The 185,675-nt window shown below is 62.7% G+C and carries 185 protein-coding genes, 2 pseudogenes and 2 riboswitches (1 of these 189 running past the window's edge); of the genes and pseudogenes, 87 read left to right on the top strand and 100 right to left on the bottom strand.

The genetic code is table 11. The features are described 5' to 3' along the window. On the top strand, positions 1–1,751 hold the 3' portion of the coding sequence (locus ABIA96_RS25935; RefSeq protein WP_354139878.1) for a pyrroloquinoline quinone-dependent dehydrogenase. 343 nt of this gene lie to the left of the window's left edge; only the last 1,751 of its 2,094 coding nucleotides appear in the window; its start codon lies off the left edge, out of view; the stop codon is at positions 1,749–1,751. Between the two features lie 47 nt (positions 1,752–1,798). Here ABIA96_RS25935 and ABIA96_RS25940 read toward each other — a convergent pair whose 3' ends face one another. Continuing rightward, entirely contained in the window at positions 1,799–2,041 is a 243-nt protein-coding gene (locus ABIA96_RS25940; protein WP_354139879.1) for a PilZ domain-containing protein, read from the bottom strand. Between the two features lie 185 nt (positions 2,042–2,226). Between ABIA96_RS25940 and ABIA96_RS25945 the strand changes: the two genes are divergently transcribed. Further along, positions 2,227–2,520: an HdeA/HdeB family chaperone gene (locus ABIA96_RS25945; protein ID WP_354139880.1), complete on the top strand. Its 294-nt coding sequence runs from the start codon at positions 2,227–2,229 to the stop codon at positions 2,518–2,520. Positions 2,521–2,645: 125 nt separating this feature from the next. On the opposite strand, the gene ABIA96_RS25950 is transcribed toward ABIA96_RS25945, so the two are convergent. Next, positions 2,646–3,110 carry a PaaI family thioesterase gene (locus ABIA96_RS25950; RefSeq protein ID WP_354139881.1) on the bottom strand — a complete coding sequence of 155 codons (465 nt, stop codon included), beginning with the start codon at positions 3,108–3,110 and terminating at the stop codon, positions 2,646–2,648. A 349-nt stretch (positions 3,111–3,459) separates the two neighbouring features. Between ABIA96_RS25950 and ABIA96_RS25955 the strand changes: the two genes are divergently transcribed. Both ABIA96_RS25955 and ABIA96_RS25960 read left to right on the top strand, forming a co-directional pair. Then, positions 3,460–3,756 carry a hypothetical protein gene (locus ABIA96_RS25955; RefSeq protein ID WP_354139882.1) on the top strand — a complete coding sequence of 99 codons (297 nt, stop codon included), beginning with the start codon at positions 3,460–3,462 and terminating at the stop codon, positions 3,754–3,756. 98 nt (positions 3,757–3,854) lie between these two features. Next, positions 3,855–4,109 (top strand): hypothetical protein, encoded by a 255-nt coding sequence (locus tag ABIA96_RS25960; protein ID WP_354139883.1) that lies wholly within the window; start codon positions 3,855–3,857, stop codon positions 4,107–4,109. Positions 4,110–4,139: 30 nt separating this feature from the next. Here ABIA96_RS25960 and ABIA96_RS25965 read toward each other — a convergent pair whose 3' ends face one another. Both ABIA96_RS25965 and ABIA96_RS25970 read right to left on the bottom strand, forming a co-directional pair. Continuing rightward, positions 4,140–4,328 carry a hypothetical protein gene (locus tag ABIA96_RS25965; protein ID WP_354139884.1) on the bottom strand — a complete coding sequence of 63 codons (189 nt, stop codon included), beginning with the start codon at positions 4,326–4,328 and terminating at the stop codon, positions 4,140–4,142. Positions 4,329–5,199: 871 nt separating this feature from the next. Continuing rightward, positions 5,200–5,367 (bottom strand): hypothetical protein, encoded by a 168-nt coding sequence (locus tag ABIA96_RS25970; protein WP_354139885.1) that lies wholly within the window; start codon positions 5,365–5,367, stop codon positions 5,200–5,202. A 78-nt stretch (positions 5,368–5,445) separates the two neighbouring features. Here ABIA96_RS25970 and ABIA96_RS25975 point away from each other — a divergent pair, with 78 nt between their 5' ends. The 4 genes from ABIA96_RS25975 to ABIA96_RS25990 all read left to right on the top strand — a co-directional run bounded on the left by ABIA96_RS25975 (position 5,446) and on the right by ABIA96_RS25990 (position 8,620). Further along, on the top strand, positions 5,446–5,757 hold the full coding sequence (locus ABIA96_RS25975; RefSeq protein ID WP_354139886.1) for a hypothetical protein: 312 nt from the start codon (positions 5,446–5,448) through the stop codon (positions 5,755–5,757). Positions 5,758–6,110: 353 nt separating this feature from the next. After that, positions 6,111–7,199, top strand: a complete 1,089-nt coding sequence (gene recA / locus ABIA96_RS25980) for a recombinase RecA (RefSeq protein ID WP_354139887.1) — start codon at positions 6,111–6,113, stop codon at positions 7,197–7,199. A gap of 108 nt (positions 7,200–7,307) precedes the next feature. Continuing rightward, complete coding sequence (locus tag ABIA96_RS25985) at positions 7,308–7,628, top strand: hypothetical protein (RefSeq protein WP_354139888.1); 321 nt, start codon at positions 7,308–7,310, stop codon at positions 7,626–7,628. Continuing rightward, positions 7,625–8,620: a hypothetical protein gene (locus ABIA96_RS25990; RefSeq protein WP_354139889.1), complete on the top strand. Its 996-nt coding sequence runs from the start codon at positions 7,625–7,627 to the stop codon at positions 8,618–8,620. Before ABIA96_RS25985 ends, ABIA96_RS25990 begins: the two co-directional genes overlap by 4 nt. Positions 8,621–8,742: 122 nt before the next feature. Here the strand turns inward: ABIA96_RS25990 and gcvP are convergent, their stop codons facing one another. Genes gcvP through gcvT form a run of 3 tightly spaced genes read right to left on the bottom strand, consistent with a single transcriptional unit; the run spans position 8,743 to position 13,155 of the window. Then, positions 8,743–11,610 (bottom strand): aminomethyl-transferring glycine dehydrogenase, encoded by a 2,868-nt coding sequence (gcvP, locus tag ABIA96_RS25995; protein WP_354139890.1) that lies wholly within the window; start codon positions 11,608–11,610, stop codon positions 8,743–8,745. A 17-nt stretch (positions 11,611–11,627) separates the two neighbouring features. Further along, positions 11,628–11,996: a glycine cleavage system protein GcvH gene (gcvH, locus tag ABIA96_RS26000; RefSeq protein ID WP_354139891.1), complete on the bottom strand. Its 369-nt coding sequence runs from the start codon at positions 11,994–11,996 to the stop codon at positions 11,628–11,630. A gap of 10 nt (positions 11,997–12,006) precedes the next feature. Continuing rightward, entirely contained in the window at positions 12,007–13,155 is a 1,149-nt protein-coding gene (gene gcvT / locus ABIA96_RS26005; RefSeq protein WP_354139892.1) for a glycine cleavage system aminomethyltransferase GcvT, read from the bottom strand. 163 nt (positions 13,156–13,318) lie between these two features. Further along, a riboswitch (glycine riboswitch) is annotated at positions 13,319–13,409 on the bottom strand. Between the two features lie 232 nt (positions 13,410–13,641). On the opposite strand from gcvT, the gene alaS reads away from it, so the two are divergent. Continuing rightward, the gene (gene alaS, locus ABIA96_RS26010; protein WP_354139893.1) at positions 13,642–16,323 is read left to right on the top strand and encodes an alanine--tRNA ligase; all 2,682 of its coding nucleotides are present in this window, start codon (positions 13,642–13,644) and stop codon (positions 16,321–16,323) included. A 27-nt stretch (positions 16,324–16,350) separates the two neighbouring features. On the opposite strand, the gene ABIA96_RS26015 is transcribed toward alaS, so the two are convergent. After that, complete coding sequence (locus ABIA96_RS26015) at positions 16,351–16,854, bottom strand: DUF3455 domain-containing protein (protein WP_354139894.1); 504 nt, start codon at positions 16,852–16,854, stop codon at positions 16,351–16,353. A 98-nt stretch (positions 16,855–16,952) separates the two neighbouring features. Continuing rightward, entirely contained in the window at positions 16,953–18,167 is a 1,215-nt protein-coding gene (locus ABIA96_RS26020; RefSeq protein WP_354139895.1) for an NADP-dependent isocitrate dehydrogenase, read from the bottom strand. A 359-nt stretch (positions 18,168–18,526) separates the two neighbouring features. On the opposite strand from ABIA96_RS26020, the gene ABIA96_RS26025 reads away from it, so the two are divergent. Further along, positions 18,527–19,726: a TrmJ/YjtD family RNA methyltransferase gene (locus tag ABIA96_RS26025; protein WP_354139896.1), complete on the top strand. Its 1,200-nt coding sequence runs from the start codon at positions 18,527–18,529 to the stop codon at positions 19,724–19,726. Between the two features lie 48 nt (positions 19,727–19,774). On the opposite strand, the gene ABIA96_RS26030 is transcribed toward ABIA96_RS26025, so the two are convergent. The 3 genes from ABIA96_RS26030 to mddA are packed head-to-tail and all read right to left on the bottom strand — an operon-like array spanning position 19,775 to position 22,292. Then, positions 19,775–20,527, bottom strand: coding sequence for a PaaI family thioesterase (locus ABIA96_RS26030; RefSeq protein WP_354139897.1), 753 nt, complete (start codon positions 20,525–20,527; stop codon positions 19,775–19,777). A gap of 35 nt (positions 20,528–20,562) precedes the next feature. Next, positions 20,563–21,540, bottom strand: a complete 978-nt coding sequence (locus ABIA96_RS26035; protein WP_354139898.1) for an NADPH:quinone oxidoreductase family protein — start codon at positions 21,538–21,540, stop codon at positions 20,563–20,565. Then, positions 21,537–22,292, bottom strand: a complete 756-nt coding sequence (gene mddA, locus ABIA96_RS26040; protein ID WP_354139899.1) for a methanethiol S-methyltransferase — start codon at positions 22,290–22,292, stop codon at positions 21,537–21,539. The genes ABIA96_RS26035 and mddA overlap by 4 nt, the downstream gene beginning before the upstream one ends. Positions 22,293–22,428: 136 nt before the next feature. On the opposite strand from mddA, the gene ABIA96_RS26045 reads away from it, so the two are divergent. Further along, on the top strand, positions 22,429–23,973 hold the full coding sequence (locus tag ABIA96_RS26045; protein WP_354139900.1) for a bifunctional AfsR/SARP family transcriptional regulator/alpha/beta hydrolase: 1,545 nt from the start codon (positions 22,429–22,431) through the stop codon (positions 23,971–23,973). A gap of 76 nt (positions 23,974–24,049) precedes the next feature. Further along, a complete protein-coding gene (cynS, locus tag ABIA96_RS26050; RefSeq protein ID WP_354139901.1) occupies positions 24,050–24,541 on the top strand; it encodes a cyanase in 492 nt (163 codons plus the stop codon). Positions 24,542–24,599: 58 nt separating this feature from the next. On the opposite strand, the gene purB is transcribed toward cynS, so the two are convergent. Together purB and ABIA96_RS26060 are read right to left on the bottom strand one after the other, a co-directional pair. Next, complete coding sequence (purB, locus tag ABIA96_RS26055; protein WP_354139902.1) at positions 24,600–26,030, bottom strand: adenylosuccinate lyase; 1,431 nt, start codon at positions 26,028–26,030, stop codon at positions 24,600–24,602. Between the two features lie 94 nt (positions 26,031–26,124). Then, on the bottom strand, positions 26,125–26,448 hold the full coding sequence (locus ABIA96_RS26060; RefSeq protein WP_354139903.1) for a DUF1476 domain-containing protein: 324 nt from the start codon (positions 26,446–26,448) through the stop codon (positions 26,125–26,127). 322 nt (positions 26,449–26,770) lie between these two features. Between ABIA96_RS26060 and purC the strand changes: the two genes are divergently transcribed. The 3 genes from purC to purQ are packed head-to-tail and all read left to right on the top strand — an operon-like array spanning position 26,771 to position 28,492. Beyond that, complete coding sequence (gene purC, locus ABIA96_RS26065) at positions 26,771–27,538, top strand: phosphoribosylaminoimidazolesuccinocarboxamide synthase (RefSeq protein WP_208866972.1); 768 nt, start codon at positions 26,771–26,773, stop codon at positions 27,536–27,538. 13 nt (positions 27,539–27,551) lie between these two features. After that, entirely contained in the window at positions 27,552–27,791 is a 240-nt protein-coding gene (gene purS, locus ABIA96_RS26070; RefSeq protein WP_015685059.1) for a phosphoribosylformylglycinamidine synthase subunit PurS, read from the top strand. After that, positions 27,791–28,492: a phosphoribosylformylglycinamidine synthase subunit PurQ gene (gene purQ / locus ABIA96_RS26075; protein ID WP_354139904.1), complete on the top strand. Its 702-nt coding sequence runs from the start codon at positions 27,791–27,793 to the stop codon at positions 28,490–28,492. Before purS ends, purQ begins: the two co-directional genes overlap by 1 nt. A gap of 74 nt (positions 28,493–28,566) precedes the next feature. Here the strand turns inward: purQ and ABIA96_RS26080 are convergent, their stop codons facing one another. Both ABIA96_RS26080 and ABIA96_RS26085 read right to left on the bottom strand, forming a co-directional pair. Beyond that, the gene (locus ABIA96_RS26080) at positions 28,567–29,526 is read right to left on the bottom strand and encodes a DMT family transporter (RefSeq protein WP_354139905.1); all 960 of its coding nucleotides are present in this window, start codon (positions 29,524–29,526) and stop codon (positions 28,567–28,569) included. 74 nt (positions 29,527–29,600) lie between these two features. After that, entirely contained in the window at positions 29,601–30,080 is a 480-nt protein-coding gene (locus tag ABIA96_RS26085) for a PaaI family thioesterase (RefSeq protein ID WP_354139906.1), read from the bottom strand. 184 nt (positions 30,081–30,264) lie between these two features. Here ABIA96_RS26085 and purL point away from each other — a divergent pair, with 184 nt between their 5' ends. Beyond that, the gene (gene purL / locus ABIA96_RS26090) at positions 30,265–32,475 is read left to right on the top strand and encodes a phosphoribosylformylglycinamidine synthase subunit PurL (protein ID WP_354139907.1); all 2,211 of its coding nucleotides are present in this window, start codon (positions 30,265–30,267) and stop codon (positions 32,473–32,475) included. 15 nt (positions 32,476–32,490) lie between these two features. Here the strand turns inward: purL and ABIA96_RS26095 are convergent, their stop codons facing one another. Continuing rightward, positions 32,491–33,681, bottom strand: a complete 1,191-nt coding sequence (locus tag ABIA96_RS26095; RefSeq protein WP_354139908.1) for an acyltransferase family protein — start codon at positions 33,679–33,681, stop codon at positions 32,491–32,493. A gap of 184 nt (positions 33,682–33,865) precedes the next feature. Here ABIA96_RS26095 and ABIA96_RS26100 point away from each other — a divergent pair, with 184 nt between their 5' ends. Then, positions 33,866–34,039 carry a DUF1328 domain-containing protein gene (locus ABIA96_RS26100; protein WP_148742381.1) on the top strand — a complete coding sequence of 58 codons (174 nt, stop codon included), beginning with the start codon at positions 33,866–33,868 and terminating at the stop codon, positions 34,037–34,039. Between the two features lie 19 nt (positions 34,040–34,058). Here ABIA96_RS26100 and ABIA96_RS26105 read toward each other — a convergent pair whose 3' ends face one another. Both ABIA96_RS26105 and ABIA96_RS26110 read right to left on the bottom strand, forming a co-directional pair. Continuing rightward, entirely contained in the window at positions 34,059–34,622 is a 564-nt protein-coding gene (locus ABIA96_RS26105; protein ID WP_354139909.1) for an alpha/beta hydrolase family protein, read from the bottom strand. A gap of 66 nt (positions 34,623–34,688) precedes the next feature. After that, positions 34,689–35,048, bottom strand: coding sequence for a DUF427 domain-containing protein (locus ABIA96_RS26110; RefSeq protein WP_354139910.1), 360 nt, complete (start codon positions 35,046–35,048; stop codon positions 34,689–34,691). 212 nt (positions 35,049–35,260) lie between these two features. Between ABIA96_RS26110 and ABIA96_RS26115 the strand changes: the two genes are divergently transcribed. Together ABIA96_RS26115 and ABIA96_RS26120 are read left to right on the top strand one after the other, a co-directional pair. After that, positions 35,261–35,497, top strand: a complete 237-nt coding sequence (locus ABIA96_RS26115; RefSeq protein ID WP_148751469.1) for a BolA/IbaG family iron-sulfur metabolism protein — start codon at positions 35,261–35,263, stop codon at positions 35,495–35,497. A 39-nt stretch (positions 35,498–35,536) separates the two neighbouring features. Further along, positions 35,537–36,730: a low temperature requirement protein A gene (locus tag ABIA96_RS26120; RefSeq protein ID WP_354140051.1), complete on the top strand. Its 1,194-nt coding sequence runs from the start codon at positions 35,537–35,539 to the stop codon at positions 36,728–36,730. 13 nt (positions 36,731–36,743) lie between these two features. Here the strand turns inward: ABIA96_RS26120 and egtD are convergent, their stop codons facing one another. Both egtD and egtB read right to left on the bottom strand, forming a co-directional pair. Next, positions 36,744–37,715: an L-histidine N(alpha)-methyltransferase gene (egtD, locus tag ABIA96_RS26125; protein ID WP_354139911.1), complete on the bottom strand. Its 972-nt coding sequence runs from the start codon at positions 37,713–37,715 to the stop codon at positions 36,744–36,746. 60 nt (positions 37,716–37,775) lie between these two features. After that, positions 37,776–39,074: an ergothioneine biosynthesis protein EgtB gene (gene egtB, locus ABIA96_RS26130; protein ID WP_354140052.1), complete on the bottom strand. Its 1,299-nt coding sequence runs from the start codon at positions 39,072–39,074 to the stop codon at positions 37,776–37,778. Between the two features lie 239 nt (positions 39,075–39,313). On the opposite strand from egtB, the gene grxD reads away from it, so the two are divergent. The 4 genes and pseudogenes from grxD (at position 39,314) to ABIA96_RS26150 (ending at position 42,436) form a co-directional block, all read left to right on the top strand. Next, the gene (gene grxD, locus ABIA96_RS26135) at positions 39,314–39,640 is read left to right on the top strand and encodes a Grx4 family monothiol glutaredoxin (protein ID WP_354139912.1); all 327 of its coding nucleotides are present in this window, start codon (positions 39,314–39,316) and stop codon (positions 39,638–39,640) included. A gap of 3 nt (positions 39,641–39,643) precedes the next feature. Beyond that, a pseudogene (locus ABIA96_RS26140) lies at positions 39,644–39,790 on the top strand (O-acetyl-ADP-ribose deacetylase); the annotation flags it as partial. A 95-nt stretch (positions 39,791–39,885) separates the two neighbouring features. Further along, positions 39,886–41,172 carry a serine hydrolase domain-containing protein gene (locus ABIA96_RS26145; protein ID WP_354139913.1) on the top strand — a complete coding sequence of 429 codons (1,287 nt, stop codon included), beginning with the start codon at positions 39,886–39,888 and terminating at the stop codon, positions 41,170–41,172. 1 nt (position 41,173) lies between these two features. Then, positions 41,174–42,436, top strand: coding sequence for a serine hydrolase domain-containing protein (locus ABIA96_RS26150; RefSeq protein WP_354139914.1), 1,263 nt, complete (start codon positions 41,174–41,176; stop codon positions 42,434–42,436). A 106-nt stretch (positions 42,437–42,542) separates the two neighbouring features. Here the strand turns inward: ABIA96_RS26150 and ABIA96_RS26155 are convergent, their stop codons facing one another. The 6 genes from ABIA96_RS26155 to murI all read right to left on the bottom strand — a co-directional run bounded on the left by ABIA96_RS26155 (position 42,543) and on the right by murI (position 47,482). After that, positions 42,543–43,610 (bottom strand): threonine aldolase family protein, encoded by a 1,068-nt coding sequence (locus ABIA96_RS26155; protein WP_354139915.1) that lies wholly within the window; start codon positions 43,608–43,610, stop codon positions 42,543–42,545. Positions 43,611–43,699: 89 nt separating this feature from the next. Beyond that, the gene (rpsD, locus tag ABIA96_RS26160; RefSeq protein ID WP_354139916.1) at positions 43,700–44,317 is read right to left on the bottom strand and encodes a 30S ribosomal protein S4; all 618 of its coding nucleotides are present in this window, start codon (positions 44,315–44,317) and stop codon (positions 43,700–43,702) included. 198 nt (positions 44,318–44,515) lie between these two features. Continuing rightward, complete coding sequence (locus ABIA96_RS26165) at positions 44,516–45,283, bottom strand: acyltransferase (protein ID WP_354139917.1); 768 nt, start codon at positions 45,281–45,283, stop codon at positions 44,516–44,518. A 110-nt stretch (positions 45,284–45,393) separates the two neighbouring features. After that, positions 45,394–45,777 carry a cupin domain-containing protein gene (locus tag ABIA96_RS26170; RefSeq protein ID WP_354139918.1) on the bottom strand — a complete coding sequence of 128 codons (384 nt, stop codon included), beginning with the start codon at positions 45,775–45,777 and terminating at the stop codon, positions 45,394–45,396. A 71-nt stretch (positions 45,778–45,848) separates the two neighbouring features. Continuing rightward, positions 45,849–46,622 (bottom strand): HpcH/HpaI aldolase family protein, encoded by a 774-nt coding sequence (locus ABIA96_RS26175; protein WP_354139919.1) that lies wholly within the window; start codon positions 46,620–46,622, stop codon positions 45,849–45,851. 62 nt (positions 46,623–46,684) lie between these two features. After that, on the bottom strand, positions 46,685–47,482 hold the full coding sequence (gene murI / locus ABIA96_RS26180; RefSeq protein WP_354139920.1) for a glutamate racemase: 798 nt from the start codon (positions 47,480–47,482) through the stop codon (positions 46,685–46,687). Between the two features lie 170 nt (positions 47,483–47,652). On the opposite strand from murI, the gene ABIA96_RS26185 reads away from it, so the two are divergent. From ABIA96_RS26185 to ABIA96_RS26200, 4 genes are all read left to right on the top strand, one after another. Then, positions 47,653–48,204, top strand: a complete 552-nt coding sequence (locus ABIA96_RS26185; RefSeq protein WP_354139921.1) for a cytochrome b — start codon at positions 47,653–47,655, stop codon at positions 48,202–48,204. A gap of 232 nt (positions 48,205–48,436) precedes the next feature. Next, complete coding sequence (locus ABIA96_RS26190; RefSeq protein WP_354139922.1) at positions 48,437–49,630, top strand: sensor histidine kinase; 1,194 nt, start codon at positions 48,437–48,439, stop codon at positions 49,628–49,630. A 35-nt stretch (positions 49,631–49,665) separates the two neighbouring features. Continuing rightward, a complete protein-coding gene (locus ABIA96_RS26195; protein ID WP_502918849.1) occupies positions 49,666–50,010 on the top strand; it encodes a response regulator in 345 nt (114 codons plus the stop codon). A 99-nt stretch (positions 50,011–50,109) separates the two neighbouring features. Beyond that, on the top strand, positions 50,110–50,751 hold the full coding sequence (locus ABIA96_RS26200) for a glutathione S-transferase family protein (RefSeq protein WP_354139923.1): 642 nt from the start codon (positions 50,110–50,112) through the stop codon (positions 50,749–50,751). Positions 50,752–50,852: 101 nt separating this feature from the next. On the opposite strand, the gene rpsU is transcribed toward ABIA96_RS26200, so the two are convergent. Continuing rightward, entirely contained in the window at positions 50,853–51,128 is a 276-nt protein-coding gene (gene rpsU, locus ABIA96_RS26205) for a 30S ribosomal protein S21 (protein WP_354139924.1), read from the bottom strand. A gap of 429 nt (positions 51,129–51,557) precedes the next feature. Here rpsU and ABIA96_RS26210 point away from each other — a divergent pair, with 429 nt between their 5' ends. From ABIA96_RS26210 to ABIA96_RS26220, 3 genes are all read left to right on the top strand, one after another. Further along, positions 51,558–51,767: a cold-shock protein gene (locus ABIA96_RS26210; RefSeq protein WP_200294245.1), complete on the top strand. Its 210-nt coding sequence runs from the start codon at positions 51,558–51,560 to the stop codon at positions 51,765–51,767. Between the two features lie 96 nt (positions 51,768–51,863). Continuing rightward, positions 51,864–52,100: a transcriptional regulator gene (locus tag ABIA96_RS26215; RefSeq protein WP_354139925.1), complete on the top strand. Its 237-nt coding sequence runs from the start codon at positions 51,864–51,866 to the stop codon at positions 52,098–52,100. 57 nt (positions 52,101–52,157) lie between these two features. Beyond that, positions 52,158–52,379, top strand: coding sequence for a hypothetical protein (locus tag ABIA96_RS26220; protein WP_354139926.1), 222 nt, complete (start codon positions 52,158–52,160; stop codon positions 52,377–52,379). A 123-nt stretch (positions 52,380–52,502) separates the two neighbouring features. Here the strand turns inward: ABIA96_RS26220 and ABIA96_RS26225 are convergent, their stop codons facing one another. The 3 genes from ABIA96_RS26225 to ABIA96_RS26235 all read right to left on the bottom strand — a co-directional run bounded on the left by ABIA96_RS26225 (position 52,503) and on the right by ABIA96_RS26235 (position 55,443). After that, a complete protein-coding gene (locus ABIA96_RS26225) occupies positions 52,503–52,688 on the bottom strand; it encodes a hypothetical protein (RefSeq protein ID WP_354139927.1) in 186 nt (61 codons plus the stop codon). Positions 52,689–53,280: 592 nt separating this feature from the next. After that, positions 53,281–54,087, bottom strand: a complete 807-nt coding sequence (locus ABIA96_RS26230; protein ID WP_354139928.1) for a Crp/Fnr family transcriptional regulator — start codon at positions 54,085–54,087, stop codon at positions 53,281–53,283. Positions 54,088–54,348: 261 nt separating this feature from the next. Further along, complete coding sequence (locus ABIA96_RS26235) at positions 54,349–55,443, bottom strand: SecDF P1 head subdomain-containing protein (RefSeq protein ID WP_354139929.1); 1,095 nt, start codon at positions 55,441–55,443, stop codon at positions 54,349–54,351. A gap of 245 nt (positions 55,444–55,688) precedes the next feature. On the opposite strand from ABIA96_RS26235, the gene ABIA96_RS26240 reads away from it, so the two are divergent. Then, complete coding sequence (locus ABIA96_RS26240) at positions 55,689–57,596, top strand: acyl-CoA synthetase (RefSeq protein ID WP_354139930.1); 1,908 nt, start codon at positions 55,689–55,691, stop codon at positions 57,594–57,596. A gap of 46 nt (positions 57,597–57,642) precedes the next feature. On the opposite strand, the gene ABIA96_RS26245 is transcribed toward ABIA96_RS26240, so the two are convergent. Then, positions 57,643–58,815: a M20 aminoacylase family protein gene (locus ABIA96_RS26245; protein WP_354139931.1), complete on the bottom strand. Its 1,173-nt coding sequence runs from the start codon at positions 58,813–58,815 to the stop codon at positions 57,643–57,645. A gap of 630 nt (positions 58,816–59,445) precedes the next feature. On the opposite strand from ABIA96_RS26245, the gene ABIA96_RS26250 reads away from it, so the two are divergent. Beyond that, entirely contained in the window at positions 59,446–60,033 is a 588-nt protein-coding gene (locus ABIA96_RS26250) for a TetR/AcrR family transcriptional regulator (RefSeq protein WP_354139932.1), read from the top strand. A 431-nt stretch (positions 60,034–60,464) separates the two neighbouring features. On the opposite strand, the gene ABIA96_RS26255 is transcribed toward ABIA96_RS26250, so the two are convergent. After that, positions 60,465–61,115 (bottom strand): response regulator, encoded by a 651-nt coding sequence (locus ABIA96_RS26255; RefSeq protein ID WP_354139933.1) that lies wholly within the window; start codon positions 61,113–61,115, stop codon positions 60,465–60,467. A 7-nt stretch (positions 61,116–61,122) separates the two neighbouring features. Next, complete coding sequence (locus tag ABIA96_RS26260; protein ID WP_354139934.1) at positions 61,123–62,493, bottom strand: sensor histidine kinase; 1,371 nt, start codon at positions 62,491–62,493, stop codon at positions 61,123–61,125. Positions 62,494–62,673: 180 nt separating this feature from the next. Between ABIA96_RS26260 and ABIA96_RS26265 the strand changes: the two genes are divergently transcribed. The 5 genes from ABIA96_RS26265 (at position 62,674) to ABIA96_RS26285 (ending at position 67,044) form a co-directional block, all read left to right on the top strand. After that, a complete protein-coding gene (locus ABIA96_RS26265; protein ID WP_354139935.1) occupies positions 62,674–63,444 on the top strand; it encodes a MotA/TolQ/ExbB proton channel family protein in 771 nt (256 codons plus the stop codon). Beyond that, entirely contained in the window at positions 63,441–64,127 is a 687-nt protein-coding gene (locus tag ABIA96_RS26270) for a DUF2135 domain-containing protein (protein WP_354139936.1), read from the top strand. Before ABIA96_RS26265 ends, ABIA96_RS26270 begins: the two co-directional genes overlap by 4 nt. Next, positions 64,120–64,725, top strand: coding sequence for a hypothetical protein (locus ABIA96_RS26275; protein WP_354139937.1), 606 nt, complete (start codon positions 64,120–64,122; stop codon positions 64,723–64,725). Before ABIA96_RS26270 ends, ABIA96_RS26275 begins: the two co-directional genes overlap by 8 nt. 118 nt (positions 64,726–64,843) lie before the next feature. Beyond that, positions 64,844–65,584: a metallophosphoesterase family protein gene (locus tag ABIA96_RS26280; protein ID WP_354139938.1), complete on the top strand. Its 741-nt coding sequence runs from the start codon at positions 64,844–64,846 to the stop codon at positions 65,582–65,584. Between the two features lie 5 nt (positions 65,585–65,589). Next, positions 65,590–67,044: a serine/threonine protein kinase gene (locus tag ABIA96_RS26285; RefSeq protein ID WP_354139939.1), complete on the top strand. Its 1,455-nt coding sequence runs from the start codon at positions 65,590–65,592 to the stop codon at positions 67,042–67,044. 27 nt (positions 67,045–67,071) lie between these two features. Here the strand turns inward: ABIA96_RS26285 and ABIA96_RS26290 are convergent, their stop codons facing one another. Then, on the bottom strand, positions 67,072–67,263 hold the full coding sequence (locus tag ABIA96_RS26290; RefSeq protein ID WP_354139940.1) for a hypothetical protein: 192 nt from the start codon (positions 67,261–67,263) through the stop codon (positions 67,072–67,074). Between the two features lie 500 nt (positions 67,264–67,763). Beyond that, the gene (gene rpe, locus ABIA96_RS26295; protein WP_027534505.1) at positions 67,764–68,465 is read right to left on the bottom strand and encodes a ribulose-phosphate 3-epimerase; all 702 of its coding nucleotides are present in this window, start codon (positions 68,463–68,465) and stop codon (positions 67,764–67,766) included. A 255-nt stretch (positions 68,466–68,720) separates the two neighbouring features. Here rpe and ABIA96_RS26300 point away from each other — a divergent pair, with 255 nt between their 5' ends. After that, on the top strand, positions 68,721–69,542 hold the full coding sequence (locus ABIA96_RS26300) for an EF-hand domain-containing protein (RefSeq protein WP_354139941.1): 822 nt from the start codon (positions 68,721–68,723) through the stop codon (positions 69,540–69,542). Between the two features lie 16 nt (positions 69,543–69,558). Here the strand turns inward: ABIA96_RS26300 and ABIA96_RS26305 are convergent, their stop codons facing one another. Continuing rightward, positions 69,559–70,554 carry a P1 family peptidase gene (locus ABIA96_RS26305; RefSeq protein WP_354139942.1) on the bottom strand — a complete coding sequence of 332 codons (996 nt, stop codon included), beginning with the start codon at positions 70,552–70,554 and terminating at the stop codon, positions 69,559–69,561. 55 nt (positions 70,555–70,609) lie between these two features. Then, a complete protein-coding gene (locus ABIA96_RS26310) occupies positions 70,610–73,414 on the bottom strand; it encodes a PAS domain S-box protein (protein ID WP_354139943.1) in 2,805 nt (934 codons plus the stop codon). 252 nt (positions 73,415–73,666) lie between these two features. On the opposite strand from ABIA96_RS26310, the gene ABIA96_RS26315 reads away from it, so the two are divergent. Then, positions 73,667–74,053, top strand: coding sequence for a response regulator (locus tag ABIA96_RS26315; RefSeq protein WP_354139944.1), 387 nt, complete (start codon positions 73,667–73,669; stop codon positions 74,051–74,053). A 72-nt stretch (positions 74,054–74,125) separates the two neighbouring features. On the opposite strand, the gene ABIA96_RS26320 is transcribed toward ABIA96_RS26315, so the two are convergent. The 5 genes from ABIA96_RS26320 to ABIA96_RS26340 form a co-directional block, all read right to left on the bottom strand. Then, complete coding sequence (locus tag ABIA96_RS26320) at positions 74,126–75,244, bottom strand: branched-chain amino acid ABC transporter substrate-binding protein (RefSeq protein WP_354139945.1); 1,119 nt, start codon at positions 75,242–75,244, stop codon at positions 74,126–74,128. 171 nt (positions 75,245–75,415) lie between these two features. Beyond that, positions 75,416–76,159, bottom strand: coding sequence for an ABC transporter ATP-binding protein (locus ABIA96_RS26325; RefSeq protein ID WP_354139946.1), 744 nt, complete (start codon positions 76,157–76,159; stop codon positions 75,416–75,418). After that, positions 76,156–76,986 carry an ABC transporter ATP-binding protein gene (locus tag ABIA96_RS26330; RefSeq protein ID WP_354139947.1) on the bottom strand — a complete coding sequence of 277 codons (831 nt, stop codon included), beginning with the start codon at positions 76,984–76,986 and terminating at the stop codon, positions 76,156–76,158. Before ABIA96_RS26330 ends, ABIA96_RS26325 begins: the two co-directional genes overlap by 4 nt. Next, the gene (livM, locus tag ABIA96_RS26335) at positions 76,983–78,308 is read right to left on the bottom strand and encodes a high-affinity branched-chain amino acid ABC transporter permease LivM (RefSeq protein ID WP_354139948.1); all 1,326 of its coding nucleotides are present in this window, start codon (positions 78,306–78,308) and stop codon (positions 76,983–76,985) included. The genes ABIA96_RS26330 and livM overlap by 4 nt, the downstream gene beginning before the upstream one ends. Positions 78,309–78,321: 13 nt before the next feature. Next, entirely contained in the window at positions 78,322–79,239 is a 918-nt protein-coding gene (locus ABIA96_RS26340) for an ABC transporter permease subunit (RefSeq protein ID WP_354139949.1), read from the bottom strand. A 291-nt stretch (positions 79,240–79,530) separates the two neighbouring features. Here ABIA96_RS26340 and ABIA96_RS26345 point away from each other — a divergent pair, with 291 nt between their 5' ends. Together ABIA96_RS26345 and ABIA96_RS26350 are read left to right on the top strand one after the other, a co-directional pair. Beyond that, positions 79,531–79,692: a hypothetical protein gene (locus ABIA96_RS26345; RefSeq protein WP_354139950.1), complete on the top strand. Its 162-nt coding sequence runs from the start codon at positions 79,531–79,533 to the stop codon at positions 79,690–79,692. A 204-nt stretch (positions 79,693–79,896) separates the two neighbouring features. Next, positions 79,897–80,427, top strand: coding sequence for a hypothetical protein (locus tag ABIA96_RS26350; RefSeq protein ID WP_354139951.1), 531 nt, complete (start codon positions 79,897–79,899; stop codon positions 80,425–80,427). Here the strand turns inward: ABIA96_RS26350 and ABIA96_RS26355 are convergent. The 3 genes from ABIA96_RS26355 to ABIA96_RS26365 form a co-directional block, all read right to left on the bottom strand. Beyond that, positions 80,389–80,781, bottom strand: a complete 393-nt coding sequence (locus tag ABIA96_RS26355; protein ID WP_354139952.1) for a carboxymuconolactone decarboxylase family protein — start codon at positions 80,779–80,781, stop codon at positions 80,389–80,391. The two genes, ABIA96_RS26350 and ABIA96_RS26355, sit on opposite strands and share 39 nt — an antisense overlap. 115 nt (positions 80,782–80,896) lie before the next feature. Further along, the gene (gene pcaD / locus ABIA96_RS26360) at positions 80,897–81,679 is read right to left on the bottom strand and encodes a 3-oxoadipate enol-lactonase (RefSeq protein ID WP_354139953.1); all 783 of its coding nucleotides are present in this window, start codon (positions 81,677–81,679) and stop codon (positions 80,897–80,899) included. Positions 81,680–81,734: 55 nt separating this feature from the next. Further along, positions 81,735–83,090, bottom strand: coding sequence for a 3-carboxy-cis,cis-muconate cycloisomerase (locus ABIA96_RS26365; RefSeq protein WP_354139954.1), 1,356 nt, complete (start codon positions 83,088–83,090; stop codon positions 81,735–81,737). 188 nt (positions 83,091–83,278) lie between these two features. On the opposite strand from ABIA96_RS26365, the gene ABIA96_RS26370 reads away from it, so the two are divergent. From ABIA96_RS26370 to ABIA96_RS26410, 9 genes are all read left to right on the top strand, one after another. Continuing rightward, positions 83,279–83,725 carry an SRPBCC family protein gene (locus ABIA96_RS26370; protein WP_354139955.1) on the top strand — a complete coding sequence of 149 codons (447 nt, stop codon included), beginning with the start codon at positions 83,279–83,281 and terminating at the stop codon, positions 83,723–83,725. 138 nt (positions 83,726–83,863) lie between these two features. Further along, the gene (locus ABIA96_RS26375; protein ID WP_354139956.1) at positions 83,864–84,349 is read left to right on the top strand and encodes a (2Fe-2S)-binding protein; all 486 of its coding nucleotides are present in this window, start codon (positions 83,864–83,866) and stop codon (positions 84,347–84,349) included. 32 nt (positions 84,350–84,381) lie between these two features. Further along, positions 84,382–85,188 carry an FAD binding domain-containing protein gene (locus tag ABIA96_RS26380; protein WP_354139957.1) on the top strand — a complete coding sequence of 269 codons (807 nt, stop codon included), beginning with the start codon at positions 84,382–84,384 and terminating at the stop codon, positions 85,186–85,188. 61 nt (positions 85,189–85,249) lie between these two features. Continuing rightward, entirely contained in the window at positions 85,250–86,170 is a 921-nt protein-coding gene (locus ABIA96_RS26385; protein ID WP_354139958.1) for an AAA family ATPase, read from the top strand. Between the two features lie 122 nt (positions 86,171–86,292). Continuing rightward, positions 86,293–87,495 carry a vWA domain-containing protein gene (locus ABIA96_RS26390; protein ID WP_354139959.1) on the top strand — a complete coding sequence of 401 codons (1,203 nt, stop codon included), beginning with the start codon at positions 86,293–86,295 and terminating at the stop codon, positions 87,493–87,495. A gap of 11 nt (positions 87,496–87,506) precedes the next feature. Beyond that, complete coding sequence (locus tag ABIA96_RS26395) at positions 87,507–87,830, top strand: XdhC family protein (protein ID WP_008564652.1); 324 nt, start codon at positions 87,507–87,509, stop codon at positions 87,828–87,830. Positions 87,831–87,832: 2 nt separating this feature from the next. After that, the gene (locus ABIA96_RS26400; RefSeq protein WP_354139960.1) at positions 87,833–88,534 is read left to right on the top strand and encodes an XdhC family protein; all 702 of its coding nucleotides are present in this window, start codon (positions 87,833–87,835) and stop codon (positions 88,532–88,534) included. Further along, positions 88,531–90,135, top strand: a complete 1,605-nt coding sequence (locus ABIA96_RS26405) for an NTP transferase domain-containing protein (RefSeq protein ID WP_354139961.1) — start codon at positions 88,531–88,533, stop codon at positions 90,133–90,135. The genes ABIA96_RS26400 and ABIA96_RS26405 overlap by 4 nt, the downstream gene beginning before the upstream one ends. A 225-nt stretch (positions 90,136–90,360) precedes the next feature. Further along, complete coding sequence (locus ABIA96_RS26410; protein WP_354139962.1) at positions 90,361–90,750, top strand: DUF4189 domain-containing protein; 390 nt, start codon at positions 90,361–90,363, stop codon at positions 90,748–90,750. 15 nt (positions 90,751–90,765) lie between these two features. On the opposite strand, the gene ABIA96_RS26415 is transcribed toward ABIA96_RS26410, so the two are convergent. Beyond that, entirely contained in the window at positions 90,766–92,589 is a 1,824-nt protein-coding gene (locus tag ABIA96_RS26415; protein ID WP_354139963.1) for a CYTH and CHAD domain-containing protein, read from the bottom strand. A gap of 200 nt (positions 92,590–92,789) precedes the next feature. Here ABIA96_RS26415 and ABIA96_RS26420 point away from each other — a divergent pair, with 200 nt between their 5' ends. Further along, positions 92,790–93,200: a DUF2000 family protein gene (locus ABIA96_RS26420; RefSeq protein ID WP_354139964.1), complete on the top strand. Its 411-nt coding sequence runs from the start codon at positions 92,790–92,792 to the stop codon at positions 93,198–93,200. 108 nt (positions 93,201–93,308) lie between these two features. Here the strand turns inward: ABIA96_RS26420 and ABIA96_RS26425 are convergent, their stop codons facing one another. The 3 genes from ABIA96_RS26425 to ABIA96_RS26435 are packed head-to-tail and all read right to left on the bottom strand — an operon-like array spanning position 93,309 to position 94,543. Continuing rightward, positions 93,309–93,722, bottom strand: a complete 414-nt coding sequence (locus tag ABIA96_RS26425; RefSeq protein WP_354139965.1) for a GFA family protein — start codon at positions 93,720–93,722, stop codon at positions 93,309–93,311. Positions 93,723–93,734: 12 nt separating this feature from the next. Beyond that, a complete protein-coding gene (locus ABIA96_RS26430; RefSeq protein ID WP_354139966.1) occupies positions 93,735–94,211 on the bottom strand; it encodes an SRPBCC family protein in 477 nt (158 codons plus the stop codon). Next, positions 94,208–94,543, bottom strand: coding sequence for an ArsR/SmtB family transcription factor (locus ABIA96_RS26435; RefSeq protein WP_354139967.1), 336 nt, complete (start codon positions 94,541–94,543; stop codon positions 94,208–94,210). Before ABIA96_RS26435 ends, ABIA96_RS26430 begins: the two co-directional genes overlap by 4 nt. Positions 94,544–94,650: 107 nt before the next feature. Between ABIA96_RS26435 and ABIA96_RS26440 the strand changes: the two genes are divergently transcribed. The 6 genes from ABIA96_RS26440 (at position 94,651) to ABIA96_RS26465 (ending at position 101,035) form a co-directional block, all read left to right on the top strand. Further along, positions 94,651–95,334, top strand: a complete 684-nt coding sequence (locus tag ABIA96_RS26440; protein ID WP_502918850.1) for a TetR/AcrR family transcriptional regulator — start codon at positions 94,651–94,653, stop codon at positions 95,332–95,334. Next, a complete protein-coding gene (locus tag ABIA96_RS26445; RefSeq protein ID WP_354139969.1) occupies positions 95,331–96,119 on the top strand; it encodes an HlyD family secretion protein in 789 nt (262 codons plus the stop codon). Before ABIA96_RS26440 ends, ABIA96_RS26445 begins: the two co-directional genes overlap by 4 nt. Further along, a complete protein-coding gene (locus ABIA96_RS26450; protein ID WP_354139970.1) occupies positions 96,116–97,048 on the top strand; it encodes an ABC transporter ATP-binding protein in 933 nt (310 codons plus the stop codon). The genes ABIA96_RS26445 and ABIA96_RS26450 overlap by 4 nt, the downstream gene beginning before the upstream one ends. Beyond that, positions 97,045–98,208 carry an ABC transporter permease gene (locus tag ABIA96_RS26455; RefSeq protein ID WP_354139971.1) on the top strand — a complete coding sequence of 388 codons (1,164 nt, stop codon included), beginning with the start codon at positions 97,045–97,047 and terminating at the stop codon, positions 98,206–98,208. The genes ABIA96_RS26450 and ABIA96_RS26455 overlap by 4 nt, the downstream gene beginning before the upstream one ends. A 30-nt stretch (positions 98,209–98,238) precedes the next feature. Then, a complete protein-coding gene (locus ABIA96_RS26460) occupies positions 98,239–99,546 on the top strand; it encodes an adenylate/guanylate cyclase domain-containing protein (RefSeq protein WP_354139972.1) in 1,308 nt (435 codons plus the stop codon). 574 nt (positions 99,547–100,120) lie between these two features. Next, positions 100,121–101,035 carry a PhzF family phenazine biosynthesis protein gene (locus ABIA96_RS26465; RefSeq protein ID WP_354139973.1) on the top strand — a complete coding sequence of 305 codons (915 nt, stop codon included), beginning with the start codon at positions 100,121–100,123 and terminating at the stop codon, positions 101,033–101,035. 198 nt (positions 101,036–101,233) lie between these two features. Here the strand turns inward: ABIA96_RS26465 and ABIA96_RS26470 are convergent, their stop codons facing one another. Together ABIA96_RS26470 and ABIA96_RS26475 are read right to left on the bottom strand one after the other, a co-directional pair. Then, positions 101,234–101,695, bottom strand: coding sequence for a DUF488 domain-containing protein (locus ABIA96_RS26470; RefSeq protein WP_354139974.1), 462 nt, complete (start codon positions 101,693–101,695; stop codon positions 101,234–101,236). A gap of 9 nt (positions 101,696–101,704) precedes the next feature. Further along, positions 101,705–102,541, bottom strand: a complete 837-nt coding sequence (locus ABIA96_RS26475) for a DUF72 domain-containing protein (protein ID WP_354139975.1) — start codon at positions 102,539–102,541, stop codon at positions 101,705–101,707. A gap of 104 nt (positions 102,542–102,645) precedes the next feature. On the opposite strand from ABIA96_RS26475, the gene ABIA96_RS26480 reads away from it, so the two are divergent. From ABIA96_RS26480 to ABIA96_RS26495, 4 genes are all read left to right on the top strand, one after another. Continuing rightward, complete coding sequence (locus tag ABIA96_RS26480) at positions 102,646–103,026, top strand: hypothetical protein (RefSeq protein ID WP_354139976.1); 381 nt, start codon at positions 102,646–102,648, stop codon at positions 103,024–103,026. 157 nt (positions 103,027–103,183) lie between these two features. Next, positions 103,184–103,390 carry a hypothetical protein gene (locus ABIA96_RS26485; protein ID WP_354139977.1) on the top strand — a complete coding sequence of 69 codons (207 nt, stop codon included), beginning with the start codon at positions 103,184–103,186 and terminating at the stop codon, positions 103,388–103,390. Positions 103,391–103,648: 258 nt separating this feature from the next. Continuing rightward, positions 103,649–104,782: a glycosyltransferase gene (locus tag ABIA96_RS26490; protein WP_354139978.1), complete on the top strand. Its 1,134-nt coding sequence runs from the start codon at positions 103,649–103,651 to the stop codon at positions 104,780–104,782. Positions 104,783–104,812: 30 nt separating this feature from the next. After that, entirely contained in the window at positions 104,813–106,318 is a 1,506-nt protein-coding gene (locus tag ABIA96_RS26495) for a glycosyltransferase family 39 protein (RefSeq protein WP_354139979.1), read from the top strand. 30 nt (positions 106,319–106,348) lie between these two features. Here the strand turns inward: ABIA96_RS26495 and ABIA96_RS26500 are convergent, their stop codons facing one another. Next, positions 106,349–107,212: a glycosyltransferase family 25 protein gene (locus tag ABIA96_RS26500; RefSeq protein WP_354139980.1), complete on the bottom strand. Its 864-nt coding sequence runs from the start codon at positions 107,210–107,212 to the stop codon at positions 106,349–106,351. 705 nt (positions 107,213–107,917) lie between these two features. On the opposite strand from ABIA96_RS26500, the gene ABIA96_RS26505 reads away from it, so the two are divergent. After that, positions 107,918–109,303 carry a glycosyltransferase gene (locus tag ABIA96_RS26505; RefSeq protein WP_354139981.1) on the top strand — a complete coding sequence of 462 codons (1,386 nt, stop codon included), beginning with the start codon at positions 107,918–107,920 and terminating at the stop codon, positions 109,301–109,303. Between the two features lie 18 nt (positions 109,304–109,321). Here ABIA96_RS26505 and ABIA96_RS26510 read toward each other — a convergent pair whose 3' ends face one another. After that, positions 109,322–111,208: a CHASE2 domain-containing protein gene (locus ABIA96_RS26510; protein ID WP_354139982.1), complete on the bottom strand. Its 1,887-nt coding sequence runs from the start codon at positions 111,206–111,208 to the stop codon at positions 109,322–109,324. Positions 111,209–111,310: 102 nt separating this feature from the next. Further along, positions 111,311–111,835 carry a FecR domain-containing protein gene (locus tag ABIA96_RS26515; protein WP_354139983.1) on the bottom strand — a complete coding sequence of 175 codons (525 nt, stop codon included), beginning with the start codon at positions 111,833–111,835 and terminating at the stop codon, positions 111,311–111,313. Between the two features lie 644 nt (positions 111,836–112,479). On the opposite strand from ABIA96_RS26515, the gene ABIA96_RS26520 reads away from it, so the two are divergent. After that, positions 112,480–113,568 (top strand): tlde1 domain-containing protein, encoded by a 1,089-nt coding sequence (locus tag ABIA96_RS26520; RefSeq protein ID WP_354139984.1) that lies wholly within the window; start codon positions 112,480–112,482, stop codon positions 113,566–113,568. Between the two features lie 7 nt (positions 113,569–113,575). Here ABIA96_RS26520 and ABIA96_RS26525 read toward each other — a convergent pair whose 3' ends face one another. Together ABIA96_RS26525 and ABIA96_RS26530 are read right to left on the bottom strand one after the other, a co-directional pair. Beyond that, positions 113,576–114,205 (bottom strand): glutathione binding-like protein, encoded by a 630-nt coding sequence (locus ABIA96_RS26525; protein WP_354139985.1) that lies wholly within the window; start codon positions 114,203–114,205, stop codon positions 113,576–113,578. Between the two features lie 12 nt (positions 114,206–114,217). Further along, positions 114,218–114,811, bottom strand: coding sequence for a cysteine hydrolase family protein (locus ABIA96_RS26530; RefSeq protein WP_354139986.1), 594 nt, complete (start codon positions 114,809–114,811; stop codon positions 114,218–114,220). Between the two features lie 127 nt (positions 114,812–114,938). On the opposite strand from ABIA96_RS26530, the gene ABIA96_RS26535 reads away from it, so the two are divergent. Then, on the top strand, positions 114,939–115,772 hold the full coding sequence (locus ABIA96_RS26535) for a LysR family transcriptional regulator (protein WP_354139987.1): 834 nt from the start codon (positions 114,939–114,941) through the stop codon (positions 115,770–115,772). Between the two features lie 277 nt (positions 115,773–116,049). Here the strand turns inward: ABIA96_RS26535 and ABIA96_RS26540 are convergent, their stop codons facing one another. The 3 genes from ABIA96_RS26540 to ABIA96_RS26550 form a co-directional block, all read right to left on the bottom strand. Beyond that, the gene (locus ABIA96_RS26540; RefSeq protein ID WP_354139988.1) at positions 116,050–116,337 is read right to left on the bottom strand and encodes a GIY-YIG nuclease family protein; all 288 of its coding nucleotides are present in this window, start codon (positions 116,335–116,337) and stop codon (positions 116,050–116,052) included. A gap of 368 nt (positions 116,338–116,705) precedes the next feature. Beyond that, on the bottom strand, positions 116,706–118,346 hold the full coding sequence (groL, locus tag ABIA96_RS26545) for a chaperonin GroEL (RefSeq protein ID WP_354139989.1): 1,641 nt from the start codon (positions 118,344–118,346) through the stop codon (positions 116,706–116,708). 45 nt (positions 118,347–118,391) lie between these two features. After that, positions 118,392–118,706, bottom strand: a complete 315-nt coding sequence (locus ABIA96_RS26550; RefSeq protein ID WP_008139213.1) for a co-chaperone GroES — start codon at positions 118,704–118,706, stop codon at positions 118,392–118,394. 376 nt (positions 118,707–119,082) lie between these two features. Between ABIA96_RS26550 and ABIA96_RS26555 the strand changes: the two genes are divergently transcribed. Beyond that, complete coding sequence (locus tag ABIA96_RS26555) at positions 119,083–119,370, top strand: usg protein (protein ID WP_354139990.1); 288 nt, start codon at positions 119,083–119,085, stop codon at positions 119,368–119,370. A 164-nt stretch (positions 119,371–119,534) separates the two neighbouring features. Then, positions 119,535–120,074: a cupin domain-containing protein gene (locus ABIA96_RS26560; RefSeq protein WP_354139991.1), complete on the top strand. Its 540-nt coding sequence runs from the start codon at positions 119,535–119,537 to the stop codon at positions 120,072–120,074. Between the two features lie 201 nt (positions 120,075–120,275). Here ABIA96_RS26560 and ABIA96_RS26565 read toward each other — a convergent pair whose 3' ends face one another. Next, positions 120,276–121,526: a NupC/NupG family nucleoside CNT transporter gene (locus ABIA96_RS26565; RefSeq protein WP_354139992.1), complete on the bottom strand. Its 1,251-nt coding sequence runs from the start codon at positions 121,524–121,526 to the stop codon at positions 120,276–120,278. Positions 121,527–121,684: 158 nt separating this feature from the next. Here ABIA96_RS26565 and ABIA96_RS26570 point away from each other — a divergent pair, with 158 nt between their 5' ends. Further along, on the top strand, positions 121,685–122,923 hold the full coding sequence (locus ABIA96_RS26570; RefSeq protein WP_354139993.1) for an MFS transporter: 1,239 nt from the start codon (positions 121,685–121,687) through the stop codon (positions 122,921–122,923). 201 nt (positions 122,924–123,124) lie between these two features. Here the strand turns inward: ABIA96_RS26570 and ABIA96_RS26575 are convergent, their stop codons facing one another. From ABIA96_RS26575 to ABIA96_RS26595, 5 genes are all read right to left on the bottom strand, one after another. Continuing rightward, a complete protein-coding gene (locus ABIA96_RS26575) occupies positions 123,125–123,883 on the bottom strand; it encodes an SDR family oxidoreductase (RefSeq protein WP_148773161.1) in 759 nt (252 codons plus the stop codon). Between the two features lie 24 nt (positions 123,884–123,907). Continuing rightward, positions 123,908–124,666, bottom strand: coding sequence for a proteasome-type protease (locus ABIA96_RS26580; RefSeq protein ID WP_354139994.1), 759 nt, complete (start codon positions 124,664–124,666; stop codon positions 123,908–123,910). An 87-nt stretch (positions 124,667–124,753) separates the two neighbouring features. Next, on the bottom strand, positions 124,754–125,602 hold the full coding sequence (locus ABIA96_RS26585; RefSeq protein ID WP_354139995.1) for a transglutaminase family protein: 849 nt from the start codon (positions 125,600–125,602) through the stop codon (positions 124,754–124,756). A gap of 60 nt (positions 125,603–125,662) precedes the next feature. Next, positions 125,663–126,607, bottom strand: coding sequence for an alpha-E domain-containing protein (locus ABIA96_RS26590; RefSeq protein ID WP_354139996.1), 945 nt, complete (start codon positions 126,605–126,607; stop codon positions 125,663–125,665). Positions 126,608–126,611: 4 nt separating this feature from the next. Next, positions 126,612–128,030, bottom strand: coding sequence for a circularly permuted type 2 ATP-grasp protein (locus ABIA96_RS26595; RefSeq protein WP_354139997.1), 1,419 nt, complete (start codon positions 128,028–128,030; stop codon positions 126,612–126,614). Between the two features lie 221 nt (positions 128,031–128,251). Here ABIA96_RS26595 and ABIA96_RS26600 point away from each other — a divergent pair, with 221 nt between their 5' ends. The 3 genes from ABIA96_RS26600 to ABIA96_RS26610 are packed head-to-tail and all read left to right on the top strand — an operon-like array spanning position 128,252 to position 130,218. Then, positions 128,252–128,989, top strand: a complete 738-nt coding sequence (locus ABIA96_RS26600; protein ID WP_354139998.1) for a competence/damage-inducible protein A — start codon at positions 128,252–128,254, stop codon at positions 128,987–128,989. Between the two features lie 38 nt (positions 128,990–129,027). Then, a complete protein-coding gene (gpt, locus tag ABIA96_RS26605; protein ID WP_354139999.1) occupies positions 129,028–129,555 on the top strand; it encodes a xanthine phosphoribosyltransferase in 528 nt (175 codons plus the stop codon). A 45-nt stretch (positions 129,556–129,600) separates the two neighbouring features. Beyond that, the gene (locus ABIA96_RS26610) at positions 129,601–130,218 is read left to right on the top strand and encodes a hypothetical protein (protein ID WP_354140000.1); all 618 of its coding nucleotides are present in this window, start codon (positions 129,601–129,603) and stop codon (positions 130,216–130,218) included. Here the strand turns inward: ABIA96_RS26610 and ABIA96_RS26615 are convergent. Together ABIA96_RS26615 and ABIA96_RS26620 are read right to left on the bottom strand one after the other, a co-directional pair. After that, positions 130,215–130,448 carry a hypothetical protein gene (locus tag ABIA96_RS26615; RefSeq protein ID WP_354140001.1) on the bottom strand — a complete coding sequence of 78 codons (234 nt, stop codon included), beginning with the start codon at positions 130,446–130,448 and terminating at the stop codon, positions 130,215–130,217. The two genes, ABIA96_RS26610 and ABIA96_RS26615, sit on opposite strands and share 4 nt — an antisense overlap. Further along, the gene (locus ABIA96_RS26620) at positions 130,448–131,470 is read right to left on the bottom strand and encodes a methionine synthase (RefSeq protein WP_354140002.1); all 1,023 of its coding nucleotides are present in this window, start codon (positions 131,468–131,470) and stop codon (positions 130,448–130,450) included. Before ABIA96_RS26620 ends, ABIA96_RS26615 begins: the two co-directional genes overlap by 1 nt. Positions 131,471–131,614: 144 nt before the next feature. Here ABIA96_RS26620 and ABIA96_RS26625 point away from each other — a divergent pair, with 144 nt between their 5' ends. From ABIA96_RS26625 to ABIA96_RS26635, 3 genes are all read left to right on the top strand, one after another. Next, a complete protein-coding gene (locus tag ABIA96_RS26625; RefSeq protein ID WP_354140003.1) occupies positions 131,615–132,316 on the top strand; it encodes a glutathione S-transferase N-terminal domain-containing protein in 702 nt (233 codons plus the stop codon). Positions 132,317–132,451: 135 nt separating this feature from the next. After that, positions 132,452–133,060, top strand: coding sequence for a 2-hydroxychromene-2-carboxylate isomerase (locus ABIA96_RS26630; RefSeq protein WP_354140004.1), 609 nt, complete (start codon positions 132,452–132,454; stop codon positions 133,058–133,060). Beyond that, complete coding sequence (locus tag ABIA96_RS26635; RefSeq protein ID WP_354140005.1) at positions 133,060–134,037, top strand: NADPH:quinone oxidoreductase family protein; 978 nt, start codon at positions 133,060–133,062, stop codon at positions 134,035–134,037. The genes ABIA96_RS26630 and ABIA96_RS26635 overlap by 1 nt, the downstream gene beginning before the upstream one ends. A gap of 99 nt (positions 134,038–134,136) precedes the next feature. Here the strand turns inward: ABIA96_RS26635 and ABIA96_RS26640 are convergent, their stop codons facing one another. The 8 genes from ABIA96_RS26640 to ABIA96_RS26680 form a co-directional block, all read right to left on the bottom strand. Continuing rightward, positions 134,137–135,027, bottom strand: coding sequence for a crotonase/enoyl-CoA hydratase family protein (locus ABIA96_RS26640; RefSeq protein WP_354140006.1), 891 nt, complete (start codon positions 135,025–135,027; stop codon positions 134,137–134,139). Positions 135,028–135,184: 157 nt separating this feature from the next. Continuing rightward, complete coding sequence (locus ABIA96_RS26645; RefSeq protein WP_354140007.1) at positions 135,185–136,606, bottom strand: amidase; 1,422 nt, start codon at positions 136,604–136,606, stop codon at positions 135,185–135,187. 2 nt (positions 136,607–136,608) lie between these two features. Further along, the gene (locus tag ABIA96_RS26650; protein WP_354140008.1) at positions 136,609–137,772 is read right to left on the bottom strand and encodes a M20 aminoacylase family protein; all 1,164 of its coding nucleotides are present in this window, start codon (positions 137,770–137,772) and stop codon (positions 136,609–136,611) included. A 13-nt stretch (positions 137,773–137,785) separates the two neighbouring features. Beyond that, positions 137,786–139,291 carry a M81 family metallopeptidase gene (locus ABIA96_RS26655; protein ID WP_354140009.1) on the bottom strand — a complete coding sequence of 502 codons (1,506 nt, stop codon included), beginning with the start codon at positions 139,289–139,291 and terminating at the stop codon, positions 137,786–137,788. A 147-nt stretch (positions 139,292–139,438) separates the two neighbouring features. Beyond that, entirely contained in the window at positions 139,439–141,088 is a 1,650-nt protein-coding gene (locus tag ABIA96_RS26660) for an ABC transporter ATP-binding protein (protein WP_354140010.1), read from the bottom strand. A 125-nt stretch (positions 141,089–141,213) separates the two neighbouring features. Then, complete coding sequence (locus tag ABIA96_RS26665; RefSeq protein WP_354140011.1) at positions 141,214–142,101, bottom strand: ABC transporter permease; 888 nt, start codon at positions 142,099–142,101, stop codon at positions 141,214–141,216. 16 nt (positions 142,102–142,117) lie between these two features. Further along, entirely contained in the window at positions 142,118–143,059 is a 942-nt protein-coding gene (locus tag ABIA96_RS26670; protein WP_354140012.1) for an ABC transporter permease, read from the bottom strand. Positions 143,060–143,544: 485 nt separating this feature from the next. Next, a riboswitch (glycine riboswitch) is annotated at positions 143,545–143,649 on the bottom strand. Positions 143,650–143,744: 95 nt separating this feature from the next. Further along, a complete protein-coding gene (locus ABIA96_RS26680; RefSeq protein WP_354140013.1) occupies positions 143,745–144,875 on the bottom strand; it encodes a M20/M25/M40 family metallo-hydrolase in 1,131 nt (376 codons plus the stop codon). 268 nt (positions 144,876–145,143) lie between these two features. On the opposite strand from ABIA96_RS26680, the gene ABIA96_RS26685 reads away from it, so the two are divergent. Continuing rightward, positions 145,144–146,754, top strand: coding sequence for an ABC transporter substrate-binding protein (locus ABIA96_RS26685; RefSeq protein WP_354140014.1), 1,611 nt, complete (start codon positions 145,144–145,146; stop codon positions 146,752–146,754). A gap of 429 nt (positions 146,755–147,183) precedes the next feature. Here the strand turns inward: ABIA96_RS26685 and ABIA96_RS26690 are convergent, their stop codons facing one another. Further along, on the bottom strand, positions 147,184–148,434 hold the full coding sequence (locus ABIA96_RS26690) for a multidrug effflux MFS transporter (RefSeq protein ID WP_354140015.1): 1,251 nt from the start codon (positions 148,432–148,434) through the stop codon (positions 147,184–147,186). 258 nt (positions 148,435–148,692) lie between these two features. Here ABIA96_RS26690 and ABIA96_RS26695 point away from each other — a divergent pair, with 258 nt between their 5' ends. After that, positions 148,693–150,030, top strand: coding sequence for a hypothetical protein (locus ABIA96_RS26695; RefSeq protein WP_354140016.1), 1,338 nt, complete (start codon positions 148,693–148,695; stop codon positions 150,028–150,030). 608 nt (positions 150,031–150,638) lie between these two features. Here ABIA96_RS26695 and ABIA96_RS26700 read toward each other — a convergent pair. Together ABIA96_RS26700 and ABIA96_RS26705 are read right to left on the bottom strand one after the other, a co-directional pair. Beyond that, positions 150,639–150,812: a hypothetical protein gene (locus ABIA96_RS26700; RefSeq protein WP_354140017.1), complete on the bottom strand. Its 174-nt coding sequence runs from the start codon at positions 150,810–150,812 to the stop codon at positions 150,639–150,641. Between the two features lie 66 nt (positions 150,813–150,878). Then, the gene (locus tag ABIA96_RS26705) at positions 150,879–151,145 is read right to left on the bottom strand and encodes a hypothetical protein (RefSeq protein WP_354140018.1); all 267 of its coding nucleotides are present in this window, start codon (positions 151,143–151,145) and stop codon (positions 150,879–150,881) included. A gap of 747 nt (positions 151,146–151,892) precedes the next feature. Here ABIA96_RS26705 and ABIA96_RS26710 point away from each other — a divergent pair. Further along, positions 151,893–153,512: a recombinase family protein gene (locus ABIA96_RS26710; protein ID WP_354140019.1), complete on the top strand. Its 1,620-nt coding sequence runs from the start codon at positions 151,893–151,895 to the stop codon at positions 153,510–153,512. Between the two features lie 100 nt (positions 153,513–153,612). Then, positions 153,613–154,581, top strand: coding sequence for a S8 family peptidase (locus ABIA96_RS26715; protein ID WP_354140020.1), 969 nt, complete (start codon positions 153,613–153,615; stop codon positions 154,579–154,581). 30 nt (positions 154,582–154,611) lie between these two features. Here the strand turns inward: ABIA96_RS26715 and ABIA96_RS26720 are convergent, their stop codons facing one another. The 4 genes from ABIA96_RS26720 to ABIA96_RS26735 all read right to left on the bottom strand — a co-directional run bounded on the left by ABIA96_RS26720 (position 154,612) and on the right by ABIA96_RS26735 (position 159,987). Beyond that, positions 154,612–156,291: a hypothetical protein gene (locus ABIA96_RS26720; protein ID WP_354140021.1), complete on the bottom strand. Its 1,680-nt coding sequence runs from the start codon at positions 156,289–156,291 to the stop codon at positions 154,612–154,614. Further along, positions 156,275–158,821, bottom strand: coding sequence for a hypothetical protein (locus ABIA96_RS26725; RefSeq protein WP_354140022.1), 2,547 nt, complete (start codon positions 158,819–158,821; stop codon positions 156,275–156,277). The genes ABIA96_RS26720 and ABIA96_RS26725 overlap by 17 nt, the downstream gene beginning before the upstream one ends. A 360-nt stretch (positions 158,822–159,181) precedes the next feature. Further along, a complete protein-coding gene (locus tag ABIA96_RS26730) occupies positions 159,182–159,436 on the bottom strand; it encodes a helix-turn-helix domain-containing protein (protein WP_354140023.1) in 255 nt (84 codons plus the stop codon). Continuing rightward, the gene (locus tag ABIA96_RS26735) at positions 159,433–159,987 is read right to left on the bottom strand and encodes a recombinase family protein (protein WP_354140024.1); all 555 of its coding nucleotides are present in this window, start codon (positions 159,985–159,987) and stop codon (positions 159,433–159,435) included. Before ABIA96_RS26735 ends, ABIA96_RS26730 begins: the two co-directional genes overlap by 4 nt. Before the next feature lie 218 nt (positions 159,988–160,205). Between ABIA96_RS26735 and ABIA96_RS26740 the strand changes: the two genes are divergently transcribed. The 4 genes from ABIA96_RS26740 (at position 160,206) to ABIA96_RS26755 (ending at position 164,175) form a co-directional block, all read left to right on the top strand. Next, positions 160,206–161,708, top strand: coding sequence for a hypothetical protein (locus ABIA96_RS26740; protein ID WP_354140025.1), 1,503 nt, complete (start codon positions 160,206–160,208; stop codon positions 161,706–161,708). 18 nt (positions 161,709–161,726) lie between these two features. Then, positions 161,727–161,927 (top strand): hypothetical protein, encoded by a 201-nt coding sequence (locus ABIA96_RS26745; RefSeq protein WP_354140026.1) that lies wholly within the window; start codon positions 161,727–161,729, stop codon positions 161,925–161,927. Between the two features lie 7 nt (positions 161,928–161,934). Beyond that, positions 161,935–162,450 (top strand): hypothetical protein, encoded by a 516-nt coding sequence (locus ABIA96_RS26750; RefSeq protein ID WP_354140027.1) that lies wholly within the window; start codon positions 161,935–161,937, stop codon positions 162,448–162,450. A gap of 204 nt (positions 162,451–162,654) precedes the next feature. Beyond that, positions 162,655–164,175 carry a type IV secretory system conjugative DNA transfer family protein gene (locus tag ABIA96_RS26755; RefSeq protein ID WP_354140028.1) on the top strand — a complete coding sequence of 507 codons (1,521 nt, stop codon included), beginning with the start codon at positions 162,655–162,657 and terminating at the stop codon, positions 164,173–164,175. Between the two features lie 453 nt (positions 164,176–164,628). Here the strand turns inward: ABIA96_RS26755 and mobQ are convergent. The 8 genes and pseudogenes from mobQ to ABIA96_RS26795 form a co-directional block, all read right to left on the bottom strand. Next, positions 164,629–165,252: pseudogene (mobQ, locus tag ABIA96_RS26760) on the bottom strand (MobQ family relaxase); the annotation flags it as partial. Positions 165,253–165,396: 144 nt separating this feature from the next. Beyond that, positions 165,397–165,921 (bottom strand): ion channel, encoded by a 525-nt coding sequence (locus ABIA96_RS26765; RefSeq protein WP_354140029.1) that lies wholly within the window; start codon positions 165,919–165,921, stop codon positions 165,397–165,399. A gap of 47 nt (positions 165,922–165,968) precedes the next feature. Further along, entirely contained in the window at positions 165,969–166,205 is a 237-nt protein-coding gene (locus tag ABIA96_RS26770) for a hypothetical protein (protein ID WP_354140030.1), read from the bottom strand. Positions 166,206–166,216: 11 nt separating this feature from the next. Continuing rightward, complete coding sequence (locus tag ABIA96_RS26775; protein ID WP_354140031.1) at positions 166,217–167,083, bottom strand: hypothetical protein; 867 nt, start codon at positions 167,081–167,083, stop codon at positions 166,217–166,219. Between the two features lie 180 nt (positions 167,084–167,263). Next, complete coding sequence (locus tag ABIA96_RS26780; protein WP_354140032.1) at positions 167,264–168,211, bottom strand: MobA/MobL family protein; 948 nt, start codon at positions 168,209–168,211, stop codon at positions 167,264–167,266. A 309-nt stretch (positions 168,212–168,520) separates the two neighbouring features. After that, complete coding sequence (locus ABIA96_RS26785; RefSeq protein ID WP_354140033.1) at positions 168,521–170,395, bottom strand: SH3 domain-containing protein; 1,875 nt, start codon at positions 170,393–170,395, stop codon at positions 168,521–168,523. A gap of 40 nt (positions 170,396–170,435) precedes the next feature. Continuing rightward, positions 170,436–171,263, bottom strand: a complete 828-nt coding sequence (locus ABIA96_RS26790) for a hypothetical protein (protein ID WP_354140034.1) — start codon at positions 171,261–171,263, stop codon at positions 170,436–170,438. Positions 171,264–171,624: 361 nt separating this feature from the next. Further along, complete coding sequence (locus ABIA96_RS26795) at positions 171,625–171,924, bottom strand: hypothetical protein (RefSeq protein WP_354140035.1); 300 nt, start codon at positions 171,922–171,924, stop codon at positions 171,625–171,627. 206 nt (positions 171,925–172,130) lie between these two features. On the opposite strand from ABIA96_RS26795, the gene ABIA96_RS26800 reads away from it, so the two are divergent. Continuing rightward, positions 172,131–173,696, top strand: coding sequence for a type IV secretory system conjugative DNA transfer family protein (locus ABIA96_RS26800; protein WP_354140036.1), 1,566 nt, complete (start codon positions 172,131–172,133; stop codon positions 173,694–173,696). Positions 173,697–173,698: 2 nt separating this feature from the next. Then, positions 173,699–174,706, top strand: coding sequence for a M48 family metalloprotease (locus ABIA96_RS26805; protein ID WP_354140037.1), 1,008 nt, complete (start codon positions 173,699–173,701; stop codon positions 174,704–174,706). Positions 174,707–174,785: 79 nt separating this feature from the next. Here ABIA96_RS26805 and ABIA96_RS26810 read toward each other — a convergent pair whose 3' ends face one another. Genes ABIA96_RS26810 through ABIA96_RS26820 form a run of 3 tightly spaced genes read right to left on the bottom strand, consistent with a single transcriptional unit; the run spans position 174,786 to position 175,845 of the window. After that, entirely contained in the window at positions 174,786–175,433 is a 648-nt protein-coding gene (locus tag ABIA96_RS26810; RefSeq protein WP_354140038.1) for a DNA methyltransferase, read from the bottom strand. Beyond that, positions 175,433–175,642 (bottom strand): hypothetical protein, encoded by a 210-nt coding sequence (locus ABIA96_RS26815; protein ID WP_354140039.1) that lies wholly within the window; start codon positions 175,640–175,642, stop codon positions 175,433–175,435. The genes ABIA96_RS26810 and ABIA96_RS26815 overlap by 1 nt, the downstream gene beginning before the upstream one ends. Beyond that, entirely contained in the window at positions 175,639–175,845 is a 207-nt protein-coding gene (locus ABIA96_RS26820) for a hypothetical protein (protein WP_354140040.1), read from the bottom strand. The genes ABIA96_RS26815 and ABIA96_RS26820 overlap by 4 nt, the downstream gene beginning before the upstream one ends. Before the next feature lie 330 nt (positions 175,846–176,175). Here ABIA96_RS26820 and ABIA96_RS26825 point away from each other — a divergent pair, with 330 nt between their 5' ends. Both ABIA96_RS26825 and ABIA96_RS26830 read left to right on the top strand, forming a co-directional pair. Further along, on the top strand, positions 176,176–177,759 hold the full coding sequence (locus tag ABIA96_RS26825; protein ID WP_354140041.1) for a T6SS phospholipase effector Tle1-like catalytic domain-containing protein: 1,584 nt from the start codon (positions 176,176–176,178) through the stop codon (positions 177,757–177,759). 39 nt (positions 177,760–177,798) lie between these two features. After that, positions 177,799–179,133 carry a patatin-like phospholipase family protein gene (locus tag ABIA96_RS26830; protein ID WP_354140042.1) on the top strand — a complete coding sequence of 445 codons (1,335 nt, stop codon included), beginning with the start codon at positions 177,799–177,801 and terminating at the stop codon, positions 179,131–179,133. A gap of 137 nt (positions 179,134–179,270) precedes the next feature. Here the strand turns inward: ABIA96_RS26830 and ABIA96_RS26835 are convergent, their stop codons facing one another. Next, a complete protein-coding gene (locus ABIA96_RS26835; protein WP_354140043.1) occupies positions 179,271–181,172 on the bottom strand; it encodes a ParB/RepB/Spo0J family partition protein in 1,902 nt (633 codons plus the stop codon). Positions 181,173–181,524: 352 nt separating this feature from the next. Between ABIA96_RS26835 and ABIA96_RS26840 the strand changes: the two genes are divergently transcribed. Together ABIA96_RS26840 and ABIA96_RS26845 are read left to right on the top strand one after the other, a co-directional pair. Then, complete coding sequence (locus tag ABIA96_RS26840; protein ID WP_354140044.1) at positions 181,525–181,890, top strand: hypothetical protein; 366 nt, start codon at positions 181,525–181,527, stop codon at positions 181,888–181,890. Positions 181,891–181,915: 25 nt separating this feature from the next. Continuing rightward, entirely contained in the window at positions 181,916–182,245 is a 330-nt protein-coding gene (locus tag ABIA96_RS26845) for a hypothetical protein (RefSeq protein ID WP_354140045.1), read from the top strand. Positions 182,246–182,257: 12 nt separating this feature from the next. On the opposite strand, the gene ABIA96_RS26850 is transcribed toward ABIA96_RS26845, so the two are convergent. The 5 genes from ABIA96_RS26850 to ABIA96_RS26870 form a co-directional block, all read right to left on the bottom strand. Next, positions 182,258–183,061 (bottom strand): HNH endonuclease, encoded by an 804-nt coding sequence (locus ABIA96_RS26850; protein WP_354140046.1) that lies wholly within the window; start codon positions 183,059–183,061, stop codon positions 182,258–182,260. Next, positions 183,061–183,579, bottom strand: a complete 519-nt coding sequence (locus tag ABIA96_RS26855; protein WP_354140047.1) for a hypothetical protein — start codon at positions 183,577–183,579, stop codon at positions 183,061–183,063. Before ABIA96_RS26855 ends, ABIA96_RS26850 begins: the two co-directional genes overlap by 1 nt. Positions 183,580–183,953: 374 nt before the next feature. After that, complete coding sequence (locus ABIA96_RS26860; protein ID WP_354140048.1) at positions 183,954–184,142, bottom strand: hypothetical protein; 189 nt, start codon at positions 184,140–184,142, stop codon at positions 183,954–183,956. 370 nt (positions 184,143–184,512) lie between these two features. Further along, on the bottom strand, positions 184,513–185,064 hold the full coding sequence (locus tag ABIA96_RS26865; protein ID WP_354140049.1) for a TIR domain-containing protein: 552 nt from the start codon (positions 185,062–185,064) through the stop codon (positions 184,513–184,515). Continuing rightward, complete coding sequence (locus tag ABIA96_RS26870; RefSeq protein WP_354140050.1) at positions 185,064–185,618, bottom strand: macro domain-containing protein; 555 nt, start codon at positions 185,616–185,618, stop codon at positions 185,064–185,066. Before ABIA96_RS26870 ends, ABIA96_RS26865 begins: the two co-directional genes overlap by 1 nt. Between the last annotated feature and the right edge of the window lie 57 nt (positions 185,619–185,675).

Here is a 185,675-nt window from a genome sequence, read left to right on the forward strand (position 1 = left end):
TGATCGCACTCGATCCGGGCACCGGAGCGCAAAAGTGGCGCTACGATCCGAAGATCGCCATCAACCAGCGTCCGGCCAATCGCTATGTCTGTCGTGGCGTCGCCTATTGGGTTGACGACACTGCGCCTCGAGGCGCCGCCTGCCGATCGCGCATCTTTATGGGAACGAACGATGTTCGCCTGATCGCACTCGATGCGAAGACAGGTCTTCCCTGTGCAGACTTTGGCAAGGGCGGTGAGATCACGCTCGATATCGGCATGCCGCTGGAGTGGCCTGGCGAATTCCAGATCACGTCGCCACCGGCGGTCGGCCGTGGTGTCGTCGTGGTCGGCTCCTCGATCGGCGATAACCGCCGCGTCGATGCGCCGAGCGGCGTGGTGCGCGCGTTCGACGCGCGCAGCGGTGAGCCGCGCTGGACCTTCGAGCCGCTCAAGGGCGACGGCATAGAGGCGGGGCACGCCAATGTCTGGGCGGCAATGTCAGTCGATGCGGCGCGTGGGCTCGTATTCCTGCCAACGTCTTCGCCGTCGCCGGATTTTTGGGGCGGCAAGCGGCCCGGCAATAACGAGCACGCCAATTCGGTTGTCGCGCTGCGCATCGAGACCGGCGAACTCGTATGGGCATTTCAGACCGTGCATCACGACGTCTGGGATTACGATTTGCCGGCGCAGCCGACGCTCGCGCGCATCGATACGAGTGAGGGCCCGCGCGATGTCGTGATCCAGCCGACGAAGCAGGGTTTCGTGTTCGTGCTCGACCGCGACACCGGCAAGCCGGTGTGGCCGGTCGAGGAGCGGGCGGTGCCGCAAGGTGGTGCCGAGGGTGAACGACTTTCGCCGACGCAGCCGTTCCCGACACATGTGCCGGCGCTGACATCGCAGACGATCTCGACCGACGATGCGCTCTCGCTGTTGCCCGGGCTGCGCCGCTCGTCCTGTGAACGGCAGTTCGCGGAAGCGCGCAATGAAGGTCTGTTCACACCGCCTTCGACGCAAGGCACGCTGGTGTTTCCCTTCACCGGCGGCGGGGTGAACTGGGGCAGTGCGGCGTTCGATCCCGTCAACCAGATCCTCTATGCCAACACCAGCCGCGCCGTTCATCTCATCAAGCTGATCCCGCGCGCTGACGCCGCCGGATTCAATCCGCCGCCCGGTCATGATTTCGGTCAGCAAAAAGGCGCGCCCTATGCAATGTCGCGTTCGGTGGTGATGTCGCCGCTCGGGCTACTCTGCAACAAGCCGCCCTGGGGCGAGATGGTCGCGGTTGATCTCAAGGCTGGCAAGATCCTCTGGCGTTCGACCGTCGGCACCACCGAGGATCTGGCACCGCTCGGCGTGCCGCTGCCCTTTGGCGCGCCGCTGGTGAATGGGCTCGCGGTGACCGCAGGCGGTGTCGTCTTCACCGGCGCGATGGATGCTTACTTGCGCGCCTTCGATGCGCGAAGCGGGCAAGAGCTGTGGCAGGGCCGGTTGCCGGTGCCCGGCGTTGCCAATCCCATGACTTATGTTTGGAAGGGCGAGCAGTACGTCGCGATCGGCGCCGGCGGCCATTCCGAAGCCGGCACCTCGATCGGCGACAGCCTCGTCGCGTTTCGCCTGGCGCGCCCAGGCGAAGCGCCATCACTGTGGTCGCGCACGATCGATCGCCCCGGCGGGCGATTTTTTGCTGCGTCTTCGGCGATCGCGCTCGCGATCGTCGCGCTGGTGATCGCGGGACTGCGCTGGCGTCGGCGACGTCGTATCACGCAATAATAATCGTGTTGTGGATGCGATGCGAATGGTCATTCACATTGTGCGCGTTACTGCACGAAGGCGAGGCCGATGCGCCTGTCGCTGCGCCAAACGGTGCGGCAATTCCGCACGAAATTGTCACGCACGATCGCGAGTGTGAATGATTGCGGTAATGTGACGGGCGTGTCGAGGTCGATCGCTGCGCCGCCTTCCGATATGTTTCGCACGGTGCACGCGACGCCGCTATTTTCAAAGGTGATCGTGCCGCCCTTGAAAACCCGGTGACGTTGCGCTGCACGTTTCTCGATCATCCGCGTTAATCCATAACGACAATTGTGAAATAGCGCATAGAAATTTCGTTGATCTAAACTCAATACTGGCGCTACTTGCACAGCGCTTCAGACTTCGTTTACGACGTTGAAGCGGCGAGTCACTTCCCGCCAAATTTATCCCGCAAGCCTTTCCTTTATGGCGTTACGCGCCGATGGAGATTCCGATGAAGACCACGTTTTCGCTTTTGTTCGCCGCAGCGCTCTCGCTGTCATCCATGCCAGCCCACGCCACCAAGCTCGATCTCTCGACCATGAGCTGCAAGCAATTCCTCGAGAGCGGCGACGACACCATCAAGCTGGTGCTGACCTGGATGGACGGCTGGTACAAGGGCGACGAGGACAACGCGATCATCGACACCGACGTGTTCGTCGAGAACGCCAAGAAGTTCGGCACCTATTGCGGCACCAATCCGACCGTCAGCATCGTCACCGCCGCCGACGAAGTGCTCGGCAAATAAATTTCGGAAGCGTGTCGGCCGAGGCGTGATTGCGATCGCGTCTCGGTCTTGCGCTTCGACACGATCGTCATCGAGAGCCGCGGTGCGTTTTGCGCTGACGCGGCTCTCTTCGTTTTGGATGATGCTCAGCCCGGCAGCATCGCGAACGCGCTCGACACCATCGCGACCTGCTTGTTGTCGGTGGCGGAGAGCAGGGTGACGCGGCCGAAGCTCATGGTGCGTCCGAGCCGCACCACGCGCGCATCCGCCAGCACGTCGGACGAGGAGACCGCGCGCATGAAATGCGTGGTCTGGTCCACCGTCGTCATCGGACGATAGCCGCGATTGGCGGCGAGGTTCGCGATCACCATCGCGGTGTCGGCAAGCGCCATCAGGGCCTGGCCGCAGATCACGCCGCCGTTGCGGCACAGCCGCTCCGAGAACGGCATGCGCAGCAGCGCGCCCGGCTGCCAGTCCGGCGCGTCGGCTGGCGGGGTGTACTCGATGTGCTCGACGGAGAGGTTGAGATCCTGGATCCAGGGCGCAAAGACCTCGCCGAGGATGCGTCTGGCCTCAGCGATGCCGAACTCGGCGTCTGGTTGCGGTGGCATGGCTGTCGTTCCCTCCTGTGTTGCCGGATGTTTCGCCCATTCTGCCCGCCTGGGCGGGGCAAAGTCATCGGGGACCGTCGGCTTGAAAATGCCCGACTTCGCCGGATATGATGCCATGCTTGGGTGCGGGTGGACGATGTTGCGTCGATGTGTCCTTGTCATTTGCCTGGCCGCGCTTGGTCTGGCGTTGAACGGTTGCACCAGGTGCGGCCCGATCTGGGACGACTGGCTCCATGGGCCGAAATCGTGCAAATCGGATCGGCTCTAGCGGATTGAAGCGGCGCCCGGAGCCGTGAAGAGGTTCAGGGTGCGGCATCCGCCCCCTCTATCGATGATCAAGGAGTGAATGATGAAGCTTTTCCGTATGGCGGCGGTGCTGGTGCTGGTGGCTGGACCGGCCTTCGCGCAGGATTCGCCCCATATCAATCTGATGGCGGATAGCCCCTCCAAGACCGACGACGAGAAGGCGGCGGATGCCGCGCGCGACAGGGCCTACAAGGAGACGTTGAAGAAGATCCCGGACGCCAAGGCGTCCAACGATCCCTGGGGCGGCATGCGTGCCGACCCGCCGAAGCAGCCCGCGCCGAAGGCCTCGGCCGCCACCAGCGCGCCCAAGAAGACCAGGGCCGGCACGGCCGCCAATTGACCATCGCTCCGGAGGCGGGTGACGCCTCCTTTCGGGACTCCCCATCGCCCGGCCCTGATCCTACATTCCGTCGCAGTGTTGCGTTGAGGAGGCAGGATATGGCGGATCGCCCGCGGGACCTCGCCGAGCGGATGGCGCGCCGGCGCAAGCAGCCCGCCGGTTCGGGCGACAAGGCCGGTGACGGCTATCTGCGCGAGAGCTTCATCCTGCCGCGCGCCGCGGCACGGGCAAGGGCGCAGGCCTTCTTCGCGCGCTATCCCAAGGCCGGTTACATGAGCGAAGTCGAGAACTGGCGCGAACTGCCCGGCGGCGACATTGAATTCACCATGCGGCGGCTGCCCAGCGCCGACTAGTCCTGGTCTGGCCTCTCAATCCGGCCGGGTTCACGCCGTCTTGTGCCCGATGGCCTTCAGCTCCCGATCGATGCGCAGCTGCACGCGACGGATCGCCAGCAGGTCGATCTTCGTCTCGGTCTTGCCCGTCTTGGTCTCGTCGCCGATCCGGAACTGCCACTGCCAGACGCCCGGGGTAGCCGTCTTTGCAACCGTGAACTCAACGCCCCTGTGATTCATGGTCACCTCCACGATTCACCTTGCCATGTCGGGTAACATGCTGGGCGCCGTCATATACCATCGACAAGCAAAATTTGCCGTCAAGTCGCGGACAGCTCGTCGGAATTCAGCAAGCGCGCGCAGTTCGAAACAAGCGAAATCGGATTCCGAAAGAAGAAACCAATGGATGCGTTTGCGTCAGAGGTCGTTGACACTCCTTAGGGTCAGGAACTCTGTTCGTGCTGGGAGAACTACGGAGAAATACTCATGCTGGCGCGCAAGAAAAAACCCCGCCAGGGGAGAGCCGGGCGGGGTAGAAGGTTATTGGAGGCTGAGGTGCTGGGCTGCAACACCATAGCCGCATGACCGTAGCCCGCTCAGCTTACGACAGCCTGACAGATCGGATCGCGAGTCGAATCTCAAGTCGAATCCCGTAAGTCGGCATCACCACGCGACCGCCGAAAACAGAAAACCCCGCTCGGGGGCGGAGCGGGGTTTAACTGGGTATGGAGGCCCGGTGTTGGTCCACCGGGTAAGGCGACGCTAGAGCATCCGGCTTACGGGTGCCTTACGCAAGCTTGCGCGAAGCTTGCGGCCAGCCTGCGCGTCCCAATTCAGACATGCGGGCGCACAACTTCAGACACATCCGTTGGCGACACTTCGCGGGCACGGTGAAGCCATGGGGGATACATGGCGCGCCGATAGCGGGGTGGCATCATGGACAAGGTAGAGCGGTCATTTGCCGCCGCGACGGCGGCTGGCTTCGTGGTATTGGTGATCGGCATCGTGCTGCTGGCGCTGATGTAACGGCAACTTTGACGGCACGCGCCGCCAAACGCGCGAAAACAACCCCCATGCACAGTAGGCAACAGCCTGTTTCGCCTGGCGTTTCCTAGTGCACCTTGATCTCGTCCAGCGGCAGGCGGAGATCGGCCGCGCGCTCCGCCCGGTCCTTCTTGCGGAACTCGATTTCCTTGCGCTCGAACTTCGCCATCTCCTCGAGCGCCGCCTCGCGCAGGGTATTGCGCCTGAGCGCATCGGCTTGCGCATTTTCCGTCATGATCCAATCCCCCATTGTGGCGGCCCGGTTTCAAGTCGGCAGCCGCGGAAAAGTTCTGTGCCGAACGATTGCGAAAATATGACGGCAGAATGGCTCTGCGTCTTTGATGCGCATTATTTTCAGAGCAAGAAGCGCGGCCTCACATTTTGCGGAGCACAGCAGCAGTGGCCGCTTGTCGTGCTATCGTCCGATGCCGCACCGGAGATGGCCATGGGCTTTTGGCTGTTCGTCATCATCTCGATCGCATCGATCCCGCTCGCAGGCGCAATAGCGTGCGAGCGCAACAGGCCGTCTAGAAAGTGGCTTTGGATCGCTGCCACGGTCGGTCCCCTGGCGCCTCTGGCGCTGCTGATTCTGGGAGATGCGAAGCGCCCGGCCTCCGGCAATTGAAGCGGCCTTCAGGGCGCGGCGAAATGAAGAACCACGGCGGCCACGACACACAGGCCAATGGAAATGGCCGCTCCATAGCGAGGGGAGGGCCAGGCCCCGCCCGTGACGAACAAAAGCCCGGTGGCCGTTGCTAGCTTGAGAGCGTTCGTGATCATGCGCCCAGTATGGGACCGCCCGGTGCCCCAGGAACACTCACAAATTCGAAATGAAGGCCCAGTGGCGACAAAAACCGCTCCGTTCCGCAAAGAACATATTGCGAACATAGAACATATAGTGTACATTGCTTTTATCGACGACCCGCCGCGCCAACCGTTTGTCCCACACGCGAATCCTCGCCATAAGGAGCTCGACCAATGTCCACCACTGCCCTGCGTATCGTCGAAGGATCCTCCATGGACAAGAGTAAAGCTCTCGCCGCCGCGCTCTCCCAGATCGAGCGCCAGTTCGGCAAGGGCTCGGTGATGAAGCTCGGCAAGAACGACCGTTCGATGGATGTCGAGGCGGTCTCCTCGGGCTCGCTGGGGCTTGATATTGCGCTCGGGATCGGCGGCCTGCCGAAGGGGCGCGTCGTGGAAATCTACGGACCGGAATCCTCGGGCAAGACCACGCTGGCGCTGCACACGGTGGCGGAAGGGCAGAAGAAGGGGGGTATCTGTGCCTTCATCGACGCCGAGCACGCGCTCGACCCGGTCTATGCCCGTAAGCTCGGGGTCAATATCGACGAACTCCTGATCTCCCAGCCCGACACCGGCGAGCAGGCGCTGGAAATCTGCGACACGCTGGTGCGCTCCGGCGCGGTCGACGTGCTGGTGATCGATTCGGTCGCGGCACTGGTGCCGAAGGCCGAGCTCGAAGGCGAGATGGGCGATGCGCTGCCGGGCCTCCAGGCTCGCCTGATGAGCCAGGCGCTGCGCAAGCTCACGGCCTCGATCAACAAATCCAACACCATGGTGATCTTCATCAACCAGATCCGCATGAAGATCGGGGTGATGTACGGCTCGCCGGAAACCACCACCGGCGGCAATGCGCTGAAATTCTATGCCTCGGTCCGCCTCGACATTCGCCGCATCGGCGCGATCAAGGAGCGTGACGAAGTCGTCGGCAACACCACGCGCGTCAAGGTGGTGAAGAACAAGCTGGCGCCGCCCTTCAAGCAGGTCGAATTCGATATCATGTACGGCGAGGGCGTTTCCAAGATGGGCGAGATCCTCGATCTCGGCGTCAAGGCCGGCATCGTCGAGAAATCCGGCGCCTGGTTCTCCTATGACAGCCAGCGTCTCGGCCAGGGTCGCGAGAATTCGAAGGCGTTCCTGAAGGCCAACCCCGACATCACCGCCAAGATCGAGACCTCGATCCGCCAGAACTCCGGCCTGATCGCCGAGCAGATTCTCGCCGGCAGCCCCGAGCGCGACGCCGACGGCGACGAGCCGGCGGACGAGTAAGTCCTAACGCGAAGATCTTTCGCGAGGAGCGGGCGCTGAGGACGTTGAGTTGCCGACGTCGTCAGTGCCCGTTTCTTTTTTGGTGTGGGGTCGTGATCGGGGGACGCGATGAGGCGTATGACCTTGGCGAGTTCGTCCGGCTTTGGTCTCTCCAAATCGAAGCTGGCCGAAATCGTCGTAACGTTCTCTTTTCGCTTCCAGTGGGGATCAATGCCTCCACCTGAAATGCTTGCAGCTTATTTTGCTGCGCGTTCGGAGAACCTTCTACCGGGTGATCACTGGTCGGATTGGGGCATCCGATGGCCTCAGACCATCAGGGACAGCAAAGATTTATCCTTTGTCGATTCTTGCGAAATGTACAACGTGATCGAACTCTGGTTCGACCCGAATCCCGGAGATTCTGACGAAGCCTTGATGCTACCGGCATGATGCGGCTCATCGTGACGACGGATTCGTCCACCGCAGGCGCCATTCAACGCGCCGGCCTTGCCGATCTCGTAATTGCGATCGAGCGCCGGCTGGTCTGGGGACCTTGGCCGTCCGATGCTGAGCTTGAGGCGTTCTTTGCGCCACGCTCAACGCAGCCACCTGGCCTTCATTGGCTGGACGACACGCCGCTCAGGCAACTCGAGGGATCGGGTGTGAAAGATCGCGGTTTGGTCGAATTGTTTGCGGAATGCGCCTCGGTCGAATTGTGGATCGGGCCTGAGCCGAATGCGCAATTGATTCTGCTCTGGTTGCTCGATCAGTGCGGGAGCGAGAAGTCGGCGGTTTCCAAGCTCGTCATGCGTCAGCTGGATATTTCTATTGGCGGCGTCGAACCAGAGGAGCTTGCGAAGCATAGCCCGCCGCGTGTCAGTCCCACACAAGGCCACGTTGAACTGGCTGAGCGGGCCTGGCGTGTCCATCGTGCGCCGACGCCGCAGGCTTGGTACGACCTCCTCAAAGCAGATCTAAATCTGCTGCCGCAACTCGGTCAGTGCGTGCTGGACCTGCTCGAAGAGCTTCCGAATGTCACCACCGGTCTTGGAGCGACGGAAACGCGGATACTGGAGTTGATCGCACCAGGCGGCGTGCAGCCCTTTGATGTCTTTCCGGGCGATCAGAAGCGTAATAAGCGACGCGTTTTTGGCTACTGGGAAGTCGGAGCGCTGCTTGATGGGCTCGCGCGATCTCCAGTGCCGGCCGTATCCGGGCTGGAGGATGGGCCGTTCACACTCGACATGAACAACGATTCTGTTCGTCACGCCCAGTACAAGCAATCCCGCCTGTTGCTCACTGAATTCGGGAAGGCGGTACTGGCAGGAAACGCGGATGCTCTCCGCCACAACCCGATCCATCGCTGGTGGGGTGGTACTGAACTGACCAATGAACGGCTGTGGCGGTGGGATCACGAAGGCAGCTCATTGGTCGCGCCCTAGCGGCGCGTTCGGTGCTGTAGGGTGGGCAAAGGCGTAACGCGCCGTGCCCACCACCTTTCACCTCATACAAAGGCCGTGGGCACGCTCCGCTTTTGCCCACCCTACGAAACCTCCGTCGCGTCCTACTCCGCCGCTTCCGCGTAATCGCTCACCGGCGGGCACGAGCACACCAGATTGCGGTCGCCGTAGACGTTGTCGACGCGGCCGACCGGGCACCAATATTTGTCGGTGCGCGAGGTGCCCGCGGGGAAGCAGCCCTCAGAGCGGGCATAGGCGCGCTTCCAATCGTCATCGGCGATGTCGTGCACGGTGTGCGGGGCGTGACGCAGCGGCGAGGCCGCGATCTCAAAGCGGCCGGCCTCGACCTCGGCGATCTCCTTCCGGATTGCGATCATGGCATCGCAAAAACGATCGAGCTCTGCCTTCGATTCCGATTCGGTTGGCTCGATCATCAGCGTGCCCGGCACCGGAAAACTCATGGTGGGGGCATGGAAGCCGTAATCGATCAGGCGTTTTGCGATGTCGTCCACCGTAACACCAGACGTCGTCTTGAGCGGACGGGGATCGACGATGCACTCATGCGCGACGCGGCCCTTGGCGTTCTTGTAGAGCACGGGGAAGTGCGCATCGAGCCTTGCAGCGATGTAGTTGGCGTTGAGGATCGCAATCTCGGTCGCGCGCTTCAGGCCTTCGCCACCCATCATCAGGATGTAGATGTAGGAGATGGTCAGGATCGACGCCGAGCCGAATGGCGCGGCTGACACCGGGCCGACCGGCACCTCCGCGCTCGTCGCGGGATGACCTGGCAGGAACGGCGCGAGATGCGCCTTGACGCCGATCGGGCCCATGCCGGGGCCGCCGCCGCCATGCGGGATGCAGAAGGTCTTGTGCAGATTGAGATGGCTAACATCGGCGCCGTAATCGCCGGGCCTGCTAAGGCCGACCTGCGCGTTGAGGTTGGCGCCGTCCAGATAGACCTGGCCGCCATGGCCATGGACGATGTCGCAGATCTCGCGAATGTGCTCTTCGAACACGCCGTGCGTCGAGGGATAGGTGATCATGACCGCGGCAAGGTCGTTCGAATGCTTCTCCGCTTTGGCGCGGAGATCGCTGACGTCGACGTCGCCGTTGGCTTCGCAGGCCACCACCACCACGTCCATGCCGACCATCGCGGCCGAAGCGGGATTGGTGCCGTGGGCGGATGAGGGGATCAGGCAGATTTTTCGGTGCGTCTCTCCGCGCGCCGCATGGTAGCCGCGGATCGCCAGCAGCCCGGCATACTCGCCCTGCGCGCCCGAGTTCGGTTGCAGCGAGATCGCGTCATAGCCGGTGATGTCGCACAGCCATTTTTCCAGCCGCGCGAACAGCGCGTGATAGCCCTTGGCCTGCTCACGCGGGGCGAAGGGGTGCAGGCTGCCGAATTCTGGCCAGGTCAGCGGCATCATCTCGGTGGTCGCGTTCAGCTTCATCGTGCAGGACCCGAGCGGGATCATGGCGCGGTCGAGCGCGAGGTCGCGATCGCTGAGCTTGCGCATGTAGCGCAGCATCTCGGTTTCCGAGCGATGTGCGTGGAACACGGGATGGGTGAGGAAGGCGGTCGCGCGCTTCAGCGCCTCCGGCAGCGCCTCGCGGGTGGTGGCGTCGATCTCGGCGTAGGCGAGCTGGCCGCCGAAGGCGCGCCACACCGCTTCCACGGTCGCGGGCGTTGTGGTCTCGTCGAGCGCGATGCGCAACGCGCTTTCACCAACACCGAGATTGATTGTCTCGGCGGCCGCGCGCGCGATGATCTCGGCGCGCCCGGCGCCGGCATCGACGCTGAGCGTGTCGAAGAACGCTTCGGATTGTGGGAAGAACCCGAGCTTGCGCAGGCCGCTAGCGAGCACGGCGGCGCGGCGATGCACATTGCGCGCGATCTGCGAGAGCCCCTCGGGGCCGTGATAGACCGCGTACATCGCCGCGATCACGGCGAGCAGTACCTGCGCGGTGCAGATGTTGGAGGTCGCCTTCTCGCGGCGGATGTGCTGCTCGCGGGTCTGCAGCGCGAGACGATAGGCAGGCATCCCACGGGAATCGACGGAGAGGCCGACGATGCGGCCGGGCAGCGAACGCTTCAGCGCATCGCGCACCGCCATGTAGGCGGCGTGCGGTCCGCCATAACCCATCGGCACGCCAAAGCGCTGCGCCGAGCCGATCGCGATGTCGGCGCCGAGTTCGCCGGGCGAGGCGAGCAGCGTCAGCGCCAGCAGATCGGCGGCAACGATCGCGAGCGCGCCCTTGGACTTCAGCGCCGCGATCGCGGGCCTGAGGTCGCGCACCGCGCCCGATGTTCCCGGATATTGCAGCAGCGCACCGAGCACGTCGGCCTTGTCGAGATCGGTGAGGGGATCGCCGACGACCAGCGACCAGCCGAGCGGCTCGGCGCGGGTGCGCATCACAGCTAACGTCTGCGGATGCACGTCCTTGTCGACGAAGAAGGCCTTGGCTTCCACCTTCGAGTGCCGCTCCGCAAGCGCCATGGCTTCGGCCGCCGCGGTCGCCTCATCGAGCAGCGAGGCGTTGGCGACATCGAGCCCGGTGAGATCGCAGATCATGGTCTGGAAATTGAACAGCGCTTCCAGCCGGCCCTGGCTGATCTCGGGCTGGTAGGGCGTATACGCCGTGTACCAGGCGGGGTTTTCGAGGATGTTGCGCTGGATCACCGCAGGCAAAATCGTGCCGGAATAGCCCTGGCCGATCAGCGAGGTGAAGACCTGGTTCTGGCGTGCGAGCTCGGCCATATGCGCGATCGCCTCGGTCTCGCTCAAGGGCTTGCCGAGATCGAGCGGGGTTGTTTGTCGGATCGAGGCGGGGAGCGTTTCCGCCATCAACGCGTCGACGCTCTTGGCGCCGACGGTTTCGAGCATTGCGGTGACATCGCGCGCCGATGGGCCGATGTGGCGGCGAGCGAAATTGGCGGCGGTGTCGCCGCTGGATTTACGGTGCGCGGTCATCGCTTGCTCCATCGTCCTTAAGCCGTATGTGCCTTGTAGGCGGCTTCATCCATGAGGCCGCCGAGCTCGCTCTTGTCGGCAATCCTGATCTTGAAGAACCAGGCCGCGGCTTGCGCATCCGAGTTCACCAGCGCGGGCTCGGCGGCGAGCGCATCGTTGGTCTCGAGCACTTCGCCGGTCACAGGCGCATAGACGTCGGAGGCGGCCTTCACCGATTCCACGACGGCGGCGGCCTCGGCCTTCTTCAGGCTGCGGCCGACCTTGGGCAATTCGACGAACACGACGTCGCCGAGCTGCGACTGCGCGTAATCCGTGATGCCGACGGTGGCGACATCGCCGTCGATCGCGAGCCATTCATGGTCGGTGGTGTACAGCGTCGTGGTCATTTTGTTGTCCTCAGCGTTTGTAGGTGTTTTTCACGAAGGGCATGGCGGCGACGGTGAGGGCTAAGCGTTGCCCGCGCACCTCGGCAAAGAGTTTTGTGTCGAGCGCGCTCAGGGCGGTGGGCACATAGCCCATCGCGACCGGCGCATTCAGGCTCGGGCCGAAACCGCCCGAGGTGACCCTTCCGACCGGCTGGCTCGATGTCGCGTCTGCAAACAGCAGCGCACCCTCGCGCACCGGCGCACGGCCCTCAGTGCGCAGGCCGACGCGGCGGCGGGATGCGCCGTGATCGAAATGAGCCAGGATTTTCTCGGCCCCGGGAAAACCACCAGTGCGGGCACCGCCGCTGCGGCGGCTCTTCTGCACCGACCATTCCAGCGCGGCCTCGACCGGCGTCGTCTCCGTGTCGATGTCGTGGCCGTAGAGGCAGAGCCCGGCTTCGAGCCGCAGGCTATCGCGGGCCCCTAAGCCGATCGGCATCACGTCGGGATTGTCCAGCAGCATCTTGGCGAGCCGCTCGGCGTCCGCAGCAGGTACCGAAATCTCAAAACCGTCCTCGCCGGTGTAGCCCGAGCGCGAGACGAAGCAGGCGAGACCGGCGACCTCATGCGGGCCGGCGTCCATGAACTTCATGGCGGGGGCCTCTGCACACAATTTCGCCAGTGCGGTTTCGGCCTTGGGGCCCTGCAACGCGATCAGCGCGCGGTCGGCGAGCGAATCGATGACGCAGGTGTCGGAGAGATTGGCGCGCAGATGCGCTTCGTCCTCGGCCTTGCAGGCGGCGTTGACCACCAGAAACAGATGATCGCCGAAATTGGCGACCATCAAATCGTCCAGGAGGCCGCCATCGGCATTGGTGAACTGGGCGTAGCGCTGCCGTCCCGGTGCAATCGCCACGATGTCCTGCGGCACCAAGCGCTCCAGCGCGCGGGCAGCGTCTTCGACTTTGCCGGATTTCGGCCGAAGCGCGATCTGGCCCATATGGGAGACGTCGAACAGGCCGGCCTGGCTGCGGGTCTGGAGGTGCTCTTTCAGGACGCCCGCAGGATATTGCACGGGCATCTCATAGCCCGCGAACGGCACCATCTTGCCGCCCAGCGAGACATGAAGGTCGTAAAGGGGGGTACGTTTCAGGGAGTCTTGGCCGTCACGCACTGGCATCGCAGGGGTCCTCGGCGGTTCCCCGGAGACGATTCCCCGGTGGACACCAGTCGAAGCCCCATCTGTCGCTGTGCCTGAGAGTATTATCCCGTCGGCGGACGCAGTCCGGGCCAACCCACCTTAAAAGGGAATTGCCCGTCGGCGCCTCTTTCCAGATGTCGTCAAAGCCACGCGGTCCTTTTGCCTGAGAGTTTCCGGGGCGGTTGCTCCTTCGGCGCCGGCTGCCTAAAGCCGATCTCTCCCGACGTGGCCGTACGATACAGATGGGTACAGACCACAGGCCGCCCAAGCCTGTCAACGCGGGCCTTGCGGCTTTCAACGGGATTGCAACGGGATTGCGCGACTGCGGCAACCCTCTGATCTCTCTGCACAGTTTCTGGACAGCGAAGCTGGCCTTGTCTAAAAGCGCTTCTGTCAGCAGATATCAGCCCAAACTCGCGGTTTGGGTGGCGTAAAGCGGGCCCAAGCACACCCGATTGGATGAACATGAGCGGCGTCAACGAGATCAGGTCGACCTTTCTGAACTTCTTTGCCGAGAACGGCCACGAGATCGTGTCGTCCTCGCCATTGGTGCCGCGCAACGACCCGACATTGATGTTCACCAATGCCGGCATGGTGCAGTTCAAGAACGTCTTCACCGGTGTCGAGAAGCGGCCCTATCAGCGCGCCACCACGTCGCAGAAATGCGTGCGCGCCGGCGGCAAGCACAATGACCTCGACAATGTCGGCTACACCGCGCGCCATCTCACCTTCTTCGAGATGCTCGGCAACTTCTCGTTCGGCGACTATTTCAAGGAGCGCGCGATCGAGCTGGCCTGGAAGCTGATCACCAGGGAATACGGGCTGAAGAAGGACAAGCTGCTCGTCACCGTCTACCACACCGACGACGAGGCGCACGGTCTCTGGAAGAAGATCGCCGGCTTCTCCGACGACCGCATCATCCGCATTCCGACCTCGGACAACTTTTGGGCGATGGGCGATACGGGGCCGTGCGGTCCGTGCTCGGAGATCTTCATCGATCGCGGCGAGCACATCTGGGGCGGACCTCCGGGCTCACCGGAAGAGGACGGCGACCGCTTCCTCGAATTCTGGAATCTCGTGTTCATGCAGTACGAGCAGGTGACGAAAGAGGAGCGCGTGGATCTGCCGCGTCCCTCGATCGACACCGGCATGGGCCTCGAGCGCATGGCCAGCATCATGCAGGGCGTCGAGAGCGTGTTCGAGACCGATCTGTTCCGTCATCTGATCGACGCGACGTCGTCCGCGCTCGGCAGCGGGCCGAACGAGCAGACCGTCGCCTCGTTCCGCGTCATCGCCGACCATTTGCGTTCGTCGGCGTTTCTGGTTGCGGATGGCGTGCTGCCCTCCAACGAAGGCCGCGGCTATGTGCTGCGCCGGATCATGCGCCGCGCGATGCGCCATGCGCAGCTGCTCGGCGCGAAAGAGCCGCTGATGCATCGCCTGGTCTGGGCACTGGTCCGCGAGATGGGCCAGGCCTATCCCGATTTGATGCGCGCGGAAAACCTGATCGAGGAAACGCTGCGGCTGGAAGAGACACGTTTTCGCAAGACGCTGGTGCGCGGCCTTGCCATTCTCGACGAGAAGAGCGCGTCCTTGAAGAAGGGCGACATGTTCGACGGCGACGTCGCCTTTACGCTGTACGACACCTACGGCTTTCCGCTCGACCTGACGCAGGATGCGCTGAAGTCGCGCGGGATCGGCGTCGACCAGGCTTCGTTCACCGACGCGATGGAGCGTCAGAAGGCCAAGGCCCGCGAATCCTGGAAGGGGTCTGGCGAGGCGGCGTCCGAGGCGATCTGGTTCCCGCTGCGCGAAAAGCTGGGTGCGACCGAATTTCTGGGCTACGAGACCGAGAGCGCTGAAGGCGTGGTCTCCGCGCTGGTGAAGGACGGCAAGGAAGTAGCCCACCTCAAGGCCGGCGACACCGGTGCGCTGCTGCTGAACCAGACGCCATTCTATGCGGAGTCCGGCGGCCAGGTCGGCGACACCGGCGTGCTGACGGGCGAGGGCGGCATCAAGTTCCGCGTCACCGAGACGCAGAAGAAGCTGGGGGATTTCTTCGTGCATGTCGGCACGGTTGAGAGTGGCGAGCTGAAAATCGGCACCGCGCTGCAGCTCGAGGTCGATCACGGCAGGCGCTCGTCGATCCGCGCGCATCATTCGGCGACGCATCTCATTCACGAGGCGCTGCGCCAGGTGCTCGGCGATCACATCGCCCAGCGCGGCTCGATGGTCGCGCCCGATCGTTTGCGCTTCGACTTCGTGCATCCGAAGCCGATCACGGCGGAAGAACTCGCCCGCGTCGAGGACATCGCCAACGATGTGGTGCTGGAGAACGACGAGGTCACCACCCGCGTCATGGGCGTCGACGAAGCCCGCGAGGCCGGCGCGCGCGCGCTGTTCGGCGAGAAATATGGCGACGAGGTTCGCGTCGTTTCGATGGGCCGGACCGCGCGCGAGCGCGGCGCCAATGCGCTCGGCTGGTCGGTCGAGCTGTGCGGCGGCACGCATGTGCGGCGCACCGGCGACATCGGCCTGATCACGCTGACCGGCGAGAGCGCGGTGGCCTCGGGCGTGCGCCGCATCGAGGCTTTAACCGGCAACTACGCGCGAAAACACGCCAACGAGACCATGGCGCTGGCGAAGACCGCCGCCAACGAACTGCGTACCTCCATTGACGACGTGCCGGCGCGCATCACCGCACTGATGGAGGAGCGCAGGAAGCTCGAGCGCGAATTGTCCGACGCCCGCAAGAAGCTGGCGATGGGCGGCGGTGCCTCCGCCGGCAGCAATGGTGCAGCCAGCGGTGTGCGCGAGGTCGGCGACGTCAAGCTGATGGCGCGCGCGGTCGAAGGCATCGAGATGAAGGACCTCAAGAGCCTTGCGGACGACGGCAAAAAGCAGATCGGCTCCGGCGTCGTCGCCATCGTCGGCGTCACCGAGGACGGCAAGGCCGGTGTCGTGGTCGGCGTGACCGCCGATCTCATCTCGCGCTTCAATGCGGTCAATCTGGTGAAAATCGCCTCCGAAGCGCTCGGCGGCAAGGGCGGCGGCGGCCGGCCCGACATGGCGCAGGCCGGCGGCCCCGACGGTGCCAAGGCAGCTGATGCCTTGACCGCGATCGAAAAAGCGATGGCAGGCGCGTAAAGCTCGCGCGCCTCGTTCCGCGAGGTCTCAGCCCTTGCGCAGGAAAACGTACTCGGCCGAGTACGGCGCGCTCTTGAGCTCGCCGGCCTTGCCGCAAGAACCCTCGAGCTTGCCGCCATGGGTGTTGATGCGCTGGACGGTGGTGACCGGCGTCAGCACGCCGCTACCGCGGTGGGCGGTGACCTCCAGCTTCAGCCAGGCGATATCGGCGGCCGTTGCGCCCGGCGCGTTGCCGGCGGCCTTGGCGGCGACCGCGCTGCCGTCAGCGTGCTCCCAGTTCGGGCCGGCATAGTGGCGGCCGATGGTCTTGCCCTCGGAGAGCAGCGTTGCGATCGGCTCGCGGAAGGCCCAGGCGAGCTTGCCGTCGGTGCCGGCCTTGCACTCATAGACCTGCGCGCCCTCGGCGTGGACGCTGAGCACGACGGTCTCGCCGGGCGCCGCGATGGCGTCGGGAAGCGTCTCGGCTGCGGAGGCCGGTCCAATCAGGGCCGCGAGTGACAGCAGGCAGGGGGCAGCAAGCTTGATGAACATGGTCGGTCTCCGCAAACGGCTCTCAAAAAACGAACGGGCCGCGCTATGGCGCGGCCCGCGATGATGTCCGATTCCAGTCGGGCGAAATTGCGGACGGCTTACGCCGCCAACGCCTTCGTGAGATTCTCCGCGACCTTGTCGAGGAATCCGGTGGTCGAGAGCCAGCGCTGGTCGGCGCCGACCAGCAGCGCCAGGTCCTTGGTCATGTAGCCTTCCTCGACCGTGTCGACGCAGACCTTCTCCAGCGTCGCCGCGAACTTCGCGAGCTGCGGATTGTTGTCGAGCTTGGCGCGGTGCGACAGGCCACGGGTCCAGGCGAAGATCGACGCGATCGAGTTGGTCGAGGTCTCCTTGCCCTTCTGGTGTTCGCGGAAGTGACGGGTCACCGTGCCGTGAGCGGCTTCGGCTTCGACCGTCTTGCCGTCCGGGGTGAGCAGCACCGAGGTCATCAGGCCGAGCGAGCCGTAGCCCTGCGCGACCGTGTCGGACTGCACGTCGCCATCGTAGTTCTTACAGGCCCAGACATAGCCGCCGGACCATTTCAGCGCCGAGGCGACCATGTCGTCGATCAGGCGGTGCTCGTAGGTCAGGCCCTTGGCGTCGAATTCCTTCTTGAACTCGCGCTCATAGACGTCCTGGAAGATGTCCTTGAAGCGGCCGTCATAGACCTTCAGAATCGTGTTCTTGGTCGAGAGGTAGACCGGATAGCCGCGCAGCAGGCCGTAGTTCAGCGATGCGCGGGCGAAATCGATGATGGAATCGTCGAGGTTGTACATTCCCATCGCGACGCCGGCATCGGGGGCCTTGAACACTTCCTTCTCGATGACGGTGCCGTCTTCGCCGACGAACTTCATCGACAGCGTGCCCTTGCCCGGGAACTTGAAGTCGGTGGCGCGGTACTGGTCGCCATAGGCGTGACGGCCGATGATGATCGGCTTGGTCCAGCCGGGAACCAGGCGCGGCACGTTCTTGCAGATGATCGGCTCGCGGAAGATGCAGCCGCCGAGGATGTTGCGGATGGTGCCGTTCGGCGACTTCCACATCTGCTTGAGGTTGAACTCCTTCACCCGGGCCTCGTCCGGGGTGATGGTGGCGCACTTGACGCCAACGCCGACCTTCTTGATCGCTTCGGCGGCGTCGATGGTCACCTGATCGTTGGTGTGGTCGCGGTACTCCATGCCCAGGTCGAAATACTGCAGCTCGACATCGAGGTACGGGTTGATCAGCTTGTCCTTGATGTACTGCCAGATGATCCGGGTCATCTCGTCGCCATCGAGTTCGACGACGGGATTGGATACCTTGATTTTTGCCATGATCGGGGAAGCCCTCTTGGGAATGGCGCCGCAGGCGCCAATTTGAATATCCGGCGCCTCTTAGCACCGGACCGCGGCGGGCGAAAGCCAAGTGATTATGCACTTTTAGCTCATCCAGCTTCCACAGATGGGGGGCCGAGCCGGCCGCCGCGGCCTCGGCCGGGCTGAAGTTTCAGGCGAGATTCAAAAGTCGAATCCAACCCGTTATTTCCCTTGAGAATTTTGTCAGGACAGGCAAACGACAGGCGAGCGGGCCATCGGCCCAAGACTGGGGTAAGACCGGGGCAAGGCCGGCTGTGAATCAATTCCTGAAGAGCGCCTCTGCAAGGTCTTGAGAGATAGTGTGAAAGTGGAATGAGATGTCCGGCACCGACAAGACCAAGGCAGGGCTCGCCCTCGACGGTCCCATCGTCATCCTGGTCGAGCCGCAGCTCGGGGAAAACATCGGCATGGCCGCGCGCGCCATGGGCAATTTTGCCCTGAGCGGCTTGCGCATCGTCAACCCGCGCGACGGCTGGCCCAACATCGCCGCCCAGCGGGCGGCCGCCGGCGCCGACCACATTCTGGAAAAGGTCGAATTGTTCGACACCGTCGGTGAGGCCGTCGCCGATCTCGACCTGCTGTTCGCCACCACCGCGCGCCCCCATGACCAGGCCAAGCCGGTGGTCGGGCCGGAAGCCGCAGCAAGCGAGATCGCGGGGCACGTCGCCACCGGCGGCAAGGCCGGCATCCTGTTCGGGCGCGAGCGCTGGGGGCTGACCAATGAGGAGGTCGGGCTCTCCAACCGCATCATCACCTTCCCGGTCAATCCGGGCTTCGCTTCGCTCAACCTCGCCCAGGCCGTGCTGCTGGTCGGCTACGAATGGTTCAAGCGGGCCACATCCGGCGAGCTGCCGCACGCCATGCCGAAGCGCTCCGAACGCGCGTCGCAGCATCAGATGCAGGCCTTTTTCGACAACCTCATCCGCGAGCTCGACCGGGTCGAGTTCCTGCGCCCGGCCGAGAAGCGCGACACCATGCTGGTCAATCTGCGCAACATCTTTAGCCGGATGGAGCCGACCAAGCAGGACATGCACACGCTCCACGGCGTGGTGATGGCGATCGCGGAAGCGCGCAAGGGCCCGGCCAAGGGTGGCGTGCTCGACGGTGAGCAGGCCACGCGGCTGCGCGCGCTGCTGGCCGAGCACGGTCAGGGCGGCGGCGTGCCGGACAGCGGTTCGACCGTGCGCGGCCTTGCCCGGCTGCTCCGCCGCAACCCGACCGATGCCGAGCGGCTGCTCTGGCAAGCGCTCACGCGTGATCGCCGCTTCGCAGGAGCCTTCAAACGCCAGACTCCGGTCGGCCGCCACATCCCGGACTTCGTCTCGTTCCCGCACCGGATCGCGATCGAGCTGGTCAACCCGGGCGAAGGCGAGGCCATCGCCGCTGACCGCGCCTCGCGGCGGAGCTGGCTCGAGGCGCGGGATTATCGGGTGATGGAGATCCGGGCCGCGGATGTCGAGCGGGACATCGAGGCGGAGCTGGCGCGGCTGCAGGGCATGATCGAGCAAGCGACATAGGTCTCAATGGCGGGCACGGTATGCGCCTTTGCCCACCATACGAGATCGTCACCCGCGCCCGAGCTGCACGTCGCGGTCGACTGCAATCCACGTCGTCTTGGCGACCGCCAGCAGTCTTCCGGCTTCATCATGGAGCGCGGCCTCGGCCAGGCGCTTGCGGCCGTCGCGGCTGGTTGGCCATGCCGTGATGATGCAACGCGTGCCAGGGCGTGGCCGGGATTCGATCCGTGCGGACATCCGGCCCAGCAGCAGCGGCGTCTTGTCGACGGTGTTGCTCTGCGGATCGCAATTGCAGGCGAAGCCGGTGGGGCAGTCGAGCGCGGACCAGAGGAATTCGGGCGCGATGAGGCCGTCCTCGGCGGCGAGATTTGGATCCGGTGTCCAACTCGATGCGAGAACAGGGCGTTGCGCAATCCGCCCCAGCGGTCCGGCGAAAATGCGCAGGCCGTCTCCTTTCGCCCTGGCGGGGCCGCAGACGAAACAGGTTGGCAGCGGATGCTCGTGCGGCTTGACCGGCGTCAGCAATTCGGCGGCGCAGGCCTCCTCGAAGCTGGCGGTCTCTGGCCGCGCAAGCTCGACGCTCATCGCGCGTCCGGTCGCGACGATTTTGCCGCCGTCGCGAAGCTCCCATGTGCCATCGTCGGTCGCGATCGTAGCGAGCGGCGTGTCCAGCGGAGGCGGCGCGCGCAGTGTCACCTCCGCGCCGCCGGGAATGTGCTGGGCCAGCCGGCCGCAGACATAGCCGCCGTTGCCGGAGTTCGGCGGACCGCAATAGCGCCTGTCGATGATGATCTCGGTCAAAGCTTGCCTTCCTGTCGCGCTGGTCCACGCGCACTCTATCGGATCTTGAGAATAATTCTTCCCTGAACCGTTCGGTTGGCCACGGCGTGCATGGCTTCGATGACATCCTCCAAAGGGAGGACACGATCGATGTGCGGGCGGATTTTTCCGTCGGCCAGCAATTGCATCAGCGTGTCGTTCATGCGCGCAGCCTCGGCGGAATATTTCTCCGCCCAGGCGCCGGCGAAGACGCCAATGATGGCGTAGTTCTTGAGAAGCGGCAGGTTCATCGGGATCGATGGAATCGTGCCGCTGGTGAAGCCGATCGGCATCAGCCGGCCGCCCCAGTTCATCAGCCGGGCCATCTGCTCGAAGATCGCGCCGCCGATAGTGTCGAAGCCAATGTCGATGCCTTGCCCCGATGTGATCGACTTGAGCTTGTCGCGCAGATCCTCGCTGCGATAATTGACGACATCGCTGGCGCCATAGCTGCGCACCAGCGCAGCCTTGTCGTCGGAGCCGACACCGGCGACGACGCGCAGGCCGAGATGACGGCCGAGGTCGACGGCGGCGAGCCCGACACCGCCGGCGGCGCCCGTAATGAACGCGGTTTCGCCGCGTTGCGCCCGTGCCCGCTCGACCAGCGCGTAATAGGCGGTGCCGTAATTGTGAAGCACCGTCGCGGCCGCCTCGAACGCGACGCCATCAGGCAGGCGCGCGCTCTTCGATTCCTTGGCGATCATCCGTTCGGCGTAGCCGCCGGTCCAGCTGCTGCACGCCACGCGATCGCCGGGGACGAATTGTATGACCTTGTTGCCAACAGCGACGACGACACCGGAAGCTTCGGTACCAGGCACGAAGGGCAGCGGCGGCCGCATCTGGTAAAGACCCGAGACCAGCAACTGGTCCATGAAGCTCACCGAGGCCGCGTGGACGTCGATGAGAATTTCGTCATCGGCCGGCATCGGCTCGTTGATCTCGCTCACGCGCAGGTCAGCCGGTCCGGTGAAAGACTTGCAAACAACCGCTTTCATCGGGATGCTCCTTCCGTCTGGCGCCGTGCAAACAGACGTGGCACCAGCATGGGAACGCGTCGGCGATAGTCCTGGTAGGTCGCGCCAAACTCGGCGATCAGATCCCGTTCCTCGAACTGGAGCGCAAACAGGACGTAGGCGGTGTTCGCGAGCGCGAACAGCAAATGGCCGGCGGTCATCTCGGGCGTCGCCCAGAACGCGAGCAGCAAGCCGAGCATGAGCGGATGCCGTACGATCTTGTAGAGCAGCGGCGTTCGGAACGATTGACCTGATATCTCGGCTCCGCGCCACGCGACGAAAGCCTGGCGCAGGCCGAACAGGTCGAAATGATCGATCATGTGGGTCGACGCGAACGCGATCAGCCAGCCGAGCCAATGCACTGAGATCAGCAACCACGCCATCAGGCCGCTCGTCTGCCAGATCGGCATCAGGATCGGGCGCCACTGCCAGAACAGTAAGAGGAGGACCAGGCTGGAGAGCAGCACATAGGTGCTGCGCTGGCAGGCCGCCGGAAGGAATTTGGCCGACCATCGCTTGAACCCTGTGCGCGCCATCACGCTGTGCTGGATGGCAAACAGGCTCATCAGCAGCAGGTTGACGATGACGGCTTCGCCTGGATTCCCCGAAGGGCCGACGTCGATCGACCTCGGCACGACACAATTGCCGACGAAACCGATCGAGTAGAGAAATGAGATCGTGAACAGGGCGTAGCTCACGAGGGCGTAAAGCAGGATCAGGAGGCGCGAGACCATGGTTTCTCCTATTGTGCCTGTGACAGGGGTGCCGCATGCAGGAGCCTGAATCGCGTGCAGGCGAAGGGGCTCGGTCAGGCCCGATGGCTACCGCTCGACCGTCCCCTGTGCGTCCCCCGAGAGGAGGAGGGATTCCATGACGGCTTTCTCGCTCGGGACGTTCGGGTTCCCGGAAGTCCATGCCGACGGCCGCCCGATCAAGCTGGCCTTGCGCAAGGGGCTTGCTCTGCTGGTCTATCTCGCGGAGGCCAAGGGCGCCGTCGCGCGGGACGTGATGGCCACGCGGTTGTGGCCCGAGGCCGACCGCGAGACCGGGCTGGCGCGCTTGCGGCGCCTGCTTCATCGCATCGAGCTTGCGCTTGGCGAGCAGGTTTTCGAGACCGATCGCAGCAGTGTGCGATGGTCGCCGGACGTCGAACTGAAGGTCGACTCGCATCTGTTCGAGAACGCCTGCGACCGCGGTGCGTTCGAAGAGGCCTGCCGGATTTATCGAAGCGACTTCCTCGCGGGTTTCTCGCCGGAGGACGCTCCTGAATTCGACGATTGGGCCTTCTTTCGCCGCGAGGCGCTGCGGGGGCGGCTCGTGCATGCGCTGGAGCGGCTCGTGCAGGACAAGAATGCCGCCGGCGATCATTTTGCCGCAACCGCGCATGCGGGGCGTCTGGTCGAGCTCGATCCGCTCAGCGAAGTCTATGGCCGGCATCTGATCCGCAGCCTGCTGCTATCAGGCGATCGCAGCGCCGCGGAACGGCACCACGCGGCCCTGACGCAGCGGCTGCGCGACGAGCTTGGCGTGGCGCCGGAAGCCGAGACCGAAGCGCTGATGAGCCCCGCCGCTGCACCGCATGGGCTTCCGGCGACGCGCTACGTCAAGGGCGCGGGCGTGCATCTGGCGTATCAAGCCTACGGCAGCGGCCCGCTCGACATCCTGGTGATGCCCGGCTTCGTGTCGCATGTTGAGCGCGCCTGGGAGCATCCCGCGAGCCGGACGTTTCTGGCGGCATTGATGAAGCTCGGGCGCCTCGTTGTTTTCGATCGCCGCGGCATTGGGCTGTCCGACCGGGTCGGCTCAGCCCCCGGTATCGACGTCACCGCGGAGGACATCGGCACCGTGCTGCGGGCGGCGGAGTCGCGTCGCGTCGTGCTGTTCGGCGCATCTGAATGCGGTCCGGCTTGCATTAAATTTGCGGCCGATGATGACAGCCGTGTCGTCGGGCTCATTCTGTTCGGCGCGTTGGCCAAGGGTTGCTGGGCGGAAGACTATCCGTATGCGCTGCGCGCCAGCCAGTATGATGCCTGGAGCAAGCACCTCATCACACAATGGGGTGGCCCGGTCGGGATCGAAGCTTTTGCGCCCAGTCTCGCAGGCGATCCCCAGGCGCGCGCCTGGTGGGCCGGACTGCTGCGCGCGGCCTCCAGCCCCGGCGGGATCTCGGCCGTGCTCGAAGCGTTTCGCGATGCCGACGTGCGAGACCTGCTGCCGCAAATCACCGTGCCGACGCTGGTGCTGCACCGGCGCGACGACAAGGCTGTGCGCATCGCGGCGGGCCGAGACGTGGCGAGCCGGATCAATGGCGCGCAATTCGTCGAGCTCGACGGCAACGATCACTGGTTCTTTGCCGGCGATCAGCAGCCGGTGCTGGAAGCGATCAGGCGATTTACGGAAACTCTGAAGCGGTAAGCCTCATTTATTGGCACGTTTCGTGCCTCCCAAAGCGGCAGGCCCGTCACAATGCCTGACCAAGGGAGACCCTGATATGAAACGCGAAGACCTCACGGAAAAGCTGCTCGACATCAAGCGCGAGAAGGGCTGGAGCTGGAAATACATCTGCGAGCAGATCGGCGGCTATGCGGAGGTGCTGATTGTCGGTGCAATTCTCGGTCAGATGAAATTGACAAAACCGCAGGCGGCGAATGCCGGCGAGCTGTTCGGCCTGTCCAAGTCCGAGACCGCCATGCTGAACGAGGTGCCGATGCGCGGCACCGGCACGGCGATGCCGCCGACCGATCCCTTGATCTACCGCTTCTACGAGATGGTGATGGTGAATGGTCCGGCCTGGAAAGCGCTGATCGAGGAAGAATTCGGCGACGGCATTATGTCGGCGATCGACTTCGACATGGGTATTGAACGCATCGCCAACCCCAAGGGTGATCGCGTCAAGATCACCATGAGCGGCAAATTCCTGCCGTACAAATATTACGGCGCCAGCGGCAATGTGCCGGAGTACGGCTTTAAGGAGGGCGAATAGCGAATTGCGAGTAGCGAATGGAATCAGCTCCGTTCGCTACTCGCCACTCACCATTGGCTTACAGGATCGCGCCCGGCGTGTACCTGGCCGCCTCAGGCTTCGCCTTCGCCAGCGCGTCAACCTGCTCGGCGAAGTAATCGACCTGGGCGCCGGCATCGCCGGAATTGGCGCGGCCGTGATCGAGCACGCGCTGCAGTTCGGCTTCGCTCAAGCCGAGGCGCTGATCGGCAGCGAGACGCTGCAGCAAATCGTTCTGCACGATCTTGCCGGTGCGTAGGTCGCGAATGGCCGCGACCGCGTGCTCCTTGATCGCCTCATGGGCGCCTTCGCGGCCAGCTCCTTTCTTGACCGCTTCCATCATCACCGTGGTGGTCAGCAGGAAGGGCAGGTAACGATTGAGCTCGTTCGCGACGACGGCGTCGAACACTTCCATCTGGTCGAGCACGGACAGCAGGGTCTCGAGCAGGCCGTCCATGGCGAGGAACGCATCGGGCAGCATGACGCGGCGGACGACCGAGCAGGAGACGTCGCCTTCGTTCCACTGATCGCCGGCGAGGCCGGCGGCCATGGCGAGGTAGCCCTTCAGCACGACATGCAGGCCGTTGATGCGCTCGCAGGAGCGGCTGTTCATCTTGTGCGGCATCGCGGACGAGCCGACCTGGCCCTTGGCAAAACCTTCGCTGGCGAGCTCATGGCCCGCCATCAGGCGGATGGTTTTGGCAAAGTTGCCGGGACCGCTGGCAAGCTCGGTGAGGACGCTGACCGCGCGGAAGTCGAGGCTGCGCGGATAGACCTGGCCAACCGCATCAAAGCTCTTGGGCAGGCCGAGGTGGACGAGAATGCGCTGTTCGAGCGCGCGGGCCTTGCCGGCATCGCCGTTGAACAAGGTGATCTGGTCGAGTCGGGTACCGACAGCGCCCTTCAGGCCGCGCGCGGGATAGGTGTCCAGCACGTTGACCAGGCTCTGATGCGAAACCAGCATCTCCTCGCCGAACATGGCGATGCGCTTGCCGAGCGTCGTGACCTGCGCGGCGACGTTGTGCGTGCGCGCGGTGAACGGCATGTCACGCAATTGCTTGGCGTGCTTCGCAAAGCGAATGAGCGCGGCGATGCTCTTGGTCTCGATCAGCTGCAGCCCGCGGTAGACCTGCAGCTGCTCCACGTTCTCGGTGAGGTCGCGGCTGGTCATGCCCTTGTGCAGGTGCTCATGACCGGCCAGATCGCAGAACTCCTCGATCCGCGCCTTCACGTCATGGCGGGTGATACGCTCGCGCCGCATGATGGAGGCCAGGTCGACCTGGTCTTTGACGCGCTCGTAAGCCTCGACCACGCCATCGGGCACGGGAATGCCGAGATCGCGCTGGCCTTTCAGCACGGCGATCCAGTAGTCGCGTTCGAGGCGGACCTTGCCTTCGCCGCTCCAGATGGCGCGCATGGCGGGCGAGGCATAGCGCTGGGCGAGGACGTTCGAAATGTGATCTTGGGACATGCCGCCCATTTGGCATTGCCGGGGGCTGGCCGCAAGCCCGAGAGGGCGAGCGGCAGGGAGGCCTTCCGTGGCCATCCACCGCTCGCTGTTAAGCTTATTTTCCGGCCTTCAACTCGGCGGCGGCGACCGCGACCAGCTCGTTCATCTTGCCACGAATCGCCTGTTCGGTGAGGGCGACGTTCTTGGCCGCGAAATCGGCCATGACCTTGCGCAGGACGTCGCCGTCGCCGGCCTCCTCGAAATCCGCGGCGACCACCTCCTTGGCATAGGCGGTGGCGGCTTCGCCGGTGATTCCGAGCTTTTCGGCCGCCCACAACCCCAGCAGCCGGTTGCGGCGGGCCTCCGCCCTGAATTTCTGCTCCTCGTCGAGGGCAAACTTCTTCTCAAAGCCTTCCTCGCGCTTGTTGAATTCGCTCATGCGTCTTCCAATTCCTTTGCGGCTGCCGGACGCGGCGGCCCTCGTTGCGAGGGCCCCTGCGCATGCCTAGATAGGGGGCACGAATCGGCGAAACAACGAGCCGTAAAGCCGCAGGCAAGGTGGTATAAGTCAGCGTCGGATGGGCCGGATCGATTGTGCTCGGACAGCCAATCGGATAGGTTGCCTAAAGGCTTGGTTCCCGTTCTGTTTCCAAGGATTCGGATGGGGTTCCAGGTCGTTCACGGCAGCTCCGCTGTGGGTCGTAACCTGGTAACCGGAGCAAACCAAACACATGGATTTCAACAAAACACGGTACATCCCAATGAGCCGTCGGCGTCGCATTTATGAAGGCAAGGCAAAGGTTCTTTATGAAGGTCCGGAGCCCGGTACCCTGATCCAGCACTTCAAGGATGATGCCACCGCGTTCAATGCGAAGAAGCATCAGGTGATCGAGGGCAAGGGTGTCCTCAACAACCGGATCTCGGAGTACCTGTTTCAGCACCTCAACGACATCGGGGTGCCAACCCACTTCATCCGCCGCCTCAACATGCGCGAGCAGTTGATTCGCGAGGTCGAGATCGTGCCGCTCGAGGTGGTGGTGCGGAACGTTGCCGCCGGCTCGCTGTCGCAGCGCCTCGGCATCGAGGAGGGCACCCAGCTGCCCCGTTCGATCATCGAATTCTATTACAAGAACGATCAGCTCAACGACCCCATGGTGTCGGAAGAGCACATCACCGCCTTCGGCTGGGCCACGCCGCAAGAGATCGACGACATCATGGCGCTCGCCATCCGCGTCAACGACTTCCTCACCGGCCTCTTCCTCGGCATCGGCATCCGCCTCGTCGACTTCAAGATGGAGTGCGGCCGGCTGTTCGAGAACGAGATGATGCGCATCATCGTCGCCGACGAGATCTCGCCGGATAGCTGCCGTCTGTGGGACATCAAGTCGAACGAGAAGCTCGACAAGGATCGTTTCCGCAGGGATCTCGGTGGCCTGCTCGAGGCCTATACCGAAGTTGCCAAGCGGCTCGGCATCCTCATGGAGAACGAGCGGCCGGTGGGTTCCGGTCCGGTGCTGGTGAAGAGCTGAAGAGGATTATGACGTGAAGGCACGTGTTACCGTTACCTTGAAGACGGGCATCCTCGATCCGCAGGGCAAGGCCATCGAAGGCGCGCTGAAGTCGCTCGGCGTCGACGGCGTCGCCAGCGTCCGTCAGGGCAAGGTGTTCGACATCGAGCTCGCCGGCGCCGACAAGGCCAAGGCGGAAGCCGCGCTGAAGGACGCCGCCGACAAGCTGCTCGCCAACACCGTGATCGAGAACTATCGGGTCGAGCTGCTCTGATGAAGGCCGCCATCCTCGTCTTCCCCGGAATCAATCGCGAACGCGACATGGCTCGCGCGCTGAAGCTCATCTCGGGCCATGAGCCTGCGATGGTGTGGCACGCCGAGCCGTCGCTGCCGGCAGGCACGGACCTCGTGGTCGTTCCCGGCGGCTTCTCCTACGGCGACTATCTTCGCTGTGGCGCGATTGCAGCGCGGGCGCCGGTGATGGACGCGGTGCGCGATTATGCGGCCAAGGGCGGGCTCGTCCTTGGCGTCTGCAACGGCTTTCAGATCCTCTGCGAATCCGGACTTCTGCCGGGCGTGCTGATGCGCAATGCGCAGCTGAAATTCATCTGCAAGGACGTGCATCTGCGCGTCGAGCGCTCCGATACCCCGTTCACCCGCGGCTACAATGCCGGCCAGGTGATCCGCGTGCCGGTTGCGCACGGTGAGGGCAATTACGAGGCAGACGAAGAGACCATCAAGCGCATCGAGGGCGAGGGACGCGTGCTCTATCGCTATTGCTCGGCCGACGGTGCGGTCGACGAGAGCCACAACATCAATGGCGCGGCGCATTCCATCGCCGGCCTCGTCAACGACAAGGGCAACGTGCTCGGAATGATGCCGCACCCCGAGAACCACGTCGAAGACATCATGGGCTGCACCGACGGTCGCGGCCTGTTCGCAGGCCTCACCGCGCATCTGGAAAAGGCCGCGTGATTTCGTTCGTTGTGCCGGCATTGCCGATCGCGATGGTGATGCTGGCGGACGACGCCAAACCGTAGCGGTTCGCACTAGCGCAGCTTCAGCCGCTCCGCCGGCACCGTCATCGCGGCAACCCCGGCCATCACCAGCAGCAGTCCCATCGCCAGGTTCGACGGCACGCTCTCGCCGAGCAGCAGCACCGACAGCGCGACGCCGATCGGGATGCGCAGATACCCCTGCGCGTTCGTGGTTAGCGTGCCGAGGCGGCCGAGGCACATGTAGAACAGCATCAGACCTAGCGCGCTGGAGACGATGCCCATGACGATGGTGGCGACAATCGCGGTTGGGGTCGGGTGCAGCGCCCAGGGCTGGTCGATGATCAGCGAAGGCGGCAGCAGCAGGAGGCCGCCGAACAGCAGCGAGCCGGCCGCCACCACCATCGGGTCGTAATCGGAGAGCCGGAGGCCGAAGATCGTCGCACAAGCAAATGAGATGGTGGCGAGCAGGATCGCGATCTCCGCCACGATCTCGCTGCCGAAACCGCGCAGCGCATCGAGCCCGATGATGGCGATGGTGCCGGCGAGACCGAGGATCGCGCCCAGGAGCTTCAGCAGTGTCGCCGGTTCGTGCCGCGTGACCAGCGAGGTGATCAGGAAGGCGAAGATCGGCGTCGTCGAGGCCAGCACCACCGTGTTCGACGCCGGCACATATTGCTGCGACCAGGTGATGACCAGAAACGGAAAGGTCGAGTTGATCAGTTGCTGGGTCGCAAACAGCTTCCAGGCCTTGGCGTCGGTCGGGACCTTGACGCCGCGCATCCACAGGATCGCGAACAGGAAGGCGGCCGCGATCAGCGAGCGCACCGAGATGAAGGTCACCGGCGGGATGGTGGGAAGCGCGAGCTTTGCCAGCGGGTAGGTCGAGCTCCAGCAGCAGGCGAGCGCGAACAGCAGCGCGTAGTCGCGCCAGTTGCGCGCACCCGTGACGGTCATGGATGGCGATGACGATACGGCGGCCGTGGTGCGGCCTGACGATGTGCTCTGCGGCACCTTGTTTCTGCTCCCCGCGCTCCAGCGCTGTCCGCAACTGCGGGCGAGGGGGTGCGAAAAGGGAAGGTGCGGAGCTATGCGTTTGCCTGCAGTGCCGGCTTCCGCTTCACCCGCTTGATCGTCCCGGAGAACGTGAACAGCGGCCGGCCTGCTGAGGTCAGCTTGCCGCGCAGGAAGATCAGTGAGCCGCCGGCGCGAGAGACTTCGCCTGTGCATTCGACCAGCTCGCCCTCGCGGGCCGCATCGAGGAAATCGCAGGCGAAATTGGTGGTCACGGCCGGGCCATCCAGCTCGTGGGTGGCGATCGCAAACAGGCAATAGTCGGCGAAGGCCATGAAGCAGCCGCCATGGACGTTCCCAGAGCCGTTGAGGTGCTTCTTCTCGACGCGGAAGGCCGAGCGAACGCTGCCGTTGTCCTCGATCTTGTGCCAGAACGGGCCGATATGGCTCTCAAAACTGTCGCGGATCCAGGTTCGCCAACCCCTGAACTCGCCCTCGGTGGCGACGTGCAGGTCAGGGCGGCGGGTGGAGGGGACTTTGGTCAATTCGTGCAAGGAAATGGGCCTTCAATTACGGGTCTTTAGCCCTTAAATCCGATCCGTCACCGCCTTGCAATTCCTGTTCCCGCCGACCCTCCCTGCAAAACGTGGGACAGCGGGAAAATGCGTCATAAAGGGCTTTTCGTGAGCCCCCGATGTTCCTAAGAACGGCCAAACGCCCGCCGAAAGCCCCGAATCCATGAAGAACGAACCCAAGATCACCCCCGAGCTGATTGCCGCCCACGGGCTCAAGCCCGACGAGTACGAGCGCATCCTGAAGTTGATCGGGCGGGAGCCGACCTTCACCGAGCTCGGCATCTTCTCGGCCATGTGGAACGAGCACTGCTCGTACAAATCCTCGCGCCTCCATCTGAAGGGCCTGCCGACCAAGGCGCCCTGGGTGATCCAGGGCCCCGGCGAGAACGCGGGCGTGATCGACATCGGCGATGGCCAGGCGGTGGTCTTCAAGATGGAGAGCCACAACCACCCGAGCTACATCGAGCCCTACCAGGGCGCGACCACCGGCGTCGGCGGCATTTTGCGCGACGTCTTCACCATGGGCGCGCGCCCGATCGCCTGCCTCAACGCGTTGAGCTTCGGCGCTCCCGAACATGCCAGGACCCGACATCTCGTGTCCGGCGTGGTCGCAGGCGTCGGCGGCTACGGCAATTCCTTCGGCGTGCCGACGGTCGGCGGCCAGGTGCGCTTCCACACCCGCTATGACGGCAACATCCTCGTCAACGCGATGGCGGTCGGCCTCGCCGATACCGACAAGATCTTCTATGCGGCCGCCTCCGGCGTGAACATGCCGATCGTCTATCTCGGCTCCAAGACGGGCCGCGACGGCATCCACGGCGCCTCGATGGCCTCGGCCGAATTCGACGACAAGTCCGAGGAGAAGCGTCCGACTGTGCAGGTCGGCGATCCCTTCGCCGAAAAACTTCTGCTCGAAGCCTGCCTCGAGATCATGGAGCAAGGCTGCGTCATCGCGATCCAGGACATGGGCGCGGCGGGCCTGACTTGCTCGGCGGTCGAGATGGGTGCCAAGGGCGATCTCGGCGTCGATCTCGATCTCGACGCGGTGCCGACCCGCGAGACCGGCATGAGCGCCTACGAGATGATGCTCTCGGAGAGTCAGGAGCGCATGCTCATGGTGCTCAAGCCCGAGAAGGAAAAGCAGGCCGAGGCGATCTTCAAGAAATGGGGCCTCGACTTCGCCGTGGTCGGCTACACCACGCCGAGCAAGCGCTTCGTGGTCAAGCACGGCGGCGACGTCATGGCCGATCTGCCGATCAAGGAGCTCGGCGACGAGGCGCCGCTCTATGACCGTCCGCATGTTCCCTCCACCGCGGTGCCGATCGTGCATGCGCGCGAGGTGCCCGCGCCGATGGCGCTCGGTGCAGCGCTGGAGAAGCTGATCGGCACGCCCGACATGTGCAGCAAGCGCTGGGTCTGGGAGCAGTACGACCACGTCATCCTCGGCAACACCATGCAGCGCCCCGGCGGCGACGCCGCCGTCGTGCGCGTGCAGGACGGGCCGAAGGGCCTGGCGCTGACCGTCGACGTCACGCCGCGCTATTGCGAGGCCGATCCCTATCAGGGCGGCATGCAGGCGGTGGCGGAAGCCTGGCGCAACATCACCGCGGTCGGCGGCAAGCCGCTCGCGATCACCGACAATCTCAATTTCGGCAATCCTGAGCGCCCCGAGATCATGGGCCAGTTCGTCGGCTGTCTGAAGGGCATCTCGGAAGCCTGTCGCACGCTCGACTTCCCGGTCGTTTCCGGCAACGTCTCGCTCTACAACGAGACCAACGGCCGCGCGATCCTGCCGACGCCCTCGATCGGCGGCGTCGGCCTGCTCGACGATTTCACCAAGTCTGCGTCACTCGCCTTCAAGGCCGAGGGCGAGGCGATCCTCCTGATCGGCGACACCCACGGTTGGCTCGGCCAGTCCGTCTACTTGCGCGACGTCTGCGGTCGCGAGGAGGGCGCGCCGCCGCCGGTCGATCTTGCCGCCGAGAAGCGCAACGGCGACTGCGTGCGCGGCATGATCCATGCGGGCACTGCGACTGCCGTGCATGACCTCTCCGACGGTGGCCTGCTGATCGCGCTCGCCGAAATGGCGATGGCAAGCGGCATCGGCGCAAAGCTGCTGGCAGCACCGACTTCGCTCGTGCCACAGGCCTATTGGTTCGGCGAGGACCAGGCGCGCTATCTCGTCACCGTGCCGGAAACGGAAGCCGGCCGCGTGCTCGCCAAGATGCGCGGCTGCGAGGTGCCCTGCGCGCGGATCGGCACCACCGGCGGCGATGCGATCGCGATCGCGGGCGAGGCGCCTGTGTCGATCGAGAGCTTGCGGACGTCGCACGAGCGCTGGTTGCCGGATTATATGGGCGGGAAGGCGGCGTGAGCCGCCTTCACAAACTCACAGCACCCTCGTTGCCCCGGGGATCTGGCGCAAGGCGCGCGTCAGCACCCAACTGAACGCGACCGTCAGCACGAATACAATCGTCGCCTTGACGATCGCTGGCAGGTTATAGTCGAACAGCCAGTATTGCAGCCAAAGCGCGATCGGGTAGTGCACCAGAAATATGCCAAAGGCGTCCGCCTGCATCGGATCGAGTAGCCTGGCCGAGCCCGATTGTTTGAACCTCTGGAAAAAGGCCAGGATCAGAAACATGATGGCCACGCTGAAGACAGCGAAGCAGATGGCATAGAGCCCCTCATACCAGTTCGGCTGCGGTGACGGATTTCCCAGTATTGCGCGCTTGATGAAGATAAGCAGCCAGAGCAGGCAATAGGGAACGATCGCCAGGACCATCCAGTCCCAACTGACCTTTGCCATCCGGCCGTCAGCCGCGAGCAGTCCGCGGTCCAAATTCGCGACGCCGATGCCGGCACCGAAAAAGAAGTAGCTCGCATAAAGCATCACGCGCCCGTGCTGCACCGAGAACGGCCCGAACTCGAACCAGCTGCTTGGCCCAAAATACATCAGTCCGGGGACATAGAACGCTGCGGTGACGGCAAGCATGACCGCGAAAAACACCGCTGGCCGGCGGCGGCCGTGCAGCGAAAGGCGATTGATCGGATCGAGCAGGTTGGGTGACAGTCGATGCAGGATGCAGGCAACCACGTCGAAGGCGAACAGGACCCAGAGGAACCAGATCGGCCCGCTCGGCCACGGGCCCTTCGTGACCATATTCCACCAGAATTCCGAGAAGCCGATCTCGGGATTGTGCCGGAGCGAAATCGCGTAATAGGCGAGCGGAATGATCGTGAATGCGCAAATCACGAACGGCAGCCCAAGCCGCAGCAGGCGATCTGCCAAATAGCTCCGCGCTCCCTTGCGGGCGATGCCTGACCACGCAAACAAGCCCGACAGGAAGAAGAACATCGCCATGAAGAAGCTGTCGGTGGCGAGCACGATCATGTCGAAGCCGAAGAAGGACGTCGGGTCGGTATGACCGAAATAGGTATAGGGGATGACAGCATGGTGCAGCAGCACCACCAGCGTCAGGAAGGTGCGGGCGCGATCGAGCGACAGGTTGCGCGTCTTGCTTTTTGGCGCAGCATGCGCTTCGGCGCCAATCGTCGCTGACTGTGAGATCGTGCTCATGGTTGCCCCGGTCGCGTTTCTGTCCCGGCCGGACTCTGCCGCCGGGAACCCGATTCAGCAAGGGCAGTTTGTGCCGCGACAACCTTCAGTCGTGCGTCTAGGAACCAGTTCTGCACAACGCGGTTAGCGTTTCCGAAACGGGTGAGGGTCACCGATTGCGGTGGCCAGTGTCGCGGAGCTGGCGATGACAATCTTGAAATGGGCATTGATCTTCCTGCTGATTTCGATCGTGGCGGGCGTGCTCGGCTTCACCGGCATCTCGGCCGCCTCGGCCGATGTTGCCCGCTTCCTGTTCTACATCTTCGTCGTGATCTTCCTGGTGCTGCTGATACTCGGGCTGACGATCTTCCGGGCGTAGCGGGGCCGCGCCTCGGCGTTCAATTGCGCGTGAACTGCATCACGCGGGCCTCCAGTTCTGCCAGAAATTCGTCGGCGCGGTCGAACGCAATGAAATGATCGCCACCGCTAACCCATACAAATTCCTTATGCGGGGCGGTGATCTCTTTGAAATATTGCTCGGCGGGTTCGCCCGGCGTCACGCCATCCGCATCGCCCTGAATGAAGAACATCGGGATCGCAAATTCGAACCCGATTGAGGCCATATCGCTCTGAAACATCGGCCCGTTCCGCCCGGTCAGATATTTGGCCGAGAAGGCGGCGCCCCTGCGCCAATTGTACAAATCAAGCAGCGAGACATCCGGCATGAAGAGCGGCGGGACGGGACCGGCGAACCGGAAACCATCGGCGGGCGGCAGACCGAGCCTCTTGCTCCATTTGTCCGCGATCAGGCGATTGTCCGGGGTGAGGGTCGGCTGTGACGCGATCGGCGCCAATTCCGCCAAGGCCTCACGATCGTCGGAGGCTGTCGCGAGCTGTTGCAGGCGCACGCTGGCCACTCCCAGCAACGAGACCCCAATCAGTCTGGCGGCCTTGCGCGGCATCTCGTGCCTTGTGTCGACTGGGAGGAGGCGACCGACGATCGCCCCGGCGTCACAGCGCCAGTGAGCTTAGCCCACTTCCTCGATCTTCACCTTGTCCGGATAGAAGGCGAGATGGCCGGTGATCTCGGTCATCGCGGGGAAGGGCGTTTCGTAGGTCCAGATGGCGTTGTCGAGCGTCTTGCCGTCGGCCTTGATGTTGTAATAGCTGGCATCCCCCTTGTAGGGGCAATGTGTGGTGCGGTCGGTGCGCTCCAGCAGCGCCATATTGGCATCCTCCCGCGGGACATATTGCACCGCCGGATATTTGGCCTCTTTCAGAGTCAGCGCCTTGGTGCTCTCCGCAATCACGACATCGCCGGCCGTGACGCGCACGCGACGGGGGTTCTGGGTGATGGTGATGGGATGGTCCGGACCTGGAAGCTTCATGATTTCACGCCTTTTCGATCAATCTGCCGTGCGCGGCACTTTGTCGTGCCTTTATCCTGATGGGATCACGGATATAGTGCCTGAAGGCGTGACGTAGAAGGCCGTTCACGCTAAGTTTCGCCCTGCCGGCGAGTTTGGCGTTACAGATCCGGATCCCGGCAACGATTCGACGCCGAGGCTGCATGGCAGCCGACACAAGGAGCAAGACCCGAATGCCCATGGACGCCCACGATATCGAGGCGATGATCAAGGCCGCAATCCCCGATGCCGAGGTGACCATCCGTGACCTCGCCGGCGATGGCGACCACTATGCCGCGACCGTAATCTCGGAATCATTCCGCGGCAAATCCCGCGTCCAGCAGCACCAGATTGTCTATCGGTCCCTGCAGGGCCAGATGGGCGGTGTGCTGCATGCGCTGGCGCTGCAAACCGGCGTACCAAGCACTTGAATAGATTGCACCTGACCTGATCGCGCGACGGGGACGATGATGGCGGCTGACAATCCGCGCGGCGCGATGTTTCGCGTGATCGTGCCGAACCAGCCGAGCCGCGTCACCAATGCCGAGCTGTTCTTCGACCTCGTCTTCGTCTTCGCCGTCACGCAGATCTCGCACACGCTGCTGCACCACTTCACGCCGCTCGGCGCGGTCGAGGTTACGCTGCTGTTCCTGGCGGTGTGGTGGGTCTGGGTCTACACCGCCTGGGTCACTAACTGGCTCAACCCCGAGCTGACGCCGGTCCGCATCCTGATCTTCCTGATGATGCTCGGCGGCCTGGTCCTGTCGACGACGATCCCGGGCGCGTTCGACGGCCGCGGCCTCTGGTTTGCCATCGCCTACGCGACCATGCAGGTCGGGCGCACGGCCTTCTGGCTGCTTGTGACCCCGCGTCATCGCACCGCCGTGCGGCACAATGCGATCCGCATTCTGGTCTGGCTTTCCTGCTCGGCAGTCTTCTGGATCCTTGGCGGTCTCGCCCATGGTGAGGAGAGGCTGTGGTTCTGGATCGTGGCGCTAACGATCGAATACGTCTCGCCCGCGGTGCGCTTCTGGGTGCCGAAACTGGGCTTCTCGTCAGTCGATGCCTGGGCCGTCGAGGGCGGCCACATGGCCGAGCGTTGCGCCGGCTTCATCATCATCGCGCTGGGCGAAGCCGTCGTCGTCAACGGCGCGACCTTTGCCGAGCTGGACTGGACCGCGCAGAATATTCTCGCCTTCGTCTCCGCGCTGGTCGGCGCCATCGCCATGTGGTGGGTCTATTTCCACAAGGGCGCGGAGGCGGGCTCAGAGCTGCTCTCGAAGTCCGCAGAGTCTGGCCGCCTTGCGCGGATCGCCTACACCTATCTGCACATGCCGATCGTCGCCGGCATCATCCTGACCGCGGTGGCGGATGAACTGGTACTCAAACATCCGACGGGGCATTCCGACGTCAGGACCATCGTGAGCACGATTGGTGGACCGCTGGTGTTCCTGGTCGGCACCATTCTGTTCAAGCACTCGATCCGCGGCTTCCTCCAGCTGTCCCACGGCATCGGCATCATCCTGCTGATGGCACTGTGGTGGTTCGCCGCCGATCTCTCGCCGCTCTGGCTGTCGGTCGCGACGAGCGTGATCATGGTCGTCGTCGCGGTGTGGGAATCGGTGTCGCTGGGAACGAAGCCGGAAGAAGCCGAGGAGCGTTAAGCTCCCCGAGTGTTCACTCCGCCGCCTCCAGCGCGTGCACCGAGAACATCTTCGCCGCGTCCGTCCAGCTCTCGCGCACACGCCAGCCGGCGCCTTGCGCCAGCGCAGCAAAGCGCTCGAGGCTGTATTTGTAGCTGTTCTCGGTGTGAATGCTCTCGCCCGGCTTGAACGAGAAGCTGGTGCCGAGCAGGCGCACGGTCTGGCTCTTTCGGCTGATCAGGTGCATCTCGATCCGATGGCGCGCCTGATTGTAGATCGCGCCATGGGTGAAGGCGGACAGATCGAAATTGCCGCCGAGCTCGCGGTTGATCCGCACCAGCACATTGAGGTTGAACCGCGCGGTGACGCCGGCCGCATCGTTATAGGCGGCGTGGAGCAGGCGCTCCTCTTTCTCCAGGTCGGCACCGATGATCATCTGCGCGCCTCGACCCAGGATTTGACGGGCACTCTTCAGAAACGCCTGCGCCTCCAGCGGCTCGAAATTGCCAATCGTCGAGCCCGGGAAGAAGCCGACCTTGGGCATCGATGCGACGGCCTTGGGCAGCTCGAACGGCGTGGTGAAGTCGGCGGCCACCGGATAAATGCCGAGCGAGGGGAAATCTCGCTTCAGCCCGTTGGCCTGCGCTTGCAGGAAGTCGCCGGAGATATCGACGGGGACATAGGCCGCGAACTTGCAGTGATTCAGCAGCAACCGGACTTTTGTCGTCGCGCCTGCGCCGAACTCGACCAGCGCCGCATGCTCCGGGATGATTTTTGCGATTTCACTGCCACGCTCCTTCAGGATCGATAGCTCGGTGCGCGTCGGATAATATTCCGGCAGGCGTGTGATTGCCTCGAACAGCTCCGATCCGGTTGCGTCGTAGAAATATTTCGGCGACAGCTTTTTCGGCTGCTGCGAGAGGTCCCCGATGGCCTCGCGGGCGAAGGCAGTCGTCTGCTCGTCGGGGAGATGGGCTTCGGCCAAAGCGCTGGCGTGCACATTCATGATACTCTCCTGAACGCGCTGTCCGGCGCGCGGTTGTCGTCGGATGAGACTTCAAAGACTTCAGACGTAATCGGCGAGCCGCAATCCCGTGAATTGCCAGCGGTGGTGCGGATAGAAGAAGTTGCGATATGTGACGCGGCTGTGACCGTCGGGCGTCGCAAGTGAGGAGCCGCGCAGCACCAGCTGGTTGACCATGAACTTGCCGTTGTACTCGCCGAGCGCGCCCTCAATGGCGCGGTATCCGGGGTAGGGTGAATACGAAGAACGCGTCCACTGCCAGACGATCCCGAAGGCGTCGTTGAGCTGGCCGGCGCGAGCCGCGACCTCCCACTCCGTCTCGGTCGGCAGATGCTTTCCGGCCCAGCGCGCAAACGCATCGGCTTCGTAATAGCTGACATGGCAGACGGGCGCGTTGGGATCGACCGGCTTGAGGCCGGCCAACGTCATCACCTGCCATCCGCCATCGACCTCGCGCCAATGGCCCGGAGCTTGCCAGTCTTCCTTGCTGGCGGCGGCGAAGCCGTCCATCAGCCACAGCGTCGCGGCCCGGTAGCCGCCATCGCGCATGAAGGCGAGCCATTCGCCATTGGTGACGAGATTGCGCGCGACCTTCACGGGGCCGACCAGAGCCCGATGCGCCGGCTTCTCGTTGTCGAAATGGAAGCTATCGTCGACGTGGCCGACGGTGTGGATGCCTTCGTTGAGCGTCAGCCAGTCGTCGCCGGTGCCCGTCGCGGCCGGAAAGCGCCAGTTCGTGTCGTAAGCCGGATAGACAGGGTTCTGCGCGAAGGCGTGCAGGATGTCGGTCAACATCAATTCCTGATGCTGCTGCTCGTGGTTCAGCCCAACCTCGACCAGTGGCGCCAGAGCGCGGAGCTTGTCTTCTCCAGCCTCGCGGAAGAATTTGACGACCGCCGCATCGACATGACTGCGATAGGCGCCGACCTCGTTGGCGCTGGGCCGGGTGATGTCGCCGCGATGATTGCGGGCATGGCGGGGGCCGGCGCTGACGTAATAGGAATTGAACAGGAAGGCGAAGTCAGGGTGGAAGGGCTGGTAGCCAGGGGCGTGCGCGCCGAGCAGGAACTGCTCCCAGAACCAGGTGGTATGGGCCCGATGCCATTTTGCGGGGCTCGCATCCGGCATGGACTGGATCTGCTGGTCTTCGGGCGAGAGCGGCGCTGACCGACGCTCGGTCTCGTTACGGACGGCAAGAAAGGAGTCCTGAAGCCGCTGGGCAAGGCTGCCCTGGTCGGAAGTGGGTGACGAAAGCGGCGGACTGGCCGGTGCGGAGGCTTGTTTCGTCACGTTTTTCTCCAGGCAGCACAAGAGAACGTTGTTGGCGATACCCGGTTCCAAAACCAAGGTTCGTCCTAGATAGGGGCTCCGTGACGGTATGAAAGTCCTCCCCGGCGATGATATTCGTGCCATCATGCAATGGGGCCGGGGCCATCAGGCCCGGTCCCCAGAGGCTGTTCGCCGCCATTTTACTTTGGATGCACAACGGTTTGGGCTACATATATAGGCAGGTATCGGGTTAGATCGGCTGAGCCGGCCCGAAGCAATTGGTGAGGGCTCTGCCCCAAAAGGACACGGATATGAGCATCGCGGAATTCATCGACAACGAAGTGAAGTCGAACGACGTGGTTCTGTTCATGAAGGGTACGCCGCAATTTCCGCAGTGCGGTTTCTCCGGCCAGGTGGTCCAGATCCTCGACCATATCGGCGTCGGTTATAAGGGCCTCAACGTGCTCGAATCCGCCGAGCTCCGTAACGGCATCAAGGACTTCTCGAACTGGCCGACCATTCCGCAGCTCTACGTGAAGGGCGAGTTCGTCGGCGGCTGCGACATCATCCGCGAGATGTTCCAGGCCGGTGAATTGCAGCAGCTCTTCTCCGAAAAGGGTGTCGCGATCGCGGCCTGATATGTGACGGTGCTGACGCGCCGGATCGGCGACGTTCAGCTCAAGGTCATCATTGCCAACATCACTACGCTAAGCGTTGACGCCATCGTCAACGCCGACAAGACGTCGCTCCTTGGCGGAGGCGGCATCGATGGCGTGATCCATCGGGCGGGCCGGTCTTACGGACGTTTTGGCGCGACACGGCAGCCCTTGTGCATGATGACGCGGTCAGTACACTCCGCCGGGCCATGTTCCGGGGAGGGGATATGATTTTACGTTTTGGACGATTTGCTTTGGTCTGCGGTGCGTTTGTATCGCTTGGCACGATGTCGCTGGCGCGCGCGGAAGGCACCTACGAGATTCCAGCGGGCGCGCATTTCAATCCGGACAAGCTCGCCAAAATCAGCGAGTTCTTCAAGAACGAGGTCGCGACCGGCAAGATCGCCGGCGCAACCGTGCTGATCAAGCAGAAGGGCAAGCCGGTCTATCACGAGGCCTTCGGCGTGCAGGACGTGGTCAGCAAAGCGCCGATCACCGACAAGACGATCTTCCGCCTGTTCTCGATGAGCAAGGCGATCACCTCGGTGGTCGCGATGAAAATGCTCGAGGATGGCAAGATCAAGCTCGACGATCCCGTCTCCAAATACATCCCGTCCTTCGCCAATGTGAAGGTCGGCGTCGAGAAGAAGGCCGACGACGGCACCAAGTCGCTCGAGCTGGTGCCGCCAAACCGGCCGATGAATGTGCACGATCTGATGACGCACACCTCGGGCGTCACCTATGGTTTCTATGGCGACACTCTGGTTCGCAAGGCCTATCGCGATGCCAAGATCTATGACGGCGATTTCGACCTGGCCGAGTTCGCCGAGCGCATCGCAAAACTGCCGCTGCACAATCAGCCGGGCGCGCTCTGGCAGTACGGCCATTCCACCGATATTCTCGCGCGGGTTATGGAAGTCGCGGCGGGCAAGCCGCTGCTCGACATTGAACAGGAGTTGCTGCTAGGTCCGCTCGGCATGGTCGACACCGGCTTCCTCGTCACCAATCCCGAGAAGCAGAAGCTGCTGGCGCAGCCGGTGCCAAACGACAGCGATTTCCGGGTCGGCCATGTCAACGATCCGACGGTCGTCAAGAAGATCCAGTTCGCCAGCGGCGGCATGGTGACGACCATGGCCGATTATGAGCGCTTTGCGCAAATGCTGCTCAACGGAGGCAGCCTCGACGGCAAGATTATTCTCAAGCCCGAGACGTTCAAGTTGATGGTGACCGATCAGGTTGGCCCCGGCTCCGGCGTGGATCGTGACTATTTCTACTTCCCCGGCGACGGCTTTGGTTTTGGCCTCGGCCTCGCGGTCCGCACCGATGCCGGCAATGCAAAGCCGCCGCCGCCCGGCGATCTCGGGGAATTGAAGTGGGATGGCGCCTCCGGCTGTTATTTCGTGATCGATCCCAAGCAGGACATGTTTTTTGTGCTGCTGGAGCAGACCCCGACCGAGCGCCAGCGCATCCAACGGACATTGAAGCAACTGGTCTATGAAGCCATGGAGAAGTGACATGTTCGGGCGCCGCGGGCTGATTGCGGCGCTCGTTCTTTTGTTCGGCGTCGTCGGTGCGCAAGCGGGCTCCGAGAATCGCGCGCACAGCTTTACGCCGGAAGGCCTCTCAAAAGTCTCCGACTACATCAGGAACGAGATCGCGACCGGCAAGGTTCCCGGTGCGATCCTGCTGCTTCAGCAGCATGGCAAGCCGGTCTATTATGAGAATTTCGGCGTTCGTGACGCGGCGACCGAGATATCGATGAGTGCGGACACGATCTTCCGCCTGTATTCGATGTCGAAGCCGATCACTTCTGTCCTGGCGATGATGCTGGTCGAGGAGGGCAAGCTTGCGATCGGCGATCCTGTCTCAAAGTACATTCCGGCCTTTGCCGGCATGAAGGTCGGCGTGGAGAAGAAGGCCGAGGACAACAAGGTTTCGCTGGAGCTGGAGCCGCTGAACCGTCCGGTGACGATCGAGGATTTGATGCGCCACACCGCCGGGCTGCCTTACGGCTATTATGGCGGGGGCCTGGTGAACAAGCTCTATGCGGACGCCGGTCTGTTCGACAACGACGATCTGACCAACGCCGAACTCGTCGCGAGGATCACCGCCCTGCCGCTCGCCGAGCAGCCCGGCACGATCTGGGATTACGGCCACTCCACCGATGTACTCGGCCGTATCATCGAGGTGATATCGGGGAAATCGCTGCTTCAGTTCGCGAAGGAGCGGCTGCTTGATCCACTCGGAATGAAGGACACCGCGTTCTATGTCGCCGATCCCGCCAACTGGCCGCGCATCGCCGAGCCGATGCCGGAGGATCGCGCGATCAGCCCGATAACGCAGGTCCGTGATCCCCGAAAACCACTGAGATGGGAGTCGGGCGGCGGTGGCCTGGTCGGCACCGTCGGCGACTATGCGCGCTTCTCGCAGATGCTGATCAACGGCGGCACCCTCGAAGGCCGGCGCTATCTCAAGCCGGAGACAATTGCGCTGATGGCGTCGGATCACCTCGGCCCTGAAACCCACATCGAGCGCGACAGGAACTATTACCCGGGGGAAAGCTCCGGCTACGGCCTCGGCGTCGCCGTGCGCACGTCCGTGCCGCCCGGCACCTCCTGGCCGCTTGGCGAATATCGTTGGGACGGCGTCGGCGGCACCTTCTTCTTCATCGATCCCGAGGACGATCTGTTCGGGATCTTCATGGTGCAGACCCCGTCACAGCGCGGCCGGATTCAGCTCGCGCTGAAGACGCTGATCTATCAGGCGATGGGGCGGTGATCGCGTTTGGCTCGTCGCCCGGATGGAGCGAAGCGCAATCCGGGATTCTCACCGCCGAAAGACTGCCCCGGATTACGCTGCGCTCCATCCGGGCTACAAGAGCCAGCTACGCCCCGCGCACGATCTCTCTGACGTGCCCGATCATCTCCTCGATCTGACTCGCATTGACGTCGAGATGGGTGCAGGCGCGGATGCGGCCGTCCATCATCGCGAGCGTCACGCCGCGCTGACGCAGTGCGGCGACCATCTTCTCGCCCGCGACACCGGCGCCGTCGGGCTTGAAGAACACGAGATTGGTCTCGGGCTCCTGCACCTCGACGCCCGAGATCTGCGACAGCCCGCGGGCGAGTGCGCGTGCATTGGCATGATCGTCAGCAAGACGATCGACGTGATGATCGAGCGCGTAGATACAGGCGGCGGCACAGACGCCGGCCTGCCGCATCGAGCCGCCGAGGCGCTGCTTCCACTGCCACACCGCGTCGATGAATTCGCGCGAGCCCGCGAGCACGCCGCCAATCGGCGCGCCCAGCCCCTTGGAGAAGTCGATCCAGGCCGAATCCCAGCCTGCGGTCATGTCGCGCGGGGAGATGCCGGTCGCCACGGTGGCATTGAGCAGCCGGGCGCCGTCCATGTGGGTGACGAGGCCGTGTTGCCTGGCGATCGCGACGATCTCGTCGAGCGCGGCCTTTTTCCAGATCGTGCCGCCGCCGATATTGGCGGTCTGCTCGACGCTGACGACCGTCTGCGTCGGCTGGTAGCGCGTGCGCGGGTGTAAGGCCTTGCGGAGCGTCTCCGGCGTGAACTGGCCGTCGGCGCCCTTGAGCTGCGTGACCTGGAAGCCGCCGATCGCGGCATGTGCGCCGCCCTCGCGGGCGATGATGTGCGCGCTCTCATGCGCGAGGATCTCGTCGCCGGGGCGGCAATGCACCAGCGTCGCGGTGACGTTGCACATCGTGCCCGAGGGCATGTAGACGGCCGCCTCCTTGCCCATCAGTTCGGACACGCGCTCGCACAGCGCATTCACGGTCGGGTCGTCGCCGACCTGCTCGTCGCCAACTTCGGCCCGCGCCATCGCCTCGCGCATCGCAGCCGTCGGTTTGGTCTGCGTGTCCGAGAGCAGATTGATGCGCACCGGCGGTGCCTTGGGATCAATCGGGGGAGGGGTGTAGAGCATGCGACGGCTCCTCAAACCAATGCGGCCACTGAAGTGTGGCTCTTAAGCAAAAAGGCCCCGGCGAACCGGGGCCTTTCGATATTCAGATATTAGCGCGAATAGAATTCGACGACCAGATGGGGCTCCATCTGCACCGGGAACGGCACGTCGGAGAGGCCGGGGATGCGCACGTACTTTGCGGTCATCTTGCCGTGGTCGACTTCGAGATAGTCGGGCGTATCGCGCTCGGGAAGCTGGCTGGCTTCGAGAACGTGCGCCAGCTGCTTGGAGGCTTCCTTCACCTCGATCACGTCGCCGATCTTGATCTGGTAGCTCGAGATGTTGACCTTGCGGCCGTTCACCTTGATGTGGCCGTGGTTGATGAACTGGCGCGCGGCGAAGATCGTCGAGACGAACTTGGCGCGGTACACGACCGCGTCGAGACGACGCTCGAGCAGGCCGATCAGGTTCTCGCCGGTGTCACCCTTGAGGCGGCTGGCCTCGACATAGATGCCGTGGAACTGACGCTCGCTGATGTTGGCGTAGTAGCCCTTCAGCTTCTGCTTGGCGCGCAGCTGCACGCCGAAGTCGGAGAGCTTGCCTTTGCGGCGCTGGCCGTGCTGGCCGGGGCCGTACTCGCGGCGGTTGACGGGGCTCTTCGGGCGGCCCCAGATGTTCTGGCCCATACGGCGATCGAGTTTGTACTTCGCCTCACTGCGCTTAGTCATCGCGTCCTCTTCGGTTGCATGGTTTGAGGAAACGCGCCCTCCTGGGTGACGGGCTAGCCCGGCACTGACAGGTCCGATCCCCAAAGCTCGGAGGGAGAGGACCACGGGTCGCGAAACGCTTCGCGGGCCGAAATCGGCCCGCGAGCAAGGGGCTTTTAGGAGAGTTCGGGCCGATTTGTCAATGCGAATGGCCCGGAATCAGGTCGCGATCGTCCGGATCGGCTTGGGGCCGGCCGCGCGCAATTCGGCAGTGATTTCAGTGTTCAGCACCTGTTCCAGCCGGGTCAGGACCCGGGCAATGGGGGCGGCATCCGTGACCCGGTGATCCCAGCGGATCACGACATGGATGGTCTGGTCAGGCTCGACCAGGCCATAGCTGACGATGTAGGGGCCAGGCGTGATGGGATGGAGCTCGCCGCCGCCATAGGCAGCCACCGAGCTCACCGCGAAGCTGCCGAACCAGTTGCCGCGCTGCCGGCCGAAATTTAAGCCCACCGCCCAGGACAGGCGCCGCAGCGGCAGCGGCAGCCGGGTCGCCCGCATGATCTTGCGAAACATGGGGACGTCATCGATCGGCGCCGTCTTGGCGCGCCGGATCTCGGCGTCGATTTCGGCCAAGGCCATGGCCTCGGGGCCTGCGATCCGCTGCAACAGCACGCATTCCTCACCGTCCTCGACCCGGGCGACGGCGACTGAGGCCACGCTCTTCGGCAGCTCGAACAGCATTGGCCAGGGCCATTTGACATAGACCGTGCGCAGGACCGGCTCGTCCCTGGCCACCAGGGCGAACGCCTTGACGAACATCGCAGCCCAGCCGGCTGGCGCCATCGCGCCTGCGCGGGCCTCCAGCAGGGGCCGGATGTCGAGCGAGCGGGACAATGAGACGAACGGTACGCCCATCGAGGCGCGCATCAGGTCGATAATCAGGCGGCGCGGCAGCGAAATGTTCTTGGGTTGACCGCGCATCGTTCTCCGGTTCCCGCGGACTGAAAAAATGGGGGATGGCGAGGGGACCTTTCGCTCGCCGCCTGCTCTAGCACGAACCAACCCGCTTGGGGGCGGATCGGTTCGCTGCATCAAGGCGCCGGCGAGGCCAGCGGCTTGGTCTTGTCGTAGATATAAATACCAATGATTTTCAATGATTTATCGCCATGGGTCTTGGCGTCATGAACGACACCAGCCGGGATCACGTAGGAATCGCCGGCCTTCAGGTGCTTGTCCGGCTGGCCCTCGACGAGCAGGTCGGCCTCGCCTTCCAGGACGTAGCCGGTCTCGATCCCAGGATGGGTATGGCGGCCGGCTGCGCCGCCCGGCGGCACCTCGGCCACCGCGGTCACCGTGGTGTAGCCCTCCGGGAAATCGATCTTCTGAAGCGGGGTGCGCTTGATGCCGGGCTGCTGGGCAAAGGCCGCGACGGCGAGACCGGTGAAAGCGAGAACGAGAAGGCTCTTTTTGAGCATTGATTGTTTCCTCCCTGGAACGGCCGAGCCTAGCAGCGCCGTGTTTCCCGGCAAGGTGGCAATCGGCTTGCTCAGCGCTTGATCCCGTCGAACGCCGCCATGATGCCGCGCTGGAACAACGACCAGTCGAATCCGAGCGCGATCGCGCGATAGCCGCGGTCGATCAGGGCGTTGGCCTGGTCTGCGGTCCGCGCCACGCCACCGATCGGGACGCCGCTCTTGAGGATGCCGGCTTCCGCGCGGGCGACCAGTTCGAGCAGCTCCGGATCGTCCATCTGTCCGCGCTTGTTGATGGACGTGGCGAGATCGCCGGGGCCGATGACGGCGACGTCGATGCCAGGTGTCGCCATGATCTCGTCGATGCGGTTGACGGCATCGACATGCTCGATGGTGATCATGCAGATCATCTCGTCGTCGGCTGACGCCATGTAGTCCGGCATCGACTGGCCCCAGCGGAACGGCGCGTGGAACGGACCCCACAGACGATCGCCGCGCGGCGGATAGCGCACGCTGCGCACCGCTTTCTCCGCCTCGCTGCGGTTCGTGATCATCGGGAAATTGATACCGAACGCCCCGATGTCCATCGGCGCTTTCGCAAGCCACGGCTCGTTCGCCGCGATCCGCACCAGCGGGGTGCAAGGGGTGCCTGTCGTCGCTGCGATCATCGCATGCGCCTCGGTGAGCCCGATCGGGCCGTGCTCGAGATCGACGATGATCCAGTCGAGTGAGCGCGCCATGATCTGCACCATCTGCACGCTCGGGATCGTTGCGATCGCACCGAAGGCAGGGCGGCCTTCGCCCCACAATTGGCGGAGGCGGTTGAGCGGCGTTGCGGGGACCGACATGTGATGACCTTGCGCGAGATGACGACGGGCGAAGCCTAGCAGCGCGCCGTGTCTGCGAAAAGTCAGGCCAGTGCGCGGCCGCCGAAGAACGGCGTCAGGGTGGCCCCGAGCCCATGTGCGCGGTTCGATGTGAAAATCATTTCGGCGCCCGACTGCGCGATGCCGCCGCCAGGCGCACCGAGCAGATCCGAGACCCGGCGCGCGATGGCGGGCGCAGGATCGATCCATTCGACCGGCCAGGGCGCCAGCCGCTTCAGCCGGTCGAGCAGCAGCGGATAATGCGTGCAGGCGAGCACCACAATGTCGGTGCGCGACGTCGCGTCTGCGGCATCGCCGACGAAGCAGGGGGTGAGCTCGGCGAGGATGTCGCTGTCGCTGATCGGGTGGCCGCTGAGCGCGGCTTCCGCAAGCGAGGCGAGCTCGGGCGAACCGACCAGCGTCACCTCGCAGCCTAGCGCGAAATCGCGGATCAGCGCCTTGGTGTATTCGCGCTTCACGGTGCCTTTGGTGCCGAGCACCGAGACGCGGCGGGTCTTCGACCGGGCGCAGGCCGGCTTGATCGCCGGCACCGTGCCGACGAAGGGCACGGAATAAGCGGCGCGCAGATGCGATAGGACCAGCGTGGACGCCGTGTTGCAGGCGATGACGACGAGATCAGGATCATGGCTGCCGATCAGCTCCCCCATCAGCGGCACCACGCGGGCGATGATCTCGTCCTCGCTGTGATGGCCATAGGGGAAGAAGGCATCGTCGGCGACGTAGACGTAATGCGCGTCCGGGCGCGCGGCCACGACCTCACGCAACACGGTGAGGCCGCCAAGGCCGGAATCGAATACCAGGATCGTCGAGGAATTGGTCACGTCATTACCCTAGCCCGCCATGGTTACCATTCGGTTTTTTGGGCGGTTTTGCGGCGGGATTGGCTGGCGCCCAGTTTGGAACGATTCAATTTCACCTTTGTCGCATGTTCCCGCTATTTGCAGCCGTGCTGCGCTGCGGTTGGGACATCCGCAAATTCTCGGGAGCCGACATGATCAGAAACACGACGACCGGCTGGGGCAGCGTCTCCCGGTGGTTTCACTGGGGGTTGGCGCTGGCGATCATCGGCATGATCGGCTTCGGCTGGTGGATGAACCACTTCCCGGCGCGCGCCGATCGCTTCTTTTACCGCTCGATCCACGCCGATATCGGCTATGTGATCCTGCTGCTCACGGTGCTGCGCCTGCTCTGGCGCGCCATCAACCCGACGCCGACGCTGCCGGCCGAGACCTCGCGCTGGCAGAAGATCGCAGCCCATGTCAGCCATGGCGCGCTCTATCTCGTCGTCATCCTGGTCGCGATGCTGGGCTGGGCCCATTCCGGCGCGCGCACGCCCAACTACGCGGACTTCTTCGGCCTGTTCAACGTGCCGCAATTCACTTCTCCCGACAAAGCGGCGGCGGGCGCCTATGAGGACCGCCACATCCTCTTTGCCTATGTGCTGCTGGCCCTGATCGTGGTCCACGTGGTTGCAAGCCTCTGGCACCATTTCATCCGCCGCGACCGCGTCGTGGCGCGGATGGTGACCGACGAGGTGGGATAGGGGGACCGAGACGATACTGCTAACCCGTCATCCCCAGGATGACGGTCATAGATAAGCGCTCGCCTGCGGAACTTTCTCGTGATTTCAAGGTTATAAAGGTGCGCTCAGGTGCGGCTGTCGTCCTGACGCCTGGTGCGAAAGCGGTGCCGGGGTAAGGCGCCATCTCACCGAATGCACGATCCGAGGCTGGTGGCGAGCAGGGCCAGATGCCAGATCGCGAGACGAGATTTCCGTGTTGTTGAGGGGGGCACAATTGGGCCTGCGCGAAGAGCTTCCTCAATCGCTTGCCGGCGTGTTCATTACCGCCGAATTGGGCCGGCGAACCACCGCGCCCCGCAACCATCTGCGCGAGAAGCTCGCGATCCAGGATATCGCCGAGCGCATGTCCGATCAGCCGACCGAGATCCTGCCGCAACTCGTGAAGCTCGCCATGGAGATTTCCGGCGCGGAATCCGCCGGCATCAGCATTCTCGAACAAGACAAGGAGCTGTTCCGCTGGTTCGGCCTCGCGGGCGTTCTTGCAACTTTCGAAGGCGCGACCACGCCGCGCAACGACAGCCCCTGCGGCGTCTGCCTCGATTTCGACGGGCCGATCCTGATGGACCGCCCGGAGCGGGTCTATGCGTGGATTGCGGACGCGAACATCACCGTGCCGGAGGTGCTGCTCGTGCCCCTGCGCGTCAAGGGCGGTGGCGCCATAGGCACGCTGTGGCTGGTTGCGAGCGAGCCGGGCCATTTCGATCTCGGCCACGCGCAGGCGATGTCGGAATTGGCTGCGTTTGCGGGCGTGGCCCTGCGCATGATCCAGACCGAGGAACGGCTGAATCAGTCGCTCCACGCACAGGAAGTGCTGACGCGGGAAATGAGCCATCGCGTCAAAAACCTGTTCGCGCTCACCGCCAGCATGATCCGCATAAGCGACCGGACCTCGAACTCGCAGGCGGAGCTCGTTGAAAAGCTGACCGGCCGCGTGCTTGCGCTCGCCGATGCGAACGCGCTGGTGCGACGGCAATTCGGTGCCGGCGTGCCCGACGGCGTGGGGTTGGAAGAGTTGATCGCGCGGATTTTGCGTCCGCACGAACATGATCGCTCCAGTGTCAGCGGGCCGGCATTGCCTGTCGGCGAGCGCTCAACCAACAATATCGCGCTCATCTTCCATGAGCTGGCGACCAATGCCGCCAAATATGGCGCGTTGAGCTCCGAGAGCGGTGCGGTGAAGGTCACCTGGACCATCGTGGATCAGGATGTGCATCTTGTTTGGCAAGAGAGCGGCGGCCCGATGACCTCGCCGCCGGCATCGCAGGGATACGGATCGCGCCTCGTCGCCGCGACGGTCGCCAGCCTTGACGGCAAGCTGGACCATGATTGGGCGCCCGAAGGCCTCAAGGCGGAGATGCGCTTTCCTATCGCATCGTTGCAGGCTTGAGCGTGGGTTCTGTTCAAAGGTCAGGAAAGCCGGTCGTGCTGGTCGTCGAGGACGATCCACTCCAGATGATGATTGCCGGCGACCTGGTCGAGGACGCGGGCCTCATGCCGATCTTCGCAAACAATGCCGACGAGGCGATCGTCATGCTGGAGAGTCGCGACGATATCCGGATCGTGCTGACCGACGTCGATATGCCCGGCTCGATGGATGGGCTGCGCTTGGCGGCCGTGGTCCGCAATCGCTGGCCTCCGATTCATCTGGTCGTGGTCTCCGGGCACATGCTGGTCGAGCATGCCGGGCTTCCGGAGCGAAGCCGGTTCTTCAACAAGCCTTATGCGCCCGACAAGATGATCGGGGCGCTGCGCAGCCTGGTCGCCTGACGAGGGGCTCGGCTCCATCGCAGCCCGCGCAATCTTCAAGCCGACACGTCTTCCGCGCTATGCTAGAGACGGGCGGATGTCCGCGCACAGGAGGCGCCCTTGCTCACCGTCCATCATCTCGGCAAATCGCAATCCGAACGCATCGTCTGGCTCTGCGAGGAGCTCGAGATCTCCTACGAGCTGAAGTGCTATGCGCGCGATTCCGTCACCATGCTGGCGCCGCCCGACTACAAGGCGCTGCATCCGATCGGGGCGGCGCCGGTCATTGTCGACGGTGATCTCGTGCTCGCTGAATCCGGCGCGATCGTCGATTACATCATGGCCAAGTATGGCAAGGGGCGCCTGGTGCCCGGCGCCAACGATCCCGACTTCGCGCAATTCCTGTACTGGTTTCACTTCGCCAACGGCACGCTGCAAGCCGGCATGGGCCGGCTGATGCTGCTGAACCGGCTCAAGCTCGCCGAGGACAATCCGATGCTGGCCGCGACCAGGGCGCGCGTCGATCGCGCATTCGATCTGGTCGATGCGCGTGTGCGCGATGCCGAATATCTGGCGGGCAGCAGCTTCACCACCGCGGACATCATGATGGGCTTCTCGCTCACCACGATGCGCTACTTCCAGCCCTACGATCTCGCGCGTTGCCCCACCGTGATCAAATATCTCGGCCGCATCGGTGCGCGCCCGGCGTACCGGCGTGCGATGGAGAAGGGCGATCCCGGCATGACGCTCCTGCTCAGCTGAGCGGGAGAGTTGGAGCGGTACGGCGTAGACTCGCGTCGAAGACAGAGCGCGTGTTCGGTTCGTTGCCGTTTGCGCGACATTCTCTCGGGACCGAGTTCTGCTCAATCCGCCCGTGGCTTGACTTCCGGCAAGGGCTGCTTGCGCTCAAAGGGTTTCTTTTTAGGCGGCGCGGGCAGCAATCCCTCTCGGATCATCTGCTTCCGGGCGAGCTTGCGAGCCCGGCGAATGGCTTCGGCTTTCTCGCGGGCCTTTTTCTCCGAGGGCTTCTCGTAGGAGCGCCGCTGTTTCATTTCCCGGAAGACGCCTTCGCGTTGCATCTTCTTCTTGAGAACGCGGAGTGCCTGATCGACGTTGTTGTCTCGGACAAGTACCTGCAATCAATCCTCCTCGATGGGGCTGCGGTCGTGGCACGTCCTGCATGGCAGCCAGCTGCGCAGGAACTCTGTTGGGATGTCGAGGATGTCAGCGGCGACATGCGCCGCGGCTTGGGAACAAGCCGGTCCATTCGTCACGGCGACGCAGCTTGTTGGCCTCGACGTGACCACCGACGCATAGCCCTGTCAATCGATAAAGCCCTGTCAGATGTCGGCAGGAAGTCTCTCGATCGGGCGCCACACTCGGGCGCCCGGAACAAATGGCTTTCTTTCCTTGCAAAATCCCGAAATTGAGATATATTAGGGGTGTTCGATCAGCCGCTGTGCCTTGTTGAATGCGCCCGCGGGCTCCTTTTCCAAAGACATCGTCGAAATTGAAGATTTTCGCGTGATTGTCGCGCGGCACGCGCTTGTGCACTTTGGAGAAGAAAAATGACGACAGGTACCGTTAAGTGGTTCAATGCCCAAAAGGGCTTCGGATTCATTCAGCCGGATGACGGCGGCAATGACGTATTCGTTCACATCAGCGCCGTCGAACGCGCCGGTCTTGCGGGTCTCGGAGAGGGCCAGAAGGTCAATTTCGAAGCCAAGACCGACAAGATGCGCGGCAAAGTCAGCGCCGAAAACCTTTCGCTGGCTTGATATCGGAGCGCCGTTTCACGGATGTACTGAAACGGCGTCGTGCCCGCTCGATCCCCGGATTGAGCGGGTTTTGTCCATTGAGGAGCGGTGTGAAGGATGAGTGCCAGGAAATCGGCAGAGCCTTCACCGGAAGGTATCGCGCGTTCCGATCGCAAACGCCTGGCTGCTGAAGAGGGAGCGCAGGCGCTGGCGGAGGTCGAAAAGCAGGCCGTCGCGGTTCGCGCAAACATGACGCGACTTCGGGAAATGCGCGAGGCCAAGGAAGCGGCTGACGCAGCTCTTCGAACAACTTCGCCTGCGCCAGCGCCGAAGAGGCGCTCGAAAAAGCCGTAGCGATAGAAATCGTCGAAATCGTCCACGGAAGTTTGAGAGGCCGTCACATGCCGGAGCGTGCAGGTCGTGCCTAGGTTCAAACAGGACGATGGAACGATCACCTTCTTTCTCGCGTTCGGCGCAAATCGACAGCTGTGCCGGCTTGCCACCAATTTCAACACACAGAAGCAGGCCTTCAGCTACCTGCAAAAACATCGAACGGAGTTCGAGCGTTTGGCGCGAGCGCGCCTTGCGTCGGGGGAGCTTGAAGACGGGATCGTCGTGCTTTCGATGCTCTAGCCTAATCCGCGAGGTTCGGACGAGAACTTCCGGCGATCCTCAGCCCGCCGACGGTCACATCGAGGCCTTCTTTATTCACGAGGAGCGACTCGCCATCCAGGATGCAAAGTAGAAGTACGACATCTAGGGTGCCTTGTTCGGATGATTTCGTCGCTCGGCGTCCCTCGCCAGGCGTTCGGCTTTCAGCCGCTCCCGATTGAGGTGGAGAGCCTGTTGCGCCTTTTCGTAGTCGGTCGTGGCTTTCTCCGCGGCCGGCTTGAACAGTTTGTTCGCCGCTTTCACCGCGGGCGATTCGAATTGCTGCTTCATTGCTAGTCCTTGTTTGTCATTTGAGTCGCCCAATGCCGGCGGCATCACATTGCCCAGGTTATTTTGGACCGGCTTTCCGCGTTTGTCTTCCCCGCTTGGACCGATCAATTCGCAGACTGTCAAACTCCTCGGGCCCATCCAGCAAGTCCCGTTTGCGACTTGCCCGATCATCTGCTGTCGTCGTTGTGTCACTCATACGATCAATTGCATCGCCAGCCATCGTGCGGGCACGACGCTTTTGTCCGTCCTGATCGGCAGGCAACGTAAGTCCCAGTTCGACCAGCCGGCAAATGGCCTCGGAGAGGCTAGGCTGCTTGCGGTTCTGGTGAGTTATCCATGCTCTGATGGCTCTCAGCAGTGATTCCGAAGGTCGAAAGTTGACGACTTGAGCCGGGGTGGATCGGCTGACCGGCTGTCTCATCGGGCCCCACAATTTGCAAAGAGTTGGGGCTGGTACCCACTTATCGGCAGAAGTCCCAAGACTAACGGGCAACCTCCCGATGGGTTCCTCCCAACTGGAAGAAGGCGAACGGCCGGATCACCTCCGTCGGTTCATGCGTCGACAAGCAGCATCCAAGGACCCATGAGCCGATCACGCGATCCTGTTCGTGGTCGGTGCCTGCGCGGCGGTCAGCTGCTTCTGCAGGCGATCGATGTTTTGCAGCAGGCGCTGGCTGGTCAACACCAGGAAGTAGTAGCCGAACTGCGGGTCCTGGAAGTAGATCTCGAGCAGGCGGTCATAGGTGATCGTCAGCACCTGGCCGTCTTCGATGCATTCGATCGTCCCGGTGCGCCGGTTGTCGGGTGTGAGAAAGCCGAGCTCTCCCATCAGCGCGCCGGGCCCGATCTCGACGTTGATCTCCTTGACCAGGAATTTTCCGGTGACCGTGAGGAGCATCTCCTTGGCCGGATCGCCCAGCTTGAACAGCGTGTCGCCGTGGCGATATTTCCGCTCGGTCATGAACGGCTTGAGCCACTCGATCGACATGTCGCCTTCGGCCGCATGGCGCGCCTTCTTGACCAGCTTGAGCATCTGCCGCAGCCGAAGGGCGTTGATCGGAAGCAGCAAGAGATAGAGCAGGAACGTCGAGACGTTCGCCGAGAGCGCACCGAAAATGGCGAAGAAGCCGCAGCCGATCATGTTGGCGACGCGGAGCGGCACCATCGTTCGCATCAGCAGGGTGGCGACGAAGAAGCCGGCGCCGACTGCGGCGAACATGTTGGCCAGCGTGATGTTGTGGACGAATATCTCCAGCAAGCGGTTGAAGATCGCGTCGTAGGTGACGTTGTTGGGATCGAGGCCCATCTGGATCAGGATCTTCGCGATCCTGAGGTTATCCGTCGCCGCATCGAGAATGCGGTCGAGGATCGAGGAAATGTCTGCGCTGCCGGACGGCATGGTACTAACCCCGCGTAAGGCCTTCAGTTCCGGTCGGTATTCGTATAGCCGAAATCGAATGACGACCGCTTGAATGAAGCCTTCGGCCGTCATGCTGCAAGAGGCAAATTTTAGCCTGATCGGGCATTTCGGCAATTGCCCGTTGGTTGCGCGTATGGCCTCGGCGCACCCGTGATTCGGGGGCGCCGGGTGCGGGTTCGGGCGCCTTCCAGGGCGCGTTCGACGGATTTGGGGGCGGCGGGGCGCGGGGCGATCTCCGCCTCAGGGCTTGGCGGCGGGCTGGATGACCTGCTGCTCGACGAGGGTGAGGTGCCCGGGCAGCGCGCCGGCGCGGAGCAGCATGGCGACGCTGTTGGCCTCCTCGAGGGTGAAATTGCCGGAGATCTGGACCGAGCCGCCGGTGATGGGCTCGCGGATCACGGGGGCGGAGATCACCTTGTCGTCGAGCACGATGGCGAAGGATCTGCCGACGTTCTCTTCCGTGACGTGGGCGAGGCGCCGCGTGCCGCGCCCGTTGAAGCGGAACGAGGCGACGGGGTCCTTGGTGCCGGCCGCAAAGCCGGGCGCCGCATAGTTGATGTCTTCGCCGTCGAGAACGCTCTCCTTGGCGACCAGATAGGGCCGCTTGTCCTTGAAGCCGAGCAGGACTTCCGTGCCCTCGGCCGGCGTGCCGGATTGCGCCTGCGCCGGTGACATCGAAGCATCGATCGGGCGGAAGCTGACCTTGACCTTCCGCGCGAAGATCGCAGTGATGCGCTCAGGATCGGTCACACCTGGCAGGAAGATGCGGATGCGGTCGGTCCCGTCAGGGACGACGCTGACTAGCTTGACGCCGGAATCCTTGAGGCGCTGCTCGATCATGGCGATGGAATCTTCGACGAGTTCATTCAGCCGTGCGGCGGATGCGGCATCGGTCGGCGCGAGTCTGATCGCCCCAACGCCGCTGTCGGTCACGGCGAGCGCATGCGAGGGCAATCCTTCCGCGGCTGAGGCGAGCTTGCGCGCGAGCTGATCGCGGCCTTTGGCGTCCGCGATCTTGACATCGACGCCGCCGTCGCGGATCGCAAGATTGGAGAAGGCGATATGGCCGTCGTGCAAATTCTTGTAGACGTCGTCGCGCAGATCCGTGACGACGCTCTCGCGCAGGCCAGAGCTGTCCACCTTGTAGATGATGCGCGATCCGCCCAGCTTTTCCATCTTGTCGCCGACGAAGGCCACGATCTTGGCGCGCATCTTGTCGAACTGGTCATCGGCGAACGCGGCGCGCGGCAGGGCGATCGCCGTTGCCATCATCGCCGACGTCATGGCGAGTGCGACGATCAGCCGTGTGGCGCGGTCCCGCGGGGGCATGGTCATGGTCACCTCAAGTCTTGCGGCAGGACGCTGGCAAATGAGTCCAATGCCAGTTCTTGGTCCCCGGATCGGGCGCGGAGGTTCAAAGGCCGTGCACCCGAGTGCTACGACCGTAGCGGTTAGGTCATGGACGAACGCCAAATCATCCATCATTCTGTCTGCGCGCGGCCGGCCATCGGTCGAGGCCTTGCCAAATCAAATGTCAAAAGACAGGGGCGGGGCATGCATCTGAGGGAGGACAGAATTCAATGGCGGGCATCCACGCGCTCGATCGGCTCATCGGCAACGACTATCCGGAGCTTTTGACGGACGAGGAGGTCCGGGCCTTCGAGCAGGTGCCCTATGCCGACCGTGTCGCGGCCGAGAGCACCTATGATGCCATCAAGCTTGGGGCTGCGCGCAACCCCGACGGGGCGGCGATCCAGTTTCTGCAAAATGCCGATCCGGCGGATACGCCCCTCGTGGTCACCTACCGCGACTTCATCGCGCGCGTGACGCAGGCCGCCAACATGTTTCATGCGCTCGGCGCGGACAAGGGCGACGTCATCTCCTTCATGCTGCCGCTGCTGCCTGATGCCTTCGTGACGCTGTTCGGCGCCGAGGCCGCCGGCATCGCCAATCCCGTCAACCCGCTGCTCGAGCCGCACCAGATCGTGGAAATTCTCGAAGCGGCGAACACGAAAATCCTGGTGGCGCTCGGGCCGATGCCGGGCACCGACATCTGGCAGAAGGTCGAGCAGATCCGCCCGCAGCTCAAGCATCTCAGGGCGATCGTGCAGGTGGCTGGCAGCGGCGATCCCGCCAAGGGAATTTTCGCGTTCAACGACCTGATCAAGCAGCAGTCATCGGACCGGCTTATCAGCGGGCGCAAGATTTTGGGCAGCGACATCGCCGCCTATTTCCACACCGGCGGCACCACGGGCACGCCGAAGCTGGTGCGGCACACCCATGCCAATCAGGTCTATCAAGCCTGGGCGCTGAACCTGCTGCTGAAGGCGAAGCCGGGCAGCAACATGCTGTTCGGCATGCCGCTGTTTCACGTCGGGGGATCACTGACGCAGGTGCTGCTGACGCTGTCCGCAGGCGGCTCACTGGTCGTGCTGTCGCCGAGCGGCTGGCGCAATCCAAACGCGGTGAAGAACATCTGGGGCCTGGTCGAGCGCTTCAAGCCGGAGGCGCTGTCGAGCGTGCCGACAGTGCTCGCCGCAACGCTCGCGGTGCCGCCCGGCAATGCCGACATCTCCAGCCTGAAATACGCCGCCGGCGGCGGCTCGGCGATTCCGGTCGCGGTGGGCTCTGCCATTCAGGACAAGCTGAAGCTCCCGGTGGTCGAGGTCTACGGCATGACCGAGACCTCGAGCGTGCATACGCTCGCTTATCCGTCACGGCCAATCCGGCTTGGCTCGGTCGGCCTTCCCATGCCTTACGCGCGGGTGCGCATCGTGCAACTCGACCCCGACGGCCATTTGATCCGCGACTGCAAGCCGAACGAGATCGGCGTTGTCATCATGGCCGGGCCTGGCGTGTTCGGCGGCTATCTCAACGACGCGCATAACAAGGGGGCCTTCGTCGACGAGGTCTGGGTCAATTCCGGCGATCTCGGCCGGCTCGATGCCGAGGGCTATCTCTGGATCACCGGCCGCGCCAAGGACCTCGTGATCCGCGGCGGCCACAACATCGATCCAGCGCCGATCGAGGAGATCATGTTCCGCCATCCCGCCGTCGGCTTTGCCGCAGTGGTTGGCCAACCCGACGCCTATGCCGGCGAGCTACCCGTTGGATATGTGCAGTTGAAGCCGGGCGCGACCGTCGAGCCGGGCGAGCTCGAAACGTGGGTGCGCGAGCGCACGCCGGAGCGTGCCGCCGTTCCGGTGCAGGTCATTCCGATCGACCCGATGCCGGTGACCGGCGTCGGCAAGGTATTCAAGCCGCAACTGCGCTGGGACGCGGCGCAGCGCGTGTTCACCAAAGTGCTAACGCCGCTGATCGCGCGCGGCATCGACTGCAAGGTGAAGGTCGGCGCCCATGGCAGCCACGGCTCGATTGCAACCGTCACGCTTGCAGGGCTTCCGGCGGAGCAGCGCGAAGTGGTTGCCGGTGAGGTGCACACGCTGCTCGCACCGTTCGTGATGCGGCACGAGGTGGTGCAGGCGTAGCCGAGCACGCCTTCGCTTTGCCCACCCTATGAGGTCGAGACCGACGTTACCCTGCCGGCATCGCCGTTTCGATCAGACGCACCCAGAACGAGGCGCCGTGGCCGAGGATGTTGTCGTTAAAGACATAGGCGGGGTGGTGGCACGCGGGGCTATCGCCCATGCCGACCAGGATCATCGCGCCGGGACGTTCTTCTAGCATGAACGAGAAATCCTCCGCGCCCATCATCGGAATGACGCGGTCGTTGACGCGCTCAGTACCGACGATGTCACGGGCGACGTCGGCGGCGACGCCGGCTTCGCGCGCATGATTCAAGGTCACCGGATACATCCGCGTGTATTTCGTATCCGCCGAGCCGCCATAGGCCCGGGCGACGCTGTCGGCGACTTCGCCGATCCGGCGCTCGACAAGATCGCGCACATCGGGATCGAGCGTGCGCACGGTGCCGCCGAGCTCGGCCGTCTCGGGGATGATGTTGAAGGCGGTGCCGGCGTGGAATTGGGTGATCGAGATCACTGCCGATTGCAGCGGATTGACGTTGCGCGCGACGATCGATTGCAGGGCGTTGACGATCTGCGAACCGATCAGGACGCTGTCGATCGCCTGGTGCGGAGTGGCGCCGGCATGGCCACCCTTGCCGTGGACAGTGATGCGGATGTTGTCGGAGGAGGCGAGCAGCGGACCCGGCGTGGTCGCGAAATGGCCCTCAGCGAGGCCCGGCATGTTGTGCATGCCGTAGACCTGGTCGATGTTCCAGCGCGTCATCAGCCCGTCCTCGACCATGGCCTTGCCGCCGCCGCCACCTTCCTCGGCAGGCTGGAAGATCACGACCGCCGTGCCGTCGAAATTGCGCGTCTCGGTGAGGTATTTTGCGGCGCCCAGCAGCATCGCAGTGTGCCCGTCATGGCCGCAGGCGTGCATCTTGCCCGGGATCTTCGAGGCGTAGGGCACATCAGCGGTTTCCATGATCGGCAGCGCGTCCATGTCGGCGCGCAGGCCGATGACCTTGCCGGAGGCGGACTTGCGGCCGCGAATCACGCCGACCACGCCAGTGCGCCCGATGCCCGACACCACCTCGTCACAGCCGAACTCGCGAAGTTTGTCGGCGACGATGCCGGCGGTGCGGTGGACTTCGTAGAGCAGCTCCGGATTCTCGTGGATGTCATGGCGCCAGGCGGCCATTTCGTCGGAGAGAGCGGCGATGCGGTTGACGATGGGCATGGGGAGGATCCGTTTCTTCTTCTTCATAGGGCGGGCGAGCCTAACCCGTCGAGGAGGCGGGCGTCGGCCCAAGGGAGTGGCGCCAGCCAGAATGCTTTTACGCCGTGATTTCGCAGAGGGGGAGGGTGAAACAAACAGTGCGGCAAGGTGGCGGGGGATGACGGGTCGAAATCTGTCATCGCCCCGCGGGGGAACGTGGCGGGTGATGAGCCGGCGAGGCGGGCCCGGCAGCTGGCAGACACTCCTGCAAATATTAACTGTCAATCACGGATCATTGACTGACAGATATTGAAATCTGTCAGCAAGACGTGTATACCCGTTCCCGGACGCTCCGATTGGGCGTCCCGTGGTCATCCCCCCGGGACCCGAGGTCCGAAACAAGTGCGGATCGAGGGGCGTAATTTGGGGACGGGGACCGCGGACGAATGGAGACTTAAGACAATGACGACCGAAATCATCAATCTCACCGGGACGATTGGGCATTGGCTCAATTTACTGGTTGCGCGCCAGATCGCGGCGCAGGCTGCAAAACTGCCTCATTGAGGCGAGAGCTTTCCGAAACGACCGGTTGGGGCGCTTCGGAAGCAGCTCCATCGCCGGGTGAACCCTGAACGGGAACAAGGTGCTGGCATGAACGAAGCCGTTATCCTGACGCCGGAGCGCATTCTCGAAGTCACCGAGGACGTCTTGCGGCGCTACGGACTTGCCAAGGCCACTGTGGTTGACGTCGCCCGTGCGCTCGATGTGAGCCACGGCAGCGTCTATCGCCATTTCCCGAGCAAGGCCTCTTTGCGCGAGGCTGTCGCCAAACGCTGGCTCGACCGCATTGACGCGCCGTTGCGGGCTCTTGCAGAGGAGCAGGGGCCTGCGCCTGCGCGGCTCGACCGCTGGTTGCGGACGCTGTTCGCGGCCAAGCGTCTACGCGTGCTTGACGACCCCGAGATGTTTGAGACCTATCTGACGCTGGCGCGCGAGGCCTGCGCAGCAGTCAGGTGTCACAAGGACACGATGATCGACCAGATCGCCGCGATCCTGTCCGACGGCGTGAAGCAGGGCGTATTCGAAGTGACGGACGTCAAGACGACGGCACGCGCGTTGTTCGATGCCACCTGCCGCTTCCACCATCCAGCTCATGCCGACGAGTGGAAGGATGCCGATCTGCCCGCGCGCGTCGATGCGACTCTGGCACTGTTGCTACGCGGGTTGAAGACAGCCTAGGCCACTTCGCCTGACTTACCCTCTCGCCTTCTGAAGCGCAGCGCCCTCGCGAGCCGGGGGCGACGCGGCTGCGTGCCTGCGGGCGTGAAACCCGCCGTTGGATGCTGGCACGACCGGCGCACTCTCCGGATAGGTATTGATTGTGATTTCGACGGCCTCCTTTGAACGCCGTCGAAGGCGGTAAAATGTCAGCTCCTGATCGAGCATGGGGCAGCTGAAGTGGACGATGGCTGTGTCTGGCAGACGGCAGAGTTCGTCTATGAGCTCGCCTACTGTGATGATCGGGGGATGGGCGACAACCTTGTGATGACCCTTACTCATGAGGTCTACTCCTTCACTCTGCTACTAACCGGAGCTGAATGGTCTTCGTTCCATCCCGCTCAGCAGATTGAAAAGCGTCAATTCACTTGGGCCAATCCGGCAGCCCACTGTCAGATCTTCGTCAACCCGCAACTGGCTGCCAGTCGGACGAGCTGTGCATCCGTGCGTGTGCCGGTCTTGGTCTTGATCAAATAGTGGTAATTCTGGACCGTCTTGACGCTGAGATTGAGATGCGTCGCGATCTGCTCGGTGGTCGCGCCGCCGGCAAATTGCCGCAGAATCTCGATCTCGCGCTCGCCCAGTTGATCCAGCGCCGAACCCGCCGAGAGGCTGTCCTCGGCCAGCACATGCGCGATGTCGTCGCTCATGGCGCGCTCGCCGCGCGCGACGCTGCGGATCGCGTTGACGACGGCGGAGGGCGCGCTGCTCTTGGTGACGAAGCCGGAGGCGCCGGCATTGAAAGCGGCTTTCACCAGCACGGCTTCATTGTGCATGGTGAAGACGAGGATCCGCGCCCGCGGATTGCGCGCGCGGATGTTGCGGATTGCCTCGAGCCCGCTGGCACCGGGCATCGAGATGTCCATCACGACGACGTCAGGGTCGTGCGTCTTGAAGGCGCCGTAGGCATCCGCGGCATTGTCGGCCTCCGCCACGACGTGGAGATCGCCCTGGCTCTCCAGCACGCGCCGGTAGCCCTGGCGGACGATCGGATGGTCGTCGACCAACAGCACCGAAATGCCTGTTGCTGCAACATCGCTCATGGCGGCCTCACGCAGCCAGCGGGATCGTCGCGGCGACGCTGAGGCCGCGCCTCGCAGGCAGGATCGACAGCGAGCCGCCGGCGGCCGTCACGCGCTCGCGGATGCCGGTGAGGCCGAAGCCGGCTGACCGTTCCACGCGCGCCGCGTCGCCGCCGCCGTCGTCCTCGACGCGGATCAGGAGCGCATCGTCCTCGCCCGTGCGGCGCTCGACGTGCAACGAGATCTCGCGCGCCGTACCGTGGCGCAGCGCATTGGTCAGGCATTCCTGGGCGACCCGATAGGCGGTCGTGGCGGCCGGACCGCTGACGTCGGTGAGATCGCCCTTAAGGTCGAGCTGGATCGTCGGCTGTGTTGCACTCTGCGAGCGCCAGCTGTCGACAAGGTTGACGAGGCTGGCTTCCAGCCCAAGCTCCTCGGGCAGGGGATTGCGCAGCCGCTTCAGCGCATCGCGGAGCGAGGCCATCAAATGGTGCGTGGCCTGAGAAATCATGCGCGCATCCTGCGCGATGCCGTTATCTTTGGCTTGCTGCGCGCTCGCCATTTCGATCGTGTTGGCAAACGCGAGGATGGCCGAGAGATTTTGCCCGAACTCGTCATGCAGCTCGCGGGCGAGCGCGCGCCGCTCGTCGTCGCGGATCTCGATCAAGCGTCGCGTCAGCGCCGCGCGCTGTTCCGTGCCCTCTTCCAACCGGCCACCGAGCGCATCGACGGCGCCGCCGATCATGGCAAGCTCCATGGAACGGAATCGCGGCAGTCTTGTGCGATACTGGCCGCGCGCCATGCGTTGCAGGGCAGTCACAATGGCGCGCGCCGGCGCCAGCGTGTGCGCGATCGCAAGCGAGGCGAGCAGGGCGATCGCCGCCGCCATCAATAGCGCGACGTCGATCACGTTCAGAATGTACTCCCAGGCGAGCGAGATTGAGGCTGCTTCATCCGGCGTAGCAACCACCGTTCCGGCAGTTGCGGCGCGGGGGCTCACGGGTCGCACCACTTCGGCGTGGCTGCCAAGGAAGGTCGGAACAATGGACGTGAACCAGCGTGGCGGCGTCCTGCCGATCCCCTCGCTCTGGCCGCAGAGCGGCTTTTCGAATGCGGTCGCCGGTTGGAACTCGACGCAGACGCCGGGCGAGATCAGCTTCATCGTCTCCAGTGTCCGCCACTCCGGAACCGGCACGAGATGCTCGCGCGTTCTGCTGCTGCGCAACAAGAGCTCGTGCCAATACAGCCCCTGAAGCGCCTGCGCGACCCGCTGGGCGGACGTTGCGGTTGCCCGGTCAACACTGCGATAGGCATCGAACGTAGCCCAAACCGTTGCCGCGCCCAGGCACAGCGCAACGATGAGAAGCAGACGAGCGACAAGCTGGAGCACGAGGCGCATGCGATCACCCCAAAGTTTGGTAAGCTCAGCCTAACAACGCCACCGCGCCTTGCCAATTGCAGGGTTGGGCCGGATTGCAGCTCGGGCAAATTTCCCAAGCCGGATTGGGCATGGCTCTTTGGACCGGGCGCGGCGGCTTTGATCTAATCGGGTGGAATCGCAGGTCAGGAGCAGCGCAGCATGAGTTCGATGACGATTGGACCGATCGCGGACACCGCGACCGACCCATCCGAGCGCAGCGCGCTCTTGTTCTGGATGATCTTCACGGGGCTGTCGATCTTTGCGGTCGTGCTGCTGTGGCGGTTCGGCCTGATCCATCTGATGCTGGCCTCGGATCGGACCTACATTTCGAGCGTGATCGCGGTGCTCTATCTTCTGACCTGCGGCCACTGCTTCCTGCGGACGCGGGCGATTGCCCGTGAGGGGGCCGCGGCGCGGCGCTGTCGCGCGGTGCTGGCGGCGCCCGACGGCGGCAAGGTGCTCGATGCGAACGCCGCCGCGTTGCCGCGCGGGCTGGTGCGGGACCACATCGAAAGCCTCGTGACGAAGGCCGCCGCGCAGGATTACCGCCCGGTCGACCAGACGCTGCTGCTGCGGACGCTCGCCGATCGCCTGCGTGGCTCGAACGGCTTCGGTGCCTTCGTCTCCGACACGCTGATGAAGCTCGGCCTGCTCGGTACCATTGTCGGCTTCATCATCATGCTGGCGCCGATTGCAGGGCTGGACGCCGCTGACAAGGTCGCGATGCGCTCTTCGATGGGGCTGATGAGCGATGGCATGGCGGTCGCGATGTACACGACGTTGGCGGGCCTCGTCGGTTCCATCCTGGTCCGCATCCAGTACTGCATGCTCGACGCCGCGACCCAGCGGGTGTTCTCGGATGCCGTGGTGCTGACCGAGACCTATGTGACGCCGGTCCTGGAACGCAAAGGCGCCGGAATTCCGTCATGATGGATGATTTCGGTCTCTATCCGCGCGAGGAGCCGTTCGATCCGCTGGGCGTGATGTTGTTCAAAGCACTCCAGGTGGTCGCCTTCCTGTTCTTCCTCGCGCTGCTCGCGGTCTCTCCCGATGCCAAGGAGGGCAAGATCGACTCCAAGGCCGAGTTCATGATCACGCTGGACTGGCCGGACAATCATCCCGACGATCTCGACTTGTTCGTGCAGGACCCCGCCGGCAACATCGCCTGGTATCGCCACCGCGAGGCCGGATTCCTTACGCTCGACCGCGACGATCGCGGAGGGGCCAACGACTTCATCATGGTCAACGGCAAGAAGATCGCTTCGCCCATCCGCGAGGAGATCGTGACGGTGCGCGGCATCGTCGCCGGCGAATACACTGTCAACGTCTCGCATTTCGTCGCCACGACCGGCGAGCCCGTCATGGCCAATGTGAAGGTGCAGAAACTCAACCCGACCGCGCAGGTGGTCTTCGACAACAAATTCACGCTCGACCACACCGGCGACGAGAAGACCGCGGTGCGGTTCCGGCTCGATGCCGAAGGCAAGGTGGTCAATGTGGACCAGCGGCCAAAATCGCTGCTGGAGACCTTCCGAAGCACCTGGCGCAACGGCGCCGATCTCGACCCGAGGACCGGTGTGAGCAAGAACGCGACGAGGGTGCGCCGTGATTGATCTGCAGACGGTCATCCTCACTTTGTCAGTCGCCTATGCCGTGATCGGCGGGCTGCTGCTGGTCGTTCTGGTCTATGCACGGCTGCACTGGTCGCTGAAGGCGATCGCGGTGGTCGTGACCAGCGCCTTCTATGTCGTCAGCTTCACGGAAATGCGCGGGCTGCTGGGCTGGGCCAGCACCGACAGGATGCCGACCGCGTTCAAGCTGCTCGCGGCGCGCATCGTCGAGCCGCATTCGCTGGAGGGCGATCCCGGCTCGATCTATCTGTGGGTCGAAGAACTCGACGAGGATCATCGGCCCAGCGGCATCCCACGCGCCTTCCGCGTCCCCTACAACGATACACTGGCCGACAAGACCCACGCGGCGGAGAACGAGATCGCCGCGGGGCATGCGCAAGGCGGGCGTGCGGCGGATTTCGGCGGCGGCGAGGGCAGCCTGATCGACATGGTCCGGGAATATGTGACGCCCAAGGTCATCCTGGAAACCAGCGGTGGCGATTCCTCGACCGGGGAGTTCAATGCTCCGCCGGCCGGCGCGCAAGGAGCGGTCTTCACACCGCTGCCGCCACCCCGGATGCCGCCCAAGGACGAGCAATAGGCTCTTCACCATCACGTCAGCGCGGCGCTGGTCAACCGCCCCGCGCTGGCGCATCTTGTTGACCTCCCTCAAATTGGCTTTATCGGCTTCCAACAGGAATTTTGAGGGTGGAGGGTGCGTGCTTCTCGCTGTCTTCTCGGATATCCACGGCAACCGGCAGGCGTTCGAGGCGTGCCTGAAGGTGGCCCGCGCCAAGGGTGCGGAGCGGTTCATCCTGCTCGGCGATTTCGTTGGCTATGGCGCCGACCCGGAATGGGTCGTCGATACCGTGATGGGGCTGGTCGCCCAGGGCGCCGTCGCCGTCCGGGGCAATCACGACCAGGCGGTGAACTCCTCGTCCGAAACCATGAACAATGAGGCCCAGATTGCGATCGAATGGACGCGCGGGCGGCTCGACGTCGCGCAGCGCCGGTTTCTCGCCGAGTTGCCGATGCTCGTCGAGGACGGCGACCGTCTGTTCGTGCACTCGGAAGCCTCTCAACCCCAGCGCTGGCACTACATTCGCTCGACCGCGGACGCTGCCAAGAGCCTGATATCGACGCCGTCCCACGTCACCTTCTGCGGTCACATCCACCGTCCCGCGCTCTATTCGATGTCAGTGACGGCGAAGATGACGGGCCTCGTACCCAAGACCGATGTTTCGGTGCCGCTCCTGCGCGGGCGGCAATGGCTGGCCGTGCTCGGCGCGGTCGGCCAGCCGCGTGACGGTGATCCATCGGCGGCTTTCGTGCTGTTCGATACGGTCTCGTGCCAGATCACCTATTGCCGCGCGCCCTATGACGTCGCCAGCGCGGCGAACCGGATCCGCGAGAACGGCCTGCCGCACTGGCTCGCCGATCGGCTCTCGGAGGGGCGCTAGAGACCATGCCGATACCCCTGGTCAAACCTGGCGCCGTGATCGACGGCTACACCATCGGCGAATGCGTGCACGCCGGCGGCATGGCAACGCTCTGGACCGTCACCCATGCCGGCATCGACACGCCGCTGCTGATGAAGATTCCGCGGGCGTCCGAGGGCGAGGACCCGGCGGCGATCGTCTCCTTCGAGATGGAGATGACGATCCTGCCGCGGCTGGCGGGACCCCATGTGCCGCACTGCTACGGCACCGGCGATTTCGCGCATCAGGCCTACGCGGTGATCGAGCGCATTTCGGGGACAACACTCTACAAGCGGCTGCCCGAACTGCCGCTGCCATACGACGAAGTTCGGTTGCTTGTCGCGAAAATCGCGACCGCGCTCGCTGATTTGCACCGGCAGAACGTGATCCATCACGACATCAAGCCGAGCAGTATCATGTTCCGCGGGAGTGGCGAGAAGGCGCTGGGTGAAGCGGTGTTGATCGACTACGGCCTCTCGCACCATAACCATCTGCCCGATCTGTTGCAGGCGGAGTTCCGCCTGCCTTACGGCACCGCGCCCTATATGGCGCCGGAACGGCTTCGAGGTGTGCGCGACGATCCGCGCAGTGATCTGTTTTCGCTCGGCGTGCTGCTTTATTTCTTCACCACAGGCGAACGTCCTTTTGGTGAAGGTGAGACGCTGCGCGCGATACGGCGCCGACTGTGGCGCGATCCTTATCCGCCGCGTGCGCTCCGCAGCGACTATCCGCCCTGGCTCCAGGAGGTGGTGTTGCGGTGCCTGGAGATCGAGCCGGTCTGGCGTTATCCGACAGCGGCGCAACTCGCCTTCGATCTCACCCATCCGGACCAGGTCAAGCTCACCGCGCGCGCGGAGCGGATGAAGCGCGATCCCCTCAGTGTCGCCTGGCGGCGCCGTTTCAACCCCGACGTTACGCCGTCGCGGGCGAGATCAGATCTTGCGACGCAAATTGCGATGAGTCCGATCGTCACAGTCGCGCTCGATACAACGGAGGGCGCGCCGGAGCTGAACGAGTCGCTGCGGGTCACCACGGAACGCATCCTGGCAACCCTGCCATCAGCACGTCTTGCCTGTGTCAACATACTCAAGCTCAATCGCATTGCAGTCGACAAGACGCTGGACGAGCAGGGCTCCAACAAGCATATCGACCGCCTCGTCGCGCTGCGGCACTGGGCCACGCCGCTGAAGCTCGACGAGAGCCGGTTGTCGGTTCATGTGCTGGAGGCCGTCGATCCCGCGGCCGCGCTGCTGGAGTTCGCCGAGGTCAACCACGTCGACCATGTCATCATCGGCGCGCGGCAGGGATCGTTCAGGCGCACGCTGCTCGGCAGCGTCTCGGCCAAGGTGGCTGCTGAGGCGACCTGCACCGTCACCGTGGTGCGGCCGCCGCGGATGGCTGCCGATGCGGGAGAAGCCGATGCGGGCGAGGCGGCGGGGTAAGCCGCGCTCGGGGTCGCGGGGAAGAGATCAGGCTGCGTGGGCGGTGTGGACCGAGCGCTTGCGGCGGATCGGCCAGGTGAAGTGCGGGCCAGCCTCGCCGTGATCCGGGCTGCCGCCGAAGTACTGAATGATCTCACGGCAGGGTTCGCAGTTGAAGAGGTTACGCGACGCTGACGCCTTGGTCATTTCCTTCAGGCAGTTCGGGCAGTGCGGTTTCATCAGTTCAGAGTCCGATTCAGAATTTCAATGCCGGCGCGGTGACCGGAATGGGTAGTAGAGGTCGGCCTTCGGCGCCCGGATCGTCGCGCATCTCGGCTTCGGTGCGTTCGAGCCGACCGAAGAAGAAATCGAGATCCGGATGTGGACGCCGTGGGATACGACACCTGCGTTTCGGCTGACGCTTCACGGGCGCGCACTGCACGGGGTCACATCCGATCGCGACGGATGTGACGCGCCGAACGCGCCGGGACCTGCGCCGGTCCGACCGACGGGCCAAACACAACACACGCACAAAAACCAAGCCACAACGCCACGCCAGTCCAAACCAGGGTCGTCGTCATGATGTGCTCCCCGAAAACAGGCAAGAATCACTAGCAGTGATTTGCGCGAATCAGGGAAGTCCGGAGGAGTACGGAATGAGGTTGCGGTTTTAACTATTGCGCGCTGCGCCGCGGCGAGAGCAGCCGCTCTTGCCGCGCGAGACCGAGCTCAGTCGCGGCTCAGATCGCTTCGCCGCGGGCGCCGAGTGCCGCGTTGCGGATCGCCGCGATGTTGGTCTTGTAGGCTTCCTGCGTGCCGCCTTTGAACACGGAGGTGCCGGCGACGAAGGCATTGGCGCCGGCCGCTGCGAGCGCGCCTGCGACATCAGGGCCCACGCCGCCGTCGACCTCGATGTCGATCGGCCGGCCCGCCGTCATCGCGCGGATGTCGCGAATCTTGCCGATCGCGGAGGAAATGAAGGCCTGGCCGCCGAAGCCCGGATTGACCGACATCACCAGCACGAGGTCGACCAGGTCGAGCACGTATTCGAGCACGCTGATCGGCGTGCCCGGATTGAGCGAGACGCCGGCCTTCTTGCCGAGCGCACGGATCGCCTGAAGAGAACGGTGCAGATGGGGACCCGCCTCGGCATGCACGGTGATGTGGTCGCAGCCGGCCTTGGCAAAGGCCTCGAGATAGGGATCGCAGGGCGAGATCATCAGATGCGCGTCGAACACCTTCTTGGTGTGTGGGCGCATCGCCTTGATGACGTCGGGGCCGTATGAGATGTTGGGCACGAAGTGCCCGTCCATCACGTCGAGATGGATCCAGTCGGCGCCTGCGGCGTCCACCGCGCGAACCTCCTCGCCGAGCTTGGAGAAATCCGAGGCCAGGATCGAGGGCGCGATTGCCAGGGGGCGGGGAGCGAAGGCTTGGGTCATGGCGCGGTTTCCCGTGGCGGCCGAAGGGCGAATGGCCTCGCCTAACATGGGCCTCTTAGCCGGGCAATGCAGGGAGGGTGAGCTTCCTGTGGGCGGAAAATTCTGCCGCCGACGGCATGAATTGCCGATGTTCCCCGATCCCGAAAGACCAGGTGGATACGGATTTCATTGAGCTTTTCGCGCTGGCACGGCGCTTGCTGACTCTACGGCCGGAACAATGGCCGCGGCATTGCCGCATGGGTTGGAGTTTGTGCAATGTTGTTCGCGCTTGGCGCCGTCTCGAGTGCGCTTGATGCCATCCAATCGCTGACGAACTCGAAATCGTCGTCGTCGACGCAGAAGACGGGATCGTCGCAAGGCGCGACCGATCCGTTCGCGATCGACACCGGCAGCAACAGCACGAGCAGCGGCGCGACGTCATCGGTCAATTCCGGCAATTGCGCCCAGATCGCACCGGAGACGATGAGCGCGCTGATCGCGGCGCAAAGCCAGTCGACGGACTCGACGAGCAGCACAACCAGCTCCACATCGTCGAGCTCGACGTCCTCGACATCGACGAGCCGGGATGGTGCGATGAAAGACCTGTTCTCGCAGATCGACGCGAATGGCGACGGCCAGATCACCAAGTCCGAGTTCGAGAACGCGCTTGGCGCCGGCGGCACCAATCTGGCGCAGGCCGACGACGTGTTCTCCAAGCTCGACACCAATTCCGACGGCAGTGTTGGCCTCGACGAGATGTCGAAGGCGCTGAAGGGCAGCGGCGGCCATCATGGCGGCCACCATGCCCATGCTGCGAGCGGTTCGGGCGACGCCTCGGGCAGCGACCAGGATTCCTCGTCGTCATCGTCGAGCAACGGGTCGACCTCAACCACGACGACCGGCGCCGACGGCTCGAGCACCACCACCGTCACTTATGCCGACGGTTTCAAGATGACGACGACGGTGCCGGGCGCCTCCAGCTCCTCAAATGGGTCGGGCGCCGGCAATTCGCCCTATGACTGGTTCGCACAGATGATGCAGAACCAGACGCAGGGATCGTCGGGATCCGCGGCTTCCACGATGTCGATGAGCGTGTGACGCGCGTTCTGAGGCGCTAGCCAAACCGATCCTTCCACGCGGGCTGTGCACCCGGGAACGGCAGCGCGGTCGCACTGTACACGCCGCGGGCGATTGCGCGCGCGACCACGTTGGCGGCGACCATGCCGAGCTCGGTGAGGCCGACGATTGGATCAATCGGCTTCGCACACGTCGCGGCGGCAAACAGCACGTCACCGTCGGTCGGGGCATGCACGGGATAGATCGCGCGCGCAAAACCGGTATGCGCGATCATTGCCAGCCGCTTGGCCTGGGGCTTGGTCAGCACCGCATCGGTGACGACGACGCCGATCGTCGTGTTCTCGCGCTCGGTGGCGGCAGGCCCGCCCTTGATGCGCATCTTGAGCATGTCGTCCGTGAATTTGTCAGGCAGTCCGCGGCCGCCGAACTCGCCGTCGACCTCGAACGGCGCCGCCCAGAACCAGGGGCCGTCGCCGATGGTGGCGCTGCCGACCGCATTGACGGCGATGAGCGCCGCGACTGTGATGCCGCCGCTGGTGACGGCGGACGCCGAGCCGAGCCCGCCCTTGAATGTGGCGGTGGTGGCCCCAAAACCAGCGCCAACGCTGCCGAGCGCAAACTCCGTCCCGGCCGAGACCGCCGCGGCGTAGCCGAGATCGCGATAGGGCGTGAAGCGGCCCCACGCCTTGTCGCCGCCGTTGAGCAGGTCGAACAGGATCGCGCCCGGTACGATCGGGATCAGCGCCTCGCGGACGCGGAAACCGCGCCCCTGCTCGGCGAGCCAGGCCTGGATGCCGCCGCCGGCCTCGATCCCGAAGGCGGAGCCGCCGGACAGCGCGATTGCGTCAATGCGTTCGACCGTGCTGGCCGGATCGAGCAACGCGTCCTCGCGCGTGCCGGGGCCGCCGCCGCGGACATCAATCGCGGCCACCGCCGGCTGGTCGAACACGATTGCCGTCGTGCCCGAGGCGAGTTTTGCATCATGAGCGTGGCCGACACGGACGCCGGCGATATCGGTGAGGAGATTTTTCAAGGCCGGCACTCCAGGCGCTGCATCGCCTCAGCGATAGCGCAGGCGAGCGGCCCGCTCAACTCGCCAGCGCCGTTCTAAGCATCTTGGCGAGCTCCGACTTGCGATAGGGCTTTGCCAGCAGCAGCACGCCGGAATCGAGCCGCCCATGATGAACGATCGCGTTTTCCGTGTAACCCGAGGTGAACAGCGTCTTCAGCTCGGGGCGCCGTCGCGCCGCCTCGTCGGCGAGCTGGCGGCCGTTCATGTTGCCGGGCATGATGACGTCGGTGAAGAGCAGGTCGATGTCCTTGTCGGCATCGATGATCACGAGGGCTTCGGCCGCATTGGCCGCTTCGAGCGCGGTATAGCCGAGGCTCTTGACCTGGGTCATGACATACTGCCGCACCAGCGCGTCGTCCTCGACGACGAGGATTCTCTCGTTGCCGCCGGCGATGGGCACGTTTTGCAGCGCCTCGTACTCGGTTTCCTGCACGCCGGTGGAACGCGGCAGGTAGATCTTCACGCTCGTGCCGTGGCCTTCCTCGCTGTAGATCTTGATGTGTCCGCCGGACTGTTTGACGAAGCCGAACACCATGCTCAAGCCGAGGCCCGTGCCCTTGCCGACCTCCTTGGTGGTGAAGAACGGATCGAACACCCGCTCGATCAGGGCCGCCGGAATGCCCGTGCCGGTGTCGCTGACCGCGATCATCACGTAATTGCCGGCGGCGACGTCGGGATTCATGCTGGCATAGCCGTCGTCGAGGAAGATGTTGCGGGTCTCCAGCACCAGCGTGCCGCCGTCCGGCATGGCATCGCGCGCGTTCAGCGCAAGATTGAGGATCGCGGTGGAGAGCTGGCCGGGATCGACCAGAGCGGGCCAGGCATCCTCGGTGAGCTGCGGCAAGATGGTGATCTGCTCGCCGAGCGTCGGGTGCAGCAGCTTGGCGGCCTCGAGCGCCAGCGCGTTGACGTCGATTTCGCGCGGCTGAAGCGGCTGCTTGCGGGCGAAGGCGAGCAGATGCTTGGTCAGCTGCGCGCCGCGCTCGGCGGCATCATCGATTAGTTTGGTGATAGCAGCGAGCTCGGGCCTGTCAGCCACCGCGTCCGCCAAAATACCGATCGTGCCGGTGATGACGGTGAGCACGTTGTTGAAATCGTGGGCGACGCCGCCGGTCAGTTGTCCGATCGAGTCCATCTTCTGGACCTGCCGGAACTGGGCCTCCGCGGCCTGCTTGTCGGTGAGGTCACGGCCGATGAAGAAATGGCGCTTCACCGGCTCGGACCAGTTCCCCACCCAGTTCAGCGTGACCTCATGGCCATCGTAGTGGTAGTAGCGCGCCTCGAAGCTGCGCTTGATGTGGCCATGCCTCGCCGCGCGCATCTCCTGGCGCGTCCTCTCGAGATCATCGGGATGGATGAACTCCGTCGCGCTGTGCCCGATCATATCGTCCGGACTGAAGCCGAGGATGTCCTTCACGCTCGGGCTGACCTGGATGAAATTGCCGAAGCCGTCGGTAACCAGGATCAGGTCCTGCGAGGTCTCGAAAATGCGCTGGCGCTCCTCGGTCTCGCGGCGCAGCTTTTCGCGCGATTGCTTTTCCTCGGTGATGTCGTGGGTGATCTTGGAGGCGCCGATGATCTCACCGCCGTCCGATCGCAGCGGGGAGACGTTCAGCATCACGTCGAGCTCACGGCCGTCCTTGCGGATGCGGACCGTCTCGTGCTGGTCGATCGTTTCGTTTGCGCTGATACTGTTGAGGATGCCCCTGGCTTCGGCCCTCCGCTCCTGCGGCACGATGAGCTGGATCGACTGGCCGACGGCCTCAGCGGCCGAATAGCCGAACAGGCGCTCGGCAGCCCTGTTCCAGCCGGTGATGACGCCGTCGAGCGACTCCGTGATGATGGCATCGTTGGAGGACTCGACCACGGACTTGTAGAGCGCGAGGCGTTTGCCGTAATAATCGCGTTCCGACGCCGACTGTTCGCGCAGCCGGCCGACGAGGCTCATCGTCTGCGCCTGGAGGCGGACATTCTCGATCAGGAGCACGGCAAGCACGAAGCTCGCGGCGAAGAGGCCGTAGAGGCGGCCAACATAGAACCCGAGATCGTAGCGAGCGACATTGACGATCGCCGACAGCGCGATGTCGAACAGCCAGGCGCACATCGTGACCATGAGCCACACGTCGATCACCGTATGCGGCTTGCGGAACCACAGCGTGATCAGCGCCGCGAAACTCAACGACCAGACGAACGACACCACGCCGATCATGGTGGTGGTGTAGCGGCCGTCCCTCAGCAGGATCGGCAGCAGATCGTGCTGCGCCGTGACGGTCCAGGCGATGACGACCATCGCCGCAACCACGCCGAGGACGGCAAGCATGATCGGACGCCCGGCCGGTCCATCGATTCTGTTGCCACCGTTGCCGTCCTTCAGCCAGCCATAGGCCAGCACGAACAGCGGGAACCCGCCGTGCCAGATCATGTAGAGCCAGACCGTGGTCTGTGAACCCGAGCCCAGCAGTCCGGCTGGCGCGAACAGTCCCGGGAAGGTGAGGGCATGGGTCATGGCCGCCGCCGCCGTGAACAGATATCCGGTCGACAGCAGGAGCAGGGCGCGGCTGCGCAGGACGGCGAACTGCGACAGCAGCAGAACAGCCGTGATGATGTTGCTGACGGCCAGTGCCGATTGGTAGCTGGCCACAAAGCCCGGCACCTGGATCAGCGGCTTGCCTGCGAAGGGTACGGCCAGCGCGAACAGAATCGCGGAGATGCCGACAATCGCCAATGCTGCGGTGCGGTCGCTCTGCATCGCCGGCAAAGTCGAAAGGAATGTGCTTCGGTCGTTCTTTGCGTGCACGTTGACCTCTCGCTGGGTCGTCATGGCTAGTCCACGTGACTTCGTTGGCTGGCTGCCCCGGATTTCTGCCTTGGCCTCCATGGTAGCCGGCTCCGGGCGCGTGTTCGAGAGGATACGCCCACGACTCAACCGAGGGTTACAAGTTACTTAACGTGGACAGGGTATCGGAATAGGGAATCGGTAAGGTTGGCTTTACTGGACGGACCCATACTGCCCTGGCGCACTCCGCCGTTGAATTGAACCAATTAATGATACGAATCTGGGAGTTGTTCCCATATGCCCCGTGTGCTTGTTGTCGACGACCAGAAGGACGTCCGCGCCATGGTCTCGATCGTCCTTCGGGTCAACCGTTTTGACGTAGTTGAAGCGGAGAGCGGCGCGGCCGGCTTGAGGGCCTTCGGCGAGAACCTTTTCGACGCAGCGATTGTCGACATTTTCCTGGCCGACACCAGCGGTATCGAGATCATGGCCGCTATCCGCGACCGGGTCCCCGGATTTCCGATCGTGGCGATATCAGGCATGACGGCGCTGGATTTCATGGGCGAAGCACCCGGCCTTGACGGCGTCGTCTGTCTGCAAAAGCCGTTTCGGCCGAACGACCTGCTGCAAGCGCTCCGAAAGGCGCAAGAGGCGGCGGGCGGCGAATTGTCCGCAGCCGTCTGATCGGACTGCAAAAGAAAACGCCCCGGCGAACCGGGGCGTTGACGATGCGGTTAGAAGGTCAGGCATCTTGTCTCAGGTGCCGTTACCCTTGATCTCGGTATAGCCGCCCTTCGCGTCCCATTTGTAGACGACGTAGTCGAGCTGCTTGATGTCGCCCTTGGCGTCGTACTCGATCGGGCCGATCACGGTGTCCCACTTGCCGGCCTTCATGGCTTCCATGACCTTCTTGGCGTCCGTCGTGCCAGCCTTCTTGGCCGCCTGCGACCACACCTGCATCGCCGCGTAGGTGTAGAGCGTGTAGCCTTCGGGGTCGATGTTCTTGGCCTTGAAGGCGTCGACGATCTTCTTCGCGGTCGGCTTATCGCGCGGATCGGGGCCGAAGGTGAACAGCGTGCCTTCGCCGGCGGGGCCGGTGATGGAGGCGTATTCCTTGTCGGCGAGCGCGTCGCCGGCCATCAGGATCGTCTTGAGGCCCTGGTCGCGCATCTGGCGCAGGATCAAGCCGCTTTCCTGGTGGTAGCCGCCGACATAAACGAGATCGATGTTGTCGCGCTTCAGACGCGAGACGATCGCGTTGAAGTCCTTGTCGCCCTTGTTGTAGGACTCGTACATCTTCTCGGTGACGCCGGCCTTGTTGAGCGCCTTCTTGGTCTCGTCCGCAAGACCCTTGCCGTAGGTGGTCTTGTCGTTGAGGATCGCGATGTTCTTGCCCTTGAAGTTTTTGGCGATGTACTGCGCCGCGATCAGACCCTGCTGATCGTCGCGGCCGCAAACGCGCGCCACGTTCCAGAGCTTCCGCTCGGTGAAGAGCGGGTTGGTCGAGGCCGGCGTAATCTCGAGCACGTTGCCGTCGGCATAGGCTTCCGACGCCGGGATCGACGACGACGAGCAATAGTGCCCGGCCACGAACGGGATTTTTGCACTCGCGATCTTCTCAGCGACCGAGCGCGCCTGCTTCGGATCGCAGGCATCGTCCTCGACGTCGAGCGCGAGCTTCTTTCCGTTGACGCCGCCGGCGGCGTTGATGTCAGCCACGGCCATCTCGGCGCCGTTCTTCATCTGGCGGCCGAAGGCGGACTCGCCGCCGGTCATCGGGCCTGCGACTGCGATGGTGACATCCTGCGCGAATGCCGCGCTCGACAACGCGATCGACGCGCCGAATGCCAGACCGATGAGCTTCAGTGATTTCATGAGATACCTCGCGGGTGATCGCCTGTGGAAGTTGCCGGGCTCGCCCGGTTCAAACCGGCGCCATTCTTGAATGAATCCTGGGAGAAGTCACCGGCAAAATACGGGCACAAGCGCAGATATTTCGCCGCATTCGGCCGCATTGCCCGGACTCGACCCTCGACGTGGGCCACCTCAGCCGTGTCGGCCGCCTTCCAGATAGGCGGCGCGAATCTCGGAGCGCTGCAGCAATTCGGTGCCGGTGCCGGCGAGCGTGATCAGGCCGTTGACCATGACGTAGCCGCGGTGGGCGAGCTTGAGCGCATGGTTGGCGTTCTGCTCGACGATCAGGACAGTCAGGCCGTCCTGACGGTTCAGGGTGCGGATCGCGTCGAAAATCTGGCGGGCGATCAATGGTGCCAGCCCAAGTGAGGGTTCGTCGAGAAGAAGCAGGCGCGGGCGGCTCATCAGAGCCCGGCCGATCGCCAGCATCTGCTGCTCGCCGCCGGACAGCGTGCCGCCACGCTGGAAGTACCGCTCCTTAAGCCGCGGAAACAGCGTGAACACGCGTTCCAGCGTCGCCTCGCGCTCCGCATCGGTGCATTCGGTGGCGTCCGCGCCCATCTGGAGGTTTTCAGCCACGCTCATGCGTGGAAAGATGCGGCGGCCTTCCGGCGACTGTGCGATGCGCAGATGCGCGATCTCGTGGGTGGGTACGTCGGTGATGTCGCGGCCTTCGTACAGGATCTGGCCGGCGCGGGCGCGCGGCTTGCCGAAGATCGTCATCATCAACGTCGATTTGCCGGCACCGTTGGCGCCGATCAGGGCGACGATCTCGCCGGCATTGATCGCGACGTCGACGCCCTTCAGCGCCTCGATCTTGCCGTAGGCGGCGCGCAAGCCGTGGATCGCGAGCAGAGGAGTGGGGGCGGACGTCACGACCCGCCCTCCATCACGGCCACAGCCTCGTCCTCGTCGGTGCCGAGATAGGCCGCGATCACCTTGGGATCGTCGCGTACTTCCTGGGGTGTGCCTTGCGCGATCTTCACGCCATGGTCCATCACCACGATGTGGTCTGAAATCTCCATCACCACCGACATGTCGTGCTCGATCAGGAGGATCGAGGTGCCGATCTCGTTGCGGATCGACAGCAGGAGCTCGCTGAGGGCAGCACTCTCGCGTGCATTGAGGCCAGCGGCGGGCTCGTCCAGGCAGAGAAGCGCGGGCTCGGTGCACATCGCGCGCGCGATTTCGAGCCGGCGCTGGTCGCCATAGGCGAGATTGCCGGCAGCGTCATCAGCGCGGTCGAGCAGATTGATCCGCTTGAGCCAGTCGGTGGCGAGCGCGATCGCCTGCTTTTCGGCGTCGCGATAGCCGCGTGCGCCGATCAGACCGAGGAAGGTGAAACCGGAGGCGCGCATCAAGGCGTTGTGCTGCGCCACCATCAGGTTCTCCAGCGCGGTCATGCCGGGAAACAGCCGGATGTTCTGGAAGGTGCGCGCAACCTTGGCCTGCTTGGCGATACGGAAATCGTTCAGCCGCTCCAGCGCAATTTGCCTGCCGTCGTCGTGGGTGAGGCGGATCGCGCCGCCGCTCGGCTTGTAGAAGCCGGTGATGCAGTTGAACACGGTGGTCTTGCCGGCGCCGTTTGGTCCGATCAGCGCGGTGATCTTCTTTCGTTCGGCCGCAAACGACAAATCCTGCACGGCGACGATACCGCCGAAGCGCATGGCGAGCCGGTCGACGCTGAGAATTGTCTCGCTCATCCGTGCCCCTCCTTGACGAGGTCGGAGGAGATCGCTTTCGCCTTGGTCAGATACACGGTCGGCGCGCGATGACCGATCAGGCCGCGCGGCCGCCAGATCATGATCAGCACCATGGCGAGGCCGAACACCAGCATGCGATAGGTCTCGAGGCTGCGGAACAATTCGAAGCCGCCGATCATCGCAAGCGCTGCCAGCGCGACGCCGAGCTGCGAGCCCATGCCGCCGAGCACGACGATGGCGAGCACCAGCGCCGATTCCTGGAAGGTGAAAGATTCCGGGCTGATGAAGCCCTGGCGGGTGGCGAAGAACGCGCCGGCGAAGCCGCCGAACATGGCGCCTGTCGCGAACGCCGTGAGCTTGGTGGTCGTGGTGTTGATACCGAGCGCGCGGCAGGCGACTTCGTCCTCACGCAAGGCCTCCCAGGCACGTCCGATCGGTAGGCGGCGCAGGCGGATCGTCACCCAGTTGGTGAGCAGCGCGAGCGCCAGGATCAGATAGAACAGGAAGATGATGCGGTGGGTCGGCGAGTACTCGATGCCGAGCTTGGCCGCGAGCCCGTCGTCGCTGTTGTCGAGGGGGATGCCGAAGAAGGAGGGGCGGGGAATGCCGGAGACGCCGTTGGGGCCGCCGGTCAAATCCTGCCAGTTGATGATGACGAGGCGGATGATCTCGCCGAAGGCGAGCGTCACGATCGCGAGATAGTCGCCGCGCAGCCGCAGCACGGGGAAGCCGAGCAGCATGCCCCAGAACGCGGCAAGGATGCCGGCGAGCGGCAGGCAGACCCAGAACGACCAGCCGAAATTGGTGGCAAGCAGCGCGTAGGAATAGGCGCCGACCGCGTAGAAGGCGACGTAGCCGAGATCGAGCAGGCCCGCGAGCCCGACCACGACGTTGAGACCCCAGCCCAGCATCACATAGGTGAGCACGAGGATCGCGAGGTCGAGGATGTAGCGCTGGTCATAGAAGATCACAGGCACCAGCACGGTGAAGATCAGAAGCGCCGGCGCAAGGTAGCGGCCAACGAACGACATGCCGCTCTTTACCGACGGCGGGACCAGCTTCTCGGTGCCCATCGGGCCGATCCATTGTCGCAGCAGCTCGATCACAATCGAGCCGCCGAACACCGCAGCGACGAGAGAGGCGAGATCGCCGAAGCGCGTCCAGTAAGTGAGCTGGCCGTCGGAGCCTGCCTCGGTGCGGATGCCGACCATCAGCGAGAACAGCACCAGCGCGATCAGCGCATTGACGAAGGCGATTTTCAGAAGGGCGGGGATGCCGGCGATGCGACTTGTAGTACTGGTCTCGTGCGGAGTGGGTGTCACGCGGGGCGGTCCGTCAGACTTTTTCGACTTCGGGACGGCCGAGCAGGCCGGTCGGCATGAAGATCAGCACGACGATCAGAATCGAGAACGCGGCGACGTCCTTGTACTCGACCGAGAAATAAGCCGACCAGAACGTCTCGATCAGGCCGATCGCGAGGCCGCCGAGCATGGCGCCGGGCAGCGAGCCGATGCCACCGAGCACGGCGGCGGTGAAGGCCTTGATGCCTGCGACGAAGCCCATGAAGAAATCGACCAGGCCGTAATAGAGCAGGTACATCAGGCCGGCGACCGCGGCGAGCGCGGCGCCGATCACGAAGGTCATGGAGATGGTGCGGTCGACATTGACGCCGAGCAGCGCCGCCATGGTCTGGTCCTGCTCGCAGGCGCGCATGTCGCGCCCAAGCCGAGTGCGCGAGACCAGCCAGGTGAAAATCGCCAGCAGCACGATGGTGGTGATGACGACCAGGATCTGGACGTTGGAGAGCCGGATCACGAAACCGTCCGCGCTCTCATGCAGCGTGTAGCCGCCGGTGATGAGGGGCGGGATCGGTTTGACGCGGGCGCCTTGCGCCACCTGCGAGTAGTTCGTCAGCACGAAGGACATGCCGATCGCCGACAGCATCGGCGCGAGGCGGAAGGAATGGCGCAGCGGCCGGTAGGCGATGCGCTCGATCGTCCAGCCATAGAGCGCGGTGATCGCCATCGAGACCAGCAGCACCACGAGCAGGATCACCGGGATTGCGGTCAGGCCCAATGAGATCAGGATCAGGAAGGTGATGAGGGCGATGAAACCGCCGATCATGAAGATGTCGCCATGGGCGAAATTGATCATGCCGACGATGCCGTAGACCATCGTGTAGCCGATCGCGATCAGGCCGTAGATGGAGCCGAGCACGAGGCCGTTGATAAGCTGCTGGGCGAAATAATCCATAGGCTGCCGTTACCCGAACCTGACGCGACTCAAAGGGAGGTCTTCGAGAGAGTGTGCTTACGTTTCTTCTCGGGCCCCGGCAGCCCCTCAGCGATCTTCCCGTTTTGTAACAGGAGGGAACTGGCGACCGCAACTGGGCATGCCTCGGCATAAGGTCTTGTACAGAGGTCATTTCCGTTACGGTCGTCATGTCGCGGTTCCGCAGGTGCGAGGAACTGGGTTCCGCACAGCAACCAAATGCGGTGCGGACCGTTAGCTCACCTCTGACGTCCAACACAGGGAGTTTCCCCCATGACGAGCCAGCAGAATCAGAACCCGGGCCAGAACCCCGGCCAGCAGCAGGGTGGCGGCCAGAAGCCCGGCCAGCAGCAGCAGGATCCGCAGCGCAAGGGTGACAAGCCCGGTCAGCAGCAGGGCGGTAAGTCCGGCCAGCAGGGTCAGGACAACAAGTAGATTTGGGAGAGCCCAAAATTGGGTGCCCGCGCGAAGGGTAGCGAAGATGGCCCCGTCGGAAGGCGGGGCCCTTTTTTGGCCTTCGTCCGGCGGCCGGGCGATTAAGGTAAACAAAGGGTTTAAATTGCCGCCACAGTCCGATGCGAGTTAGCTCCCGGCAAAGCCTTCCCTCGAAGGCGGGTAGCAGGCGAAGCGGGAAGCGGCATGTTCAGGAATTGGCGGATCGGCTCGGTCAATGGCGCGCTGCTGGCGGCCTATTTCATTCCGGCATGGACGATGGTCGCCTTCAACATCATGATGGCGCCGGTGCACGGCCTCTATGAACGACCGACCGTCGCGGTGGCGCTGTTCCTCAGCGACCATCTTCAGATGTCTGGCATCAGCACGGTGCGGGCCGCCTGGCTGCTGGCGCTCGGACGGCTGACCGTGGTGGCGTTCTTCGCGATCTATCTCGCGCTGCTCGCCATTCCGCGCACCCGCAAGAGCGGCGGCAGCGACGAGGCGCTCGGGATCGCGCTTGCGATCGGCAGCCTGATCTCGTTCGCGAGCATGGTGATGGCCTCGAAGGTCGGCGAGATGGCCGCGCTTCGGTTGCACGCCACCGAGCTTCTGTTGCTGCTCGGTGCCGCGGTCGTGCTGGTGATCGAGCGGCCGGCGGCTGCGCCCAAGACCGTCGACGTCGCGGACGCCGCGCCGCTAGGACTTGAGCAGGCCGAGCTCCTGCACAATCGCTGAGGCTTCCTTGACGGCGTGGTTGGTCGCCGGAACGCCGCAATAGATCGCCTGTTGCAGCAAAATTTCCTTGATGTCGTCGGGGGTGAAGCCGCCCTCGGCGAGCGCCGCGCGCACGTGCAGGCGGAATTCATCCCATTGCCCAAGTGCGACCATGGTGCCGATCACCAGAACCCGGCGCGTGCGCTCGTCGAAATGCGGCCGCGTCCAGATCTCGCCCCAGGCGTAGCGGGTGATCATGTCCTGGAAGTCGGTGTTGAAGGCGTTGCGGTTGGCGATCGACTTGTCGACCCAGGCATTGCCCAGCACTTTTCGGCGCACGTTCATGCCGGCATCGCGGCGCTTCTGATCGTCCATGTTGTCTCCTCCCCTTTCGTCATTGCGAGCATAGCGAAGCAGTCCAGCAATGTGTCTGCGGAGACATTCTGGATTGCTTCGTCGCTTCGCTCCTCGCAATGACGGCGTTGTGTGATCAGCGTTGCGTCAAAAATCCCACCACCGCATCGGTGAACGCGTGCGGCTGCTCGACATTGGAAATGTGGGCGGCGTCGATGATGGTCATGCTCGCGCCGGGAATGTTCGAGCGGATCATCTCGCCCGCCGAGATCGGGGTTGCCTGGTCGTGACGGCCGGCGATCACGAGCGTCGGGCTCTTGATGTCAGGCAGCAGCGCGCGCTGGTCGAGCGTCGACAGCGCTTCGCAGCAGGCGAGATAGCCCTCGACCGGCGTCGCGAGCAGCATCGACTTCATCCTGGCGGTGATGTCAGGCTCGCGCTCGCGGAAATCCTGGGTGAGCCAGCCCGCGATCACGGCATCGGCGACGGCGGCGATGCCGCCCTTCTTCACCGCATCGATGCGTTCAAGCCATTTGGTCGGCTCGGCGTAATAGCATGAGGTGTTGGCGAGGATGAGCTTGCCGAAGCGCTCCGGCGCGTTGGCGCCCAGCCATTGCCCGACCATTCCGCCCATCGACAGGCCGCACCAATGCACTTTCTCGATGTTGAGATCGTCGAGGATCGCGAGCACATCGCGGCCGAAGCGTTCCATCGTATAGGGAGCGGGCGGCACGTTGGACTTGCCGTGGCCGCGACGGTCGTAGCGGATGACGCGGAACACCTGCGTCAGCGCCTTCATCTGCGGCTCCCACATCTGCAGCGTGCAGCCGAGCGAGTTGGAGAGCATCAGGGTCGGCCCGCCGTCGCGGCCCTCGACGGAGACGTTGAGCAAGCAACCGTCGGCATCGATCATGGGCATGCGGCGTCTCCGTTTGTTTTCGCTCAGGGCTGCTTATTTTTCGCCCAGGGCTGCTCTATCCGCGCTCGAGGCTGTCGAGCAACCGGTCGATCAGGGCTTGAGAAGCCCCTTGATAGGCCATCGGCTCAAATAATGCCGTTATTTTCTCGGGCGTCAGATGCGCAGTGACCTGCGAATCGGCCGCGAGAATTTCGCGCAGATGTTTCTTCTCGGCAACCGCGCGCTTGCTGGCGGCCTCGATCAGATGATGGGCGTCGCTCTTGCCGATCTTGTCCGCGAGCGCAAAGGTGACGGCTTCCGCCATGATCAGCCCGTGCGTCGCATCGAGATTGCCGCGCATGCGCGCGGCATCGACGTCCAGCCCCTCCGCGATATCGACGATGGCGGCGAGCGCGCCCGAGGTGACCAGCATCAATTGCGGCAACGTCGGCCATTCCGCGTGCCACGGCCCGGCGCTGCGCTCGTGATCCTGCACCTGCGCGGCAAAAATCGTCGCGGCGAGCTGCGGAGCCATGGTCGCGCAGCCGAGCGCGCTTGCGGCCGCGACCGGGTTGCGCTTGTGCGGCATGGTCGAGGAGCCGCCACGACCTTCGCCGGCGGGCTCGAACGCTTCGCCGACGTCGGTCTGCATCATCAGCGAGACGTCGCGCGCGATCTTGCCGCAGCTTCCGGCGAGAATCGCGAAGGCCGACGCAGCTTCGGCGATGCGGTCACGATGGGTGTGCCAGGGCGCTTCGGGCAGCGGCAGGTTCAGCTCCTGCGCCAGCCGTTCGGCGACCGCGAGCCCATTGTCTCCGAGGGCCGCGAGCGTGCCGGCAGCGCCGCCGAATTGAAGGGCAAGGCCCTCGCGGCGGAGCCGTCGCAGGCGGCAGCGGGCGCGGGCGAGGCTTGCGGCGTATTCGGCGGCCTTCAGCCCGAACGGCATCGGCAGCGCGTGCTGAAGCCAAGTCCGCGCCACCATCGCGGTGTTGCGATGGGCGCGGGCGAGTGTCGCAAAGCCCTTGATGGCGCGGCTGAGGTCGGCGTCCAGCGCATCGATGGCCGCGCGCAAGCCGAGCATGGTCGCGGTGTCGATGACGTCCTGGCTGGTCGCACCCCAATGGACGTAGCGCGCGGCCTCACCGTCGGCCTTGCCGACATTGGCGGTCAGCGCCTTGACCAGGGGGATCGCGAGATTGCCCGACCGGGTCGCGGCCTCGGCCAACGCCGCCATGTCGAAGGTGTCAGCCTTGCAGGCGGCTTCGATCGGGCCCACGGCGGATGCGGGAATCACACCCGCGGCGGCCTCGGCCCGGGCCAGGGCGGCCTCGAAATCGAGCATGTTTTGCAGGGTGGAGCGGTCGTCGCAGACGGTACGCATGGCCGGGCTCGACAGCATCGGCGCAAGCAGGGGGGAGAGGGCTGTGCTCATGTTGCGCCGGACCTAATCACCATGTTTCGGCTCTGCCAATCCCCGACCGACCGTACAAGACATTTTGCAGGTGCGAATATGCATTGCACGTGATCGGGGGCTGCCCTTTCCTTTGCGGCCTCCGTGCGTTACTTGAGCAATATTATTATTCTGATGCGATCCAAGTTCGATATCTCCGGAGACGCCCCATGGCCATGACAATGAACGGCGAAGTCCAGCTTGCGGCGCCGCGCGAAGCTGTGTGGGAGAAGCTCAACGACCCCGCAGTGCTGAAGGCCTGCATCCCCGGCTGCGAGGAGCTGGAGAAGACCGACGACGGTGGTTTTCGCGCAACGGCGAAAATGAAGGTCGGCCCGGTGTCCGCGCGCTTCAAGGGCAAGGTGACGCTGAGCGATCTCGACCCGCCGAACGGCTACAGGATATCAGGCGAGGGCGAGGGCGGGGTGGCTGGCTTCGCCAAGGGCGGCGCGGTGGTCAAGCTCGCGGAGAAGGATGGCGGCACGCTGCTGTCCTACGAGGTCGAGGCGCAGATCGGCGGCAAGTTGGCGCAACTCGGCCAGCGCCTGATCAACGGCACCGCCAAGAAGCTGGCCGACGAATTTTTCGCGAATTTCGTCAAGGCTGTACAGGGCTGAGGGCATAGCCTTTTTGGCATGGCCGCTTGTGCCCGGGCGATGTTGCCCCCGGCCATAATGGCCCATATGATGGGTTGGAATAATTATAAAAAAGAACCGCTTCGACGGGACCCGTCGGGGCGCTGATAGAGAGTGCTTATGGCAAAAATCTCCCTCATCGTGAACGGCAATCCTGTTACCGGCAATGTCGACCCGCGTACGCTTCTGGTGCAGTTCCTGCGCGAGAATCTGCGCCTGACCGGCACCCATGTTGGCTGCGACACCTCGCAGTGCGGCGCCTGCGTCGTGCATCTCGACGGCAAGGCCGTGAAGGCCTGCACCACGTTGGCCGTGATGGCCGACGGCCACGAGGTCAAGACCATTGAGGGATTGGCGGCCGATGGCGCGCCGCTGCATCCGATGCAGGAAGCCTTCCGCGAGCACCACGGCCTGCAGTGCGGCTTTTGCACGCCCGGGATGATCATGACCGCGATCGACATCGTCCATCGCAAGGGCCACGAACTCGACGACCACACCATCCGCGAGGAGCTGGAAGGCAATCTCTGCCGCTGCACCGGCTACCAGAACATCGTCGCCTCGATCGCCGCCGGCGCGAAGGCGATGTCGAAATCCGATCTCGCGTAACCGCGCGCGCCCTCCGCGATCAGGACATTCAAATGTACGAATTCAAATACCACCGCCCCGGCACCGTCCGGCAGGCCGCCAACCTCCTGGTGAAGAACGAGGACGCCAAGATTATTGCCGGGGGCCACACGCTGATTCCGGTTATGAAGCAGCGCCTCGCCAGCCCGCCGCATCTTGTCGACCTCTCCCACATCGAGGGGCTCAACACGATCGAGATGAAGGGCCGTTCGCTGGTCATCGGCGCCACCGCCAGGCACGCCGAGGTCGCGACCTCCGCCATCGTCGGCGAGGCAATCCCGGCGCTCGCGAATCTTGCGGGCCAGATCGGCGATCCCGCAGTGCGTCACAAGGGCACGATCGGCGGCTCGCTCGCCAACAACGACCCGACTGCGGACTATCCGGCCGCCGTGCTCGCGCTCGGCGCAACCATCGTCACCAACAAGCGCCGTCTCAAGGCGGAGGAGTATTTCCAGGGCCTGTTCTCGACCGCGCTGGAAGCCGACGAGATCATCACCAAGGTGATGTTCCCGCTGCCGAAGAAGGCCGCCTATATCAAGTTCCGCAACCAGGCCTCGCGCTACGCGCTGGTCGGCGTGTTCGTGGCGCGGCGTCCCTCGGACGTGCGGGTCGCCGTCACCGGTGCCGGCTCCGACGGCGTGTTCCGCGTCGAGGCGTTCGAGGAAGCCTTGAAGAAGCGCTTCGCCGCGAAGGCGCTTGATGGCATCGAGGTGCCGGCGGAAGGGCTGAATAGCGACATCCACGGCAGCGCCGAATACCGCGCGCATCTCATCGGCGTGCTGACGCGGCGTGCCCTCGACGCGGCCAACGCCAAGGAGTGAGGTGACCTCACTCTTCGGCCAAACTTGTCCCTTGTAGGGACATAGCGAGACTGGCAGTTTCATGACTTCAGCGACCAATACTTCCGGTGCCATGCCGGCATCGGTCGATGCGATGCTCGAACTTTTGACCTCGCGCGGCTATCTCGCCGAGCGGTCGCTGGCGACGGTGACGTATCTCTCGCTGCGCATGGGACGGCCGCTGTTTCTCGAAGGCGAGGCCGGAGTCGGCAAGACCGAGATCGCAAAGGTGTTGTCGGCGGCGCTGGGCCGGAAGCTGATCCGCCTGCAGTGCTACGAAGGCCTCGACGTCTCCTCCGCGGTCTATGAGTGGAACAGCGCCGCACAGATGATCGCAATCCGGATGGCGGAGGCAGCCGGCGATACCGATCGCGAGCAGCTTTCGAGCGACATCTTCGCTGATCGCTACATGATCAAGCGGCCGCTGTTGCAGGCGCTGGAGCCCGACGTGGCCGGTCCGCCGGTGCTGTTGATCGACGAGCTTGACCGCGCCGACGAAGCGTTCGAGGCGTATCTCCTGGAAATCCTCAGCGACTTCCAGGTGACGATCCCCGAATTCGGTACCGTGAAGGCGCCGCACCCGCCGATCGTCATCATCACCTCCAACCGCACCCGCGAGATTCACGACGCGCTGAAGCGTCGCTGTCTCTATCATTGGGTCGACTATCCCGCTGCCGACCGCGAGCTCGCGATCGTCAAGTCGCGCGTGCCCGGCATATCGGCAAAGCTGTCGCAGCAGGTCGTGCGCTTCGTGCAGGCGCTGCGCAACCAGGATTTCTACAAGTCGCCGGGCGTCGCCGAGACCATCGACTGGGCGACCGCTCTGTCGGAGCTCGACGCCCGCTCGCTGACCCCGCAAGTGGTCGGCGACACGCTGGGTGCGCTGCTCAAATACCAGGACGACATCACCCGCATGCAGGGCGACACCTTGCAGAAGGTGCTGAAGGAAGCGACGAGCGATTAGCCCGTCATTCCGGGGCGCGCGTCAGCGCGAACCCGGAATCCATCAGGCGGGAGGGATCGCGGATAAATGGATTCCGGGCTCACGCTTCGCGTGCCCCGGAATGACGGCAGAGACAGCAGACCATGGCCATCAACCACCTCGCGCCTGAGCAGACCGAGCAGTTCGCCGACAACATCGTCGGCTTTGCGCGTGCGCTGCGTGCGGCCGGCATGCCGGTCGGCCCGGGCGCGGTGATCGATGCCATGAACGCCCTGCAGGTGATCGACATCGGCAGCCGCGCCGACGTCTTCACGACGCTCGAGTCGATTTTCGTCATGCGCCACGAGCATGCGCTGATTTTCAAGCAGGCCTTCAACCTGTTCTTTCGCGCCTCCGAAGAGTGGAAGCACATGCTGGATTCGGTGCCGCTGCCGGATGGCGCCAAGAAGAAGCCACAGGCCGCTTCGCGCCGCGTGCAGGAGGCGATGTCGCAGCCGCGGATGACGGAGACACCGCAGCACCAGGAGCAGGATCTGCGCCTGTCGGTTTCCGACAAGGAGATCCTTCAGAAGAAGGATTTCGCGCAGATGAGCGCAGCCGAAATTGCCGAGGCGCTGCGCGCGATCGAGAGGATGCGGCTGCCGCAGGCGGAGTTGCTGACGCGGCGGCATCAGCCGGATCGGCGCGGCCTGCGGATCGACATGCGCCGCACGCTGCGCGCGTCCTTGCGCACCGGCGGCGAGATCATCGACATCCATCGCCTCGGGCGGATCGAGAAGCCGGCGCCAATCGTGGCGCTGCTCGACATTTCCGGCTCGATGAGTGAGTACACGCGCCTGTTCCTGCATTTCCTGCATGCCGTCGGCGACGCCCGCAAGCGAGTCTCGGTGTTCCTGTTCGGCACCCGGCTGACCAACGTGACCCGCGCGCTGCGCCAGCGCGATCCGGACGAGGCGCTGGCGAGCTGTTCGGCCTCGGTTGAGGATTGGGCCGGCGGCACCCGGATCTCGGCCTCGCTGCACAACTTCAACAAATTGTGGGCGCGGCGGGTGCTGAGCCAGGGCGCTATCGTGCTGCTGATCTCCGACGGGCTGGAGCGGGAGGCCGATTCCAAGCTCGCCTTCGAGATGGACCGGCTGCACCGCTCCTGCCGGCGGCTGATCTGGCTCAACCCGCTGCTCCGGTTCGGCGGCTTCGAGGCTAAAGCCCAGGGTATCAAAATGATGCTCCCGCACGTTGACGAATTCCGGCCCGTGCATAATTTGGGTTCAATCCAGGAGCTGATCACCACGCTGTCCCGGCCGCTGCCGCCGCATCACCGCAGCCTGATCCGCCCCGCAGCCTGAGAGGCAAAGCCATGCTCGATCGCGACGAGGATATTCTGAAGGCGGCGGAGGACTGGCAGAAGGCCGGCCGTGGCGTCGCGCTGGCAACCGTGGTCGAGACCTGGGGGTCGGCCCCGCGCCCGGCCGGGTCGAGCCTCGTCATCAACGACGAGGGCACGTTTCTGGGATCGGTCTCCGGCGGCTGCGTCGAGGGCGCCGTGGTCACCGAGGCCATGGACGTGATCGAGAGCGGCAAGCCCAAGATGCTGGAGTTTGGCGTCGCCGACGAGACCGCCTGGAATGTCGGTCTGTCCTGCGGCGGCACCATCCGCGTCTTTGTCGAGAAGGTCGGCTAGCCGTGAAGCTCGCAATCCTGCACGAACTCAATGCCGAGCGCGCCGCACGCCGGCCCGTGATTCTGGTGACCGATACCGAGAGCGGCGAGCAGCGCCTGGTGAAATCGGCGGATTTTGCCAAGGATCCGCTCCGCGCCGAGCTCGACAAGCAGCTTCGCATGGGCAAGAGCGCCAATGTCGAGACCGGCGGCAAGAAGCTGTTCTTTAACGTCTACGCGCCGACCGCAAAACTCGTCATCGTCGGTGCCGTCCATATCAGCCAGGCCTTGGCGCCGCTGGCGCGCTCGCTCGGCTATGACGTCACGGTCGTCGATCCGCGTACTGCGTTTGCGAGTACTGAGCGCTTCCCCGACATTCCGCTGGTCGCCGACTGGCCGGACACCGCGCTGCCCCCGCTCAACGTTGATGCTTACACGGCTTTCGTCGCGGTGACGCACGATCCGAAGATCGACGATCCTGCGCTGCTGCACGCCTTCGAGCGCAAGTGCTTCTATATCGGCGCGCTCGGCTCGCGGAAGACGCATGCCAAGCGCGGCGACCGGCTGCGGGCGCAGGGCGCCAAGGATAGTGACATCGCGCGCATCCATGCGCCGATTGGGCTGGCGATCGGCGCAGTCTCGCCGTCCGAGATCGCGGTGTCGATCATGGCCGAGATCACGGCGGTGCTTCGCCTGCCTCCCAAAGAAAAAGAAGAAGCGGCATGAAGTTCGGCCCGGCGAGCCCCCAGGATTCGATCGGCGGGGTGACCGTCCACACCCTGCGTCAGGGTCCGCTGGTGCTGAAGAAAGGCACGACGATCGGGCCTGCCGAGGTCGAGGCGCTGACGCGCGCCGGCATCAACGATGTCGTGGTGGTGCGGATGGAAGCGGGCGACGTCTCCGAGGACGTCGCGGCTGCCAGCATCGCGCTTGCGATCGGCGGCGAGGGCATTCATGTCGAGCGCGCCTTCACCGGCCGCGCCAACCTGTTTGCCGCGCGCCCGGGCCTGCTGGTGATCGATCGCGCCGCGGTCGACCGCATCAACAATATCGACGAGGCCATCACCTTCGCCACGCTCGCCGCTTACAAGCCGGTGGTCGAAGGCGAGATGGTCGGCACGGTCAAGATCATCCCGTTCGGCGTTGAAGGAAATCTGCGCGATGCCGCGGTGAAGGCTGCAGGCCGCGACGTGCTCAGGATCGCGCCCTATGTGATCAAGCGCGTTGGCGTGGTCTCAACGCTGCTGCCGGGCCTGTCGTCCAAGGTGGTCGACAAGACGCTGCGCGTCACCGCCGAGCGGCTCGCGCCGGCCGGCGCCAGCATCATCGCCGAGCGGCGGGTCCAGCACGACGAGCGAGCACTGTCGGCGGCGATCAAGGAGTTGCTCGCGTTAGGGGCCGAGCTCGTGATCGTGTTCGGCGCGTCGGCGATCGCCGATCGTCGTGACGTGATCCCGGCCGCGGTCACTGAGATCGGCGGCGAGATCGAGCATTTCGGCATGCCGGTTGATCCCGGCAATCTGCTGCTGATCGCGCGCGCCGGCAGCGTGCCGGTACTGGGCGCGCCGGGCTGCGCGCGCTCGCCGGTCGAGAACGGTTTCGACTGGGTGCTGATGCGGCTGCTCGCCGGTATCAAGGTGACCCGCTCCGAGCTGATGGGCATGGGCGTCGGCGGCCTCCTGATGGAGATCGTGACGCGGCCGCAGCCGCGCGCCAAACCGGAAATCGAGGGCAACAGCCAGGTCGCCGCCATTGTGCTCGCAGCCGGTCGCTCCACCCGCATGGGCGGACCGAACAAGCTGCTCGCCGAGCTCGATGGCAAGAAGCTGGTGCGGATCGCGACCGAGCAGGCGCTGGCGTCCAAGGCATCCGAGGTGATCGTCGTCACCGGCCACCAGACCGAGCTGGTCGAGCAGGCGCTGCAGGGCCTGAAGGTGCGTTTCGTCAAGAATCCGGATTTTGCCGGCGGCATTGCGAGCTCGGTCAAGGCGGGCATCGCGGCCGTGTCTGACGCCAGCGATGGCGCCGTGGTTTGCCTCGGCGACATGCCGCTGATCGACGCCGGCCTCATCGACCGTCTCATCGATGGCTTTGCGCCGGACCGCGGCAATCTCATCGTCGTGCCCGTCAGCGAGGGCCGCCGCGGCAATCCCGTGCTGTGGTCGCGCCGCTTCTTCAAGGAGTTGATGACGCTCGATGGCGACATCGGCGCGCGGCATTTGATCGCCAAGCATACGGAAGCAGTTGCCGAGGTCCCTGTCGACGGCGAGGGCGCCTTCCTCGACATCGACACGCCGCAGGCGCTGGAAGCAGCGAGACGCGGATAAAGGTGCCGTAAATAACGGTGCCGGGTGGGCAAAGGCGCGCAGCGCCGTGCCCACGATCTCGCAATGCGGCGAGTTGATCGTGGGCACGCTACGCTTTGCCCACCCTACGGCACTATTTCCGCAGCGACACATTACACATCACCAATTTCAACCCCTCGTTCACCATCTGGAAACGACCGCGGCTTAGAGTCCTCTGCACTTGCCTTGGGGGTGAGGGGTTTTTCCATGGTTTCGAACGTCGTCGCGCGCCGCTGCGCGATGTTTTTCTTTGCGCTGTCGGTTTGTATCGCCGGCGCCCGTCATATCACCGAAGCCCATGCGGCCGGCGCCTTTGCCGTCGGCAAGTGCGGCGCCTATGGCCAGGCCTATGATTATGGTGCCGAGCGCGAGGCGCGCGCCGCCGCACAGAAGCAGTGCAAGGGTGACTGCACGACCGTAACGATGAAGCGCGCCTGTGCGGCGATGTCGGTCGACATGGCCAACCCCTGCGGCGCCTATGGCTATGCCGTGAAGCCGAAGATCTCGGCCACGCTCAATGCCGCCACGCGCGAATGCTACAAATATGGCGGCAAGGAATGCGTGATCCGCGCCTGGGCCTGCGACGCCAAAGGCTAGCGCTGCCATCAACGGCTAGCGCAGCCATCCCGCGTTGGTTTGCACCAGTTTTACCGGCTGCTCCGGCGCGTCGATCGACCAAGGCGCTTTGACCCTGGTGAATTCCGACCAGGCCCTGAGCAGGCGCGCTTCGATGCCGACCATGGCATGGGCCTGCCAGCCGGCGATCGCCGCCGCAGCCATGCCGCTGCCAGTCGAGCCGGCGTCGACATCCGCAAGCAGTGACGTCGTCGTCGCCATGTCGTTGTAGATACCGAGCTCCTGCTGGAGATCGGCGAGCCTGCGCGAGAAGCGCCGCGCGGATTTGCGCTGCCCGCAGAGGGGGAGCAGGAAGTCGGCGACGTAGCGCAACTTCTTCGCGGCGAGACGGACCCGGTGCCGCTCGTCCGTCGGCAGCGATTTGAAGCGACGGCCCCGCTTCAGCACCTTCGCATGCTGCGCCGACAAAATGTCTCGCGCGAAATTGATCGCCGGCTCCGCCAGTTGCGCCAGACCTTCGGGAGCAACCTCGCTGCGCCAGCCGCGTGCTTCGATCCAGGCCCCGAGCCCGATCACGAAATACTGGCAGCGCCGGTCGGCGAGGGCGAGGCGGGCCTTGTCGTAGCAGGTCGCGCGGCGTTCGTCGGCGAGCTCACCCAGTGTGTCGAAGCCTGTCACCGACGGACAGCCATCCGCGACGGTCCGCAACGTGTCCTGCCGAAACACGTCCCAATCACGCGCACCGGAGAGACTTGCCGCGAGCCATTTCGCCTCGGCGCGCATCAGGTCGAGCTTGTTCAACGACACCACCGACCGCATCAGGTCGAGTGCGGATCGCAGGCGCCGCAGCGCGACCCGAAGCTGATGCATCCCTTCGGGGTCGCGACCGTCGTCGGCAGCGGGCAGCGACTGGAGCAGATGCAGAAGGCAGGACCGCAGGATCTCGGAAAAAGCTTCATCGAGCGATGTCGAGGGATCGAGACGAAGCTTTGGCGGCTTCGGTGCGCGCGGCGGCGTATCGGCCGCGAGGTCAAAGCCGCGCGCCGATTTGGTCCGGATCGACGGCTTCACCGAACCATGCTCGGCAAACCGCAGCGCGAGCTCCCAGATGGCGGACGGGCTGCCGCTCTTGAGCTCCAGCTCGATCTCGCTGACCGGCAGCGACCGATCGCCGGATATCAGATGGCCCTTGTCGAAGGCGATCTCGACCGTGCCGGACGGCAGGTCCACCATGCGCTGATGCCGACGAATGTCGGTCGTGAAGACAGCTTCGAACGGATGACGCTCGAGATCGGCGCGCAGCTTCTCCGGGATAAAGGGGAGTGCCAGCGCGATGTCGGGCACAAAGGAAGGCACACTTGCCTCCCACTCGCCCCGGCGTAGCGGATCGCTGGTCAATTCGGCTTTCACTGTCTGCGTGAAACGCGCGCCACTCTGACGGATTCGAAAGCTCAATCCGCTACGCTTGAGCGTACGCTTGGGCGTATCGTAATAGATCGCCTTCAGGTGCTTGCGCGTGCCCTTGTTGCGCGCATTCGCGGCGACGATCGGGACATCGTTGAAATTCGCCAGGCGATTGGCGTCGACGAGCAGCTTGAGCTCGATTTCGGTGGCGCGCGGCGCAGCATCGCGCGAAGGCGGGGTTTCCGGCGCAGTCGTCTCCGCACGAGCTTCATCAGCGGAAAAAGATTCGTCACGCGAAGACGTGCTGTCGGGGAATGCGGAACCGGGCGCCTCACGATCGGGAGGAACAACGAAGCTGCTGGATTTCTTCCCGTCCTCGGGGATCGGATGGCCGTTGGCTTTCGCAAGCCCTTGTACGGGTTCGATGGCTCGTTTGATGGCGCCAGATTCGGACATGCACGGTTTATGACAGTTCGGTAATAGAGTGCCGACATATACCCGACTTGACTCGCGAGGAGAAGCGCAGCCGGTCGCATCTCCATTGAAATTTCCGAGCTGTGATCGATGGGTCAATCCGGGTTACGTTGGTGTTCGCCGCCGGCGCGCGAGGAATCCTCTATTCTTTCCCGACGCTTGGATGTGTGTTGGGAGAATTCATGCAGTTCGACACGAAGATTGCCGTTGTCATTCGCAACGATCTCGAGGCTTGGCAGAAGCTCAATGTCGCATCGTTCCTGACGAGCGGCGTCGCGGCCGCCTTTCCGGAGTGCATTGGCGATGCCTATGAGGACGCCTCGGCGACGAAATATCTTGCGCTGATCGGCCAGCCGATCCTGATCTATGGTGCCGATGGTCCGGCGTTGTTACGCGCACTCGATCGCGCGCTTGCGCGCAATGTCACACCGGCGGTCTATACCGAGGACATGTTCAAGACCACACATGATGCCGCCAATCGCGAGGCGGTGAAGGCGGTCGCGCGCGCCGATCTCAATCTCGTCGGCATCGCGATGCGCGCCGATCGCAAGGTGATTGACAAGATCGCCGATGGATTGAAGTTCCATAGCTAGTGGGTGTGCTCGACGGCTTCCACGTCGTCATTGCGAGCGTAGCGAGTTTTCCCCGAAGGCTTCTGGATTGCATCCTCGCTTCGCTCCTCGCAATGACGGAGTGCGTGGCTACCCCGGAGGCATGCCCTCGAACTTGGTCAGGCCAGCATCGAGATGATCCCAGTCATGCGCGCGCGCGGCGTAGGTGACCACCTGCGGCTTGTAGCGGGCGGGCGCGTCGAGGCTGGCGGCGCGGATGGTGAAGATATCGGGCATTGCCTTGAAGGTCATGTAGACGGCCACGCCACACTCGGGACAGAAGGCGCGCGTCTTCACATTGCCGCTGTCGCCGACCATGTCCCATGTCTTGGCCTCGCCCGTCACCGTGACGCCGGCGCGCGCGAAGGTGGCGTAGGAGCCGTGGCCGCTGCCGCTTTCGCGCTGGCAGTCCCGGCACTGGCAGTGATTGCTGAACAGGGGATCGCCGGCAATCGAATAGCGGATCGCGCCGCAGGCGCAGCCGCCGGTATAGGGCGTGTCCATCGTGATGACTCCTTACTTGTCTTCGCCGCTGATCTCGTCGAGCTGCCGCACGACCTTCTTCCAGCCGCCGCTCATGACGGCGTAGGCGCTCTCGTTCCTGGGTATGACGAAGCCCGCATGGACCAGCTGGATTCGTGTGCCGGCTTCGACCGGGGTGAGGGACCACGTCACGACGGTGTCGAGCGGGGCGCCGTAGCCGGAGTTGCGCTCATCGCCGCCTTTCCAGGCGTAGACGAGGCGTCTGTGAGCTACGACCTCCAGGACGCGGCAATGGATGACGCCATCCCAGTTGCCGCCCGGTGTGGTCTGGAACGTGAAGGCCTTGCCTTCGATGGCTTCAAAGCCGGTCGGCTTCATCAGCCAACGCGCGATCAGTTGCGCGCTTGTCAGCACCTTCCAGACAGTCTCCGGTGCATGAGGGAGCACCTCGTCGATGACGATATCTCGGACGTTTTCTCGGGTCTCGGGTTTCAACTCAGCTGCACTCACGGGTCGATCTCCTTCAAGAGGTCACGCAGGTTCTCGAAGCGCTCGCGCCAGAAGACGCCGTAATGATCCATCCAGGTCACCAGCGGCTCGAGGCCTTGCGGGGCGGCGCGGTAATAGACGTTGCGGCCCTCGGCGCGCTCGGCGACGAGGCCGGCCTGCTTCAACGATTTCAGGTGCTGCGAGATCGCGCCCTGCGTCACGCCGCTGCCGCGCGTGAGCTCGGCGACGCTGATCTCCTCGCTGTCGAACACGCGCTCGAACACCGCGCGGCGAGTCGGATCGGCGAGGGCGCGCATCACGGCGGTGACAGGGTTTGGGACGGCTTCGATCATGGCTATCAATTAGCGTTCGCTAATTCATTAGTCAATGCTAATTTATTTGCCACGGCGGGCTCTGAATTCAAATTGACTGTGACTGACCAGTCAGTCATAAATGTAAAATGACAAGAAAGCCCACCAAAGCGGCTCCGGCCCACGCAAAGAACCGGATGCACGACGCGGACGCGGAAGTCGCGCCGGCATCGAACCGCGCCACGCGCGCGGCGGAGCGGCGTCATGCGATCGTCGAGGCCGCGATGGAGGAATTCATCGCGCGGGGCTTTGCCGCGACGCGGCTCGACGACATTGCGAAGCGCGCTGGTGTCGCGAAGGGCACGATCTACCTGCACTTCAAGGACAAGGAATCCATGTTCGAAGAGCTCGTGCGCACCGTGATCGTGCCGGTGGTGGCGCGGCTCAACGCATTGCCGCCGCCGACGGGTTCGGTGCGCGATCTGATCGAAACATTTGCCGGCAACTTCATCAAAGAGGTGATCGGCACCCGGCGCGGCGATCTCGTCCGCCTGATCGTGGCGGAAGGGCCGCGCTTTCCATCGGTCGCCGATTTCTATTACCGCGAGGTCGTCTCGCGCGGGATCGCCGGGATGCGCGCGCTGATCGAGCTCGGCATTGCCCGCGGCGAGATCCGCGAAAAGGACCTCGCGCGCTATCCGCAGATCATGATCGCACCCGCGATGATCGCGGTCATCTGGCAGAGCTTGTTTGCGCGGCACGCGCCGCTCGACGTGCAGGACATGCTTCGCGTTCATCTCGATTTGATTTTTGGCGAACGGAGGGCGACATGAGGTCGTCGCAAAGGATTTTTGCAATCGCGTTAGCCGCTGTCCTCGCGACCGGGCTCGCCGGTTGCAAGGAGAAGCGCGATCCGGGCTTCCAGGGCTGGGTCGAGGCCGACATGATCTATGTCAGCCCGGACGAGGCCGGCCGGGTGACGAAGCTGAATATCCGCGAGGGCGACACCGTGAAGGTCGGCGATCACCTCTATTCGGTGGACGATGATCTCCAGCTTGCCGATCTCAACCAGACCAAGGCCACGCTGGCCAACGCGCAGCAGGTGTTCGATCGTGCGGATTCCCTGCGCAAGACCGGTTCCGGCACACAGGCCGCGCTCGATTCCGCCGTCTCGGATCTGCGGGTCGCGCAGGCGCGGGTGGTGACCTCGGAGACACGGCTGGCGCGTCGCAAGGGTTTTGCGCCGGTCGCCGGCACCATCCAGCAGATCTATTTCCGCGAGGGCGAAATGGTGGCGGCGCAGCGGCCGGTGCTCTCGATCATGCCGCCCGGCAACATGAAGCTGCGCTTCTTCGTGCCGGAAACGGAGTTGCCGAAGCTTGCGATCGGCGACGAAGTGCGGGTCGCCTGCGACAATTGCGCGGCCGATCTCACCGCAAAGATCTACTTCATCGCGACCTCGGCTGAATACACCCCACCCGTGATCTACAGCCTCGAAGAGCGCAACAAGCTCGTCTATCTGGTCCAGGCGCGGCCTTCGCGGCCAGATGCCTTGCGAGTGGGGCAGCCGATCGACGTCTATCTCAGTCCAAAGACCCCAGTGGCGGACAAGCGATGAACGCGGGCAACGACATCGCAATCGACGTCAAGGGCCTGACCAAATCGTTCGGCGGCCGCGAGGTCGTGCACGATCTGTCGATGCAGGTGAAGCGTGGCTCGATCTATGGCTTCCTCGGTCCGAACGGCTCGGGCAAGACCACGACGATCCGCATCCTCTGCGGCCTGCTGACGCCCGACAGCGGCGAGGGCACCTGCCTCGGCTACGACATTTTGCGCGATGCCGACAAGATCAAGCGCCAGGTCGGCTATATGACCCAGCGCTTCAGCCTCTATCAGGACCTGTCGGTGCGCGAGAATCTCGAATTTGTCGCGCGGCTCTATGGCATGAGCGATGCGCGGGGTGCAGCGCGCGACATGATCAAGCGGCTCGGCTTGTCGGGCCGCGAGGAGCAGCTCGCCGGTGAGCTCTCCGGCGGCTGGAAGCAACGGCTGGCGCTCGGTGCCTGCACGCTGCCCAGCCCAAAACTGTTGCTGCTGGACGAGCCGACGGCGGGTGTCGATCCGAAGGCGCGGCGCGATTTCTGGAACGAGATCCACGCACTTGCGGCCGAAGGGCTCACCGTGCTGGTCTCGACCCATTACATGGACGAGGCCGAGCGCTGTCATGAGATCGCCTACATCGCCTACGGCCATCTGCTGACCCATGGCACGGTGGATGAGGTGATCGCGGGATCTGCGCTCACGACCTACACCGTGACCGGCGAAGAGCTGAACGATCTCACGGCGGCGCTGACCGGCAAGCCCGGGGTTGACATGGTGGCGCCGTTTGGCACCTCCCTGCACGTTTCGGGGCGCGATGTCGCCGCGCTCGAGTCGAGCATCGCGCCGTGGCGCGACAAGAGCGGTCTTCATTGGCACAAATCGGCGCCCTCGCTGGAAGACGTCTTCATCGAATTGATGGGCCGCTCCAAGGACAATTTCCAATGAGTGCCGCCGATCAATCGGCCCCGACGCATGAGATCCGCGAACGCTTCGGCTTCTGGAAGCGCTCCTATGCGATGCTGATCAAGGAGTTCATCCAGCTCAAGCGCGACCGGGTGTCGTTTGCGATGATCGTGATGCTGCCGGTGATGCAGCTTTTGCTGTTCGGCTATGCCATCAACACCACGCCGCACAATCTGCCAAGTGCGGTGCTGCTCCAGGAGGATTCCGATCTCGCCCGCTCGGTGCTGAAGGCGCTGGAGAATACCAGATACTTCCGCTTCCTCTATGAGGTGCACGACGTCGAGGAATTCGACAATCTCCTGAAATCCGGCAAGGTGCTGTTCGGCGTCGAGATCCCGCGCGGCTTCGAGCGTGCGGTGCGGCGCGGCGACAAGCCGGCGCTCCTGGTCGCGGCCGACGCGACCGATCCGGTCGCGGCGAGCGCAGCGCTCGGCTCGCTCGGCATGATCGTGCAGACCGCGCTCGCACACGATCTCTATATCGGCAATCCCCCGGAAATGCCGTTCGAGATCCGCGCGCATGCCCGCTACAATCCGGCCGCGAATTCCAGCCTCAACATCGTGCCGGGCCTGGTCGGCACGATCCTCACCATGACCATGCTGATCTTCACCGCGCTGTCGGTGACGCGCGAGGTCGAGCGCGGCACCATGGAAGCCCTGCTGTCGATGCCGATCAAGCCGGTCGAGGTGATGTTCGGCAAGATCATCCCTTACGTGCTGGTCGGCTTCGTCCAGGCCTTCCTGATCATCGGTATCGGTGTTGTCCTGTTTGGCGTGCCGATACTCGGCAACGTTCTCCTGCTGGCGCTGCTCTCGACCCTGTTCATCGCCACCAATCTGTCGATCGGCTACACGATCTCGACGCTGGTGCAGAACCAGCTGCAGGCCATGCAGATGTCGATGATGTTCTTCCTGCCGAGCATCCTGCTGTCCGGCTTCATGTTCCCGTTCGCGGGCATGCCGGTCTGGGCGCAATATGTCGGCGAATGCCTGCCGTTGACGCACTATTTGCGCATCGTCCGTGCCATCATGTTGAAGGGCGCGACCATGCAGAACCTGCGTTATGATACGCTGGCGCTGGCCGCCCTGATGGTGGTCGCCATGACCATCGCAGTGACGCGCTTCCGCCGCACGCTGGATTGAGGCAGACTGCCCCGGAATCGAGGGGGTGGAATGGTCAGCTTGGTCAGCGGGATAGCCCGGCAGAAAGCCGTCTTGTCGGAGGCGTTCGAGCGCGAACTGACACGCGAGGTGCTGCGCACCGAGCTGTTGCGGGTGAAGGCGCTGATCGCCACCGGCTTGGTCATGGTCGTCTTGCTCACGGCAACCTTCGTGATCGATCCCGCCATCGCGAACCGGATCTGGCGCGGGACGGAGGGTATGGTCCGCGAATATGTCCTCCTGGCGGGATTCCTGCTGTTCGAGATTTGGGTCCACGGCCAGATCAGGCGAAACCTCGACCTCGATCGCGACCTGCCGGTGATCAGGCGCTATATCGGTACCCTCATCGAAACGTCGCTACCGACGCTTATCCTGATCCTCCAGATCCGCAGTATGGGCGCGAGCCAGGCGCTCGGTTTCGTGTTGCCACTGGTCTATTTCATCTTCGTCATTCTCTCGACACTGCGGCTCGATTTCTGGCTGTCCACCTTCACCGGATTCGTCGCGGCAGCCGAACTGCTGGCTGTTGCGCTGTTCTTTAATTCGACGAGCGACGCCGGCGAACCTCTGATCTATTTCCACGCCGTGCGTAGTTTGGTGATCCTGATCTGCGGCGTGCTGGCGGGCTCCGTCGGCGCACAATTGCGCCGGCAGTTCGCCGCGAGCATTGCAGCGGCGACCGCGCGCGATCGGGTGACGAACCTGTTCGGTCAGCACGTGTCCCCGCAGGTGGTCGAGCGGCTGATGGCGGAGGGGACAAGCGGGGCTGGCGATCTTCGCCGTGTCGCCGTGATGTTCGTCGATTTCAGGGGCTTTACCGCCGGCGCGCAGTCGCGCACGCCGCAGGAGGTCGTGGACCGGCTCGACGGCGCCTTCGCGGTGCTGGTCGATATTCTCGACCGCCACGGCGGCATCGTGAACAAGTTTTTGGGCGACGGCTTTCTCGCGCTGTTCGGCGCGCCCCTGGAAGCCTCCGACGCCGCGCATCGCGCGGTCGCCGCAGGCCGGGACATGCTGACCGCGATGGATCACATCAATGCGCAGACGAGCTGGCCGCTCAGGATCGGCATCGGCATCCATTTCGGCGAGGTCGTTGCCGGCAATATCGGTTCGCCCCGGCGCAAGGAATACACGGTGATCGGCGACACCGTGAATTTTGCATCGCGGCTGGAGGCGCTGAACAAGGAGTTCGGCACGCAGCTCCTGATCTCCGCGTCCGTGCGCGAGGTGCTGGGGGACGACGGCGAGGATGCGGTGGCCCTCGGTGAGGTCATGGTGCGCGGTTACGAGCACCCGGTCGCGGTGTTTCAACTGGGGTGAGGAGTCTTCAAAAGCGAGTCGCGCTTCGGTGAAGCGGGTCGCGTTTCCTTGAAGACGCGTGATGAAATATTCTTGGTACCTTTCAGGTCTTGCACTGTGGAAGCCGAAACAGCTCAGCTTCCGTTTGTGATCTGGAGAAAACCAATGACCCGATTGCCCCTTGTTGCGGTCGCCTAGATCGCTGCCGCCGTCTATCAAACCGAGTCCGCTGCCGCACGCGACGTCGCCCCTGCGCGACGCGCCGCGGTTCACGCAACGGCGGATTGCGTCAGGGCTCCGGCCGAGGGTGCGTATGCCACTGCGCCCTACAAGGAGCCGCCCTGCATGCCCAAAACGAACTGACGTACGAAGCAGACGAAGCCGGGTTGGTGACGTTCACCGACCCGGCGTCGGGCTTGGCGCGGTCGCGAACGCGCGCAAGTGCTGGCGTCGCCACGGCCGCTCTTCCGCGTCTGACACGCTTTCGCGATTGCTCCGATTGCTCCGAATTTTGCGGCATGACGGGCGATGTTTTGGGCTTGTAGAGTGCGCGCGAGGCGGCCGGTCGCGGCCGCCATTTGCGTGAGGAAACACCATGCAGCGCCGCTACATCACCGTCGACGTGTTCACCGACCGCGCCTTCGGCGGCAACCAGCTTGCCGTGGTGTTGGATGCCGGCGGGCTCTCCACGCAGCAGATGCAGGCGATCGCGACCGAGTTCAACTATTCCGAGACGACCTTCGTGCTGCCGCCGCGCGACAAGGCCAGCGACGCCGAGGTGCGCATCTTCACGCCGGTGAGGGAGATGCCGTTCGCCGGCCATCCCAATGTCGGCACTTCCTTCGTGCTGGCAAGCCTCGCCAAGGAGCCGAAGCCGCGATTGCTGTTCGAGGAGATAGCTGGGTTGGTCCCGGTCGATATCGTGCGGGAGCAAGGAAGGGTGATCAGCACCGAGCTCACCGCGCCGCAGCCGCTGTCGCGACTGGCGGAGGTTTCCGCCGCTGACGTTGCGGCCTGCATCTCCTTGACTGCTGATGACATCAAGGTCGATCGCCACGCGCCGCAGGTTGTCGGCGTCGGAACGCCGTTCCTGGTGGCGGAGCTGCATTCGCGCGATGCGCTCAAGCGGGCGAGGCCTGACGCGGCTGCGTTCAGCAGGGTATTGCCGCGCGATGACGCCCGCTCGGTGTGGTTCTATACAAGCGATGTGCCCGCATCGGAGGCGCCTAGCGAGCGGCAGGCGCGGATGTTCATGCGCGGTGCCGGCGGTCTCGCCGAAGACCCCGCCACCGGCAGCGCCACGGTCGCCGCCGCCGCGCTGTTCGCCGATCTCGATCCCGTGCGAGACGGTGAATTGAAGCTCACGGTCGGCCAGGGTTTTGACATGGGCCGCCCGAGCCTGTTGCTAACGCGCGTACGCAAGCAGGACGGCAAGATCGTTTCCGCCCATGTCGGCGGCAGCTGCGTGCAGATGATGGAGGGGACGTTCAAGCTGGCGGGGGAGGGGTAGCTCTCGCCACTCGTTACGCAGAACGATCCATCATCCTGAGGTGCGAGCCCTTGCGAGCCTCGAAGGATGCACGGCCCGGGTGCTGCAACGTCGGTGGCACGCCGTCGTCCTTCGAGGGCCGCTGAAGAAGCGGCCACCTCAGGATGACGGCTACTGCTGGATCGTCTTCCCGTCTTACGGGGCCCTGGAACGTTGTAGCTACACCTGCCGCCCTACCAAATTCTTCACCGCCACTCCGTCGCGCTCCTCGATGATCTCCGCGATCATCTGGCGGTGGCAGTGGGTGTGGTCGCGCTCGTAGCAGAGCAGGCAGACCGGGCCGGCCTTCTTCACCAGCGCCGAGAGCTCGTCTATCTGTTCTCGAGCCTCTGGCGTCTTCAGGTGCTTTGAGTAAACTTTCTCCAGCACGTCATATTGCCCGCTGCGCGCGGCGAGCCGGCCTGCCTTGGGCGTGCCGAGGGCTGCGAGGTGGACATAGGCGATGCCGCGTTCGTCGAGGCCTGCGGCAAGCTGATTCTTGGAAAAGCCCGGCCGCCGCGACGACGTCACCGCGCGCACATCGACCACGAGCTTGACGCCGGCCTGCTCCAGCTCGTCCAACACGGCCTTGGGCGGCGTCTGCTCATAACCGATGGTGAAGAGCTTTTTCGCCCTGGCCATGAGTGATCCTCAACTCACCCGCGCGATCAGTTCCATGGCGCCGTGCGGCGCGCGCACCTTGCCCTCGTGAATGACGTAGGCGAACACGTCGCGCGGTTCCTTCTTCGGCTTCGCCGTATCGACCTTCGGGAGATCGTCGGGTTCATCGCCCGCGGCCCAGGCCTGGAAGCGCCCGGCCCAGGCATCGAGCTGCTTCGGGGGATAGCAGGTCTTGATCTCGTCATTGCCCTTCTGCAGCCGGGCATAGACGAAATCGCCGGCGACGTCGGCGATCGCCGGATATTTGCCGTGCTCGGCGAACACGACCGGCGTTTCGAACTCGCGGATCAGCGCGATGAAGTCCGGCGCGCAGAAGCTGTCGTGACGCACCTCCACCACGTGGCGAAGTGCGCGCCCCTCGAGCTTGCGCGGCAACAGCTCCAGAAACTTGCCGAAATCGGCGCCGTCGAACTTCTTGGTCGGCGCGAATTGCCAGAGCACGGGGCCGAGATGGTCGCCGAGTTCCAGCACGCCGGAATCATAGAACCGCTTGATGGAATCGCCGGCCTCGGCGAGCACGCGGCGATTGGTGGCAAAGCGGGGCCCCTTCACCGAGAACACAAAACCCTCGGGCACTTCGCCGGCCCATTTGCGAAAGCTCTCCGGCTTCTGCGAGCCGTAATAGGTGCCGTTGATCTCGATCGAAGTCAGCTTCGAGGCCGCGTAGGACAGCTCCTTCGCCTGCGTCAGCTTCTCCGGATAGAACACGCCGCGCCAGGGCTCGAACGTCCAGCCGCCGATGCCGATGAAGATGTTGCCGGATTTTTTGGACGCAGTTTTTGCTTTGGCCACGGAGGGATCTCGCATCGACGGGAAGGGGAGCGCTGCATCCTATTCAAACCAGAAGTGATTGGCCAGTTGTCGCATCCCGTCTAAGCTCACGACGAAATCTGCGCAAAATGGAGAACAAGATGCGGATGCTGATGCTGGGAGCGGCGCTCGTCATGATGACATCTGCTGCCATGACGTCTGCTGCTATGGCGGATGACGACGACACGAAAGGCGCGCAGAAGCTCGCCATGCAGGGCCGCGACGATTACTGGCATTGCCTGGCGCGGGAATATTCGCGCGACGGCAATCAGGGAATGTCCGAACAGGATTTTGGCCGCTCGGTCGCCGGCGCATGCCCGTCGGAGCGGCAATATTACCGGGTGGCGCTGCTCGACTATCTCACCTCCCAATACCCGAACATCGAATCCGGTGCCCATCTCGCGACCGCGAACAGGGCGGTGGAGGCGGCGCAAAAGGACATCGTGACCGCCTTCGTCAAGCATCGGCCGCCGCAGAAGTAGGGGAGAGGCGAATGGCCAATAGCGAATAGTGGGCAAGAAGGCCGGCCTGCCTCGTTCGCTACTCGCCAATCGCTATTTGCCCCTCCGCGAAGGGCCCTTCCAGCTGCGCGCTCATGCGTGGTAAGACTGGGTCCATCTGGAACGGGGACGGGTTGGCATGTCGTCTGAGTCGGTGGGTGGCATTTGTGGCGCGATCGTCGCGGCGGTCGTGCTTGCGGTCGCTGTCGTCTTCGGGCCGATCGGACAGTACGGCAAGCCCCCCAAGCCGGCCCAGGTCGAGCCGGCCCCCGCCGCCATGGCGCCCGCGGCCCCTGTGGCACCGGCGCCGCGAGGCCCGGTGATCCGGGAAGTCCCGAACCAGTGACGGCCTGATAAAAGCGCTTTCTGACCCCTTGCGAAGCCGCTTCGTCATTCCTATCTGGCTTGTAACGGCGACGTTGAGCGAAAACTCCGGCGCTGGAACGACCTTGGAATAGCTTGGGCTGCGCCGGATGTACGCGCGGTTCGCAATTCCGGGGTCGTTGGCATTTTAGGGCCCCTTTTGGGCCATTCCCCACAGAAACCCGAGCTTCATAGCCCTAGAACTTGGCAGCGCAGGACGCGGCGGATATACGCTGCCGTCATGAATGAAGCGATCAGACAGGGCTCCGACAACCCGCCTCAGGCTCAAGAGGGGCCGGAACTGTCGGTTATCGTCCCGACCTTCAACGAGCGCGACAATGTCACGGTGCTGTACCGGCGGCTGGAGGCGACGCTCGTCAACGTCGTCTGGGAGGTCGTGTTCGTCGACGACAATTCGCCCGACGGCACCTGGGATGTCGTGCGCGAGCTTGCCCAGAAAGACAGCCGCGTGCGCTGCATCCGCCGTATCGGCCGCCGCGGCCTGTCGGGGGCCTGCATCGAGGGCATCCTGGCCTCCAGCGCGCCCTACGCTGCCGTGATCGATGCCGACCTCCAACACGACGAGACGCAGCTGCCGAAGATGCTGTTGCTCCTCGCAAGCGACCAGGCCGAACTCGTCGTCGGCAGCCGCTACATCGAGGGCTACAAGAGCGAAGGTTTCAACAAGCAGCGCGCCGGCGCCAGTGCGCTCGCGACCGAGTTCGCCAGGAAGATGCTCCGGGTCGAGATCGCCGATCCCATGAGCGGTTTCTTCATGGTCCGCCGCGACCGCTTCGAGCAATTGGCACCGAAACTGTCGGTGCACGGCTTCAAGATCCTGCTCGACCTCGTCGCGACCGCGCATGGCGATCTGCGTGCGGTCGAGATTCCCTATACGTTCGGCGCCCGCCAGCACGGCGAGAGCAAGCTCGATTCCATGGTCGCGCTGGATTTCGTCGGCCTGGTGCTGGCGAAGCTGAGCAACGACATCGTCTCGCTGCGCTTCATCCTGTTCGCGATGGTGGGCGGCATCGGCCTCGTGGTGCATCTCACCACGCTGTTCATCGCGCTCGAGCTGATCAAGGCACCGTTCGCGGAGGCGCAAGCCGCGGGCGCCATCGTCGCCATGACCACCAACTTCATCCTGAACAACTTCCTCACTTATCGCGACCAGCGGCTGAAGGGCTTTGCGATCCTGCGCGGCCTGATCATGTTCTACATCGTCTGCAGTGTCGGTCTGCTCGCCAATGTCGGCGTCGCCTTCTCGGTCTACGACCAGGAGCCGATCTGGTGGCTGGCGGGTCTCGCCGGAGCGTTGATGGGCGTGGTGTGGAATTACGCGATGTCCGGACTGTTCGTCTGGCGCAAGAAATAGCGCGTCAAGGCAGCTTGCAAGGAAGCTCGTATGGGCGGGGCTGACGCGCGGATCGTCCGCAATACGGCGCTGGTGATTGTTGCACTGGTCGGCTTGCGGCTGGTCGCCGCCGCCTTCACGCCGATCACCTTCGACGAAGCCTACTACTGGATGTGGTCGAAGAACCTCGCGGGCGGTTATTACGACCACCCGCCGATGGTGGCTTACGTCATCCGCGCCGGCACCATGATCGCTGGCGACACCGAGCTTGGTGTCCGTCTGGTCTCGGTCCTGCTCGCGCTGCCGATGAGCTATGCGATCTATCGCACGGCCGCGATCCTGTTCGGCGGCGCCCGCGTGGCCGCGACCAGCGCCATCCTGCTCAATGTAACGATGATGGCCTCGGTCGGTACGCTGATCGTGACGCCGGATGCCCCGCTGCTGGTTGCTTCCAGCTTCGTGCTGTTCTTCCTCGCCAAGGTGCTTGAAACCGGCCGCGGTGCCTGGTGGCTTGCGGTCGGCGCCGCGGTCGGCGCGGCGCTGCTGTCAAAGTACACCGCGATGTTCTTTGGCGCGTCGATCCTGATCTGGCTCGGGGCGGTGCCGAAACTGCGGCGATGGTTCCTCTCGCCCTGGCCCTATCTCGGCGGCCTCGTTGCGCTCGCGCTGTTCTCGCCGGTGATCCTCTGGAATGCGGATCATCACTGGGTCTCGTTCGTCAAACAGCTCGGGCGCGCCAGGATCGAGGATTTTCGCCCGGTTTTCATAGCCGAGCTGATCCCGACCCAGATTGCGTTTGCGACCCCGCTGGTGTTCATCCTCGGCGCGATGGGGCTTCACGCGCTGACCTGGCGCCGTGCCGGCGCGCTCGCCTCGCGCGTGCTGATCGAGACGATGTTCTGGACCATCGTTGCCTATTTCGTCTGGCATTCGCTGCATGCCCGCGTCGAGGCCAACTGGTTCGCACCGGTCTACCCGCCCTTCGTCGTTGCGGCCGCAGCGGCCGCCAACCTCGCGCAGTGGAAACCGCGTACGCGACGCCTGGTGGATTTCAGCCTGCGGTGGGCCGCGCCCACCGGCATCGTGATGTTTGCTGCGTTGATCTTGCAGGCCAACACCGGCTGGCTATCCGGCTATCGCCGTGATGCAACCGTGCGCAGCGTCGGCGTCGGCTGGCGCGCACTCGCCGCAGATATCGAAGCCGCGCGCGTCCGCAACGGGGCAACCTGTGTGCTCACGCCTGATTATGGCACGACGGGCTGGCTTGCCTTCTATCTGCCGCGCGGCACTTGCGTGGTGCAGCAGAACCAGCGCATCCGCTGGGTCAACATGCCCGAGCCAGATCCAAAACTGCTCGCGGGCAAGCTGATCTATGTCGACGAGCTGCGTCCCGACGGCCATCCTTTCCTGAACGACCTCTTCGCGCAGGTGACGCGTGTCGCCGAGCTGCAGCGCAAGCGCGGGCCGCTCGTCGTCGAGACTTACGGGATCGATCTGCTCGAGGGCGCCAAGGGCGACGTGCTGGACCGCTCGCCGCCGCCTGAGCTCCTGCCTTGAACCTGGGGCACCCCGCGGTGCGGGCTACATTCACCAGCGGGGAATTTCGCCGGTCGGAACGGTTGTCGAGACGGCGTTGTCGTTCTTTGGAATGACCAGCGGACTGAGGCAGGCGAAGGCCTCGATCGAATTGTAGATGAAGTTCATCATGCCATCGACCCCCATGACCGGGATCGTGCGATTGAGCGCCGCAACCCGAAGAAACCGGTTTTCCATCGGAAAGCAGAGCTCCAGGAGTCTCTTCGCGCCTCGGGGCGAAACCACATAACCCGCCGTGCCGAAGCAATTGATGAGCCGAAACGCGGCGACCTCTGCGGTCGATCTTTGAAAAACGGCAGCACTTTCGTCGCTTGGCTGCTTGGGCGCAAACACCATCGCGGACTTGAAGCCGGGCGTCAGCTCGAGCTCGAGAATGGAGTCCGTATTGTAGCCGAGCGCGACGTAATCCCAGTCCTTGAGACGGCGAAGGAAATCCAGATGCTCGGTGATGTCATTGCGGACAATCGCGTCGTCCTCGAATACGAGTGCCGGCACCTCGGATTGAGCTATCTGTTGCCAGATCCGCAAGTGTGAGGCCGCACAACCGACAGCACCCGGCGTAAACTGTGCACCGGGCACCACCAGGTTCATCCCAAGCGCATCCTGCGATGAGAGCGATGCGCCGTCCGACGCCTCAAATCGCTCGAAGGCGATCTTCGACCCGGCGTTCAGTCTCAGGAAGCTTTCGTACTTTTCCGGCTGACGGTTGAGGTTGACGACAAAGTTCTTCATGCAAGGACCAGATTCAAAGATCGGATGAAGCGCCCCGACCGCTGGTTGCAGCCATATCAATGGCCACCTTGATTCGCCACGCGCCGGCGCGCCGAGGCGAAAGCGGTGTCCAGCTTCGAGCAAGCTCCATGGGATAATTGAGAGGCGGCAACCTTCCTGCCGTCTCGGGAATCGCGTTGCTGCCCGCTCTCCCTTGATCCGGAAGGTCCCCGATGAACTATCACGACGGCACTCTCGCAAGGGCAGACGAGATTTCGACAGAGCCGTCTTCCTTGACACGGGATGAAGTTTACCAGATCTGCCTTCGACACCTGAAGACGGGCGAGCTTGAACAGGCCGAAGCCCGTTGTCGCGAAGGCCTTGCCTCGGACGCGAACCATGCCGGCCTGCTTCATCTGATGGCGGGTGTCTCGCTGCTCAACGGGAATTACGATGCCGCCATCGAGTGGGCCGGCCGTGCTCTTACGAACGAGATGAAGGCGACCTATCTCGCAACGTTCGGGACGGCTCTGCAAGGGAAGGGGCTTCAGGCGGAGGCGCTGGAGGCGTTTCAACGCGCGGTGGCGCTTGATCCCGTTGATCCCTCAATCTGGGAGAACTTTGGCAATGCATTGAACAGGGCGGGGCACGTCAACCAGGCGAGCCTTTGCTTTCTGATCGCTCGCGCGTATCAGAAATTGCCATTCCTTGCAGAGTGCCGTTCGGTTCCTCGCAGCGGCTGGAATGCCCTGACAAAGCCATTCAATCCGCATCTTCAAAGCCCCCCCCGGGTTGGAAGAAGCCCGCGATCCCATTCACTGCTTCTGGTCGAATGCGCCGCTGAGCGAGATGTCGCGTCTCTCGCTGCAGTCGATGGTTCGTCAGGGCCATCCAGTGAAGCTGTACACTTACGACAATGTCGGCGCCATGCAGGCACGTGTGCCGCCGGGCGTCATGGTGGTCGATGCGACAAACCTCGTGCCGGGTGCGATCTACCAGCACGCCGTCCTGAACAGCGAGATCCGTTACTTCAGCGACATCTTTCGCTATGCCGTCCTTCATGAATTCGGCGGCTGGTGGCTCGATACGGACATCGTGCTCGTAAAGCCTCTGGATTTTGGCAGGGAGCACGTGTTTTCGGCGCAATGGTCGGGAGTCGAGAACGGGCATGTGTGCGTCGGCGACGTGATGCGCGCGCCCAAGGGCTCGCTTCACATGGCCAATCTATACGCGTTGTCCCTCCAGCGGCTCTTCAGCGAAAAGCGCGTCGAATACGGCGCGGTGGGGCCGTTGCTGCTGAGCGAATACCTGCTGGTGGCAGGCGACGAGGAACTCCAATCCTCGATCTTGCCGCCGACAACTTTCAACGCGATCGACTGGCGTGAAGTGGATTTGTTTGCCGCCGAAGGCCGGGCTGGCTTCGATCTCTTGAGCGACCCCCGTGTGACGGGTGTCCATCTCTGGGGAAAAATGTGGGCCGAGAAAGGGCTGCGCTTCGATGCGGTCCCCGAGCAGAGCGTGGCAGGTTATCTCAAGAAGCTGGTGCTTGAGCCGAATTGGTTGACGCAGCTTGCGGCGAAATACGACTCGGACAAGGGCGCAGTCTACAAGGGCCATCTTGCCCATCACTATACGCGAATCTATCACGAGCTGTTTCGGTCGAAGGCCCTCGAGCCCATTCGTATCCTGGAAATCGGTCTATGCCGGGGGCGGGTCGAAGGCTGGTCTCAGGATCAGGTGCCGTCGCTGCAGATGTGGCTGGATTACTTCCCGAATGCCGAAGTCATCGGCGCCGACATCGAGGATTTCAGCTGGTTCTCCCATCCGCGAGTCAGGATCCATCTCGTCGATCAGGGCGATCGCGGCATGCTGGAGCAGCTTGCAGCCAAGGAAAAGCCGCTGGACATCATCATCGATGACGGCTCTCACGCCTCGGCGCATCAGCATCTGACACTCGGCGTGCTGTTTCCTTCGCTGAGGCCGGGCGGCATGTTCGTGATCGAAGATCTGGATTGGCAGCCGCCGGAGATCCCGTCCAACGGCGCGCCCCTGGTCAAGGATGTGCTCAACGCCATGAAGCAGAGCGGCGTGTTCACGTCCAACGTCATGACCGAGGCCGAAGTGAAGTTGATCTCGGACGACGTCGACGAGATCCTCCTTAACGACAGTTTCCGCGAGTTGATGTCGCGCGGCAAGCTGGGCGGCCTGGGTGTGCTGAGGCGCAAGGCGCAATAGGCGGAAGCGAGCTCGGCCTCAGTCGATCATCTCGACCTTGGCTGCGGCCTGGTTCGGCTTGTCCTGGTCGCGCCAGAACCACACGGTGACGGTGCCGGAGCGGCCGCGGATCTGCGTGCGCAGGGGGCCCGACAGGACGCCGTCCGGCGCGCCGTGAAAGTCGGCCGCATCGAGCAGCGCGTCGGTCAATGCGAGCCGCGCACCGTTCTGGGCTGCGACCTCCATCAGCCGGCTGGCGAGATTGACGGTGTCGCCGTTTGCCGTGATGTGCTGGTGACTCTCGCCGAGACGCGAGGCGACGATCGGGCCGAAATGCGCCCCGATCTTGAAGCCGAGCCGGCCGCGGATGGCCGATGGCAGGGAGGCCATCCAGCGCTCGACGCCGCGATGCAGGTCGATCGCACATTTCAGCGCACGCGCAGCGTCATCCGGCATCGCGCTCGGCAGGCCGAACAGGATCATGGCGCCGTCACCGAGAAAGCTGGTGATCATGCCGCCGCAATCGATCGCGGCCCTGTCGATCAGCGCGTGAAACGCCTTCAGAATGTCCTGGAGTTCGTCCGGATCGATCCGCTGGCTCAATGCGGTGAAATCGGAGAGATCGATGAAGACGATGGCCGCATCCTGCCGCACCGGCTTCGCCAGAAAATTCGGATCGCGCGCCAGCCATTCCTGCACGGCCGGTGCCTGGAATTGCGCCAGTGAACGGCTCTGGGCGGCGAGATATTGCGTGCGGCGGCCTCCTGCCCACAATTGCACGCCAACGAACACCGCGACCGGCGGCACGGTGGCCGCGAACGTGGTCGCGGCATCGAGCCAGACGCCGTGCGTGAACGCGAACAGATTGAGCCCGGCCCAGGCGACCATCACCGCGGCTGCCACGACGAAGCCGAGCGCGCTGCGCTGCCAGGCGAGCAGGCCCACCAGCAGCATCGGCAGCAGGATCGCGATGAGCGCATCGGCGATGTGAACCTTGCGGTCGCGCACGATGCTGTCGCCGGCGAGGAGATGCGTGATCGCGGTCGAGACCACCTCGACGCCGGGCATCAGGGAATCGAACGGCGTCGGATAGAAGTCGCCGCCGCCGGCCACGGCGGCGCCGATCACGACGATCCGGTTCTCGATCGCCTTGCGGTCGAGCGTGCCGTCGAAAATGCTCTGCGCGCTCACGGTGCGGATGGTGCGGCGCGGGCCGTAATAGGTGATCGGCAGCGCAAAGTCGGTGTCGGTCGGCACTGCGCGATCGCCGAGCATGAGATGATCGGGCGCGATCGTCAGCGGCTTGTCGAGTGCGCGGCTTGCGACCCGCAGCGGAAACGACAGTTCGACCCTGTCGCCTGTCCGGAACAGCATCGGCACCGAGAGCGGCGAGCCGGATTGCCCGGTCGCGACGTTGACGATTCCGACATCGGCGTGTTCGGCGAACGCCGGCAATGGCAGCAGGAAGCGCTCGGCCTGGGGCAGGGCGGCGAGCGGCCCGGCGCTGGCGGGCGCCACGGTCTCGTTCGCGCCCGGGAAGATCGCAGCAGCTGCGAGCACCATGGGACCGGTGGCGAGCGTGTGGGCCAGCGTGGCGTCGCCGATCGCGGCGCTGCGGTCGACCAGCAGCAGGTCAATCGCGACGACCTTCGGCTTGAACTGCACGATGGTGTCGACCACGCGCGCGAGATCGGCGCGCGGCAGCGGATAACTGCCGCCGCGTTTCACCACGGTGTCGTCGATGGCGACGATGGTGACGAGATCGGGCGGAGCTTGCACGCCGCGGGCCTGCGTTCGCCAATCCGTCAGCGTAGCCTCGAGCCGATCGAGAAAGCGCAGATGGCCGTTGGCGTGGCCCGCATAGATGCCCGCGCCCCACAGCGCGGTGAGGACAAGTGCCACCAGAATTTGAACGCGTCTCTTCATTCGGTCGTACTGCAATCTTCTTTTGCTGTCGGGGCCTGACCGGGCAGGCCTTATTGACCGAGTCCTACTGACCAAGCCTTGTTTTGCTGACCAAGCCTTGTCTTACTGACCAAGCCTTGCCATCAGCGCGTCGACCCGCGGCTGGCCCCATGTCTTGACGGTCAGCGGACCGGTCGCTTCCACGTCGACGCCTTCGCCATGTCCCAGCACGACGCCGCGTCCACGCGTCCTGCGGGTCACCCCGACACGTCCGTTCGCGACGAACACAGAGGTCTTGGCCTCGCCGACATCGACGGCCCATTTGGTACCGCGCACCGCGGCGATGGCTTGCGGCGTCAGCACCTTGAACGGATTGCCGCCGGGCTTCTTGGGCACCTCGACCAGCAGCGCTTTGCTGCTCAACTCCACGGAGTCAATATGTCCGTCGCGGTTGGCGTCCTTTAGTTCAAATCTGGCGCCGCTTTCTGCAACGATGGTGATGCCGTTGTCGCAACGCCAGGTCTGCGTGCCGGCGGTGGACGGCGATGTGGTGCAACCGGCATTGGCGGCAGGCTGTGCAGACGCAGATCCAATCAACCACAACGACCACGCCAGGGCGCAAAACCCGGCGCGCCAAAATTCTCTCATGCCAGCCTCCGTTTGCGTGTGCGGCACAGTTCAAGGCAATGTTGATACGGTGCCGTATCACACGCAGAGGCTGCTGAAAAGTGCCGAGGTCGTAGCTATTTTCTCAACACGACCAATTCCAGACCGGCGCAATCAACTTTCAGTCAGGGCGCCGTGCCGCGCGAGCGATCGTCGCGCGATGCGTGATGCGTGTGAGCTGCCGCCGTTCCGCTGACATCTGCAGTCGACTGCACCAGCCTCGCGCAACGCTTCCCCGCTATCTCCGGATATTGGTGATCACGAAAACGACTTGGTTGGTGCGTTTAGAGATGCGGCCGGAGACGTCCGCTGACCGTGCCGAACCGGCCGAGAATTATGGTTAACAGCTTCGTCTAAGTCCGTAGTCCTGCGGGCTTTTTCTCGAAATGGCACAGCGTTAACGACTTGCCCTACATCTGCCCGAACTTAATCCGCATTTAACTAAAAGTCGCCTTAATGACGCTCCGACCCTCTGCGAGATGCTGTTCCCGGATCGTGACCAGCGGCACTTCGAAGGGGGACTGAGTGACACCGTTCTGGACGCAAGGCGAATGAGTACGAGTATCGCTGCGCAAAGTTACGCGGCACGGAAGCCGAAAAGTTTTCATCGGAAGTCTTCCCGGAAGATGACCACCCAAAACGTGCTTGGCGCCGCCGTGATCGGCTGCGTCGTGCTGGCCGGCTGGACCGTCTACAACAACATCTTTGCCGCCAGTGTCTATCCGACCGTCGGCAGCTCCGGCTACGACGAGCCCGTGATCAAGCGCGCGCCCAAGGTCGCGCTGCGCGAGGCGGACGAGGCCATCCGGGAGACGTTTGCGCTGCTGCCCGACCGGCTGCAGGTCGCTGCACCGATCTCGCGCGAAATGTTCAACGAGCGCTTTGCCGCGGCAGCGACGCAAGGCGTCGAGTCCAACGCGGCGAGCGCGGCGCCCGCGATGAAGGTCGCCGAAGCCGCTCCAAAGCCGAGTGTGATCGCGAAGGTCGTGGAAGTGCTGAAGCCGGCCGCGGCCAAGGTCACTGAAAAGATCACTGAGAAGATCGCCGATGTCGCCAAGGCCAAGCGCGGCGCTGATGCGCCGGTGCAGCTCGCTTCGGCCGACCCGGCCCAGATCGTCCCGGCGCCGCAAGCGAAGCCAAAATCCTTTGCCGATCGCGCCAAGGCCGCAGTGATGTCCATCACCGGCCCGCACCAATCGATGGTGGAGAAGCTCTGGGGCAAGCGTGAGCCGTCCGGCGGCTTGCTCGCCTATGCCTCGGCGGATGCCAGCGTGACCTCGGCCATCGCGCCGAGGGAGCAGAACCCGATGTTTGGTGGTTCGGCACCCTACGAGCGCGACACGGCGGTCTATGACATCACCGCCAAGACGGTTTATCTGCCCGACGGTACCAAGCTCGAGGCGCATTCCGGCCTCGGCTCCAATCTCGACGATCCGCACTCCTCGCGGGTCCGCATGCGCGGCGTGACGCCGCCGCACATCTACAATCTGAAGCCGCGCGAAGCGCTGTTCCACGGCGTGCCGGCGCTGCGCCTCACCCCGATAGGCGGAGAGAACGCAATCTATGGCCGCGACGGCCTGCTCGCGCACACCTTCATGCTCGGGCCGAACGGCGACTCCAACGGCTGCGTGTCTTTCAAGGATTATTACGCGTTCCTCGACGCCTATCGCAACAAGGGTATCCGCAAGCTCGCGGTGCTGGCGCGGGTCGAGTGATCCGCGCTCAGAGCGCCACGGCCTTGCGCAGCGCCATCTCGGTCGCGATCGCCTCTCGCACCGTGGGCCGTGCCTGCATGCGCGCGAGATAGGCCGACAATGACGGCCATTGCGCGATGTCGACGCCTGCGGCACGGAGCAGCAGCAAGGCCCAGGTGAGATGGGCATCCGCGACGGTGAAGCGTTGACCAACGAGGAATTCGCGGTCCGCGAGATGCGCTGCCGGCACCGACAAAGTCTGCGCGATCCTCGCGCGCGGCTTGGCAAGCGAGGCATCGTCCTTGTACCAGAAGGTCGGAAACAGGAACGCCTTGTGGATCTCGGCGCCGATGAAGCTCAGCCATTCCTGCAGGCGGTAGCGATCTGCTTCTCCCGGCCGCGGCGCAAGCCCGCGCTCGGGCTTCGCGTCGGCGATGTATTGCAGCACCGCCGCGCTCTCAGTCAGCTGCTCGCCGTTGTCCAACACCAGGACCGGCACGGCGCCCTTCGACGAAATGCCGCGAAAATCGCTGTCATCGTCCGCGACCTTCTTGGTTCCGAGATGTACCTGATGATAGCGCGCATCGAGGCCCGCTTCCATCAGCGCGATGCGGCTCGCAAGTGAGCAGGCCATCGGCGAGAAATAGAGTTGCAGCATCGCGTTGCTCCGTTATCTCAGCGCATCGCCGCGCGCGATGATCGCGAAGCGGTCGGATAGCTCGGCGAGTGCAACCTCGTGGATGGTTCGGGCGTCCAGCGTGCCGCCGCGTCCGTCGGGCAGGTCGCGCGTGGCGCAGGAATCGGCGTCGATCGTCGTGCGGAAGCCGAGGTCGAGCGCGGCGCGCGCCGTGGAGCTGACGCACATATGCGTCATGAAGCCGGCCAGTACGATGTTCTTCCTGTCGGTTGCGGCAAGGCGGGCCTGCAAATCGGTGCCGGCAAACGCATTCGGCAACTCCTTCTCGATCACCAGTTCGCCGGCACGGGGGCTCAGGTCAGTGACGATGGCGCCGCGGTCGGCGCCGCGATCGAACAGGCTGCCGGCCTTGCCGCGATGGGCGATATGGATGATCGCGGCTCCGCTCTCGCGGGCCCTTGCCAGGAGCGTAGCTGCCCGCACGATTGCGGGCCGGGCGTCGGGCAAGGCGAGCGGGCCCGCGAGATATTCGTTCTGGATATCGATCAGCACCAGCGCGGCGTCGCCAAGACGCGGCGGGTTGAGATCGGCACCGGCGAGCTGCAGCAGGGTCTTTGCGGTCGTCATGGTCTGAAAATCTCCGGCGCGGAAGGTTTGACAAACATAGCCCCGGGATAGCCTGCCGATATGCAGGGATATTGCAGCGGGTGGCTGCGATATTGCAGGCAGATCGGAGCCGATGTAGCCTCAAACCATGAATTGGGACGATCTGCGCATCATCGCCGCCGTCAGGGATGAGGGCACCTATGCAGGTGCCAGCGCGCGGCTGCGCGTCGACGAGACGACGGTCGGGCGCAGGCTGTCGCGCATCGAGCGTGCGCTCGGCGTGCGTCTGTTCGAGGCCGCCGACGGCGTCCGCAGGCCGACGCGGCAATGCGAGGCGGTGCTGGCGCATGTCGAGGCGATGGCCGCACATGCCGCCGAGATCGGTCGCGTCGGCGAGAGCATGGCAGGTCCGGTGGGACGCCTGCGCATCGCTTCCACCAACACGGTCGCGGAGGAGGTGCTGTCGCCGCGCGCGAGCGACTTCCTGCGCGCCAATCCCGGCCTGACGCTGCAATTCCTCACCTCGAGCGAGAACGTCAAATTCTCGCGCTGGGAAGCCGACCTCGCCATCCGCCTGCGCAAACCCGACAAGGGTGACTTCGCGATCTCAAAGCTCGGCGAGACCCGCATCTATTATTTTGAGCCTGTTACGACCGAGGGCGAGCCGGTGCTGTGCGCCTATCCGGACGAACTCGGTGCCATTCCCGAGATGCAATTCCTGCGCACGAAGCAAGGACGCGCGCGCTGCGTCACTGACAACGTTCGTGTCATCCGTAACCTGATCCGTGCGCATCAGGCCGCCGGCGTGTTGCCGGAGTATGTCTGCGCGGATCTGCTCGGCGACCGCCGCCTGCGCGCGACGCTGCTGCCGAAACGGCGCGACGTCTGGCTGCTCGTGCAAAACCACCTCAAGCGCGACGCCGCAACGCGGGTAACCATAGAGTGGATTCGCTGCTGCTTCGGGAATCTGGCGCAGAGCTGATCGCCGGCGAGCGGCCGCTTTGAACGCGGCCCGACAACCTGACGACCAAGTCAGGCAAGTCCGGGATTGCGCGTGCCGTCGCTTGCGCTAGTCTCCGTGCACGACCTCATCGGGCAGGACAGGCGATGACCACTCTTGGGGACACCATCCGGCCGCGGGCCAAGTCCAGCGAATGGAAGGCGATTGTCATCCTGATCCTGCTGATCCCGGTCCTGTGGTCGCCTCTGTCATTCCGGGGCGCGCGAAGCGCGAGCCCGGAATCCATTGATCCGCAAGGTCAGGCAGTAATTTGCGGATACAGATCAATCCATTCAGGATTTTTTTCTTCTATAAGCCGGATTTTCCATTCCCTCCGCCACTTCTTCAGTTCTTTCTCGCGGGTGATCGCAGTGATGGGATCGTCGTAGATCTCGTACCAAACCAACCGATCGACAGAGTATCGTTTGGTGAACCCTGCAACGACCTTGCCCTTATGTTCGTAAGCGCGGCGGATGATGCTGTTCGTCACGCCGAGATAGAGCGTGCCGTATTTCTTGCTGGCGAGAAGGTAGACGTAATAGGCCATGAGCAAGTGGTGAAATGGATTCCGGGCTCGGCGCTTTGCGCCGCCCCGAAATGACGAAGCGAGGATGCCATCTCTGCATGTATCTGTAAAAATGTCTCGCGGTGAGGCAGGCAAGTGGGCGGGCCACTGTGTCACTCTCTGTCATTCCGGGGCGCGCGAAGCGCGAGCCCGGAATCCATTGGTCCACACGCTCGGCTCGTACTCATGAGTATGCTCTGGATAGGCCAGGAGCAAACGGTGGAATGGATTCCGGGCTCGCGCCCAAGGGGCGCGCCCCGGAATGACGGGGATAGAGTCAGGCTCCCAAAACAAAAACCCCGGCATCGCTGCCGGGGTTTTGCATTTCGTTGTTTGCCTGACTGGCTGGATCAGAAGTCCATGCCGCCCATGCCGCCGCCCGGGGGCATCGCCGGACCGGCGCCGCCCTTCTTGGGCAGCTCGGCGACCATGGCTTCCGTGGTGATCAGGAGCGCGGCAACCGAAGCTGCGTTCTGGATCGCGGTACGGACCACCTTGGTCGGGTCGATGATGCCCTTGGTGACGAGATTGACGTACTCGCCGGTCTGGGAGTCGAAGCCGTAAGCGTAGGTCTTGTTCTCCAGGATCTTGCCGACGATCACCGAGCCGTCTTCACCGGCGTTGATCGCGATCTGGCGAGCGGGAGCCGAGAGCGCCTTGCGCACGATCTCGACGCCGGTCTTCTGGTCGTCGTTCTTGGTGCGCAGGCCCTTGAGCTGCTCGGAAGCACGAAGCAGGGCGACGCCGCCGCCCGGGACGATGCCTTCCTCGACAGCCGCGCGGGTCGCATGCATCGCGTCATCGACGCGATCCTTGCGCTCCTTCACCTCGACCTCGGTCGCGCCGCCGACGCGGATCACCGCGACGCCGCCAGCGAGCTTGGCGAGACGCTCCTGGAGCTTCTCACGGTCGTAGTCCGAGGTGGTTTCCTCGATCTGCGCCTTGATCTGAGCCACGCGCGCCTCGATGTCGGCCTTCTTGCCGGCGCCGTTGACGATCGTGGTGTTCTCCTTGTCGATCATCACCTTCTTGGCGCGACCGAGCATGGCGAGCGTGACGTTCTCGAGCTTGATGCCGAGATCTTCCGAGATCGCCTGGCCGCCGGTCAGGATCGCGATGTCCTGCAGCATGGCCTTGCGGCGATCGCCGAAGCCCGGAGCCTTGACGGCAGCGACCTTCAGGCCGCCACGGAGGCGGTTCACGACCAGGGTCGCGAGGGCTTCACCTTCGACGTCTTCGGCGACGATGATCAGCGGCTTGCCGGTCTGCACCACGGCCTCGAGCAGCGGGAGCAGCTCGTTCAGCGAGGAGAGCTTCTTCTCGTTGATGAGGATGTAGGCATCGTCCATCTCAACGCGCATCTTGTCGGCGTTGGTGACGAAGTAGGGCGAGATGTAGCCGCGGTCGAACTGCATGCCCTCGACGACGTCCAGCTCGGTCTCGAGCGACTTGGCTTCCTCGACGGTGATGACGCCCTCGTTGCCGACCTTCTTCATGGCGTCGGAGAGGAACTTGCCGATTTCGGCATCGCCGTTGGCGGAGATGGTGCCGACCTGGGCGATCTCGTCGTTCGAGGTGACCTTCTTGGAGTTCTTGACGAGGTCCGCAACCACGGCTTCAACCGCGAGATCGATACCGCGCTTGAGGTCCATCGGGTTCATGCCGGCGGCAACCGACTTGGCGCCTTCGCGCACGATCGCCTGGGCCAGCACGGTGGCGGTGGTGGTGCCGTCGCCGGCCGCGTCAGCGGACTTGGAGGCGACTTCGCGCACCATCTGCGCGCCCATGTTCTCGAACTTGTCCTCGAGCTCGATCTCCTTGGCGACGGTGACGCCGTCCTTGGTGATGCGGGGAGCGCCGAACGACTTGTCGAGCACGACGTTGCGGCCCTTCGGGCCGAGCGTGACCTTCACCGCGTTGGCGAGAATGTCGACGCCGCGCAGCATCTTGTCGCGCGCATCAACCGAGAATTTGACTTCTTTGGCTGCCATGTGGATTTTTTCCTTGAGGGTTTGACTGGAGGGAGAGAGGGGCTGTTAGGCCGCCTTCTTCTTGGAAGCGGGGACGTCGAGAACGCCCATGATGTCGCTTTCCTTCATGATCAGCAGATCGACGTTGTCGATCTTGACCTCGGTGCCGGACCACTTGCCGAACAGCACGCGGTCGCCGACCTTCAGGTCGATCGGGATCAGCTTGCCGGCCTCGTCGCGGCCACCCGGGCCAACGGCGACGACTTCACCCTGGGAGGGCTTTTCCTTGGCAGTGTCGGGGATGATGATGCCGCCGGCGGTCTTCTCTTCTGCGTCGATACGCTTGACCACGACGCGGTCGTGAAGCGGACGGAATTTCATGCAGCTCTCCTAAGCAGTTGCTCAGATTGATGTTTTATGGATGTTAGCAATCAGTGCCCGCGAGTGCTAATGCGGGTGAAGCTCAAATAGGACAGGATTTTTGCGGGAGCAAGGGCTTCTAGCAGAAAAATTGGCGCTCTGAAGGCCTGCCTGCCAGAATCCTTTACCATCCTTAACCAGCGATCGGGGCCGTATTAGCACGGAGCCGTCTCTGCTGCTAACGCATTGAATTTCAACAGCTTGTTAAACTTTTGGGCTTGAGATGGATTGTCAGTTTGCGTCACATTTGTCTCATGTGAGCGCGTCTCCACCGGGTGGCTCTTAGAAGCGTACCGGCAAGCCACCCCCTGAATGCGCTCCTGCAAAGGAGGTTGGCATGGTCTCGCGGGTTGGGGTTGTCTCCGATGACTTCCGGAAACAGGTGCTGGGTTACGGGCTGACGACGGCGGAAATTCTCTACCGGATGCCGGATCATCGCTCGCTGCTCCAGACCTATGTCTGGCAGAACTACGACATGTTTCCGAAATTCCCGGCGCTGACCGATTTTCTGGCGTTCTGGCAGGAGAAGCTCGACGGCCCGTTGCATTCGGTGACGGTCGCGCATTCCAAGCTGATCAAGCCGGCCGAGCTCCGCGCCGTGGACGGCGTGTTCCGATTGAATTGAGATAGAGCACCGGTGCCGTACAAGGGTGGGCAAAGGCGCGCACGCGCCGTGCCCACCATCTCTCCGCGATCGCATCTGGCAATGGTGGGCACGCTTCGCTTTGCCCACCCTACGGCATCTCGTTTCTGTGCTAGCCTCTTGCCATAACAACAGGGAGGTCGCTCATGGCCAAAAAAACAAAATCGCGCAGCGCAACCCAGACCGCGGTGAAGAAGCGGAGCGGCGCCAAGTCCGCCGCGCGTTCCTCTGCACGCAAGGCGGTGAAGGCGAAGGCGCGCACGACGACCGCAAAGTCATCCGTCAAGACACCCGCCCGCCCGAAGCAACGCATCGCCATCAGCCATCACCGCGAGGAAGACTTTAAGGCCGACGGCCTGCGCGCCTACGCCAAGTATCGCGACCTCGGCATCGCCGCTGCAAGCCACGGCCTCGCGCAAGCCCACGTCATCCGCCTGCAAGGTCCCTGCGATCCGGCCGAGGTGTCAAAGCTGCACTTCCACCATGTCGACTTCCAGATGGTCTACGTGCTCAAGGGCTGGGTGAAGACCTACATGGACGGGCAGGGCGAGACCCTGATGCAGGAAGGCAGCGCCTGGACCCAGCCGCCGAAGATCAAGCACATGATCTTGGATTATTCCGACGACGTCGAATTGCTGGAAGTGATCCTGCCGGCAGAGTTCAAGACGGTGGAGTTGAAGGCGTAGGCTTTCTCCTTGTCATTGCGAGGAGCTCTTGCGACGAAGCAATCCAGGGTCTACCCGCGGAACGATTCTGGATTGCTTCGCTGCGCTCGCAATGACGGGGTCTTGTGGCCCGGATGGAGCGAAGCGAAATCCGGGAAAGTCTCTCCGCGGAGATGGTGGACCCGGATTGCGCTGCGCTCCATCCGGGCTACGGACTCGTTGCTAACTCAACACCCCCACGATCGCTCCCATCAGACACGTCGTCAGCGTCCCCGACACGATCGATTTCAGCCCGAGCGCGTTGATCTCGTCGCGCCGGTCCGGTGCCATTACACCGAGCCCGCCGATCATGATGCCGAGGCTGGCGAAATTGGCGAAGCCGCACATCGCGTAGAGCATGATCAGGCGCGAGCGCGGGTCGAGCGTGCCCGGCGGCAGCTTTGAGAAGTCGACATAGGCGATCAATTCGTTGAGCACGGTCTTGGTGCCCATCAGGCTGCCGGCCGTCACCGCCTGATCCCAGGGCAATCCCATCAGCCAGCACACCGGCGCCATCACGAGGCCCAGCAACCTCTGCAGCGAGATCGCGGCGCCGCCGATGCTTGGGAGCAGGCCGAGGATGGCGTTGACGAGATAGACGAGCGCCACCAGCACCAGCAGCATCGCGACGATGTTGATCAGCAGCTCGATCCCCGCGCTCGTGCCCTTCACGATCGCGTCCATCGTGCTGGAGACTTCCATTTCCGGATCTTCCAGCGCGCCGCCGGTGCGCTTGTCGGAGGTTTCAGGGACCATGATCAAGCTGACAAGGATCGCAGCCGGCGCGCCCAGTACCGACGCAATGACGAAATGCGCGGCCGCATCCGGGATGAGGGGCGCCAGCAGCGTTGCATAGAGCACCAGCACCGTGCCGGCGATGCCGGCCATGCCGCCGGTCATGACCAGAAACAATTCGCTGCGGCTCATCTGCGCCAGATATGGCCGCACGAACAGCGGCGCCTCGACCATGCCGAGGAAGATGTTGGCGGCGGTCGAGAGTCCGACCGCACCGCCGACGCCCAGCGTGCGTTCGAGCAGCCAGGCCATGCCGCGCACGATCGGCGGCAGCACGCGCCAATAGAACAACAGCGTGGTCAGCACGCTCATGACAAGCACGATCGGCAGCGCCTGGAACGCCAGGATGAAATCGGCGCCCGGCGCCTTCAGGTCGAAGGGCAGGGGACCGCCGCCAACATAGCCGAACACGAAGGAGGAGCCGGCGCGCGAGGCCGCGGAGATCGCGCCGACTGCGTCGTTGACGGCGCCGAAGGCATGCGCGACGACGGGCACCTTCAACAGCAAGATCGCGGTGACGAAGGTCACGACAAGGCCGATCAGCGCCTGTCGCACCGAGACGGCGCGGCGATTCTCCGCCAGCGCGAAGGCGATCAGCAGCAATGCGAAAACGCCGAGTGTCGATTGCAGCCGCAGCATGATGTCCCCAAACCCCCAATGATTATGGCCGCGCGTGCATTGCAAACGCAATGCCGGGAATGGTGCTGGCAGTCCCGCTGTTGACAAGCACGCCCGCGTCGGCCACGCGGGGCGCGTCGAGATCAGGGGCGGACCGTCCGAGCGTGACCGAAGAGGCAATGCCAGAAGAGCCAGTTTCAGCCCGTCCGCCGGTCACCGCCGGTGAGCTCCTCCGCCACCGCGCCTTCCTGTTCTTCCTGCTCTCGCGCAGCCTGTCACGCTTTTCCAGCCAGATCGCGGCGGTCGCGATCGGCTGGCAGATCTACGACCTCACCGGTTCGGCCTTCGACCTCGGCATGGTCGGGCTTGTTCAATTCGCGCCCACCGCACTGCTCGTCTTCGTCGCCGGCCACGCCGCCGACCGTTTTGAACGCAAGCGCGTAGTCCAGCTCTGTCAGCTCGTGGAAGCGGCCACCGCGCTCTATCTCGCCATCATCACCTATCTCGGCGCGGTCAGCGAGGTGCAGATTTTCGTCGCGACCTTCGTGCTCGGCATTGCCGGTGCGTTCGAGAGCCCGGCCACGGGGGCACTCTTGCCGTTGATCGCGCCGCAGGGCTCGCTCCAGCGCGCAACGGCGGTGGCGAGCGGCGCAGGCCAGGTCGCGACCATCACCGGGCCCGCGCTCGGCGGCTTTGCCTACGCGATCGCGCCGCATCTGGCCTATGCCATCATGCTGCTGTTCTGGATTTTTGGGATGATCCTGACCGGCTTCATCCAGCCACGCCCACAGGCGGTCGCCAAAGAGGGCGCGGACGCGGACAACATCTTTGCCGGCGTCCGCTTCATCCGGCGCAATCCGGCCATCCTCGGCACCATCTCGCTCGATCTGTTTGCCGTGCTGTTCGGCGGCGTCACGGCGCTGCTGCCGATCTACGCCCGCGACATTCTCCAGATCGGCCCGATGGGACTCGGCGTGTTGCGTGCAGCGCCCGCGGTCGGTGCGCTCCTGATGACCATGGTGCTGGCGCGCCACGCCATCACGCGCCATGTGGGCCTGCGCATGTTCCAGGCGGTGATCGTGTTCGGTGTCGCCACGATCGTGTTCGCGCTGTCGTCGTGGATCTGGCTGTCGGTGCTGTCGCTGGCCGTGCTCGGCGCGGCCGACACGATCAGCGTCGTCATCCGCTTCTCGCTGGTGCAGCTCGCCACGCCTGACGAAATGCGCGGCCGCGTCGGTGCGGTGAATTTCCTCTTCATCAACGCCTCGAACCAGCTCGGCCAGTTCGAGAGCGGAGTGGCAGCCGCCCTGTTCGGCGCCGTGCCCGCCGCCGTGCTCGGCGGCGTCTGCACGGTGGCGGTGGCGCTGCTCTGGATGAAGCTGTTCCCCGGCCTGCGGCGGGTGGAGAGTTTGGAGTAAAACCTCCGCTCTCTCCACCCGTCATTGCGAGGAGCGAAGCGACGAAGCAATCCAGAATCCCTCTGCTGGGACAGTCTGGATTGCTTCGCTGCGCTCGCAATGACGATTGTGGAGACAGTGCGGGGTCTTAAGTGACTTCACCCCCGCTGCTACGCGCCCCACGCCGCCTACTGTGCATGGGGTTGTTTTCGCGTTTTTGATTTAGCCCCGTCCCACGAACGGCATCTTGCTGGCCATGACAGTCATGGTCAGCACGTTGGCGTCGAGCGGCAGGCCGGCCATGTAGGCGACGGCATCGCCGACGGCCTTCGCATCCATGCGCGGCTCGTGCTTGGTGGTGCCGTCCGGCTGCAGCACGCCGGGGCCATTGACCATGCGGTCGGTCATCGGGGTTGCGGCATTGCCGATGTCGACCTGGCCGACCGCGATGTCGTACATGCGGCCGTCGAGGTTGGAGGCCTTGGTGAGGCCGGTGATGGCGTGCTTGGTCGAGGTGTAGGCCGCCGAGAACGGCCGCGGCGCATGCGCGGAGATCGAGCCGTTGTTGATGATGCGGCCGCCGCGCGGGCTCTGGTCCTTCATGATGCGGAAGGCGTGCTGGGTGCACAGGAACGGGCCGGTGAGGTTGGTGTTCACCACCGCCTGCCACTGCTCGAGGCCGAGGTCTTCGAAGTTCACGGCGGGCGCGCCCATGCCGGCATTGTTGAACAGTACGTCGAGCCGGCCATAGGTCGCCTTCACCTTGTCGAACAGCGCGGCGATCTGCTCCGGCTTGGTCATGTCGGCGGTGACGCACAGGCTCTTGCCCGCGGGACCGAGCTTCGCGGTCTCCTCGAGCATGTCGAGCCGGCGCCCGACCAGCACCACGGTGAAGCCGGTGTTCATCAGCGCCAGCGACGCGGCGCGCCCGACACCGGTGCCCGCACCCGTCACCACTGCGATCTTCTTTGCTTCACTCATCGTTTCCTGCCTTTTCTTCAGTTGTCAGGTTTTGGATTCTTTTTCGTTCTTGTAGGGCGGCCGCGGAATGTTCTGATGCGCCGCGCGCAAGGCCGCCGACCAGCGCGAACGCAGATCGTGGAAATAGGGCTCGCCCGCCTCGATGCGATGGTTGAGGTCGGCATCGCAGGCGTCCGCGCGTACCACCAGCACGTCGATGGGAAGACCGACGCCGAGGTTCGAGCGCATGGTGGAGTCCATCGAGATCAGGCCGGTCTTCAGCGCCTCGTACAGTTCGACGTCATAATGCATGGCGCGGTCGAGCACCGGCTTGCCGTATTTGTGCTCGCCGATCTGCAGGTAAGGCGTGTCGGTAGTGCACTCGATGAAATTGCCGGCGGTGTAGACCATGAACAGACGCATGCGCGCGCCCTTGATCTGGCCGCCGAACAGGAAGGAGACGTCGAAGGACACGTCCTCGGATTTCAGCGCCGGCCCTTCGGTGGCATGCACGGAGCGGATCGCCCGGCCGATGCGCTGGGCAGCCTGGAACATGGTCGGCGCGTTCATCAGCGTCTCGACCTCGCCCGTGTTGGGGTCCTCGAGGCCTTCGGTCAGGGTGGAGAGCACCGACTGGCTGATGGCGAGATTGCCGGCGCTGGCGATCGCCATGATGCGGTCGCCCGGCTTGGAGAAGATGTGCAGCTTGCGGAAGGTCGAGACATTGTCGAGGCCGGCATTGGTGCGGGTGTCGGCGATCATCACCAGACCGTCCCGAACCAGGATTCCGCAACAATAGGTCATTTCCAGTCCCCGAACGCGTTTGCGCGGAATTACTAGCCAATTTCGCCGGCCGCTCCAACCCCCGATTCCCGGGGGGAGGTGAGACGACTAGCTCTGCCGCTGCGACTGCGATTGTGATTGACCGCCGCGGCCGGCCTGGTCGACCTTGACCGCGACCGTCAGCGTCTCCGTGCCGCCGCCATAGCGGGTGCCGCGCACCGGTGCCGCGCCGAGATAGTCGAGCCCGATCGCGACGCGAACATGGGCGTCGGTGGTGCAGATGCTGTTGGCGGGATCGAACCCGACCCAGCCGAGGCCGTCCACGTAAGCCTCCGCCCAGGCATGGCCAGCGTCCTGGTGCACGGTGCCGTCGGAGCGCAGGAAGTGGCCGGAGACGAAGCGCGCCGGCACGCCGCCGCTGCGGGCGCAGGCAATGAAGATATGCGCATAGTCCTGGCAGACGCCGCGCTTGAGCGTGAACGCCTCCGCCGCCGACGTGCCGCTGTTGGTCGGATCTTCGTCGAAGGTCATGTGGTCGCTGATCTCAGCCATCAGCGTGTGCAGGAAGCCGAGCGTGTCGCTCTCGGCCTCGCTGCGCAACTGACGCGCGACTGCTGCCATCGCTGGATTGACCGTCGTGAGGGCGGTGGTGCGCAGAAACATGTCGGCGGGAAATCGCTCGTCGGCGCCGCGCAGCACGCCACCGGTGTCGTGGGTCTCGATCAGCCCCTCGGCGGTGATCTTGATGTCGCCGACAGGCCCGCACGACAGCACATGGGTGACGTTGCCGAAGGCGTCCTCATGGGTGTCGAGCTTGGTGTCGGTCGAGACATCGATCTGCCATTCCGCCACATATTGCCCGTCATGGCTGCACGGCGTCATGCGCAGGATCTGGATCACGCTCGTCGCCGCCGGCTCGTAGCGATAGGTCGTGGTGTGCTGAATTCGCAAGCGCATGGTGTTTTGATTCCGCCATTCCGGGCTCGCCCTTTCGGCGTCCCGGAGTGACTGCGTGTATCAGATCAAATACTGCTTCGAGATGATTTCGCCCAGTCTCGAATTATCCGTGATGAATTCCTGAATGAATTCATGCACGCCATGCTGGAAAATGTCGTTCATATTGCTGTGTTCCAGCCGGTTGCGGATGCCGCGGGCGTGGCGCTGCGCCGGGCCCTGCCGGCCATAGGCGACGCCAATCTGGTCGAGGTTGCGCGTCAGATTGTCGTAGCAACTCGCAAGGGAGCGCGGCAGCGTGCCGTTGAGAATGAGAAGATCCGCGACCAGCCACGGTTTCAGCGTCTCGCGGTAGACCCAGTGATAGGCCGTCAGCGCCGACACCGAGCGCAGGATCGAGCTCCACTGATAGAAGTCGAGCGGGCCGCCGACATGCTCCTCTTCCGGCAGCAGCACGTGATATTTCACGTCGAGAATGCGTGCGGTGTTGTCGGCGCGCTCCAGATGCAGGCCGAGGCGTGAGAACCAGTAGGCGTCGTTGCGCAGCATGGTCCGGTAGGCCGAGCCGTCGAAGCGCAGCGAGGTCTCCTGCACGAAGCGCAGGAATTTTGCGAGGTCCTCGCGTGTCGAGGTGCCTTTGCTCCAGACCGCCTGCAACTCGATCCAGGCCGAGTTGATGGTGTCCCACATCTCGCTGGTGAGCGCCGTTCGCACCGAGCGCGAGTTCAGCCTCGCTGCCTCGATGCAGTTCCTGATCGAGGACGGATTGTCGGCCGAGAACGAGAGGTAGTCGACGACGTTATGCTCGTTGGCTTCCTCGTGGGTCTGATAGAAGGTCTCCGCGACGCCGGCGGTGAGCAACGCTGAGTCCCACTCGTTGGTCTTGCCGATATAGGCTGCTGGAAGTGCTGTGACGCGCAGGGTCGCATCGATGGTCCGCGCGAGGTATTCGGCCCGTTCGACGTAGCGGGCGAGCCAGTAGAGGTTTTCGGCGGTACGCGACAGCATCTCTCTACTCGTCCAGAATCCAGGTGTCTTTGGTGCCGCCGCCCTGGCTTGAATTGACGACGAGCGAGCCTTCCTTCAGCGCAACCCGTGTCAGCCCGCCCGGCACGATCGTCGTGCTTTTGCTGCCGGTGAGTACGAAGGGTCGCAGGTCGACGTGGCGCGGGGCGAGGCCGGAGGCCGTGCAGGTCGGGCAGGTCGAGAGCGCCAGCGTCGGCTGGGCGATGAAACCTTCCGGCTCGCGCTTGAGCTTCTCGCGGAAAGCTTCGATCGTTGCTTTCGTCGCCGCGGGACCGATCAGCATGCCGTAGCCGCCGGAGCCGTGCACTTCCTTGACGACGAGCTCGCCGAGGTGGTCGAGCACGTAAGCAAGGTCCTTCGGCTCGCGGCAGCGCCAGGTCTGCACGTTCTTCAGGATCGGCTCCTCGCCGAGGTAGAATTTCACGATATCCGGCATGTAGGAGTAGATCGCCTTGTCGTCGGCGATGCCGGTGCCGACCGCGTTGGCGAGCGTGATGTTGCCGGCCGCATAGGCCGACATCAGCCCGGGCACGCCGAGCGCGGAATCGGGGCGGAAGGTGAGGGGATCAAGAAAATCGTCGTCGACACGGCGGTAGATCACGTCGACCCGTTTCACGCCCTCGGTCGTCCGCATGAACACTTCGTTGTTCTTGACGATGAGGTCGCGGCCCTCGACCAGTTCGATGCCGAGCTTGTCGGCCAGGAATGAGTGCTCGTAATAGGCCGAGTTGTAGACACCCGGCGTGAGCAGGGCGACCGTCGGCTCGCCTGAGGCGCTCTGTGGCGCGACCGAGCGCAGCGCGGAGAGCAGCTCGTCCGGATAGCGCTCGACCGGCGCCACCCTGTGGCGGGCGAACAGATCCGGAAACAGCCGCATCATGATCTCGCGGTTTTCCAGCATATAGGACACGCCGGACGGCGTGCGCGCATTGTCCTCCAGCACAATGAAATCGTTGGCATCGACCCGGACGATGTCGATGCCGGCGATGTGCACGTAAACGTCGTGCGGCACCTGCTGGCCGTTCATCTCGGGCCGGAACACCGGGTTCTGGAAGATCAGATCGTCGGGCACGATCTCGGCGCGGAGAATGTCGCGGCCGTGATAGATGTCGCGCAGAAACATGTTGAGCGCGCGCACGCGCTGCTTCAGGCCCTTTTCCAGCAGCGCCCATTCCTTGCCGGACATGATCCGCGGGATCACGTCGAACGGAATCAGGCGCTCGGTGGACTCGGTATCGCCGTAGACGGCGAAGGTAATGCCGATCCGGCGGAACAGCAGCTCGGCTTCCTGGCGGCGATATTCGAGCGCCTCGGGAGGCGTCTCCTTGAGCCAGCGCGCCAGCTCCTGATAGGCAGGGCGAAGGTCCCCGCCGGGAATATTCATTTCATCAAACGCGACTGCCATAGATCCCGACTGTCTCCGTCGCCATGCGGCAAGAGTGCATGACTTTCACGTGGTAGCAAGGGGCGGGCCAGCGCGATAAGCATGGAGAGTGGGCATTTGCCGGGGATGGCCGGCGGCCTGCCTGAAAAATTGGCTGAGGACTGCTTATTTCGGCAGCAAAACTGCGTGACTTCAACGCGTTACCTCGGCAAAGTCGGGCCCACAGGTGAAGGACTTAAGGTATGAGCGAGATCGTCACGGCGGGCATTCTGGTCATCGGGGATGAAATCCTGTCCGGCCGGACCAAGGACAAGAATATCGGCTTCATCGCCGAATACCTCACCAACATCGGCATCGACCTGAAGGAGGTCCGGGTCGTCTCCGACGACGAGCCCGACATCATTGCTGCGCTGGACGCATTGCGACATCGCTACACTTATGTGTTCACCACCGGCGGGATCGGGCCGACCCATGACGACATCACCGCAGACAGCATCGCCAAGGCCTTCGGCGTCGGCATTGACCATCACCCCGAAGTGGTGGCTCGTTTCCGCGAGCGGTGGAGCGAGCAGGACCTCAACGACGCCCGCCTGCGCATGGCCCGCATCCCCGACGGCGCAGAGCTGATCCAGAGCGCGACTATCCTCGCCCCCGGCTTCAAGATCGGCAATGTGATCGTGATGGCCGGCGTGCCGTCAATCATGCAGGCGATGATGGACATCGTCTCGCCCAAGCTGAAATCCGGCGTCCGCATGCTCTCCGAATCGGTCCGCGCCAACGCGCGGGAAGGCGATATCGGCGGCCCTTTGCGGACGATCGCTGCAGCCCACCCCGACACCATCATCGGCAGCTACCCGTTCATGGATGAGGAGCAGAAGCCCAACACCAATCTGGTGGTGCGCTCCCGCGACGCGGACAAGCTCGCATCCGCGATGGCGGCAGTGAAGGACATGCTGGCGGGATTGAGCATCACCCGGTAGCAGATGGAGCTGCCGGCAGACGAATGCAGGAGACGAAGATGGCAGGTGAAGCACCGGAACTGAGTGCGCAGGAACGGGCAGGCCGGCCGTTTCCTGTCTCGTGGGACCAGTTCCACCGGGATTGCCGGGCGCTGACCTGGCGGCTCAACGAGGTCGGCCCGTTCCACGCGGTGATCGCGATCACCCGCGGCGGCCTGGTGCCGGCTGCGATCGTGGCGCGCGAGCTGGGCGTGCGCGTGATCGATACGGTCTGCATCGCCAGCTACGATCACGACAAGCAGGGCGAGCTTCAGGTCCTCAAGGGCATTTCAGAATCGGCGATGAAGCTCGGCGGCGGCACCGGCAAGGGGCTCCTGATCGTCGACGACCTCGTCGACACCGGCAAGACCGGCAGGCTGGTGCGCGAGATGCTGCCCGACGCGCATTTCGCCACCGTCTACGCCAAGCCGAAGGGGCGCCCGCTGGTCGACACCTTCATCACGGAAGTCTCGCAGGACACCTGGATCTTCTTCCCCTGGGACACCGCGCTGTCTTATCACCCGCCGCTGCGCGACGGCGCCGCGTAGTTGTCGCCGTCATTGCTTCACTTGCAGTGACGGGTAGAGGCCGCCATGCCCCTGCAGAATCGCGTGACTCCGACCGGCGATATCATCGCCACCCCGCATCGGGGCATGTTCACCGGCAATCGCGGCATCATCCATGATCCCGCGACGAAGACGCTGCTGAAGAAGCGCTGGTCGTCGCCGGCCTGGCTCACCTGCACGTGCGAATTCCGCGGCCGCCGCCGCGAGGTGATGGCACAGCAGAGCTGGACCGAGCTGTTTTTCCTGGATGAGCCCACCGCGCTCGCGGCCGGGCATCGCCCCTGCTTCTACTGCCGGCGCGACGATGCCAATCGCTTCCGGGCGGCATGGGAGAAGGGCAACCGCGTGCACGACGTCCGCATGCACGACATCGACACCGTACTGCACCACGAGCGCCTCGACCACGGCAGGAAGCGGTTGCACGTGCTGCTGGTGCCGCTCGAACAGCTCCCCGATGGCGCGATGCTGCAGCAGGGCGAGGAGAGCTTTCTGGTGACACAGGGCAGGGCGCTGCTGTGGTCGCCGGCGGGATATGCCGTGGCGGAGTATCCCCCGGGAGACGCAACGCTGCTCACGCCGCCGTCGACGCTCCGAGCGCTGAATGCCGGCTATCGGCCCTTGCTGCACCCGACCGCGTTGCCCTAGCGCAGCGGCCGCCCTTCCTCATCCACCGTCGTCCGTGCGTCACGCAGCGCCCATTCGTGGATCACCTGGCGGCAGCGGACGAGTTCGGCCTCGCTCGCAGCGTTCGCACCTCTGGATGCCCGTTCGACCATCGCCTTGCAACTGGCGAGCACGGAGCGGTCCTCCGCGCGCGCCTGCAAGGTGAACGTTGCAAGCGCCGCGACGACGAGCGCCGTCCGAACAACCAACATCAGCCCAGCTTCTCGCGCGCCAGCGCGGCACCGGCGCCGAGCGCCATCAGCTTGGCTTCGGCGGTCTCCCGCCGCATCGGCGCCATGCCGCAATTCGTGGTGGCGATGATGTTGCTCTTGGGCACGAATTTCGACACCGCGTCGATCACCTTGACGACGTCGTCCGCGGTCTCGACCGTATCGCTGGCAACGTCGATCACGCCGGCCTGCACGATCTTGTTTTTGAGCAGCGCGAGCAGATCGAGCGGCACCTTGGAATTGCGGCATTCGATTGCGACCTGCTGGATCGGGCTCGCGTCGATCGCGGGAAAGATCTGCTCATACTGCCGCCATTGGGCGCCGAGCGTCTCCTTCCAGTCGGTGTTGGCCTTGATGCCGTAGCCGTAGCAGATGTGGACCGCGGTGGCGCAGGTGAGGCCCTGCGCGGCGCGCTCCAGCGCCTTGATGCCCCAGTCGTTGACCTCGTCCATGTAGACGTTGAAGGCGGGCTCGTCGAACTGCACGAGATCGACGCCGTCGGCCTGCAGCGCCCTGGCTTCCTCGTTCAAGAGCTCGGCGAACGCGAAGGCCATCTTGACGCGGTCGCCGTAGTAGCGGTCGGCGATGGTGTCGATGATGGTCATCGGGCCGGGCAAGGTGAATTTCAGTTTTTTCTTCGTGTGCGTGCGCGCGACGCGCGCCTCGTCGGCATGGACGCGGCCCTTTAGCCGCAGCGGCGCGACCACCTGCGGCACCATCGCCTTGTAGCGGTCTTTCCGGATGCCCATTTCGACCTTGTGGGCGAAATCGATGCCCTCGATCTTCTCGAGAAAACCGTGCACGAAATGCTGCCGGGCCTGCTCGCCCTCGGTGACGATGTCGATCCCGGCGTCCTCCTGCACCTTCACCGCGAGCATCGTCGCGTCGCGCTTGGCGCGGAGAAGCTCGTCGCCCTGCGACTTCCAGGGTGCCCAGAGCATGTTGGGCTCGGCGAGCCATTCCGGCTTGGGCAAGGAGCCGGCGATCGTCGTTGGAAACAGCATGGGTCCCTCCCGGCGGGTTGTGATTGCGCCACTGTCTGCCATGACTTAACGTCGAGGTACAGAACAACAAAAGTCGCCCTCTATTCCAGCGGCGACGACAGGGAAGGCCCAAGGAAGGGTCAAGGAAAGGCCAGAGGAAAGATCGTGATCGATCTCCATTACGCGCCGACGCCAAACGGCTGGAAAATCTCGATCATGCTGGAGGAACTCGGGCTTCCCTACACCGTGAAGCCCGTCAACATCCGCGCCGGCGAGCAGTTCAGCCCTGAATTTCTGGCGATCTCGCCCAACAACCGCATTCCCGCGATCATCGATCACGAACCTGCCGATGGCGGTGCGCCGTTCTCGGTGTTCGAGACCGGTGCGATCCTGATCTATCTGGCAGAGAAGACAGGCCGCTTTCTCCCCACTGACCTGCGCGGCCGCTCCACCACCATCCAATGGGTGATGTGGCAGATGGCCGGGCTCGGCCCGATGCTCGGGCAGCACGGCCATTTCGCGCTCTATGCGGCCGAAAAAATTCCTTACGCGATCGCGCGCTACCGCGACGAGGCCGCGCGGCTCTATGGTGTGCTCGACCGGCAGCTCGCCAAGACCGGCGCCTATGTCGCCGGCGACTATTCCATCGCCGACATCGCCTGCTTTCCCTGGACCATGACCCACAAGGCACAGGGTTTTACGCTCGATGACTATCCGGACGTGAAGCGATGGTACGCCGAGGTGCGCGCCAGGCCGCAAGTGCAGGCGGGGCTTGCGATCGGCAAATTCGTGAAAGAGCCGTTCGACGAGGAATCACGCAAGATCATGTTCGGCCAGAGGGCTAAGGAAGTGTTGGGAAAGACGTAGGCTGCTCGCCACGCCCGTCATTGCGAGGAGCGAAGCGACGAAGCAATCCTGGCTGTCTCTGCGGAAAGATTGTGGATTGCTTCGCTTCGCTCGCAATGACGGAGGCGAGAACGGAACAAAATACAAGGAAACGCCATGATCGAATTCTTCTTCGACTGTTCCAGCCCCTGGACCTATCTCGCTTTCCACAACATCCAGCCGCTGGCCAGGGAGCTGGGGGCAGAGATCGTCTGGCGGCCGATCCTGGTCGGCGGCATCTTCAACACGGTCAATCCCAGCGTCTACGCGCAGCGCGAGACGCCGGTGCCGCTGAAGGCGCGCTACATGAAGAAGGACCTCGCCGATTGGGCGCGCTCGGCGGGGCTTGCGATCAAGATGCCGCCGACGGTGTTCCCGGTGAACAGCGTCAAGGCGATGCGCGGCTGCATCTGGCTGGGGAAGGACATTGTGCCGTTCGCCACCGCCGTGTTCGAGACCTATTGGGGCGGCGACAAGGACATCTCGCAGGACACGGTGCTCGCCGAGATCTGCAGGAAGGTCGGCATCGACGAGCAGAAATTCTTTGCCGGCATCTCGGATCAGACGATCAAGGACCAGCTCAAAATCAACACGGAGGAGGTCGTTGCGCGCGGCGGCTTCGGCTCGCCCACGATCTTCCTTGACAAGACCGACATGTATTTTGGCAACGATCGCCTGCCGCTGATCCGCGCGGCGTTGATGCGCAGCAAGCCGAGCGCGGCCTGATGGTGCGGGCTGTCGTCTGCCGCGCGCTCGGCGCTCCCGAAACGCTGCGGCTAGAAGAATTTCCCGCGCGCGCCCTGAAGCCGGGCGAGGTGCGGGTTGCGATCCGCGCCGCTGGGCTGAACTTTCCGGACGTGCTGATGGCGGCCGGCGAATATCAGCTCAAGCCGGAGTTGCCGTTTACGCCCGGCATGGAAGCCGCGGGTGACGTGACCGAGATTGGCGCGGAGGCGAAGGGCGTCGCTGTCGGCGACAAGGTCATCGTCAAGATGCGCCACGGTGCCTTCACCGACGAAGCCGTGGTGACGCCGTCGCAGCTTACGCCGATGCCTTCGACCTTCGACTATGCGGAGGCGGCCACCTATCTCGCCGGTCATGGCACCGCCTATCACGCGCTGATCGATCGCGGCCGCGTCGAGCGGGGCGAGGTGCTGCTGGTGCACGGCGCCGGCGGCGGCGTCGGTCTCGCAGCCGTCGAGATCGGCAAGATGCTGGGCGCGACCGTGATCGCGACGGCCTCCAGCGATGAGAAGCTTGCGATCGCAAAATCGCGCGGCGCCGATCATCTCGTGCGTTACGACCGCGAGCCGTTTCGCGACGCCGTGAAGCGCATCACCGATGGCCGTGGCGCCGACGTGGTGTTCGATCCCGTCGGTGGCGAGGTGTTCGAGAACTCGATGCGCTGCATCGCCTGGGGCGCGCGGCTGCTGGTGATCGGTTTCACTGGCGGCATCGGCTCGGCCAAGACCAACCTCTTGCTGATCAAGGGCGCCAGCGTTCTCGGCGTGCGCGCCGGCGAAGCTGTGCGCAGAAATCCGGCGCTCGGCGAGGTGCGGCTGAAGGCGCTGCTGCAATGGGCGGAAGAGGGCAAGCTCCGCCCGAACATCTCGCATCGCCTGCCGCTGGAGGATTATGCGAAGGCGATGCGGTTGCTGCTCGACCGCAAGGCGATCGGGCGTGTGGCGCTGGTGATGAGGTGACGGTGCCGTAGGGTGGGCAAAGCAAAGCGTGCCCACCATCTGGTTTTGATTAGGTGGTGGGCACGGCGCAAGTGCGCCTTTGCCCACCCACCGAGAGCGTTATTTATACTCCCGCTCTGTCCACCACGGGAAATAATCCGGCATATCGCTCGACACCTTGTTCTTGAATTGCGCCGGCCGCTTTTCCAGGAACGACACCACGCCTTCCTTGACATCCTCAGAGCGGCCGCGAGCGTAGATGCCGCGGCTGTCGACCCTGTGGGCTTCCATCGGATCGTCCGCGCCCATCATGCGCCACATCATCTGGCGGATCAGTGCGACCGAGACCGGCGCGGTCTTCGCCGCAAACTCCTTGGCGAGAGCCCGCGCGGTCGGCAGCAAATCATCCGGGGCCACGACCTTGCTGACGAGGCGGCCGGCGAGGGCCTCCTGCGCGGGGAAGACGCGGCCGGAATAGCACCATTCCAGTGCCTGCGAGATGCCGACGATGCGCGGCAGGAACCAGCTCGAGGCGGCCTCGGGCACGATGCCGCGCTGGGAGAACACGAAGCCGAACCGCGCGGCATCCGAGGCAATGCGAATATCCATCGCGAGCTGCATGGTGACGCCGATGCCGACGGCAGGTCCGTTCACCGCAGCTATCACCGGCTTCAGGCATTTGAAGATGCGCAAGGTCACCTGGCCGCCGCCGTCGCGGACCTGCGGATCACTGTAATCGACCTTGCCGTCGGCGAAACGCTTCACCGGTCCGCGCCGCGCGTCGCGATCGAAAGTGTCTGCACCGGAGGAAAGGTCCGCGCCCGCGCAAAAGCCGCGGCCGGCGCCGGTGACGATGATGGCGCGGACATTGTCGTCCTTGTCAGCGGCGTCGAACGCGTCGATCAGCTCGGTCTGCATCTGCGCGTTGAAGGCGTTGAGCTTGTCGGGCCGGTTCAGCGTGATGGTGAGGATCTGCTCGGCGACCTCATATTTGATCGTCTCATACGCCATGGTGGTTTCCTTCCTTCTTGAACGCAGTCTTGAGAACACGTCACGCATGCGCGCCACCATCCGTCTTGCGCGGACAGGGCATGCCGTTGTCCTGAATATCCAAACGACAATGGCCGGGGCAAGCCCGGCCATGTCGCAGTCTAACGGTATTGGAGCGTCAATGCGCCGGCGGGCGCGGCCAGGGCTTCTGCGCACCGCGCAGACCTTCAAAAGCCTTGGCCATGCCGAGCACGCCGATATCGTCGAAGCGGCGGCCGACGATCTGCACGCCGATGGGAAAACCCTTGGCGTCGAAGCCGCCATTGATGGAGACGGCCGGGTTTTCCGACATATTCCATGGCACGGTATAGCAGATGTGCTCGAACGGTTTCAGGGGATCGTTGGTGGGCGAGGCCCAGTCGGCCGGATAGTTCACGTTCGGCGCGGTCGGCGAGATCACATAGTCGAGCTCGCAGAACAACTTTGACGCAGCCGCGCGGATCGCCATGGTCTGGTTGAAGCCGCGGATGACGTCGACGCCCGACAGCTTCGCGCCCGACTCGCCCCACTTGAAGATGTAAGGCAGCACCTTTGCCTGGTCGGCCGCCGTCAGTTTTGACAGATCGTCCCACATCCGTGCGCGCCAAAAGTTGTCGAGGCCGTCGAGCATCTCGCGCGTGAGGATGCCGTCGACTTCGGTGATGACGGCGCCGGTGGATTCGAACGCTTTCGCCGCCTTGACCGCGACCTCGCGCACCGGCTTCTCCAGCGCCATTCCGGTGCCGGGATCGAGCATCAGGCCGATGCGGAGTTTGCGCGGGGACTTTTCCAATCCCCTCCAGTTGAGCGGTTCGGCGGGCAGACTCATGCCGTCGCGCCGGTCGGGCCTTGCGATCACGCTCATCATCAGCGCGCAATCGTCGACCGTGCGGGTCATCGGGCCGGCGACGCGGCCGACATAGGTAGGATCGATCGGCACGCGGCCGAAGCTCGGCTTCAATCCGACGAGGCCGCACCAGCCCGCTGGCAGGCGGACCGAGCCGCCAATGTCAGTGCCGAGATGCAAAGGACCATAGCCCGCCGCCGCAGCAGCGCCTGCGCCGGCGCTGGAGCCGCCGGGATTCTTGGAGAGGTCCCAGGGATTGCGCGCGAGCGTGTGGAAAGAGGACAGCCCCGAGGACAGCATGCCGTAATCGGGCATGGTGGTCTTGGTGAAGATGATCGCGCCGGCCTCGCGCAAGCGCGCGGCGGGCGGAGCATCCTTCTCGGCCGGCACGAGCTTGACGCTCGCGGCCCCCAGCGGCACCGGCACGCCCTTGGTCGCGATGTTGTCCTTCACCGTGACAGGCACGCCGTCGAGCGCCCCGGACGGCTCGCCCCCGTTCCAGCGCGCGGTCGAGGCCGCTGCGGCCTCGCGCGCGCTGTCGGGATCGAACGCATAGAGCGCCTTCAGGTGCGGCTCCCACGCAGCGACGTGCGCGAGCACGTCCTCCAGCACCTCGCTCGGCGAGAACTGCTTGGCGCGATAGCCTGCGATCAGGTCGACCGCGGAGAGATCGTGCAGCGAGGTGACCGCCTCTTCGACGCTCTTTTTCTGCATTGCTAAACTACCGGCATGCGCGTTTCGATGATCCGCGCGAACATGCTGGCGCCGATCGGCAGGATCTTGTCGTCGAGCACATAGCCGGGATTGTGCACGGGCACTGAACCGTCATGACCGACCCAGAAATAGGCGCCGGGAATGGTCTTCAGCATGTCGGCAAAGTCTTCGCTGCCCATCTTCGGCTGGCTGCGGGTGATCACGTTGGCGGGATTGACGACGGTGCGCGCGACCTCCTCGACCACCTTGGATTGCTCGACCTGGTTGACCAGCACGCCGAAGGTGTCGCGGATGTCGGCCTCGATCTCGCACTGGAAGGTTGCGGCGATGCCGGCGCAGATCGCGCGGATGCGCTGACTGATCAGGGCGCGGACTTCATCCGAGAAGGTGCGGATGGTGCCGCAGAGATGCGCTTCGCCGGGGATGACGTTGTAGGCGGATCCGGCGTGAATCTGCGTGATCGAGACGACGGCGGCCTGCAGCGGATCGACGTTGCGGCTGACGACGGTCTGGATCGCCTGCGCCAGCGTGGTCGCGATGATCACCGCGTCCTTGGAGCGCTCGGGCATCGCGCCATGCGCGCCATAGCCGGTGATGCGGAGGTCGAAGAAGTCGGCGCCGGCCATCGCCGGCCCGGGCAGGATCGCGATCTCGCCGTGGTTGAGGTCAGGCGCGTTGTGCAGGCCGTAGAGCTCGTCGCAGGGGAATTTCTCGAACAGGCCGTCCTTGATCATGGCGCGGGCGCCGCCAAGGCCTTCCTCGGCCGGCTGGAAGATCAGGTGCACGGTGCCGTCAAAGTTCCTGGTCTCGGCGAGGTAGCGCGCGGTGCCGAGCAGCATGGTGGTGTGGCCGTCATGGCCGCAGCCGTGGAAGCGGCCGGGAACGGTCGAACGCCATTTCAGATTGGTGTTCTCCTCCATCGGCAGCGCGTCCATGTCGGCGCGCAGGCCGATGCGCTTGCCGCTCGAACCCTTGCCCTTGATGATTCCGATGACGCCGGTGCCGCCAAGACCCCGATGCACCTCGATGCCCCAGCTCTTCAGCTTGTCGGCGACGATGCCGGAGGTGCGGACCTCCTCGAAGCCGATCTCGGGGTGGGCGTGGAGGTCGCGGCGGATGGCGGTGAGTTCTTCGGCGTAGCCGTCGATGCGGTCGATGGTGGGCATGGGACCTGTCCGGTTAGCGTGAAGGGGGCGTGAAAACGGGGCCATTCGGCTTGATACGGATGCCCGGCCGCAGGCGCGTCCAGGGCAGCGAAGCGGTGTCGGCCGGCATCGCGCCGGGCGCGGCGCAGATCATCAGCTTTTCCGCGATCGGCTCGAAATCGGCGCGGAAATGCACCGAGCTCTTGTTGACCAGAATTTTCTCTGCGGTCGGCTCGATGCCGACATAGCGATACATCGCCTGATCGGCGAGCTGCGCCTTGTGCGAGGAGACGACGACGCGGACATCGCCGATGCGCAAGGCTGCGGACGGGCCCATCTCCATCTCGCGGCCGCCATAATAGGGACCGGGCGCGATGAAGCGGCCGTCGGACAGCTTTTCGACGACGAAGGTCTCGGTGTAGGGCTCGTCGCCGGGAATGCCGGACTTGCCGCCGAGCGAGAGCGTGATGGTGGCGCCGACGCCGGCCGCATGCGCGGCCTTGGCCGAGACCGGATCGTAGATCGCGCCGGTCGCCGCGCTGGCCTTGTTGCGCACCAGCGCGCGGAGCATGCCTGTCGTGTCGGAATCGCCGCCGGCGCCGGGATTGTCCTGGGTGTCGGCGATGATGATCGGCTTGTTCGCGCTCTTCGCAAGTTCCATGGCGTGGCGCACGCCGTCATCGGGCGACCAGATCTTGCCGTCAAAATCGTCCTCGTGACTTTCGATCAGCTTGACGATCGCGTCCGCTGCGCGATCGGCGTCGGCTTGCGTCTTTCCGTAGGCGAACACGCTCGGGCCGCAATCGCGAAAATCGGCGGCGGGGAAGCCCGGCGCGAAAGAGAGTGTCGGAACCGCGTCGCTCTCAAGCGCGGCCAGTTTTTCGTAGATGCCCTTGGTGGGAAAGTCATTGGTGCATTGCCAACTGATCGCGATCAGGAACGGCAATTGCCGGAACGACTTTGCGAAACGCTGCTTCGTCTTCAGCAGCAGCGCGAGGTGCTTTGCGGAGGCGCGGCCGGTTTGAGCCATGTCGACATGCGGATAGGTGCGGTAGGCAATCAGCGCATCCGCGTGTTCCATCATTGCGGGCGTAACGTTGGCGTGCAGGTCAAGGCTCGCGACCAGCGGAATGTCCTTGCCGATGACGCGGCGCACGCGCGCCAAGATCTCGCCTTCGCCGTCGTCGAGATGCTCGGTCACCATGGCGCCGTGCAAGTCGAGATAGACGGCATCGATCGGGCCGGCAGCCGCGATGCCGTCGACCATTACCCTCACGATACGCTCGAAGGCATCCTTGGTGACGTGCGCGGATGGGCTAGCACCGCAGGCAATGGTCGGAACGAGTTCCCAGCCGTTGGCTTCAGCGCTATCGACGAAACCGGCGAGGCCGACATTGATGCGCCGCATCACTTTCAGCACGTCGGCACCTTCAGTCATCGCCGGCCAGCCGCCGCCATGCTGGAAGTCCGCGAAAGTCGCCTTCGTCGGCGCGAAGGTGTTGGTCTCGTGCAGGAAGCCGCCGACGGCGATACGTGTCATCAATTCCAATCCAGTCGATCAGGAATGCGGGACGTTAGCCCCGCCGCTGAGGCAAGAGCAAGGTGGGAAGCACTCGCGCCATGCATGGCCTCAAGCTGTTTTGGGAATGCTTGCCCCGGTCACCGTCGCAATGACGGGAGGAGAGACTTATGCCGTGGCCGCCGCACCTTCCGACGCCGGCCGGAAGTTCGCGAAGTCCCAGTCGCGCCCGGGTGCCGCATCCAGAAGTGCCCTGGTGTATGCTTCCTGCGGATGCGTCAGCACTTCGGCGGCCGGGCCCTGCTCGACGACGCGGCCGTGCTGCATCACCACGACGTCGTCGCAGATTTGCGCTGCGACGCGCAGATCGTGGGTGATGAACAGGATGGCGATGCCGAGCCGCTTCTGGATCTCGTCGAACAGTTCCAGCACCTGCGCCTGCACGGAGACGTCGAGCGCCGAGACCGCTTCGTCCGCCACCAGCACATCCGGATCGAGCGCGAGCGCGCGCGCGATCGCGATGCGCTGGCGCTGGCCGCCGGAGAACTGGTGCGGATAGCGCGACACCGCGTCGGCCGGCAGGCCGACGAGCTCGAGCAGTTCGCGCGCCCGCTTCATCGCATCGGCATGCGAGGTGCCGTAATTGATCGGACCTTCCGCGATGCTCTCGCCGACGGTGACGCGCGGGTTGAGCGAGCGGTAGGGATCCTGGAACACGATCTGGATCTTCTGCCGGTGCGGCTGGAGCAGGCGGCGCGAGATATCGGAGATCTCGCGGCCGGCGAGCCGCACGCCGCCGGAGGTCGGATCGATCAGGCGCACGATGCAACGCGCGACCGTCGACTTGCCGGAGCCGCTTTCGCCGACGATGCCGAGCGTGCGGCCTTTGCGCAGCGTAAGCGTGACCTTGTCGGCGGCGACGACCTCGCGGCCTTTGCCGAAGAAGGCGCGCTCCTTATAAACCTTGCTGAGGTCGTTGGCCTCGAGCACGACCGGCTCCTTGCTCTCCTCGCGTGGCGGCCGCGGCACCAGGCTCGGAACCGACGCCAGCAAATTGCGGGTGTAGTCCATCGTCGGGTTGCGCAGCACGGTTTCAAGCGGACCGGTTTCGACCAGGCGACCCTGCCGCATGACCGCGACGCGGTCGGCGATCTCCGCGACGACGCCCATGTCGTGGGTGATGAACAGCACCGCGGTGCCGTGATCGCGCTGGAGGTCGCGGATCAGGGTCAAAATCTGCTTCTGCGTGGTGACGTCGAGCGCGGTGGTCGGCTCGTCCGCGATCAGCAGCTTCGGCTCCAGCACCAGCGCCATCGCGATCATGATGCGTTGGCGCTGGCCGCCGGAGAGGCGGTGCGGGTAGGAGGCGAAGATGCGCTCGACCTGGGGCAGGCGCACTTGCTCCATCATGTCGAGGATGCGCTTCTTGCGCGCTCGTGCGTCGAGATCGGTGTGGGCCCGCAGGACCTCGTCGATCTGGCGGCCGACCGGCACGACCGGATTGAGCGCGGTCATCGGCTCCTGGAAAATCATCGCCATCTGCGTCGCGCGCAGCTGGCGCAGGCGGCGATCGGCCGCGGTGAGGATCTCCTCGCCGACGAGCTTGACGCTACCGCTGGTCGGAACCAGCGTGCCCTTCGGCAGCAGGCCCATCGTGGTGAGCGAGGTCACCGACTTGCCCGAGCCGCTTTCGCCGACGAGACAGAGCGTCTCGCCCTTGCTGACCTGGATCGAGATGCCGTCGATGATCTTCGGCCCGCCCGGCTTCTTGCCGACGGAGACGACGAGGTTGTTGATGTCGAGAATAGGGTTGGTCATCAGGTCACTCCGACGTCATTGCGAGGAGCGAAGCGACGAAGCAATCCAGAAACCTTTCTGCAGAGGCAGACTGGATTGCTTCGCTTCGCTCGCAATGACGGAACGTGGGGCAAAGCCGGCGATCATCACTTGCCCTCCCGCTGCTTCATGCGGGGATCGAGCGCGTCGCGGGCGGCATCGCCGATCAGGTTGATGCTGAGAATGGCGATCGAGAGCAGCAGGCCGGGCCAGAAGATCAGCGTCGGCTTGAGCTGAAAATACTGGCGGCCCTCGGCCATGATGTTGCCCCAGGTCGGCGTCTCCGGCGAGATGCCGGCGCCGAGGAAAGAGAGGATTGCCTCGGTGAGGATGGCGGAGGCGCAGACATAGGTGCCCTGGACGATCAGCGGCGCGATCGTGTTCGGCATCAGATGCCGCCACATGATCTTCGGCAGCGACGAGCCGACCGAGATCGCGGCTTCGACGTAAGGCTCCTCGCGAGCCGAAAGCACGACCGAGCGCACCAGGCGGGCCACGCGCGGAATCTCGGGGATGGTGATCGCGATCAGCACGGTCCAGATGCTGGCGCCGGACAGCGAGACCACGGCGATTGCGAGCAAAATGCTCGGCATCGCCATCAGGCCGTCCATGACGCGCATCAGCACCGAGTCGATGATCTTGAAGAAGCCGGAGACGAGGCCGATCGCGAGTCCAATGACGATCGACAGGATTGCCGAGCCAATGCCGATCAGCAGCGAGATGCGGCCGCCATAGATGACGCGCGATAGCAGGTCACGGCCGTAGGCGTCGGTGCCGAGCAGGAATTGAGCGGATGCGGGCTTCAGACGTTGCGATGGCGCAAGCTGGATCGGATCATGCGGCGCAATCAGCGGCGCCAGGATCGAGATCAGCACGATCAGTGCGAGCAACACCGTCGCCGTGGCGATGATCGGCGTCGAGGTGAGGAAGCCGAAACGCGGCCGCAGCGGCGACGTGATCGGAATGGAGGACTGGGGAAGGGTATCGACCGACATTGTTGCTATCCTTGCCTCAGTACCGGATCCGGGGATCGAGCAGCGTGTAGGCGACGTCGATCAGGAGATTGACGACGACGTAGATCAGTGACGTCAGCAGGATCATCGCCTGGATCACCGGATAGTCGCGCGCCAGCACCGCATCCACGGTGAGGCGGCCGATGCCGGGGATGTTGAACACGCTCTCGGTAACGACGACGCCGGAGATCAGGAGCGCAAAGCCGGTGCCGATCACGGTGATCACGGGCACGGCGGCGTTGCGCAGTGCGTGCCGCATCATGACTGCGACCTCGTTGATGCCTTTGGCGCGCGCGGTGCGGACATAGTCCTCACCGAGCACGTCGAGCATCGCCGCGCGCGTCATGCGCGCGATCAGCGCGACGTAGATGAAGGAGAGCGCGCAGGTCGGCAGAATGATGCGCTCGAAGAACGGGCCGAAGCCGGCCGAGATGCTCTTGAAGCCCTGCACCGGCACCCAGTGCAGGTCGATCGCAAACACCTCGATCAGGACGTAGCCGATCACGAACACCGGCACCGAGAAGCCGAGTACGGAGAGGCCCATCACGAAGCGGTCGATCCAGGTGCCGTGCTTCCAGGCCGCGATGACCCCGAGGGGAACGGCGACGACGACGGCGAGGATGATGGTCGACAGCGCGATCGAGATCGACGGCTCGACGCGCTGCCCGATCATCTTCATGACCGGCAGGTTGGAGATCAGGGACGTTCCGAGATCGCCGTGCAGCAGCTTGCCGACCCAGGTGATGAACTGCACGATCAGCGGCTCGTTGAGACCGAGCGAGGCGCGGATGCGCTCCAGCCGTTCCGGCGTCGCGTTGTCGCCGGCGAGAATCGCGGCGGGATCGCCCGGCGTCAGCCGCAGCAGCAGGAACACGAACAGCGCCACGACACCCATCACAGGCACCGCCGCCAGAACGCGGCGAATGAGATAACCTAACATGCACCTATCTCCGGCTGCGGAATGTGTGGGGCCGAGAGGCGCCCGTGGATTCGGTCGTGTCTATCATGCGCGCCTGTCGCTCGGGCTGGAAGACCCGTCCTCTCGGGGCAAATTGTGTGCCAAGGGCAGGGCGGTCGCAAGGGCTGCCCCGCATCGATTTGCAACCATTCAGGATGCACGGCGTATCCCGCGCTCAACCGCAAGTTCTCCGTGGAGTGAGGGGCGCGCACCACCGGCATCATGTTGGGCATCATCGGCCGTAGCCCGGCCCAGGGAATAACGCGAGATGTCTCGACCGCCGGAAAATTGCTGCGCACCCAGTCGACGATAAGAGTGCGTTGACGCGCAGCCCGGACTCGAAGTCTTTCTTGTCGCGATAGATGTGGAGGATGCCGCGGCGTTCGAGATCGAAATCGATGCCTTCACGCGTCACGATCTCGAACAGGTGCTTGCGGGCAGAATCGTGCCATCTCTCTCCAGATCGTCCGGACGATACAGTCCTTTTGCCTGAGAGTTTCCGGGGCGGTTGCTCCGCCGGCGCCGCAATGAAAGCCAGAGGCTTTCGTTGCGATCTCTCCCGCATGATCGCGTGGACCATCGAGCAGTACGATGCGTCTTTTTTTTAGACAAGGCTAAATTTCAACCGCCGCTGCCAATGCGTTGTGCAGTGCGAAGTCGTTTCAGTTTACGCGAGCGTTGCCAGCAGTCCCGCCATCAGGCGCCCGCGTTCAACCAGGCTATCGACCTCGATGAACTCCTCGAGCGTGTGGCCATTGCCGCCGCGCACGCCAAGGCCATCAAGCGACGGAATTCCCATCGCGCCAGTGAAGTTGGCGTCGGAGCCGCCGCCGGAACTCGCATGCGGTAATTCCGCGCCGAGAGATTTGGCGATGCCGCGCGCCTTTTCATACAGCGCCAGGGTGCCGGCATTCGGCTCCCACACCGGCCGCGTCACGCCGCGCGTGACTTTGAAGGTCACGTCGTTCGCCGTACCTGATAGTGCCAGCATTCGCTCGACGCCGCGGTCGAGATCGGCTTGCCGCTTGGCCATGGAGAGCGCTTCGCCGGTTGCGGTCGTTGCAACGCAATTGACCCACTGTCCGCCATGCACGACGCCGACGGAAAAGGTGCAGTCCTCCGTCGTCATCGCGTCGATCGCCAGAATCTGCCGTGCCATCTCGCGGATCGCCGAGCGCCCCGCAGACAATGTCGCGCCGGCGTGGCTCGGTCGGCCCGTCGCCTCGAGATTAAATCGCGCGATGGCGTAACGTCCGGTGGTGACGCCGTTGTCGGCACGGCCGGGCTCGGGCACCAGCACGTATTTGTTGCGCGCTGCCTCCGCCTCGATGATGTCTCGCGTCGAGGGCGTGCCGACTTCCTCGTCCGGCGTGAACAGAATGGTGATCGGCAGCGGCGTGGTGAAGGACGCGCGCGCCAGCTGCCGGATCGCTTCCAGCGAGAGATAGTTGCCGCCCTTCATGTCGTAGATACCGGGGCCGTAGCACTTGTTGCCCTCGCGGCGCCATTTCAGCTTCTCGATGGTGCCGACCGGGTGAACGGTATCCATGTGCCCGGCGATCAGGATGCCTGGCTCGCCTTGCCGCGGATGCGGGAAGCGGGCGCGGATGACGCCGCCAAAGCCCTGACGGCCGGCGATGCGCTCGATGGTCGCACCCATGATGGCCATATCCCGCGCTGCGATATCGAGCATGCGGTTGACCGCGCCTGCGTCCCAGGTCGGGCTCTCGCACTCCACCCAGGTGCGCAGGCCCTCGAGCATCGCCTCGGAATCGAAGGGAAGATTGGCTGGATTCATCTCAATGTCTCTCAAGCTTCGAAAGTTGGAACGCGCATTGCATCAGCGCGAGCAGGATAAGCGGGGAGAGTTGTAGAGCCAAACCGATCTTTGTGGAGCCCGTGCGTGCGATGCCATGGGCTGCACCGAAACCGGATTGACGCGCTCAAGACTGTCTGCAAGTCTCGAAAGATAAAGGCATTGCATGAGGTTAGTTCGCCTAAAGAACGAACCGAATGCTCAACCGATAACCCGCCTTTGAACAGTTTCACGTCAGGAGAAACTTTCTATGTTGAGCTTGATGCGCCGGGGGCGTCGCGCGTTCGCCTCCAAACTTGCGCTGTCGGTCTTCGCGCTCGCAACTGCAATCGCCTCACCGGTGTTTGCAGCGGGCAAGACCATCACCGCGGTGATGCACTCGGATCTGCGCATCATCGATCCGATCTTCACCACTGCCTACATCACGCGCGACCATGGCTACATGGTCTATGACACACTGATCGCGACGGATTCGAACTTCAAGATCCAGCCGCAGATGGCGGACTGGAAGATCTCCGACGACAAGCTCACCTACACCTTCACGCTGCGCGATGGCCTGAAGTGGCATGACGGCACGCCGGTGACGGCGGAAGACTGCGTCGCCTCGCTGAAGCGCTGGGCCGCCGTCGACGGCATGGGCCAGCAGATGATGACCTTCACGGCCAGCATCGAGGCGACCGACGCCAAGACCATCACGCTGAAGCTGAAGGAGCCCTACGGTCTGGTGCTCGACTCGATCGGCAAGCCATCGTCGCGCGTGGCCTTCATGATGCCGAAGCGCCTGGCCGAGACGCCGCCGGACAAGCAGATCCCGGAGCAGATCGGCTCGGGTCCGTTCAAGTTCGTGCAGGGCGAATTCCAGCCCGGCGTGAAGGCGGTCTACGAGAAGAACACCGACTACGTGCCGCGCAAGGAGCCGTCGAGCTGGACTGCCGGCGGCAAGGTGGTGAAGGTCGACCGCGTCGAGTGGATCACCATGCCGGACTCGCAGACGGCGGTGAACGCACTGCAATCGGGCGACATCGACTTCATGGAAGTGCCGCCGTGGGATCTGCTGCCGATACTGGAGGGCAATGCCGATCTCAAGGTCGAGACGCTCAACAAGTTCGGCTACCAAACTCTCGGTCGCATGAACTTCCTCTATCCGCCCTTCGACAATCCGAAGATCCGTCGTGCGGCCTTCCTGGCGATGAACCAGAAAGACGTGCTCGACGCGCTGGTCGGCAATCCAAAATACTACAAGATCTGCGGCGCCTTCTTCATCTGCGACACGCCGTTCGCGACCGATGTCGGTTCGGAATCGCTGGTCAAGGGTAACGGCATGGCGGAAGCCAAGAAGCTGCTCGCCGAGTCCGGCTATGACGGCACGCCCGTCGTGGTGATGGTGCCCGGCGACGTCGTGACGCTGAAGGCGCAGCCGACGGTCGCGGTGCAACTGCTCCGCGAGGCCGGCTTCAAGGTCGATGCGCAAGCGACCGACTGGCAGACCGTGGTGAGTCGTCGCGCCAGCCAGAAGCCCCCGAAGGAGGGCGGCTGGAACATGTTCTTCACCAACTGGGTCAGCGCCGACGTGTCCAACCCGATCTCCAATCTCTCGATCGGCGGCCAGGGCAAGAAGGGCGGCTGGTTCGGCTGGGCGGAAGACGCCAAGATCGAGAAACTCAAGGACGACTTCGTCCGCGCTGGCTCGCTCGACGATCAGAAGAAGATCGCGACCGAGATCCAGAAGGAAGCCTATGACCAGGTGATCTACGTGCCGCTCGGCCAGTACCTGGCGCCGAGCGCATGGCGGAAGTCGCTGTCCGGCGTGCTCGACGGCCCGGCGACCCCCGTGTTCTGGAACATCGACAAGTCCGAGTAAGACAGGTCGGCTTAGGGAAAGGTGCATCCTGCACCTTTCCCTTGCTATCACGCGGCGCCGCTGTCATGAGCGGCGCCGTTTTCTTTGGTTGCCCTGTGTCAGCGAGAGCCGGGGAGCCTTCAAGTCTTCCGATTCCCATCATTGCTATTTGCCGCGTGCGAACCGCGGCGCATCGCCCGAAAGCGCAGTGCAGGATTTCAGCGCCAGCAAGTGCAGTCCGGATCAGGGCGCCTCTCAGCAGTGGCTGTCGCGGAGACGTTCAAGGCCTTCGCTTGCGAAGGGCGGTGTGAAGGCGGGTTGCTTTGCGCCAGCAGCCTTCCGCTGCGCCTCTGTCGGTTCCGACGCGTGATCGGCTTCGTTGCGTTTCGGTTCCATGACGTGGCCTTTCGAAAATGCTGCAGGACAACATCGAGGCGCCTGCGAAGTTCCTCACACGATGGGGCGATGATGCGGCTTGAACAGCCGTCCCTTCTCCACCACCAGAACGATCGCGAGCGCTGCAAGCGTCGACAGAAAGAATCCGATCGAGAACGGCAGCAGCGTGCCGTCAAAACTCTGGCCGATCACTGTTCCGACCACGATGCCGATCAGCGTCGTGATCGAGCCGTAGAGCGAGGAGGCGGTGCCGGCGATGCGGCCCTGCGGCTCCATCGCGAGCGCGGTGAAATTGGCGACCATCATGCCGAACGAGAACATCATCAGCGCCGACAGCACCATGAACAGGGGCAGCGGCAGCACGCCGAGGATCTCGGTCACCAGCATCACGCCGGCCACCGCGGTGTAGAGCGTCAACGCACCATGTGAGATCACGCGCATGCCGAGCGTGCCGACAAATCTGGCATTGAGGAAACCTGCGATGGCTGTGCCGGCCGCGATCGCCGCAAAGGCGAGCGGAAAATAGCGGCCGAGGTGATAGATCCCGGTAAACACCTGCTGCGCGGAGAATACGAAGGCGAACAGCGCGCCCATGACGGCTCCGGCGGCCGTCGCATAGCCGATGGTCTGCCGGTTGGTGACGGTCTGGCGGAAGGCCGAGAGCACGTCGGCCGGCGCGAGCGACCTGCGCTCGGTCTCGGGCAACGTCTCCGGAAGCCGCCACACGCTCCACGCCAGCGCGAGCACGCCATAGAGCATCAGCACGACGAAGATGCCGCGCCATTGCGTGACCAGCAGCACCGCCTGTCCGAACGAGGGTGCGATCACGGGCACGGCGATGAAAATCATCATCGCAAGCGACATCACGCTCGCCATGCGGCGGCCGGCATAACAGTCGCGCACGATCGAGGTCGCGATCACGCGCGTCGCGGAGGTGCCGAGGCCCTGAAGCGCGCGGGCGAGCAGCAGCGTCTCGAATGAGGGCGCCGCCACCGCCAGCACGCTCGCCACAGCATAGACAGCCATGCCGCCGAGCAGCACCGGCCGGCGCCCGAACCGATCCGACAATGGACCCATGACGAACTGGCCGGCGCCGAAGCCGATCAGGAAGGTCGACAGCACGAGCTGCAGATGGTTGGCGTTGGGAATGTCAAAGGCCGCCCCGATATTGGGCAGTGCCGGCAGCATCATGTCCATCGCGAGCGGATTCAGCGCCATGATGGACGCGATCACGACAACAAATTCGGGAAACCCCATCGGACGGTGTCCGGAAGACACCCAGTCGTCGGCATTGACGTCGGACAAGCAGCTCACCCCTGATTTCAGAGGCCATATCTAATGTCCATGCTGCATCGCACAACCCATGTTTCGGGATGGCTGTCAGGCGGGTCGGGGGACGGACAACAGATGGTGAAGACACGCGGTTTGGAAACCAGGGGTTCACCATGACAGCGGCAACGGTGCATCGGGGAGATGAATCCGCAACGCATCCTGTCCAATGTGGTCTAACCGGGCGCCGGATCAGGCGGCGCAGAGGGAACTTAGGGAACAGGCAGGGTAGACGTGTCCGACATCACCGGAACAGCACGATGGTCGGGACCGCCGGCCGAGATGGCCGGCAAGCGCAACGCCTGGCTTGCCTGCCTGATCGCGCTGGTGGCGGTGCTGGTGCTCGGCAATCTCGCCAACGATACCGCGCTCAATATGAATTACGGCTGGGACGTCCGCGTCAACTGCGCCGCCGTCGATGCGCATGTCGATGGGCTCGATCCGTACTACGTGAAAAATCTGAAGGGGACCAAGCTTTCCTATCCCTATCTGCCGGCGACGCTGGATGTCTTCCGTCCTCTGTGCGCGGGCGGCTTTCTCGTGGGTCATCACAGGGGCGTCTTTCTCGTCCTCGCCTTGCTTTGCGGCCTGCTGTTGCCCGGTCTTGGCCGGCCACGCAGCTTGCGTGACGTCGGGCTCAGGGGGCTCTGCGCGCTCGGCGCCTTCGTCGGCTTCGAATGGGTTTTGGCCTCGGGGAATTTTGCGGTCCTGGATGGCATCCTGACCGCCGCCGCGCTTGCGCTTCTGCTTCGTCCCGCGGGACACGACGATCGACATGACATCGCTCGTGTCGCTGGCGCCGCGTTGCTCGGTCTCGTGATGTCGTTCAAGCTGGTGTTCTGCCCGGTGCTGGCCGCGCTTTATCTCTTGCCGCTGCCGCGTCGGCGGAAGTTCGTCCTGATCATGGTGGCGGGCTTCAGCTTCGTGCTCCCGATCCTGGTCTCGATCGCGGTCCATCCAGACCTGATGTCGAGCTGGTTGCTCTCGATCACGGGAGGGATCCCCGATCAGCATTCGGTCCAGATCGATGGAACCAATCCGTCGCTGCTGATGCTGGCGCAAACTATCCTGGACCGCGTTGGACTTGCCGAGAGCAAGCCGATCGTGTTTGCCATCTATGCGCTGGCGGCGACCGCGTTCGTACTGGCGCCGCTCGGCTGGTTGCTGCTGCGTGCGATCCACGACAATGAGGGATCGTTGCCAATACGCCTCGACCGCTGGCTGATCGATCACCCGCAAGCAGCGATGCGGATCACAGTGCTCGCGATGTATGGACTTTATCTGTGCGCGCCGCGTCTCAAGGAATATGCCTTCTTCGAACTAGCGGTCTACGCCGCCGTTCTCATCGTCGATCTTCCGGCCGCGGCCCTTGCAGCCGTCCTGATCATCGGCGTTGCCGTTCCAACGCTGGTCTCGATCACGGGGAATGCGATCGAGGGCGGTTTTATCCAGCTCGCGGTCGCGCTCGCCTGCTTCTGGATCATGCTGTGGGCGCAGTCGGCGTCGTCAGCTCAAATGGTGCGGGCAGCCGGGGTCGAACCGGCACGGCGCTTGCGCACCGAGGGATTTTAAGTCCTACGTGGTCTAGCTAAGTTCGTTGAAATCGTTAAGTTATTTTCGGCCGTATCATCGCTGTGTAAGTTCTTGTGTAACTCCACAGCTTCCCGATTTCTCGCGCTGAAGAGGCCGAATCGAGCCGCTTGGCATTGAAGCTCGGTCATCTTAAACGAGTCTTAAGCTGGCGAAACCTGTATGCCCTTCCGTGCAGTCGCTAGTGTTGCAAATAATGCATGGGGCTTCTGGACCAGTTCGCCTCGCGGCGTAGATAATTCCTTGACGTATACACTTGCTGGACTCATAGACTCCTTATCGCTTTCGGAATTGGTTTTTCGGCGAAGACAGGGGCCGCTCCAAACGGCCCCTGTTGCTTTATCGACTGATGCTGATCGAGAGGAAGACTCTCAACCGGCCCAGCAATAAGGCGAGTGTGCCACGAAGGTTCATGGTTCTCGCTTTCTTCTTTGGTTTTTCTGACGTTGCGACCATGTGCCTTGCGGCAAGTCGATCCTAACATGCCGTTTCGGTTCTGCCGCTGCCAGTCGCGCGGGAGATTGGCTTGGCAGGCTGTGAGGGCAACTCCCAAGCAACAACACACCAAAGCTGTAGGACATTCCCGTCGCTTATTTGCGTCCAGGGCGGTTGGCTGACAATGCCTGCATCATGCCGATGCGAGCGTGCATGATCGGCCCTCGATCCTCGGCCGCCATGACCAGTACCGTCGTGGCGGTTTGCCATTCCGGCCTTTTGTGCGCTGCCTTCGATAGTTTCATGATGTAGTTGGCCGCATCCTTCAAGGTGACCAGCTTCCTCCCATCGGGTAGCACGATCGGATCGTCAAATTTTCGGCTCCAGGGCAAAGGCTAGCCCTTCTGCCGGAGGTCGAGTGGCATAACCTGCACGAACTCCACCGGCAAGCCGGTAATCTGCCCGGCGACGATCGAGAGGTGCAGCGCGAACCGCTCTTCGATCTCGCCGGCAAGGGCTTCGGTGCGGGCTGACATGTATAGGATGCAGTCGGCGACCTCCTCAAAAGCGGCCCCGAGGAATAGCCGGTCGAAATTCTGCGCTCCAACAATCAAGCTCATGCGTGCCTGAATCGCCTGCTGCTGAACTTCGCTGAGTTTCATGTGGTCGACTGCACCTGACTTATCAACATCCGCCACGGACAGTAGCCGTCGGCTGTTCCGGTCTCAACCCGTGGCGTTGTTTGCGTCAGGCTTGATGAGCCGCTCAGATGGAGAATGCCCTGGCGTCGTAAACCCAATGCACGGCTGCACTACTGGACGATCGGTCGGCCGTCGACTGCAAAAGCCGCGGGGTTCAAAACGGTCCTCGTCTACTGCGTAGGGCCGCCTGACCGTGATCCACGGCCTCGCTGCTGGCACCATGCGGCGCTGTCGCTCGACACGCTGCCTGACTGGGCTGGTACGATATCTGCGCCCACCTGAAATGTACGGCATGTGGCAGCGTGGGCTGGGTCGATCCCCGACCAAATTGGCCGGAGATCATCGATTTCAATAAAGGTGTGGGCTAGCGCCTTAGCCGCTGCGGCCTAAGCCGACACGTCGGCTTAAACCATGCCAGACCACTTGCCGGCTCGCGACATGGCGCTCAAGCCCCTTGCCCGCAGGGTGCCGAAGGCAGGGCTTGAACGACGGGGCGTGAGCTGGCCGCTTGCGTGAGGGATTACAGCCCGCAGGGCGGAGACGACCTAGCTTTTAATTGACGGAGATCTGATCGGCTCCGGGCGAAGCCCTGAAGCCCGGCCGAAGGCCACGCCCGGTTCTGCACCATAACAAGCAACTAAACCTCGGTAATCGCGTTCATCTGTTCGGAGACTTCCAAAGCCTTGTTCCGAATGGCCGGTGAGCCCAATGGCCAACGCGCTTGTCGTACGCAATGGCACCGACTTGGCGAAGCGCATCAAAGCGCTTCACGCGGCGCAATACGTTCGAATGTCTACCGACTATCAACGCTACTCGATTGAGAACCAAGCTGCTGCCATCGCCGCTTACGCTCAGCAGCACAATCTCATAATCGTTCATACCTACAGGGACGAAGGCCGCAGTGGCCTGCGCATCAGGACGCGGCCAGGGTTGACGGAGCTTATAGAGGATGTGCGATTGGGTCGTGCGGACTTCGATCATGTCCTTGTTTACGACGTAAGCCGCTGGGGACGTTTTCAGGATGTCGATGAAAGCGCCCACTACGAATTCATTTGCAAGCAGAACGGCATCAAGGTCGTTTATTGCGCCGAGCAATTTGACAACGACGGCAGCCTGCTTTCGAGCATCGTCAAGAACATCAAGCGCGTAATGGCCGCGGAGTTCAGTCGGGAGCTGTCAGTCAAGGTGCACACGGGACAGTCCCGGGTCGCGAGCCTCGGATTCCGGGTCGGGGGTCCTCCCACTTTTGGAGTGCACCGAACTCTGGTCGGCGAAGACCGGCGTTCGAAGGGGCGGTTGGAGAAGGGCGAAGCGAAGTCCTTGAAAACCGATCGTGTGCGCCTGGCTCTGGGGTCGCCCGAGGAGACAACGATCGTCAGGTGGATATTCCACCAATTCGTTGCCGAGAAGAAAACTGACATCGCCATCGCGCGCGAACTTAACCAGGGGCGCATCGCCAACCAACACGATCGGCCGTGGACCGACGGGATGATTCATCGGATCCTCTGCAATGAGAATTACATCGGCCACATCGTTTATAACCGAACGTCTCGGCGGCTCGGGCAGAAGCTTGTCAACAATCCTCTCGACCGTTGGATTCGGAGTGACCTCGTTACCGAACCAATTGTTGATCGAGACATTTTTGCGGAAGCCCAGAAGATCATGGCTGACCGCTATGTCAGCGTCTCCGAAGACGAGATGCTCAAGCGGCTGCGCTTGCTTCTAAAGCGCAAGGGCCAGTTGACGAGCAGCGTCATCAAGGCCGCACCAGGTATGCCGAGCGTGGCGTGTTACATCATGCATTTCGGGACGCTGCGAAAGGCGTTCGACATGATCGGCTACACGTCGCCTCGCGATTGTGACTGGATCGACAGTAAGCAACATTGGTTGGACGTTGTGGAAACGCAGGCCAATGAGCTGAAGGTAGCGCTGAAGCAAATGGTGGGGAAGAAAGTTTGTGTCGACAAGGGAAAGGCCTCTTTGGTGGTCGACGGCAAAGCCCGCATCCATATCCAAATAGCGAGGCAGACGAAGAGGCGTCCGAACCACGCTCCGGTTTGGCGCGTCTATCGCAGGCGAGATCAGTCGGGCTTACTGGTAATAATGCGGCTCAATGAGACCAACCGCGCGATCATGGATTACCTCCTCTTGCCGGCGGCAAAGTTGACGCGGCGCTATCTCCGTTTCTCCGCTCGGGGCGACGAGCGCGGGGCGACACGTGTCGGGACGGTGAAGGCCTTGGCCGCCGCCGTAAAAGGACAATTAAGGGGATCACTTCGCAGGCATGCATCTAAAAGCCGAACCATCCGTGCCGCACCAACCAATTGAGAGCGGCAGCAAGCCCAGCGGCAATCCACCCGCTCCAGAAAAGAGACCCCAAATTCAATCTCGAATATCTGCTCCTTCGTATGCCTGAGGGGGACGAGGTATGGTGGATGTCGCAGCTGATAGCGCGATATTTCGGGGGCGGGGGAAGCAAGGCCAAAGCTTCGCCGTATCGCTTAACAATCTGCTCGAACCTTGTGGCTTAACTTTCACTTTTGGGCCTCACAACGCGGCATATCGCGATCTGATGCGCGAAAGTCTAAGTGCGGGTGATGGCACCGGGGTGAAAGTGAAGATTGTCGACTCCGGACTTTCGTCGTCGGCAAGCATGACGCCGAAATCGAGGACGAATATTGTTGATCCGGCCAATCCTACCGACGTCGACGACCACAGAGGGCACGGCACAGCCGTAGCAGAGATCATTCATGCCATGGCACCAAGGGCGGAGTTATTGATTTACAAGGTGGTGAAAGGGACACAGCCCATTACCGAATGGGACGTGCTCGCGGCCCTTTGCGACGATGAGTCTGCAGATGTGATCAACCTCAGCCTCGCGTTCGGCCTGCGTTCAAGAAATTGTGCACAGTGCGGACGGCAATCTCATTCCTCGCGATCAATTGTGTTTGAAGGGACGCTTCGCCAGTTGACCAAGGTCAGCCAGGACACGCTCATCGTGGCAGCTGCCGGTAACGGCGGTGTCAACCCGCTAGTTTATCCGGCTCGGTTTCGCGAGGCTGTTGCCATCGGTGCGCTGGATAGCACGGCAACAAGATCTTCAACCAGCAATTACGGCAACGTAGACCACAAGCAGGCAGCTCACGGCAGTTTGTTCTTCGCACCGGGCGGTTCGGGAGCAGAATCGGTCGGGTCGACAAGTAATGGCGCGTCCTACAACGGCACGTCTTTTGCGGCTGCTTACGCCAGCGGTTTGATAGCAAAGCTTAAGTCAGATCCAAGCTACGCTGGCAACGCTTCCCACCTATTGCAGATGGTGCGAAAGCAAGCGAACCAGAATCCGGCTATGACCGGTTTCGTTTCCGCTGATCACGGTAACGGACTCGTCCAGCTCTAACTGACGGAGAGCGAACGGGCATGGGCGCCGTTAAAAGCCGAGCAACGTAAGAAACGTTTTCACCGTTGCAGGCAATCCTTCGCTTTTCCTCAAGATACCGATGGCGCGATTTTCAGGTGGGTGCTCGACCGCTCCGATGGCACAAGCATTGTGGACGGGCCGCGGAGCGCTGAGCGCGTCGCGTCCGTGAACAAGAGGATGCTCAAGGCAAACTTTCTGATCTCCAGCGAATCGGGCGGGACTGCCGAGCATGGGGACGTAAAGGGAGTCCAGGAGCGGATCCTGGACAGATAACGTTGATCCACATGAGGTCGAGGGAAATTGAAGGTTGTGCCCCGCGTCAGTCAGCTTTTCAGTCGCAGGAACGGAGCAATTGAAAGGATCGTTAGCCGCGACAATGACATTGGCCATCGTCGACTGGGCGGCGCTCGGTGATGGTTGTTGCGGTTGGAGGACTACTATCCCGCCGCCTGAATTCCGGGCAATCGTAACATTAGTCAATGAAAAGTTTGTCCCGAATATCCCCCCACCGCTTTTCGCTTTGTTTCCGGCAAGAATGGCGTTCCCCAGTTCGGTCTTCCCGATGGTATTGATGAATATGGCGCCACCGCTACTTGCCGCTTGATTGTCCACGAAAATTGCTCTCGCAAACTGCACTTTGTCTATGTTGACATCGACGCCGCCTCCAACAGTACCAGCGGTATTGGCGGTGAACAAAACGCCGCTTCCCGTGAGTTCATTTTCGCGGGTGCTGCCATCACCTGCGAAAACAAGGGCTCCACCATTATCCCCGGCCTTGTTGCGCCTGAATTTGACGTAATCAAGCTTCAAGGCGAGCTTGTTTCCAAAACCGTGCGCAGAGATGGCGCCGCCAGCCTGCAATGCCTGGTTAGTTTCGAATGTGGTGCTGCGGATGATCGCTAGGCCATCCGCTACGTCGATCGCACCACCGTCCGTGGCCCGGTTGCTGGCGAAATGGCTGTCAGTAATCAGAACCGATCCCGATAGAGAAAGCGCGCCGCCATACACTCCCTGGTTCGATGTAAAAGAACTCTTATGTATCTCAATTCCAGAATGCCAGACGATGTTGTCGCTGTTGTCATCGACCTCGACGTTCGTGAGTCGCGCGGTTCCTGACGTTCCGTTCATCTGCGAGAGAGGAGAGCCATTGTTCCGGGTCAATGAGACGTCTGTCAGTTCAACGGTTCGCGCAGTAATCACCTTGCCCCGGTTGTCGTCGAACACGCTGCCTCCCGAAGCTGTGAGCGTGTCTACATAGTAGGGGGCGTCCGAGTCTTCGGTCAGCACGTTCTGCAAGCGAACGGATCCGGCTTTTGCCGAGACGACACTACCGAGGGTATTGTTCTGCGCTCCCTGGATATGCAGGTTTCTGAGGGTAATTTCGACCTGCGGCGAGTTTGCCTGTAAAATGCCTACGGCATGATTGCCATCCAGGATGTATCCGCCCGTTCCATCAATGTCGACAGAACGGGTGAGCACGTGTTGACTTGTCATTTTGATATGACGGTCGGAACAGGTGAAGGTGATGCGACCGCCGATGGCCAGCGCTTCCTGTAGGTTGGTGCCCGGACCAAGCGCTACATCCACGCCGCAGACCGATACCGTTGCATCGGCATACGCAGCGCCGGCGACAAACGTGGCAAAGACCAAGACAGCCGTAGGAGCAATTAGCCTATTGAAAGAGTACATAGCGCGGCTGATCCACGTTGGAGAAATCGAGGAGCACTGATCGCGTATCACCAGGGCGTCGGATCGTGATCTGTCCGCCGCCGGAGCTCTGAAGTATGTCTCCGTCGTACAGAGGCCAATCGCCGAGATCGGCCTGTTTAGCGCCGTTCACCTCCAAGATGCCGCTCTTATCTGAGTCGTGCGCGTGGGCATCGACATCGATGAGCAGGTCGTCTTGCCGCCAGGAGTTAAAGTGCACTGGCGCGATGTCATCGGTATTGGCGGCTGCCGCCGACCAGCTCTGGAAGTTGTTGGTATTTCGAGCGATCATCTGGCTTACGAAATCCGCAAATGCCAACCCTTCCGCATCGACAACTTCAAAGAAACCCCATTTCGCACGGAGCTTATCTTCCGATCGATACAGCATCATGTAAAAAGGTGGTGCATCCGCGAATACCGGACAGCGGCTGGAGTCGATGAAGTGGACACCTGCAGGATAAGAACCTGAGATGAAGCAAAACTCCGGGTCTGCTGGGATGACAAAATTGGTGCCGCAGGCAAACCCGTTCCTCACACAGAGGTTATGGTCAAAGGTGATTGGTAAGGGGTCCGTAGGAAGGTCTTTCTTCCACTTGGTGAGTGTTCCCTCAAACCGAATAAAATCCCGGTAGGTCTGTTCAAGCACCGTCGTGGATTTCGGGAAGAAGAACGTGGGCACGCCCGCGCCCCGATTCTCGTCTTTCAGCCAAAGATGGAAGGGGGCGACCTCGAGATCGATGGGTGACGCGATCAGCAACTTTTGTGCGAAGTCGGTGCTCGTGCCGCCTGCGCTCACCATCCAGCCTTTGCCGCTCGACGTGATTTCCCAACCAGCATGATGGATGCGCTGCTCGTACGGCACCGATTTGTTGATGGCTACATCGAGGATCAAGTTTGGGGGCCGGTAGTCGGAAGTCGCTTCGATGGTCATTTGGCCGATTGACCATATGCTGATCCGCTGATCTGGTAGCGCCTGGGTCTGACCACTCCAAAGCAGCATGGCGGCGATCAAGTGGTCGGCGCTTCCTTGCAATTGGAAGATGGATGTTCCGTCGTTGAAAACTGTGTTTGAGCCCGCGAGCCTCCTGAACGGGACGATGCGCCGCCCAAGATTGCTCGATTGCGCCGTTTTCGCTGACACCATGTCCAACGCTATGTGCGCGGCCGTCTTAAGCGTGGCATCATCGGAAAAATCGTAGATGTTCAAGAGTGCGCTCACGCTCAAACGCGCATAGGGGCGAGCGTTGTATTCAACAAAGTCTTCTTTCGAGATCTTCTGAATCCGCTTGAGAAGCCACTCTTTGATCTCCGTGTTGTAATCCTCGAAAATCTTGCGGTCGTCTTTGTCGCTCAACTGCCCTATAATTCGCTTGTTGGTCAAATACTGAGACGTATTGATCATGAAAAGATGATTTTCCGTCTCGGGTACTCGCATCGAATTCAGGCTGGCAGACGCAAGGCCTGCGGCGACGAGGGCACCTTGCAACGCTCCGACGACGACTTGGCCGGCAGGACTCGCTGCAGCCAGCAACGCGGGTGCCGCGACGAGGATGGTAATGGCGAGGAACGCGAGCAACCACTTCAGCAGGCCGCCCATGTCGTCGAAGAGACCTCGATCGTAAAATTTGACCGCGTCGGCGCGGTCCTGAGCCGAACCCGTGGTCGTGTTGGTGTTTCCGCAACCTCCAAAAATTGGGTAGCTGTCGGCCTGCAGCTCGCCGCTGATCGTCAGCAAATCATCGAGATGCGAGATCGTCGTGGCGTCGAACGCCATGGCTTCTTTGCGCTCATTCAGGTTGACCAGGCGCACAAGCTGGTAGACAGCCATGTCCCAGTCGCCGGTCGTCGTGCCTAACGCGAAGCATGGAGCGCCGTCGGTTCCTGGGTCTCCCACCCGGACCCGGCTCTGCAGCGTCTGGTTTATCTCAGCCATGAGGCAACCCTGATCGAGGTTGAACTCAACCGTTAGCAGCCGCGGGTTTGGATTGGGGGTGAACTGAACGGGCGTCGTCGAGCCGAGTGGTGGCGAGGGAATCAAGACGATGTTATTGCAACTTGGTGTGGCGCCGCCGCCCGGACCGTACAGCAGAGCAAACCGCTGATTGATGTCGTAGACTATTTCGGCGTCGCTCGTCGTAGATGGAATCTGCAGTTCTTCGTAGATGTTACCTGATCCGTCTTTGTTAAAAAGCACTGTGATCTGACATGCGACGAACGGCTTCCGAGCGAGCACTGAAACCTTCGCGATGAGGGCCGGATAGACATCGCCGTTTGGCTTGCCATCGCCGTTTTTCTTCAAGCTGGCATCAAAAAAATCGAGTTCCTTCCCGCACGCTTGATTGTCGAGGACGACTTTAGCTCGGTCTTCGAACTGCTGGTTTGCATCCTTGCCGTTCGTAGGGATGACTGCAAACTTTACCCCATAGTTGGCGTCATGCACAAAGTCATCGGCCTTCGAGCCGCCTAAACTCAATCCGATCAATGTTGCTGCCAAGCAGATCCGAACCAACAAGGTCATTCTCGAAAAGTTCGGGTGCATTGAAAACGTCGCCTTGTTGCAAAGGAAATAACGTTGTCGGGCGTCGACGTGTCCAGCGAGCGCCGGCTGCGAACGAAAGTTCGCATTGCGATCTTTCGTTGACGGTTGCGAAAAACATAATGAGCAGACGACGATCTCCGTAGAATAGGCTAGTCGAAAACCGTGGCGTCTTTGGTGAAATTCTTCACATATGGGGGTGCGGCGATTTGCGGCATGGCCAAATTATTTTTTCGCCCTTGCACAGAATGTCTGACGGTTGATGCGAATTTGTAATCCTGCATTTTGTACTCGCAAGTCGTGGATTTGTTTCTTGTTAATTCTTGGGCCGAGCGGTCATCGTAGAGCTTTGGACTTATCGCCAGTGTCGGTCAGTAGAGACGAAAAAGAAATTTCCAACGCTTCGCAGGCGAGAATAAGTCGCCCGATGGAAATGCGATTTACGCCGCGCTCGTACTTCTGAAGCTGCTGAAATGACGTGCCGACCGCCGCGGCCAAGGTCTCCTGAGACATTCCTGCGCGTTGGCGCTGTGTCCGGAGATTTGCCGCGACACGGCGATCAATCAAAGTGGCACGCAGTGGCTGACTCATGCTCTCTTGACCCTCGATATGGTCGAAGGACTTACTTGAAATGCGCGGGCTATATGTGACTGTGGCTCGCCAGATAGTTTCCGGCCGAGCACCTCGCGGCGCTGTTCAAGCGTGAGCTTTGGCTTTCTGCCGAACTTGACGCCATTGGCACGGGCCCGTTCACGGCCAGCTCGGGTTCGCCTCATAATGTCATCCCACACCCTGTGGTCGAAATATCCTTGCAAAGCGGCGAACAATTCCGACAATCCATCGGTCGGCTTAATCCAAGGCTGGGCTAGGGACTTGCATACTGCACCTCTTTCCTCGATTTCGTGTAGCACTGAGAGCAACCGGAATGGTCCAATCCTGGTAAGCCGATCAAACGCCGGCACGATAACGACATCACCGCTCCTAATCTTTTTCAGAAGGCGATTGAACATGCGCCGGTCGTGCTTCATGCCGCTCTCTTTCTCGAAAAAGAGAACCTCGCAGCCAGCAGCCTTTAACTCATCTATCTGTATGTCCAGCTCTTGAGCCGGGGTGCTGACGCGCGCATAGCCGAAGACGGTCATATCACTATGCCTCCCTTGCAAATGTCCTGACTTTTGCAAGGCCTACGCGGGTGAGAAGCGGCAGCGGGAGCCTAAAAGCACTTTCGCGAGTCCTTTCAGTAATTTGCTTGGTTGACTCGATGACGGAGCGGGTTTTCATTCTCGAATTATTCTGCGCTTTGATCCTGCATTCGTAAATCAGGATTTTCGCTACCGTCCCACGCCGCTGATGAAGTCTTATGCACCACCCGGCGCATCAGCGCGGTACGAGGACATTCATGCGTTCTTCGAGATATTTTGCGTCCAGCCGCGGGCCGGCTGTTCCGAAATGGATTCCGACAATCGTCACGCTGCTCGCGCTCGGCAGCTCCGGCGCCTCAGCCGAGGCTCCCTGGGAGAAATGGCGCAAGCTTTCCGAGCGCGAAAAGACGTTTCTCAAGACCGTGTTTGCGGGCGATGAGGCCAAGGCCGATGAGTACGTCAAAGTCGCGGGCATCAACGTCAACTCACTGGCGGGCGAACCTCTCTCGGTCTGGTTCTATCGCATCGGGGCGGAGGACGGTCCCCGCACACCCTTCGTTCGGGATGTGAAGGTCCAGCGCATCGTCTTCGAACATTTCCGGCAGAACCCCAACCCGACCAATGTCGACGAGACCTACCTCGACCGATTCTGCAATTACGCACCGTTTCCGCCGATGGGGACCGACATCCAGGTGGAAACTGCGCAACGTCCGTACATGGAAACCATGGCGACCGGCTTTCAGTCGCTGTTGAGGTACGGACTGCGCGACAAGGTCCTGATCAATGCAATTTTTCAGGGTTGCATGAAGGCGCTCAGGCCTACGCAATACTTCTACCAGAACGTCCTGTCGCCAATGGTCAAGGCGGGAGCCGACATCAATGCGGGCGTGCCGCAGCGCCCCATCGAGGGCGCCATGGAAAGCTTCAACCCGGACCTGGTGGAAGGTCTGGTGCGCGACCGCGCCCAGGTCACGATGCCGGTGAAAGGCGGCTGTGCCGGTGCAGCCAACCTTTACGGCTATCTCTATGCCAACCTGCGCAGGTACGACCGCGAAAAGCTGCTCAGGATCGTCCGTGCGCTCACTGCGGGCGGCCTTTCGCCAACCGCGAAGGCGGCGGTGAGCTACAATGGCCAATGCCATAACAGCTCCTTGTACGACGTGGCCGTTGACGCGGGTGATCTCGATCTCGCGAGACAAATCAAAGAGGCGGGGGGCAGCGCGACCGCTGCGGCCGACGTTCCCGTGGCACCGGTTAAAATGGCCTCAACCCCAGCTACGACGACAGCGCCAACCCAAATCGGAAGCTGGAGCATTTCAACCGGCGCGGATGGTCGCCCCGTCGCGGCAACGACCGCAGTAAAGGCCGCAACCAGCGAAACCGGACCGTTGCAGGCCTTGCGGCTCGAATGCGTCGCAGGCGGCAGACTTGAATACGTGCCGGTGACGGCAAAGAGCGGCCCCGCGCGGGCGCTCTGGCTGAACGGCGCCGACGATAATCTCAACGAGCTGCGTCTCACCAATGGCCGGGCTGCGGGTGCCTTTGCCGCGAACCTGTCCAGGGAGTTCGGTACGTCCGAGGCGAACATCCGGCGCAACGGCACGGCCGACAATTGGGTCATGGAAATGACTGTCGATGATAGCAACTCGCCAATGTCCAACATGCAGATGAACGGGTTTTCACAGATGCGCAGTTACATGCTCGCGCACTGCAAGAGCTAACACAGGGGGACGAATAACATGCGCTATGCCTCGATAGGATTTCACATTCTGATGGTGTTGCTTCTGGTGCTCGCGTTCACGGGCGCGTTCTCGCCGCCTCGAACGGGCAACATGATGCAGGACAACGGCGCCACCATCATGCCGGCCATCGGCATTATCACCCTCTGGATCGTCGGTGCGATCGTCCTTCGCGTCGTGCGGCGGTTATCCAAATCCTGAGACTGGCATGAGCAAATTCAGAAACTGCCTTTGTCTGTTCGCGCTCGCGGGATTCCTGGCGGGGTGCGACCGCGCGGGTACGGAGGATCGCCTGAAAGCTGCCATGGACTTGATTGGCTCCCAGTACGGCTATGTTCTGCAGTACTATGATGTCTCGTACGAGACCGGCGGGGATGCCACGCTGAAGGCCACATCGAAAGGCAGGGGCTCGCGGGTCTTGTGGATGCGGGAGCCTGAGAAATGCAGGTTCGTGCTCGTGCAGCAACCCGAGAGCGCAGATATGAACGAGGCGTCTTTCGACTTCAACAAGCTGCGCAAGGCTGAAGTCTACACCACCATATCGGGCACCCGGCGCCTGGTGTATCTGACCGGCGAGGACAATGGCTACACGGTCCATACCCAAGGTTCTCGGGATCAGTCCGACAAAAAGGCGCCCATTGCCAATCTAGTGCCCGTGGAAGTGCCCGAGTTTCTTGAGCGTGTGACCGCGTTCCAGGAGAAAATGTGCGGGATCAAGCCGTAGTTGTGTTCGAGGGCAATAAAAGGGTTTCCGCACGGCTTTCGTTTGCCTGACAATTCGCGGGCCGAGGTTCCCTAACGCGAGAAGTGCATTGTTCGGTGCTTTGCCAAGCGGAGACACCTATCCGTCGCATCGGCGGCGTTGCAGGCGGCTCGCGTAAAGACTTTTTTTGTTGACCCGGAGCGTTCTCTCTTGGAGGCTTAGGGCGTGACCTTAAAGCTGGCCGCGCGGCTCTGCCTGAGGTTGACGTGGCTGGCGTTGATCCTGGTACGAGAATGTCTAGCCGTTTTTCTGCGGCTGCTTGAGTTCTTCCTTGCGGGCGTCCGAGCATCTACAACCCACGGCTCGGCGCGATGGTCGAGCGCCTGGGAAATCTTCCGAAGTGGGGCCCTCGGTCGATGCGGACTCATTGTCGGAAAGACCTGGGGACGCTTCATCCGCTATAAAGCCGAGGGATTTGTCCTGCTCTTCGCCCCCACGCGCACGGGCAAGGGTTATTCCGTGGTGATACCGAACCTGCTGGAGTATTCGGGCTCGATTATCGTGATCGATATCAAGGGCGAGAATCACGCGATCACTTCGCGCGCACGGTCGCTTCGTGGGCCGGTCTGGACCCTGAACGTCATGAACCCGGCACAATCGGACGGGTTCAACCCGCTGGACATGATCCAGGTCGGGACGTGGCATGAAGCCGACGATGCCAAGCAACTTGCCGATCTTCTTATTATTCCCACGTTTGATGGTGAGCACTGGGACGAAAAGGCCCGTGCCCTTCTCGGCACGATTCTCCTGTACGTGTGCCACAAGTATGCCGACCAGCCCGAACTCCGCACGCTGGCCCAGGTGAGAGCACTGGCCGCCCAGGACTGGCCCGGCCTTGAGGCATTGCTTCTGGACGCCATGAGCATGAAATCCATCAGCCTGCACGAGGAGGCCACGAGCCTCCTTTCCATGGAAAAGAGCGACGAGCTGAAATCGATCAAGTCTACGGTCGACAAGGCGACCGGCATCTGGTCGCTCGACAAGCCCGCCGGCATCGTCTCGTCCCGGTCGGATTTCCGGTTTGAGGACCTCAACCGGGGAGTCGCAACGGTCTACGTCATGGTACCCGAGGAAAAGCTTACCATCTACCGCGGCTTCCTGCGGGCGATCATCGGCTGCGCTCTCATCGCCATGACAAGGCAGAAGCAGCAGGTCCCGAAGAAGAAAACGTTGCTCCTGCTCGACGAGGCGGCGGCCCTTGGCCGACTCCAGCCGATTGAGGACGGGGTCGGCTTTCTTGCCACCTACATGAGAATGATCATGGTGTGGCAGGACCTCGACCAGTTGGAGCGAACCTACAGCCGGGCGCGTTCAATCGTCGCCAACGCCGGATGCAAGGTCGCCTTCAACGTCAGCGACATCGAAACCGCCCGCATGCTGGCGGACAGCATCGGCTACACCACGACACTCAGCCACTCGGCCGGCCGTTCAGAGTCGAACGTCAATACCTTTCGTGGCAATACGACGGAGGGCGTCAGCGAGGCTGCGCGCTATCTGGTCGATCCCGCCGAGATCATGCGCCTTCCCGACCGGTGCGCGGTCATCCTGATGCCGCGCCAGTTGCCGTACCCCATCCTGGCCCGCAAGGTGCGCTACTGGCTTGAGCGCCGCTGGCATTCTCTCTGGGACCGGTGGCGCATCGAGCTGCCGCACGCGAAGTCGCTGGCGCCCGTCACCGCGGACTAGCTCACGGGTGATGGCTTCCAGCAAGTAGCGCGAGCGAAAGTCCGAGTGACGGGCCTGTCTCTTGCCGAGAATCCCTTGCCAGATCGAGATCCCGGCGCTGATGCGTTGCAGGTGCCCGGCCAGGGTCTTCGGCGGCCCGCGAAAGAGGCCGTGCAAGGGCACGGCCAGTTGCCCGGGGCCCTTCGGCGGGTTGGCCTGTGACGCGATTTTTCGGGGTTTCCGGGCGCGGTGCAATTCGCGCACATAGGCCTTCTGCCAGGCCTCAAGGCGTGCTCGGGCCCACGCAGCATTGCCGAGAAGGATTGCGGCATTGCGCTCCGAGCGTTGCCCGCGGGGTCTGATGGTCCGCTTCGCGAACTCGATCGGTCGCCGCTGGCTCCTGCCGAGGTGGATTTCTGGTTCGCGGTCAAGCCGTGCGGCTGCTTGATGACTACGGTGCGACAAAGCCTCGGTTCGTTGCGCGGCCAGAGTCCGATGGTCGACACGAGCAGAGACCCCGACGCGTTCCAGCGCTCGATTCTGATGCTCGGCCCACAGAGCGCGCCACTCAACAAGCGCCTGGTCACTGTTCCATTCGCGGGTTTTCACCCCACGCAATCCCGACGGCGTGGCCTGGCGCAACGTCAGCAGAATGTGGGCGTGGTGATTGTGCGGATGGTCCCCTTTTTCATGCACCGGCGCGTGAATCGCGACATCGGCGACCATGCCACGGCTGACGAAGGCTTCCTGGACGAAGCTTAAAAGCAGTTTCTGCCGCTGGTCGGCATCAAGCTCATGCGGCAGCGCCAGATTGATTTCACGGGCGAGCTGGGCGTCTTTGCGGCCTTCCTGCCGCTCCACGTAATTCCATAATTTCTCGCGCTGGGTCAGGAAGGGCGCCGAGCCGGGCGGCGCCATCACCTCGGCATGAACGACGCCACGGCGCTGGCTGTAGTCGTGGAGCTGGTTGGTTTTATCATCTCGTATGCGCTCGCCTGCACGATACGCCGCAGCGGCAAGCACCGATCGCCCTTGCGACCGCCGGATGATCTGAACTGAGAAGTGATAACTCGCCACGCCGCCCCATTGAGCCAACACGAAATCGCTGTCAACTATTTCAGCGATTTGTCCGACGAAGTTCAGGCGGGTAGGGCTTGCGACCGCTCGTCAGGAACATGGGGCACGCGCACCTATGTCGGCGAAGCCGATGTATAAGTGCGCTATTCTGACTTTCTTGAATTGTCAGTCTTCTCGCAAGAAGCTTGCAATGATCGACAAGAAGAACACACCGTAGGCCACACCGCTCAGAATCTCGATCGAAACCATCAACCTCGCAAAGCTGCTGACCGGAAGGATATCACCGTAGCCAACCGTCGCGATGGTGACGATGCTGAAGTACATCCCAGTCCACACGGAATCTATCGCGGGATTGAACGCGGCCTTGTCGAAGTTAGTGGTGGCCCGGAAAATCACTGCAAACAAGTAGATCGTCAAAGCATACGAGAGAGCCACGTATCCGAGAGTATGCAGTTTTGAGGGATTGAACTTGGCCAAGATTTTCGGGAGCTGGAAAGAGACCCTTTCTTTGTATTCCGGAGCAAAAATGGCAATGGCAGCAAGGAGAGCTAGTAGCAATATAAACGCCCAGAGGGCGGCAATAAAAATCAACGCCAAAATCGATGTTCCAGGAGAACTCGCCAGCCATCCGACAAACGCCAGAAATGCCAAACCGATGAGTGCAATCACGACTTCGATTAACGTGCCCATGTCGTTGTTACCGAATTGACGCCAACATTGGTTGCCTATTCCTGAAATCATCTACCCACGTTATTTAGACGGTAGATTTCCGAGGACTTTGTCGCATCCTTAGCCATGCACCAAGCCACCAAGTTGATGGCATTGGACTTAGCGCTCTTGAAGGTCTCCCAGGTGCCAGCGCCAGCAAGCTCGCACGCGAGCTTCGACTCAAACTCCATGGTGCTAGTGCTCTGCAAATAGAAAGTCTTCCCATCCTGAGAAACGAAGAAGGCGAGCAGCAGCAAATATTTCATTGGCGATCGTCCTACCGATTGAATTGAAGGTTGCGCAGCGTCTGCTCAAGCTGTTGGGAGTCAAGCCGGCTCTTCGCCTCCGGAGATACACCCTGGGGCACTGCAGCGGGGGCAGCGCGGCGGGGTTGCCGGATGCGCGGCGCTGGCCGGAAAGGCGGATTGGCATTCTCTCTAAACGTCGTGAAGTTTTCAGACAGTGGAGGACCCTTTGTTTTGGGAGGCAGCGCCGGAAATTGGACGGCCTCGGGCGCAGGTTTCGGGTCGGGAGTAAAGGCGATCGACAGGATTTCATCGACCTCGTACCAGCCGCCGACGTTTCCGAAGTTTGTACCCAGCGGAAAATTGTAGGTGAAGTTACCCGCTCCATCGAGCCTGATTGTCAATTGGGCGCCGAAGGTCGGCTTGTCGAATGTAACCAGCCCATTGAGTTCATTTTGGTTCGCCGAGTCGATCAACCGGCGAAGCCAGTCGTGGATGCCGAAATCCTGAGCCAGTGCGTGAAGAGTGGATCGAGCATCGGTGCAGTCAATCGGCGGGAGCGCTGGATTCAGGAGGTCATGCCCGCTCACGTAGTAGGTCACAGCGCCGTTTTTCCAGGATTTGATATCCACGCCCGCGCCCGGACCCACAACGCTGAACGTATTGAAGTAAGTCTTTTTGTCGCTTGGCCCTTTTGTCGTTCCCGTCAGACCGGCACGGGCATTGAAGTCCGTATCGACCTTGGGCGTAAGCTGGATCGACATGCTCCAGTGTTCGGGAAATCTCGGCGGGAGGTACTGTCCCGGTGGCGGATCCTTGAATGCCGCCAAGGCATCCCTCAGCTCACACGTGGCGTGAAGCACAATGGCTTTCAGCGGAAGGCTGATGTCGGGCGCCATTGGTGGTGTCGCCACACAACCAAATGCGAGGGCGCAAATACCCACGCTCAACGCTGCTCTACGCCGCATCAGTGAGCCCCCGAGCCTGCTCTACCTTAAGGAGAGATTGGACGAGGGTAAAGCCGTTCTTTCAAACCGAGGTCTTGGGTTCACGCAGCCTGTCTTGACCATCCAGCGAGGCTATCGCTCGCGTCGATAGTCTTTCCTTCGGAGCCTACGTTCGTCTGCGGTATCTCTCTGCGGATCATTGGAAGGAGGCTCCGCGCCTTGTACTGCCCACCAGTCGCTTCGGGAGCGTTCGGCTTCGGACCTTGGGAGTCCGGACGCTCGGTGCGCTTTACTGGACACGCCCAGACTAAACCATTCACGCTCACGGGCGTCAGCCTCGATTGCCTCCCAATAGTCGGCCCGGGTTTCCCGGATTGATCGGTTATAGGCGGGACGCGACCGACCTTGGTCGAACTTCCGGTAATCGATCGTCCGACTTTTCGATCGGGCGCCGGTGCCGTTACGGTATTCGACGGTCTTCGATCGGATGCGGCGGTCGCGGATTTCCATCTCGCGGGCGCTCAGGCCTTCGTGGATGGTCGGTTGCCGGCTGATACCCTGGGCAGCCAGCGACCGGCGGTCGATACGTTCGGACCGGCCGGCACTCTCCAACGCCTCGTTTGCGCATCGCTCCCACAACTCGCGCAACCGTTCGGTCGAGCCCCGTTCGCTCATTCCGCAGACCCGCTTGCCGGTTTCGGGGTCCCGGTCCCGTATGACCAGGTGGACATGAGGATTGTGCCGGTCCTCGCCGTCGTCATGAAAGGCAGCGAGCCAGGACGCACGTCCGAGCGTGATCTGCTCGGCAAACTTCCGCACCAGCGCGGCGTGCTGCGAAGGGTTGAGCTCGCGCGGCAATGCCAGCAGGACCTTGTCGACGAGTCTCGCGTTGGCGCGGTCGGCGTCCTCCTCGCGGCGAATCCAGGATCGCGCCCGGGCCGACTGAGCGGGCATGCGCCCGGCCAGAACCCGGGTACAGGCTGATCGTCTCGTGATGTAGCGAAGGTGGGCGGCAGCGGTGTGAGGCCGTGCCTGCGTGGATTTGCCGATTGCCGCGTGATGCAAACTGTAGATTGCCACGACGCAACTCGAACTGGAGTGCGCGGGTTTCGGAACGAAACCCATAAGTGCGCACTCACGGTATCGCCGAGGCTAGCAGGCCGCCCGGATTGGCGCAATCGCCTCAACCGGCAGGGAAGGCAGGCGGCCCCTGGCCCGGCGATACCGCACGCGCCGGAAGGAGCACCCCGCCCGGCGGAGCCGCAGCGGGGTGAACCGACGGCGCGTCAAGACGGCCGCTACAGGGCCGGATTCGTGGCGAGGGGGCAAGAGGGAAAAGGCGAGACCGCGGAAGCCGGAGTACGGCTTAGGCGTGAGTTTAGAGGTGGACTACTGATCGCACTGCTGGTTGCTCATACCCTTGCCGATAAACCGCTGGCGGGCGTCGGCATCTGCGGCCAGATCAGGGGTCGACAACCGCGGGCAGGCGTGAAGGGCATCCTGAATGCCGGCATAGGAAGTCAGATAGAGCCGAACCCGTGCGCATTTCCTTTCCTTTGGTTCCAGCTCGTACCCTGCCAAACCATACTTCTTGAGGTCGTCTGCGGACTGCCGGGCTTGCTCTCGTTCTTGGAGAGCTCTTTGAAGTCTCGGCGCCCAAACCGTTTCACATCCCGGTGCCCCGATGGACATTGGGTTGGACAGACCGCTGTTAGCCGTCGGCTTTCCGGCAATGGCAATCTGAGCCCGCGCGGGTTGTTGATTAGCCGCTGGTACGGCCGCTCGATCTGCCGGACTCTGATCAACACTTCCACCGGTTGGCCTGTTTGGCTGTTGCGCGAGCGTTAGGGCGGAGTTCTTCACAAAGCCCAGACCCTTCCCCGCCACAGCAACCGCCGACCACTCCCTGTCCTCACTGTTCGTTACGACAATCCGAGCGCCTTTCGTCAACGACTTGACCAACGGTGCGGACGTGCTGGTGCTCGCCCGAACGTTCAGACTGCTTTCGAGCACTACGGTTTGACCATTGGCGGGAGCGGCAAGGACCTTGGGAGGTGGTGTCACTCTCTGAGTTTGTCCGGCAGGTTTCACCGCGCCTGTGGCCGCTTCTCCCGGCAGATTGGCTCGTGGGGCTAACGACGCCTCTTGCTGAATCCCGCGACCACAATGAGGGAAGACCTTGCGTACCCTATCAACAGATCCGAACGGAACCGCCAAGAGCCGCTGTCCATTCGCCGCGAAGGTCAACGCAGCGGACCCTGCCATCACGTTAAGTTGGGCATTGTCAGGGAACATGAAACAGACAGGAGCTCCTTCACCGTTCCCACAAGAGCCTTTGAGATTGATCGCTTTACCCTCGTTCGTCGTAACGGCGAAGTCTAACGCCTGCTCCTTTGATAGCTCCCCCGTTGGCGTCTTGTCGCCCGTGAGTTCTCCAACAAAGGCGCCGGAGATAGAGAACAAGGGTTTGTCTTGGCAGCGAAAAGAAACCATGTAAACGAACGGCCCATCACTGCCAGACCAAACCGGATCACCCGGCTCGGTGCTGATCGTTGCAGCCCGACCGGCGTATTCCCAGCGATCTGCCAGGACATCCTTTGTTGTTCCAGAAGTGATTTCCGGCTTCGCAAACTTATCCGTCGCTGCTTTCGGAACGCATTGAGCGAGCGCGTTTTGTGTTGCCGATTTAAAGCCGCGAAAATCGACCGCATAGCTTTGTCTGGTTCGGAAACTGATGAAGCCGACAACTCCACTACCAGGGCCTAGCTGCTCCGCAACGTCGTTCAGATGCAGATAAAATTGTACGACTGCGTCACCCGTTGCGCTCGCTCCGAGAAGAGGATCGATCGAATACAAAGCAAGGTCGATTTCAGCTTCAGGTGAGCTTGCGTCGTCGCCAATGCCAAGCTTCTTAACTACCCGACCATTTGGCCAAAGGGTAATTGCCAAACTCATCTGCGAGCCGTCACAGGACAGCGAGATTTCTTTGACATCGGGATGCGTTGGCAAGCTCAAGACAGCAGCGGACCGTCCGTTTGCTGTCGCCACCCGCCAGCCTATCGGCGCTATATCGCGCACTGACGGCGGCGGCGCGATAACTGCGTTCTGTCTCACCACAGGACTAGATAACTTGTCGTTGGATTCGTAAGAATTGCTGAACCGGTTACCCAGTTGAGAAAACATGCCGGCGCCTGTCCCCTGGAGCAGAGGAAATAAAATCGCCATGCCGCCGACCATGAGCAGGAATACGCTCAGGTCGATCATCCACCGCCGCATTGCCCCATCCCCCTAGCAGCGCGCTCAACTATCGGCGACGTTCGCGTTCCTCGATCTCAAGCCGCCTCTCTTCCCATTCGGCGGTATTGCGCCCGGTCCGTGCATCGACCTCCGGCAGACCGACATACGGAATGCTGCGCGTAGACGCTTCAACCCGCCACCAAGCATCGCTGCTGTCAATTTGATGCTTTCTCTCGCCAGTTGGCTGAGGCTGTTGCTCAAGCATGTCGTGGCGTGACGGGCTTTGGTCTTGCTGATGAACCTCTTTTCTCCCAGAACGATACCACTCCGGATCCGACTTTTCCTCAGGGGAGTGCCGTTGAGAGCGATCGGTTGAGTCGTTGCTTTCTCTCTCAAGCTGGAGGGGCGCCATTCTGCCGTGATGCTCTCTGCTACGAACCTCGTAGGTGACATCACAATATTCTTTCTCATTCTGCAGAGACTCGCGCGCCGCAGCTTGTTCATGCGCAGGAAGCTCGCGAGCCCGCACAGACTTTAGATACAACTGCTCGTATCGCCCTAGGACAACCTGTTTGTCGTCTCGCGATTTGAGCAACGCGCGCAGATGACTTGCCTGCGCCAGTGCCTGTTTACGGTCATCCGGGTTGAATGGACCTCCCCGCAATCTGCCCAATTTCGTCGGATCGAATTCAAGTCGATCGAGAGTTTCGTCAAGTTCAGCTCGTGTCTGACGCAACAGCGAGCCACCCATTTCAGGATTGCGGAAAACGAGTTCGCTTGTTTTCCGGATGTCGTCGTCGAGCTGGTTTATCTCGCGCTCGACCTTCTCCGTCTGAAGTCTCGCGTATTGGTCGAACTGATCAATACCCCATTCAGGTGTGTTGATGCGTTGCATGATTTGCCTTATGATGCTGGCATAAGATGAAGTCGTTTAAGCGCTTTCTGAGAATTTTAGATTCCGTTGTATCGGCTTTGGAGTATTGGCTGTCGGTTTTTGAAGACATCGTCCTCCTGCCAATCGCATATTTCGAAATGAAAAGGCGGTCTTACTTCGATTTGCCGATGAAATTACGTTTCTCATTGATGCGGTTCGGTCTTAGCAAGCCTTATGATCCGAAGCTCCACCATAACATTCTAAAGAAGCGCAGGGCCAAAATCGAGTACGACGCGCTGGAATTTTTGCAGAAGCCGGATTCCCGGACCAAACATTAAGAGACCCCGGAATTATCCGGGGCCCCAAACGCTATCATTTTGGCCTACCGGTCGTAGGCATAAATCCCGGTATCGAGCCAAAGCCGCACGAATTCGGCACCGGCTGCCACCAAGGATGCGAAGAACATCTTTGGCAGCAGGTCTACGACGCTGCCGATGCCCGGGTCGGCGAGAACCCTTGGCAGGGTGTCCCACCACGCCAAGGCAAGGCAAGTCAGCATGGACGCGGTCACTGCCGTACAGGCATGGCGGATCTGGTTTCTCCGTGAGCTATCGGCAACGATCGAACGGACGCGATTATCAACGCTTTCGCGAAGCCTCGCGGCCAATGCGGTCAAGGTCATGTATTCTCCCACGAGAAACAGGGACAAACGGGATGGATGTCGCTTCGGTCTCGTGGAAGCCTATGATTCAGACTGCCGGTCGGAACTGACGGGGTGGCACGGCTCACCGCGCCCTGGTCAGGCCGGCGTACACCTGGCGGGTTGCAATCAGGGGTTAAATAGCCGATTTTCCATCTTTGGGCGCAGTTTGGGGGCAGGTATCCGGTATGGGACCAAAAGGGTTAGGGCCGCTCGATCCCGTCAACATTGTTGTTGGGCTCGGCAAATTTCTGCGCAACCAGGCCGCCCGACGGCAAATGGAAACGCGGGCGGAAGCTGAACGCCAGCGGCAGGACCAGCAGATTGCCAATCCGCCTACCGTTCACGGCTCGGCCCGCTGGGCGACTCCCGAAGAGGTCGCCGCGGCTGGTTTCCTCAAAAGCGAGGCCGCATTCGATAACGAGAGCAGCTTGCTGCTTGGAGCCATGTCAGGTGAAGCAGGCGACGCACGCGGCTGGCTTTACTGGGATGGCGAAGGCCACTTGCTTACGGTTGCGCCTACGCGATCCGGCAAGAGCACCATGCTCATCATCGCCAACCTGCTGCGTTACCACGGCTCCGCCGTCGTCCTCGACCCCAAGGGAGAACTGTTCGAGAAAACCTCAGCTTGGCGCAAAGCCAACGTCGGACCGGTATTCCGCATCAGCCCGTTTGAGCCAAAAACAGATGGCTTTAATCCGCTATCGACCATTGCAACGCCGAACGATGCCCGCGTGCTCGCGGAGCTGATGATCCAATCAGATCCAAAGGCGTCTGACTTTTTCAAGAAGGACGCCGTTGCCTATTTGACCGCCTTGCTCCTTTTCGTGGTCAACGAGGGCCCGCCTGAGCGGCGCAACATGGCGGAGGTCCGACGGATGTCCGCAAGTCCGCCCGCAGTATTTGGCGAGATTCTCGAACGGATGCAGCAGTCCAAGATTCCGGCCGTTGCAAATGCTGCCAACGTGGTTGCTACAAAATCCCAGGATCGAGGCATTCCGGTACTTCGTGAAACGCTTAACACGGATTTGGGCATTTTCGATGACCCGGGAATAGCGGCGGCAACCGGCAGTTCGGACGTAGATTTTGCAAAGCTGAAAGATGAAGAGGCAACAGTTTATATTACTGTTCCGTTCGACAACATCGATGCTTACGCGTCATTCCTCAAAGTCGTCGCCACATGCGCGCTAAATGCAATGGTTCAAAACAAGCGCCTCCCCAAGTATCGGGTACTGTTCCTGCTCGACGAGTTTCTTTCGCTGGGGCCGTTCAAGAAATTCCAGGATGCGATTCTTACCCACGCAGGCGCCGGGGTCCGCCTTTGGTTCTTCTTGCAGAACCTCGCGAAACTCGAAGAACACTATCCGACGTCCTGGAAGTCCTTCTTCGACGCGACGGTCAAGATATTCTTCGGAACGGACGAGACTTTCACGGGCAAACTGATTTCTGAATTCCTTGGCGATCGCACGGTTGCCTATCGCTCCAGCTCGCTGTCGGCCGGCTTGTCGCGCAACGCAGGTGACAGGTGGACTTCTCAGGACCCGAGCGAATCCCTTACAGTCAACGTCAGCGTCAACATTGCGGGCCGACCGCTACTGACCCCGCCGGAAGTAGTTCGTCTCCTTGCGCCGGTCCTGCCAGATAAGACGCGGCATTCGATTATCACCATCCCACAGGTTCATCCGATTCAGGGGCGACTGGTGCCTTACTTTATCGGCAATAAAGTTTTGGCCCGGATTGGAGAGGCGAAGTAAGCATGGCGCAGTACGCCGCAGCTTCCGACACCGAACTGGATACCGATCGCCTGCCTGGCTTGATGGGCTCGATGTTGGGCTGGTGGCTCATACTCGTATTGAGCACCTGGGTGGGGGTCGCGTTGGGTGCCGCGTTTATCGCCTGTGCAGCCTTCTTTTCCACAGCGCTAACTGCCGGACTCGCCCTGTTCGTTTGGATTCCTGTCTTCGCCGCGATTATTGCCATCGCGGGAGTAATAATTGTGTTCGGGGCGGTTATCGTGCCGCTTGCCGCGACCCTATCCGCCTATTGGAAGCTTCGCTATTCGCGAGCTTTCGCCGTTGGAGATTGGGCCCTCGTCGGGCTTCCGGCCGATCACCCGCTGACACAGATCTTGCAGGACCAGTCAACAAGGCTCGGGCTACCTAAGTGTCCGTCGACGATGACAATCGCCGATACCGCAAACGCTTTCGCTATCCGGGCCTCAAACGAAGTGAGCATCGTCGCGATTGGCGAGCCCTTTCTTCAACACTTAAATCGGGAGGAAGTCGAATTTATCTCAGGCCACGAGCTAGGCCATATTGTTTCCGGCGATGCCCAGCGCATGACGTTTGCCATTGGGTTCCAAGAATTTCTTACGTTTTTCCTTGTTTTCAATGGACTGAAAAGACTCGCTCGTTGCACGCTTGCTATCGTAGCGGAATTGGTGATCAGGGCTCACTCACGGCGTCGTGAATATTTCGCTGACGCCATAGGAGCGGCCTTGACCAGTAAAGAAGCTGCCATCTCGGCGCTTAGGAAGATACATGCCGCGGATTTTGAGCATTCTCGCAAGGAAATGCTTCATTCAGAACAGATGTTCATCGGCGTTGGACGGCTGTTCAAAACCCATCCGACGCTGGAGAAGAGAGTTCGAGCGCTGGAGACAGAAGAATATCTTTCGAAGCTGCCCTTCAGGACCAAGCGTCCGTCTATCGACCAAGGCGTAGCGCATCATGAGGCCGACGCGGCCTTTCGAACGGGCATCTAAGGCAGACAGGGCTTGCAATGCGAAACGTGTATTCAATCCCTGGCCGGTGTTCGCCGGGGGCTGCGCCCCCGGACCCCCGCTAAGAGTGCAGGCGAAGCTGGGCGGTCCGGCAATGCCGGACTTCCAGCTCGATCCCGACGTAGTCGCGCCGGGCTGCGCTCGCCGCGACCAGCGTCGAGCCCGACCCGCAGAACGGGTCGAGCACGACGCCGCCGGGCTGGCAGAACGTGTCGATGAACGGCCGCAAGACTGAAACCGGCTTTTGCGTCGGATGAAGCCTGTTGCCTGTGTAGGACCAGTCGATCACATCGGACAGCGGCGTTGCGGGCAACGCCGCATCGCCCTTGGCGAGCAGGTAGGCCTGCTCGTGCTGGCTCTTCAGGAAGCGGACCGACGAGGCGTAGGCCTTGGGGAAGACCAGGTGGCCCACGATCCGGAAACCCGCCTTGCGCCAGGCGTGCATGAACAGGTCGACCTTGTTCCAGCCGTAGAAGCTGATGCAGAACGAGCCGTCCTTCAGGACCCGGTGCATTTCCCGGAATGCCGGCTCCAGCCAGTCGGGGTTGTTGTCGTTCGCGACGGTCTGGCCGTCGCGCGCGTGATAGTTCACGAGGTAGGGCGGGTCGGTGAGGATGAAATCCACCGAACCGGGAGCCATCTGGCGCATGACCTCGGTGCAGTCGCCGTTGACGACGCGGTTACGGAATGGATTGGCAAGGAGGCTCATTACTGAGCCCCTTGCATCAACGGTTCGGCTTTCCAGTCGATAAAGCTACTGCACAGCGCGAACCAATCGGTCTTGCCAAGTCCGTCGGCAAAGTAGATCGCTTCGGCCTTGCGGATGGCTTCCGCCCGGCCGCCGGCTTCAACCACGATGTGCCATTCATCGTGATCGAAACCGGTTACCAGGAACCGTTGCCGGGTGACGGCGCTCATCGCGCCGCCTCCGGCTTGTCGTTGGTCTTGGCGGTGCGAACGACCAGTCGGCCGTTCAGGGGCATCGCCGTCAGGGTGATGTTGTAGCCTTCGCCGTCCTCGTGGGCCCAAGCGGCGCCGATTTTCGTCCAGAAGGCCGAGTCGCCTTCACCTTCCACCACGAAAACTGAGTGGGTGGGGCGGCTCTTTTGAGTGCGTGTCATTTTGGATTTCTCCCGTTGGTTTTCCGGCCACGCCAATCGCGGCCGTCGGGAGTTCAAAAGGCCGGACGGTTTCAGCGGGCACGCAAGGAGGCTCCGACCGAGGGACCCTCCGGGAAACGGTTGGATGCCTTGCGGGAACGCGCCGTTGGCCTAACTATCCGACGAACTTCTGGCCGCGTTTGCGCAGTGGCCGGGCAACGGGAGTGACAGGACGGCACGAGAGTCGGCCAACCGAGCTACTCGCGTGGGGGTAGGATGTCAGGCCGGATTCAACTAAGATGGCGTGCGGGCGTTTGCGGAAGGCTGCCATACCCCGATGGAGAATGCCTCATGCCGAAGAACATCGTCGTTTATTCCGACGGGACAGGTCAGGACGGGGGCGTTCGCCCAGAGCAGCGCATCAGCAACGTTTATAAGATGTACAGATCGTCCCATGTGCATCCGGACAACGCGATGGATCCCACCGAACAGGTTTGCTTTTATGATCCTGGCTTGGGTACGGACAGCGGAGCAAGCGGCCTCACCGGTGTCATGCGCAAGATTGACAAGCTGCTTCAGTCGGTAACCGGTCGCGGCATCACCAAAAACATGGCCGACTGCTACGAGTTCATTATCAATCACTATGAGGATGGCGACAGGATTTACCTAATTGGCTTCAGTCGTGGCGCATACACCGTCCGCGGCCTTGCCAACACGATCATGCTGTGTGGCATTCCGACAAAGGCCGAGAACGGTTCGCTGCTGCGCTACCGCAAGCAGGTCCATGATATCGCGAGGGAAGCAGTTGAAACCGTCTATGAGCATGGTGCTGGACATGCGCGCGCCGACTATGAGACGGAGCGTGATGAACAGGCCCGGAGGTTCCGCGCAAAGTACGGTTGCAATTTTGTCGGTGAGGATGCCGACAAGGACAGGTCCAACGCGGCGGCCTACTTTGTTGGTGTCTTTGATACAGTCGCGGCGCTCGGCGCGAGCGGCATGCGCAGGTTTTTGATACAGACGGGCTTGACGGTTCTCTTTGGCGGAGTCGCCAGTTTGGCGTCCGCCGTACTCGCAATTTTGCCGTCGCTGGTCGCAAAATACTATCTTGGTTTCGGCTTCTGGTGGCCGGAGCTTGCGATAAGTGCCGCTCTGGTCATTCTGGCGGTTGTTTGGTTTCTGTATCGGCAGCGCGCGCAATACACGAAGACGATCTACGATTTTCCTACCAAGGGTGAAAAACGCTCCCATCAGGCCGAGTGGAAGTCGGAGAACTTCGATCGTCTCCTATCGAGATATGTCGGCACGGCGCGGTCGGCCAACGCCATCGACGAAAGGCGGAAGGATTTTGACCGCGTAACGTGGGGGCAGCCGGACAGTACGCAACTGTCGCAATGCTGGTTTGCGGGCAATCATTCCGACATCGGCGGCAGCTATCCGGAGACGGAGTCACGGCTGTCTGATATCTCGCTACAGTGGATGCTGGAAGAGACCCTTAGGCTGGACCATCCAATCAAATTCGGACCGGTAACTGTCAACGGTGAAGCTGTTGCAGGTACCGGCACCGCCGGAACGCCTTTGAACCTCTACCCCGATGGTAGGAGCGTGCAGCACAGCGAGATCGCAGGTACGCGAGATGCGATTGATGCATTCAGAGAGCGATTGCCCCGCATCCTTCGAGGCCTTCTCGCTCACGCCAACTACGAAATCATAAAGCGATCTATTCTGCCCCAGGCGAACGTTCATCCGACGGTGAAGGACAGGTTTGCGCTGAAGGTGGTTATTGACTGCGCGAAAGATACAGTCGGCGACTACCGCCCGGAAGCGCTTCGTGAGCACGTGGATTTCAAACAATTTTATCCCGATCCGCCGGCGGACGCACCGCCGGCAGGCAGAAGCGAAGAACCAACGCTTCCAACGGACTTTCTCCCGTAAGAGAGTGCTCCTTTTTCGTAATATTGGCGGGTTTACTACATGACTTTGAGGCGTGGCTTAGTTTTGGAGGGCGGCGGCGCAAAAGGTGCTTGGCAATTCGGTGTGCTGAAGGCGCTTGCTGAACGCGGTCTGAAATTTGATGCGGTTTCCGGGACGTCGGTCGGAGCATTGAACAGCGCGATTTGGTGCGCAAATCGGATTGATCTCGGCGAGAGATTATGGAATGAGATGAGCCTTTCGCACGTTTTTCTGCAACGTCCTTGGCTAATTCCCGTTCTTGTTGTTGGCGGTCTAGCGCAGCTCTACCTTGCTTTTCTCAATAGTTTCATTCCGCCGGACGACGCGTTGCCAAAACCCCTCGAATGGTTCTTCTCTGCACTAACCGTGCTTCCAATGTTCATCGCAATGGTGTTGGTGTTTGGAGAGGGGTTGCGCGGCGACCATTGGGTTGGAATGTTGGTGGTAGTTCCAGCGGCCGTCGTGTTATTGGGATTCACATTTTTTAACAGGACTACGATACGCCTCCAGATGTTGTTAGGATTGGCGCTTCTAGCTGGTCAGATGATCGCCACAGATCTTTGGGGCCCAGAACATGAGTTTATTGGCCTTTGGTATTTCTGGGTAGCTCTCGCGCCAGTGTTCTTCTTGGGCTTGGCGTTCCTTATGAGATTCGTGAACCTGAGCTACTTCTCCCCAAAGCCGCTCACAAAAACGATCGAACTCGTCCTGAACTCCGGCCTCAATATACCGTTGTTTGCAACAGCCGCTCGTGAAGTTTTCTCGTATCTCGATCCAGATAATGTTGAATACGTCAAAGAAGACGAAAATTCCGAATATCGCTACCCGCTCTGGCTTTCTACAATGGCAGCAGAGTACAGCCGTATCGACAACATGTCCCTCGTTGAAGCGCGCGAAGGACTGCTCGCGAGCAGTGCGTTGCCATTCGGCATTGTCCCCGCGCGTAGGGACAACAAGCACCGTCGGCTGGTCGACGGAGGGATGGCTGATAACCTTCCATGGTTTCCGTTTATCGAGATGTTTCCTTGCGATGAAATTATCATTATTAAATGCGGGAAGTCGGATGCGTGGGACGATCAGGCTTCAAGGCAACTTTGGCAAATCAAGTGCCGGCTGACTCGTGTGTTAGAAGCAAAAGTTCGCTTACCGCCAGTGACAGAGCCGACGGTCGTACACAATGACCCGCCCATCGAGATCCCGTATCAGGTGCCCAGTCACTGGCCAAGCAAAGTGACCATCATTGCCCCCTCCGAAGACTTGGGAACGTTCAGGACCGGGACTTTGAATTTCTCGAACAAAAGTACGACCAAATGGATGAACGCTGGTTATGAAATGGCAAGAACGGTGCCGCTTTAGGGGTACGAGCTTGGGATCGGATTTTTATTTGTTAGAGCATATTCAGGGAATACGCCGCGCGCCCGAAGCGCGCGGCAAATTTTTCCGCAAAAGAAGCCGGGCCGCGAAGCGGCCCGGCTCGCAGGATGGCCTGACGATTATGCGGCCAGCGCCTCGCGGTCGCCGCGTTGCGGCAACCGCAGCACCTTCGGCAACCAGCCCTTGTCCGCCAGCAACCGCTCGGCAGCTTCGGCCATGGCAGGCTTTTTCAGGTCGGCCAGTTGCTTCGCGGCCTGTTCGGATACGCCTTCGCGCACCGCCTCGACGATGACCGCCTTGGTCACTTGGCCTAGATAGTTGGCAGCGGTGGGCTGCCAATGCCCGGCCATGTCCAGCGAGACCGCCTCGGCCAGCGTGTCGGCGTGTTTCAGGGTAGGGGATGACGTTCCACCCGGCCGCACGACCGCATCAATCGTCAGCGCCGCGCAATGCGCCAGCAGGGACATCAACTGCTCTTGCGCGAACCCTTGCAATACGTCCCAGAGGTCTTGCACATCATCCGGCAGGGACAACGCCAGTGCCGCTTGCCGGTCGCTGCACGCCCGGCCAAGGGGGCTTTCGTCGATGCCCGGCGCAACGCTCGACAGGTACACGGTACGCGCGGTGACCTCAAAGCACGATATCCGGTTGCCGAAATAGAACGTCGAAGCCACCAGCGCATGCACCACCGCGACGAACGCCACGTCCGGACGGTTGGCCACCGCCTCACGTAGCGCCGCCGTGCGGTGCGCGGTGAGTTGGGCCACCAGCTTTTCCGGCAGGGCTGGGGAAGCCTCGCGGCTTTCGGACGACGCTTCTCCTTCGCTTTCGCTGCGAACAGCCGAAACCGGAGCCTCGTCAGCCTTGCGGATGAAACTGCGCTCCACCCGCAAGCCACCATCGAAGCCAAGCGACACGAACGCGCCGCCCGCCGCGATGTCCGCCGGGTCGTAGACCGGCTCGCCTTTCAAAGCCTCAATCGCGGCCTCAAGCTCATTGAGCCGGGATTGCATCGCCTCGGTCATTTCCTCGTTCTCGGCGACCGCGACAAGCTCGTCATATTCCAAGCCCAGCTTCTCAATCCTGCGCTGGTTCTTGGCGCTGAGGTCCGGCTCGGTCGGATAGACCCGGCGCATGTCGCTGGTCGCCCGGTGGTCAAACTCGGGCGTGACCATCACCCACGCCCAGCCTTCGCCGCGAACGCGCTCGGCTTCGCCCTCCAGCTTGCGCAGCACGAGCTTGTCCAGCAACGCCGCATCGGCAAAGTAGCCGCCGTTCTCGTCGTCGAACAAATCCCGGGTGATGATGCCACCGGCACCGGTGTAGTCGTCGGCACCGACGAACCGGGCCCGGCGGTCAGTCGCCGCGACCTGGCCCTCGGTCAGTGCCCGGCGAATGGCATCAGCGTCCTTGTCCCAGCCAAGGCCCTGCCAGACCTCCTGTTGCCGGGCATGGTCGTCGGTGATGGTGAAGGCCATCAACTGCTCAAGGTTCATGTCGCCCCCGCGATACAATGCCATCAGCACCGGGCTGACCGCGCCGAGCTTGAGCCGCTGGCGTACCACCGCCGGGGTAACGCCGAACCGCGCCGCGATGTCGTCCGCCGCCATGCCCTTGTCGTTGTGCAGCAACGCAAAGGCCGCATATTCGTCGGCGGGGTGCATCGCTGACCGGATGACGTTCTCGGCCAGACTGATTTCATGCGCGTCATGCTCGGTATCGAGCACGCACCGGATGAGGTCGGTTTTCTTGATTTGCCTGCGCTTGGCCCGCAGCAACTGCGCCAACCTGCGGCCTTCGCCGATGGTGACGAAATAAAAGCCGGTCTCGCGGCCTTCGCCATCACACTCCGGCTCGACAACGAGGTTTTGCAACATGCCGTTGGCGGCAATGCTGGCGGCCAAGCCCTCGATTTCCGCCGCCGTGTGTTCGACCTTGCGAACATTGCGAGGGGATTTCTTGAGCATGTTCAGCGGCACGAAAATTTCGCTGCCGCTCTTGGTTTGGATTTTCTTGGTCATCTTCATTTCCTTTCGGGTTGAGGTTTCAGCGCAAAAAGCGCGCTGAACCTCTGCCCGTCGGCGAGACCGGGGAGGCAAGTGCAAGGGCGGACGCAGCCGTGGGGTATCGCCCGGTCTGCACAAGCGAAGCGCGGAAGACTGGGGAGACGGCTGCGGCCGAGCGCTCTTGCGCGACCCCTTGCCATGCGCCAGGGGCGGCGCCCCTTAGCTCTTTCTTGCGCGAGGGATCGTTACCGAAGGCCGGGACCTCGGCCCGGCGCGCTTGCGCGTAGAGCCCGGTCAGATCTCCTGACGCGCTATGCCCATTTATGTTTTCCTTGGGCTTTATGATCCATCGAAGTAAGCTGCTCCAATGAACAAGCTGGCTGAATTCATCTCCACCCACCGCGAGCGGTTTGGTGACGTTGATACCAACATCTTCGCGTTCGCGTGGGGGAAGGTAACCAGACGCCTGGAATTTCTGGCAATCATCGAAGCGCGATATCTCGAAGCAAGCGCCGCGTTTATTGCAAACACAGAAGCGGGACGAAAACTGACGAAACCGGGCACCCATCCGGTCACGCCGGAGCAGCATGCGCTGCAAAAGGCGGCGTTGCCTATCGTCACCGATCTCCATCTGCAAATCGAATCTTACTATCTGTTCGCGAAAATCGTCCTCGATGACATCGCGCGGGCCTTCGAGCACTATTTTCGGTCCGGCACGCGGATTGGCGCTTGACTCACACGACGACTTCTCGCGCCGGTTGTCCGACTATGCTGTGGCAAAGGGGCTGACGATTTCCAAGGAGTTGCTGGACGCCGTCGCTGATTTGCGACAGCGCATTAGCGACGTGAGAGACCAGAAAGTCTCGCATGAGAAAAGTCCGCGGACGATGCAGGGAACATCCTGGTCGGCTGGTGGCGGCGCCAGCATCGTGATGCTTCGGCTATATCCGCGAGAAACAGATCCTCAGCAATTTAATTCGGAAGAACTGCCTTCTCTGAGGAAGGCGATCGATAACTACCTCGACCTCGTGGTGGCGTGTGTTGCGGCGAATGAAGCCAAGACCGCACTAACGCTCGATAACAAATAAGTGCCACCGTAGCTACCGACGTCGCCCGACAATTGTCTTGTAGATGGGCATTCCATGATTCTCGTAGCCGCTGTGGGCGAAGAAACGGAGAGAGACCAACCAGTGCTCTGTATCGCCGACGCGTATCGGCTCGATGTGGATACAGTGTAGATGTCCTTTGGATAATGGCGGAGGAGGATCTTGCCGCGGTACGCCGACGTAATAGGGAACATATGGGTACTTTCCCAAAATTAGTGCCGGCAGATCCATGGCGTCAAAACCAAGCAGCCCCAAATGGGCTACCGCCTGGCAGTAGGAGATACGGGCAATTCCCCTCGCGAACGCCGTGTAGTTTATCGTCCCAGTGGCCCGAACCTGCTCCCGCCCCATTTCGGCGGTCTTCTGCATGCTCTCCGGTATCCACCAATAGGCGTGAGCTTGCATGATCTCGAAATTGTGGGTTGGACCCTGGTTGAGCAAGATGCCTGGCAGATTCCAAACCGGCATTATCAGGAAATAGGGGTGTTCTTTCGGGGCGAACGTGCGGACCTCCTCCGTGCCGTCAGCCTTGAGGATTGTGGCGGCCAATTCCGTAGGACGCTGCTTCGGCCGGCGTGATTTCATACCAACGTGAGCGCGGTATTCGTGGAATATCTGCCGGGCGAGATAGCCATCCAAGTAACTCGTTACCTTCTCGCATTCCCCACAACTCGCGGCCTCGATGACCGCCTTTCCGCCTAACGAAAAGGGGATGATGTGCTCGTCCTTCAGCGGGCCAGTAGAGCCGCAATAAATACACCGGCCGCACCCCGGAAACGTTTGTCCCTGAATATCCACTATTTTTCTTGACCCTTTCGGCTCTTCGTCGCCTGCTTTCTAAGGGTTATGACCAGTTCCGGTATGGGCATCGTGGCGAAGTGCTCATCAGGTTTGATCTGATTTCCAGTGCTCCACCGAAACCAAGAAAGTGCTTTTTCAAGGTCAACAAAAAGGGTGGTGCGACGTTTCAACTCGGCGAGAGTAAGAGGCTCCTTGCGCTTAAGCATGTCAGTGCCGTAGGGCATTATTTTCATCTCTCCCCCGTTGAAGTTCGCCAGCATCCCGTGAGCTGCCTCGTTGCGAAGGGCGGACATCTTGGTGGTATAGTTCAGCAATAACCTCCAGTCTCCCAACGTCGCTTCATCTTTGATATTCGCCTTGATAGCAGCGTCGGCCATCTTCAATCGGCTGTCGAAGCCGATGATGCAGAACCAAACGCTTCTGGCGACTGTGAACCGGTTAGGATTCTCAGACTTTGCTACAAGCTGTTGGACAAAAAGTTCGTGGACTGTCTCTTCGGCCATCGCCCATGCCATGAGGCACTCACCGACAGCGTGAACAATCAGGACATTCTGAACGGGCAGACTTGGATTAGTTTGAGGCGTCTCTGGCATAGGCTGCCCCGCGAGTTGAAAGACTTGCCCATATCACCTTTCCCGTGTGCACAATAGGGATCTGGCATGGCTGCTGCTCGTGGGGATACAGTGCGTCGAGGGTAAATTGCAATCAGAGGAAAACCCCACACCGTTTCCGATGTGGGGCAAATAGCCCTGCACCTTGCGGGTCATCAGCTCTCAACGGACTTCGACCATCTCCAAGCGCTGGAGGATGGTTTCCCTTGCCGCGCCAGCGTGCCTCGCCGCTGCTCCGGGAAGAATCGCACAGAGCTACTTCCGTGGTTCAGGCTCGGTTAGGGGATAGTCTCCTTACGCTCGCGGATTACGAGCCGCCCGCTGACGGGTAGGGCGGTCAGTTCGACGTTGAACCCCTTCCCGTCGTCGTGGGGCCAGACCCCGCCGACCTTGGTCCAGAACGCGCTCTCGCCTTCACCGGTCACGACATAGGCTTCGTGACTCGGCTTCTTCGCTTTGGTCGCCATCGTATTCTCCCATTGAGTGACGCCGCAGGGGCATAACCATCCGGGAGACAAAAACGTTATCTGCCGGACATGCCGGCAAGCGGTTGGGGGGTAGTTTAGCAGCAGACGGCGCACACACGAATATCCTGCCAAAATCGGAGCTCACCGATGGGGTAGTTCCGACACACTTTGCCTGACAAAAAAAGATGGCCGTCGAAGGCGGCGCACGGTTCGCACCTTCTATCGGTGCTCTTGCGAACCGGGCAGAGACCAACGGCTCGTCCCGAGACCGGTTAACCAGGCAGCCGCAGGAGTATCAGCATAACGCCGCCGTAGGCGGAATGCGGGACCGACTGCTCCGGCGAAATGAGTTTGTGATGGCAGCGAAAGCCTACACGTTAATACCGAACGAGCGGTGTGCTTCCAGTGAGTAGAACCAGAGCGGGGATTGCGGAAGATTATTGTGATCGAATTGGCTGATTGCGTCGTCAATCGCTTTCTGCTTGAACGGGATATGCATCGCAAAGACCGTGCCGCTTGCAATACGCCGGGAAAATGCTGGAGGCCACAGCTCACTCAAAAGCGCAGGTCTGAAAATCGATGAGAATCCTGTGTACGTCGCGATGATCGGAATTTTGCAGTGGTCAACAGCATATTCGATCTCGAAGGGCACCCAATCCGTATCAAAGCGGGTTGTGGGTCCAATGATGAGAACCATGTTCCGCGAATTATTTAGACGCTCCATCAGACTTCGGCGAAGAGTCTCTTTCGTGCTGGAGTCGCGGACTGCCGCCACCTTGTCGTGGCTATTTATAAACTGGAATTCGATATCGTCGTGCTCATGCCAAGCTTTGAGCATGCGGTAATATCGGATGTCCGACGCAGTTGGATCGGTTGTGCCACCCGCGTGAAATGCGATGTATGTGCCGTTCCGGTAGGCCACTATCGTTTACTCCAGTCGCGTTTGATCTCGCGGATATCAAGCAGATCGAAACAGGCCTCCGGGACAATGATATTGATTTGATTTGGCAAGCCGGCGTTGCGACCAAAATCGACCAACGCGAGCACGATCAGTCGCAAGAGATGCTGGGGTTCGATATTGACACTTGAGCGCCCGTTCCCAATCAAGGGCAACGAGATCGGAGCGCCATTGCCGAAATTTCGGACCGAATGCAGTGCTCCTTTGAGCGCATCCCACAACAGAGGAACGGTCGAGGAGGCTTTCGCGGTCGTCAGATCGGTGCGAGACATCGCGACCAGGAAAACACGATGGGGGCCGTTCGAAATAATCGCGGTCGTCCCTATCGGGTATTGGAGAATAGGTTTGATCGTTCGGTCCGTCTTCTTCGCCGGGATTCCTTGCAGCGCAATATCGACATCGCGACGAAATTTGGAGGAGTCCCCATTGAATATGCGCTCAATAATTTTGCCGTGTAACGACTCTTTTGAAACAACGTGACTGAGCTGGTCCCGGTTGTCTGAACAGCATCTCCGCATCGATAAGTGGAGGCTCTGCCGGGGTTAGGCTGCCGTGCGGAGCGGCAGCGGGGTGAA

Origin of the sequence: Bradyrhizobium sp. LB11.1 (assembly GCF_040549385.1) — a bacterium.
Taxonomy (GTDB): Bacteria; Pseudomonadota; Alphaproteobacteria; order Rhizobiales; family Xanthobacteraceae; genus Bradyrhizobium.

What these genes read in the sequence shown, in the direction of transcription:
- ABIA96_RS26750 (WP_354140027.1), top strand. Translation starts at nt 161,935, where the DNA reads ATGAGCAAATTCAGAAACTGCCTTTGTCTGTTCGCGCTCGCGGGATTC.
- ABIA96_RS26420 (WP_354139964.1), top strand. Translation starts at nt 92,790, where the DNA reads ATGCAGTTCGACACGAAGATTGCCGTTGTCATTCGCAACGATCTCGAG.
- ABIA96_RS26410 (WP_354139962.1), top strand. Translation starts at nt 90,361, where the DNA reads ATGGTTTCGAACGTCGTCGCGCGCCGCTGCGCGATGTTTTTCTTTGCG.
- ABIA96_RS26730 (WP_354140023.1), bottom strand. Translation starts at nt 159,436, where the DNA reads ATGAGTCAGCCACTGCGTGCCACTTTGATTGATCGCCGTGTCGCGGCA.
- ABIA96_RS26120 (WP_354140051.1), top strand. Translation starts at nt 35,537, where the DNA reads ATGGCGGCTGACAATCCGCGCGGCGCGATGTTTCGCGTGATCGTGCCG.
- ABIA96_RS26705 (WP_354140018.1), bottom strand. Translation starts at nt 151,145, where the DNA reads ATGAAACTCAGCGAAGTTCAGCAGCAGGCGATTCAGGCACGCATGAGC.
- purL (WP_354139907.1), top strand. Translation starts at nt 30,265, where the DNA reads ATGAAGAACGAACCCAAGATCACCCCCGAGCTGATTGCCGCCCACGGG.
- ABIA96_RS26450 (WP_354139970.1), top strand. Translation starts at nt 96,116, where the DNA reads ATGAACGCGGGCAACGACATCGCAATCGACGTCAAGGGCCTGACCAAA.
- purQ (WP_354139904.1), top strand. Translation starts at nt 27,791, where the DNA reads ATGAAGGCCGCCATCCTCGTCTTCCCCGGAATCAATCGCGAACGCGAC.
- ABIA96_RS26445 (WP_354139969.1), top strand. Translation starts at nt 95,331, where the DNA reads ATGAGGTCGTCGCAAAGGATTTTTGCAATCGCGTTAGCCGCTGTCCTC.
- ABIA96_RS26635 (WP_354140005.1), top strand. Translation starts at nt 133,060, where the DNA reads ATGGTGCGGGCTGTCGTCTGCCGCGCGCTCGGCGCTCCCGAAACGCTG.
- ABIA96_RS26435 (WP_354139967.1), bottom strand. Translation starts at nt 94,543, where the DNA reads ATGATCGAAGCCGTCCCAAACCCTGTCACCGCCGTGATGCGCGCCCTC.
- ABIA96_RS26805 (WP_354140037.1), top strand. Translation starts at nt 173,699, where the DNA reads ATGGCGCAGTACGCCGCAGCTTCCGACACCGAACTGGATACCGATCGC.
- ABIA96_RS26480 (WP_354139976.1), top strand. Translation starts at nt 102,646, where the DNA reads ATGCGGATGCTGATGCTGGGAGCGGCGCTCGTCATGATGACATCTGCT.
- ABIA96_RS26315 (WP_354139944.1), top strand. Translation starts at nt 73,667, where the DNA reads ATGCCCCGTGTGCTTGTTGTCGACGACCAGAAGGACGTCCGCGCCATG.
- ABIA96_RS26650 (WP_354140008.1), bottom strand. Translation starts at nt 137,772, where the DNA reads ATGCCCACCATCGACCGCATCGACGGCTACGCCGAAGAACTCACCGCC.
- ABIA96_RS26585 (WP_354139995.1), bottom strand. Translation starts at nt 125,602, where the DNA reads ATGCGCTTGCGAATTCAGCACACCACGACCTATCGCTACGAGCCGGCG.
- cynS (WP_354139901.1), top strand. Translation starts at nt 24,050, where the DNA reads ATGAAACGCGAAGACCTCACGGAAAAGCTGCTCGACATCAAGCGCGAG.
- ABIA96_RS26100 (WP_148742381.1), top strand. Translation starts at nt 33,866, where the DNA reads ATGACAATCTTGAAATGGGCATTGATCTTCCTGCTGATTTCGATCGTG.
- ABIA96_RS26260 (WP_354139934.1), bottom strand. Translation starts at nt 62,493, where the DNA reads ATGCGCCTCGTGCTCCAGCTTGTCGCTCGTCTGCTTCTCATCGTTGCG.
- ABIA96_RS25950 (WP_354139881.1), bottom strand. Translation starts at nt 3,110, where the DNA reads ATGCCACCGCAACCAGACGCCGAGTTCGGCATCGCTGAGGCCAGACGC.
- ABIA96_RS26145 (WP_354139913.1), top strand. Translation starts at nt 39,886, where the DNA reads ATGATTTTACGTTTTGGACGATTTGCTTTGGTCTGCGGTGCGTTTGTA.
- ABIA96_RS26615 (WP_354140001.1), bottom strand. Translation starts at nt 130,448, where the DNA reads ATGTTGGTTGTTCGGACGGCGCTCGTCGTCGCGGCGCTTGCAACGTTC.
- ABIA96_RS26250 (WP_354139932.1), top strand. Translation starts at nt 59,446, where the DNA reads ATGAACGAAGCCGTTATCCTGACGCCGGAGCGCATTCTCGAAGTCACC.
- ABIA96_RS26640 (WP_354140006.1), bottom strand. Translation starts at nt 135,027, where the DNA reads ATGGCGTATGAGACGATCAAATATGAGGTCGCCGAGCAGATCCTCACC.
- ABIA96_RS26505 (WP_354139981.1), top strand. Translation starts at nt 107,918, where the DNA reads ATGTCGCGTCTCTCGCTGCAGTCGATGGTTCGTCAGGGCCATCCAGTG.
- ABIA96_RS26105 (WP_354139909.1), bottom strand. Translation starts at nt 34,622, where the DNA reads ATGCCGCGCAAGGCCGCCAGACTGATTGGGGTCTCGTTGCTGGGAGTG.
- ABIA96_RS25960 (WP_354139883.1), top strand. Translation starts at nt 3,855, where the DNA reads ATGGCGGATCGCCCGCGGGACCTCGCCGAGCGGATGGCGCGCCGGCGC.
- ABIA96_RS26405 (WP_354139961.1), top strand. Translation starts at nt 88,531, where the DNA reads ATGAAGTTCGGCCCGGCGAGCCCCCAGGATTCGATCGGCGGGGTGACC.
- ABIA96_RS26520 (WP_354139984.1), top strand. Translation starts at nt 112,480, where the DNA reads ATGACCACCCAAAACGTGCTTGGCGCCGCCGTGATCGGCTGCGTCGTG.
- ABIA96_RS26255 (WP_354139933.1), bottom strand. Translation starts at nt 61,115, where the DNA reads ATGAGCGATGTTGCAGCAACAGGCATTTCGGTGCTGTTGGTCGACGAC.
- ABIA96_RS26230 (WP_354139928.1), bottom strand. Translation starts at nt 54,087, where the DNA reads ATGCCGTCCGGCAGCGCAGACATTTCCTCGATCCTCGACCGCATTCTC.
- ABIA96_RS26470 (WP_354139974.1), bottom strand. Translation starts at nt 101,695, where the DNA reads ATGGCCAGGGCGAAAAAGCTCTTCACCATCGGTTATGAGCAGACGCCG.
- ABIA96_RS26290 (WP_354139940.1), bottom strand. Translation starts at nt 67,263, where the DNA reads ATGAAACCGCACTGCCCGAACTGCCTGAAGGAAATGACCAAGGCGTCA.
- ABIA96_RS26790 (WP_354140034.1), bottom strand. Translation starts at nt 171,263, where the DNA reads ATGCAACGCATCAACACACCTGAATGGGGTATTGATCAGTTCGACCAA.
- ABIA96_RS26475 (WP_354139975.1), bottom strand. Translation starts at nt 102,541, where the DNA reads ATGCGAGATCCCTCCGTGGCCAAAGCAAAAACTGCGTCCAAAAAATCC.
- ABIA96_RS26860 (WP_354140048.1), bottom strand. Translation starts at nt 184,142, where the DNA reads ATGGCGACCAAAGCGAAGAAGCCGAGTCACGAAGCCTATGTCGTGACC.
- ABIA96_RS26385 (WP_354139958.1), top strand. Translation starts at nt 85,250, where the DNA reads ATGACTTCAGCGACCAATACTTCCGGTGCCATGCCGGCATCGGTCGAT.
- ABIA96_RS26595 (WP_354139997.1), bottom strand. Translation starts at nt 128,030, where the DNA reads ATGGCAGTCGCGTTTGATGAAATGAATATTCCCGGCGGGGACCTTCGC.
- ABIA96_RS26710 (WP_354140019.1), top strand. Translation starts at nt 151,893, where the DNA reads ATGGCCAACGCGCTTGTCGTACGCAATGGCACCGACTTGGCGAAGCGC.
- ABIA96_RS26720 (WP_354140021.1), bottom strand. Translation starts at nt 156,291, where the DNA reads ATGTACTCTTTCAATAGGCTAATTGCTCCTACGGCTGTCTTGGTCTTT.
- ABIA96_RS26610 (WP_354140000.1), top strand. Translation starts at nt 129,601, where the DNA reads ATGCCCCTGCAGAATCGCGTGACTCCGACCGGCGATATCATCGCCACC.
- ABIA96_RS26110 (WP_354139910.1), bottom strand. Translation starts at nt 35,048, where the DNA reads ATGAAGCTTCCAGGTCCGGACCATCCCATCACCATCACCCAGAACCCC.
- ABIA96_RS26580 (WP_354139994.1), bottom strand. Translation starts at nt 124,666, where the DNA reads ATGACCTATTGTTGCGGAATCCTGGTTCGGGACGGTCTGGTGATGATC.
- ABIA96_RS26270 (WP_354139936.1), top strand. Translation starts at nt 63,441, where the DNA reads ATGATGGATGATTTCGGTCTCTATCCGCGCGAGGAGCCGTTCGATCCG.
- ABIA96_RS26365 (WP_354139954.1), bottom strand. Translation starts at nt 83,090, where the DNA reads ATGAGCACAGCCCTCTCCCCCCTGCTTGCGCCGATGCTGTCGAGCCCG.
- ABIA96_RS26855 (WP_354140047.1), bottom strand. Translation starts at nt 183,579, where the DNA reads ATGGCATGGGCGATGGCCGAAGAGACAGTCCACGAACTTTTTGTCCAA.
- mddA (WP_354139899.1), bottom strand. Translation starts at nt 22,292, where the DNA reads ATGGTCTCGCGCCTCCTGATCCTGCTTTACGCCCTCGTGAGCTACGCC.
- ABIA96_RS25955 (WP_354139882.1), top strand. Translation starts at nt 3,460, where the DNA reads ATGAAGCTTTTCCGTATGGCGGCGGTGCTGGTGCTGGTGGCTGGACCG.
- ABIA96_RS26440 (WP_502918850.1), top strand. Translation starts at nt 94,651, where the DNA reads ATGACAAGAAAGCCCACCAAAGCGGCTCCGGCCCACGCAAAGAACCGG.
- ABIA96_RS26785 (WP_354140033.1), bottom strand. Translation starts at nt 170,395, where the DNA reads ATGATCGACCTGAGCGTATTCCTGCTCATGGTCGGCGGCATGGCGATT.
- gcvT (WP_354139892.1), bottom strand. Translation starts at nt 13,155, where the DNA reads ATGCCAGTGCGTGACGGCCAAGACTCCCTGAAACGTACCCCCCTTTAC.
- ABIA96_RS26060 (WP_354139903.1), bottom strand. Translation starts at nt 26,448, where the DNA reads ATGAGCGAATTCAACAAGCGCGAGGAAGGCTTTGAGAAGAAGTTTGCC.
- gcvP (WP_354139890.1), bottom strand. Translation starts at nt 11,610, where the DNA reads ATGACCGCGCACCGTAAATCCAGCGGCGACACCGCCGCCAATTTCGCT.
- ABIA96_RS26020 (WP_354139895.1), bottom strand. Translation starts at nt 18,167, where the DNA reads ATGGCAAAAATCAAGGTATCCAATCCCGTCGTCGAACTCGATGGCGAC.
- ABIA96_RS26340 (WP_354139949.1), bottom strand. Translation starts at nt 79,239, where the DNA reads ATGGATTATTTCGCCCAGCAGCTTATCAACGGCCTCGTGCTCGGCTCC.
- ABIA96_RS26175 (WP_354139919.1), bottom strand. Translation starts at nt 46,622, where the DNA reads ATGTCGGTCCCCGCAACGCCGCTCAACCGCCTCCGCCAATTGTGGGGC.
- ABIA96_RS26575 (WP_148773161.1), bottom strand. Translation starts at nt 123,883, where the DNA reads ATGAGTGAAGCAAAGAAGATCGCAGTGGTGACGGGTGCGGGCACCGGT.
- ABIA96_RS26810 (WP_354140038.1), bottom strand. Translation starts at nt 175,433, where the DNA reads ATGAGCCTCCTTGCCAATCCATTCCGTAACCGCGTCGTCAACGGCGAC.
- ABIA96_RS26490 (WP_354139978.1), top strand. Translation starts at nt 103,649, where the DNA reads ATGAATGAAGCGATCAGACAGGGCTCCGACAACCCGCCTCAGGCTCAA.
- ABIA96_RS26680 (WP_354140013.1), bottom strand. Translation starts at nt 144,875, where the DNA reads ATGAATCCAGCCAATCTTCCCTTCGATTCCGAGGCGATGCTCGAGGGC.
- ABIA96_RS26665 (WP_354140011.1), bottom strand. Translation starts at nt 142,101, where the DNA reads ATGTCGGTCGATACCCTTCCCCAGTCCTCCATTCCGATCACGTCGCCG.
- ABIA96_RS26320 (WP_354139945.1), bottom strand. Translation starts at nt 75,244, where the DNA reads ATGAAATCACTGAAGCTCATCGGTCTGGCATTCGGCGCGTCGATCGCG.
- ABIA96_RS26775 (WP_354140031.1), bottom strand. Translation starts at nt 167,083, where the DNA reads ATGGCGCCCGACATCAGCCTTCCGCTGAAAGCCATTGTGCTTCACGCC.
- ABIA96_RS26300 (WP_354139941.1), top strand. Translation starts at nt 68,721, where the DNA reads ATGTTGTTCGCGCTTGGCGCCGTCTCGAGTGCGCTTGATGCCATCCAA.
- ABIA96_RS26530 (WP_354139986.1), bottom strand. Translation starts at nt 114,811, where the DNA reads ATGACGACCGCAAAGACCCTGCTGCAGCTCGCCGGTGCCGATCTCAAC.
- ABIA96_RS26840 (WP_354140044.1), top strand. Translation starts at nt 181,525, where the DNA reads ATGAACAAGCTGGCTGAATTCATCTCCACCCACCGCGAGCGGTTTGGT.
- ABIA96_RS26555 (WP_354139990.1), top strand. Translation starts at nt 119,083, where the DNA reads ATGGTCTCGCGGGTTGGGGTTGTCTCCGATGACTTCCGGAAACAGGTG.
- ABIA96_RS26240 (WP_354139930.1), top strand. Translation starts at nt 55,689, where the DNA reads ATGGCGGGCATCCACGCGCTCGATCGGCTCATCGGCAACGACTATCCG.
- ABIA96_RS26225 (WP_354139927.1), bottom strand. Translation starts at nt 52,688, where the DNA reads ATGAAGCAGCAATTCGAATCGCCCGCGGTGAAAGCGGCGAACAAACTG.
- ABIA96_RS26115 (WP_148751469.1), top strand. Translation starts at nt 35,261, where the DNA reads ATGCCCATGGACGCCCACGATATCGAGGCGATGATCAAGGCCGCAATC.
- ABIA96_RS26540 (WP_354139988.1), bottom strand. Translation starts at nt 116,337, where the DNA reads ATGGCCTATTACGTCTACCTTCTCGCCAGCAAGAAATACGGCACGCTC.
- ABIA96_RS26510 (WP_354139982.1), bottom strand. Translation starts at nt 111,208, where the DNA reads ATGAAGAGACGCGTTCAAATTCTGGTGGCACTTGTCCTCACCGCGCTG.
- ABIA96_RS26310 (WP_354139943.1), bottom strand. Translation starts at nt 73,414, where the DNA reads ATGACGACCCAGCGAGAGGTCAACGTGCACGCAAAGAACGACCGAAGC.
- ABIA96_RS26380 (WP_354139957.1), top strand. Translation starts at nt 84,382, where the DNA reads ATGTACGAATTCAAATACCACCGCCCCGGCACCGTCCGGCAGGCCGCC.
- ABIA96_RS26215 (WP_354139925.1), top strand. Translation starts at nt 51,864, where the DNA reads ATGAGTGCCAGGAAATCGGCAGAGCCTTCACCGGAAGGTATCGCGCGT.
- ABIA96_RS26185 (WP_354139921.1), top strand. Translation starts at nt 47,653, where the DNA reads ATGATCAGAAACACGACGACCGGCTGGGGCAGCGTCTCCCGGTGGTTT.
- rpsD (WP_354139916.1), bottom strand. Translation starts at nt 44,317, where the DNA reads ATGACTAAGCGCAGTGAGGCGAAGTACAAACTCGATCGCCGTATGGGC.
- ABIA96_RS26455 (WP_354139971.1), top strand. Translation starts at nt 97,045, where the DNA reads ATGAGTGCCGCCGATCAATCGGCCCCGACGCATGAGATCCGCGAACGC.
- groL (WP_354139989.1), bottom strand. Translation starts at nt 118,346, where the DNA reads ATGGCAGCCAAAGAAGTCAAATTCTCGGTTGATGCGCGCGACAAGATG.
- ABIA96_RS26600 (WP_354139998.1), top strand. Translation starts at nt 128,252, where the DNA reads ATGAGCGAGATCGTCACGGCGGGCATTCTGGTCATCGGGGATGAAATC.
- ABIA96_RS26515 (WP_354139983.1), bottom strand. Translation starts at nt 111,835, where the DNA reads ATGAGAGAATTTTGGCGCGCCGGGTTTTGCGCCCTGGCGTGGTCGTTG.
- ABIA96_RS26830 (WP_354140042.1), top strand. Translation starts at nt 177,799, where the DNA reads ATGACTTTGAGGCGTGGCTTAGTTTTGGAGGGCGGCGGCGCAAAAGGT.
- ABIA96_RS26820 (WP_354140040.1), bottom strand. Translation starts at nt 175,845, where the DNA reads ATGACACGCACTCAAAAGAGCCGCCCCACCCACTCAGTTTTCGTGGTG.
- ABIA96_RS26565 (WP_354139992.1), bottom strand. Translation starts at nt 121,526, where the DNA reads ATGCTGCGGCTGCAATCGACACTCGGCGTTTTCGCATTGCTGCTGATC.
- ABIA96_RS26370 (WP_354139955.1), top strand. Translation starts at nt 83,279, where the DNA reads ATGGCCATGACAATGAACGGCGAAGTCCAGCTTGCGGCGCCGCGCGAA.
- ABIA96_RS26035 (WP_354139898.1), bottom strand. Translation starts at nt 21,540, where the DNA reads ATGAAAGCGGTTGTTTGCAAGTCTTTCACCGGACCGGCTGACCTGCGC.
- ABIA96_RS26245 (WP_354139931.1), bottom strand. Translation starts at nt 58,815, where the DNA reads ATGCCCATCGTCAACCGCATCGCCGCTCTCTCCGACGAAATGGCCGCC.
- ABIA96_RS25985 (WP_354139888.1), top strand. Translation starts at nt 7,308, where the DNA reads ATGAGGCGTATGACCTTGGCGAGTTCGTCCGGCTTTGGTCTCTCCAAA.
- purB (WP_354139902.1), bottom strand. Translation starts at nt 26,030, where the DNA reads ATGTCCCAAGATCACATTTCGAACGTCCTCGCCCAGCGCTATGCCTCG.
- ABIA96_RS26425 (WP_354139965.1), bottom strand. Translation starts at nt 93,722, where the DNA reads ATGGACACGCCCTATACCGGCGGCTGCGCCTGCGGCGCGATCCGCTAT.
- ABIA96_RS26465 (WP_354139973.1), top strand. Translation starts at nt 100,121, where the DNA reads ATGCAGCGCCGCTACATCACCGTCGACGTGTTCACCGACCGCGCCTTC.
- gcvH (WP_354139891.1), bottom strand. Translation starts at nt 11,996, where the DNA reads ATGACCACGACGCTGTACACCACCGACCATGAATGGCTCGCGATCGAC.
- ABIA96_RS26015 (WP_354139894.1), bottom strand. Translation starts at nt 16,854, where the DNA reads ATGTTCATCAAGCTTGCTGCCCCCTGCCTGCTGTCACTCGCGGCCCTG.
- ABIA96_RS26660 (WP_354140010.1), bottom strand. Translation starts at nt 141,088, where the DNA reads ATGACCAACCCTATTCTCGACATCAACAACCTCGTCGTCTCCGTCGGC.
- ABIA96_RS26685 (WP_354140014.1), top strand. Translation starts at nt 145,144, where the DNA reads ATGTTGAGCTTGATGCGCCGGGGGCGTCGCGCGTTCGCCTCCAAACTT.
- alaS (WP_354139893.1), top strand. Translation starts at nt 13,642, where the DNA reads ATGAGCGGCGTCAACGAGATCAGGTCGACCTTTCTGAACTTCTTTGCC.
- ABIA96_RS26170 (WP_354139918.1), bottom strand. Translation starts at nt 45,777, where the DNA reads ATGCTCAAAAAGAGCCTTCTCGTTCTCGCTTTCACCGGTCTCGCCGTC.
- ABIA96_RS26815 (WP_354140039.1), bottom strand. Translation starts at nt 175,642, where the DNA reads ATGAGCGCCGTCACCCGGCAACGGTTCCTGGTAACCGGTTTCGATCAC.
- ABIA96_RS25945 (WP_354139880.1), top strand. Translation starts at nt 2,227, where the DNA reads ATGAAGACCACGTTTTCGCTTTTGTTCGCCGCAGCGCTCTCGCTGTCA.
- ABIA96_RS26655 (WP_354140009.1), bottom strand. Translation starts at nt 139,291, where the DNA reads ATGACACGTATCGCCGTCGGCGGCTTCCTGCACGAGACCAACACCTTC.
- ABIA96_RS26210 (WP_200294245.1), top strand. Translation starts at nt 51,558, where the DNA reads ATGACGACAGGTACCGTTAAGTGGTTCAATGCCCAAAAGGGCTTCGGA.
- ABIA96_RS26770 (WP_354140030.1), bottom strand. Translation starts at nt 166,205, where the DNA reads ATGAAATATTTGCTGCTGCTCGCCTTCTTCGTTTCTCAGGATGGGAAG.
- ABIA96_RS26590 (WP_354139996.1), bottom strand. Translation starts at nt 126,607, where the DNA reads ATGCTGTCGCGTACCGCCGAAAACCTCTACTGGCTCGCCCGCTACGTC.
- ABIA96_RS26095 (WP_354139908.1), bottom strand. Translation starts at nt 33,681, where the DNA reads ATGAGCACGATCTCACAGTCAGCGACGATTGGCGCCGAAGCGCATGCT.
- egtD (WP_354139911.1), bottom strand. Translation starts at nt 37,715, where the DNA reads ATGAATGTGCACGCCAGCGCTTTGGCCGAAGCCCATCTCCCCGACGAG.
- ABIA96_RS26795 (WP_354140035.1), bottom strand. Translation starts at nt 171,924, where the DNA reads ATGACCTTGACCGCATTGGCCGCGAGGCTTCGCGAAAGCGTTGATAAT.
- gpt (WP_354139999.1), top strand. Translation starts at nt 129,028, where the DNA reads ATGGCAGGTGAAGCACCGGAACTGAGTGCGCAGGAACGGGCAGGCCGG.
- ABIA96_RS26415 (WP_354139963.1), bottom strand. Translation starts at nt 92,589, where the DNA reads ATGTCCGAATCTGGCGCCATCAAACGAGCCATCGAACCCGTACAAGGG.
- ABIA96_RS26390 (WP_354139959.1), top strand. Translation starts at nt 86,293, where the DNA reads ATGGCCATCAACCACCTCGCGCCTGAGCAGACCGAGCAGTTCGCCGAC.
- ABIA96_RS26485 (WP_354139977.1), top strand. Translation starts at nt 103,184, where the DNA reads ATGTCGTCTGAGTCGGTGGGTGGCATTTGTGGCGCGATCGTCGCGGCG.
- ABIA96_RS26235 (WP_354139929.1), bottom strand. Translation starts at nt 55,443, where the DNA reads ATGACCATGCCCCCGCGGGACCGCGCCACACGGCTGATCGTCGCACTC.
- ABIA96_RS26375 (WP_354139956.1), top strand. Translation starts at nt 83,864, where the DNA reads ATGGCAAAAATCTCCCTCATCGTGAACGGCAATCCTGTTACCGGCAAT.
- ABIA96_RS26560 (WP_354139991.1), top strand. Translation starts at nt 119,535, where the DNA reads ATGGCCAAAAAAACAAAATCGCGCAGCGCAACCCAGACCGCGGTGAAG.
- ABIA96_RS26550 (WP_008139213.1), bottom strand. Translation starts at nt 118,706, where the DNA reads ATGAAATTCCGTCCGCTTCACGACCGCGTCGTGGTCAAGCGTATCGAC.
- ABIA96_RS26345 (WP_354139950.1), top strand. Translation starts at nt 79,531, where the DNA reads ATGACGAGCCAGCAGAATCAGAACCCGGGCCAGAACCCCGGCCAGCAG.
- ABIA96_RS26825 (WP_354140041.1), top strand. Translation starts at nt 176,176, where the DNA reads ATGCCGAAGAACATCGTCGTTTATTCCGACGGGACAGGTCAGGACGGG.
- ABIA96_RS26355 (WP_354139952.1), bottom strand. Translation starts at nt 80,781, where the DNA reads ATGGACGATCAGAAGCGCCGCGATGCCGGCATGAACGTGCGCCGAAAA.
- ABIA96_RS26835 (WP_354140043.1), bottom strand. Translation starts at nt 181,172, where the DNA reads ATGACCAAGAAAATCCAAACCAAGAGCGGCAGCGAAATTTTCGTGCCG.
- ABIA96_RS26535 (WP_354139987.1), top strand. Translation starts at nt 114,939, where the DNA reads ATGAATTGGGACGATCTGCGCATCATCGCCGCCGTCAGGGATGAGGGC.
- ABIA96_RS26740 (WP_354140025.1), top strand. Translation starts at nt 160,206, where the DNA reads ATGCACCACCCGGCGCATCAGCGCGGTACGAGGACATTCATGCGTTCT.
- purC (WP_208866972.1), top strand. Translation starts at nt 26,771, where the DNA reads ATGAGCCGTCGGCGTCGCATTTATGAAGGCAAGGCAAAGGTTCTTTAT.
- ABIA96_RS25970 (WP_354139885.1), bottom strand. Translation starts at nt 5,367, where the DNA reads ATGACGGAAAATGCGCAAGCCGATGCGCTCAGGCGCAATACCCTGCGC.
- rpe (WP_027534505.1), bottom strand. Translation starts at nt 68,465, where the DNA reads ATGACCCAAGCCTTCGCTCCCCGCCCCCTGGCAATCGCGCCCTCGATC.
- ABIA96_RS26150 (WP_354139914.1), top strand. Translation starts at nt 41,174, where the DNA reads ATGTTCGGGCGCCGCGGGCTGATTGCGGCGCTCGTTCTTTTGTTCGGC.
- ABIA96_RS26735 (WP_354140024.1), bottom strand. Translation starts at nt 159,987, where the DNA reads ATGACCGTCTTCGGCTATGCGCGCGTCAGCACCCCGGCTCAAGAGCTG.
- ABIA96_RS26670 (WP_354140012.1), bottom strand. Translation starts at nt 143,059, where the DNA reads ATGTTAGGTTATCTCATTCGCCGCGTTCTGGCGGCGGTGCCTGTGATG.
- ABIA96_RS26715 (WP_354140020.1), top strand. Translation starts at nt 153,613, where the DNA reads ATGGTGGATGTCGCAGCTGATAGCGCGATATTTCGGGGGCGGGGGAAG.
- pcaD (WP_354139953.1), bottom strand. Translation starts at nt 81,679, where the DNA reads ATGCCCATGATCGATGCCGACGGTTGCTTGCTCAACGTCTCCGTCGAG.
- recA (WP_354139887.1), top strand. Translation starts at nt 6,111, where the DNA reads ATGTCCACCACTGCCCTGCGTATCGTCGAAGGATCCTCCATGGACAAG.
- ABIA96_RS25965 (WP_354139884.1), bottom strand. Translation starts at nt 4,328, where the DNA reads ATGAATCACAGGGGCGTTGAGTTCACGGTTGCAAAGACGGCTACCCCG.
- ABIA96_RS25940 (WP_354139879.1), bottom strand. Translation starts at nt 2,041, where the DNA reads ATGATCGAGAAACGTGCAGCGCAACGTCACCGGGTTTTCAAGGGCGGC.
- ABIA96_RS26025 (WP_354139896.1), top strand. Translation starts at nt 18,527, where the DNA reads ATGTCCGGCACCGACAAGACCAAGGCAGGGCTCGCCCTCGACGGTCCC.
- grxD (WP_354139912.1), top strand. Translation starts at nt 39,314, where the DNA reads ATGAGCATCGCGGAATTCATCGACAACGAAGTGAAGTCGAACGACGTG.
- ABIA96_RS26165 (WP_354139917.1), bottom strand. Translation starts at nt 45,283, where the DNA reads ATGCGCGGTCAACCCAAGAACATTTCGCTGCCGCGCCGCCTGATTATC.
- ABIA96_RS26620 (WP_354140002.1), bottom strand. Translation starts at nt 131,470, where the DNA reads ATGCTGTTTCCAACGACGATCGCCGGCTCCTTGCCCAAGCCGGAATGG.
- ABIA96_RS26870 (WP_354140050.1), bottom strand. Translation starts at nt 185,618, where the DNA reads ATGCGGAGATGCTGTTCAGACAACCGGGACCAGCTCAGTCACGTTGTT.
- ABIA96_RS26045 (WP_354139900.1), top strand. Translation starts at nt 22,429, where the DNA reads ATGACGGCTTTCTCGCTCGGGACGTTCGGGTTCCCGGAAGTCCATGCC.
- ABIA96_RS26745 (WP_354140026.1), top strand. Translation starts at nt 161,727, where the DNA reads ATGCGCTATGCCTCGATAGGATTTCACATTCTGATGGTGTTGCTTCTG.
- ABIA96_RS26525 (WP_354139985.1), bottom strand. Translation starts at nt 114,205, where the DNA reads ATGCTGCAACTCTATTTCTCGCCGATGGCCTGCTCACTTGCGAGCCGC.
- ABIA96_RS26765 (WP_354140029.1), bottom strand. Translation starts at nt 165,921, where the DNA reads ATGGGCACGTTAATCGAAGTCGTGATTGCACTCATCGGTTTGGCATTT.
- ABIA96_RS26645 (WP_354140007.1), bottom strand. Translation starts at nt 136,606, where the DNA reads ATGCAGAAAAAGAGCGTCGAAGAGGCGGTCACCTCGCTGCACGATCTC.
- ABIA96_RS26155 (WP_354139915.1), bottom strand. Translation starts at nt 43,610, where the DNA reads ATGCTCTACACCCCTCCCCCGATTGATCCCAAGGCACCGCCGGTGCGC.
- ABIA96_RS26800 (WP_354140036.1), top strand. Translation starts at nt 172,131, where the DNA reads ATGGGACCAAAAGGGTTAGGGCCGCTCGATCCCGTCAACATTGTTGTT.
- ABIA96_RS26265 (WP_354139935.1), top strand. Translation starts at nt 62,674, where the DNA reads ATGAGTTCGATGACGATTGGACCGATCGCGGACACCGCGACCGACCCA.
- ABIA96_RS26330 (WP_354139947.1), bottom strand. Translation starts at nt 76,986, where the DNA reads ATGAGCGAGACAATTCTCAGCGTCGACCGGCTCGCCATGCGCTTCGGC.
- ABIA96_RS25990 (WP_354139889.1), top strand. Translation starts at nt 7,625, where the DNA reads ATGATGCGGCTCATCGTGACGACGGATTCGTCCACCGCAGGCGCCATT.
- ABIA96_RS26395 (WP_008564652.1), top strand. Translation starts at nt 87,507, where the DNA reads ATGCTCGATCGCGACGAGGATATTCTGAAGGCGGCGGAGGACTGGCAG.
- ABIA96_RS26460 (WP_354139972.1), top strand. Translation starts at nt 98,239, where the DNA reads ATGGTCAGCTTGGTCAGCGGGATAGCCCGGCAGAAAGCCGTCTTGTCG.
- ABIA96_RS25975 (WP_354139886.1), top strand. Translation starts at nt 5,446, where the DNA reads ATGACGGCAGAATGGCTCTGCGTCTTTGATGCGCATTATTTTCAGAGC.
- ABIA96_RS26630 (WP_354140004.1), top strand. Translation starts at nt 132,452, where the DNA reads ATGATCGAATTCTTCTTCGACTGTTCCAGCCCCTGGACCTATCTCGCT.
- ABIA96_RS26570 (WP_354139993.1), top strand. Translation starts at nt 121,685, where the DNA reads ATGCCAGAAGAGCCAGTTTCAGCCCGTCCGCCGGTCACCGCCGGTGAG.
- ABIA96_RS26495 (WP_354139979.1), top strand. Translation starts at nt 104,813, where the DNA reads ATGGGCGGGGCTGACGCGCGGATCGTCCGCAATACGGCGCTGGTGATT.
- ABIA96_RS26350 (WP_354139951.1), top strand. Translation starts at nt 79,897, where the DNA reads ATGTTCAGGAATTGGCGGATCGGCTCGGTCAATGGCGCGCTGCTGGCG.
- ABIA96_RS26285 (WP_354139939.1), top strand. Translation starts at nt 65,590, where the DNA reads ATGCCGATACCCCTGGTCAAACCTGGCGCCGTGATCGACGGCTACACC.